The 228,856-nt window shown below is 67.3% G+C and carries 213 protein-coding genes, 3 tRNA genes, 8 pseudogenes and 2 riboswitches (2 of these 226 running past the window's edge); of the genes and pseudogenes, 131 read left to right on the plus strand and 93 right to left on the minus strand.

All coding sequences use genetic code 11. From position 1 onward, the window contains the following. Nucleotides 1–233, plus strand: partial view of a DUF5336 domain-containing protein gene (locus JOF55_RS13815; protein ID WP_310274242.1) — the final stretch only. The gene continues 532 nt to the left of window position 1, outside the view; only the last 233 of its 765 coding nucleotides appear in the window; its start codon lies beyond the left edge, outside the window; it ends in the stop codon at nt 231–233. A 24-nt stretch (nt 234–257) separates the two neighbouring features. Here JOF55_RS13815 and JOF55_RS13820 read toward each other — a convergent pair whose 3' ends face one another. Next, on the minus strand, nt 258–662 hold the full coding sequence (locus JOF55_RS13820) for a type II toxin-antitoxin system VapC family toxin (protein ID WP_310274245.1): 405 nt from the start codon (nt 660–662) through the stop codon (nt 258–260). Nucleotides 663–1,044: 382 nt separating this feature from the next. On the opposite strand from JOF55_RS13820, the gene JOF55_RS13825 reads away from it, so the two are divergent. The 3 genes and pseudogenes from JOF55_RS13825 (at nt 1,045) to purH (ending at nt 5,115) form a co-directional block, all read left to right on the plus strand. Then, nucleotides 1,045–2,694, plus strand: a complete 1,650-nt coding sequence (locus JOF55_RS13825; protein ID WP_310274247.1) for a cell division protein PerM — start codon at nt 1,045–1,047, stop codon at nt 2,692–2,694. A gap of 213 nt (nt 2,695–2,907) precedes the next feature. Further along, nucleotides 2,908–3,483: pseudogene (gene purN, locus JOF55_RS24470) on the plus strand (phosphoribosylglycinamide formyltransferase); the annotation flags it as partial. 45 nt (nt 3,484–3,528) lie between these two features. Then, a complete protein-coding gene (gene purH, locus JOF55_RS13830) occupies nt 3,529–5,115 on the plus strand; it encodes a bifunctional phosphoribosylaminoimidazolecarboxamide formyltransferase/IMP cyclohydrolase (RefSeq protein WP_374727490.1) in 1,587 nt (528 codons plus the stop codon). Between the two features lie 127 nt (nt 5,116–5,242). Here the strand turns inward: purH and JOF55_RS13835 are convergent, their stop codons facing one another. Then, nucleotides 5,243–5,461, minus strand: coding sequence for a hypothetical protein (locus JOF55_RS13835; RefSeq protein ID WP_310274251.1), 219 nt, complete (start codon nt 5,459–5,461; stop codon nt 5,243–5,245). 279 nt (nt 5,462–5,740) lie between these two features. Here JOF55_RS13835 and JOF55_RS13840 point away from each other — a divergent pair, with 279 nt between their 5' ends. Further along, the gene (locus tag JOF55_RS13840; RefSeq protein ID WP_310274253.1) at nt 5,741–6,211 is read left to right on the plus strand and encodes a universal stress protein; all 471 of its coding nucleotides are present in this window, start codon (nt 5,741–5,743) and stop codon (nt 6,209–6,211) included. 122 nt (nt 6,212–6,333) lie between these two features. Here the strand turns inward: JOF55_RS13840 and JOF55_RS13845 are convergent, their stop codons facing one another. After that, nucleotides 6,334–9,153: a glycohydrolase toxin TNT-related protein gene (locus tag JOF55_RS13845; protein WP_310274255.1), complete on the minus strand. Its 2,820-nt coding sequence runs from the start codon at nt 9,151–9,153 to the stop codon at nt 6,334–6,336. Between the two features lie 204 nt (nt 9,154–9,357). On the opposite strand from JOF55_RS13845, the gene JOF55_RS13850 reads away from it, so the two are divergent. The 9 genes from JOF55_RS13850 (at nt 9,358) to phnE (ending at nt 17,927) form a co-directional block, all read left to right on the plus strand. Beyond that, nucleotides 9,358–10,359 (plus strand): DMT family transporter, encoded by a 1,002-nt coding sequence (locus JOF55_RS13850; protein WP_310274256.1) that lies wholly within the window; start codon nt 9,358–9,360, stop codon nt 10,357–10,359. 6 nt (nt 10,360–10,365) lie between these two features. Next, complete coding sequence (locus JOF55_RS13855) at nt 10,366–11,217, plus strand: bifunctional methylenetetrahydrofolate dehydrogenase/methenyltetrahydrofolate cyclohydrolase (protein ID WP_310274258.1); 852 nt, start codon at nt 10,366–10,368, stop codon at nt 11,215–11,217. 91 nt (nt 11,218–11,308) lie between these two features. Then, complete coding sequence (locus JOF55_RS13860) at nt 11,309–11,605, plus strand: DUF3017 domain-containing protein (protein WP_310274260.1); 297 nt, start codon at nt 11,309–11,311, stop codon at nt 11,603–11,605. Nucleotides 11,606–11,645: 40 nt separating this feature from the next. Next, nucleotides 11,646–12,422: a GntR family transcriptional regulator gene (locus tag JOF55_RS13865; RefSeq protein ID WP_310274261.1), complete on the plus strand. Its 777-nt coding sequence runs from the start codon at nt 11,646–11,648 to the stop codon at nt 12,420–12,422. Nucleotides 12,423–12,567: 145 nt separating this feature from the next. Further along, nucleotides 12,568–13,701 carry a TIGR03364 family FAD-dependent oxidoreductase gene (locus JOF55_RS13870; protein WP_310274263.1) on the plus strand — a complete coding sequence of 378 codons (1,134 nt, stop codon included), beginning with the start codon at nt 12,568–12,570 and terminating at the stop codon, nt 13,699–13,701. Further along, complete coding sequence (locus tag JOF55_RS13875) at nt 13,698–14,381, plus strand: phosphonatase-like hydrolase (RefSeq protein ID WP_310274265.1); 684 nt, start codon at nt 13,698–13,700, stop codon at nt 14,379–14,381. Before JOF55_RS13870 ends, JOF55_RS13875 begins: the two co-directional genes overlap by 4 nt. 39 nt (nt 14,382–14,420) lie before the next feature. Next, the gene (locus JOF55_RS13880; RefSeq protein ID WP_310274267.1) at nt 14,421–15,350 is read left to right on the plus strand and encodes a phosphate/phosphite/phosphonate ABC transporter substrate-binding protein; all 930 of its coding nucleotides are present in this window, start codon (nt 14,421–14,423) and stop codon (nt 15,348–15,350) included. Beyond that, nucleotides 15,341–16,165: a phosphonate ABC transporter ATP-binding protein gene (gene phnC, locus JOF55_RS13885; protein WP_310274269.1), complete on the plus strand. Its 825-nt coding sequence runs from the start codon at nt 15,341–15,343 to the stop codon at nt 16,163–16,165. Before JOF55_RS13880 ends, phnC begins: the two co-directional genes overlap by 10 nt. 16 nt (nt 16,166–16,181) lie before the next feature. After that, the gene (gene phnE, locus JOF55_RS13890) at nt 16,182–17,927 is read left to right on the plus strand and encodes a phosphonate ABC transporter, permease protein PhnE (RefSeq protein WP_310274271.1); all 1,746 of its coding nucleotides are present in this window, start codon (nt 16,182–16,184) and stop codon (nt 17,925–17,927) included. A gap of 7 nt (nt 17,928–17,934) precedes the next feature. Here phnE and JOF55_RS13895 read toward each other — a convergent pair whose 3' ends face one another. The 4 genes from JOF55_RS13895 to JOF55_RS13910 all read right to left on the minus strand — a co-directional run bounded on the left by JOF55_RS13895 (nt 17,935) and on the right by JOF55_RS13910 (nt 20,739). Next, a complete protein-coding gene (locus tag JOF55_RS13895) occupies nt 17,935–18,798 on the minus strand; it encodes a DUF4253 domain-containing protein (protein WP_310274273.1) in 864 nt (287 codons plus the stop codon). Nucleotides 18,799–18,949: 151 nt separating this feature from the next. Further along, entirely contained in the window at nt 18,950–19,135 is a 186-nt protein-coding gene (locus tag JOF55_RS13900; protein WP_310274275.1) for a DUF1918 domain-containing protein, read from the minus strand. An 83-nt stretch (nt 19,136–19,218) separates the two neighbouring features. Beyond that, on the minus strand, nt 19,219–19,647 hold the full coding sequence (locus JOF55_RS13905) for a DUF8711 family protein (RefSeq protein ID WP_310274277.1): 429 nt from the start codon (nt 19,645–19,647) through the stop codon (nt 19,219–19,221). Nucleotides 19,648–19,905: 258 nt separating this feature from the next. Further along, nucleotides 19,906–20,739 (minus strand): metal-dependent hydrolase, encoded by an 834-nt coding sequence (locus JOF55_RS13910; RefSeq protein WP_310274279.1) that lies wholly within the window; start codon nt 20,737–20,739, stop codon nt 19,906–19,908. 196 nt (nt 20,740–20,935) lie between these two features. On the opposite strand from JOF55_RS13910, the gene JOF55_RS13915 reads away from it, so the two are divergent. Then, nucleotides 20,936–22,156: an NADP-dependent isocitrate dehydrogenase gene (locus JOF55_RS13915; RefSeq protein WP_310274281.1), complete on the plus strand. Its 1,221-nt coding sequence runs from the start codon at nt 20,936–20,938 to the stop codon at nt 22,154–22,156. Nucleotides 22,157–22,223: 67 nt separating this feature from the next. Here JOF55_RS13915 and JOF55_RS13920 read toward each other — a convergent pair whose 3' ends face one another. Further along, nucleotides 22,224–22,661: an acyl-CoA thioesterase gene (locus JOF55_RS13920; protein WP_310274283.1), complete on the minus strand. Its 438-nt coding sequence runs from the start codon at nt 22,659–22,661 to the stop codon at nt 22,224–22,226. A gap of 186 nt (nt 22,662–22,847) precedes the next feature. Between JOF55_RS13920 and JOF55_RS13925 the strand changes: the two genes are divergently transcribed. The 13 genes from JOF55_RS13925 (at nt 22,848) to yhjD (ending at nt 33,918) form a co-directional block, all read left to right on the plus strand. Continuing rightward, nucleotides 22,848–22,919: transfer RNA gene (locus JOF55_RS13925), tRNA-Val, on the plus strand. 231 nt (nt 22,920–23,150) lie between these two features. Further along, complete coding sequence (locus JOF55_RS13930; protein ID WP_374727491.1) at nt 23,151–23,483, plus strand: cupin domain-containing protein; 333 nt, start codon at nt 23,151–23,153, stop codon at nt 23,481–23,483. A gap of 95 nt (nt 23,484–23,578) precedes the next feature. After that, nucleotides 23,579–24,376 carry an exodeoxyribonuclease III gene (locus JOF55_RS13935; RefSeq protein WP_310274286.1) on the plus strand — a complete coding sequence of 266 codons (798 nt, stop codon included), beginning with the start codon at nt 23,579–23,581 and terminating at the stop codon, nt 24,374–24,376. Nucleotides 24,377–24,429: 53 nt separating this feature from the next. Then, nucleotides 24,430–24,738, plus strand: coding sequence for a nucleotidyltransferase family protein (locus JOF55_RS13940; protein WP_310274288.1), 309 nt, complete (start codon nt 24,430–24,432; stop codon nt 24,736–24,738). A 15-nt stretch (nt 24,739–24,753) separates the two neighbouring features. Next, on the plus strand, nt 24,754–25,068 hold the full coding sequence (locus tag JOF55_RS13945; RefSeq protein WP_310278380.1) for a HepT-like ribonuclease domain-containing protein: 315 nt from the start codon (nt 24,754–24,756) through the stop codon (nt 25,066–25,068). Nucleotides 25,069–25,378: 310 nt separating this feature from the next. Then, the gene (locus tag JOF55_RS13950; protein WP_310274290.1) at nt 25,379–27,991 is read left to right on the plus strand and encodes a bifunctional FO biosynthesis protein CofGH; all 2,613 of its coding nucleotides are present in this window, start codon (nt 25,379–25,381) and stop codon (nt 27,989–27,991) included. A 127-nt stretch (nt 27,992–28,118) separates the two neighbouring features. Continuing rightward, the gene (locus JOF55_RS13955) at nt 28,119–28,631 is read left to right on the plus strand and encodes a hypothetical protein (protein WP_310274292.1); all 513 of its coding nucleotides are present in this window, start codon (nt 28,119–28,121) and stop codon (nt 28,629–28,631) included. A gap of 175 nt (nt 28,632–28,806) precedes the next feature. Beyond that, nucleotides 28,807–29,070, plus strand: coding sequence for a hypothetical protein (locus JOF55_RS13960; RefSeq protein ID WP_310274294.1), 264 nt, complete (start codon nt 28,807–28,809; stop codon nt 29,068–29,070). After that, on the plus strand, nt 29,070–30,326 hold the full coding sequence (locus JOF55_RS13965; protein ID WP_310274296.1) for a putative T7SS-secreted protein: 1,257 nt from the start codon (nt 29,070–29,072) through the stop codon (nt 30,324–30,326). The genes JOF55_RS13960 and JOF55_RS13965 overlap by 1 nt, the downstream gene beginning before the upstream one ends. Before the next feature lie 53 nt (nt 30,327–30,379). Further along, a complete protein-coding gene (locus JOF55_RS13970; RefSeq protein ID WP_310274298.1) occupies nt 30,380–30,886 on the plus strand; it encodes a hypothetical protein in 507 nt (168 codons plus the stop codon). A 504-nt stretch (nt 30,887–31,390) separates the two neighbouring features. Next, nucleotides 31,391–31,636 (plus strand): hypothetical protein, encoded by a 246-nt coding sequence (locus tag JOF55_RS13975; RefSeq protein ID WP_310274300.1) that lies wholly within the window; start codon nt 31,391–31,393, stop codon nt 31,634–31,636. A 148-nt stretch (nt 31,637–31,784) separates the two neighbouring features. Continuing rightward, nucleotides 31,785–32,825 carry a tryptophan--tRNA ligase gene (trpS, locus tag JOF55_RS13980; RefSeq protein WP_374727492.1) on the plus strand — a complete coding sequence of 347 codons (1,041 nt, stop codon included), beginning with the start codon at nt 31,785–31,787 and terminating at the stop codon, nt 32,823–32,825. A 55-nt stretch (nt 32,826–32,880) separates the two neighbouring features. Continuing rightward, on the plus strand, nt 32,881–33,918 hold the full coding sequence (gene yhjD, locus JOF55_RS13985) for an inner membrane protein YhjD (protein ID WP_310274304.1): 1,038 nt from the start codon (nt 32,881–32,883) through the stop codon (nt 33,916–33,918). A gap of 23 nt (nt 33,919–33,941) precedes the next feature. Here the strand turns inward: yhjD and JOF55_RS13990 are convergent, their stop codons facing one another. Further along, on the minus strand, nt 33,942–34,985 hold the full coding sequence (locus JOF55_RS13990; RefSeq protein WP_310274306.1) for a D-alanyl-D-alanine carboxypeptidase family protein: 1,044 nt from the start codon (nt 34,983–34,985) through the stop codon (nt 33,942–33,944). 376 nt (nt 34,986–35,361) lie between these two features. Here JOF55_RS13990 and JOF55_RS13995 point away from each other — a divergent pair, with 376 nt between their 5' ends. Next, entirely contained in the window at nt 35,362–35,589 is a 228-nt protein-coding gene (locus JOF55_RS13995; RefSeq protein ID WP_310274308.1) for an SCO4848 family membrane protein, read from the plus strand. Nucleotides 35,590–35,665: 76 nt separating this feature from the next. Here the strand turns inward: JOF55_RS13995 and JOF55_RS14000 are convergent, their stop codons facing one another. From JOF55_RS14000 to sdhC, 4 genes are all read right to left on the minus strand, one after another. Next, entirely contained in the window at nt 35,666–36,454 is a 789-nt protein-coding gene (locus JOF55_RS14000; RefSeq protein ID WP_310274311.1) for a succinate dehydrogenase iron-sulfur subunit, read from the minus strand. Further along, entirely contained in the window at nt 36,454–38,244 is a 1,791-nt protein-coding gene (gene sdhA, locus JOF55_RS14005; RefSeq protein ID WP_310274313.1) for a succinate dehydrogenase flavoprotein subunit, read from the minus strand. The genes JOF55_RS14000 and sdhA overlap by 1 nt, the downstream gene beginning before the upstream one ends. 86 nt (nt 38,245–38,330) lie before the next feature. After that, the gene (sdhD, locus tag JOF55_RS14010) at nt 38,331–38,750 is read right to left on the minus strand and encodes a succinate dehydrogenase, hydrophobic membrane anchor protein (protein WP_310274315.1); all 420 of its coding nucleotides are present in this window, start codon (nt 38,748–38,750) and stop codon (nt 38,331–38,333) included. A 4-nt stretch (nt 38,751–38,754) separates the two neighbouring features. Further along, nucleotides 38,755–39,192 carry a succinate dehydrogenase, cytochrome b556 subunit gene (sdhC, locus tag JOF55_RS14015; RefSeq protein ID WP_310274317.1) on the minus strand — a complete coding sequence of 146 codons (438 nt, stop codon included), beginning with the start codon at nt 39,190–39,192 and terminating at the stop codon, nt 38,755–38,757. 401 nt (nt 39,193–39,593) lie between these two features. Here sdhC and JOF55_RS14020 point away from each other — a divergent pair, with 401 nt between their 5' ends. Then, nucleotides 39,594–39,971, plus strand: a complete 378-nt coding sequence (locus JOF55_RS14020; protein ID WP_310274319.1) for a cytidine deaminase — start codon at nt 39,594–39,596, stop codon at nt 39,969–39,971. 88 nt (nt 39,972–40,059) lie between these two features. Beyond that, nucleotides 40,060–41,364, plus strand: coding sequence for a thymidine phosphorylase (locus JOF55_RS14025; protein ID WP_310274323.1), 1,305 nt, complete (start codon nt 40,060–40,062; stop codon nt 41,362–41,364). Nucleotides 41,365–41,382: 18 nt separating this feature from the next. On the opposite strand, the gene JOF55_RS14030 is transcribed toward JOF55_RS14025, so the two are convergent. After that, nucleotides 41,383–42,564, minus strand: a complete 1,182-nt coding sequence (locus JOF55_RS14030; protein ID WP_310274324.1) for a hypothetical protein — start codon at nt 42,562–42,564, stop codon at nt 41,383–41,385. 195 nt (nt 42,565–42,759) lie between these two features. Between JOF55_RS14030 and JOF55_RS14035 the strand changes: the two genes are divergently transcribed. Further along, nucleotides 42,760–43,848, plus strand: coding sequence for an adenosine deaminase (locus tag JOF55_RS14035; protein WP_310274326.1), 1,089 nt, complete (start codon nt 42,760–42,762; stop codon nt 43,846–43,848). An 82-nt stretch (nt 43,849–43,930) separates the two neighbouring features. On the opposite strand, the gene JOF55_RS14040 is transcribed toward JOF55_RS14035, so the two are convergent. Continuing rightward, nucleotides 43,931–45,172 carry a SatS C-terminal domain-containing protein gene (locus JOF55_RS14040; protein ID WP_310274328.1) on the minus strand — a complete coding sequence of 414 codons (1,242 nt, stop codon included), beginning with the start codon at nt 45,170–45,172 and terminating at the stop codon, nt 43,931–43,933. A 197-nt stretch (nt 45,173–45,369) separates the two neighbouring features. On the opposite strand from JOF55_RS14040, the gene JOF55_RS14045 reads away from it, so the two are divergent. After that, a complete protein-coding gene (locus JOF55_RS14045) occupies nt 45,370–45,951 on the plus strand; it encodes an SMI1/KNR4 family protein (protein ID WP_310274330.1) in 582 nt (193 codons plus the stop codon). 53 nt (nt 45,952–46,004) lie between these two features. Here JOF55_RS14045 and JOF55_RS14050 read toward each other — a convergent pair whose 3' ends face one another. Genes JOF55_RS14050 through JOF55_RS14065 form a run of 4 tightly spaced genes read right to left on the minus strand, consistent with a single transcriptional unit; the run spans nt 46,005 to nt 48,485 of the window. Then, a complete protein-coding gene (locus JOF55_RS14050) occupies nt 46,005–46,748 on the minus strand; it encodes an ABC transporter permease (protein ID WP_310274332.1) in 744 nt (247 codons plus the stop codon). Beyond that, nucleotides 46,745–47,497: an ABC transporter ATP-binding protein gene (locus JOF55_RS14055; protein WP_310274334.1), complete on the minus strand. Its 753-nt coding sequence runs from the start codon at nt 47,495–47,497 to the stop codon at nt 46,745–46,747. The genes JOF55_RS14050 and JOF55_RS14055 overlap by 4 nt, the downstream gene beginning before the upstream one ends. Continuing rightward, nucleotides 47,497–47,817, minus strand: coding sequence for a transcriptional regulator (locus tag JOF55_RS14060; protein WP_310274336.1), 321 nt, complete (start codon nt 47,815–47,817; stop codon nt 47,497–47,499). Before JOF55_RS14060 ends, JOF55_RS14055 begins: the two co-directional genes overlap by 1 nt. Then, nucleotides 47,814–48,485, minus strand: coding sequence for a hypothetical protein (locus tag JOF55_RS14065; RefSeq protein ID WP_310274339.1), 672 nt, complete (start codon nt 48,483–48,485; stop codon nt 47,814–47,816). Before JOF55_RS14065 ends, JOF55_RS14060 begins: the two co-directional genes overlap by 4 nt. Before the next feature lie 755 nt (nt 48,486–49,240). On the opposite strand from JOF55_RS14065, the gene JOF55_RS14070 reads away from it, so the two are divergent. Beyond that, entirely contained in the window at nt 49,241–49,474 is a 234-nt protein-coding gene (locus JOF55_RS14070) for a hypothetical protein (RefSeq protein WP_310274341.1), read from the plus strand. Nucleotides 49,475–49,535: 61 nt separating this feature from the next. Here JOF55_RS14070 and JOF55_RS14075 read toward each other — a convergent pair whose 3' ends face one another. The 4 genes from JOF55_RS14075 to JOF55_RS14090 all read right to left on the minus strand — a co-directional run bounded on the left by JOF55_RS14075 (nt 49,536) and on the right by JOF55_RS14090 (nt 53,300). Then, nucleotides 49,536–50,384 (minus strand): aldehyde dehydrogenase family protein, encoded by an 849-nt coding sequence (locus JOF55_RS14075; RefSeq protein ID WP_374727493.1) that lies wholly within the window; start codon nt 50,382–50,384, stop codon nt 49,536–49,538. A gap of 88 nt (nt 50,385–50,472) precedes the next feature. Beyond that, a complete protein-coding gene (locus JOF55_RS14080; protein WP_310274344.1) occupies nt 50,473–51,936 on the minus strand; it encodes an aldehyde dehydrogenase family protein in 1,464 nt (487 codons plus the stop codon). After that, entirely contained in the window at nt 51,933–52,928 is a 996-nt protein-coding gene (deoC, locus tag JOF55_RS14085; protein WP_310274345.1) for a deoxyribose-phosphate aldolase, read from the minus strand. The genes JOF55_RS14080 and deoC overlap by 4 nt, the downstream gene beginning before the upstream one ends. Nucleotides 52,929–53,033: 105 nt before the next feature. Continuing rightward, complete coding sequence (locus JOF55_RS14090; protein WP_310274347.1) at nt 53,034–53,300, minus strand: hypothetical protein; 267 nt, start codon at nt 53,298–53,300, stop codon at nt 53,034–53,036. A gap of 172 nt (nt 53,301–53,472) precedes the next feature. Here JOF55_RS14090 and metG point away from each other — a divergent pair, with 172 nt between their 5' ends. The 11 genes from metG (at nt 53,473) to JOF55_RS14145 (ending at nt 66,846) form a co-directional block, all read left to right on the plus strand. Next, nucleotides 53,473–55,266: a methionine--tRNA ligase gene (gene metG, locus JOF55_RS14095; RefSeq protein WP_310274349.1), complete on the plus strand. Its 1,794-nt coding sequence runs from the start codon at nt 53,473–53,475 to the stop codon at nt 55,264–55,266. A 98-nt stretch (nt 55,267–55,364) separates the two neighbouring features. Beyond that, nucleotides 55,365–56,219 (plus strand): TatD family hydrolase, encoded by an 855-nt coding sequence (locus JOF55_RS14100; protein ID WP_310278382.1) that lies wholly within the window; start codon nt 55,365–55,367, stop codon nt 56,217–56,219. 317 nt (nt 56,220–56,536) lie between these two features. Further along, on the plus strand, nt 56,537–58,060 hold the full coding sequence (locus JOF55_RS14105; RefSeq protein WP_310274351.1) for a resuscitation-promoting factor: 1,524 nt from the start codon (nt 56,537–56,539) through the stop codon (nt 58,058–58,060). A 19-nt stretch (nt 58,061–58,079) separates the two neighbouring features. Continuing rightward, the gene (gene rsmA, locus JOF55_RS14110) at nt 58,080–58,976 is read left to right on the plus strand and encodes a 16S rRNA (adenine(1518)-N(6)/adenine(1519)-N(6))-dimethyltransferase RsmA (RefSeq protein WP_310274353.1); all 897 of its coding nucleotides are present in this window, start codon (nt 58,080–58,082) and stop codon (nt 58,974–58,976) included. Nucleotides 58,977–59,172: 196 nt separating this feature from the next. Further along, nucleotides 59,173–59,262, plus strand: a riboswitch (SAM riboswitch). A gap of 4 nt (nt 59,263–59,266) precedes the next feature. Next, on the plus strand, nt 59,267–59,425 hold the full coding sequence (locus JOF55_RS14115; protein ID WP_310274355.1) for a hypothetical protein: 159 nt from the start codon (nt 59,267–59,269) through the stop codon (nt 59,423–59,425). A gap of 85 nt (nt 59,426–59,510) precedes the next feature. Beyond that, nucleotides 59,511–60,530 carry a methionine ABC transporter ATP-binding protein gene (locus tag JOF55_RS14120; RefSeq protein WP_310274357.1) on the plus strand — a complete coding sequence of 340 codons (1,020 nt, stop codon included), beginning with the start codon at nt 59,511–59,513 and terminating at the stop codon, nt 60,528–60,530. After that, the gene (locus JOF55_RS14125; RefSeq protein ID WP_310274359.1) at nt 60,527–61,213 is read left to right on the plus strand and encodes a methionine ABC transporter permease; all 687 of its coding nucleotides are present in this window, start codon (nt 60,527–60,529) and stop codon (nt 61,211–61,213) included. Before JOF55_RS14120 ends, JOF55_RS14125 begins: the two co-directional genes overlap by 4 nt. 72 nt (nt 61,214–61,285) lie before the next feature. Then, on the plus strand, nt 61,286–62,089 hold the full coding sequence (locus tag JOF55_RS14130) for a MetQ/NlpA family ABC transporter substrate-binding protein (protein ID WP_310274361.1): 804 nt from the start codon (nt 61,286–61,288) through the stop codon (nt 62,087–62,089). Nucleotides 62,090–62,172: 83 nt separating this feature from the next. Further along, complete coding sequence (locus JOF55_RS14135) at nt 62,173–63,147, plus strand: 4-(cytidine 5'-diphospho)-2-C-methyl-D-erythritol kinase (protein WP_510184011.1); 975 nt, start codon at nt 62,173–62,175, stop codon at nt 63,145–63,147. 124 nt (nt 63,148–63,271) lie between these two features. After that, entirely contained in the window at nt 63,272–65,086 is a 1,815-nt protein-coding gene (locus JOF55_RS14140; RefSeq protein ID WP_310274365.1) for an ABC-F family ATP-binding cassette domain-containing protein, read from the plus strand. A gap of 92 nt (nt 65,087–65,178) precedes the next feature. Then, on the plus strand, nt 65,179–66,846 hold the full coding sequence (locus JOF55_RS14145) for a fatty acyl-AMP ligase (RefSeq protein WP_310274367.1): 1,668 nt from the start codon (nt 65,179–65,181) through the stop codon (nt 66,844–66,846). An 11-nt stretch (nt 66,847–66,857) separates the two neighbouring features. Here the strand turns inward: JOF55_RS14145 and pth are convergent, their stop codons facing one another. Further along, complete coding sequence (pth, locus tag JOF55_RS14150; RefSeq protein WP_310274369.1) at nt 66,858–67,451, minus strand: aminoacyl-tRNA hydrolase; 594 nt, start codon at nt 67,449–67,451, stop codon at nt 66,858–66,860. A 112-nt stretch (nt 67,452–67,563) separates the two neighbouring features. Then, nucleotides 67,564–68,199, minus strand: a complete 636-nt coding sequence (locus tag JOF55_RS14155; RefSeq protein WP_310274371.1) for a 50S ribosomal protein L25/general stress protein Ctc — start codon at nt 68,197–68,199, stop codon at nt 67,564–67,566. 393 nt (nt 68,200–68,592) lie between these two features. On the opposite strand from JOF55_RS14155, the gene JOF55_RS14160 reads away from it, so the two are divergent. Beyond that, complete coding sequence (locus JOF55_RS14160; protein ID WP_310274373.1) at nt 68,593–69,879, plus strand: Nramp family divalent metal transporter; 1,287 nt, start codon at nt 68,593–68,595, stop codon at nt 69,877–69,879. A gap of 39 nt (nt 69,880–69,918) precedes the next feature. Here JOF55_RS14160 and JOF55_RS14165 read toward each other — a convergent pair whose 3' ends face one another. The 5 genes from JOF55_RS14165 to JOF55_RS14185 all read right to left on the minus strand — a co-directional run bounded on the left by JOF55_RS14165 (nt 69,919) and on the right by JOF55_RS14185 (nt 75,744). Beyond that, complete coding sequence (locus JOF55_RS14165) at nt 69,919–70,851, minus strand: alpha/beta fold hydrolase (RefSeq protein WP_310274375.1); 933 nt, start codon at nt 70,849–70,851, stop codon at nt 69,919–69,921. Between the two features lie 92 nt (nt 70,852–70,943). Then, nucleotides 70,944–71,924, minus strand: a complete 981-nt coding sequence (locus JOF55_RS14170) for a ribose-phosphate diphosphokinase (protein ID WP_510184012.1) — start codon at nt 71,922–71,924, stop codon at nt 70,944–70,946. Between the two features lie 28 nt (nt 71,925–71,952). After that, complete coding sequence (gene glmU, locus JOF55_RS14175; protein ID WP_310274379.1) at nt 71,953–73,476, minus strand: bifunctional UDP-N-acetylglucosamine diphosphorylase/glucosamine-1-phosphate N-acetyltransferase GlmU; 1,524 nt, start codon at nt 73,474–73,476, stop codon at nt 71,953–71,955. A gap of 383 nt (nt 73,477–73,859) precedes the next feature. After that, nucleotides 73,860–75,533, minus strand: a complete 1,674-nt coding sequence (locus JOF55_RS14180) for a GGDEF domain-containing protein (protein ID WP_374727494.1) — start codon at nt 75,531–75,533, stop codon at nt 73,860–73,862. A 140-nt stretch (nt 75,534–75,673) separates the two neighbouring features. Next, nucleotides 75,674–75,744: transfer RNA gene (locus JOF55_RS14185), tRNA-Gln, on the minus strand. A 414-nt stretch (nt 75,745–76,158) separates the two neighbouring features. On the opposite strand from JOF55_RS14185, the gene JOF55_RS14190 reads away from it, so the two are divergent. Together JOF55_RS14190 and JOF55_RS14195 are read left to right on the plus strand one after the other, a co-directional pair. Then, nucleotides 76,159–77,133 carry an acyl-CoA desaturase gene (locus JOF55_RS14190; RefSeq protein ID WP_310274382.1) on the plus strand — a complete coding sequence of 325 codons (975 nt, stop codon included), beginning with the start codon at nt 76,159–76,161 and terminating at the stop codon, nt 77,131–77,133. A 210-nt stretch (nt 77,134–77,343) separates the two neighbouring features. Beyond that, entirely contained in the window at nt 77,344–77,940 is a 597-nt protein-coding gene (locus JOF55_RS14195) for a TetR family transcriptional regulator (protein WP_374727495.1), read from the plus strand. A gap of 61 nt (nt 77,941–78,001) precedes the next feature. Here the strand turns inward: JOF55_RS14195 and JOF55_RS14200 are convergent, their stop codons facing one another. Further along, nucleotides 78,002–78,541, minus strand: coding sequence for a thioesterase family protein (locus JOF55_RS14200; RefSeq protein WP_310274386.1), 540 nt, complete (start codon nt 78,539–78,541; stop codon nt 78,002–78,004). A gap of 380 nt (nt 78,542–78,921) precedes the next feature. Between JOF55_RS14200 and JOF55_RS14205 the strand changes: the two genes are divergently transcribed. The 5 genes from JOF55_RS14205 (at nt 78,922) to JOF55_RS14225 (ending at nt 84,097) form a co-directional block, all read left to right on the plus strand. Continuing rightward, nucleotides 78,922–79,914 carry a siderophore-interacting protein gene (locus tag JOF55_RS14205; RefSeq protein WP_310274388.1) on the plus strand — a complete coding sequence of 331 codons (993 nt, stop codon included), beginning with the start codon at nt 78,922–78,924 and terminating at the stop codon, nt 79,912–79,914. Nucleotides 79,915–80,066: 152 nt separating this feature from the next. Next, nucleotides 80,067–81,077 carry an iron-siderophore ABC transporter substrate-binding protein gene (locus tag JOF55_RS14210; protein WP_374727496.1) on the plus strand — a complete coding sequence of 337 codons (1,011 nt, stop codon included), beginning with the start codon at nt 80,067–80,069 and terminating at the stop codon, nt 81,075–81,077. Between the two features lie 82 nt (nt 81,078–81,159). Then, the gene (locus JOF55_RS14215) at nt 81,160–82,173 is read left to right on the plus strand and encodes a FecCD family ABC transporter permease (RefSeq protein ID WP_374727497.1); all 1,014 of its coding nucleotides are present in this window, start codon (nt 81,160–81,162) and stop codon (nt 82,171–82,173) included. Then, the gene (locus JOF55_RS14220; RefSeq protein WP_310274395.1) at nt 82,173–83,213 is read left to right on the plus strand and encodes a FecCD family ABC transporter permease; all 1,041 of its coding nucleotides are present in this window, start codon (nt 82,173–82,175) and stop codon (nt 83,211–83,213) included. Before JOF55_RS14215 ends, JOF55_RS14220 begins: the two co-directional genes overlap by 1 nt. Continuing rightward, nucleotides 83,210–84,097, plus strand: coding sequence for an ABC transporter ATP-binding protein (locus JOF55_RS14225; protein ID WP_310274397.1), 888 nt, complete (start codon nt 83,210–83,212; stop codon nt 84,095–84,097). The genes JOF55_RS14220 and JOF55_RS14225 overlap by 4 nt, the downstream gene beginning before the upstream one ends. A gap of 26 nt (nt 84,098–84,123) precedes the next feature. On the opposite strand, the gene JOF55_RS14230 is transcribed toward JOF55_RS14225, so the two are convergent. Continuing rightward, the gene (locus JOF55_RS14230; RefSeq protein ID WP_310274399.1) at nt 84,124–85,353 is read right to left on the minus strand and encodes a PQQ-dependent sugar dehydrogenase; all 1,230 of its coding nucleotides are present in this window, start codon (nt 85,351–85,353) and stop codon (nt 84,124–84,126) included. Between the two features lie 281 nt (nt 85,354–85,634). On the opposite strand from JOF55_RS14230, the gene mfd reads away from it, so the two are divergent. The 4 genes from mfd to JOF55_RS14250 all read left to right on the plus strand — a co-directional run bounded on the left by mfd (nt 85,635) and on the right by JOF55_RS14250 (nt 91,946). Beyond that, nucleotides 85,635–89,294: a transcription-repair coupling factor gene (mfd, locus tag JOF55_RS14235; RefSeq protein WP_310274401.1), complete on the plus strand. Its 3,660-nt coding sequence runs from the start codon at nt 85,635–85,637 to the stop codon at nt 89,292–89,294. A 189-nt stretch (nt 89,295–89,483) separates the two neighbouring features. Then, the gene (locus JOF55_RS14240; RefSeq protein WP_310274403.1) at nt 89,484–89,888 is read left to right on the plus strand and encodes a hypothetical protein; all 405 of its coding nucleotides are present in this window, start codon (nt 89,484–89,486) and stop codon (nt 89,886–89,888) included. A gap of 121 nt (nt 89,889–90,009) precedes the next feature. Then, nucleotides 90,010–91,086, plus strand: coding sequence for a PPE domain-containing protein (locus JOF55_RS14245; protein WP_310274405.1), 1,077 nt, complete (start codon nt 90,010–90,012; stop codon nt 91,084–91,086). Beyond that, nucleotides 91,083–91,946: an ESX secretion-associated protein EspG gene (locus tag JOF55_RS14250; protein WP_310274407.1), complete on the plus strand. Its 864-nt coding sequence runs from the start codon at nt 91,083–91,085 to the stop codon at nt 91,944–91,946. Before JOF55_RS14245 ends, JOF55_RS14250 begins: the two co-directional genes overlap by 4 nt. A 64-nt stretch (nt 91,947–92,010) precedes the next feature. Here the strand turns inward: JOF55_RS14250 and JOF55_RS14255 are convergent, their stop codons facing one another. Continuing rightward, a complete protein-coding gene (locus JOF55_RS14255; RefSeq protein ID WP_310274410.1) occupies nt 92,011–92,688 on the minus strand; it encodes an esterase/lipase family protein in 678 nt (225 codons plus the stop codon). A 273-nt stretch (nt 92,689–92,961) separates the two neighbouring features. On the opposite strand from JOF55_RS14255, the gene JOF55_RS14260 reads away from it, so the two are divergent. The 4 genes from JOF55_RS14260 (at nt 92,962) to JOF55_RS14275 (ending at nt 97,011) form a co-directional block, all read left to right on the plus strand. After that, a complete protein-coding gene (locus JOF55_RS14260; protein WP_310274412.1) occupies nt 92,962–93,903 on the plus strand; it encodes a SurA N-terminal domain-containing protein in 942 nt (313 codons plus the stop codon). Between the two features lie 82 nt (nt 93,904–93,985). After that, nucleotides 93,986–95,020, plus strand: a complete 1,035-nt coding sequence (locus JOF55_RS14265; protein WP_310274414.1) for a nucleoside triphosphate pyrophosphohydrolase — start codon at nt 93,986–93,988, stop codon at nt 95,018–95,020. 183 nt (nt 95,021–95,203) lie between these two features. Then, a complete protein-coding gene (locus JOF55_RS14270) occupies nt 95,204–95,980 on the plus strand; it encodes a lytic murein transglycosylase (RefSeq protein ID WP_374727498.1) in 777 nt (258 codons plus the stop codon). 254 nt (nt 95,981–96,234) lie between these two features. Next, a complete protein-coding gene (locus JOF55_RS14275) occupies nt 96,235–97,011 on the plus strand; it encodes a lytic transglycosylase domain-containing protein (protein ID WP_310274418.1) in 777 nt (258 codons plus the stop codon). A 160-nt stretch (nt 97,012–97,171) separates the two neighbouring features. Here the strand turns inward: JOF55_RS14275 and JOF55_RS14280 are convergent, their stop codons facing one another. Next, nucleotides 97,172–97,558, minus strand: a complete 387-nt coding sequence (locus tag JOF55_RS14280) for a tetratricopeptide repeat protein (protein WP_310274420.1) — start codon at nt 97,556–97,558, stop codon at nt 97,172–97,174. A gap of 275 nt (nt 97,559–97,833) precedes the next feature. Here JOF55_RS14280 and eno point away from each other — a divergent pair, with 275 nt between their 5' ends. From eno to JOF55_RS14295, 3 genes are read left to right on the plus strand one after another with little or no spacing between them, the layout of a single operon-like run. Further along, nucleotides 97,834–99,120 carry a phosphopyruvate hydratase gene (gene eno, locus JOF55_RS14285; protein WP_310274423.1) on the plus strand — a complete coding sequence of 429 codons (1,287 nt, stop codon included), beginning with the start codon at nt 97,834–97,836 and terminating at the stop codon, nt 99,118–99,120. Between the two features lie 2 nt (nt 99,121–99,122). Continuing rightward, nucleotides 99,123–99,677 carry an FtsB family cell division protein gene (locus JOF55_RS14290; protein ID WP_310274425.1) on the plus strand — a complete coding sequence of 185 codons (555 nt, stop codon included), beginning with the start codon at nt 99,123–99,125 and terminating at the stop codon, nt 99,675–99,677. A gap of 50 nt (nt 99,678–99,727) precedes the next feature. After that, nucleotides 99,728–100,174, plus strand: coding sequence for a DUF501 domain-containing protein (locus tag JOF55_RS14295; RefSeq protein WP_374727499.1), 447 nt, complete (start codon nt 99,728–99,730; stop codon nt 100,172–100,174). Nucleotides 100,175–100,238: 64 nt separating this feature from the next. Here the strand turns inward: JOF55_RS14295 and JOF55_RS14300 are convergent, their stop codons facing one another. Then, a complete protein-coding gene (locus JOF55_RS14300) occupies nt 100,239–101,924 on the minus strand; it encodes an isovaleryl-CoA dehydrogenase (protein ID WP_310274429.1) in 1,686 nt (561 codons plus the stop codon). A gap of 192 nt (nt 101,925–102,116) precedes the next feature. Here JOF55_RS14300 and JOF55_RS14305 point away from each other — a divergent pair, with 192 nt between their 5' ends. The 6 genes from JOF55_RS14305 (at nt 102,117) to JOF55_RS14330 (ending at nt 109,018) form a co-directional block, all read left to right on the plus strand. Next, a complete protein-coding gene (locus tag JOF55_RS14305) occupies nt 102,117–103,070 on the plus strand; it encodes a Ppx/GppA phosphatase family protein (protein WP_310274431.1) in 954 nt (317 codons plus the stop codon). 197 nt (nt 103,071–103,267) lie between these two features. Continuing rightward, nucleotides 103,268–104,926 (plus strand): peptide ABC transporter substrate-binding protein, encoded by a 1,659-nt coding sequence (locus JOF55_RS14310; protein WP_310274433.1) that lies wholly within the window; start codon nt 103,268–103,270, stop codon nt 104,924–104,926. An 81-nt stretch (nt 104,927–105,007) separates the two neighbouring features. Next, complete coding sequence (locus tag JOF55_RS14315) at nt 105,008–105,934, plus strand: ABC transporter permease (protein WP_310274435.1); 927 nt, start codon at nt 105,008–105,010, stop codon at nt 105,932–105,934. Then, complete coding sequence (locus tag JOF55_RS14320) at nt 105,927–106,925, plus strand: ABC transporter permease (RefSeq protein WP_310274437.1); 999 nt, start codon at nt 105,927–105,929, stop codon at nt 106,923–106,925. Before JOF55_RS14315 ends, JOF55_RS14320 begins: the two co-directional genes overlap by 8 nt. Before the next feature lie 13 nt (nt 106,926–106,938). Beyond that, nucleotides 106,939–107,958 carry an ABC transporter ATP-binding protein gene (locus JOF55_RS14325; RefSeq protein WP_310274438.1) on the plus strand — a complete coding sequence of 340 codons (1,020 nt, stop codon included), beginning with the start codon at nt 106,939–106,941 and terminating at the stop codon, nt 107,956–107,958. Next, nucleotides 107,951–109,018 carry an ABC transporter ATP-binding protein gene (locus JOF55_RS14330; RefSeq protein WP_310274441.1) on the plus strand — a complete coding sequence of 356 codons (1,068 nt, stop codon included), beginning with the start codon at nt 107,951–107,953 and terminating at the stop codon, nt 109,016–109,018. The genes JOF55_RS14325 and JOF55_RS14330 overlap by 8 nt, the downstream gene beginning before the upstream one ends. Nucleotides 109,019–109,340: 322 nt before the next feature. On the opposite strand, the gene JOF55_RS14335 is transcribed toward JOF55_RS14330, so the two are convergent. Next, on the minus strand, nt 109,341–110,171 hold the full coding sequence (locus JOF55_RS14335; protein ID WP_310274443.1) for a DUF3800 domain-containing protein: 831 nt from the start codon (nt 110,169–110,171) through the stop codon (nt 109,341–109,343). Nucleotides 110,172–110,538: 367 nt separating this feature from the next. Here JOF55_RS14335 and JOF55_RS14340 point away from each other — a divergent pair, with 367 nt between their 5' ends. Continuing rightward, nucleotides 110,539–112,536 carry an N-acetylmuramoyl-L-alanine amidase gene (locus tag JOF55_RS14340; RefSeq protein WP_310274445.1) on the plus strand — a complete coding sequence of 666 codons (1,998 nt, stop codon included), beginning with the start codon at nt 110,539–110,541 and terminating at the stop codon, nt 112,534–112,536. A gap of 88 nt (nt 112,537–112,624) precedes the next feature. On the opposite strand, the gene JOF55_RS14345 is transcribed toward JOF55_RS14340, so the two are convergent. Then, nucleotides 112,625–114,103: a S10 family peptidase gene (locus JOF55_RS14345; protein ID WP_310274446.1), complete on the minus strand. Its 1,479-nt coding sequence runs from the start codon at nt 114,101–114,103 to the stop codon at nt 112,625–112,627. Nucleotides 114,104–114,181: 78 nt separating this feature from the next. Here JOF55_RS14345 and JOF55_RS14350 point away from each other — a divergent pair, with 78 nt between their 5' ends. The 3 genes from JOF55_RS14350 (at nt 114,182) to JOF55_RS14360 (ending at nt 116,899) form a co-directional block, all read left to right on the plus strand. After that, nucleotides 114,182–114,952 (plus strand): uracil-DNA glycosylase, encoded by a 771-nt coding sequence (locus JOF55_RS14350; RefSeq protein WP_310274449.1) that lies wholly within the window; start codon nt 114,182–114,184, stop codon nt 114,950–114,952. Between the two features lie 338 nt (nt 114,953–115,290). Beyond that, nucleotides 115,291–116,613 carry an NAD(P)/FAD-dependent oxidoreductase gene (locus JOF55_RS14355; RefSeq protein ID WP_310274451.1) on the plus strand — a complete coding sequence of 441 codons (1,323 nt, stop codon included), beginning with the start codon at nt 115,291–115,293 and terminating at the stop codon, nt 116,611–116,613. Nucleotides 116,614–116,825: 212 nt separating this feature from the next. Further along, nucleotides 116,826–116,899, plus strand: a tRNA-Leu gene (locus JOF55_RS14360). A gap of 131 nt (nt 116,900–117,030) precedes the next feature. On the opposite strand, the gene JOF55_RS14365 is transcribed toward JOF55_RS14360, so the two are convergent. Next, nucleotides 117,031–117,459: an STAS domain-containing protein gene (locus JOF55_RS14365; protein WP_310274453.1), complete on the minus strand. Its 429-nt coding sequence runs from the start codon at nt 117,457–117,459 to the stop codon at nt 117,031–117,033. A gap of 593 nt (nt 117,460–118,052) precedes the next feature. On the opposite strand from JOF55_RS14365, the gene yidC reads away from it, so the two are divergent. Beyond that, entirely contained in the window at nt 118,053–119,177 is a 1,125-nt protein-coding gene (yidC, locus tag JOF55_RS14370; protein WP_374727282.1) for a membrane protein insertase YidC, read from the plus strand. Nucleotides 119,178–119,386: 209 nt separating this feature from the next. Continuing rightward, a complete protein-coding gene (locus JOF55_RS14375) occupies nt 119,387–120,193 on the plus strand; it encodes a Bax inhibitor-1/YccA family protein (protein ID WP_310274456.1) in 807 nt (268 codons plus the stop codon). Between the two features lie 161 nt (nt 120,194–120,354). Here JOF55_RS14375 and JOF55_RS14380 read toward each other — a convergent pair whose 3' ends face one another. Together JOF55_RS14380 and JOF55_RS14385 are read right to left on the minus strand one after the other, a co-directional pair. Beyond that, complete coding sequence (locus JOF55_RS14380) at nt 120,355–121,575, minus strand: acetyl-CoA C-acetyltransferase (protein ID WP_310274458.1); 1,221 nt, start codon at nt 121,573–121,575, stop codon at nt 120,355–120,357. Between the two features lie 190 nt (nt 121,576–121,765). Continuing rightward, a complete protein-coding gene (locus JOF55_RS14385) occupies nt 121,766–122,698 on the minus strand; it encodes an SGNH/GDSL hydrolase family protein (protein ID WP_310274460.1) in 933 nt (310 codons plus the stop codon). Between the two features lie 258 nt (nt 122,699–122,956). Between JOF55_RS14385 and JOF55_RS14390 the strand changes: the two genes are divergently transcribed. From JOF55_RS14390 to JOF55_RS14400, 3 genes are all read left to right on the plus strand, one after another. Continuing rightward, entirely contained in the window at nt 122,957–124,324 is a 1,368-nt protein-coding gene (locus tag JOF55_RS14390) for a cystathionine beta-synthase (RefSeq protein WP_310274462.1), read from the plus strand. Nucleotides 124,325–124,420: 96 nt separating this feature from the next. Continuing rightward, nucleotides 124,421–125,911, plus strand: coding sequence for a hypothetical protein (locus JOF55_RS14395; protein WP_310274464.1), 1,491 nt, complete (start codon nt 124,421–124,423; stop codon nt 125,909–125,911). A gap of 139 nt (nt 125,912–126,050) precedes the next feature. After that, the gene (locus tag JOF55_RS14400) at nt 126,051–126,698 is read left to right on the plus strand and encodes a hypothetical protein (protein WP_310274466.1); all 648 of its coding nucleotides are present in this window, start codon (nt 126,051–126,053) and stop codon (nt 126,696–126,698) included. Here the strand turns inward: JOF55_RS14400 and tnpB are convergent. Then, a complete protein-coding gene (gene tnpB / locus JOF55_RS14405; protein WP_310274467.1) occupies nt 126,684–128,036 on the minus strand; it encodes an IS607 family element RNA-guided endonuclease TnpB in 1,353 nt (450 codons plus the stop codon). The two genes, JOF55_RS14400 and tnpB, sit on opposite strands and share 15 nt — an antisense overlap. 368 nt (nt 128,037–128,404) lie before the next feature. Here tnpB and JOF55_RS14410 point away from each other — a divergent pair, with 368 nt between their 5' ends. After that, nucleotides 128,405–129,544: a cystathionine gamma-synthase gene (locus JOF55_RS14410; RefSeq protein ID WP_310274469.1), complete on the plus strand. Its 1,140-nt coding sequence runs from the start codon at nt 128,405–128,407 to the stop codon at nt 129,542–129,544. 102 nt (nt 129,545–129,646) lie between these two features. Here the strand turns inward: JOF55_RS14410 and JOF55_RS14415 are convergent, their stop codons facing one another. Further along, on the minus strand, nt 129,647–130,108 hold the full coding sequence (locus JOF55_RS14415) for a hypothetical protein (protein WP_310274471.1): 462 nt from the start codon (nt 130,106–130,108) through the stop codon (nt 129,647–129,649). Between the two features lie 6 nt (nt 130,109–130,114). Here JOF55_RS14415 and ilvA point away from each other — a divergent pair, with 6 nt between their 5' ends. Then, entirely contained in the window at nt 130,115–131,326 is a 1,212-nt protein-coding gene (ilvA, locus tag JOF55_RS14420) for a threonine ammonia-lyase (protein WP_310274473.1), read from the plus strand. A 146-nt stretch (nt 131,327–131,472) separates the two neighbouring features. On the opposite strand, the gene hppD is transcribed toward ilvA, so the two are convergent. After that, on the minus strand, nt 131,473–132,618 hold the full coding sequence (gene hppD, locus JOF55_RS14425) for a 4-hydroxyphenylpyruvate dioxygenase (protein ID WP_374727500.1): 1,146 nt from the start codon (nt 132,616–132,618) through the stop codon (nt 131,473–131,475). Nucleotides 132,619–132,898: 280 nt separating this feature from the next. Here hppD and JOF55_RS14430 point away from each other — a divergent pair, with 280 nt between their 5' ends. Beyond that, nucleotides 132,899–133,477: an Lrp/AsnC family transcriptional regulator gene (locus JOF55_RS14430; RefSeq protein WP_310274477.1), complete on the plus strand. Its 579-nt coding sequence runs from the start codon at nt 132,899–132,901 to the stop codon at nt 133,475–133,477. Nucleotides 133,478–133,588: 111 nt separating this feature from the next. Here JOF55_RS14430 and greA read toward each other — a convergent pair whose 3' ends face one another. Further along, the gene (gene greA, locus JOF55_RS14435; protein ID WP_310274479.1) at nt 133,589–134,077 is read right to left on the minus strand and encodes a transcription elongation factor GreA; all 489 of its coding nucleotides are present in this window, start codon (nt 134,075–134,077) and stop codon (nt 133,589–133,591) included. Nucleotides 134,078–134,254: 177 nt separating this feature from the next. Next, a complete protein-coding gene (locus JOF55_RS14440; protein WP_310274481.1) occupies nt 134,255–134,692 on the minus strand; it encodes a DUF4307 domain-containing protein in 438 nt (145 codons plus the stop codon). A 272-nt stretch (nt 134,693–134,964) separates the two neighbouring features. Between JOF55_RS14440 and mca the strand changes: the two genes are divergently transcribed. Together mca and JOF55_RS14450 are read left to right on the plus strand one after the other, a co-directional pair. Next, nucleotides 134,965–135,849, plus strand: coding sequence for a mycothiol conjugate amidase Mca (gene mca / locus JOF55_RS14445; RefSeq protein WP_310274483.1), 885 nt, complete (start codon nt 134,965–134,967; stop codon nt 135,847–135,849). Further along, nucleotides 135,846–136,247: a hypothetical protein gene (locus tag JOF55_RS14450; protein WP_310274485.1), complete on the plus strand. Its 402-nt coding sequence runs from the start codon at nt 135,846–135,848 to the stop codon at nt 136,245–136,247. Before mca ends, JOF55_RS14450 begins: the two co-directional genes overlap by 4 nt. 6 nt (nt 136,248–136,253) lie before the next feature. Here JOF55_RS14450 and JOF55_RS14455 read toward each other — a convergent pair whose 3' ends face one another. Beyond that, on the minus strand, nt 136,254–138,899 hold the full coding sequence (locus tag JOF55_RS14455) for a polynucleotide kinase-phosphatase (protein WP_310274487.1): 2,646 nt from the start codon (nt 138,897–138,899) through the stop codon (nt 136,254–136,256). Further along, on the minus strand, nt 138,896–140,341 hold the full coding sequence (locus tag JOF55_RS14460; RefSeq protein ID WP_310274489.1) for a 3' terminal RNA ribose 2'-O-methyltransferase Hen1: 1,446 nt from the start codon (nt 140,339–140,341) through the stop codon (nt 138,896–138,898). Before JOF55_RS14460 ends, JOF55_RS14455 begins: the two co-directional genes overlap by 4 nt. 108 nt (nt 140,342–140,449) lie before the next feature. Between JOF55_RS14460 and JOF55_RS14465 the strand changes: the two genes are divergently transcribed. Next, nucleotides 140,450–142,519: a thioredoxin domain-containing protein gene (locus tag JOF55_RS14465; RefSeq protein WP_310274491.1), complete on the plus strand. Its 2,070-nt coding sequence runs from the start codon at nt 140,450–140,452 to the stop codon at nt 142,517–142,519. A 52-nt stretch (nt 142,520–142,571) separates the two neighbouring features. Here JOF55_RS14465 and trhA read toward each other — a convergent pair whose 3' ends face one another. Then, complete coding sequence (gene trhA, locus JOF55_RS14470; RefSeq protein ID WP_310274493.1) at nt 142,572–143,249, minus strand: PAQR family membrane homeostasis protein TrhA; 678 nt, start codon at nt 143,247–143,249, stop codon at nt 142,572–142,574. Between the two features lie 120 nt (nt 143,250–143,369). On the opposite strand from trhA, the gene JOF55_RS14475 reads away from it, so the two are divergent. Next, the gene (locus tag JOF55_RS14475; RefSeq protein ID WP_310274495.1) at nt 143,370–144,146 is read left to right on the plus strand and encodes an isoprenyl transferase; all 777 of its coding nucleotides are present in this window, start codon (nt 143,370–143,372) and stop codon (nt 144,144–144,146) included. Nucleotides 144,147–144,420: 274 nt separating this feature from the next. Here the strand turns inward: JOF55_RS14475 and JOF55_RS14480 are convergent, their stop codons facing one another. Next, nucleotides 144,421–144,669, minus strand: coding sequence for a cousin-of-CoaP protein (locus JOF55_RS14480; protein WP_310274497.1), 249 nt, complete (start codon nt 144,667–144,669; stop codon nt 144,421–144,423). Between the two features lie 288 nt (nt 144,670–144,957). Here JOF55_RS14480 and JOF55_RS14485 point away from each other — a divergent pair, with 288 nt between their 5' ends. The 4 genes from JOF55_RS14485 to JOF55_RS14500 all read left to right on the plus strand — a co-directional run bounded on the left by JOF55_RS14485 (nt 144,958) and on the right by JOF55_RS14500 (nt 149,389). Continuing rightward, entirely contained in the window at nt 144,958–146,259 is a 1,302-nt protein-coding gene (locus tag JOF55_RS14485; protein WP_310274499.1) for a DUF885 domain-containing protein, read from the plus strand. Next, the gene (locus JOF55_RS14490; RefSeq protein WP_310274500.1) at nt 146,256–147,167 is read left to right on the plus strand and encodes a PfkB family carbohydrate kinase; all 912 of its coding nucleotides are present in this window, start codon (nt 146,256–146,258) and stop codon (nt 147,165–147,167) included. The genes JOF55_RS14485 and JOF55_RS14490 overlap by 4 nt, the downstream gene beginning before the upstream one ends. Before the next feature lie 392 nt (nt 147,168–147,559). Next, nucleotides 147,560–148,855 (plus strand): RNA 5'-3' helicase PhoH2, encoded by a 1,296-nt coding sequence (phoH2, locus tag JOF55_RS14495; protein WP_374727501.1) that lies wholly within the window; start codon nt 147,560–147,562, stop codon nt 148,853–148,855. A gap of 138 nt (nt 148,856–148,993) precedes the next feature. Next, nucleotides 148,994–149,389: a VOC family protein gene (locus JOF55_RS14500; protein WP_310274504.1), complete on the plus strand. Its 396-nt coding sequence runs from the start codon at nt 148,994–148,996 to the stop codon at nt 149,387–149,389. Here JOF55_RS14500 and JOF55_RS14505 read toward each other — a convergent pair. Further along, nucleotides 149,379–150,053, minus strand: a complete 675-nt coding sequence (locus JOF55_RS14505; RefSeq protein WP_310274506.1) for a helix-turn-helix domain-containing protein — start codon at nt 150,051–150,053, stop codon at nt 149,379–149,381. The two genes, JOF55_RS14500 and JOF55_RS14505, sit on opposite strands and share 11 nt — an antisense overlap. Before the next feature lie 202 nt (nt 150,054–150,255). Here JOF55_RS14505 and JOF55_RS24475 point away from each other — a divergent pair, with 202 nt between their 5' ends. Continuing rightward, nucleotides 150,256–150,846, plus strand: a complete 591-nt coding sequence (locus JOF55_RS24475) for a GrpB family protein (protein WP_374727502.1) — start codon at nt 150,256–150,258, stop codon at nt 150,844–150,846. A 138-nt stretch (nt 150,847–150,984) separates the two neighbouring features. On the opposite strand, the gene JOF55_RS14510 is transcribed toward JOF55_RS24475, so the two are convergent. From JOF55_RS14510 to glpX, 7 genes are all read right to left on the minus strand, one after another. Then, on the minus strand, nt 150,985–151,926 hold the full coding sequence (locus JOF55_RS14510; protein ID WP_310274508.1) for a phosphotransferase: 942 nt from the start codon (nt 151,924–151,926) through the stop codon (nt 150,985–150,987). Nucleotides 151,927–151,982: 56 nt separating this feature from the next. Continuing rightward, complete coding sequence (locus tag JOF55_RS14515; RefSeq protein ID WP_310274510.1) at nt 151,983–152,177, minus strand: DUF397 domain-containing protein; 195 nt, start codon at nt 152,175–152,177, stop codon at nt 151,983–151,985. Nucleotides 152,178–152,407: 230 nt separating this feature from the next. Next, nucleotides 152,408–153,847 (minus strand): GuaB1 family IMP dehydrogenase-related protein, encoded by a 1,440-nt coding sequence (locus tag JOF55_RS14520; protein ID WP_310274512.1) that lies wholly within the window; start codon nt 153,845–153,847, stop codon nt 152,408–152,410. 327 nt (nt 153,848–154,174) lie between these two features. Next, on the minus strand, nt 154,175–154,582 hold the full coding sequence (locus JOF55_RS14525; protein ID WP_310274514.1) for a hypothetical protein: 408 nt from the start codon (nt 154,580–154,582) through the stop codon (nt 154,175–154,177). A gap of 79 nt (nt 154,583–154,661) precedes the next feature. Continuing rightward, nucleotides 154,662–155,168, minus strand: coding sequence for a DUF4288 domain-containing protein (locus JOF55_RS14530; RefSeq protein ID WP_310274516.1), 507 nt, complete (start codon nt 155,166–155,168; stop codon nt 154,662–154,664). Nucleotides 155,169–155,270: 102 nt separating this feature from the next. Beyond that, nucleotides 155,271–156,668 carry a class II fumarate hydratase gene (locus tag JOF55_RS14535; protein ID WP_310274518.1) on the minus strand — a complete coding sequence of 466 codons (1,398 nt, stop codon included), beginning with the start codon at nt 156,666–156,668 and terminating at the stop codon, nt 155,271–155,273. 132 nt (nt 156,669–156,800) lie between these two features. Further along, nucleotides 156,801–157,850: a class II fructose-bisphosphatase gene (gene glpX / locus JOF55_RS14540; RefSeq protein ID WP_310274519.1), complete on the minus strand. Its 1,050-nt coding sequence runs from the start codon at nt 157,848–157,850 to the stop codon at nt 156,801–156,803. Between the two features lie 194 nt (nt 157,851–158,044). Between glpX and JOF55_RS14545 the strand changes: the two genes are divergently transcribed. Further along, the gene (locus JOF55_RS14545; RefSeq protein WP_310274521.1) at nt 158,045–158,659 is read left to right on the plus strand and encodes a DUF4245 domain-containing protein; all 615 of its coding nucleotides are present in this window, start codon (nt 158,045–158,047) and stop codon (nt 158,657–158,659) included. A gap of 48 nt (nt 158,660–158,707) precedes the next feature. Here JOF55_RS14545 and JOF55_RS14550 read toward each other — a convergent pair whose 3' ends face one another. The 6 genes from JOF55_RS14550 to JOF55_RS14575 all read right to left on the minus strand — a co-directional run bounded on the left by JOF55_RS14550 (nt 158,708) and on the right by JOF55_RS14575 (nt 162,326). After that, nucleotides 158,708–159,133 carry a cytotoxic translational repressor of toxin-antitoxin stability system gene (locus JOF55_RS14550; RefSeq protein ID WP_310274523.1) on the minus strand — a complete coding sequence of 142 codons (426 nt, stop codon included), beginning with the start codon at nt 159,131–159,133 and terminating at the stop codon, nt 158,708–158,710. Next, nucleotides 159,130–159,546 carry a RelB antitoxin-like protein gene (locus JOF55_RS14555; RefSeq protein ID WP_310274526.1) on the minus strand — a complete coding sequence of 139 codons (417 nt, stop codon included), beginning with the start codon at nt 159,544–159,546 and terminating at the stop codon, nt 159,130–159,132. Before JOF55_RS14555 ends, JOF55_RS14550 begins: the two co-directional genes overlap by 4 nt. 109 nt (nt 159,547–159,655) lie before the next feature. Further along, a complete protein-coding gene (locus tag JOF55_RS14560; protein ID WP_310274528.1) occupies nt 159,656–159,925 on the minus strand; it encodes an exodeoxyribonuclease VII small subunit in 270 nt (89 codons plus the stop codon). Then, a complete protein-coding gene (locus tag JOF55_RS14565) occupies nt 159,922–160,368 on the minus strand; it encodes a hypothetical protein (protein ID WP_310274529.1) in 447 nt (148 codons plus the stop codon). Before JOF55_RS14565 ends, JOF55_RS14560 begins: the two co-directional genes overlap by 4 nt. A 101-nt stretch (nt 160,369–160,469) precedes the next feature. Further along, on the minus strand, nt 160,470–161,783 hold the full coding sequence (gene xseA, locus JOF55_RS14570; RefSeq protein WP_374727503.1) for an exodeoxyribonuclease VII large subunit: 1,314 nt from the start codon (nt 161,781–161,783) through the stop codon (nt 160,470–160,472). 36 nt (nt 161,784–161,819) lie between these two features. Then, nucleotides 161,820–162,326 carry a lipid droplet-associated protein gene (locus tag JOF55_RS14575; protein WP_310274534.1) on the minus strand — a complete coding sequence of 169 codons (507 nt, stop codon included), beginning with the start codon at nt 162,324–162,326 and terminating at the stop codon, nt 161,820–161,822. 154 nt (nt 162,327–162,480) lie between these two features. On the opposite strand from JOF55_RS14575, the gene JOF55_RS14580 reads away from it, so the two are divergent. Then, entirely contained in the window at nt 162,481–163,548 is a 1,068-nt protein-coding gene (locus tag JOF55_RS14580) for a 4-hydroxy-3-methylbut-2-enyl diphosphate reductase (protein WP_310274536.1), read from the plus strand. A gap of 73 nt (nt 163,549–163,621) precedes the next feature. Here JOF55_RS14580 and JOF55_RS14585 read toward each other — a convergent pair whose 3' ends face one another. Together JOF55_RS14585 and JOF55_RS14590 are read right to left on the minus strand one after the other, a co-directional pair. Then, entirely contained in the window at nt 163,622–164,776 is a 1,155-nt protein-coding gene (locus JOF55_RS14585) for a DUF6542 domain-containing protein (protein WP_310274538.1), read from the minus strand. Between the two features lie 169 nt (nt 164,777–164,945). Continuing rightward, the gene (locus tag JOF55_RS14590) at nt 164,946–165,881 is read right to left on the minus strand and encodes a DNA recombination protein RmuC (protein WP_310274540.1); all 936 of its coding nucleotides are present in this window, start codon (nt 165,879–165,881) and stop codon (nt 164,946–164,948) included. 137 nt (nt 165,882–166,018) lie between these two features. Here JOF55_RS14590 and JOF55_RS14595 point away from each other — a divergent pair, with 137 nt between their 5' ends. The 3 genes from JOF55_RS14595 to JOF55_RS14605 all read left to right on the plus strand — a co-directional run bounded on the left by JOF55_RS14595 (nt 166,019) and on the right by JOF55_RS14605 (nt 171,615). After that, nucleotides 166,019–167,218, plus strand: coding sequence for an exonuclease SbcCD subunit D (locus JOF55_RS14595; protein ID WP_374727504.1), 1,200 nt, complete (start codon nt 166,019–166,021; stop codon nt 167,216–167,218). Next, a complete protein-coding gene (locus tag JOF55_RS14600; protein ID WP_310274544.1) occupies nt 167,215–170,169 on the plus strand; it encodes an AAA family ATPase in 2,955 nt (984 codons plus the stop codon). The genes JOF55_RS14595 and JOF55_RS14600 overlap by 4 nt, the downstream gene beginning before the upstream one ends. A 96-nt stretch (nt 170,170–170,265) precedes the next feature. Then, nucleotides 170,266–171,615, plus strand: a complete 1,350-nt coding sequence (locus JOF55_RS14605; protein WP_310274546.1) for a DUF2252 domain-containing protein — start codon at nt 170,266–170,268, stop codon at nt 171,613–171,615. 36 nt (nt 171,616–171,651) lie between these two features. On the opposite strand, the gene JOF55_RS14610 is transcribed toward JOF55_RS14605, so the two are convergent. Beyond that, nucleotides 171,652–172,161, minus strand: a complete 510-nt coding sequence (locus tag JOF55_RS14610; protein ID WP_310274548.1) for a methylated-DNA--[protein]-cysteine S-methyltransferase — start codon at nt 172,159–172,161, stop codon at nt 171,652–171,654. Continuing rightward, nucleotides 172,158–173,702: a DNA-3-methyladenine glycosylase 2 family protein gene (locus tag JOF55_RS14615; RefSeq protein WP_310274550.1), complete on the minus strand. Its 1,545-nt coding sequence runs from the start codon at nt 173,700–173,702 to the stop codon at nt 172,158–172,160. Before JOF55_RS14615 ends, JOF55_RS14610 begins: the two co-directional genes overlap by 4 nt. 104 nt (nt 173,703–173,806) lie before the next feature. Between JOF55_RS14615 and JOF55_RS14620 the strand changes: the two genes are divergently transcribed. After that, nucleotides 173,807–173,989 (plus strand): hypothetical protein, encoded by a 183-nt coding sequence (locus JOF55_RS14620; RefSeq protein ID WP_310274552.1) that lies wholly within the window; start codon nt 173,807–173,809, stop codon nt 173,987–173,989. Nucleotides 173,990–174,079: 90 nt separating this feature from the next. Here the strand turns inward: JOF55_RS14620 and JOF55_RS14625 are convergent, their stop codons facing one another. Beyond that, the gene (locus tag JOF55_RS14625) at nt 174,080–175,618 is read right to left on the minus strand and encodes an alkaline phosphatase D family protein (RefSeq protein ID WP_310274554.1); all 1,539 of its coding nucleotides are present in this window, start codon (nt 175,616–175,618) and stop codon (nt 174,080–174,082) included. Between the two features lie 242 nt (nt 175,619–175,860). On the opposite strand from JOF55_RS14625, the gene ychF reads away from it, so the two are divergent. Continuing rightward, on the plus strand, nt 175,861–176,940 hold the full coding sequence (gene ychF / locus JOF55_RS14630) for a redox-regulated ATPase YchF (protein WP_310274557.1): 1,080 nt from the start codon (nt 175,861–175,863) through the stop codon (nt 176,938–176,940). Here the strand turns inward: ychF and JOF55_RS14635 are convergent. Then, complete coding sequence (locus JOF55_RS14635) at nt 176,930–178,198, minus strand: NsdA family TPR-like regulatory protein (protein ID WP_310274560.1); 1,269 nt, start codon at nt 178,196–178,198, stop codon at nt 176,930–176,932. The genes ychF and JOF55_RS14635 overlap by 11 nt on opposite strands. Before the next feature lie 602 nt (nt 178,199–178,800). On the opposite strand from JOF55_RS14635, the gene JOF55_RS14640 reads away from it, so the two are divergent. Further along, nucleotides 178,801–179,094 carry a hypothetical protein gene (locus JOF55_RS14640; RefSeq protein ID WP_310274562.1) on the plus strand — a complete coding sequence of 98 codons (294 nt, stop codon included), beginning with the start codon at nt 178,801–178,803 and terminating at the stop codon, nt 179,092–179,094. A gap of 552 nt (nt 179,095–179,646) precedes the next feature. Here JOF55_RS14640 and JOF55_RS14645 read toward each other — a convergent pair. After that, nucleotides 179,647–180,309 carry a DUF4190 domain-containing protein gene (locus JOF55_RS14645; protein WP_310274564.1) on the minus strand — a complete coding sequence of 221 codons (663 nt, stop codon included), beginning with the start codon at nt 180,307–180,309 and terminating at the stop codon, nt 179,647–179,649. Nucleotides 180,310–180,560: 251 nt separating this feature from the next. Between JOF55_RS14645 and JOF55_RS14650 the strand changes: the two are divergent. The 7 genes and pseudogenes from JOF55_RS14650 to JOF55_RS14680 form a co-directional block, all read left to right on the plus strand. Continuing rightward, nucleotides 180,561–181,290, plus strand: a pseudogene (locus JOF55_RS14650) (IS5 family transposase); the annotation flags it as partial. Nucleotides 181,291–182,026: 736 nt separating this feature from the next. Then, nucleotides 182,027–182,593: an RNA polymerase sigma factor gene (locus JOF55_RS14655; protein WP_374727505.1), complete on the plus strand. Its 567-nt coding sequence runs from the start codon at nt 182,027–182,029 to the stop codon at nt 182,591–182,593. Then, complete coding sequence (locus tag JOF55_RS14660) at nt 182,590–183,420, plus strand: zf-HC2 domain-containing protein (protein WP_310274570.1); 831 nt, start codon at nt 182,590–182,592, stop codon at nt 183,418–183,420. The genes JOF55_RS14655 and JOF55_RS14660 overlap by 4 nt, the downstream gene beginning before the upstream one ends. Before the next feature lie 48 nt (nt 183,421–183,468). Continuing rightward, a complete protein-coding gene (locus tag JOF55_RS14665) occupies nt 183,469–184,263 on the plus strand; it encodes an ABC transporter ATP-binding protein (RefSeq protein WP_374727506.1) in 795 nt (264 codons plus the stop codon). Continuing rightward, on the plus strand, nt 184,263–185,588 hold the full coding sequence (locus tag JOF55_RS14670) for a YoaK family protein (RefSeq protein WP_310274574.1): 1,326 nt from the start codon (nt 184,263–184,265) through the stop codon (nt 185,586–185,588). Before JOF55_RS14665 ends, JOF55_RS14670 begins: the two co-directional genes overlap by 1 nt. Then, nucleotides 185,585–186,187, plus strand: a complete 603-nt coding sequence (locus tag JOF55_RS14675; protein WP_310274576.1) for a hypothetical protein — start codon at nt 185,585–185,587, stop codon at nt 186,185–186,187. Before JOF55_RS14670 ends, JOF55_RS14675 begins: the two co-directional genes overlap by 4 nt. A 376-nt stretch (nt 186,188–186,563) precedes the next feature. Next, nucleotides 186,564–187,894, plus strand: a pseudogene (locus tag JOF55_RS14680) (IS701 family transposase). A gap of 20 nt (nt 187,895–187,914) precedes the next feature. Here JOF55_RS14680 and JOF55_RS14685 read toward each other — a convergent pair. Together JOF55_RS14685 and JOF55_RS14690 are read right to left on the minus strand one after the other, a co-directional pair. Then, the gene (locus tag JOF55_RS14685; protein WP_310274578.1) at nt 187,915–188,049 is read right to left on the minus strand and encodes a hypothetical protein; all 135 of its coding nucleotides are present in this window, start codon (nt 188,047–188,049) and stop codon (nt 187,915–187,917) included. Nucleotides 188,050–188,104: 55 nt separating this feature from the next. Further along, nucleotides 188,105–189,028, minus strand: coding sequence for a recombinase family protein (locus JOF55_RS14690; RefSeq protein WP_310274580.1), 924 nt, complete (start codon nt 189,026–189,028; stop codon nt 188,105–188,107). 248 nt (nt 189,029–189,276) lie between these two features. Here JOF55_RS14690 and JOF55_RS14695 point away from each other — a divergent pair, with 248 nt between their 5' ends. Continuing rightward, a complete protein-coding gene (locus JOF55_RS14695; protein ID WP_310274582.1) occupies nt 189,277–190,056 on the plus strand; it encodes an SGNH/GDSL hydrolase family protein in 780 nt (259 codons plus the stop codon). Between the two features lie 396 nt (nt 190,057–190,452). Here JOF55_RS14695 and JOF55_RS14700 read toward each other — a convergent pair whose 3' ends face one another. The 4 genes from JOF55_RS14700 to JOF55_RS14715 form a co-directional block, all read right to left on the minus strand. Further along, nucleotides 190,453–191,664 carry an acyltransferase family protein gene (locus tag JOF55_RS14700; RefSeq protein ID WP_310274583.1) on the minus strand — a complete coding sequence of 404 codons (1,212 nt, stop codon included), beginning with the start codon at nt 191,662–191,664 and terminating at the stop codon, nt 190,453–190,455. 81 nt (nt 191,665–191,745) lie between these two features. Beyond that, nucleotides 191,746–192,240, minus strand: a complete 495-nt coding sequence (locus JOF55_RS14705) for a hypothetical protein (RefSeq protein WP_310274585.1) — start codon at nt 192,238–192,240, stop codon at nt 191,746–191,748. After that, complete coding sequence (locus JOF55_RS14710) at nt 192,237–193,661, minus strand: ATP-binding protein (RefSeq protein WP_310274587.1); 1,425 nt, start codon at nt 193,659–193,661, stop codon at nt 192,237–192,239. Before JOF55_RS14710 ends, JOF55_RS14705 begins: the two co-directional genes overlap by 4 nt. Beyond that, the gene (locus JOF55_RS14715; RefSeq protein ID WP_310274589.1) at nt 193,658–194,335 is read right to left on the minus strand and encodes a response regulator; all 678 of its coding nucleotides are present in this window, start codon (nt 194,333–194,335) and stop codon (nt 193,658–193,660) included. The genes JOF55_RS14710 and JOF55_RS14715 overlap by 4 nt, the downstream gene beginning before the upstream one ends. Nucleotides 194,336–194,448: 113 nt before the next feature. Here JOF55_RS14715 and JOF55_RS14720 point away from each other — a divergent pair, with 113 nt between their 5' ends. Further along, nucleotides 194,449–195,111, plus strand: a complete 663-nt coding sequence (locus tag JOF55_RS14720; protein ID WP_310274591.1) for a polysaccharide deacetylase family protein — start codon at nt 194,449–194,451, stop codon at nt 195,109–195,111. Here the strand turns inward: JOF55_RS14720 and JOF55_RS14725 are convergent. Together JOF55_RS14725 and JOF55_RS14730 are read right to left on the minus strand one after the other, a co-directional pair. Then, nucleotides 195,081–195,641 (minus strand): hypothetical protein, encoded by a 561-nt coding sequence (locus tag JOF55_RS14725; protein ID WP_310274592.1) that lies wholly within the window; start codon nt 195,639–195,641, stop codon nt 195,081–195,083. The two genes, JOF55_RS14720 and JOF55_RS14725, sit on opposite strands and share 31 nt — an antisense overlap. A gap of 1 nt (nt 195,642) precedes the next feature. Then, entirely contained in the window at nt 195,643–195,999 is a 357-nt protein-coding gene (locus tag JOF55_RS14730; protein WP_310274593.1) for a hypothetical protein, read from the minus strand. Between the two features lie 169 nt (nt 196,000–196,168). Between JOF55_RS14730 and JOF55_RS14735 the strand changes: the two are divergent. Further along, nucleotides 196,169–196,399 (plus strand): annotated as a pseudogene (locus JOF55_RS14735) (transposase); the annotation flags it as partial. Nucleotides 196,400–196,471: 72 nt separating this feature from the next. On the opposite strand, the pseudogene JOF55_RS14740 reads toward JOF55_RS14735, so the two are convergent. After that, a pseudogene (locus tag JOF55_RS14740) lies at nt 196,472–196,642 on the minus strand (IS30 family transposase); the annotation flags it as partial. Continuing rightward, complete coding sequence (locus tag JOF55_RS14745; RefSeq protein ID WP_310274594.1) at nt 196,643–197,338, minus strand: transposase; 696 nt, start codon at nt 197,336–197,338, stop codon at nt 196,643–196,645. Between the two features lie 393 nt (nt 197,339–197,731). Between JOF55_RS14745 and JOF55_RS24480 the strand changes: the two are divergent. Then, a pseudogene (locus JOF55_RS24480) lies at nt 197,732–198,641 on the plus strand (IS5 family transposase). 7 nt (nt 198,642–198,648) lie between these two features. Here the strand turns inward: JOF55_RS24480 and JOF55_RS14755 are convergent. After that, nucleotides 198,649–199,041: a VOC family protein gene (locus tag JOF55_RS14755; protein ID WP_310274597.1), complete on the minus strand. Its 393-nt coding sequence runs from the start codon at nt 199,039–199,041 to the stop codon at nt 198,649–198,651. Nucleotides 199,042–199,107: 66 nt separating this feature from the next. Here JOF55_RS14755 and JOF55_RS14760 point away from each other — a divergent pair, with 66 nt between their 5' ends. The 3 genes from JOF55_RS14760 (at nt 199,108) to JOF55_RS14770 (ending at nt 201,411) form a co-directional block, all read left to right on the plus strand. Further along, on the plus strand, nt 199,108–199,425 hold the full coding sequence (locus tag JOF55_RS14760) for a hypothetical protein (RefSeq protein WP_310274599.1): 318 nt from the start codon (nt 199,108–199,110) through the stop codon (nt 199,423–199,425). Nucleotides 199,426–199,649: 224 nt separating this feature from the next. Then, entirely contained in the window at nt 199,650–200,426 is a 777-nt protein-coding gene (locus tag JOF55_RS14765) for an exonuclease domain-containing protein (RefSeq protein ID WP_310274601.1), read from the plus strand. Nucleotides 200,427–200,547: 121 nt separating this feature from the next. Further along, nucleotides 200,548–201,411 carry an AraC family transcriptional regulator gene (locus JOF55_RS14770; protein ID WP_310274603.1) on the plus strand — a complete coding sequence of 288 codons (864 nt, stop codon included), beginning with the start codon at nt 200,548–200,550 and terminating at the stop codon, nt 201,409–201,411. A gap of 87 nt (nt 201,412–201,498) precedes the next feature. On the opposite strand, the gene JOF55_RS14775 is transcribed toward JOF55_RS14770, so the two are convergent. The 6 genes and pseudogenes from JOF55_RS14775 to JOF55_RS14800 all read right to left on the minus strand — a co-directional run bounded on the left by JOF55_RS14775 (nt 201,499) and on the right by JOF55_RS14800 (nt 204,853). Beyond that, nucleotides 201,499–201,690, minus strand: a complete 192-nt coding sequence (locus JOF55_RS14775) for a hypothetical protein (protein ID WP_310274605.1) — start codon at nt 201,688–201,690, stop codon at nt 201,499–201,501. Between the two features lie 231 nt (nt 201,691–201,921). Beyond that, a complete protein-coding gene (locus tag JOF55_RS14780; protein ID WP_310274608.1) occupies nt 201,922–202,530 on the minus strand; it encodes an SHOCT domain-containing protein in 609 nt (202 codons plus the stop codon). 38 nt (nt 202,531–202,568) lie between these two features. Next, nucleotides 202,569–202,873: pseudogene (locus JOF55_RS24485) on the minus strand (PNPOx family protein); the annotation flags it as partial. Between the two features lie 275 nt (nt 202,874–203,148). Then, complete coding sequence (locus JOF55_RS14790; RefSeq protein WP_310274611.1) at nt 203,149–203,481, minus strand: hypothetical protein; 333 nt, start codon at nt 203,479–203,481, stop codon at nt 203,149–203,151. Continuing rightward, on the minus strand, nt 203,465–203,704 hold the full coding sequence (locus JOF55_RS14795) for a DUF397 domain-containing protein (protein WP_310274613.1): 240 nt from the start codon (nt 203,702–203,704) through the stop codon (nt 203,465–203,467). Before JOF55_RS14795 ends, JOF55_RS14790 begins: the two co-directional genes overlap by 17 nt. A 249-nt stretch (nt 203,705–203,953) precedes the next feature. Beyond that, nucleotides 203,954–204,853 (minus strand): Sco1979 family transcriptional regulator, encoded by a 900-nt coding sequence (locus JOF55_RS14800; RefSeq protein WP_310274616.1) that lies wholly within the window; start codon nt 204,851–204,853, stop codon nt 203,954–203,956. A gap of 196 nt (nt 204,854–205,049) precedes the next feature. On the opposite strand from JOF55_RS14800, the gene JOF55_RS14805 reads away from it, so the two are divergent. The 6 genes and pseudogenes from JOF55_RS14805 to JOF55_RS14830 all read left to right on the plus strand — a co-directional run. Continuing rightward, a complete protein-coding gene (locus JOF55_RS14805; RefSeq protein ID WP_310274618.1) occupies nt 205,050–205,886 on the plus strand; it encodes an SAM-dependent methyltransferase in 837 nt (278 codons plus the stop codon). Nucleotides 205,887–206,029: 143 nt separating this feature from the next. Next, a complete protein-coding gene (locus JOF55_RS14810; protein WP_310274620.1) occupies nt 206,030–206,299 on the plus strand; it encodes a hypothetical protein in 270 nt (89 codons plus the stop codon). 21 nt (nt 206,300–206,320) lie between these two features. Then, complete coding sequence (gene glmS, locus JOF55_RS14815) at nt 206,321–208,147, plus strand: glutamine--fructose-6-phosphate transaminase (isomerizing) (protein WP_310274622.1); 1,827 nt, start codon at nt 206,321–206,323, stop codon at nt 208,145–208,147. A gap of 22 nt (nt 208,148–208,169) precedes the next feature. Further along, nucleotides 208,170–208,279: riboswitch (TPP riboswitch) on the plus strand. Between the two features lie 36 nt (nt 208,280–208,315). Beyond that, a complete protein-coding gene (locus JOF55_RS14820) occupies nt 208,316–209,374 on the plus strand; it encodes a thiamine ABC transporter substrate-binding protein (protein ID WP_310274624.1) in 1,059 nt (352 codons plus the stop codon). A 122-nt stretch (nt 209,375–209,496) separates the two neighbouring features. Continuing rightward, nucleotides 209,497–211,074: an ABC transporter permease gene (locus JOF55_RS14825; RefSeq protein WP_374727507.1), complete on the plus strand. Its 1,578-nt coding sequence runs from the start codon at nt 209,497–209,499 to the stop codon at nt 211,072–211,074. Further along, nucleotides 211,074–211,787: pseudogene (locus tag JOF55_RS14830) on the plus strand (ABC transporter ATP-binding protein); the annotation flags it as partial. The gene JOF55_RS14825 and the pseudogene JOF55_RS14830, both read left to right, overlap by 1 nt. Nucleotides 211,788–211,826: 39 nt before the next feature. Here JOF55_RS14830 and JOF55_RS14835 read toward each other — a convergent pair. The 4 genes from JOF55_RS14835 to JOF55_RS14850 all read right to left on the minus strand — a co-directional run bounded on the left by JOF55_RS14835 (nt 211,827) and on the right by JOF55_RS14850 (nt 215,406). Further along, entirely contained in the window at nt 211,827–212,381 is a 555-nt protein-coding gene (locus tag JOF55_RS14835) for a DinB family protein (RefSeq protein ID WP_310274629.1), read from the minus strand. Nucleotides 212,382–212,468: 87 nt separating this feature from the next. Further along, complete coding sequence (locus JOF55_RS14840) at nt 212,469–213,347, minus strand: ABC transporter permease (RefSeq protein WP_310274631.1); 879 nt, start codon at nt 213,345–213,347, stop codon at nt 212,469–212,471. Next, on the minus strand, nt 213,344–214,327 hold the full coding sequence (locus JOF55_RS14845) for an ABC transporter ATP-binding protein (protein ID WP_310274633.1): 984 nt from the start codon (nt 214,325–214,327) through the stop codon (nt 213,344–213,346). The genes JOF55_RS14840 and JOF55_RS14845 overlap by 4 nt, the downstream gene beginning before the upstream one ends. Then, entirely contained in the window at nt 214,327–215,406 is a 1,080-nt protein-coding gene (locus JOF55_RS14850) for a LolA family protein (RefSeq protein ID WP_310274635.1), read from the minus strand. Before JOF55_RS14850 ends, JOF55_RS14845 begins: the two co-directional genes overlap by 1 nt. A gap of 276 nt (nt 215,407–215,682) precedes the next feature. On the opposite strand from JOF55_RS14850, the gene JOF55_RS14855 reads away from it, so the two are divergent. From JOF55_RS14855 to JOF55_RS14875, 5 genes are all read left to right on the plus strand, one after another. Continuing rightward, entirely contained in the window at nt 215,683–216,354 is a 672-nt protein-coding gene (locus JOF55_RS14855; RefSeq protein ID WP_374727508.1) for a response regulator transcription factor, read from the plus strand. Then, entirely contained in the window at nt 216,351–217,706 is a 1,356-nt protein-coding gene (locus tag JOF55_RS14860) for a sensor histidine kinase (RefSeq protein ID WP_310274639.1), read from the plus strand. The genes JOF55_RS14855 and JOF55_RS14860 overlap by 4 nt, the downstream gene beginning before the upstream one ends. A gap of 60 nt (nt 217,707–217,766) precedes the next feature. After that, nucleotides 217,767–218,648, plus strand: coding sequence for an NUDIX domain-containing protein (locus tag JOF55_RS14865; protein WP_310274640.1), 882 nt, complete (start codon nt 217,767–217,769; stop codon nt 218,646–218,648). A 98-nt stretch (nt 218,649–218,746) separates the two neighbouring features. After that, nucleotides 218,747–219,055, plus strand: a complete 309-nt coding sequence (locus tag JOF55_RS14870) for a YciI family protein (protein WP_310274642.1) — start codon at nt 218,747–218,749, stop codon at nt 219,053–219,055. Between the two features lie 414 nt (nt 219,056–219,469). Next, nucleotides 219,470–220,369 (plus strand): pentapeptide repeat-containing protein, encoded by a 900-nt coding sequence (locus tag JOF55_RS14875; RefSeq protein WP_310274646.1) that lies wholly within the window; start codon nt 219,470–219,472, stop codon nt 220,367–220,369. Nucleotides 220,370–220,620: 251 nt separating this feature from the next. Here JOF55_RS14875 and JOF55_RS14880 read toward each other — a convergent pair whose 3' ends face one another. Together JOF55_RS14880 and JOF55_RS14885 are read right to left on the minus strand one after the other, a co-directional pair. Then, complete coding sequence (locus JOF55_RS14880; protein ID WP_310271866.1) at nt 220,621–220,917, minus strand: hypothetical protein; 297 nt, start codon at nt 220,915–220,917, stop codon at nt 220,621–220,623. After that, a complete protein-coding gene (locus JOF55_RS14885) occupies nt 220,914–221,102 on the minus strand; it encodes a hypothetical protein (protein WP_310274648.1) in 189 nt (62 codons plus the stop codon). Before JOF55_RS14885 ends, JOF55_RS14880 begins: the two co-directional genes overlap by 4 nt. Before the next feature lie 364 nt (nt 221,103–221,466). Between JOF55_RS14885 and JOF55_RS14890 the strand changes: the two genes are divergently transcribed. From JOF55_RS14890 to JOF55_RS14920, 7 genes are all read left to right on the plus strand, one after another. After that, entirely contained in the window at nt 221,467–222,321 is an 855-nt protein-coding gene (locus tag JOF55_RS14890) for a helix-turn-helix domain-containing protein (protein ID WP_310274650.1), read from the plus strand. Then, nucleotides 222,318–222,509 (plus strand): DUF397 domain-containing protein, encoded by a 192-nt coding sequence (locus JOF55_RS14895; protein WP_310274652.1) that lies wholly within the window; start codon nt 222,318–222,320, stop codon nt 222,507–222,509. The genes JOF55_RS14890 and JOF55_RS14895 overlap by 4 nt, the downstream gene beginning before the upstream one ends. A 572-nt stretch (nt 222,510–223,081) precedes the next feature. After that, nucleotides 223,082–224,989 carry a translational GTPase TypA gene (gene typA / locus JOF55_RS14900; protein WP_310274654.1) on the plus strand — a complete coding sequence of 636 codons (1,908 nt, stop codon included), beginning with the start codon at nt 223,082–223,084 and terminating at the stop codon, nt 224,987–224,989. A 253-nt stretch (nt 224,990–225,242) separates the two neighbouring features. Beyond that, the gene (locus tag JOF55_RS14905) at nt 225,243–226,997 is read left to right on the plus strand and encodes an ABC transporter family substrate-binding protein (protein ID WP_310274656.1); all 1,755 of its coding nucleotides are present in this window, start codon (nt 225,243–225,245) and stop codon (nt 226,995–226,997) included. Nucleotides 226,998–227,117: 120 nt separating this feature from the next. Then, nucleotides 227,118–228,032: an N-acetyl-1-D-myo-inositol-2-amino-2-deoxy-alpha-D-glucopyranoside deacetylase gene (mshB, locus tag JOF55_RS14910; protein ID WP_310274658.1), complete on the plus strand. Its 915-nt coding sequence runs from the start codon at nt 227,118–227,120 to the stop codon at nt 228,030–228,032. After that, nucleotides 228,032–228,433 (plus strand): hypothetical protein, encoded by a 402-nt coding sequence (locus tag JOF55_RS14915; RefSeq protein WP_310274660.1) that lies wholly within the window; start codon nt 228,032–228,034, stop codon nt 228,431–228,433. Before mshB ends, JOF55_RS14915 begins: the two co-directional genes overlap by 1 nt. Before the next feature lie 12 nt (nt 228,434–228,445). Beyond that, a protein-coding gene (locus JOF55_RS14920) for a hypothetical protein (protein ID WP_310274662.1) crosses the window boundary here: on the plus strand, nt 228,446–228,856 show its 5' end (the start). The gene runs 477 nt beyond the window's last position; 411 of the gene's 888 nt are visible here — the first part of the coding sequence; it begins with the start codon at nt 228,446–228,448; its stop codon lies off the right edge, out of view.

The raw sequence follows: 228,856 nt of genomic DNA on the forward strand, positions 1-228,856 counted from the left end.
AGCCGGGTGGATGGTACCCGCAGTCGGGGAGTCAGCCGTCGGCCCATCCGGGGCAGCCGGGGCAGCCGCAGCCGGGGCCTCAGCCCGGTCAACCCCAACCTGCTCCACCCCAGCCGGCCCAGCACCCCCAGCCGGCCCAGCACCCCCAGCCGGGCCAGTACGGCCACCCGTCGGGTGGGCCGCAAGGTACTCAGCACATGCCGCATCCGGGTCAGGATCCCCGCGACTCCTGAGCGTTCGCTTCGTCGCCGGGCCGTTCAGCGGATCGACTGGAACCGGCAGCGCGGTCCCGAGGCGGTCGCGAGTTTCACGTCAGCAGTCAGCACGGTCGTGTCCAGTGCCTCCGCGAGAGCCACGTGAGCGGCATCGTGGGGCGTGATGTTGTGGCGCAGCTCCCACATTCGATCCATGAGTTCCATATCGCCCAGCACTGCAAAGTGCTCGATCCTGCAGGCGCGGAACTCGTCGAGTGCGGCAGTGGCCACGGCGGGCGTGATCCTGCTTCCGAGAGTCAAGCCACGGATGCTGCTCAGGAACTCGAGAGGCTGATGTGCAGGCGCCGCCCAGTGCGGATCACGCATCAGCGCACTCCGAGCGCGAGCGGACAGCGCCTGGTCGGGAAGCACGACCTCGACGAGTGTGGTTGTGTCGACGATGATCATGCGTCGGCTGCGGACGCTCCGGAAGCATCGCCCTCGTCGGTGTATCCCTTGGACGCGCGCACCGCCTCCATGACCTCTTCGCCGGTCGCGGTAAAGCCCTCCACAGCGAAGTTCCGGGCCAGTTCGACGTTGCCTGCGAAGCGAGCTTCCCGCGCGATCAGTTCGCGCAGGTAGGCCTGGAGCGACTGTCCCTTGGCATGAGCACGTTCACTGAGGATGTCTCGTTACTCAGAGGGGACATTCTTGATCCGAAGTGCCACCGTACTGCGAGAATACATGCGAAAAGCATGCTCGAAAATTGCTCGAGGCGTGCTGCCCGATAGGGTGAAGAGGCGGCGCGTCGTGATCCATTCGGCGTAGCGCCGGTGCGACGGTCGGCGGTGTGATACCAGGTGGCGTTGAAACCACACCGGACTCGGCCCCACAGCGCGGTACCGAGCGTGTTTTCCTCCGGAACCGTCCCGGCGTACGAGCGAAGCCTCTGCTCGCCGAGACCGGCTTGGCGCTGCTGACGGGCTACCTCGCAGTCGCCGCCGTGCTCGCGATGGTGATTGCCACGGCAGAGGCAGCGCGTTTCTCCGTGATCACCGTGCTTGCCGCAGCCCTGCCGGGATGGCTGGCCACCTTCCAAGTGCCGTTGCGGCTCACCGGTTCCCCGCTCACCGCGCTGCCGTTGCTGCCGACGGTGCTCGTGATGCTGTTGATCGCCGTTGCCTCCGCGCGAGTGGCGCGGCGATCGCGGATGCGGCATCCGAAGCAGGCAGTGTGGGTGATCCTCACGATGGGGGCCTCGCACGCCGTGTCCGGAGCGGGTGCCGCACTGGTTGTCGGTGGATTCCGTGGGCCGGTGGAGGTTGCTCCGGTCGAGGCGGCGATGTGGTGCGGGATGGTGGCCGCGGCCGCTTCGACTCTCGGCCTGATCCGGCGATGCGGAATGCTTTACGTGGTGTGGGAGCGCGTCGACGGTGAGGTATGGCGTGGCCTTCGTGTCGGGCTGCTGGCCACGGTCACGATGCTCGGTGTGGGAGTGTTGGTGGTCGCCACGGCCGTGGGCCTGTCGATGGCGAAGCTCCAGGCTGTGACGGAGCGAATCGGGTCGGCCGGTGACATCTTCGGCACCGTCGTACTGTCCGTGCTCTACCTGCCGGATGCGGTGCTCGCGGGCTGGTCGTTCGTGACGGGGGTCGGCCTGTCGGTCGGTGATCTCGCGTTCCGGCCGCTGTGGGGCAACCCCGGAGCGCTGCCGGACGTGCCGCTGTTGGCGCTCCTGCCTACGCATGAGCCCGCGCTGTGGTGGACGGCCGGGTTCGTCCTGCCGGTGGCTGTGGGTGGTCTCGTGGGCGTGCTGTGCAGGCATGTGCACGAGAGCCCGTATCGCCGAATGCGGGTGGTCGCACTGTCCACGCTGGTTGTGGCCGCGTCGATGGCGGTGTGGGCGGTGATGGCCGGAGGACGTCTCGGTGACGGCAAGCTGGGTCCGATCAGCCTCCATCCGTGGACGCTGATTCCGGCCACGTGCTGCTGGATCGCGGTTCCCGCCGCGGCCACGGCGTGGTTCGCGGGACCGTGGCGGCACGGTGCACTCACTCCGCCGGAAAACACGGCCGCGGAGATCGCGGGGCAGGATTCGAGCGCCACCGAACCGGATGCGACCGAGGCGAGCGACACGGAGAGCGCCGAGGACGGTGGTGCCGGGAACGGCGATGCTGGGGACGGCGGTGATGCCGATGGTGCCCCGGAGGACGAGTACGCCGAGTACGCCGAGGACGCCGAGGCTGCCGGGGCAACCGAGGAGAAAGCCGAGGGCAGCGGCGAGGACGGTGCCGATACCGCTGTGGGCACCACGAATACCGAGGCGACCACGGACGACGACCTGCCGGACGACGACCTGCCGGAGGACGACCTGCCGGAGGACGACCTGCCGGAGGACGACCTGCCGGAGGACGCGGAGTTCATCCTGGAACAACTCGACAGGGAACTCGAGGAGTTCGACTCCGCGGATTTCGACACCGACGAGGATCGCCACCGGTGAGGGCTGAACCACTCGACGGGGACCTGGCGATGAAGGCCGAGAACCGGACGCCTACTCTGCACCGTGCAATCCGTCAGCGTGGCATCATTCCCGGGCTCTTGCTGCCCGCGGTGCACGATGCCCCGGCATGGTCAGGAGCAACCGCTGAGCGCTGCGACCCCGCCTTCTCGTGAGCCGGACGAGGACCACGCCCCGGAAGAGGACCGGCCGTCCATGCGGATCAGAACATCCCAACCGGCGCGGGTCGTCGTGTTGGTGTCCGGATCCGGAACCCTGCTGCAAGCATTGCTCGAAGCCACGTCCGATCCGGAGTACCCCGTACAGGTGGTGGCGGTGGGGGCCGACCGTGCGGGGATCGAGGGGACCGCGCGTGCCGAGCAGGCCGGAATCCCCACGTTCACCCATCGGCTGAAGGACTACCCGAGCAGAGCCGAGTGGGATCGGGCGCTGGCCGACTCGTGCGCGGCCCATGCCCCCGACCTGGTGCTTTCGGCCGGGTTCATGAAGCTTGTCGGCGAGGATTTCCTCGCTCGTTTCCAGGGGCGGTATCTCAACAGCCATCCCGCGCTGCTGCCGTCGTTTCCCGGGGTGCACGGTGTCCGGGATGCCCTGGAGTACGGCGTCCGGGTCACCGGCTGCACCCTGTTCATGGTGGACGCCGGCGTCGACACGGGGCCGATCCTGGCGCAGGAGACGGTCGAGATACGGCCCGATGACGACGAGGCAAGCCTGCACGAGCGGATCAAAGCCGTCGAGCGGCGGCTACTGGTGAACACTCTGGAACAGCTGAGCAGGCACGGCTGGACCGTGCGGGGAAGAAAGGTGAGTATCGGCGTGACCACGAACTCGCAGGAACGGCGACCGGTTCGCCGCGCGCTGATCGGTGTGTCCGACAAGGACGGCCTGCTGGAGCTGGCCACCGGGTTGCATGCCGCCGGAGTGGAGATCGTCTCCACCGGCGGGACCGCCCGGACCATCTCGGCAGCGGGAGTGCCCGTCACGCCGGTCGAGGAGGTCACCGGCTTTCCCGAGGCCCTGGACGGCAGGGTCAAGACACTGCATCCGCGGGTGCACGCGGGGCTGCTCGCCGATCAGCGCCGCCCGGAGCACGCCGAGCAACTGGCACAGCTGGACATCGCCCCGTTCGACCTGCTCGTGGTCAATCTCTACCCGTTCGTGCAGACCGTGGACGCGGAGGACGGTCGATCGGAGGCAGGTCGGGAGAAGATCGTCGAGAACATCGACATCGGCGGGCCTGCGATGGTGCGTGCCGCGGCGAAGAACCACGCGAGCACGAGTGTCGTGGTGGATCCGAATCGCTACGAGTGGGTGCTGGAACAGGTCCGTGCGGGTGGTTTCACCCTGCAGGATCGGGAGCACCTGGCGGCGGCGGCGTACCGGCACACGGCTTCCTACGACATCGCGGTGGCGAACTGGATGAGCCGGACGCTGGCACCGCAGGACGACGAGGCCTTCCCCGGCTGGATGGGTGAGACCTGGGAGCGTCGGTCCGCGCTGCGCTACGGCGAGAATCCGCACCAGCCTGCCGCCCTGTACGTCTCGGGGGGAGCCGCCACCGGCCTCGCTGCTGCGGCGCAACTGCACGGCAAGGAGATGTCGTACAACAACTACGTGGACGCCGACGCCGCATGGCGTGCCGCCCACGACCATGCCGAGGCGTGTGTCGCCGTCATCAAGCACGCCAATCCCTGCGGGATCGCGGTGTCGTCCCAGGACATCGCGGCGGCACACCGCAAGGCTCACGAGTGTGACCCGGTGAGCGCCTTCGGTGGTGTGATCGCGGCCAACCGCGAGGTTTCGGTTGCGATGGCCGAGCAGATCGCGGAGGTGTTCACCGAGGTCGTCGTGGCCCCCGGTTATGCTGAGGGTGCGGTGGATGTGCTGATGCGGAAGAAGAACGTGCGCATTCTGACGGCACAGCCCCCGCAGCCCGGACGTGTGGAGATGCGGGCGATCTCCGGTGGTCTGCTGATGCAGGGCTCGGATGCCATCGACGCCACCGGTGACGCTCCGGCGGACTGGACGCTGGCCACGGGTTCACCGGTGGACGCGGCGACCCTGCGCGATCTCGAGTTCGCCTGGAGGACCTGCCGTGCGGTGAAGTCGAACGCCATTCTGCTGGCCGATGACGGGGCGACGGTCGGTGTCGGCATGGGCCAGGTCAACCGCGTGGACTCGGCGCGCCTGGCGGTTTCGCGGGCCGGTGATCGGGTACGGGGTTCGGTGGCCGCTTCCGATGCGTTCTTCCCGTTCCCCGACGGTTTGCAGGTGCTGTTGGACGCGGGTGTGCGTGCGGTCGTGCAGCCAGGTGGTTCCGTACGTGACAACGAGGTCACCGCTGCCGCCGAGGCCGCGGGGGTGTCCCTCTACCTGACCGGCACTCGCCACTTCGCCCACTGAGTCCGATGTCGCGTGAGGGGCCGCGCGGCCGCATGGACGATGCGGCGCGCGGAACCCACGCTTCGCGGATGGTGAGGCCGCTCCTGCCGTTTCTTCGGCCTCGGGGCGAGGCCGACGACCGGGCCCCTCAGCGGCGGGAGGGGCCCTCGTCGACGTCGGATCGCTGCTTGCCGCGCTCCGGTGACTGCTGCCGCTCCTCGGTTTCGGCCTTGTGCGGCAGGTGCTCCCGCTGCCTCGAGGCACCCGTCGTCACCTGCGCCTCACTCGGCGATACTCCTTCCCGCCGTGCCTGCCGGGCTCGTTGGCGCCGTTGCTCGTTGTCGCCTTCTGTTCGCTTCCTCGTCATGTCCATCGGATACCCCGGACACTGCGGGGCATCACAGGGTTTTCGAGGTCATCGGGGAAATTCGTTGCGATTGGCCGGTTGTGCTCGAACCGGCCCTCCATCGCGCCGGTGAGCCCTTCCTCCGAGCATCCGGATCAGCGGAAGGTTCGGCAGCGCGAACGGAGGACCCGCGGTTGATGGTCACCGGAGGCCGAGAGCTTCACGGGAGGCTCACGAGAGTGTTGCAAGATTGCGACGCACCGACCCGAACTTCCGTGCCGCGACCATTACCATTCCGACGTGGCCGAGGGTGACTTCACCGAGAACACACAGCCGAGCTTCGAGATCGGCAAGGACGGGCTGAGCGGCATCGTCGTCGGGATGGACGGCAGCCCGGCCAGTTTCCATGCCGCCGCGTGGGCCGCCGGGCTCGCGCGGCGGGAGCGTGCACGGCTGGTGCTGGTCTACGTCGAGGCGGTCGCCGGGGTCGCCTACTGGTCACCGATGGGGGTGGCGGTGGCCAGTGAGGCGGCCGAGAGCCTGGTCGAGGAACTGCGGAAGGAAGTCATCGCGCACCTGCGATGGATCGACATCGACTGGGATTTCATCCATCACCGGGGCGACCCCGCCGTCGGGCTGGAGCAGGTGTCCGAGCAGTACCGGGCCGATCTCATCGTCGTGGGCCGGTCCCGCCGCCGTGGCGGTTTGCTCGGAACCGTGCCCGCGACGCTCCTCGTCGAGGCGGTGCGTCCCGTTGTCGTCGTCCCCTGAGCGCGCCCCCTGAGCACGGCCCCTGAGCGGGCGTCGACGCCTGGCCTCGGTACGGGTGGGGTTGGTCAATTTCGCGAGAAATTGACCAACACCACCCGGAGGCAGGATCAGCCGGACACCGCCTAATCCATGGAGGGGCGCGGCGGTGCCTCATTGCCGGTCAGGGCGATCAGTGTTCCGTTGGCCACCAGGTCGCCGACCGCTGCGGGCAGGACATAGGCCGTGCCGCCACCCTGCTGTTCGAACCACGGCACCGCCGTCCCCCGCAGCACCTGGATCGGCCGCTGTACTCGGTAGGCGAGGTAGCTCCGGTTCGCCCACTGCGGAGGCAGTGAACGCTGGGTGTACGGCGTGCGGATCGCATAGGTCACGTTGCCGCTCGGTTCGCCGAAGCGGTCGAGATCGGTGCCCGGCTGCAGGACCACGGTGCGCCGGTCCCGGTACAGCGTCAGTGGCGGCTCACCGCGCAATGGCTCGATCGGCTGCTGGGGAGCCTGCCCGTTGAGAGCCTGTCCCGAGGGTGCCTGACCGGCGGGTACCTGCCCGGCGGGTGCGGCCTGCGGCGGACGCGGCGGTTCGCCGGGGCCTGCCTGCGGCGGCCGGTGGAGTGCCCCATTGGGGCGTGCCGGTGGCTCGCCCGGGCCACCCGCCTGCGGCGGACGCGGCGGCTCTCCCGGGGTGCCCGGGTGGGGCGGGCCCACCCCACCGGAAACGCCCGGACCCGACTGCCACTGGTCGGCGCCCGTCGAGCCGCCGGGCGGGGGCGGGGTCGCGGGAGCAGGAGGCAGGTCCGTTCGGGGCTGGCGTTTCGGCAACGGCGGGATGCCCTGTCCGGGCGTTGTGGGGCCACCGGAGGCCGGTTCGGCAGGCGGTGGTGGCGCAGGGTTCATCGGAGGGGCCTGCCGAATACGGGTGGGCTCTTCGCCCACGGCGGCCTCGTCGCGCATCGCGGAATCGTTGTCCCGAGCTGCGGGACTCTCGGGTACTTCGGAAGGACCCTCCTCCTGCGATGGAGGCTGGTTCGCCGTGAACAGGAAGTGGCCGTCCGGTTCTTCCGTGGGGCGATGCTGTGAATCGGCGGACGGGCGAGGCGGCAGGTCGACCAGTGCCGGGGTTTCCCGGTGTGGCTCTGCCGTCGTGCTCGCGGACTCGGTGGATCCGGTGGCTTCCGCGGAAACGGCGGGTTCGGGAGAGCCCACGAACTCGGCGGGGTCGTCCGGCGCCGAGGACCCGGCGGATTCCGGGGAGTCGCTACGGGTGTTCTCGGATGCCGAGGTGGCCTGCGACATCAGCAGACTGCCGAGTAAGTGGGCCGCCGCCTGTTCGGGCCGCGCGAAACGCAGCTCATCCGGAGAATCCTCCGGTCCGGTGACGACCCAGTCGGATCCCTCGTCCATCAGGCACCAGGCATTGTCGGCGCGGCTGCCGATGCGGTAACCGTCCGGATCCACGCCGAAATCGGAAAGCCGGTCGTGCAGCCGGGCGAAGACAAGGTCCGAGTCGGACGCGTCGAGCTCATCGTCGTCATCGGGGCGCCCGTGCCGTGCGACGGATCCGACCTCGATGTGCGATTCGGGCTCGGGGCGCCACGACTCCTGCTCACCCGTGCCGAAGTCCGCGTCACGAGCATCGTCGGTCCCGGACTCCTCGAGTCCGAGGCCGTCGACTCCGAGATTGTCGGCTTCGAGTTCATCGGCATCGCGACCGTTGGTGCTTGCGTCATCGGTGCCGGGGCCGTCCGCTGCTTCCGGCGCGACGTCACCGAGCGGTGGAGCCGAAAGCGCATCGTCAGCGGCGACGGGCTCATCCGGCCGACGATCGATCGGCGCCTCCGCGGCGGAGTGCTCGAAAGCGTCCCCGTACTCGCCGGTTCCGTGCCCGTCGGCCCCGGAAGCGTCCTGTTCCCGGAACGCCGCCGACATGCGATCGTCGGGCGCCCCGGTCTCCACCCCGGTCTCCGGGGCGGGCTGATCGAACAGCGCGCTCACCGCTGCGTCCCGGGTGTGATCGTCGATTTCGGGCAGCGTGAATTGCCCGCTGCGGATGTGCTCCAGCAGTTCGGGGTCGGGGGGAAGCCCGTACTGGGCGAGATAGTAGGGCAGTGCGCCCTGCCACAGCCAGGTTCCGTCGGTGTGCCAGGTGGCAGGCACCACGGCGGAATGTTCGGGATCGAGCCGGTCGGGCTCGTTGTCCCGGGAAGCGAGCACGATCGGCGCGTTCTCCAGATACTGGCGCAGCGAACCGCTTTCCTCCGGAGGCACCGGTGTCCGGGTTGCGACCAGTGGCCGTCCCTGTTCGTCGATACCGTCGAAGACCCTGGCCGTCCGGAAGGAGCGCCCCCGGAAGGGCTGGTCACCGAAGAGCTGGTCACCATCGGCGGCACCGCTGCCGCCGCCGACAGCATCCCCGTCCGCGTCGCTCACGGCATCCTGCGGCCCGGTGAAGCCGTCCTCGGGTGCGGGCTGTACCGGTTGCGGCGCAGAAGACTGTACCGCGCCGCTCCCGGAGGAGCCGTCCAACTTCGCTCGCATCCAGTCCGGCACGTTCTCCTCGGAACGCGGGTAGCGGTGCAACTCGTCCACATAGGCGGCGCGGGGCAGCGGTTGCTGCCACTGCGGCTCCTCGTCGAAGTTGATGTCGATCCGGTAGCTCGATGGGCGCTCCACGATGTACAGAGCGCTGATCCACGTACCCACGTCCGGCCGGTACATCCCCTCTCGGAGATGTTCGAAGATGCCGAGCAGGTCCTCGGGCGGCTCCCACGTTTCGGTACTGCCGTCCTGCCGGGCGGTTTCGCCGAGCAGGTCGTGATAGTCACCCGTGGCGCGGTACTCGACCGTGATCTGTTGCCAGTCCTCGGGTGCTCCCTGTAGCAGCAGGACTCCGATCTTGCGTGCGATCTGCTCCTGCTCTTCCGGACTGATCGCTGTCGGACGCGACATAGGTGTCATCCTCCCCCTCTCGACCGGGCACACCGACTCCGCCCCACGGTGACGTTACTCGATGCCTGCGATCACATGTCAGTTCCATCGGGCTTCGATGCCGTCGGCGCAGTACAGGAACTCCCGAGCTGTCGTGTGTGCCGACTTGTCACCTACCACACAGGTGCCCCCCGAACCGGCGAGACTAGCGGATACTGTCCGCACGTGAGCACCCGATCCGTTGCCGAGCCCTCCCGCCGTATCGAGCCGAAACTGCGACGTGGTCTCGGGCTCGTCGCGGCGATGGGGGTGGGCGCCGTTCTCGCGGTGCAGTCCCGGATCAACGGAGCGTTGGGAGCGCGGCTGGAGGACGGCCTCGCCGCTGCCGTGATCTCCTTCGGAGGCGGGTTGCTCATACTGGCCGTTTGCACGGCGGTGGTTCCCCGAGCCCGGCGTGGATTCCGCTTGCTCGCGGACACACTCCGGTCCGGTGTCGGCCTGCGGCCGTGGCAGTGCCTCGGCGGAGTGTGCGGCGCGTTCCTCGTGCTCAGTCAGGGCATGGCGGCCGACGTGCTCGGCGTCGCTCTGTTCACCGTCGCGGCCGTGGCCGGGCAGGTGGTCAGCGGGATGGTGGTGGACCGGTTCGGGCTCGGCCCGGGCGGCAAGCAACACGTGACCCCCACTCGGGTGATCGGTGCGGTACTTGCCCTGGTGGCTGTGGTGATCGCCGTGTCGGCCCGGCTCGAGGGAGCACAGGCGAGTTGGCTGGTGGTGTTGCCCGCGCTCGCGGGGATCGGTGTTGCTTGGCAGCAAGCCGTGAACGGTCGGGTCAACCAGACCGCGGATTCGGCGGTCTCGGCGTCCACCCTGAATTTCGCCACCGGCACGGTCGCACTGGTGCTGGCGTGGTTTGTGCTGATCGCAGCGCGTGGCCTGCCGGACTCGTTTCCCGGCGAGCCGTGGCTGTATCTCGGCGGACTGCTCGGCATTTTCGTCATCGGTGGTGCGACCGTGCTCGTGCGCTACACGGGAGTATTGCTGCTGAGCATGGGCATGATCGCCGGGCAACTCGTCGGTGCGCTGGTGCTCGACCTGACCGTGCCCACTCCCGGCACCACGGTGGGGGCCGCCACCGTGGTCGGCGTCGCCCTCACCCTCGTGGCGGTCGCGATTGCCGCGATGCCGGAAGGGGCGAGGAACGCGCTCGCGCGAAATCTGCGACGATGAGCAACTGTGAGCGCGACGATTCTCGACGGCAGGGCCACCAAGGACGCGATCTACGACGAGCTGCGGCCACGGGTTGCCGAGCTCGCCGAACGAGGCCACACACCCGGGCTGGCCACGGTACTGGTCGGCGATGATCCGGCGTCGCACTCCTACGTGCGAGGCAAGCACAACGACTGCGCGCGGGTCGGTATCACCTCGATACGCAAGGAACTGCCCGCCGATGTCGGTCAGGCCGAGCTCGAGTCGGTGATCGACGAGCTCAATGCCGATCCGGCCTGCACCGGCTACATCGTGCAGCTTCCGGTGCCCGAGCATCTGGACACCGGTGCGGTGCTGGGGCGGGTCGCTGTCGAGAAGGACGCCGACGGGTTGAATCCGGTCAGCCTGGGGCGTCTTGTCCTGGGGGAGCAGGCTCCGTTGCCGTGCACGCCACGCGGCATCGTCGAGTTGCTGCGTCGCTATGACGTGCCGCTGAACGGAGCGCGGGTCGCCGTCGTCGGCCGCGGGATCACGGTCGGCAGGCCGCTCGGTCTGTTGCTGACGCGACGCAGTGAGAACGCCACCGTCACGTTGTGCCACACCGGGACGAAGGATCTCGCCGAGGAGGTGCGCCGTGCCGACATCGTCGTGGCCGCGGCGGGGAAGACGCACCTTGTCACGGCCGACATGGTCAAGCCCGGTGCCGCCGTGCTCGACGTCGGCGTCACTCGGTCCGACTCGGGTCCGGCGGGTGATGTGCATCCCGACGTTGCCGAAGTGGCGGGATTCCTCTCGCCGAATCCCGGTGGTATCGGTCCGATGACCCGCGCGATGCTGCTCACCAATGTCGTGGAGGCCGCCGAACGCACCCTCGCCTGATCGAGTGAGTTTTTTGCAGTTTCGCGCGAAACTGCATTTTTCTCTCGCGGCGGGGTCGGGTGACCGCGGCACGGCAAGGAAGGGATGTGGCATGGCCGACCGGTTCCGTGGCGGAGCGCGATTGTCGGTGCACCTGCCCTTCTCCGCGGTCGTGCTGGTGGCCCTGAGCGGTCTCGTGTGGGTGGGCATGCAGCATTGGCGGGAGGGAGCAGCCCTGCTCGGTGGTGCGCTGCTGCTCGCGGCGGCACTGCGCACGGTGGTGTCCACCGAACGGGTCGGTCTGCTGGCCATTCGCAGCCGTACCGTCGACATTCTGCTTTACGCCGGTCTGGGTCTGCTCATCGTCTTCATCGCCGTCACGATCAAGGGCGGACCACTGGCGACCTGAGTGCCCGCTCACTCGATGCCGATGGTTAGGCTCACCGGCCGTGCGCACCGAATCCGGCGGCCCGCCGCACCGGGCAGGGGAACCCGTCCGTGCAGGAGTTCCCGAGCACGGCCGGATTCCGCGGTACTACGCCGTCAAGACGGAGCTGCTGGAGCTGATCGAGGAGCTCGGTGAGGGCACGGCGTTGCCCGCCGAACGTGAACTCGCACATCGCCACGGTGTTTCACGGGTGACCCTGCGCCAGGCGGTCTGCGAGCTGGTGCTGGAAGGAAAGCTGCTGCGCAGGCAGGGCAGTCGTACCGTGGTAGCCCCGCCGAAGGTGCTGCAGCCGCTGGCGCTGACCAGCTATACCGAAGGTGTGCGGGAACAGGGCATCGAGCCCGGCCGCACCGTGATCACGGCCGAAACCCTGCGGGCCGATCCGGAGCTCGCCGCGGACCTCCGTATCGACACCGACACCGATGCCGCGGTGGTGCACCTCGAACGGGTGCTGCTCGCCGACGGTGAGCGGGTGGGGCTGGAGTCGACATACCTGCCGCAGCACCGTTTTCCCCGGCTGCTGGAGGAGTTCGCCCCGGACGGCTCGCTGTATGCGCACCTGCGCGAGCAGCGGGGCGTGGTGTTCGGCGAGGCGGAGGAACGGATCGAGACCGTGCTCGCCACACCGCGCGAGGCATTGCTGATCGGTACCAACCCTTCGGTGCCGATGATCCTGCTGCACAGGTTGTCCTGGGACTCCGATGGCAAGCCGATCGAGCGGGTGCGCTCGCTGTTCCGGGGGGACCGCTTCAGCTTCGTGACTCGCCTGTATCGCTGACTCCGCTCGCTGCTGCGATCGGGCAGTGCCCTTCCCGTTGAGATAACGGAAAGATAACTGATCTAGTCCACTCTTCGTTGCGTGTTCACTCGGAATTGACGCTTGGAGCACGGCTCATTTGCTCGCACGGACCACCGTGTGTCCTGTGCGAGTAGTGATAGTGGGCGGTGGCGTGCTCGGCACCATGCACGCCTGGCGAGCCCTCGAAAACGGCCACGAAGTGGTGCACCTGGAGCGGGAGCCCGAGGCACGTGGCGCTTCGGTCCGCAACTTCGGTCTGGTCTGGATCAGCGGTCGCGCGGCGGGTGAGGAACTCGACCTCGCGCTGCGCGCCCGCCGTGCGTGGGGGCACCTCGCCACCGAGGTGCCTGCTCTGGGATTCCGTGCGAACGGTTCGCTGACCGTGCTGCGTTCGGCGGCCGAACTGGCGGTCGCCGAGGAAATGGTCGAGCGGCCGGAAACCGCCGAGCGCGGCACCAAGTTGCTCACCGCCGACGAGGCCCGGATGCTGAACCCGGCACTGCACGGCGAGATGCGTGCCGCCCTGTGGTGCGAGCAGGACGCGGCGGTCGAACCCCGCACAGCGCAACCGGCCATTCGTGCACATCTGGCCGCGACCGGTCGCTACACGTGGCTTCCCGGCCGGGAAGTTCGTGAGGTCGCCGAGACTTCCGTGCGGGACGACTCCGGTACACGGCACGACGCCGACGTCGTCGTGCTGTGTACCGGTGCCGCTCTGGGGGGCCTGGTCCGGGAACTGCGTCCCGAGCTTCCCGTGCGGCGAGTGCGGTTGCAGATGATGCAGACCGAGCCGCTGGACGAGGCGTTGCCGACTTCGGTCGCCGACGCGGACAGCCTGCGGTACTACCCGGCCTATCGGGGCGCGGCCCTGGACGAGCTCAACCGACTCGAGCCGCAGTCGCCGATGGCCGCCGACAACGGGATGCAGCTGCTGATGGTGCAGCGCGCCGACGGCAGCCTGACCATCGGCGATACCCACGGATACGCCGAACCCTTCCCGTTCGATGTGCACGAGGGGCCGTACGACCACCTGCGCAGACGTGTCGAGGAGTTGCTCGGTCGCTCGCTGCCTCCGGTCACGCGCCGGTGGGCGGGTGTCTACGCCCAGTGCGCCGAGACCTCGCGGGTCGTGCACCGCGAACAGCTCCGGTCCGGCGTCTGGCTGGTCACCGGCCCGGGCGGCCGCGGCATGACCGGCTCTCCGGCCATCGCCGAGGACACCATGATCGAGGCCGGCCTGTGCGAGGCCGGATCATGAGCCGCCGCATCCGGCTGGCCGTGCTGGACATGGCGGGTACCACCGTCGTCGACGACGGACTGGTGGAGCGTGCCTTCACCACCGCCATCGCGCGTGTCGGCGTCACCGAGTCCGATGATGCCCACCCCGGCATGCTCGACTACGTCCGCCGCACGATGGGCGAATCGAAGATCACGGTTTTCCGTGCCCTGCTCGACGGGGACGAGTCCCGTGCCCAGGAGGCGAACAGCGCGTTCGAGAACGCCTATGCCGAACTGGTCTCGGAGGGCTGCTGCACCGGCATCGACGGTGCCGCCGAGACCATCCACCGCTTGCGGGGAATCGGCGTGCACGTGGCGCTGACCACCGGATTCGCCACGTCCACCCAGGATCGAATCCTCGATGCCCTCGGATGGCACGAGCTGGTCGACCTGGCGCTGACTCCGGCTCGTGCGGGGCGTGGGCGCCCGTATCCCGACATGGTGCTCACCGCGCTGCTGCGGCTCGGCATCGACGACGTGCGCGAGGTCGCCGTGGTCGGAGACACCGGTTACGACATGACGACCGGTCTGCGCGCCGGTGCCGGAATCGTCGCAGGAGTGCTCACCGGTGCGCACGACAGCGACGTGCTGACCGAGGCCGGTGCCACCCACGTTCTCACCTCGATCCGCGAACTCCCCGGACTCCTCACCGCCCCATAGGACCGCACCGACGGAGACGACACACGAAGGAGACCCGCCATGCTCGGCAGAAAGAGACGAGCAGCCGCTACGGCGGCGGTGGCCACGCTGTCCGTACTGCTCGCGGCCTGCGGCCCCAGCGCCGCGAACCGCGGCTCGGCCTCGTCCGATGCGCTCGTTTTCGCGGCGATCCCCTCGGAGGATTCGTCGAGCCTGCGACAGGACTACCGGCCGGTGCTGGACATGCTGGAGGCCGAAACCGGCAAGGAGGTCCGGTTCCAGCAGGCCACCGACTACGCGGCCATCATCGAGGACCAGCGCGCCGGGAAGATCGACATCGCCAAGTACGGTCCGTTCTCCTACGTGCTGGCCCGTAAGAAAGGCGTCGAGGCCACGGCGGTCGCCGCACAGACCGAGAAGAAGGGCAAGAAACCCGGGTACCAGTCCTACGCCATCACCAGGCCCGGTACCGGCATCGACTCGCTGGCCGACTTCGCGGGCGAGAAAGTCTGCTTCGTCGACCCCACTTCCACCTCCGGCTACCTCTACCCGACGGCCGGTCTGCTCGAGGCCGGAGTCGATCCGAAGACCGACATCCGACCGATCATGTCCGGAGGACATGACGCCTCGGCCCTGGCCGTGGCCAGTGGGCAGTGCGCCGCCGGGTTCGCCTTCGACACGATGGTCAGCCGCCAGCTGATCGAGCAGGGCCAGCTCGAGCCGGGACAGCTCGAAGTCGTGTGGCGTTCCGAGGTCATCCCGGGCGATCCGGCCGTGGTCTCCGAGGGTCTCGCTCCGAAGCTGCGCGAGACCATCACCAGCGCCCTGCGGAACAAGGCCAACAGCGACTACCTGCGCGCACACGGTTTCTGCACGGGCAAGTGCCGTGTCGGCGATACCGGCGGCTGGGGATTCACCCGCGTCGATGACTCCTACTACGACACCATCCGCCGCGTCTGTGCGACGACGAGGAACAAGCAATGCGTGTGAGTGACAGCGGCAGCACGGACACCGTCGTGGACTTCGACGGGGTGAGCAAGCGATTCGGCCAGGGTGCCCCGGCACTCGAGGATGTCTCGATGCGGATAGGTGCAGGCGATTTCACCGTCCTGCTGGGATTGTCCGGATCGGGCAAGTCCACACTGCTGCGCCACGTCGACGGGCTGCACCGTCCCACCTCGGGCTCCGTTGCGGTGCTCGGAACCGACCTCGGGCAGGCTCACGGGAATGCACTGCGGAAGCTGCGGCGCCGTGTCGGCTTCGTGTTTCAGCAGTTCCATCTGGTTGGGGCGCTGACCGTGCTGGAGAACGTGTGCACCGGTGCCCTGGGGAGCCTGCGTGGCCCGCGCCTGGGGCTGGCGTTGTATTCCAAGCGCCTCCGCCACGACGCGATGGACCAGCTCGAACGGGTCGGCCTGGCCGATCGGGCCCTGCAGCGGGCCGACACGCTGTCCGGAGGCCAGCAGCAGCGCGTCGCCGTGGCTCGTGCGCTGCTGCAGCGCCCGGAGATCCTGCTCGCCGACGAGCCGGTCGCCTCGCTGGATCCGGAGTCCTCGGAGCAGGTGATGCGACTGATCTCGGAGATCAGCAGGCAGGACCGGCTCACCGTGGTGTGCAGCTTGCATCAGTTGGAGCTGGCCATGAGCTGGGGCGAGCGGATCGTGGGGCTGCGCGCCGGGCGCGTCGTGCTGGATGCACCGGTCGAGGGGCTCAGTCGGGAGTCGGCGATGGCGATCTACTCGGGCACCGACTCCGATGCGAAGTCGGTGCGCTCCGGATACGGCGAACTCCCGATGGCCGGGTGAGCACACAGTGTCCACAATGGAAATGACTCGAAATCCGCGGAAGCGGTCGGCGGCCGATGGTCGGCGCACCCTTCCCAGGCCGAGCCCGCAAGGCGGCGCCGCCGTATTCGTGGCCTCCGGGGTGGTAGCGGCGGCGGTGTGGGCGATTCTCGACCTGCGCCTGAACGCCGCGACCATGCTGGACAGTGCGGGCAACGCCGCCGACTTCCTGTCTCGGACACTGCCACTGGACTTCCCGCCGATCGGGCAATTGCTTGCTTCGGTCGGTACCACACTGTCCATCGTGATCTGTGCGACGCTGCTGGCGTCGCTGGTCGGTGTTCCGGTCGCGGTATTCGGTGCGAGCAACACCACCCCGCACGTCACCGCCCGTTACGGTGCGCGGGCGGTGATCGTGCTGTGGCGGGCCATTCCGGATGTGGTGCTGGCGATCCTGTTCTTCCGGATCTTCGGCTTCGGCGGGCTCACGGGCGTACTGGCGATGGGGCTGCACTCGATCGGCATGATCGGCAAGCTGTACTCCGATGCCGTCGAGCAGATCGACGAAGGACCCCGCACGGCCATCCGCGCGGCGGGCGGCTCCCGGGTGCAGGAACTGGTCAGCGGCGTGCTTCCGCAGGTCCTGCCCTCGTTCGTCGCGACATCGCTGCACCGCCTGGACATCAACCTGCGGGTCTCGGTGGTGCTCGGCTTCGTCGGAGTGGCCGGCCTGGGCCAGGACATCGCCAACGCGTTGCGCACGCTGGACTACCAGCGCGGCATAGCGCTGGCGCTGGTGGTCTTCGTCCTGTGCGTGCTCATGGAACTGCTCTCCGGTGCGATTCGCGGACGCCTGATGAACACTGACAGTGCCCGGCAGCGAAGCCGGGCACCCGGTATCGCCACCGGGCGTGTCCCCGGCCTGTCGACATCGTCCGGGACCACGAGGGATTCCGTCCGGACGGAGGGAACCCGGCCGGGGCGAATCAGCCATCCGTGGACGGCCGCGCGGCTGCGCACGAGCGCCTACTGGATGGTGACCGGCCTCGTTCTGGCCGCCTCGGTATGGGGTCTGGGACTGAGCCCGGAACAGTTCGCACGGGGAATCGGTGAAATCGGGCCGACACTCGCCCTGTTCTGGCCCCCCGCGACCGGCGGCATCATGCCGGTTCTGCTCTCGGAACTGCTGGTCACGGTCGAGATCGCCTTGGCAGCGACCCTGATCGGCGGCGTGCTGGCACTGCCGGTCGGTGCGCTGGCCGCGGGAAACGTCGCTCCGAGGCCCGGCCTGGCCCGCGCATTCCGTGGCGTGGTGCTGGTGATCCGGGGAGTTCCGGAACTGGTGCTGGCGATCGTGTTCGTCGTCATCACCGGGCTCGGGCCGGTCGCGGGTGCCTGCGCGCTCGGCGTCGGATCGGTGGGGCTGCTCGGTAAGCTCGTCGCGGACTCCCTGGAGGAGGTCGACAGGGGCGTGGAACAGGCATTGCGTGCCACCGGTGCGGGCAGAGTCCAGGTCTTCTTCTCCGCGACACTGCCGCAAGCCGCCCCCGCGATCGTCTCCCACCTGCTCTACCAACTCGACACCAACATCCGCTCGGCCACACTGCTCGGACTCGTCGGCGCGGGCGGCATCGGCTACTACCTGCTCAACGCGTCCCGCGTACTGGAGTTCGATGTCGTGACCACTGTGCTGCTGTTGACGTTCGCGGTGGTGATGCTGGTCGAACTTCTCGCCCTGTGGTGGCGACGAGTGCTGTCCGGAGCCGCGGCCGGCCGCCGGTAGGGGTGCGTCACTCCCACCAGAACGACCAGCTGCGGCGCCCGCTGATCTCCCTGGCATATGCGGCGATGCTGCCGGACTCCTGCATCACCCGGTCAGGGGCGAAGGTCCAGTGCTCGGCGGCGACCGCCGCGGCGTGCTCGGCCTCGTGCGGTGGTGCGGCGACACTGATGTCGAGCCGGTCCGGCCCGAGCCGCAGCACGCGTGCGCCGAAGCGCTCCTCCCAACTGCGCAGCATCGCCGAGAGCCCCGCGGTGCGGGAGACGTGGTTGGCCGCCCCGGACCAGCCGAGCACGGTGAGCACGTCGGCACCACGCCGCACGGGCACCAGCGCCAGCCGCGTCTCCTCGTCGATGAAGCGAGGAACCTGCTGGTTGGCCAGGACGTCCGGGTCGGCGAGCAGGCTGCCCGCCGGAGCGGTTCCGGGGCAGGAGTGATCGAACGGCGCGAGGCTGTCCGAGTCATAGGCCGGCCCGAGTTCCGAATCGGCCTGGCAAAGCCCGTCCCAGATGCGCGTCATGACCTGTATCGCCTGCCACCGCTCGACGTGTTCCAGCGGTTCCGGTGCCACGACGCCGACCGTGCAACGCTCGCCGTAGATCTCGGTGTCGTCGCACAACAGCAGCGGCCACAGTCCGCTGCGGGGATGGTCCGCCCGCAGGGCTGCCAGCAGTTGCACGGAAGGGCGGTCGTCACTGATCCAGCACAGCGGCGCCGGTTCGGTCGCCGCGTCCGTGCGCGTGGATTGTTCGGCGAGCAACTCACCGGGTGGCAGCGTCACCGAAAGCCCGTGTTCGGCGGCGCCGTCGGTACCCCGGCCGAACATGCTTGCCAGGTCGGTGGCGGCCTCTGCGGGCCGACCGTCTCGCAACACGTCACCGCCTCCTTACCGAGTGCCCGGCGGCGTGGCGAATCCTCGCCGCACCGCTGTACACCTTAAGGAGCGGAGCATGCCTTCACCCGCTCGGCCCTGCGCTGCGCGTGGTACCGGCCGCAGGTGGGGAGAGGAACACGTGCGGAGAAAATCACTGCCGCACTTCCACCTCGCAGTCGCCGCCCGGAAACACCAGGCGCTCGTGGCCGTCGTCGAAGCGGACAACGTAGGGCGGGTCACCGTTCTCCCCGCGTACTTCCAGGATCACTCCCGTCCGGTCGGCCTGCTCAACCGTCCGGCTGTGGACGTGCAATTGATCACCGGTGGTCGCTTTCATTCCCGTCACCTCCAGGTAAGCATCCGTCCTTCCTGTCAGATTAGGTGACGTGGAGCACATCACGCAGCGGTTCCCGCCGTTTTTCAGCCGGTGATGTCCGCACAGGCCGCCAGAACCTGTTGGGTCCGCTCGAGTTTGGTCTGCAGCCACTGTGCGCTGTTCTGCGCGGTGATCTCTCCGGAGGCGACCTGCTCCAGCGAAGCCTGCACGTCCAGCAGATTCTGCTTCAGGGTCTGGTCGGCGGTCTGCTGTGCCAACCGACCGAGTTCCTCGGCCTTGGCCTGAGCTTCGGCCTGGGCCTGCTGCGGATTGTCGAAGTTCGGCGTGAACTGTGCGGCCCCGGCGGCCTTGGCGCAGGTCTGTACGGCACTCAGGCTCTCCTGGGCCTGGGAGATGTTTTCCTGGGCCCGCTGAACCCCCTCCTGGGCCTCCTGAAGCTCGCCGCACGCGGCGGCCCCGGTCAGTAGGGGCAGCGCCAGTGCCGCCGCCACGAGCTGTTTACGGGCTCGCATCGTTCCTCCGTGCCGCAGTCCGACAGATCATGCCCGAGGCCGCGGTGGCACCGGACGCGATCAACCTTACCGATGACGGGTGCCCGGGTGTGCGTGTTTCGCCCGAACCACGACGCCCTGACGCCGGCACGCCGGGAGGAGGGCCGGCACGCCAAGAGGAAGACCCGGTGGCATGAGTGGCGAGCAGGGTGTCATGAGTGGCGAGCAGGCAGGCCGACGACTTGCCCGCGCCGCTCACCCGAGACCGGGAACAAGGTCTCATGCCGAGGGGTCGATCCAGGCCATGAACTCGGGCGGCAGGTTGAGGTCGGCCAGCCACGGGGCTGCCCCGACCCGGTAGAGCACCACTGCGGAGAGGACGACCGCCAGGACCGTCAGGGTGGGCCCGATCAGGACCAGTTCGACCTTGCCCCCGGTCTGCATCCGCAGCAGCTTCGGTGGTGCCACCGGAAACCAGGTCTTGCCGCCCAAGGGCAGCGGCCACAGCATCGGACAGCCCTGCTCGGTGACGGCGTCCCCGATGAAGTGCGCGACGCAGCCGATCATCACCGCCACGCCGAACGCGGCGGCATCGGAGGGCTGGTCACCCGCCCACGCCCAGCACACGAGCGTGAGCACCAGTGAGGTGGCGGCGATCAGCAACGCATCGGATTTCGGTGACCAGTTGTGCATGAGGCCCCGCACGGCCAGCCCGGCGAAGAGGAACATCAGCACGCCGAGTGCGGCGCCTTCGCTGGTCTGCACGATCGCGGTGGTCACCAGTCCCGCAAGTACCGCGAACACGAGTGTGTGAGTAAAACCACGGTGGGTGCCCGTTCGGTCGCTGTCGTGCTTGGTGCGGGTCAGCCTGTACAGGAATCCGCTGAGGCCGCTCATGGCCGCGGAGAAACCCCGGGACATGCCCCCGAAGGTCCGCGCGACGGTGGACTGGGGGTGGTCGATGTCGGGGAGCAGGGCGGCGCCGGTGGCCAGGGTGGCTCCGACCACCCATGTCTTGGGGCTCAGCTGCCCGATGGAGTGATCGTCGGCCATGGCGGTCACCGCCGCCCACGCCACGAGTCCGCTCATCGCGTGCGTGGGACCCGTCGCCATGTGCGCTCCCTGCCGAGATCGTCCGTCGAGATCGCCGTCGTGGGGATGAGCGTAGAAGATGCCGGAGGCGATTCCGGAGTGCGGCAGGATTCACTGCCGAGAGGAATGACTTATCCAGCGGGTGGGGGACACAATCGAATGAGATAGCAGTACGCTTGTACCGCTTGCATTCTCGCGAGAGGAGCACCCCGCCACCATGAGCAAGATCAAGGTTCAGGGCACCATCGCCGAACTCGACGGCGATGAGATGACCCGCATCATCTGGTCCTTCATCAAGGACAAGCTGATCCACCCGTACCTCGACGTCAACCTCGACTACTACGACCTGGGGGTGGAGCACCGCGACGCCACCGACGACCAGGTCACCGTCGACGCCGCCAAGGCGATCGGCAAACACGGCGTCGGCGTGAAGTGTGCCACCATCACTCCGGACGAGGCCCGGGTGGAAGAGTTCGACCTGAAGAAGATGTGGCGCAGCCCCAACGGGACGATCCGCAACATCCTCGGCGGCGTCATCTTCCGGGAGCCGATCGTCATCTCCAACATCCCGCGCTACGTACCGGGCTGGACCAAGCCCATCGTGATCGGCCGCCACGCGCACGCCGACCAGTACAAGGCCACGGATTTCCGAGTACCCGGCCCCGGCACGGTGACGATCACCTACACGCCCGACGACGACTCCGAGCCGATCGAGCTGGACGTGGCCAAGTTCCCGACCGACGGGGGCGTGGCAATGGCCATGTACAACTACCGGCGTTCCATCGAGGAGTTCGCCCGCGCCTCCTTCCGCTATGGCCTGGAGCGCGGCTACCCGGTGTACATGTCCACCAAGAACACCATCCTGAAGTCCTACGACGGTGTCTTCAAGGAGGTGTTCGAGGAGATCTACGACAAGGAGTTCAAGGCCGAGTTCGAGGCCAACGGTCTGCTCTACGAGCACCGCCTGATCGACGACATGGTCGCCACCGCCATGAAGTGGGAGGGCGGCTACGTCTGGGCCTGCAAGAACTACGACGGTGACGTGCAGTCCGACACGGTTGCCCAGGGCTTCGGCTCGCTGGGCCTGATGACCTCGGTGCTGATGACCGAGAACGGCACCGTGGAGGCGGAGGCCGCGCACGGCACCGTCACCCGGCACTACCGTCAGCACCAGCAGGGCAAGGAGACCTCCACCAACCCGATCGCGTCGATCTTCGCCTGGACTCGCGGGTTGCAGCAGCGCGGCAAGATCGACTCCACGCCCGAGGTCGTCGACTTCGCCTCGAAGCTGGAGCAGGTTGTCATCGAGACCGTCGAGAGCGGCAAGATGACCAAGGACCTGGCGCTGCTGGTCGGCGGTGACCAGGGCTACCAGAACACGCAGGAGTTCCTGAACTCGCTGGACGAGAACCTGCAGCAGAAGATGGCCCAGCGCTGATCTTCGACACGTGCAGGCGCGGGTGAACGCCGACTTTCGGCACTGCCATGTGAGTGAAAGTTGGCGTTCACTCGAGCTTTTCCAGTGCCGTGCGGATCTCCTCGGGGACGGGAACCGTGCGACGGGTGTCGCGGTCGACGTAGACGTGCACGAAGTGCCCGAGCGCGGCGGGACTCTCCTGGCGGTTGCCGAAGACGGCGAGCCGGTACCGGACACTGGAGTTGCCCAACCTCCCCAGACCGAGACCGACCTCGACCTCGTCGGGGAAGCTGAGTTCGGACAGGTACCGGCAGGCGGTCTCGGCGACGAGACCGATGGCGGGCAGCGTGCTGATGTCGGCGCCCGTGGCGCGCATCAGCCAACCGTTGACGGCGGTGTCGAACCACGAGTAGTGCACGACGTTGTTGACGTGCCCGTAGACATCGTTGTCCTCCCAGCGCGTCGTGATCGGCCACAGCACGGGGAAGTCGCTGCGCGAGGGGGGCGGATCGGGAAATTCGGCCACGGGGGTGAGCCTATCCGCAGCCGCATGGCCCTCGGCAGTCACCGAGGGGTGCCGAGCGCTGTTGCCGAGTACAGTCCCGAATTCCGTGGCTGCCCGGTGACTGCCTGGTGATCCTCGGGGGCATGCGTCAGCGGGTTCATCCCATCGGTTAGAGTATGCTCGCACGGCCTCCGGCGAGGCCGTCGCGCGCGATTAGCTCAGCGGGAGAGCGCTACGTTGACACCGTAGAGGTCGCTGGTTCAAACCCAGCATCGCGCACCGCCACAGGCGGGCCGCAGTTTCCCCGAAACTGTGACTGCCGTACCCGAGTTCGCGGACCTTCCCGGGGCGCGTAGCGCGGTCTGCACCCTCTTCGTCCAAGACACAGTTGCCGGCGTCCCCACGCCGGCGCCGGTCCGAATGACCGCTCTGCTGCAGATCGGGCTATCGAGCCGGGGATGTGCGCCTCCGATCCTGCATCGGGGCGAGATGGTGCCGACACTGGTCGGTATGGAGAAGTTCTCGCTGGAGGCACTGGCCCGCGAACATCTCGATCGCGCGAGCGAGTCCGCGAGTGGGCGCAGTGCCGAAACCGTGTACGGCGGGCATGAGCACCTGCTGCGCCAGACGCTCGTGAGCCTGGTTTCGGGTGCCTCCATGGATGAGCACGAAAGCCCGGGTGAGGCCACGGTGCTGGTGATGCGGGGGCGCGTGCGCTTGAGCACCTCGGAAACCTCGTGGGATGGGCTCGCCGGGGACATGCTGCTCGTGCCGCCCGCACGCCACAGCCTCCACGCGTTGGAGGATTCGACGATCCTGCTCACCGTTGCCAAACGCGTCTGACCGGGTGCCTCGCGCCGTTGCGACACCCCGTTCGATGTTGGGCGGGTGTAGCCCACGTCCTCGGCGGCCCCGAACCGGTCGTTATCCTGCGTGCCGTGCTGACTGTCTCCACTGCCAATGTCAACGGCTTGCGTGCCGCCGCCAAGAAGGGCTTCGTCGAGTGGCTGGCCGACACCGAGGCGGATGTGGTCTGCATGCAGGAGACGCGGGCCGAGCACGACCAGCTCCCTGCCTCCGTCCGTGCGCCGGAGGGGTGGCATACGCTGCTGGCACCGTGTGCGGTCAAGGGGCGCAGCGGGGTGGCGATCTACAGCCGCACCGAGCCGGAAACGAGCCGGATCGGGTTCGACTGCGGTGAGTTCGACGACAGCGGCCGGTACGCCGAGATCGAGCTGCGCGACGTGGTGATCGCCAATCTCTACCTGCCCAGTGGCGAAGCGGGCACCCCCAAGCAGGACGAGAAGGAACGATTCATGGCGGCGTTCCTGCCGTATCTGGTCGAGCTGCGTGCCCGCGCCGAGGCGGCGAACAAGGACGTGCTGGTGTGCGGGGACTGGAACATCGCGCACCAGGAGATCGACCTGAAGAACTGGAAGAACAACCGGAGGTCCGCCGGGTTCCTGCCCGAGGAGCGCGCGTGGCTGAGCCGGGTGTTCGACGAGGCCGGCTACGTCGACGTCGTCCGGCGCCAGTATCCCGAGGGGCCGGGCCCCTACTCCTGGTGGTCCTACCGGGGCAAGGCCTTCGACAACGACTCGGGTTGGCGGATCGACTACCACGTCGCCACCGAGGGACTGGCTGCTCGCGCCACCGACGCGAAGGTGGAGCGCGCGCCCTCCTATGACAAGCGCTGGTCCGACCACGCCCCGGTCACCGTGACCTACGACCTGTGATGCCTTGGTCGCGCGTTCTCCGGTCGGCATAATGTGATCGGGAGGTGGCGGCCGTGCACGAGCTGGTCGAAGGGAAGCGACAGGAGATCGAGGAGTTGTGCGCGACGCTGTCGGTGCGCCGCCTCGATCTCTTCGGCTCGGCCGTCGATGACTCCTTCGATGCCGTCGCCAGCGATGTCGACGTTCCCGTCGAGTTCGACGCAGGACCTGGTTTCGACTACTTCGGCACGTACTTCGCCCTGAAGGAAGGACTCGAAAGAATCCTGGGCAGGCCGGTCGATGTCGTGAGCGCCTCCAGCCTTCGCAATCCGTACTTCAGGCAACGAGTGCTGGAGACCAGGGAAGAGCTGTATGCAGCCTGACCCGCGTGAGTACCTCTGGGACGCTGCTCACAAGCCGCAGAGCTTCTCCGCGAGTTCGCCGAGGGGAAGAGTTTCGCGGACTACCAGGCCGATGCCATGTTGCGATCCGCTGTCGAGCGCCAGTTCGAGATCATCGGTGAGGCATTGAACCAGGTGTCCAAGGTCGATGCAGCACTGGCGGCGAGAGTACCGGAACTCGGCCGTATTGTTGCTTTTCGCAACATCCTGGTTCACGGGTACGCGACGGTCGACGGCGCTCTCGTGTGGCAGGTGCTGAACGACAAGCTGCCTGCCCTGGACGATGCGCTACGGCAACTCCTCGATCAGTAGAGTGCCACGGATATCGACCAGCGCGATCCGGTTGTAAAACCGGAGACATCCGGGTCCGTGCCGACTTGTCGGAGGAACTGCGGGGCAGAAGCTTCGCCATCGTCATGGTGCGGAATCCTTACACAATCGAGTGAAGGCGGGGCTCGTTCGGATGGTCGTGACTCGGCGTCGGACTGCGGTTCTGGCTGATCGATGCCGAGATATGGGACAGCATGGAGTGATCAACGGCCGAATGAGTGACACGTGATGTGATCTCCACCTATGTGCTACCGGGTGTGGACCACAGCACAGCGGGCTTAGAGTCGGGATCGTGTCGGTTGATCTCGAAGTGCCCCCGCCAGAACCCCCACCGGATCCCCCGCCGGAGTCCGCCCCGAGTGCTTCGGCGATGCGTCGAGCGCTGCGCAGGGCCGGCGACGGTGTCACGTTGAATGCCACCGAGGCCGCAGTGCTGCTGCACGCTCGCGGTGACGATCTGGATGCCCTGCTCGGGGCCGCGTCCCGGGCCCGCGATGCGCATCTGACCGCCGAGGGCCGAGCGGATGTGGTCACCTACAGCCGCAAGGTGTTCATTCCACTGACCCGGTTGTGCCGCGACCGGTGTCACTACTGCACGTTCGCGACGGTGCCGCACAAGGTCGAGGCGCCGTTCTTGGAGCAGGACGAGGTGCTGGCCATCGCACGGCAGGGCGCCGAGGCGGGCTGCAAGGAGGCCCTGTTCACCCTCGGCGACCGGCCCGAGGACCGCTGGTCGCAGGCGGCGGAGTGGTTGGCCGCGCGTGGCTACTCCTCCACGCTGGACTACGTGCGTGCCTGCGCGATCGCAGTGCTGGAGGAGACCGGGCTGCTGCCGCATCTGAATCCGGGAGTGCTCGACTGGCAGGAGTTGACCCGGTTGAAGCCGGTCGCGCCGAGCATGGGAATGATGCTGGAGACGACCTCGGAGCGGCTGTGGAGCCAACCGGGCAATCCGCACTACGCCAGTCCGGACAAGGAGCCCGCCGTGCGGTTGCGGGTGCTGGCCGATGCGGGGCGGGTCGCGGTGCCGTTCACCAGTGGCATCCTCATCGGCATCGGCGAGACCACCACCGAGCGTGCCGAGTCGCTGCTGGCACTGCGCAGCAGCGCACGCCAGTACGGGCACCTTCAGGAAGTCATCGTGCAGAACTTCCGTGCCAAGCCGGACACGGCGATGCGCGGGATGCCCGATGCCGATCTGGATGATCTGGCCGCCACGATCGCGGTGGCGCGGTTGCTGATGCCGTCGGGGGTGAGCGTGCAGGCACCGCCGAACCTCGTCGGTGCCGAGCACCGCCTGATGCTGCGGGCGGGTATCGACGACTGGGGTGGGGTGTCGCCGGTGACGCCGGATCACGTCAACCCGGAAAAGCCGTGGCCTGCCATCGACGATCTCGCCGAGCAGACCGCGGCGGGCGGTTTCGAACTGCGCGAACGCCTGAGCGCCTACCCGCGCTATGTGCGTGCGGGGCTGGCAGGCAACAGCACACAGTGGTTGGACACGCGGGTGGCCAACCACGTGGCGGAACTGTCCGCGGTGGACGGGCTTGCCCGGCCGGACGCGGAGCTGGTCGGACGTCCGTGGCAAGAGCCCGACGGCGGCTTCGAGTCGATCGGACGTACCGACCTGAACAGCAGCATCGACACCGTCGGACGCAGCGAGGACCGTCGCGGTGACTTCGACACCGTCTACGGCGACTGGGACGAGCTGCGGCAGCAGTTGCCCAGCACGCGGGCACCGGAACGACTCGATTCCGATGTGCGCGAGGGTCTGCGCCTCGCTGCCGAGGATCCGGCCGCGCTGCTCGACGAGAACAACACCGACGTGGCGATGGCCCTGCTGACCTGTGACGGTCCGGCGATGGACTCGTTGGCGAGGCTGGCCGACGAGTTGCGCCGCGAGGTGGTCGGTGGCGACATCACCTATGTTGTCAACCGCAACATCAATTTCTCCAACATCTGCTACGTCGGATGCCGGTTCTGCGCCTTCGCCCAGCGTGAGCGCGACGCCGACGCCTTCCGTCTCTCGCCCGACGATGTGGCGGACCGGGCCGAGGAGGCTTGGCGGGCCGGGGCGACCGAGGTGTGCATGCAAGGCGGCATCGACCCCCGCCTGCCGACCTCCGGCTACGCCGATCTGGTTCGCGCGGTCAAGACCAGGGTGCCCGAGATGCACGTGCACGCATTCAGCCCGATGGAGGTCGTCAGTGCCGCGGCCAAGGCGGGAGTGAGTATCCGGGACTGGCTGACCGAGCTGTGCGAGGCCGGTCTGGACAGTATTCCCGGCACGGCCGCCGAGATCCTCGACGACGATGTCCGCTGGGTGCTGACCAAGGGCAAGTTGCCCGCCTCGGAGTGGATCGAGGTCATCACCACCGCGCACCGGCTGGGCATTCCCTCCTCGTCGACGATGATGTACGGGCACGTCGACACCCCCGAGCACTGGCTCGGGCACCTGCGCACTCTTGCGGGCGTGCAGGACACCGCCGCCGAGAACGGAGTCGGTGGGTTCACCGAGTTCGTCCCGCTGCCGTTCGTCCACCGCAACGCGCCGATCTACCTCGCAGGTCTCGCTCGGCCCGGACCGACCCGTCGCGACAACCGTGCGGTGCATGCGATGGCCCGTCTGGCACTGCACGGACGCATCGACAACGTGCAGTGCTCCTGGGTCAAGCTCGGCGACGAGGGCACCTCCGAGGTACTCACCGGCGGTGCCAACGATCTCGGCGGCACGCTGATGGAGGAAACGATCAGCCGCATGGCCGGCTCCGAGCACGGATCCGAACGCACCATCGAGCAGTTGCACACCATCGCCGCCCGCGTCGACCGCCGCGCCCGCCAGCGCGGTACCACCTACGGAGCCGCACCGGTCAGCCACCTCGGCCTCACGGAGGTATCGGGATAGACGTCAGGTGCGTGAACGGCCCGTTCATCGCCTCTATCGGAATGAACGGGCCGTTCACGCACATTGCGGGAGTTCCTCCATGATCAGTAGAGTGCCGCGTGGCGTCCGCCGCAGGGGAAGGCACGGCATGGGGATCTTCGACTGGTTCACCGGTACCAAACGACCTGAGGACGGGGTCGTGCCCCGATCCCCGCAGGAGGTGTATCAGGCTCTTCTCACGGTGAACCGGCCGACCGCGCCTTTCGTCGTTCGGGACGGCAGTCCGGAGGGGGTCGATCTGGTCTCGGAGTGGCGGATCATGGAATCCGCTTGGTACGAATATTTCAAGACTTTCAGCGTGACCAAGACCTACAAGGTCCTGATGCGTATCAACCCCCCTGATAACGAGGTCCGCTCGACCGATCACGTATGGGAGATCGACTGGACCAAGGGCTTCCCGGAAATCAAGCAGGAAGCCGAATTCGGTCGCGGGCAGGCAAAAAAGGTGGAGCGGCTGTGGAGGCTTGGCCGGGACAAGAACGGAAAACTCGAACTACAGGAACGGGCCACCTTCTCGAGCGGTGAATTGAAATCTCCGCTGCAGGATGCCGTGACCGGTCTCGGGTGGACCTGGCGAGGCGTGTCGATCGGCAAGCTTTGAGATTGCGATGGGCAGGGGTAAGTAAGTACCTGTTGCCGGTGATGAAAGTTGCCCGAGTTTTCGTGCTTCGAAATGTGGGAAACGTGTAGTTTCCGGTTGAAAGGTGGGGCGAGTGACTCCAGGGTTCGGAGCTGAACCCGAGGTGCTTCGGCAGGCGGCATCGAGAATACGCGATGTGGTTCAGGACGCGGACGGAAACAAGGTGGCCGATCTCTGCGGAAACTCCGGTGAGTACGGTCATGAGGGCCTCTTCAGTGCTTTCGAAGAGTTCTGCTCGGCCGTGCAGATCGGTGTCGATGTGCTGGTTGGCAACGCGGAGTCCACTGGCAATTCTCTTGCTGAAGCTGCCCAGAACTATGTGGACAGTGATGACAAGGCGAACGGTGAGTTGCTCGGTCTCGCCGACGGTGTATCCGGCCATGAAAGGGGTAGTAACTGATGGGGGTGCTCGGTGAAACCTCGGATCCCAAGGCGCTGATTCCCGGAAGTCCGAACATAATCGAGGACAAGGTGGCCGCACTGCGCAAGCAAGGCGAGCGCTACGCTGCGATCACGGACGAGCTTCGAGGGGTCGATGTCGGTAATTGGTGGGGGCAAGCCGGCGAGGCCTTCTGGAGCATGTTTTCGAAAGAGCCGCCGAAATGGACCGCTGTCGGTGACTCTCTCGCATCCACCTCCGGTGCCCTGACCGAATACGCGGGCACCTTGCGCTGGGCGCAAGGACAAGCAGCCGAAGCCATCGCACTGTGGGAGAAGGGTGAAGCCTCCACCCATCGGGCAATGGCTCAGTACAAGGAAACTTCCGCACAGGCGCCATTCTCGGACCCGGGTGAGCAGTATCGACGGCAAGCACAGGAACTGCTCACCGGTGCCCGTGAGAAACTCGATGCCGCCGGTACTCACGCGGCGGCGGCCATTCGTGGCGATGGCACCAAGCCGGGCGCGCTTGATCATCTTGTTGATGAGATCACCGGTGGATGGTCGGCCAAGGGAAAGGCCGAGGCAAGTGGCCCCAATGCAGGTGTGGCGGCAGCTTGGCCCAAGGGTAGCAAGATGGGTGAGCTGAAAGCTTTTGCTGAGCTTGCCAAAGCCAGTGCTCAAGGATCAGCGGGCAATGATTATGTGCAGCTTTCCGGAAAGGCTGCTGCGACCGTGGCTGCAGAGGCATCTCTTGCCGGCCAGGTCAACAATGAAGGCATCGGTGCCAAGGCCGAAGTTAAGGCAGGGGCAAAAGCGTCGGCTCAAGGGAAGGTCGATTTCGGTCCCTATGCTGGCTACAACGGCAAGGTTGAAGCATTCGTGGGTGCCAGCGCGAGTGCTAGCGCCTCGGTGGGGCTCGACGGGCTGAAAGCGAATGCAGGGGCATTCGCGGGAGCGAAAGCCACTGGCAAGGTAGGCGGTGACATCGGAGGGATCGGTCTCAATGTGACTGGTGAGGCTTGGGCCGGTCCCGGAGCTGAGCCAGGGGTGAGACTCGGTCCGGACGAGAACGGGACGTGGCACATCGGGGCGAACGCCGGTGTGTCCCCTATTGTCGGGGGTAAACTGGGTTTTGAGCTCACAGTTGACCCCGACGACGTCGCCCAAACTGCCACCGACGCCGCTCAGTTCGTCGGGAACGCCGCGGCGAACACCGGTGAGGCTATCGATGATTTCGCCACATCGACCTACGATTCCTTGAACCCCTGGAATTGACGGTATGCGTGTTCGCGTACTGTGATTGTCTCCACTGAACGGAGTTTGTGATTATGGCAGCCGAATTGCCGGTGCCGATCCGTTTCCGCTTGCCCGACGGGTGGCAGGCGAAGGACCCCGAACAGGTAGGCGCAGATGACGTTGCGTTCGTTGCGCTGCACCCGGAATCGCAGCAACCCGGTTCCACGGCCAATATCACGATCGACGGTGACTATCGTCCCGATCCGGCTGCACTGACCGATATCGCCGATGAATCGGTGCACAATATCGAACAGGTCGCCGAAACGGTCACGGTGACGCAGCGCTCCGAACTCGGCTCTGCCGAGGCACCGGGGCTTGGTCAGGTGCTGAAGTTCTCCACCGTCATCAACGAGGTTGCCCGTGAGCTGTTTCAGTGCCAGGTCTACCTCTCGATGCTGGATACCGAGAACCCGGAGCAGCGGGTGGTGCTCCGGTTGGCGCTGACCGCCAACCAGGAGCAGTTCACAGCACTCATGGAAGATTTTCAGGAGTTCGTCGCCTCCGTGCGTCCGGATACCGACAGCGGCGAGGGCATGTGATGGATGGATCTGTCTGTGGTCGCCTGCGTGTACGCGTGCCTGGTGATGTTGCGGGGGCGTCCGCTTCCTTTTCGGCTGCGACGAACTTCACCAATGCACAGGAATCCGGTGTGCCTGCGAGCTGGGTAGCCTACTGACGACATTGTTGGATTCCACAGAGTGGCAATCTGCCGGACAGGCCGGGTATACGCCGGACAGGACCTCGCCCTGGAGAATGCCGCCTTTCGAGTAGGTGGTATGTCCGGCGCGAAACTCCCGATGCGCGGCCGCTTCCTTGCTCTGGCCAGCACGTTCGTTTGCAAGTGGGAACCCCCTGCGAGCCGCTGTGGCACGGGCTCTACGATCCTCACGGCATACTGATCAACTCTGTGTGGTGTTCCGCCTCCGCTGAGGTGCCACGAATGAGTGATGACCGTATTGCCGCCCGGTCTTCGGTCCTGTCCGAGGATGGGACCTGTATTGGTTGTAACCTGCATGGGTTGTCCGCTGAGGGAGGCATCGCTCGTGCGTAGCCGACTGGCCCGCGCCTGCACGCGAGTGTCCGTATTCGTCGCCACGATGATCATCGGCACGGTCACTGCCGGCGCCGCCACATCCGAACAGTACGTTCGGGCCCAGGCCACGCCGCTGGAATCCCTGAGTGCCCCCGTCGGCCTGGCCGCCGTCGGACTCGGTGTCACCGGGATGCTCGCGGGTGTCTTCCGTCGCAAGAAGACCGCCGTTCAGCCCGAGAACGAACGTAAGTTCTGACGTCGCCGCAAGCCGACTGTGGTGAGTGGCCCTTACCTTCCAGCAGGTTGCGGCAGCGTGGCGCATACCGAACCTCGCGGAAAAAGCCCTCGCGGCCTTCTGCGAGAATGACCGTGTGAGCAGCGACAACCCCGTCACCCAGAACACTGTGAGTCAGGTATCCGGCGCTGGAGAGGCGGCGACGGCCGCAGCGCGTCCGCGCGTGTTCTCCGGCATCCAACCGACCGCCGGTTCCTTCCACCTCGGCAACTACCTGGGTGCGCTGCGCAACTGGATCACGATGCAGGACACCCACGACGCGTTCTACTGCGTGGTCGACCTGCACTCGATCACCGTCGCCATGGATCCCGAAGAACTGCGGAATAACACGCGCTACGCCGCGGCGCAGTTGCTGGCGATGGGCATCGACCCGGAACGCAGCACGTTGTTCGTACAGAGCCACGTTGCCGAGCACGCTCAGCTGAGCTGGGTGCTGGAGTGCATGACGGGCTTCGGCGAGGCCGGGCGGATGACCCAGTTCAAGGACAAGTCCTCCAGGCAGGAGGAGGAGCACGTCAGTGTCGGGCTCTTCACCTACCCGGCTCTGATGGCCGCCGACATCCTGCTGTATCGGACCGATGCCGTCCCGGTCGGCGAGGACCAACGCCAGCACCTCGAGCTCAGCCGCACCCTCGCCCAGCGGTTCAACTCCCGCTTCGGCAGTATCTTCGTGGTCCCCGATGCGCACATTCCGCAGGACACCGCCAAGATCTTCGATCTGCAGGCTCCGGGGTCGAAGATGAGCAAGTCGGTGCCCTCCGGGGTCGTCGAGTTCATGGAGGACCCGAAGCGTTCGGCGAAGAAGATCCGTTCCGCGGTGACCGACAACGAGCGCGAGATCCGCTATGACCCGGACGACAAGCCGGGAATCAGCAATCTGCTGGTGATCTACTCGGCCATGACCGGCCGGTCGATCGCCGAACTCGAATCCGACTACGAGGGCCACGGCTACGGTGACCTGAAGAAGAACCTCGGCGAGGTGATCGTCGACTTCGTGACGCCCTTCCAGACCAGGGTGCAGGAGTATCTGGACGATCCGGTCGAGCTGGACAAGATCCTGCGGCGCGGTGCCGAGCGCGCCAGGACGACCGCCTCCGAAACCCTGCGCACGGTGTTCGACCGGGTCGGCTTCCTGCCTCCAGCAGGCTGATCCGATAGCGCGGCGGTAACCTTCGGCCGGTGTTCCACCGGGCGGGAGGTGAACAGTGGCCGACCGGAGCCAACCGGCACGCACGGCGAAAGCCGACGAGGCACAGCCAAGCAGGCTGGACCTCATGCGGCGCAAGTATCCCCGACTCGACCGGCTCGTCCGGGCCGCCGGCCGCTATCAGTCACAGTACGGTGACTACTACGCGGCCGCGATCACCTACTTCAGCGTGCTCGCACTCGTGCCGCTGCTGATGATCGCGTTCGCGGTGGCCGGATTCATCCTCTCGGGGAACGAGGACCTGCTGAATCGACTACAGCAGGCCATCGCCGAGGCCGTGCCCAGCGAGCAGTTGAGCACCTTGATCACCAACATCGTCAACGAGGCGATCGAGCAGGCCGGGGCGGTCGGCATCATCGGTCTGCTCGGCGCGCTGTACTCGGGTCTGGGCTGGATGACCAACCTGCGTGAGGCGCTGACCGCGCAATGGGGTCAGGGACCCACGAACCTGCCGTTCCTGAAAAAGACCGCAGCCGACTTGGCCTCCCTGATCGGTCTGGGGCTGGCCCTGGTGGTGTCCTTCGCGATCAGCGCTCTCGGAGGCGTGGTCGGTCGGGCCCTGTTCGCTCTGGTCGGCATCGAGAACACTCCCGTTGCCGCTGTCGTGCTGCGGCTGCTGACGATCGTGCTGTCGCTGGCCGCGAGCTGGCTGGTGTTCCTGTGGGTGCTGGCACGGTTGCCCCGGAAGCCGGTCACACTGCACAGCGCCGTGTGGGGCGCGCTGTTCGCGGCGGTGGGTTTCGAGGTACTCAAACAGGTCGGTGTGGTTTACATCAGGAGCCTCAACAGCTCCCCGGCCGCTGCTGCGTTCGGCCCCATTCTGGGCCTGCTCGTATTCGCCTACCTCGTCTCCCGATTCATCCTGTTCGCGACCGCGTGGACCGCTCAAGCCCAGGAGAACCAGGAACTTGTGCCGCCGGAGCCCGCACCTCCGGCGGTGATCCGGCCGGTGGTACGGGAGCGCTCGGGTACGGCGACCGCGGCGAGCCTGTTCGGTCTCGGCGTGGTCATCGGATGGTTCGCACGGCGCCGGTGACGAGCCGAGTGGTGCGGTGGTGTTCACGGATGATCGTCATCGGTGACTTCGGCATTGTTGCGGCGTGCGGCGGCGGCGACTTTCGCGCGGTGCTGCCGCACGCCCAGAACACCGAACACGGCCACAGCCGCCATGGTCAGCAGGGCCAACGGTCCGCCGACCGTGCCGAACAGTGACGACTCCGAAGAGCTCGTCTTCTCCGGCACGCTCGCCTGTGGCTCCGGTGTCTCGCCGGTCGAGGTCGGGGATGCCATCGGTGTCAGATGTCCGACCGCTTGCGCATCCTCGTCGAGGCGGAACCCGTAGTCCAGCAGTGCCGTGGCCTGCTGTGACAGCGGATCCGGACGGTTCTCGCCGCGCATCAGAACCGCGACCAACCGGCGCCCGTCGCGCTCGGCGGCGGCGATGTAGGTGTGTCGTGCATCGTCGGTATAGCCGGTTTTGCCACCCAAGGCTCCCCGGTAGTTCCGGAGCACGTCGTTGTCGTTGTACAGCTTCAGCGCCGGCCCGTCCGGCCTTCCGGGAATTTCGGCGTAGCGCATGGCAACGATCTCGGCGAATTCCGGGTTCCGCATCGCGGTGCGGAAGATCAGCGCCATGTCGTAGGCGGAGGTGCTCATGCCGGGGCCGTCCAGCCCGGACGGAGTGGCGGCTCTGGTGTCCCGCGCACCGAGCTCGTGAGCGAGCCGATTCATCCGAGCGAGCGTGCGTTGAGTGCCCCCGAGTTTCCTGGCCAGGGCATGGGCGGCGTCATTGCCGGACTGCAGGAGCAGACCGGTCAACACCTCGCGCACCGTGTAGGTCACCCCGGGGACGAGTCCGGCTTTGCTGCCTTCCATGCCCGCGTCGGCCTGGGTGATCGTGATGGTGTCGGTCATGTCGAGCTGACGGATGGCCACCAATGCCGTGAGAACCTTGATGATCGAGGCGGGACGGTGCCTGCCGTGCGGATTCTTCGCGGCGAGCACGTTTCCGCTGCCGAGTTCGGCGAGAATCCAGGTGGTCGAGGCCACCTTGGTGGGGACCGTGGGAGCGCCGGGAGCGGTGAGCACGCCGCACTCGCCCATTCGCCCGCCTCCGATGGCTTCCGCAGGGACCGGGAGCGGATCGGGCGAGGGCACCCCGGGAGGCGGAACCTCGGAGCTGTCCACGGGGGGTGGTGGCAGCGTTGCGTGCGGGCAGTTCGCCGGTGGCGGTTGAACAGCATCGGTCCCCGCGGCGAGGGCAGTGCCGGGGGCGAGTATGGCGGTGAGGAGAATGCATACGGCGATGACGGTGTTTGCGCGCAGCCCAGTGGCCGAGCGCCGGGCTCTCACAGGCACAGCAGCAGACTAGCGGATCTTGTTCCGGAAGGATTCCGCCGACGGTGCCGAGTACCGTGCCGGGTTACTCGAGGTGCCCCGGCCGAGATGTGCTCCTGTCGGGGGAGCGATACTGCCGGACGTGAGACTTTCCCGCCGCTCCGCCCTGCTCCTGCTCGCCTTCGGTGTCTGGTCCTGGCTGCTGTGGCCGACGTTCATCCGCAATGTCTGGGATGGTGAACGCTCGTGGTCGGCCGGTGCACCGACGGCCTATCTGATCGTACACCTGGTGATCGCCTTTGTTTCCCTCGCTCTGGGGACGGCGATCGGCGTATTGGGTTGGCGAGGCTACCGGGCGTCACGACGCTGAGGTGGTGAGCACAATTTCGCGAGAAATTGGCATTCACCCGGGTGAACGCCAATTTCTCGCGAAATTTCTCGGCGGCTCAGCGACGGAACATCAGGGCCCGCTTGACCTCCTGGATCGCCTTGGTCACCTGGATACCCCGCGGGCAGGCGTCGGTGCAGTTGAAGGTCGTACGGCACCGCCAGACGCCGTCCTGGTCGTTGAGGATGTCCAGCCGCTCCTCGGTGGCCTCGTCCCGGCTGTCGAAGATGAACCGGTGGGCGTTGACGATCGCGGCGGGACCGAAGTAGGAACCCTCCGACCAGTACACCGGGCAGGACGTGGTGCAGGCCGCACACAGGATGCACTTGGTGGTGTCGTCGAAGCGCTCGCGCTCGGCGATCGACTGAGTGCGCTCCCTGGTCGGCTCGTTCCCCGAGGTGACCAAGTACGGCTGGATGGCACGGTAGGCCTCGAAGAACGGCTCCATGTTCACCAGCAGATCCTTCTCGACCGGCAGCCCCTTGATCGGCTCCACGGTGAGCGTGGTCTCCCCGTTCTTGGCGAACATGTCCTTCATCAGGACCTTGCAGGCCAGTCGGTTGACGCCGTTGATGCGCATGGCATCCGAGCCGCACACACCGTGGGCACAGGAACGGCGGAAGGTCAGGGTTCCGTCGATGTACCACTTGATGTAGTGCAGCAGGTTGAGCACCCGGTCGGTCGGCAGCGCCGGAACCCGGTAGGACTCCCAGTGCAGGTCGTCGTCGACCTCCGGGTTGAACCGCTCGATCTTGACGGTCACCATCGTGGCGCCGTCCGGAATCGGCGGCGCGTCCGACGGCAGGTCCGCCGCGGTGCTGTCGTTGTTGCTGAGAGTGGCGGTCATCAGTACTTACGCTCCATCGGCTGGTACCGGGTCACGGAGACGGGCTTGTAATCCAACCGGATGTCGGAGAGGAACCCGGTGAGCCCGAGCGGTGCGTCCGGGTCTTCGGCGTCCGGCAACTGCTTGTACGACATGCTGTGCCGCATGAAGTTCGTGTCGTCGCGGGACGTGTAGTCCTCACGGGCGTGGCCGCCGCGCGACTCCTTGCGGGCGAGAGCGGCGTTGACCAGCGACTCGGCCAGATCGAGCAGGAAGCCCAGCTCGATGGCCTCCAGCAGGTCGCTGTTGAACCGCATGCCCTTGTCGTGCACGGCGATCCGGCCGTAGCGCTCCTTGAGCAGCTGCACGTCCGATTGTGCCTGCTTGAGGGTCTCCTCGGTGCGGTACACCGAGGCGTTGGCGTCCATCGTCTCCTGCAGCGCAGTACGGATGTTGGCGACGCGCTCACCGCCGCTGGCGGTGCGCAGGTGGTCGACCATGCCCTGCACGAGCTTGGCGGGCTCCTCCGGCATCTCGACGTGCTCGTGGCCGTGCGCGTACTCGGCGGCGGCGATGCCCGCGCGGCGGCCGAACACGTTGATGTCCAGCAACGAGTTCGTGCCCAGCCGGTTGGAACCGTGCACCGAGACGCAGGCGCATTCCCCCGCGGCGTAGAGGCCGGGCACGACGCTGTCGTTGTCGCGCAGTACCTCCGCGCCCACGTTGGTGGGGATACCGCCCATCGCGTAGTGCGCGGTGGGGTACACCGGCACGAGCTCGTGCACCGGGTCCACACCCAGGTAGGTGCGGGAGAACTCGGTGATGTCGGGCAGCTTGGACTCGAGGATCTCCTCGCCGAGGTGGGTGACGTCGAGGTACACGTAGTCCTTCTCGGGGCCCGCGCCGCGTCCCTCCAGCACCTCCAGCGCCATCGACCGTGCCACGATGTCGCGCGGGGCGAGGTCCTTGATCGTGGGCGCGTAGCGCTCCATGAACCGTTCGCCGTCGACATTGCGCAGAATGCCGCCCTCACCGCGCACGGCCTCGGAGATGAGGATGCCCAGGCCGGCCAGGCCGGTCGGGTGGAACTGGTAGAACTCCATGTCCTCCAGCGGCAGGCCCTTGCGGTAGACGATGCCCATGCCGTCACCGGTGAGGGTGTGTGCGTTCGAGGTGGTCTTGAAGACCTTGCCGAAGCCGCCGGTGGCGAAAATGACCGACTTGGCGTGGAACACGTGGATCTCACCGGTGGCCAATTCGTAGGCCACGGCGCCGGTGCACACCTGTTCGCCGGCGTCGTTGGTGCTCATGGTGACGTCGAGGACGTAGAACTCGTTGAAGAACTCGACGCCGTGCTTGATGCAGTTCTGGTACAGCGTCTGCAGGATCATGTGACCGGTGCGGTCGGCGGCGTAGCAGGCGCGCCGCACCGGCGACTTACCGTGCTCACGGGTGTGGCCACCGAACCGGCGCTGGTCGATCCTGCCCTCGGGGGTCCGGTTGAACGGCAACCCCATCTTCTCCAGGTCCAGGACCGAATCGATGGCCTCCTTCGCCATGATCTCGGAAGCGTCCTGGTCGACCAGGTAGTCGCCTCCCTTGATCGTGTCGAAGTTGTGCCACTCCCAGTTGTCCTCCTCGACGTTGGCCAGGGCGGCACACATGCCACCCTGCGCCGCGCCGGTGTGCGAGCGGGTCGGGTAGATCTTGGTGAGGACGGCCGTGCGGGCGCGCTGGCCGGACTCGATCGCGGCGCGCATCCCGGCGCCTCCGGCGCCGACGATGACCACGTCGTACTTGTGGAATTGCATGGTCGCCTCCTTGGGCTGGTGGCGAGTTCCCGCGGGATCGACGACAGCCGATGCTCACGCGGGGCGCTCGAAGCTGCTGTGTCCGGTCAGCTGATGTTCGGGTCGAAGGTGAAGAGCACGAAGGTACCCAGAACCACGATCACCAGGAGCGAGACACAGAGCAGGGTCTGCAGCCAGAAGCGGGTGCCGCCCTTGCGCGAATAGTCGTTGATGACGGTACGCAGGCCGTTGGCGCCGTGCAGCCCTGCCAGCCAGAGCATGGTCAGGTCCCACATCTGCCAGAACGGGGAGGCCCAGCGCCCGGCGACGAAGGCGAAGTTGATGCGCTGTACGCCGCCGTCCAGGAACAGCATGATGAGCAGGTGTCCGAGGACCAGGAACAGCAGCACGACGCCGGACAGCCGCATGAACACCCAGCTGTAGAGCTCGAAGTTGCTGCGGCGCGCGGCCGGCCGTGTCGACGAGCGTGGCTTGTCGATGGCCACGGGTGCTTCGGTCGTGGTCATGGTTCTAGTGCCCCCCGAACAGTTCCGTGATGGCGCGAGTGAGCATGCTGATCGCGGCCGGGATGATCAGGACCAGCCACAGGCCCACGACGGTCCACAGCATGGGGCGCTGGAATCTGGTGCCCTCGGACCAGAAGTCGACCAGCATCACCCGGATGCCGTTGAACGCGTGGAACAGCACCGCGGCGAGCAGACCCAACTCGAACAGGATCATGATCGGATGCTTGTAGGTACTGATCACTGTGTCGTACGCATTGGGCGATACCCGGACAAGCGCCGTGTCCAACACGTGTACGAATAGAAAGAAGAAGGTGAGTACGCCTGTGATCCGGTGGGCGACCCACGACCACATGCCCAGATCGCCGCGGTAGAGCGTGCCCTTGGCGCGGGGACTTGCCTCGCGCGGGCGCGCCTCCGCCGCGGTGGCGGTGGTGCTGGCCATGATGGAAGGCCTCCAACGTCGCTGGTGGACTAACGGACCCGCTCGCGACAGCGGCGAAACCGGTCGCTGAACGCTCTTCTGCGCCCGTCACCGGCCACCTTCAGCGGGTCCTTGACCCACCGGATGCTAGACCCGTAGCACCCGGCTGGCCTACTCGCATCTGCCTGCTGTGATCGAGCAGACAAATCAACAGGGCAGGTGGATCGATGTAGAAATCGGCATGTGACCGAATCGAGTGAAGTGGGCGATAGCCGCAAGTCACCGCTGTGATAAACGACTCAGCGGAGGACGTGGCCGGTGCTCGCGGACGTGTGCGCCGCCGCATCTTTCGAAATCAGGTGGTTTTCGCAAGTCGCCGATTTCACAAAGTCGCCGGTTTCGCAAGTCGAGAGGAGCGGGACGTGCGCACGGTCGAGTGGGACATCCTGCGGAATGCCGCGGTACGCGCGGCAGCCGATGCGTATTGCCCGTACTCCGGACTACGGGTCGGTGCGGCGGGACTGTGTGCGGACGGCCGCGTCGTCGTCGGCTGCAACGTCGAGAACGGCTCGTACGGGCTCACGCTGTGCGCGGAGTGCACGATGGCGGGCCAATTGCGACTCACCGGTGGTGGGCGGTTCACCGCGGTCACCTGCCGTGGTGGTGATGGCGAGCTGCTGATGCCGTGCGGACGCTGCCGCCAGGTGCTCTTCGAACTGGGCGGCCCGGAGTGCCTGCTCGATACGCCGAGCGGGATCCGCACGATGCGCGATGTGCTGCCGGATGCTTTCGTGCTCTGAACACGCGGATCACGAACATGCGGGTGTCGGGGTTCCGTGTCGGGTAAGAGTGGGACCGCTTGGGTTCTCCGACACGAAAGGTCGTCTCATGGCTCACTCCGCCGTCGACGTGATCCGGACCAAGCGCGACGGGCGGCCGCTCACCGCCGACCAGATCGACTGGGTGATCGAGTCGTACACGCGCGGTGAGGTCGCCGAGGAGCAGATGTCGGCGCTGGCGATGGCCATTCTGCTGAGAGGGATGGACGCCACCGAGACCGCCCGCTGGACGGCCGCGATGGTCTCCTCGGGCCGGACACTGGACCTCGGTGGCCTCCGGCGGCCCACCGTGGACAAGCACTCCACCGGCGGCGTGGGAGACAAGATCACCCTGGCGCTGACGCCGCTCGTGGCAGCCTGCGGGGCCGCAGTGCCGCAACTGTCCGGCCGTGGGCTCGGTCATACCGGCGGGACCCTGGACAAGCTGGAGTCCGTACCCGGCTGGCGCGCGAGCCTGTCTCCCGATGAGATCCGCAGTCGACTCGACAGTGTCGGGGCCGTGGTGTGTGCGGCGACGGAAGGGCTCGCACCGGCCGATCGCAAGCTCTACGCGTTGCGTGATGTCACCGCCACGGTGGAGTCGGTTCCGCTGATCGCGGGCTCCATCATGAGCAAGAAGCTCGCGGAGGGGACGCAGTCCCTCGTCCTGGACGTCAAGTGCGGGTCCGGAGCCTTCATGACCGACCGCACGCGGGGCCGCGAGCTCGCCGAGGCGCTCGTGTCGATCGGCATCGCCAACGGGGTGAACACCAGCGCCCTGCTCACCGCGATGTCGGCTCCACTGGGCAGGGCGGTCGGCAATGCGCTCGAGGTCGCCGAGGCGGTCGAGGTGCTGCGCGGTGGTGGTCCGGCCGACGTCGTCGAACTGACGCTCGCGCTGGCGGGCGAGATGCTCGAACACGCGGGACTGCCCGCTGCGGACCCGGCGGAGGTGCTGGCTTCCGGTCGAGCCTATGCGCAGTGGGAACGGATGATCGCCGCACAGGGCGGCGATCCGGATGCGCCGCTTCCGCGTGCCGCGCACACGCACACCGTTGCCGCACCGGAGAGCGGCACGCTGGCGACTCTGGACGCCTACGCCGTCGGTGTCGCGGCGTGCCGGCTCGGCGCCGGGCGCACTCGCAAGGAGGACGACGTGCAGCACGCCGCGGGCGTGCTGTGCATGGCGAAACCGGGCGAGCACGTCCGGTGGGGACAACCGCTGCTGGAACTGCACACCGACAGCCCGGATGCCGTTCCGGCGGCGCTGGAAGTGCTGGAAGGCGCGTTCGAGATCACCGACGCCGAGATGACGCGTGAATCACTCGTGCTCGACCGGGTCGTCGGCAGCGAGATGACCGGTTCTTCCCGGTGACCCCGCTGCCGACGGCGCTCACGCGCTCTCGGCGGTGTAGTCCTCGGAGTCCTCGACTCCACCGGACTTGTCCGAGTCGCGCTTGGCGCTCTTGGACTTCCCGCGCCGCTGCTGCCGGGGCAGCGCCGTCGGTGGAGCCGGGGAGGAAGGAGCAGCCGGGGCGCCACCACCGAGGATGAGCTCGGCAAAGGTTGCCATCGCCTCGTCGAGCTGGCCGGCGTGCCTGCGCTCGGTCTCCTCGTTTGCCGTGCGTACCAGCGAGTCCAGCGCCTCGGTATCGGGCTGCTCGGCGAGCGTGCCGCTGATCTGCGAAAGGTTCGTGGCCAGCGTCCCGCTGAGGTCGCCGAGACGGTCGGTGACTCCCTGCTCGACGGTTTCCAACCGGTTGTTGACGTTCTCCTCCACGGAGTCGATCCGGTTCGAGACCTGGTCCAGCCTGCCGGTGAGCGCTTCGAGTCGCTCGGCGAGCTGCTCGAGACGGTCCGTGGGATCCACGGCCGGGCGGCCGGCCAACTCGTCGAGTTTGCCGTTGATCTGCTCGCTGTTACCGGAGACGGTCTGGTTCACCGTGCTCTGCACACCTTCGGCCGATTCGGTCACCGAGCGCTGTAGCGCTTCCCTCGTGCCGTCGATGTGCTCGTGCACGCCCTCGTCGATCTCCGCGAACCGCCCGCGGAGGCTGGTCTCCATGGAGTCGAGGCGCTCACGCACCGGCCCGTGCACCGAACCGGGTAGCTCGTCGATCCGGTTGTCCTGCCTGTCCAGTTGTGTCCCCAGCTCGTCGAGGCGCTGGTGGACGTGGGCGAGTTTGTCCTCCAGCCCGTCCATCCGGCCTGTGACCCCGTCGAACCGACCTGCCATCCCGTCCAGGCGTCCGTCGAGTTGTGCGAACGGCTGGGAGAGCTTGTCGAAGAGGCCGTCGACGGTGGTGTTGAGCCCGGCGATCGCGCCTTCCTGAGCCTCGAGTTTGGACAGCGCCTCGTCGAGCCGCTCGGCGAGCACGTTGAGTTCGGTGCGGTCGGGAAGTTCGGACAGCCGCTTGCGTACGGAGCCGAGCGACTCCAGCGGTGACATCCGGGCGTTGATCTCGTCCAGTGCGTCGAAAATCTGTTGCTGTTCGCTCTCTCGGATCTCGGCAGCACGCGTGAGCATGTTGCGCATGCGATCGAACGACAAACCGGCTTGGTTGTTCTCGTTCACGGCTACGGGCGTCCTTCGTCGAGGGGGAGAGGGGAGGACTAGTGGAGCGTAGCTACTCGATCACATCGGAGACAGACACCCCCTGAATCTTGGATCGGAACACGGGGCCCCGAGCACGCTCACCCGGTCGGCACGGTCCGGTGTGTCGCGGTCCGGTTGCCGCACTCGCGGCCTCACCGGTAGTAACGTGGGACCATGTCGACACCGGTAAGCTTGGAGACGATCCCGCTGGCCCCCAAGGTGCTGCTGCACGATCATCTCGATGGTGGGCTGCGCCCTGCGACGGTGATCGACCTCGCCCATGAGGTCGGCTATCGGCAGCTGCCGTATGAAAATGCCGAGGACCTGGAACGATGGTTTGCCGCGGCAGCCGATTCAGGATCGCTGGAGCGGTATCTGGAGACGTTTTCGCACACGGTTGCCGTGATGCAGACGCGTGCTGCGCTCGTGCGGGTGGCCGCCGAGTGTGCCGAGGACCTGGCGGAAGACGGTGTGGTGTATGCGGAGGTTCGTTACGCACCGGAACTGTTCCAGGAAGGCGGTCTGACCCTCGACGAGATCGTCCAGGCCGTACAGGATGGATTCAGAGAAGGCGAGCGGCGTGTCGCCGCGACCGGAAAGAGCATCCGGATCACCACTCTGCTGGCTGCGATGCGGCAGAACGCGCGTTCGGCCGAAATCGCCGAGCTGGCCGTGCGCTACCGGGATGCCGAGGTGGTCGGATTCGACATCGCCGGACCGGAAGCGGGCTTTCCGCCCACCCGCAACCTCGATGCGTTCGAATACCTGCGGCAGCAGAACGCGCACTTCACCATTCACGCCGGTGAGGCATTCGGGTTGCCGTCCATCTGGGAGGCACTGCAGCACTGCGGCACCGAGCGCCTCGGTCACGGTGTGCGCATCGTCGACGACATCAAGGTCGACGACGACGGGACCGTGCAGCTCGGCCGTCTCGCTTCCTACGTGCGGGACCGCCGGATCCCACTGGAGATGTGCCCGTCGTCGAACCTGCAGACGGGGGCAGCGCCCTCGATTGCCGAGCATCCCATCGGTCTGCTCGCCGACCTGCGCTTCCGCGTGACGGTCAACACCGACAACCGGCTGATGAGCCACTGCTCGATGTCCAGCGAGTTCGCCGCGCTGCACGAGGCGTTCGGGTACGGCTGGACCGACATGCAGTGGTTCACGGTGAATGCGATGAAGTCGTCGTTCCTCGGCTTCGACGAGCGCCTCGAGATCATCAACAATGTGATCAAACCCGGCTATGCCACCCTCATCGGCTGAGCGGGTGGAAGTCGTCGGGAAAACTCCAACCCGCCTCCCCGGACGCAGGGCGCGCAGTTTTGCCAAAACTGCTACAGCCGTCTCAGTGAACCCGCAGGCGCTCCTCGAAGGAGTGCACGAGTTCGCGCCATGTGGTGACCTCGACGTCGAAGGGAGCGCTCGGTGGTAGCCGGTTCGGACTCGGTCGCAGGATGAACGAAACCATCCAGCCGAGGCGCTGCGAGGAGTGCAGTGCCTCCTCGACGCTCTTGTCTCCTGCCCAGGTCGCCGCGTCGGTGAGCAGTTCCTCGGCCAGGTCGAGTTGGTTCGGGTCCACTGCGGAGGGGCCTTCGGCGAGGTCGGCGTCGAGGTCGTTGAACACGTAGGTGTTCTCCGGATCGACCTCGATCGTCAGTTCGCCGCCGGTTGCCTTCCGGGTGACTTCCGGCCAGGTCACCACGCGCGCGAGGTCGGTGTCCTCGGTCGCCTGCTCGTCGGCGAGGAACCTGGCCAGGGCGCGCGGTGAGGTGAATGCGTCGATGTGCCCCCGCGAGCCGAGAAAGATGGGTTCGTCGTCGAGATAGCAGCGCAGCGAGTAGTAGTCCGCATCAGCGGTGATGATTCGAATGGGATCGATGCCGACCTCACCCCAGAACCCGGGCTCGTCCTCGACCTCCTCGGTTTCCTCGGAATCGTCCGTCTCGGATATTTCGGAAGTCCCCTGTGTCTCCTCGCCGCCCTCGTCCAGAGCTTCGGCCAGTTCGGTTTCCGCGGTGGTGACGGCGTCGGCGTCGACCTCCGGGGTCGTGACCATCGCGTCGATGCTGTCGAGGAGTTCGTCCCAGCGCTCGGAGATGACCTGGCGCAGCGCGTCCCAGCGGCGTTCGCCGTCCTTGCCCGCGAACGGGAGAGTGCCCTGCGTCAGAAGCCCGAATCCCTCGGCGGCGTCGAGTATCTCGTGCACCTTGTCGAGTTCGCAGACATCGGCCAGCGAGCGGACGATGGTCACGATGTCGGCGAGTTCGCTGAGGGTCCAGGTGTCCGGCGGATCGGCAACGAGTTCCGGCACTCCCACGAGGTCGTACTGGTACTCGTCACCGGGGCTGAGGTCGATCGCCGACAGGCCGGGGACCACGTGCCAGGCGGGATGGTCGTCGAGGTCGTGTTCGGAGCCGGACCGCACGAACGCGGCCAGATGGGCGGAATCGGGAAATGCGTACAGGTCTTCCTCGTAGCCGAGAAAAGCTTCCCAGTCCTCACCATCCTCCCGCCAACGCGGCGCCCACAGGGTGACCACGTCGCCCTGTGGCAGTCCGAGTTCGATCGGAACGATGTCCTGCGCCATCTCTCTTCCTTCCGGTCACGAAACCAGACTCTGGCGAAGTTTACGGAGCGCTCCATGATGCCACGATCGCCGGGCCGCCCCGGTGTCGACCGCCGTTGCGGGCGCCATCCGGAAGACACCGCTCGCGCGGAAACGGCCGAGCGACCGGTCACGGTTGGCGGTACCCGTGCCCGCCATAACCGCAGATCATGATCCGAATGGATGTCACCCAACTGTGGAAGAAGATCGTGGTCTGGCTCGGCGACCATGCGCCGGTGACAGCGGCAACCCTGCAGCCGCCGGATCCGTCGCCGGATTTCGGTGCTCTGGAGAGGGAATTCGGTGTCCGGTTGCCTGCGGAACTGCGGGAATGGTGGCTGTGCTGCGGCGGTACCGAAGAGGGAGTACTCGCCGATGTCCTGCCGCCGTTCTACACGCCCTATGGTGCCCGGGGCGCGTGGCAGACGTGGTGCGCTCTCCGGGAGCCCCGGACGGCGCAATGGGACCGGCCGACCGGCGACCACTGCGCGGGTTCGGCGACATCCGGCTACCACCCGGCATGGATTCCGATCGCCGGAGACGGCTTCGCGGATGAACTCGTGATGGACCTGCGGCCGGGTAGGTGGCACGGCTGCGTCCTGGAATGGGAGCAGGAGACCGCCCAGCTGCACACTCCGGAATGGTCGGGAATCTCGGCGATGCTCGCCGATGTGTGGCGTGCCTTGGACGAGGGGGTGCCTGCCGGACACAGCTATCCCACCGTTACCGAGGACGGACGCATCGACTGGCAGATTCGCTGAGGCGACCGTTTCGCTGAGGCGGCTATGGGTCGGGGAAGGTCTCGGCAGCAGCCTCAGCGGAAGCGGCGGCCTTCGTCTCGGCGGTAGGCCACCACGGCCAGTGCCCCCAGCACGAGCGTCCATCCGGCCGCGACCAGCGGTGCGATGGCCCCCGGTGCGGTGTCGGTGAGCGCACCGACCACAAGATCGCGCACCGCTCGTGTCGGCAGCGCCTGCGACACCGCATCGAGCCACTCGGGAAATAGCATCGGCGGCAGGAACAGGCCGCCTGCGAACGCCATCGGCAGTAGCAGGAGCTGCACCACGGGGATCACCGCCTTCAACGGCAGGGAGTAACCGGTGGCCAGTCCCGGGAATGCGAACGGTAGTCCGGCGAGCAGCAGAGCAAGCAGTGCGGCGGCCAGCTCCCCGGGCGAAGCGTGCGCACGGGTGAACAGCATCGCCGTCAGAGTGACCGGGAGCAGCGAGATCAACGCGAGGAGCTGCGCGTTGAGCAGTCGCCCCCCGAGCTGGGCGGCGGGACCCACCGGAAGCGTACGGAGGTGGGGGTGCCATGGCTTGGCTCGGTCCTCCGCCACGCCCGCACCGAGATTGAACATGGAGGCACTGATCACGGCGAACAGCGACATCTGACCGGCGGCGAGGGTCGCGGCAGCCGGTTGGCCGCCGACCGCGGGGTTGGATACCACGAACAGGAGCATGAACAGCGCGGGGAACCCGACCGTGCCGATCACCGCGATGGGCACTCGGATCGTTTCGAGGAACTGATAGCGGGCATGCAGCAGCAGGAGGTTCATGACGCGCTCCGGTCCCCGTCGTGCTCACGGTGGACGACTCCCGGCAGTTCCGGCAGTGCGGTACTGCGCAGGCTCGCGGTGCGGGTGTCCACTCGGGACTTGATGTGCTCCTGACTGCCGTCGGCGAGGACCCGGCCCTGGTCGATGACGACCACTCGTCGGGCGAGTGCCTCGATCTCCTCGAGATAGTGGCTGGTCAGTAGCAGGCTCCCGCCGAGCGCATGGTAGTGACGCAGTGCCTCCCACAGCACATGACGTGCCTCGACGTCGAGACCGGTGGTGGGTTCGTCGAGTACGGCGAGTTCCGGGCGCCCCACCAGGGCGAGGGCGACGGTCAGACGCCGCTTCTGCCCGCCGGACAGAGATCCCGATTGTCGCCGCTCCAGGCCGGTGAGCCCGAACTGCTCGAGGAGCTCGGAGGTCGGTAGCGGATTGCGGTAGTGTCCGCCGACGAAGTCGACGATCTCGTGCACCCGTAGCGTCTCCGGCAGACCGGTCTGCTGCGGTGTGACACCCAGACTCAGGCGGTTCCGCGGAGTACGAGGATCGCCGCCGAACAACTCCACCCGGCCCGATGTCGGTGTGCGTAGTCCGATGAGCAGGTTCAACAGGGTCGTTTTGCCTGCCCCATTGGGACCGAGCAGTCCCACGAGTTCGCCGGGGGCCACATCGAGGCTTACCGAATCCAGGGCGCTTACGGTACCGAAATCCTTGGATACGTCGACTGCGCGCGCATGGTGTTCGTGCATCAGGTTTCTCCTCCGGACGCGGGTTCGAGCAGAGCGCGTAGTTGCTGTACGTATCTGTCGAAGGCGGCGCGCCCCTCGCTGGTCAGACACACGTAGGTGGTGGTGGTGCGACCGGTGCGGGTCTTGTCGCTGCTCGTGTATCCGGCTTCGTCCAGCTTGCGCAGGTGCGTGATGAGGTTTCCCGGTGTCATGTCCAGCAGTTCCTGCAACCGGGCGAAGGAGAGCCGGTCGCAAGCGGGAAGCGCGGCCAGGGTCGTCATGACGCGCAGCCGTGCCTGCGCGTGGATGACCGGATCGAGTTCGCCGCCCACTGTGCTCATGACCGCACTTCCGGTGCTCCTGCCTGGCCCGGAGCCGGCTTCAGGGACAGCACGAGTCCGGCCACGAGGAAGGCGCCGCCGCCTGCCAGGGACATGACCAGGTAGTGACCGGGTATCCCCGCGAAGGCGCCCACGGCGTTGACGAGCAGGATCCACAGTCCGATGCCGTACTGCCACCGGTCGCCCATCAGGGCGCCGCCGGACAGGAACAGGACGCCGACGAGCAGACCCGAGCCCGCAGTCCACAGTAGGGCGTAGACCTCGTGGGAGATTCCCAACCGAGCGGTCGCGCCCATCATCGCGCCGAGGGCGACGAACCCGAGTGTCCAGGACCATCCGTACATGGCCCCGGCGACCCGGGACGGCCCCCGGATGCCGCGCATGGTGCGGGTCAGGTGCCATGCGGTGATCGCGCCCGCCGTTCCGAGGAAGCCGAAGAAGATCGCCAGCGAAGCCCAGAGCGGGATCACCACGATCGGTTCCCGGCCGATGGTCAGGAACAGCTCGGCGAAACCGAGCAGCCATGCCAGTCCCCATGCGCCGAACAGGATGCCGGGGTCGGCGTCGAGTTCACGCTCGGTGCGTTTCTGTTGTTGCTCGGTGATCGCGAGCATCTCCGCGGGCGACGGTGCGGCCTCCGCGGCATCCGGTTCACGGTGTTCGTTCATGTCTCGACCCTCCTGGGGGACTTTGCGGTGCAAAGTATGCGAACTTTGTAGCGCAAAGTTCGCGAAGGGTCAACGATCGCAACCGTTCGGTGGCCGCCCCGGGTGACGTCGTGGCCGGATCCGCGCTTCCTGCGCGGTTTCTCCCGGGACACCCGGGGCGTGGCGAGGTGACGTCCGGATCCCGTGCTCGTGGCGGCGGCCCCGCTCACGGGAGGGGAGGGACGTGAGCGGGGCCGCGGGCCCGCCGTCGCGGAGCTTGCCCCTGGCTCGCTGCGCCGGCGTACTTGACCATGGTGCGCTCAGCCGGGGAGGTGAGCCAACCCGGATCGGGGAGGTGCCGCCACTCGTCCGGGTGGTTTTCCCCGCGAGAGCCGGTCTCCTGCGCGACGTGGGCGGTCTCGTGTGATCGGATGCCCCGTGGCTCGCTGCGCGCTCGGCGGGTACATCGACGCCTACCGGATGGAATTTTGCCCCGTTCCAGCCGGTGGTGGACGTGGCAACGGGGAGGGATGTCACGTCGGAGAAAGGCACGAAGAAGCGGAACCCACTCTGCTGCGTCTGGTGACCGGGTTCCCTTCTTCGTTGCCTCGGGTCCCGGTGCTTTCGGGCCCGAGCGCATCGGAATCGGTGGTACGAGTTCAGTCGTCCCCGAAATGGGTTATTCGATCGGTGACAGCGAGCGTGCGGTCCCGCTCCGATCGATACTGCCCGGAGAGGTATCGCGCCAGCGGTGTCCGGGCGGAGAGGGGAAGACCATGTCCGAGCAGAGCCGGCAGGCACTCGTGAACCAGGTGCGACGGTTGGCCGACGAGGTCGCCCCCGTCGACCCGGATGCGGCCAGCGCCGCCTTCGATGTGCTGGTGGCCACCTACGGCCGCGGTCCGGCCAGGGCGGCACTGCTCACCGTCGCCCCGGACGAAATCACCCGAGGCGCCGCACAGCAGCGGACCCCGACTGATATGCCGCTGATTCCCCATCCTCGCGCCTGAGCGCTCACGGCAGGCACTGCGGCATTGCAGGAACCGAGGTCGCTCGTCGGTCCGGCGCCGATCAAGTGCCGACGGGGTGCCAGACGGTCTTGATCTCGGTGAACTCTCGCAGGCGCCGAACGCCGGGATCGCCGGACCAGTCCGGTTCGCCGTGCCGGACGTCGAGCACCCGCTTGACGGTCTCGGCGGCCGAGCGCTCCAGATCGGCGCGTAGTGACTCCGGCGCGCCGGTCGGGTCCAGGGCGTTGACGTCGGCGTGCGAGGCCAGCCACGGAGCCAGCTCCGCGGCGTCGCCGGTGAGCAGGTTGACGACTCCGCCGGGCAGGTCCGAGGTGGCCAGTACCTCGGACAGGGTGACCGCGGGCAGTGGTCGTTCGGTGCTGGAGACCACCACGCACGTGTTCCCGGCCGCGATGACCGGTGCAACGACGCTGACCAGGCCGAGTAGTGCGGATTTCTGCGGCGCGAGCACTCCGACGACGCCGGTGGGCTCGGGCGCGCTGAACGAGAAGTACGGCCCCGCAACGGGATTCACGGTGCCGAGCACCATCGCGAGCTTGTCCGTCCAGCCCGCATACCACACCATGCGATCGATCGATTTATCCACAGTGGACTCCGCGGCCTCGCGGGAGACTCCCTCGGCCGCGACCACCTCGTCCGCGAACTGCGCGCGACGTCCCTCCATCACCTCGGCCACCCGGAACAGGACCTGGCCGCGGTTGTAGGCGGTCGCCTCCGACCACCCGTCGAACGCCTTGCGCGCGGCCACGACCGCATCCCGCACGTCCTTGCGCGAGGCCCACGCCGCGTTGGCGAGGAACTCGCCGCGCGAGTCGTGTACCGGATGAACCCGGCCGGACTCGGAACGCGGGAAAGCGCCCGCGACGTAGAGCTTGTGGGTCCTGGCCACGCCGAGACGCGCGGGTCCCGGTGTGCCGCTGCGTGGGTGACCGCCTCGGGAGCGACCGCCTTGGGGATGGTCGCCTCGATCGTGCTTGTCAGACGTCAAGGTAAGCCTCCAGACCTGCGCGGCCGCCCTCCCGGCCGAACCCGGATTCCCGGTATCCGCCGAACGGCGCCGTCGGATCGAACCTGTTGAACGTGTTGGCCCACACCGCACCGGCCCGTATCCGCTGCGCGGCCCACAGGATCCGCGACCCCTTCTCGGTCCAGATACCGGCCGAGAGCCCGTAGGACGTGTTGTTGGCCTTGGCGACCGCCTCGTCGGGGGTGCGGAAGGTCAGCACCGACAGGACCGGCCCGAAGATCTCCTCGCGGGCGATGCGCATCGACTGCTGCACGTCGGAGAACACCGTCGGGGCGAAGAAGAATCCCCGGTCCGGCAACGGGCACGGGCTCGTCCAGCGCCGGGCTCCCTCGGAATCACCCGCGTCGGTGAGTTCGGTGATCCGGTCGAGCCGGGTCGCCGAATTGATCGCGCCCACATCGGTGTTGGCGTCCAGCGGATCACCGAGCCGCAGCGTCGCCACCCTCGAGTGGAGCTTGTCCAGGAGTTCCTCGGCGATCGACTCCTGCACCAGCAGACGGGACCCTGCGCAGCTCACCTGCCCCTGGTTGACGAAGACCCCGCCGACGATGCCCTCGATGGCCTGGTCGATCGGCGCATCGTCGAAGACGATGCTGGCGCCCTTGCCTCCGAGTTCCAGGGTCGGCTTCCTCCCGGTACCGGCGAGGGTCCGCCGGATTCGTTTGCCGACCTCGGTGGAACCGGTGAAGGCGATCTTGTCGACTCCGCCGTGGGCGACGATTTCCGCGCCGATGTCGTCTGCACCGGCCACGATGTTGACCACGCCTGCGGGAAGTCCCGCCTGCTCGCAGATCTCGGCGAACACCAGCGCGGTCAGCGGGGTGGTTTCGGCGGGTTTGAGTACCACGGTGTTGCCGCAGGCCAGCGCAGGGGCGATCTTCCGGGCCAGCATCAGCAGCGGGAAGTTCCACGGGATGATCTGCCCGGCCACCCCGAGCGGACGGGGATTCGCCCCGTGGCCTGCGTGGTCGAGCTTGTCCGCCCAGCCCGCGTGGTGGAAGAAGTGGGCCGCGGCCGTGGGGATGTCGACGTCCCGGGACTCCTTGATCGGCTTGCCGTTGTCGAGAGTCTCCAGCACCGCGAGTTCACGCCCCCGTTCCTGGATCAGTCGGGCGATCCGGAACAGGTACTTCGCACGCTCCGAGCCGGGCATCGGTCCCCAGGAGCGCTCGAAGGCCGCCCGTGCGGCGGCCACCGCCCTGTCCACATCGGATGCCGAGGCGCCGGAGACCTCGGCCAGAACTTCCTCGGTGGCCGGGTTGATGCTGGTGAGCGATTCGCCGTCGCCGTCGACGAACTCGCCGCCGAGGAACATGCGGTAGTGCGAACGCAGGTTGGCGAGCTCGCGGGGCACGGGGGCGGGCGAGTACTGCCAGGGGACGATGTGTGCGGAGTCGGGAGCCGGATCGGTCAATGGTCCACCGCCACGTGGTCGGAGCCGGAGTAATGGCCGTCGAAGTGGGTTCGCCGCTGCATCAGCAGATCGTTCAGCAGGCCGGAGGCACCGAATCGGAACAATGCGGGCCTCAACCATTCGGGGCCGGCCACCTCGTGGACTGCGACGAGGTGGCGTATCGCATCCTTGGTGCTGCGGATACCGCCTGCCGGTTTGACGCCGCGCAGGTGACCCGTGCGGTCCCGCCAGTCCCGCACGGTCTGCAGCATCAGTTGGGTGACCGGCAGTGTCGCGGCGGGGGAGACCTTGCCGGTGGAGGTCTTGACGAAGTCGGCACCCGCCAGCAGTGCCAGCCAGCAGGCACGGCGCACGTTGTCGTAGGTGCCCAGCTCACCGGTTTCCAGGATGACCTTGAGATGCGTGGAGCCGCAGGCTGCCCGCACTTCCCGGATTTCGTCGAAGACCCGCCCGTAGTGCCCGGACAGGAACGCGCCGCGGTCGATCACCATGTCCACCTCCGTTGCCCCGGAGTCCACGGCCAGCTCGACCTCGGCGAGTTTGGCCCTGCGCGAGGACCGACCGGACGGAAAGGCGGTCGCGACGGAAGCGATGCCGACGCCGGATTCCGCCAGCGCCTCGGCGGCCGTGGCGGCCAGGTCCGGATAGACGCACAGCGCCGCCACGCGGGGAGTTCCGGGCCGATCCGGGTCGGGACTGCGGGCCTTCGCAGCCAGCGCTCGTACCTTGCCGCCGGTGTCGGCGCCTTCGAGCGTGGTCAGATCGACCATGCCGATCGCGGTGTCGATCGCCCACAGCTTCGAGTCCTTCTTGATGCTGCGAGTCGCCAGTTCCGCCGAGCGCTGTTCGAGTCCGACCTGGTCCACGCCCGGGAGGCCGTGCAGGAAACGCTTCAGCGCGGCGTCGTCGCGGATGACTTCGGCAAGATCGGCCGGAAGTTCCGGGGGTGCCGGGGCAGCCGATCCCGGTGTGGAGGGTGGCGGGTCAGCCATGACGGAGAGTCTATGCCAGTTGGCCCGTGGTGGGGGGCCGCCACAGTGGCGAGGAGGGGCGGATTTCGGGAAGACGTCACGCCACCAGGGCCAACCGGACATGTCCTAACCGGAGCTCTCCTGCGTACGGCGCAGTCGCCGGTAACTGGCCCAGTACGTGATCGCCATGGAGGTGAACACGACCGTCAAGGGGAGTTGGCTCAACCACCTCCACAGGGATGCCTCCCAGATCCCGGTCAGGGAGAGCAGGACGATGAGGCCGTTGAGGGGGGCGAGTATCGAGGCCCCGAGAGCCATCCGGAACAGGCGTCTCGGCGATCCCGGCTGGAACCACCAGGGTGGCTTGCTCGTGCCTGCATATCGCTGATCCACGCCCGGCATGATGGTACCGGGCGAGTGTCGCTCGCTGCCGTGTTTCCCGATCGTGATCTTCGCCCGCGCCCGTGCTCGCCGGATGCTCGCCGGCCACGGCGTGCCGAGCGCCGAGGTCGCGCACCCGGAACCCGTTCGAGAGCGAAAGCCCACGGTACGTAGGCTATATACCATGAGTACCTCTGTGCTGACCGCCGTGGCCTGGCCGTACACCAACGGGCCGAGGCACATCGGTCACGTCTCCGGTATCGGAGTGCCCTCCGACGTGTTCGCGCGGTACCACCGAATGGTCGGGAACAAGGTGCTCATGGTCTCCGGCAGTGACGAGCACGGGACGCCGATCCAGGTGCAGGCGGAGAAGGAAGGCGTCACGCCGCGCGAGCTGGTCGACCGATACCACCGGGTGATCGCCGAGGACATGCAGGGACTCGGGGTCAGCTACGACCTCTACACCCGCACGACCAGCGGTAACCATTACGGGGTCGTCCAGCAGATCTTTCTGGCGCTGTACCGCAACGGCTACATCGTGCCGAAGACGACGACCGGTGCGGTCAGCCCGTCCACCGGACGTACCCTGCCGGACCGCTACATCGAGGGAACCTGTCCGATCTGTGGTGCCGACGGGGCACGCGGTGATCAGTGCGACAACTGCGGCAACCAGCTCGACGCAGCCGACCTGCGAAATCCGATCTCCCGGGTCAACGCCGAGACACCGGAGTTCGTCGAGACCGAGCATCTGTTCCTGGACCTGCCCGCGTTCACCGATTCGCTGGGCAAGTGGCTGTCCACCCGCACCGGCTGGCGTTCCAACGTCCTGAACTTCACGCGCAACCTCGTCGAGGACATGCGCCCGCGTCCGATCACTCGCGATCTGGACTGGGGCGTGCCGATCCCGCTCGAGGGATGGGATGCCCAGTCGATGAAGCGTCTGTACGTCTGGTTCGACGCGGTGATCGGGTACTTCTCCGCCAGCGTCGAGTGGGCACGGCGCAGCGGTGACCCCGACGCGTGGAAGGCGTGGTGGAACGACCCCGAGGCGCAGCGCGTGTACTTCATGGGCAAGGACAACATCACCTTCCACGCCCAGATCTGGCCCGCGCTGCTGATGGGGCACAACGGTCAAGGCGACCGGGCGGGCACGCCGGGGCCGTACGGTGAGCTGAACCTGCCCAGCGAGATCGCCTCCAGCGAGTTCCTCACCATGAGCGGGTCGAAGTTCTCGACCTCGCGCGGCACCGTGATCTACGTGCGCGACTTCCTGCGTGAATTCGGGCCGGACACACTGCGGTACTTCATTTCGGCGGCCGGGCCCGAGACTCAGGACGTGGACTTCACCTGGGACGAGTTCGTGCGCCGGATCAACTTCGAGCTTGCCAACGAGTGGGGCAACCTGGTCAACCGCGCAGTGTCGATGGCGGCCAAGAACGTCGGTGCGGTCCCGACTCCGCGTGCGCCCGAGCCCGCCGACGAGGAGCTGAAGGCCTCGGCACGCGCGGCGTTCGACGTGGTCGGTGAGCACCTGCAGCATTCCCGGTTCCGAGCGGCCACGCAGGAGGCCATGCGCGTGGTCGGTGCGGCGAACAAGTACCTGTCCGAGCAGGAACCGTGGAAGCGCAAGGACGACCCCGACCGGCGGGATACCATCCTGCATACCGCGTTGCAGGTTGTCTCCGATGCCAACACGCTGCTCACGCCGTTTCTGCCGCATGCCGCGCAGAAGGTGCACGAGCTGCTCGGCGGTACCGGTGTGTGGGCCAAGCAGCCGGAACTGCGTGAGGTCGCCGATCTGGACGTCGCCGACCGTCAGTACCCGATCGTGACGGGTGACTACTCCGTGGAACAGGCGAGCTGGCAGTCCCGGCCGATCGAGGTGGGGCGGCCGTTGAGCAAGCCCACCCCGCTGTTCACCAAACTCGATCCCGAGCTTGCCGAGACCGGGCCCGAGTGGGCACCGATCCAGGACTGAGCCTGCGATCCAGGACCGAGCTTTCGAGGTGAGCGCCCACTTCCGTCTCGTATGAGTGGGCGGGAGTGGGCGTTCGCTCCGAACGATCCGGCGAGGAGATGTACGTGAGCAAGAGCGACAAGAAGCGCGAACCACCACCGGCACCGGAAACGCTGCCCGCAGCCATCGTGGATGCACACACGCACCTGGACGCGTGTGGTGCGTCGACGGCCACCGAGGTGCGGGAGGTCGTCGATCGCGCGGAGGCAGCCGGAGTCGGGCGCGTCGTGACGGTTGCCGACGACATCGCTTCGGCACAGTGGACGGTCGAGGCGTCCACCTGGGATGACCGGGTGTTCGCCGCTGTCGCACTGCACCCCACCCGCACCAAGGACTTCGATGATTCCGACCGCGAGACGCTGGAGCAGCTCGTCCGGCATCCGCGTGTCGTGGCGGTGGGGGAGACGGGGCTGGACTATTACTGGGATTTCTCGCCGCCCGAGCCGCAGCAGGAGGCCTTTCGCTGGCATATCGACCTCGCCAAGCGCTCCGGCAAGCCGCTGATGATCCACGACCGTGACGCGCATGCGGACATCCTGCGGATCCTGGAGGAGGAGGGTGCACCGTCCACGGTGGTCTTCCACTGTTTCTCCGGGGACGCCGAATTCGCGCGGGCGTGTGTGGATGCCGGCTACGTGCTGTCCTTTGCCGGGACCGCGACGTTTCGCAATGCCAACGCCCAGGGACTCCGTCAGGCCGCCCGAGAGGTGCCTGCCGAGCAGATGCTGGTCGAAACCGACGCTCCGTTCTTGGCGCCGCACCCCTTCCGGGGGCGCCCGAACGAGCCCTACTGCGTGAACTACACCCTGCGTGACCTGGCAGAACTCCGGGATGTCGAGGTGGAGGAGTTGGCTGTGGCCACGACCGCCACAGCAGAGCGGACGTTCGGCCTTTCCCGTGCGGATGCTGCCTGAGGAAAACCGGGAAAGGGGGCAAGCCCGGAAAACGGGCAAGCCCGAAAAAAGCGGGCAAACGTCACGCGCGGGTAAGGCACCTCACACACCGGCCCGAGATCCTTGGCAGTCAGGTTCGGGTCACGCTAAAGTCACGAACTCGTGAACCGATGACAGGGAAGTCACGGTGAACACCCGCAGTCTCGCCGGTGTACGTCGGGGACGGTGCTGGCTACGGGAGTCGGATACGAGCACGAGGCACGAGAGTGCGTACCGGTTTCGTACCACTGATGGAACGAGTCCGGTGCGCCTTTTCGCCTTCGGGAGGTAACGACCCTGTGAACGAACGCGGCATCCCCGGCCATCCCAGCTATCGCGGTCGCCGGATCGGCCATCGGGACGACTCGGTCGATCCGCCGACGGACTGGTTCGACCCGGCCGCCCTGACCGAGCAATCCACGGCGGTCGATCTTCTTGAGCGGCCCGCTTCCTACCGCAGGCCCTATGTGGACCATTCCGCCCCGGCCTATCCGGCGCAGGACCACCCCAGCTTCCCTCCCGGTGCGCTGAGCATCACGCCGGAGGACGTCTACGAGGTACTCGGCGCCGATGCCGACGATCTCCTCGCCGACGCCGATGTCGAGGTCGACGAGCTCATCCGGATGATCAACGCGGAGACCACGGTGATGCCGCCGCTGGTCCTGCCGGACACGGTCGCCGATCTCGATGCTTCCGAGGAAGCCCCTCCCGAGATGGTCGAGGCCATCAGCGACTGGAAGCGCCGGTTCCTCAAGGGCGCCGTGGCCGCGGTGGTCCTCACGCTCACCGGTGCGGGCAGTGCCGCCGCCGCGATGGACAAGTCCGTCACCGTGGAGGTGGACGGCAAGGAACGCGAGATCCACACCTATGAATCGAGTGTGGGGGAGGTCCTCGAGGACGCGGGCATCGAGGTCGATCCGCATGACGCGCTGAGTCCGTCGCCGCAGTCCGAGATCGAACACGGCGAGACCATCACGCTCGACCGGGGCCGCCTGTTGACGTTGACCGTCGACGGCGAGCAGCGCGAGGAGTGGGTGCGATCGGTGACGGTCGGTCAGGCGCTGCGGCAACTCGGGGTGGCCACCGACGGCGCATGGGTCTCGGCCAACCGCACGATGCCGGTGCCCGAGCAGGGCATGACTCTCGAGGTCAAGACCGCCAAGTCGATCACCGTGGTCAACGGTGGTGCCGAACCCCGGGAGTTGACCACCACCGCTGTCACGGTCGATGAGCTGCTCCGTCAGGAGGGCATCAAGCTCGGCGAGCAGGACAGCGTCACTCCCGGTTCCGGTGGGCAGCTTTCCGAAGGCACCACGGTGCGGATCGAGCGCACGGGCACCTCGACGGTCAATGTCCGGGAGCCGATCGAGCCGCCGGTCGAGGAGATCGTCGACAACTCGATGCTCAAGGGAGAGCGCAAGGTCGAAGAGCCGGGTGAACCCGGTGAGAAGATCGTGTTCTACCGGGTCACCACCCGCAATGGCGAGGAGACCGGCCGGGAGAAGATCGACGAGCGGGTCGTTCGCGAAGCCACCCCGAAAGTCGTCCGGGTCGGTGGCAAGGAGCCGCCGAACAGCGGAGTCTGGAGCAAGCTCGCCCAGTGCGAGTCCGGTGGGAACTGGCAGATCAACACCGGAAACGGCTACTACGGCGGGCTCCAGTTCAACAAACAGACCTGGGATGCCTACGGTGGCGAGCAGTACGCTGCCTACCCGCACAAGGCCACGCGGGCCCAGCAGATCGCCGTGGCGACGGAGGTACGGGACGCGCGTGGTGGCTACGGCGCCTGGCCGGCCTGCTCCAGCGAGCTCGGCCTGAGCTGACCCTGCTAGGTTCGGTCGGATGCAGGACCAACAATCGGCGCGCCTGCTCGGACCGGCCGAGGTACGCAGGCTGGCCGAGGACTTGGGGATGCGCCCGACGAAGAAGCTCGGCCAGAACTTCGTGCACGACCCGAACACGGTCCGCCGTATCGTCGCCACCTCGGGGGTGACCGCCGAGGACGTGGTACTGGAGGTGGGGCCGGGGCTCGGCTCCCTCACGCTGGGACTGCTCTCGACCGCGCAAGCGGTGACGGCGGTGGAGGTGGATGCGGCATTGGCGGCCACGCTGCCGCGCACGGTGGCTGAGCGGGCCCCGGCGCTGGTGGATCGGTTGCGGACCGTGGAAGCCGATGCGCTGAGCCTGCGGGAGCGCGATCTCGCCGATCGGGCGCCCACGGCACTCGTGGCCAACCTGCCCTACAACGTGGCCGTGCCCGTGGTGCTGCATCTGCTGGCGGAGTTCCCGACTCTGCGGCACGGGCTGGTCATGGTGCAGGCCGAGGTCGCCGACCGGATGGCGGCGAAGCCGGGGAGCCGCACGTACGGGGTGCCGAGCGCGAAGGCCGCCTGGTTCGCCGACGTGCGCCGGGAAGGACCGGTGCCGCGCGGCGTGTTCTGGCCGGTGCCCAATGTGGACTCCGGATTGGTCTCGTTCACCCGGACCGAGCCACCGTCGACGGTGGCTCGTGAGCAGGTGTTCCGGGTACTCGATGCCGCTTTCGCGCAGCGGCGCAAGACATTGCGTTCGGCACTGTCGAAGTGGGCGGGGTCCGCGGCGCGCGCGGAGACGCTGCTGCGGGCGGCCGGGGTGCCCCCGTCGTCGCGGGGCGAGCAGCTGGCCGTTTCCGACTTCGTGCGCATCGCCGAGGCAGCCCGCGACATCCCCGATGACTCGGAATCCTCCGGCGCTCGGTGATCGAGGCCGGCGAGTTCGCGGTGGTCCCCCGGGATCGGCTGTCCGAGCCCGTATGTCCCGAGACCGCTCGGCTACTATCCGTGACGTTCCGAAGAGTTGTGGGTCACCCAAGAGGGGTGTGACACATCCAACGATTTCGGTACGTGACGGACATCAACTTGCGTCACGATCGCCGAGTGGGGTCTACTATAGGCGGAACCCATCCCGAGCGGCCGAGAGATCTGGCTTGTCGACGCCGCAGCAACCACCCGATGCGGGCAGGTGCTAACGCCAGGAGCGATGGAGTTGCGGTGTCTGAATCTCTGATCGCGAGCGCGAGTGCGCTCCACGCCCGAGGGCGCGACGTGCCCCCGGGGTCCGCTGCCGCGCGAATGCGGCAGGCGTTGACCCAGCGGCGTGTCGTCGACCACGGGCGCAGGACCACGACCGCCTGTCGCCGCGGCGCGTGACCCCAGACCTTCTTTCAGGCCTTTCCCCTCCGGCAGCGTGCCCATGGCACGCGTGTGGCCGGCGTGAGCTGATGCGGAGCCGATCGTGATCACAGTCGAGAACCTGACCAAGTCCTTCCCGCACGACAAGGGTGCCGTCGTCGCCCTCGACAACGTGTCCATGCAGGTCCCGGCGGGAGCCGTCTGCGGAGTGGTCGGCTCCAGCGGTGCGGGCAAGTCCACCCTGGCCCGCTGCATCGCCCTGTTGGACAAGCCCGACAGCGGATCGATCAAGGTGGACGGGACCGACCTCGTGGCGCTGGACGGCAAGGCGCTGCGTGCCGCGCGGCGCCAGATCGGCGTGGTGCCGCAGGGAGATACGCTGCTGCGCCAGCGCACTGCCGCGGGCAATGTGGCATTGCCGCTGGAGGCGGCGAACATCTCCGCACCGCAGCGCCGTAGCCGCGTGGCCGAACTGCTCGATCTCGTCGGCCTGACCGACAAGGCGCCCATCTACCCCGACCAGCTCTCCGGCGGTCAACGGCAGCGTGTGGCGGTGGCCCGCGCGCTGGCCGCCCGCCCTTCGGTGCTGCTGGCCGACGAACCGACCTCGGCGCTGGATCCGTCCACGACGGACTCGGTGCTGACCGTGCTCGACAGGGCCCGTTCCGAACTCGGTGTCACCGTTCTGGTCGTCACGCACGACATGGCGGTGGTTCGGCGCATCGCCGACGACGTTGCCGTGCTGGAGCAGGGCAGTGTCGTCGAGCACGGCAAGGTGCTCGACCTGGTTGCCGAGCCCGGTAGCCGGATCGGTTCGACACTGCTGCCCGAAACCGACCAGAGCGAGTCCGTGCCCGCAGCGGCTGCCGGACACGACGTGGTCGCCGAGGTGGTTCTGGTCGGCTTCGCCGCCGTGGGAGCTCTCCTGCCGGAGGCATCGAGCCGGTTCGGTGTGGAGTTGTCGATCCTCGGCGGCGGTCTGACGCGGCTCGGGGAAACCCCGGTGGCCAAGTTCCGGATCGGCCTGTCCGGTGAGCGCTCCGAGTCCGCGCTGAAGTGGATGGTCGAGCGCGACGCCCACGTGCGTCGTGCCCCCGTGAGTGTTGACGGAGTTGCCGCGTGAGTGAAAAGACCCCCTGGTCGGAGGTCATCGAACTGCTGCTTCCCGCCACCGGCGAGACGGTGTACATGGTCCTGACCGCCACCCTGCTGGCGGTCGTCGGCGGGTTGCCCATCGGGGTGCTGTTGCATGTGACCGCGCCGTCCGGCCTGCACCCTCGCCCGCTGGCGCACCGCGTACTCGGCGTGATCGTGGATGTCGTGCGGTCGGTCCCGTTCGTGGTGCTGCTGGTCGTGCTGGCCTCGCTCACCCGATTCCTGGTGGGCACCGCGATCGGCAGTACCGCGGTCATCGTGCCGCTGACCATCGGAGCGATCCCGTTCTTCGCTCGCCTGACCGCGAACGCTCTGCGGGAGGTCGACACGAGCATCGTGGAAGCCGCGATCACGACCGGCTCGAGCAAGCTGCGGATCGTCCGGACCGTCCTGCTGGGAGAGGCCAGGGCCGCGCTGGTGGGTGCGGTCGGAGTGACGGCCGTGGTGCTGATCGGCTACGCGGCGATGGCGGGCGCCATCGGCGGCGGAGGCCTGGGTGCCACGGCGATTCAGGACGGTTACCAGGGCTACGACGACCGGATCCTGTACAGCTCGGTGATCGTGCTCGGCGCGCTTGCCTGGGGAATGCAGCTGATCACCGACTTCATCGCCAGGATCGTGGATCGTCGGCGCACCGCCACCAGTGCTTAGGGCCGAACGGCTGACCGAGCAGACATATCCGAGGTTTTTCCTTCATTCGAGTCCGGAAAGGTAGGACATGACATGCGTTTGAGATCCCTTGTGGCCGTGTTGGCTGCTTCCGCGATCGCGCTGACGGGATGCAGCGGTGACACCGAGGCGGCCGGGGACTCGACGGTCCGGGTCGGGGTGACTCCCCAGCCGCACGGCGAGATCCTGCAATACGTCAAGGACAACCTCGCCGAGCAGGCAGGCATCAGCATCGAGATCAAGCAGTTCAACGACTACAACCGCCCGAACGCGGCAGTGCTGCACGGGGAACTGGATGCCACCTACCACCAGCACAAGCCGTTTCTGAAGACGTACGAGCAAGAACGGGGCGGCGATCTGGTCTGGGTGGCTCCGGTGCACCTGGAACCGCTGGGGCTCTACTCGAAGAAGTACTCCTCGCCGCAGGAGATCCCGAACGGGGCGACGATCACGATCCCGAACGACCCGTCGAACCGGGCGCGCAGCCTCAAACTGCTCGAGGACAAGGGACTGATCACGCTCAAGCCCGGAGCGGGCCAGGAAGCCGGCGTTCGCGATATCGCCGAGAACCCCCGGAACCTGCAGCTCCAGGAGCTCTCGGCCAGCCAGATCCCGAGGACGCTGCAGGACGCGGCCGCCGCGGTGGTCAACGGCAACTACGCGCTGAAGGCCGATCTCGACAAGCCCATCGCGATCGAATCCCCCAAGGGCAACCCCTACGTCAACGGCCTGGTCACCAGCTCGGCCAAGCAGGACAACCCGGAGATCGCCAAGCTAGCCGAACTGCTCACCTCGCAGGAGGTCACCGACTTCATCAAGCGCGAGTACGGCGGGCAGTTCGTCATCCCGGCGAGCTGACCGCCACGGAGGCCACGGTCACGTGCCGAATCGGGTCGGTGTTGGGGCGACACCGAGCCGGTTCCGACACGTACGCTTGAGGTGTGCTTTCCGTGGTACCTACCCCGATCACCGTCCGGGTTCCGGCCAAGGTGAACCTCCACCTGTCGGTCGGGGACACCCGCGCGGACGGTTATCACGAGTTGGCGACCGTCTTTCAGGCGCTATCCATGGTCGACGAGGTCACCGTCCGTTCCGCCGAGGACTCGGGGATCGACGTACACGGTGAGGGAGCGGGCTCGGTCCCCACCGGGCCCGGCAACCTCGCGTGGAAGGCGGTGCGTGTCCTCGCCGAGCGCTGCGGCCGGGATCCGGATGCGCCCGGTGTGCAGGTGTCGATCCACAAGGGCATCCCCGTCGCCGGGGGGATGGCCGGTGGCAGCGCCGATGCCGCCGCCACGCTCTTCGGTCTCAATGCCCTGTGGCGGTTGGAGATCGGCCGCAACGAGCTCGCGGATGTGGCCGCCCAGCTCGGCAGCGATGTGCCGTTCGCGCTGCAGGGAGGGACCGCGCTGGGGACCGGCCGTGGTGAACGGCTGGTGCCCGTGCTGGCCCGTCACACGTATCATTGGGTGATTGCCCTGGACCAGCACGGACTCGAAACTCCTGATGTCTATCGGGAGCTGGACCGGCTGCGGCGGGGATCGACCAACAACGGGATGGGCAATGTCGAGCCGATGCTGGAGGCACTGGCCTCCGGTGATCCGCGCGAGCTCGCTCTCCTGCTCGGCAACGACCTGCAGGCGGCCACGGTTTCACTGCGGCCCGGTCTGCGTCGTACCCTGCGTGCCGGAGTGGACGCGGGTGCGCTGGCGGGCGTGGTCTCCGGTTCCGGACCCACCTGTGCCTTCCTGTGCGAGAGTGCGGACTCCGCCGTCCGGGTGGCTGCCGAGTTGTCGGGGGCGGGTGTGTGCCGGACGGTGCGGGTTGCTCAGGGGCCGGTGCACGGCGCGCGCTTCGTCGGCGACGACCGCGCGGATCGGCCCACCCCGCCGACACCCCCCCAGGTCCACGCGTGAGGGACGATTTCGCGAGAAATTGGTGTTCACCCGGGTGACGGCGTAACGGTGATTTTCTCGCGAAATTGGTCGAACACGTCGCTACACGCCCACGCTACGCAGTCAACGGAGTAACGAACACCTGATGGTGAACCTGGTCAACCTGGAATCGGTCAGCAAGAGCTACGGCGTGCGCCCGCTGCTGGACGGGGTGTCGTTGGGCGTCGCCGCGGGCGACCGCATCGGTGTCGTCGGCCTCAACGGCGGGGGCAAAACCACGCTGCTGGAAGTGCTCTCCGGTGCCGAAGAACCCGACACCGGCCGAGTCAGCCACAGCCGCGACCTGCAGATGGCCGTGGTCACCCAGCGCACCGAGCTGCCCGAGGGGGCGACCGTCCGCAATGCGGTGCTCGACCCGCACGGTTTCACCGCCGAACACGAGTGGGCCGCAGACCCGAAGGTGCGCTCGGTGCTGACCGGTCTCGGCATGAGCCGCCTCGGACTGGATACCCCGGTCGGGGACTTCTCCGGAGGTGAGCGGCGCCGCGTGGCGCTGGCCGCCGCGCTGGTCCGTGACCTCGACGTGCTCGTTCTCGACGAGCCCACCAACCACCTCGACGTCGAGGGCGTGCGCTGGCTGGCCGATCACCTGCTGTCCCGGCGCTGCGCACTGATCATCGTTACGCACGATCGCTGGTTCCTGGACACCGTCTGCAACCGCACCTGGGAGGTCACCGACGGCCGCGTCGAACAGTACGAGGGCGGCTACGCCGATTGGATCTACGCGCGGGCCGAGCGAGCCAGGCTGGCCCAGCAGGCCGAGGAGAAGCGTCAGAACCTGGCTCGCAAGGAACTCGCCTGGCTGCAGCGGGGTGCCAAGGCCCGGACGTCGAAACCGAAGTTCCGCATCGAGGCGGCCGAGGCACTGATCTCCGATGTCCCGCCTCCGAGGGACACCGTCGAACTGGTCTCGTTCGCGAAGCGGCGGCTCGGCAAAACCGTGGTGGAACTGGAAAACGTCGACCTGAGCATCGATGACCGTACCCTGCTCCAGGACGTGACCTGGCGGATCGGACCGGGCGACCGGATCGGTGTGGTCGGTGTCAACGGTTCCGGTAAGACCACACTGCTGCGACTGCTGGCCGGGGAACGGGAACCCGACAGCGGTCGGCGCATCGAAGGCAAGACGGTCCGGCTGGCGCATCTCACCCAGGAGCTGCACGACCTGCCCGGACATTGGCGTGTGCTGGAGGCGGTCGAGGACGTCGCCAAGCACGTGGTGCTCGGCAAGCACGAACTGTCGGCCTCACAACTGGCCGAGCGGTTCGGCTTCGGCAAGGGCAGGCAGTGGACTCCGGTGGAGGATCTCTCCGGTGGAGAGCGGCGCCGTCTGCAGCTTGCGCGGCTGCTGATGTCCGAGCCGAACGTGCTGGTGCTCGACGAGCCCACCAACGACCTCGATATCGACACGCTGCAGCAACTCGAGGACCTGCTCGATACGTGGCCGGGCACCCTCGTGGTTGTCTCCCACGATCGCTACCTGGTCGAGCGTGTCTGCGACACCGTGGTGGCGTTGTTCGGCGACGGAGGTGTCACGCACCTGCCGGGAGGCATCGAGGAGTATCTGCAGCGGCGGCACTCGCTGCTCAATTCGTCCGAGCAGCGTCTGGGGAAGCAGGCCGAGCAGAACGGGAAACCATCCGGGGCCGCTGCTGCGGCGGACTCCCGGCAGGGTGGTCTGTCGGGCTCCGAGCAGCGTGCCGCGCGCAAGGAGCTGTCGCGGCTGGAAAGGCAGCTCGACAAGCTCGGCAAGCGCGAGGACGAGTTGCACGAGAAGCTCGCCGAAGCGGCCACCGAACCGGAGCGATTGCAGACGCTCAACACCGAACTGCAGACATTGCAGGACGAGAAGGACGGCATCGAGACCCGCTGGTTGGAGCTCGCCGGACAATTGGGCTGAGCGCGAAGCCCCCGGGAGAACTGCGACCGCAGGTGACGACGCGCCGCTGCGTCGACTGTCGCGTGGATCACACCGGACGTAGGCTGCTCTGCGTGAGTCGGTTCATGAGCACGCTGGTGACATCGGCGGATGCGAACACGGGTGCGTCGGCACGAGGGATCACGACGGGCGAGCCCGAGCAGCCCCGTCGCCGGACCTGGGGCGAGATACATGCGGAGGCGCTGACGATCGCGGGTGCCCTGCGCGCTCCGGAAGAGGGAGCGGGAGTCGAGCCGGGTGCTGCGGTGGCGATCCTCGCCGCGGACCCCGCCCTGATCGCTCCCACCGTGCAGGCGGTGTGGCTGGCCGGTGGCAGTGTCACGATGCTGCATCAGCCGACCCCGCGCACGGACCTGGAGCACTGGGCGCAGGACACGATCCGGGTGCTCCGGATGATCGATGCGCGCCTGGTGTTGCTGGGGTCCCCGTTCGAGCAACTCGCCGATGTTCTCGCCCGGCACGCCATTCCCCACCGCGAACTGCCCGGGCTCGCGAGCATGGCAGAGCCCCTGACGGAACCGGTCGACGTTGCCGAGGACGCGGCGGCGCTGCTCCAGCTCACCAGCGGTTCCTCCGCGGAGCCCAAGGCGGTCCGGATCACCCACGGCAATCTGTACTCCAACATGCGGGCCATGGTCACCCGTGCCGAACTGGACCCGGACACTGATGTGCTCGTGTCGTGGTTGCCGCTGTTTCACGACATGGGCATGGTCGGGTGTCTGACCGTCCCGATGGCCATCGGTCTGGAGAGCGTGAAGGTCACGCCCGCCGATTTTCTCGCCCGGCCGTTGCTGTGGCCGGAACTGATCAGCCACTACGGCGGTACGGTGACGGCCGCTCCGAACTTCGCTTACGCGATCGTGGGCAAGCGCATGGCCAGGGCCGACGACGGTGCTTTCGACCTGTCGAGTCTGCGGTTCGCGCTCAACGGTGCCGAACCCATCGACCCGCAGGCGGTGCGGACGTTCACCGACGCGGGTGCGCGATTCGGCATGCGCTCCGAATGCGTGGTGTGCGCGTTCGGGATGGCCGAGGTGACGCTGGCGGTTTCGTTCGCGCCACTGAACCGCGGTATCGAACTCGACACCGTCGATGCCGCGGAGTTGGAGAAGCGTCGGCGGGCGAAACCGGTCGATGCGGAATCGGCACACGCCCGACGCTTCGCAGTGCTCGGCCGCGCCCTACCGGGATTGGAGATCGAGGTCGTCGACGACTCCGGCAACACGCTCGGGCACCGGGAAGTCGGAAAACTGCGCGTCCGCGGGGACGCGGTGACGCCGGGATACCTGACCGTGGACGGACCGTTGCCCGCCCAGGACGCCGCCGGGTGGCTGGACACCGGCGACGAGGGCTATCTGGCAGACGGCCGGGTGGTGATCTGCGGGCGACGCAAGGACGTCATCATCATGGGTGGACGCAACATCTACCCGGTCGATATCGAGCGCTCCGCGTGCGAAGTCGACGGTGTACGCGCAGGCAACGCGGCGGCGGTGCGTCAGGATCCGGGCAGCAGGCGGGAGCGCTTCGCCGTGGTGCTGGAGTCCGGAGTGGCCGGCGACGAGATGGCCGAGAAGGCGCTCGGCAAGGAGGTGGCGGCCCGTGTGGTCGACGCCGTCGGTGTGCGCCCTTCCGCCGTGGTCGTGGTCGAACCCGGCAGCCTGCCCAAGACTCCTTCCGGCAAGCTCAAGCGTGCCGCCACGGCCGAGCTCGTCCACGAGTGACGAGCTCCGGGTCAGTGAAAGCGGTTCTGGGCTGCTTCGAGTCCCTCGGCGGCGAGGACTTCGACGACATCGGCGCAGTGATCCACGAAGTAGCCGAGTTCACGGCGTTCGCTGCCGGAGAAGTCCTTGAGCACGAAGTCGGCCGGATCCATCCGGCCCGGGGGACGGCCCACACCGAAACGCACCCGCAGATAGTCGCGGGTGCCGAGTGACTTCGTGATCGACCGGAGCCCGTTGTGCCCGTTCTCGCCGCCACCACGCTTGAGCCGCACCGTGCCGTACGGCAGGTCCAGCTCGTCGTGAATCACGATCACCGACTCGGCGGCGACCTTGTAGAACTTCGACACTCCGGCGACGGGACCACCGGAGAGATTCATCAGTGCACGAGGTTTGGCCAGCACCGCACGGACTCCGGCAAGTCGTCCCTCGACGACCTCGGTGCCGCTTTTGTGGGCCTTGAACTTCCCACCGGCGCGATCGGCGAGTTCGTCGGCGACGAGGAATCCGATGTTGTGCCGGTTGCCCGCGTAACGCGGGCCGGGATTACCCAGCCCGACGATCAGCGCGAGGCCGTCGAGTGCTTTCTCCGCTCCGGAGGTGGTCACCAGGCAACGCTCCCGGTTCAACTCGAATGCCCGGAGCAGGCGGCGCGCCTGCTCTCGACCGCCTTGGGCGGAAGAGGCACGCGCGCCGCGGGCCGGGCCCGACGTCGTGGCCTCAGGCTTGCTCGCCTGCGGTCTCGTCCTCGGAGGCCTCCTCGACGACGCCCGCACCCTCGGTGTCGATGTCCGACTCCATGTCGGACTCGCTGGGCGCCTCGGTCACGTTGACGACCAGCGCTTCCTCGCCGGTTTGCAGTGTGACACCGCGGGGCAGCGAGACCTCGGAGGCGTGGATCATGGTGCCTGCCTCGGCACCGTCGATCGAGAGCTCGATCTGCTCGGGAATGTGCAGGGCCTCGGCTTCGAGCTGCAGCTCGTTGAGGTCCTGGGTGACCAGGGTGCCGGGGGCGGCATCGCCGTTGATCACGATCGGCACGTTGACGGTGACCTTCTCGCCGCGCTTGACCAGCAGCAGGTCCACGTGCTCGACGTGGTTCTTGACCGGGTGAGCCGTAATGGTCTTGGTCAGTGCGAGCTCGCTGGCGGATCCGGCCACATCGAGGGTCAGCACCGCGTTGCGCCCGTTCTCGCGGATGGCGCGGGCGAACTCCACTGCGGGCAGGGACAGATGCTTGGGGTCGGAACCGTGACCGTAGAGCACTGCGGGGATCTTGCCGGCACGGCGGGTGCGGCGGGCCGCACCTTTGCCGAACTCGGTGCGCGGTTCGACGGTGAGACGTACCTCGGACACGGTGGTGCACTCCTATGGCGTCGGGCGAAACGTGAATCGGTCGCTGGCCTGCGGCGGCGGGGCGCGCGACTGGCGTCGGTCGGAACCGTGTGTGAACGCCCACCGGCGTCCGCGCTCGGACGGCGGTGGGTTCGATCAGCACGTCGGCGGCCACCAGCCGCCACGTCGATCACGCCGGGTGGTTCTCCCGGCCTCGCCGAGGCAACCCGAACAGTCTAATCGGCATCGTGGCGTGCCTGCGCACCGGGGTGCCGGTATGCGCTGCCCGGTTGACCCTGTCCTCGGCCGGATTTTTGCAGTTTCGCGCGAAACTGCAAAAATCCGGCCGAGCTGTGCCGGGATGGCTGTGCCGTGCTCTTCCGCACAGTCCGCTCGACTATTAGTTTGATCACCATGTCTGCCGATGTGACCTCCGAAGGTCCGGCCACCACGGGCTGGCGTGCCCGGCTCACCCAGATCGGTCCCGGTGTCATGGCGGCGGCCACCGGGGTGGGCGCGGGGGATCTGGTGGCCACGATGGTCGCCGGATCACGCTACGGTTACACGCTGTTCTGGGCCGTGGTCGTCGGAACGGTGTTCAAGCTCGCACTCGGCGAGGCCGTCGGCCGCTGGCACCTGAGTTCGGATCGCACGCTCCTGTCGGGTTGGCGCACGCTGGGGCGCTGGGCCACCGGCTACTTCGGTGTCTATGTCGTGCTTTGGGGATTCGTCTACGGTGCCACCGCCATGTCGGCTTCGGCGCTTCCGCTCAACGCGATGTTCCCCGCGTTGTCGGTGCGGTACTGGGCGATGCTGTGCGGTCTGGCGGGGCTGGCGCTGGTGTGGTTCGGGCGCTACGCCCTGCTCGAGAAGGTCATGACCGTGCTGATCGGGGTCATGTTCGTGACGGTCGTGGCCACGGCGATTCTCGTCGGCCCGAACCTCACGGCGCTGGGCGGCGGATTGGTGCCGTCACTGCCGGACGGGTCGATCGTCTATGCGCTCGGGTTGATGGGCGGTGTTGGTGGCACGATCACGATGGCCGCATACGGGTACTGGACCTTCGCCAAGGGTTGGCGGTCGCCGAAGTGGCTGCCGTTCATGCGTACCGACAACGCGACCGGCTACCTCACCACGGGGATCTTCGTGGTCGCGATGCTCGTGATCGGGTCCGAACTCCTGCTCGGGCGGCGGATCATCGAGGGCGACGAGGGCCTGCTGTACCTGGCCGACACACTGGCCGCCGACTATGGGCAGTGGGCGCGGATCCCGTTCCTGGTCGGTTTCCTCTCCGTGACGTTCACCTCGCTGATCGGGGTCTGGAACGGGGTGAGCCTGTTGTTCGCCGACTGGTGGCGAACGTGGCGCCTGCCCCGGGAGGCGAAGCCGGAGACAGCAGGTGACTACACCCACAAGGCCGGGGAGCGCAGCACCTCTTTCCGGCTCTACCTCCTGTGGCTGACGTTCCCGCCGATGGCGCTGCTGTTCCTGGACCGGCCGTTCCAGCTCACCATCATCTACGGGGTGCTGGGCGCGCTGTTCATGCCCTTCCTGGCCGGAACGTTGCTGGTGCTGCTGAACTCCCCGACGCTGATGCCCGCACAGCAACGTTCGCGGTGGCTGTCGAACACGGTGTTGGCGTTGTGCCTGGTGCTGTTCGTGACGTTGGCGGTGAACGAGCTGGTGGGCCTGCTGACCTGAGGCGACAGAGCACAGCGGCAGGGGAGCGCGGCCGGTTGGTCACGACTCCTGTCGCGGGCTGTCGCCGAGATGTCGTTGGCCGTCACCGACGCGGTCGATGTGCCGGGCGGTGTAGTCGGCAACGACCCCCGGTCGACCACGGGGAATCCAGTGTCCCCCCGCGACAGTGCGCACCCGCAGCTCATCGACCCAGCACGAGATCCCGGTCTGTAGCGGCACGGAGACGAACACATCCCCGGTCGGAGCCAGTACCTGCACCGGCACGCTCGTCGATCGATGCTGCGGTGCGGTGAATCGTCCGCGCATGTTGGCCCGATACAGCTTGAGACCGTGCAGCAGATCCGGTAACCGCCGGTGGGGCCGTACCGGTTTCTCGTCTCCGGCAAGGCCCAGGTGTTCCAGCCGGTCCAGCATCCGGCGACCGAAGCCGGTGCGCCACAGCAGCTCGGGCAACGGTGCGAGGTGGAAAAACCCGATGTAGCCGGAACGCACCAATTGGCTCAGCAACTCACGCAGCGCGCGGGGATGTGGCCGCAGCCGGGAGCGCATCCAGTGCGCGGCATGGTCCAGGCAAGGGCCGGAAATCGACGTGTAGGAGGCGATACGCGCCGAGAGCCCGCCGGTTACCGCGTGCCAGGACTGAATGGAGCCCCAGTCGTGGGCGAGCAGATGTACCGGGTATCGCGGACTCACCGCGTCGATCACGGCGCCGAGGTCCGCGGCGAGCCGGTCGAGTTGATATGCCCGGAGACCACGGGGTTTGGCGGACTCGCCTGCTCCCCGGACGTCGTAGCGCACGACGTGGAAGCGCTCGGACAGGTGCCCGGCCACGTCCTCCCAGATCGAACTGTTGTCCGGATAGCCGTGCACACACACCACTGTCGGCCGGTCCGGATCGCCGCTCTCGCGCACCGCCAGCGACAACCCGTCGCCGGTGGTTACCCACCTGTTGATTCCCCGTCTGTCATACATGCGGCCATGCTAGAGACGGACAAAAACCGGCGACGCCTCCCCGGTCTCCCCGGTGGGGAGGCGTCGCCGGTGTCGGTGATGCTCTCGCCGCTTCAGGCGTGGCCGTTGAACAGGCTGGTCACCGAGCCATCCTCGAAGACCTCCTGGATGGCCCGTGCCACCAGTGGGGCCACCGAAAGCACCGTGAGCTTGTCGAACTTCTTGTCCTCGGGGATCGGCAGGGTGTTGGTCAGCACGACCTCCTTGGCACCGCAGGAGGACAGCCGTTCGACCGCCGGGCCGGAGAGCACCGCGTGGGTGGAGGCGATGATGACGTCCTTCGCACCGGCCTCCAGCAATTGTTCGGTGGCCTTGGTGATCGTGCCGCCGGTGTCGATCATGTCGTCGACCAGCACGCACAGTCGTCCTTCGACGTCACCGACGACGCGGTTGGCCACGACCTGATTGGGCTTGCTGGGATCGCGGGTCTTGTGGATGAACGCCAGCGGGGTCCCCCCGAGATTGTCGGCCCACTTCTCGGCGACACGCACCCGGCCGGAGTCCGGCGAGACCACTGTGATCGCCTCGTCGGTGTAGGTGTCGCGAACGTAGTCCGACAGCACGGTCTGGGCAAGCAGGTGGTCGACGGGTCCGTCGAAGAAGCCCTGAATCTGGTCCGTGTGCAGGTCGATCGTCAGGATCCGGTCCGCACCGGCGGTCTTGAACAGGTCCGCCATCAGTCGTGCCGAGATCGGCTCGCGACCCTTGTGCTTCTTGTCCTGGCGGGCGTACCCGTAGAACGGCATGACCACGGTGATGCGCTTGGCGCTGCCGCGCTTGAGGGCATCCACCATGACCAGCTGTTCCATGATCGCATCGTTGAGCGGGTGGCTGTGGGCCTGGATGACGAACACATCGCAGCCGCGGACCGACTCGTCATACCGGACGAAGATCTCACCGTTGGCGAACTCGTAGGCGGCCTGCGGCGTGACGGTCACGTCGAGCTGCTTGGCCACCTCCTCGGCAAGTTCCGGGTGGCTGCGGCCGGAGACAAGCTTCAGGCTCTTCTTCGGAGTCGCAGACATGGCACTCACGGTTATCGTCCCTCCCGGTCGTCGCCCGTCACGAGGCGTCACTCGTCGGATCGGTCGTTGTTTCTCGGTCCGCCAGCGCGCGCTGTGCGGCCTGGTCGGCGGTGGTGCCGGGTCGGCGCTTGGCCACCCAGCCCTCGATGTTGCGTTGTTTCCCTCGTGCGACCGCCATAGCGCCCGGTGGGACATCCTCGGTGATGACCGAACCCGCAGCGGTGTAAGCGCCGTCGTCCACGTGCACCGGGGCGACGAACATGTTGTCCGCGCCGGTGCGGGAATGGGACCCGATCACCGTGTGGTGTTTGGCGACACCGTCGTAGTTGACGAAGACCGTCGCGGCACCGATGTTGGTGTGCTCGCCGATCGTCGCGTCTCCGACGTAACTCAGGTGGGGGACCTTGCTGCCCGGGCCGATCTCGGCGCTTTTGACTTCGACGAAGGTCCCCACCTTGGCGTCGGTATCGAGACGGGTACCGGAACGCAGGAACGCGAACGGGCCGACCGATGCACCGGGGCCGACCTCGGCCTGCTCGCCCTGGGTTCGCACCACGGTGGCTCCCCCTCCGACGGTACAGGCCGTCAGAGTGGTTTCGGGGCCGATGGTGGCCCCGGCACCGACGGTGGTTCCGGCGCGGAGCTGCACGCTCGGCTCCAGGACCACGTCCTGGTCGAGTTCGACGTCGCAGTCCAGCCATGCCGAGTTCGGGTCCGTGACCGTGACGCCCTGGCGCATCCAGTGCAGCAGTAGCCTGCGATTGAGCTCCGCTCCCAGCTTGGCCAGCTGTACGCGGTCGTTGATGCCTTCCACGAGCCACGTATCGGCACATACCAGGGTACCTGCCCGAAGGCCGTCCTGGCGGGCGATCGAAACCAGGTCGGTGAGGTACAACTCGCCCTGGGCGTTGCCGGTGGAAAGCCGGTTCAGTGCGTCCCCGAGGAAGGCCGCGTCGAACGCGTACACCCCGGAATTGATCTCCTGGATCGCTGCCTGCTCGGACGTGGCGTCCTTCTGCTCCACGATGCCGGTGACGTCACCACCCGTGTCGCGTACCATCCGCCCGTACCCGGTCGGGTCCTCGACCACTGCGGACAGGACGGTGACCGCGTTGCCGGAGTCCCGGTGCTCGGTCAGCAGGCCACGCAGTGTGTCGGCGTCGAGCAGTGGGACATCGCCGTAGGTCACCAGCACCGTGCCTGCAGTACCCGCTCCGGAACGGGCGAGCTGTGCCATTCCACAGGACACCGCATGGCCGGTGCCGAGCTGCTGCTCCTGGACCACGGTACTGATCGTGCGATCGAGCCTGTCCGCCAGTTCCGTGAGGTGCTCGCCGACGGCCTGCCTGCCGTGTCCGATCACGACGGTCAGGTCCTCGGGTGCGATTCCGGCGGCGGCGCGGACGGCGTGCTCGATCAGCGGCCTGCCGGAGAGCCGGTGCAGCACCTTCGGTGTCGCCGATCGCATGCGAGTGCCCTCGCCCGCGGCCAGCACGATGGTGCTGACGGAGCCGGAGGACACGCCGTCCGAAGGCGGCCGGGCGGTTGCGCCCTCGAGCATCGATGCTCTCCCTCGGTATCGAGCGGGTTCGACGCCGGATCACCGGTCCACTCGTCCGGAGCTCGCCATGCTCTCGCTCAGTGGGTGAGGCGCTGGGAGTCAACCCGGTGGCTACCGGTAACCGTGCATCCGATCGGGTGAAGGGTAACCGGCCGGACGAAGCGGGGAACCGGTGCCCCGTCGGTCCGATGAGCCGCGTCTCGGTGGTCACAATGGTACCGGGCATCTCGGAAGGTCGCTGTCGGATGCCGACAGCCGACCAGCACAGGTTGATTTCGCGTGGTCGTGTGGAATCGCAGGCACGGCACTTCCGTGCCGTGAGCCGGGACCGGGCTCAGCCGTGCCGGGGCGGGTGCAGGCACCGAATCCGCCGCCTCCCCGCTTCAGATCTCCTCGGGAGGGATCCAGGCCTGGGGCCGGGCCGGGACGCTCGTATCCGTTTCGGCGGAGCAGGCCGATACCTGGTTTCCGCCCTGGCGTTTCGATCGGTACATCGCGGCGTCGGCGCGTGCGAGAACCTGACTGCCGGACTCCTGCGGACGCATCGAGACCACTCCGATCGACAACGTCACGCCTCGCGTGTGCGATGCCGCCAGACCGGAGACGGCTCCGACAGCCCTTCCGAGCGCGGTTTCGGCCGCTGTGAGGGTGACTCCGGGAAGGAGGACGACGAACTCGTCACCGCCGTACCGGGCCACCAGGTCGTCGGCGCGCAGTGTGTCCTGCAGGGTGCTCGCGATCACCCGCAGGACATCGTCTCCCTCGGCGTGGGAGCCCTGGTCGTTGACTTCCTTGAACCCGTCGAGATCGACCAGCGCCACCGACAGCGGCTGGGAATCGGGCTGTTCGAGCAGGGCTTCCAACCGACCGTCGAGGGCGCGCCGGTTCGGCAGACCGGTCAGCGGATCCTGCAGCGCCTGCCGCGCGATCGCACCGTGCGCACGGGCCAGCTTGGAGTGCGCCAGCCGCGTCTCCAGCGTGGAGCTGCGTGTCTGACGCGTTCCCCACAGTTTGTCCTCGAGCTCGGCGACGTAGTCCTGCAATGCCTGCTTGGCGTCGAGACTGCTCAACTCGGTGAGATGGGCATATTCGCGGAGCAGTGAAATCCGCAGGCTTGGTTCGGTGGCCTCGCGAACGATGGTCTCGCGTGTCCGGGCCAGTACCTCGACCGCATCGTGGCCCCGGTCGGCACGAGTCAGGCACCGCGCGAGCGCGAGCGCGACCATGATCTTCTCCCGCGGATAGGTCGCCCGTTCCGGTGAGCTCAGCAGCTCCAGACGTCCGATGTGCTCCGGGCTCGGACGCGCCAGTGCGTGTGCGGCACCGAGCACCGGCATCTGGTCGGCGGCGGGCTTGCTCGCCACTCGCGGAAACAGCGATTCCCGCCACGGTCCCTCGACGGCGAGCGCGATGGCCGAAGCGGTGGCGAAGCGCTCGGAGGCCTCGTCGTCCTTGTCGGCACGTTCCAGCCGCAGTCCCCATCCCAGCAACATCCGACAACGGTTGATCATGTGTACGGCGATGTCGTGCGGCCCGCCGCTTTCCCGGATCCGGTGATGGGCACGGGCCATGACCTCGTTGGCCATCTCGTAGACGCCGAGCTGGGTGAGCACGAGACCGATGTCGATGAGTGCGGTGGCCAGTAGCCGCTCCCAGGAACGACGCCCGAGCATGGTGTCGGGGATCAGTTCGTCGTCGAGTGTGGCCAGAGCCTGCGCGAGCTCGCTCAGTGCGTTGTCCGGGTTGCCCGCCAGAGCCGATTGGCGCCCCCGCAGGGCGCGCGCGTCGGCTTCCAGCACGTCGAGTCCGTGCCTGCGGGTGTGCGCGAGCAACTCGTCGAGCAGGGGGTCGGCACTGTCGCTCAGGCCGGGTGTGGTCAGCCGCATCGCAGCACAGTGCCGGGTGATCTGGGCGATGACGCGGGGGTCGCCCCGCTGCTGGGCTTCGGCGAGTAGTCGGTCGGCCTCGCGAATCGTCGAGAGCTGATTCGGACCGTTGCTGTGCTGCGCGACGGCGTTCAGTTCGTGTGCGCGTCCGACCAGCCACGCGTCGGACATCTCGCCCAGCGTGGCGGCCTCGTCTTCCCGCGCATCCACCGTGTCGTCGTGCAGCGACGTACACCCCCTGCCAACTCCGTCCGGTCGCGGCCGACCGGACGGCGTGGTGGTCAACTCTGCCGTACCGGGATGCCCGGTAGCTCCGCCGCCAGGATTCGAACCTGGACTATCGGAACCAAAATCCGATGTGCTGCCTTTACACCACGGCGGACCGCGCGGCATCGACATCGGCGAAGCCGGTCGGATTCCGCTGCTTCCGCAAAGCCTACCGAGTCGCCTCGCAGTGCCGCTGCCGTACCGCCAACATAGTGGCATGTCCGTCGAGGGGTGATGACCGCGGCCACCGTGAAACGAAGGATCGCCGGGTAAGGAGGGATTCACCGTCGGTGAGGCAGGCCACGACCACGGCAGCCGGTGCCGGGGTGGCGTGGCGACATGACTCAACTTACGCTTGCGTAGGTTACGGTTCCGTAGGCTGGAGGTATCCGGCAACGGACGCCCCGAAACCGCCGCCGTCGCGCTCTTGGGGCGAGTAGACCCGAGAGTGCCCTCGATTCGTCCCGGCCACGACAACCCGGCACTGATCGTTTCGTTCCCACCACCCGATCCAGTTGAGGTAGTGAGCATGACTGCAGCAACCGAGAGCGCCGATCCTGCGGCGTCCCGATCCTCCGCCGGTTCCGGTCCGAAGCCGTTGACCATGGGCGATAAGCCCCGGATCGCGCAGGTGTCGGTGTACGTGTTCGTCCTCGTCCCGCTCGTCGCACTGATCGCGGCGATTCCCGCCGCTTGGGGCTGGGGGCTCGGTACGGTGGACATCTCCCTGGCCGTGGTCTTCTACGTCGCCAGCGGCCTCGGCGTCACGGTGGGTTTCCACCGGCTGTTCACCCACGGTTCCTTCAAGACCAACCGTGCCGTGAAGATCGCCTTGGCGATCTCCGGGATGACCGCCGTGCAGGGACCGGTGATCACCTGGGTCGCCGACCACCGACGGCACCACGCCTACTCCGACCGTGATGGCGACCCGCACTCGCCGTGGCGGTTCGGTAGTTCACCGGCTGCGCTGGCCAAAGGGTTCTGGCATGCCCACATGGGTTGGTTGTTCGAGCGCAGCCTGACCAATGTCGACCGCTTCGCGCCCGACCTGCTCAAGGACCGGGTGCTGTCGCGGATCAACCGGTTGTTCCCGTTGTGGACCGTGGCCAGCTTCGTGGCTCCTGCTGTCCTGGGCGGATTGATCACCTGGTCCTGGTGGGGCGCCCTCACGGCCTTCTTCTGGGCGGGACTGGTGCGTGTGTCGGTGCTGCACCACATCACGTGGTCGGTGAACTCGATCTGCCACATGATCGGGGAGCGGCCGTTCAAGAGCCGGGACAAGGCGTCGAACTTCTGGCCGTTGGCGATCGTGTCCTTCGGTGAGTCCTGGCACAACTCGCACCACGCCGATCCCACCTGTGCGCGGCACGGTGTGCGAAAGGGTCAGTTGGACATCTCCGCTCGCGTGATCTGGCTGTTCGAGCGGCTCGGCTGGGCATGGAAGGTGCGTTGGCCGAACGAGAAGCGGCTCGCCCGCATCACGGCGACCGAGCATCAGTCCTGATTCACGACTTCCGGGGACCCGGCTCTCGATGAGCCGGGTCCCCGGAGGCATATCGCGGCCCGGTGCCGCACGACGGAGGTGGGCACACAGCGGTGCCCACAAGCGCTTAAGGTGATCCCCATGGCGGCACGGCGACGGGGAAGAAGCGGCAACGAGGCCGATGCCCGGCGTTCGGGCTCACGTGGTTCGCCCCGCGCGGCCCGTGTTCGGATGACCGGCAAGGAGCGCCGTCAGCAACTGCTCGACATCGCCAGGGCGCTGTTCGCGGAGAAGGGCTTCGACGGTGCCTCCATCGAGGAGATCGCCCACCGCGCCGATGTCTCCAAGCCCGTGGTCTACGAGCATTTCGGCGGCAAGGAAGGCATCTACGCCGTGGTCGTCGATCGCGAGATGCAGAACCTGCTGGATTCGATCATCTCCGCGCTTTCCGCCGGACACCCGCGCGAACTGCTGGAGCAGGCGGCGTGTGCGCTGCTGGACTACATCGACAACTCCACCGACGGGTTCCGCATCCTGGTGCGGGACTCCCCGGTGGCCAGTACGAGCGGCACGTTCTCCAGCCTGCTCAACGACATCGCCAGCCAGGTCGAGCACATTTTCGCGCTGCAGTTCAGCGCGAAGGGCTATGATCCGAAACTCGCTCCGCTCTACAGTCAGGCCTTGGTCGGGATGGTCGCGCTGACCGGCCAGTGGTGGCTGGAGGTGAACAAGCCGAAGAAGGAAGCGGTCGCCGCGCACTTGGTGAATCTGGCCTGGAACGGCCTGTCGCATCTGGAGCACAAGCCCGGTATGCGCACGCGGCGATAGGGATCCGTCGGTGGACAGGGCCGGCCTCGGTAACGCAGCACGAGCACCCGGATGGTTACTTTTACTGCAGGTGAGCGTGTTCCCGGCTGTGCTCGTAGCTCGCCGCGCTCCAGTCGGCGACCCAGTCGGGCAGTTCCGGTCGGGCCGGACTGTCGTCCAGCAGGTCGATCAGCCTCTCGGGTGCGATGCGTTCACCGGTACGGGAGAGAAACCGCGCCTGGATCATCGCGGTCGTGGCGAGCTTGCCACCGGTGACGACCCGGTGCTCGAGGTAGAGGTGCCGCTCGTCCCAGCCGACGATGCGAGTGTGCACGTCGAAGCGCCGGAAGGGCTTCAACGATCGCCGAAACGAAGCGGTCTCGGCGGTGACGACCGGGTACCAACCGCGTTCGCGGAGTTTTCCGAGTAGTCCCGAGCGTGTCATCAGATCGACCCGGGCGAGGTCGAAGACGGAGAAGTAGACACCGTTGTTCATGTGTCCCAGCAGGTCGAGATCGGTGGGAAGTACGCGAAACGGCGTTCGGCAGGGACCGAGCGGGTCGATGTGGCCGCGCAGGCGGGCCCTGATGCCGAGCACGACGAGACGCACGAACATGTTCATGGGCGGCGGTGTTCCCTCCCGGTCCCACTGACGGGACCATAAGTTACTCACGAGTAGGAACACGTTATGTCGTGAGTTCGCGCGAGACAACTCCGCGCGGCGTGGAAGTGACGATGATCGCCCTCCGCCGGTCGCCGCTGCCGCCGTTCTCGATCCCGGATCCACCGTGTTGCCGACATCTCTCCACAACGGCATGAAGGTTAGGCTTGCTTTACCGGCTAAGGTTATGCTTACCTAAATCACATGCCCTCGCGTTCGGCCGGCGCGGTTGTCCCCCATCCTCCAGGAAGGTCGACCTTGTACGACTGCACTGTGGACTCCCGGATCACTGATCGGGTCACCGAAGCACACCACCACCCGACCGGCCCGAGGCAGCGCCGATGACAGCGACATACCCGAGTGCGGCGACGTCGACCGCAACCGTCCCCGCCTACCGGGCGTTCGATGTGACGGTGCGCTCCAGTGCCCGGCTCAGTCCCCACTTCATCCGGCTGACCTTCACCGGGCAGGACCTGGACCTCTTCGGTGACACCTGCCTCGACCAGCGCGTCAAGGTGGTGCTTCCGCTCTCCGCCAACAGCACCGCGCAGTGCTTCGTCGGTGCGGACCCCTTCGGGCACTTTCCACGCAGCGAGGACTGGTACACCCGGTGGCGACAACTCCCGCAGGAACTCCGGAATCCCTTTCGGACATACACCGTCCGAGCGGTCCGCAGGCATCTCAACGAGGTGGACGTCGATTTCGTGTCCCACGGGGACACCGGCGTCGCCTCCGCCTGGGTGAGTCGCGTCCGAGAAGGGGACCGTTGCATACTCGTCGGCCCGGATCGGCGCGGTGACTCGGCGAACGTCGGAGTCGAATGGAAACCCGGTGGCGCAACGACCGTGTTCCTGGCCGGAGACGAGACCGCTGTGCCCGCGATCAGCTCCATTCTCGCCTCGCTGCCCGCGCACGCATGTGGTCAGGCGTTCCTCGAGGTACCCACGGCCGATGACGTGCTGCCCCTGCACCCGCCTCGCGGCGTCGACGTCACCTGGCTGCCCCGCGCCGATATCGGAAAACCCGATGCCAACCACGGCAAGCGCCTGGTCACCGCCGTCACCACAGGCCTCTCCCTCGGGCCGGACCGCGCGATGACCGAAACGGGCTGCGACCACATCGGCGCCGACGATCCCGGAGTCCGGTCCGCTTCGGAGTCTCGGACTCTCTGGGAGACGCCGGACAGTGGACCGGACAGCGGGATGTTCGCCTGGCTGGCCGGTGAGGCACAAGCGATCACCACGCTGCGGCGACACCTCGTGCGAGAACGTGGCTGGGACCGCCGACGAATCGCTTTCATGGGCTACTGGCGGGCGGACAGCCTCGCGGCATAGCGCCGTGCCCGGCGAGGGCACGGTTGGTTCCCCCGTTGATCCGCCTCGACACTCCCACCCTTCGACCGGCTCTTTTCACCGGCTTCTGCAGCCGGTCCTCATGAGATGAGAGGAATCTCGTGCGATATCCCGTTCGGCGCGTCAAGCGTGCCATGACACTGATCACGAGTCTCACGGTCGCGCTGGCGGCGCTGACCGGCTGCGGCTCGTCCGAAAACGCAGCCACCTCCGACGGCGGAGGCAGTGCGGCGAGCGGCAATTTCCCGGTCACGATCGACAGCGCACTGGGCAAGGCCGTGATCGAGGAGCAGCCCGAACGTGTCGTCACGCTCGGAACCGGGTCCACGGGGACCTCCATCGCCCTCGGGGTCACTCCCGTCGGCATGGAGGCATATCCCTGGGGCAGCGACGAAACCGGATACATGCCGTGGATCCACGAAGCCGTCACCAAAGCCGGGGGGAAACTCCCCGAGCAATTCACCGGCGGCACCGAACTCGACATCGAGGCCATCGTCGGACTGAACCCCGATGCGATTCTCGCACCCTGGTCCGGTATCACCCAGAACCAATTCGACGTCCTCAACGACATCGCCCCCACCGTCGCCTATCCCGAACTGCCGTGGACCATCGCGTGGGACAAGCAGATCCGCATCATCGGCAAGGCCCTCGGTAAGCCGCGGAAAGCCGAGGCCGCGATCGATCGGATCAACGCCAGGTTCGCCAAGGTCGCCGAGGAGAATCCGCGGTTCGGTAGGACCACCTTCGTCTACACCTACACCAACGGTCCCGGAACGCTCGGTGTCTTCCTGCCCGAGGAGCAGCGCGTCGCCATGCTCACCAAGATGGGCCTGAAGCTCGATCCGGTGGTCAAGACCCTACCGGAGACCGAGGGAACCGCCTCTTCCGTCATCGGCCTCGAAAACGCCGACACCATCAAGAACGCGGACCTGATGTTCACCTTCTACTCGGACGAGAAGACCCGCAGGCAGATCGAATCCCAGCCGTTGTACGCACAGATTCCCGCCGTCGAACGCGGTTCGGTGGTGGCCGCCCGGAACCACTCGTTCGTGACCGCCTCGTCGATCATCAACCCGCTGACGGTGCCGTGGGCCATCGACCGCTACCTCCCGCTCATCAACAAGGCGATCGAGCGTGCTCGGTAGCATTTCGGTGACGCGCACCCGTACCGGAGAGCATGGCCCGAGCAGTCCGGTGGGGAGCCGTGGCGCGAGCGGCCATCCCGGGGTGCGTGCCGGGGACGAGGAACCTCGTTCCCGGCCCTCGCGGCGTGTGCTCGTGCTGGTGGGCGGCGTCCTGCTGCTCGGCCTCGCCGTTCTTGTCGGCCTCGCGCTGGGCAGCAACCCCATCCCGCTGCCCGAGGTGATCAACGCCCTCGCCGGTGGCGGAGACGCATACACGCGCACCGTCGTCGAAAGCCGGATACCGCGCACCCTGCAGGGCTTGCTCGTCGGTGCGTGTCTGGCCCTCTCCGGTGTCATCGTGCAGGGCATCACCCGTAATCCGCTCGGAGATCCCGGCCTGCTGGGAGTCAACATCGGCGCGTCGGCAAGCGTTGTCACCACGACGGCGTTTTTCGGGCTCGGTGGTATCGCCACCATCTGGGCGGCTCTGCCCGGTGCCTTCCTCGCGGTCGTCGTGGTCTACCTGATCGGCTCGGGGCGCGGCGGCGCCACGCCGGTGCGGCTGGTGCTCGCCGGGGCCGTCGTCAGCGCCGTACTGAGCGCCTATATCCGGGCCATGACCCTCAGCCTTCCCGAGGTCTTCGGTAGTTATCGGTATTGGGTCGTCGGTTCACTCGCCGGGGGCGACATGGACGCACTGCTCGGTGTCCTGCCGTTTGCCGCGGCGGGACTCGTACTCGCCGTGCTGACGGCTTCACCGCTGAACGCACTGGCTCTCGGGGACACGGCCGCCGCAACCCTGGGCGCCAACACCACCGCCATCCGTATCGGCGGAATGCTCTCCGCGACTCTGCTGTGTGCGGCAGCGACCGCCTCGGCGGGGCCGATCGCATTCATCGGGCTCGCCGTCCCGCACATCGTGCGCGCACTCGTCGGCAGCGATCACCGCTGGCAGGTCCCACTCAGCCTGGTTCTCGGCCCCGTCCTGCTGCTGACAGCGGATGTACTCGGGCGGGTCATCGCGCGGCCGCAGGAGATCATGGTCGGCGTCGTGACCGCATTCGTCGGTGCGCCCGCGCTGCTTCTGGCGGTACGCCGGATGCGGGGAGGCACCTGATGTACACCCCCGGTAGCCGCACCGTGCGCGTCGGTACCCTGCTTGCTGTCCCGGTCCGGCGACGCTCCCTCGTCCAGGGTCTTGCGGTTGCAGTGGCGATCGTCGCCGTCGGCGTCGCCACGCTGACGCTGGGCGAGCTCGGCATTGCTCCGGAGCGCCTGCCCGCCGCGCTGATCGACGTGCCCAGCGGCAGCGAGGGCTTCGTCCTGAAACGTCTTCGCGGTCCCCGTTTCGTCGTGGCCGTGGCCACCGGTGCCGCTCTCGGCATCTCCGGTGCGCTGTTCCAGACGGTCACTCGCAACCCGTTGGGCAGCCCGGACGTCATCGGCCTCACCGCCGGTGCCGGGGCAGGCGCGGCAGCGGCGGCTCTGCTGTGGCCGGGTGCGGTCTCCGTACCGGCGAGCGCGACGCTCGGTGCCGCCATCGCCACGGTGGTCGTCTTCTTCTCCACCGGACGCGGCTTTTCCTCACCCAGTCACCTGATCATCGCCGGTATCGGCGTCTCCGCCATGGCGGTCGCCTTCACGCAGTACGTGGTGCTGGTGCAGTCGCGCGATCAGGCTGCGGTTCTGCACGCCTACCTCACCGGCAGCCTGTCGGCGCGTTCCTGGGAGAACGCGGTCACCATCTGGTCCGTGCTCGCCGTCCTGCTGCCTGCCGCCATCGCGCTGGGGCGACGCCTGCAACTGATCGAGATGGGTGATGAGTCGGCCGACGCGCTCGGTGGGAAATCCGAGCGGACCCGCGCGTGGTCGATCGTCGTGGCGATCGCACTGTCCGCCGCCGCGGTGAGCGTGGCCGGGCCCATCGCCTTCGTGTCCCTGACCGCTCCCCAGATCACCAAGCGACTGTCGCGAACCCCCGGTGCCAACGTCACTCTCTCGGCGCTGACCGGGGCGCTCATTCTCGTCACCGCCGACCTCTGCGTACAGCAGGTTCCGCTCGTCGAGGACCTTCCCGTCGGTGTTCTCACCGTCGGCATCGGAGGCCTGTATCTCGGCTACCTGCTCGTCCGCGAGTGGAAGAAAGGAACGATGTGAGTCCGCGCAACCCCCTGCGAACCCACGGCGATACCGCTGTCCGCGGTGATGCCCTCGCGAGCGGTGTCACCACGGGGCTGGCCGCTCGCGATCTCACTCTCGCCTATGACGGCCGCGTGGTCTGCGACGGTCTCTCCGTCGATATCCCGGACGGCGAGTTCACCGCGATCATCGGACCGAACGGTTGCGGCAAGTCGACGCTGCTCAAGTCGCTGGCGCGCATCCTGACTCCGACGCGCGGGCAGGTGCTTCTCGACGGTCGACCGATCCGTTCCTACGGCAGCAAGCAGGTCGCGCGCCGCGTCGCATTGCTCCCACAGAGCCCGGTCACTCCCGACGCGATTCGCGTGGGCGATCTGGTCGGGCGTGGGCGCTACCCGTATCACTCGCTGTGGCGTCAGTGGACTCCCGACGATCAGGACGCCATCGATACCGCACTCGCACTGACGGGGACCGCCGACCTGTCGCAGCGGCATGTCACCGAGCTGTCGGGTGGCCAGCGCCAGCGAGTGTGGGTCGCGATGGTGCTGGCACAGCAGACCTCCACCCTGCTGCTCGACGAGCCGACGACGTTCCTCGACATCGCACATCAGTACGAGCTGCTCGAGTTGTGCGCGATGCTGCAGCGCGACGGCCGAACGGTGACCGCGGTACTCCACGATCTCAACCAGGCCGCCCGGTTCGCCGGTCACCTCATCATGATGAAGGAGGGGCGGATCGTCGCCGAGGGAGTGCCGGAGGAGATCCTCACCGCCGAACTGGTGGAGGACGTCTTCGGACTCCGGTGCGAGATCGTGCCCGATCCGCAGTCGCGGACGCCGATGATGGTGCCCCTGGTCCGAGACTTCGACCACGGGCACGTCGACCTCGCCCTCGGCGAGTGAGTCGGCTGCGGAACCGACTCCGCCTCTTAACCGGGGGAGACGCGCAGGATCTTGTCGTCGGAGCCGTTCGAGGTCGAGACGTACAGCGCACCGTCGGGGCCCCGGGTGGCCGCACGCAGGCGGCCGTGGGTGCCGTCGAGTTCTCCGGGCACCGACACGCTGCGCACACTCCGGCCGTCCTCGCTCAGCCGGAACAGCAGCACCTTGCTGCCCTTGAGCGCGGTGACCGCCAGTACCCCGTCGAGCGGACCCCACTGCGGGCCGGTCGGGAATGTCGCATCACACACGGCCTCGGTCTCGTCGCCGGAGGTCCACACCGCGGGTACCGCGTTCGGGAAGCGCTGCAGGTCGGTCATCGGCACCGATTCGTCGTAGTACTCCTGCGTCCCACCCCGGGACGGATCCCATCCGTAGTTGCCACCCGGCCGGAGCAGGTTGATCTCGTCGTCGACGTCCGGCCCGTGCTCGGCGATGAACACCTGGTCGTCCGGGCGGGCCCGCCCAGCAGGGCGGAACGCGATGCCCTGGGGATTGCGGTGACCGTAGGTGAGGATCAGCCGCGTGGCGGGGTCCGGCGAGTCGAGGAAGGGGTTGCCCGGCAACGGGGCTCCGGTGTCGATGTCCATCCGCAGGACCTTGCCGCCGAGGGAGGAGAGGTCCTGCGCGACCGTCGGGCGGGCGCTGTCGCCGGTGGTGACCAGCAGGCTGCCGTCGTCGGCCAGTCCGGGGCGGCATCCCGAGTGCCTGCCGCTGGGATTGATCGGGAGTCCGGTCAGCAACGGGCCGACGCGCCGTGCGCTGTTGCCGTCCTCGGACAGTTGCCAGGTGACCAGCCGGATGTCCACGGCACGGCCGTCGACCTGGTGGGTCTGACAGGTGAGAAACCGCCGGCTGGTGGCGAACTCCGGGTGGACGAGCAGGCCCATCAGACCGCCTTCGCCGCGCACGAGCACGTCGCCGAAGTCGGCTCGGACCTCCCGTAGCCGGCCTCCGGACAGCAGGGCCAGGCGCCCCGGACGCTGGGTGATCAGGGCGGAACCGTCCGGCAGGAAATCGATGCCCCAGGGGTGCTCGAGTCCGCCTGCGAGGACTTCCACCCGCAGAGCCGTCGATGAGGGCGTGGTGGGTACGGGATCGGACGGTCCGGTTGTGCGCTGACCGTTTCCCCTGCCGTCACCGCTGCATCCGGTCAGCGTGAGCAGCCCGGCCAGCCCGGTCAGGGCACGGCGTCGCGTGAGTACAGGCCGCGTGAACATACACACAGTATTTCACCCGGCACGCGGGGATCATGGCTGTGTGCGGCGGCGTGCGCTGGGCACGGTGGTGCCGAAACCGGAGCACGGTGCGGGCAGGAGCACGGTGCGGGCCGGGGGAGTGCGGGCTGTGGGGAGTCGTAAGCTGGACGGGGACCCTTTTCGCCTTGGCTGCCCGGGTGGCGGACCGCTCCGGACGGTCGCGTGCCCGGTGGGAGTCGGCGAGCGTGTCCCTGTTCGTGTGACTTTGGTTCGTGTGCTCTGGCGCGGTGCGAGGTACTTCCATGACCCAGGCTGGCTCCCAACCGGGCGATTCCCCATCGGCCGGATTACTGGGCGGACTGCTCGAAACATTGTTCCGGGATCCGGCTGTGCAGCAGATCGTCGAGGCGACCGATCGTTCTCGCCTGGTCCTGGAGGGGCCCGCGGCGGCGCGCCCGATGGTGGCCGCCGCCCTGGCCGCCGGGGAGCGTGCCGGCGGAGTGAACCGCCCGGTACTGCTGGTCACCGCGACCGGACGTGCGGCCGACGAGACCGCGGCGGCTCTGTCGGGCCTGCTCGGCGCGGACGGTGTCGAAGTGCTGCCGTCGTGGGAGACGCTGCCGCACGAGCGGCTCTCACCACGCGCCGACACCGTCGGCAAGAGGTTGGCGGTGCTGCGCCGTCTGGCCCATCCCGAGGAGGACGCGCGCGGCCCGATCCGGGTACTGATCACGACGGTGCGCAGCCTGATCCAGCCGATCGCGCCCGGTCTGGGCGAGCTGCCTCCGGTACGGCTGCGCGTCGGTGCGGAACACGACTTCGAGGAGCTGGTCCAACGCCTGGCGGGGCTGGCCTACGAACGGGTCGACATGGTGGAAAAGCGCGGCGAGTTCGCCGTGCGCGGCGGCATCATCGATGTGTTCCCGCCCACCGAGGAGCATCCGCTGCGGGTCGAGTTCTGGGGGGACGAAGCCACCGAGATCCGGCCTTTCTCGGTGGGCGATCAGCGGTCGCTGTCCGAGGACAGCGGTACGGAGGACGACGTCGAACTGTTCGCGCCACCGTGCCGGGAGTTGCTGATCACCGCCGATGTGCAGGAGCGCGCGAGCACGCTCGCCGCTCAGCACGAGTCCGATCCGCAGCTGACCGAGATGCTCGGCAAGATTGCCGCCGGTGCTCCGGTGGACGGTATGGAAGCGTTGATTCCGGCGCTGTGCGCGGGAGAAATGCAGTTGCTGACCGATCTGGTCCCGGCAACTACCCACGTCGTGCTCGCCGATCCGGAGAAGGTGCGGGCCAGGGCCGCCGATCTGGTGCGCACCGGCCAGGAGTTCCTGGAGGCTTCCTGGATGGTGGCGGCCGATGGCGGGAAGGCGCCGATCGATCTCGGGGCCTCGGCCTACCGGGGGTTGGCCGAGGTCGCCGAGCACACCCGTGAGCGGGGGTTGCCGTGGTGGACGCTGAGCCAGCTCAGCAGCGACGCCGACGCGGGGGAGACCACCGATGTGGCCGCCGAGACCGTGCGCCTGACGCTGAAACCGGTGGAGCAGTACCGAGGTGAGCTCGAACGTGCCTTCACCGATCTGCGTACGCACACGGCGGGCGGGGGTGCCGCGGTGATCGTCGTGCCCGGGACCGGGACAGCCCAGCGTGCCGTGCAGCAGTTGGGCGAGGTGGAGCTTCCCGCCGGGCACGCCGAGGACGGACTCGTTTCGGAGCCGGAGTCCGGTGTGGTCACGGTCGTGCGTGGCGGTTTGGAGGACGGTTTCGCCGCGCCCGACGTGGGGCTCGTGGTGCTGACCGAGACCGACCTGACCGGTGGACGTGGTGGAACGTCCACAAAGGACATGCGCAGGATGCCCTCGCGTCGTCGCGACGGTGTCGACCCGCTCGCGCTCAAGCCGGGCGATCACGTCGTGCACGAGCAGCACGGCATCGGCAAGTACGTCGAGATGGTGCAGCGCACCGTCGGTGACGCCACTCGTGAGTACCTGGTGCTGGAGTACGCCTCCAGTAAGCGCGGCCAGCCCGGCGACCGGCTGTTCGTGCCGACCGACCAGCTCGACGAGGTCTCCCGCTATGTCGGCGGCGAGCTGCCCACGCTGAACAAGCTCGGCGGAACGGACTGGAAGAACACCAAGGCCAAGGCGCGCAAGGCGGTCAAGGAGATCGCCTCCGAACTCGTCCAGCTCTACGCTGCCCGCCAGTCCTCACCCGGCCATGCGTTCAGCGCGGACACCCCGTGGCAGCGCGAGCTCGAGGACGCCTTCCCCTACACCGAGACCGGCGACCAGCTGGCCGCGATCGAGGAAGCCAAGGCCGACATGCAGAGCTCGGTGCCGATGGACCGGGTCGTCTCCGGTGACGTCGGCTACGGCAAGACCGAGATCGCCGTGCGCGCCGCCTTCAAGGCGGTGCAGGAAGGCAAGCAGGTCGCGGTGCTGGTGCCGACGACGCTGCTGGCCCAGCAGCACCTCAACACCTTCACCGACCGGATGCACTCCTTCCCGGTGGTCATCAAGGGTCTGTCGCGGTTCACCGACCCGCACGAGGGCGAGCAGACCGTCAACGGGTTGGCCAGTGGCGAGGTGGACATCGTCATCGGCACGCATCGCCTGCTGCAGACCGGTATCCGCTACAAGGACCTGGGGCTGGTGATCGTCGACGAGGAGCAGCGCTTCGGTGTCGAGCACAAGGAGCACATCAAGTCACTGCGCACGCACGTCGACGTGCTGACCATGTCGGCCACGCCGATCCCCCGGACGCTGGAGATGAGCATGGCCGGTATCCGCGAGATGTCGACCATCCTCACCCCGCCCGAGGAGCGCCACCCGGTGCTGACCTACGTCGGCGCTTATGACGAGAAGCAGGTGGCCGCGGCGATCCGGCGGGAGCTGCTGCGCGACGGCCAGGTCTTCTTCGTGCACAACCGGGTGCAGAGCATCGAGAAGGCCGCGCGACACCTGCGGGAGCTCGTGCCGGAGGCACGCATCGTCACCGCGCACGGCCAGATGAACGAGGACAGGCTGGAAAAGATCATCCAGGGTTTCTGGGAACGCGAGCACGACGTGCTGGTGTGCACCACGATCGTGGAGACCGGCCTGGACATCTCCAACGCCAACACGCTGATCGTGGAGCGCTCGGACACGCTCGGCCTGGCGCAGCTGCACCAGCTGCGCGGGCGCGTCGGGCGGGCCCGCGAGCGCGGGTACGCCTACTTCCTGTATCCGCCGGAGAAGCCGCTGACCGACACCGCGCACGACCGGCTGGCCACGATCGCGCAGAACTCCGAGCTCGGCGCCGGGATGGCGGTGGCGATGAAGGACCTGGAGATTCGGGGCGCGGGCAACATCCTCGGCGCCGAGCAGTCCGGCCACATCGCCGGTGTCGGGTTCGACCTGTACATGCGACTGGTCGGTGAAGCCGTGCAGGCCTTCCGCGAGCACGCCGGGGCGGAACCGGGCGAGGAGGAGGAGCTCGCCGAGGTGCGGGTGGATCTGCCGGTGGACGCCCACATCCCGCACGACTACGTGCCGGGTGAACGGTTGCGGCTGGAGGCCTACCGCAAGATCGCCGCCGCTGCGGCCGGGCCCGCGTTGGACGCGGTGCGCTCGGAGCTGGCCGATCGCTACGGCCCGGTGCCCGACTCGGTGGAGCGGCTGCTCAAGGTCGCGGCGTTCCGGCAGGTCTGCCGTGCGCACGGGGTCACCGAGGTCACCCTGCAGGGATCGTCGTTGCGGTTGGCACCGGTGGAGCTGTCGGAGTCGGCGCAGGTGCGGCTCAAGCGCCTGTACCCGAAGGCGGTGTACAAGGCGGCCGTGCGCACCGTGTCGGTCCCGCGCCCGACCGAGGGCGCCGCGGGCGGTCGGATCGGTGCGCCGCAGCTGCGCGACGAGGCGCTGCTCGACTGGTGCACCAAGCTCGTCGAGTCCCTGGTGGCTGCCCCCGCACCCGTGGGATGAGTGGCTCAGTGGCGGGCGAGGTACTCCTCCGGTGCCTCCCGCCCTACGTCGGAGATGCGCGACCTTTCAAAACAGTTGCACGTGGGGATTCGGCGGATCCTCCCATGACGCGCCGGCCGTCTGGCAGACTGCGCCGTGGCAGCTGTCGGTGGACAGTCGGCTGCAGGTCCGCAGCGGCAGGGAGGTTCCGTGGCACTCGTCAGCGCGTCGATGGCCATGTCCGGTGACGGCGACATCGCCGGTTCTCCCGACGCGGAGCAGGCTCTTTCCTCGGGCGGGGCCACCAGTGTCGGTTACACCATCGAACGTGAGCGGATTCCCGAAGCCATCGCCGACTTGCGCCGTGCTCTCATGGCGCTGGAACAGGCGGCTGATGAGGCGTTGCGTCATCAGCACATCGTTGCCCCGGGCGGTGATCCGTATAGCGCCCGGGCCGTGACAACGATGGGCTCCGAGTTGGTGGCGAACTACGTGAGCTCCAACGCGCGTGACCGGGAAAGCATCGAGTCGATGATCGAAAACCTGGAGGCGGCGATGCGCCGGTACGACGCGCAGGAAGACCGCTCCACCCGATCGTTCCGGCCGGAGTCGTGACCTTGCCGAACAGGGCCGGCCGCGCGGCCGTGGCATTGCCCGCCGCTACTCTGCTCGCCGGGTGCATGCGGGTGCGCGCGGTGGTGACCGAGGTGGTGCGGATGCTGAAGGCGGGCGCGTGATGGGCTGGGGACTGGACCACATCCGGGAGGTCGGCGGCAATATCGCCGACGACGTGCGGAATGCTGCTTGCGCGACCGTCGATGATTTCCGGAGTGCGGCGGACCGGGTGCACGACCGGTTGACGCCGGACATCCGTCCGGAAGGCGTCAGCGGCCACCGGATCTACGCCTGGTTCCACCACGGGCCCGGCACCGGCAGCCTCGACGATGCGGTCGACGGCTGGGGCAAGGTGTCCGAGAAGCACGCCGAGGTCGCCGACGCCGTCGACTCCGCGATGGGCAAGCTGCGGGCCTCCTGGGAGGGTGAGGCAGCGACCGCCGCGCAGACCGCCGGCCGCGCCTTGCGTGATGCCGCCGACACCGCGAGCGCCTGTGCTGCCCGGGCCGGTAGTGCCCTGGCGGCGCAGAGCTTCGAGTTCAACGAGGCGAAGAAGAACGTTCTCGACGTGTCCGCGCACCCACCGAGGATCGACCCGCTCACGGGTGAGCTCGGTGCGGTCGACTATCACCAGGAGGCTCGGTCCTACGCCGCCGAGCAACGGACCAATCAGGCAGCGCTGCAGGGATACGGTTCGCAGACCGGCGGCCACGCAGGCAGTGTGCCGCGCTTCGACGGGTCCGGTGGCGCTGCCCCCGTGGTCACCGCCTTGGCCTGGAGCGAGGACGACGGACTGCCCGGGGGTGGCGGTTTCGAGTTCGGTGCCGACCACGATCTCTCCGGTGCGAGTGTGGCGGCCGGTGCGGCAGGCCTCGCCGCAGGCGGTGTTGCCGTACTCGGTGGCGATGTGCTCGGCGAGCGGGTCGGTGGCCGCGGTGGCATCAGCGGACGGGGTGTCTCCGGCTTCGGTGATCGAGCGGACACCGGTTCCGGTGGGGCCGCCCGCAGTACCACCGGTGCACCGCCGAGAGCAGCCGGTGCGGGCGGCCGGGGCCGGCAGGGTGCGGACGACGAGCAGCACGAGAATCCCGAGTGGCTGGCGGCCGACGAGAGCCCGGACGAACTGTTCGGCATCGCCGGGAGAACCGCCCCGCCCGTGCTCGGCGCGCTGCCCTCCGAGCGGGAAGACCGGCAGTGAGCGGGGAGCGTTTCGAGCGGATCCTCGACCGCCCGGTCGTGCTGAGCTACACCTGCTATGACGTGCTGCATCACGGCGAGTGCGGGGAGGGCACCCCGAAACCGGCCGGTTTGGAAGGGATTTCGCCGGGAAGTACGAATCGGGAACGCATCCGGATCGTCACCGAAGTCCTCGCCGATCTGCGCGAGCGCGGCTTGGCGGTCGTGGACACGCCGGTGCGGCCGTTGCGCGACACGATTCGTCTGCTGCACGAGCCGCAGCGGCGCATCTACGGTTGGTACGCGATCCGCGGCGACGAGGGGACGACCTACGGTGGCTTTCACGCCGCCGAGTCCGACGGGTGCGCGGTGCTGGCCGCGGAGGAGGACGGGCGGGTTCTTCTCGAACCCGTGCCGTCGGATGTGCTGCTGTCGACGGTGGTGAGCCTGCTACCCGACGCCGAGCCGATTGCCGACACCGCCATGGTCGTGGCACCGGAGCGTCCGCCGCGCCGTGTACCGGTGAAACCCGAGGACGAGTGGGCGGAGTCGGGAGACGAGGTTCGGCGGCCCCACTCGGCCCGGGAGGCGCTGCAGCGCAAGCACGACCGCATCGAGGAACTGACGAGTGGCCCGCTGGACTTTGCCATGCAGGTCGGCCGGTCAACCAGGACGGCCAAGGGCGGGGAGAGGGTTTGCGACCATCCGCTGAACTATTACGCGGGGCGGCAGGGAGCACTGCTGACCGTGGTCAAACGCGCTCGTGCGGATGGAGCCGAAGGGGACGGCGCCGAAGAGGACGGTGATCTGCGCAGGCACGTGCTCCCCGCAACTCCGGATGTCTTCCGACAGGAACTGCGCGAGCTCGGACGTACGAGGTGAATGCGTCGCTGTGGCGGTCGGAGTGCCACAACGACGCATTCACCATGCGGCCGGCACGCCGTGCTCACTCCACGAAATCCCGGACGCCTTCGGAGACCTCGTCGGAGGAGAGCAGTGTGACGTGTCCGGTGCAGGACACCTGCGTGTTGGTCGCGCCTGCCAGCACGGTGCTGCTGTCCGGGTTGATCACTTCGTCGCACGGTGAACGAAACGTTCCGTAGTCGACCCCGCCCGGTGTCTCGTCGCCGGCGTTGAGATCGGTCAGAAACGTCGACTCGTAGCGCATCTCCTCGCAGGAGGTCGTCCAGCACGCATAGGCGGCGTTGGTGCCGTGGTTGGGTCCGCCGATGCTCACCCAGTCGTCGACCTGTGCGGTGCCGCCGAGAAACTTCAGGAAGTAGCGCGAGGACAGACCGCCCATGGAATGGGTGACGATGTCGACCCGGTCCGCACCGGTGTTGCCGAGTACCTGGTCGACCTTGCTCGCGAGCTCTCCGGCAGTGGTCACATTGGACTGTGCCCAGTCATACTGCCACACGTGCAGCTCGTCCTCGCTCCAGCCGTCGGATTCGAAGTCCTCGACCATCTCCGTCCAGTTCCAGTCCGCACCGACCCAGCCGTGCACGAAAACGACGGGGTCGTGCGCCGGGGCGGCCGAGGCGGCTGCGGGGGAGAGCACGGAGGCGGCGGCCACTGCCGCGAGGGCGGTGATTCGGGTGAGGCGAGTGGTGAACCGACGCATATTCCCTCCAAGTCGGAAAGCAACCCATGCCGTGACCGGCGATGTGATCAATATCGCAGTGCCGTTGATCACAGTAAGTTGTTTCCGGGAGGGATGATCCATACCGGTCTCCGAAGTTCGGCGATACTTAACCGGTTGGTAACTCGTGCCGTATTTCCGGCATGCGGCGAATTTCGGAGTCCGCGGGCGTAGCCGGACGCCGATACGGATCTTGTCGGGTTTCCGGCGTGATGCTGCGGACACAGGCGGTGTCTTCATGAGAAGGTGTCCGTTGTGAGTTCCGTCATCCTTCGACCCACTCGGGTGCTCATCGCGTTGCTCGCGGCCTGCCTGCTGCTCGCCGGTTGCGGGGCGGGCCCGGGCAAGGTCGGCACGGCTGCCATCGTCGGTGACCGAGCGATCCCACTGACCGCAGTGGAGTCCCGGTTCACCGCCGTACTGAACAAGAACCCCGATCTGGCCGATCAACTACGACAGCAGGGCCGGATGGACGATCTCGCCCGGCGGATCGCCGGATTCGCGGTCCGCCGGGAATTGGCCGCCCAAGCGGCTCGCCGCGAGAACCTGCGGGTCTCCGAGCAGGAGATCACCACGAGGATCAACCGTGCGGGCGGAGCACAGGCCGCGGCCGAGGGCACGATCTTCACCGCTCGGAATTACCGCGAGGTGGTGCGCTCGCAGCTGTTGATGACCGAGCTCGGCCGCAAGTACCTCGGCACGACATCGGTCACGTTCGACTACACCCAAGCCACCACCCGCAAGGAAGCCAAGACCAAGGCCGAGCGCATGGCCCGGGGGCCACAGCAGGCCGCCGCACTCATCAAGGCCGACCGTGCCAGGGGTGTCCCGGCCGAATTCGGCAGGCGGGTGCGCGCGAGTGACAGTGCCTCACTGGCGGTTGGCACCCCCTTGTTCGGTGCCACTCCGGGGACGGTCGTGGCCTTCAAGGGACCGAATCAGCGTGCGGGGACCTGGCTGATCGCCCGTATCACCGAGCGCAACACGAAGGCTGCGCCCGCTGCGGCAGGCAGCCAGGCCGACGAGCGGGTCATGCAGGCCTTCGGAACGCGGCTGCTCGGCCTCACGGCCCAGCGTGTCGGCGTGGAGCTCAGTCCCCGCTACGGAGTGTGGGACCCGATCAGGCTCACCCCCGCACCCGATGACGGACAGACGACCGGTTTTCGCCTGGACGGCGGGCGCGTCCCCGCCGCGTGAGCACCGAGAGATGCCACACGGCTCGGCGGACTGCGCATGAACCGTCACTGACGAGGCGGCCGTGGCTTGGAACAATCGAAGCATGACTGCTGCGAACGAGCCGATCGTTGACGGCTGCGCCCTCGTCCTCGTCGACGACCGGCTCGGCGAGGTCGTCCCGGCGGCTGCCGTGCCGGTGCTGCGCGCCGCTGTCGCCGTGTACGCCGACGCGGGACTGGCGCCGGAGACCCGTGCCGCGCTCGATGCGCCGATACCTCCGCCGCTCGGAGACCTGCTGGCACAGGCTGCCCGAGAACCGGTCGTGCTCGTGGCCTCCGATCCCGGTTCCGCCGAGGTTCTCGCCCTGCACTCCGCCGGGGCGCAGTGGCTCGGCTCGACAGCCCCGGCCGGAGTGGAACTGCTGGACGCGGTGACGGTGATGGACCGGCTGCGCTCACCCGGTGGATGCCCGTGGGACGCCGAGCAAACGCACGATTCGCTGCGCCAATACCTCGTGGAGGAGACCTACGAGCTGCTGGAGGCACTGGAACGCCGCGACCGCACGGAACTGCGGGAGGAACTGGGCGATGTACTGCTTCAGGTGCTCTTTCACGCGCGGGTCGCGACCGAGGACAGTGCGGATCCGTTCGATGTGGACGAGGTTGCTTCGAAGCTGGTCAGCAAGCTCGTCTCGCGGCACCCCCACGTATTCTCCGAGGCGGAAAACATCCACGACGCCGAATCCCAGCATCTGCGCTGGGAAGAGCTCAAACAGCAGGAGAAGCGCCGCGAATCCAGCATGGACGGTGTCGCCACCGGCCAGCCCGCCGTGGCGCTGGCCGCCAAGCTGGCCCAGCGAGCAGCACGCGCGCGTATCCCGGCAGACCTGTTGCCGCAGAGCGGGAGCACGGGGAATGCTCTGTTCGACATCGCCGCCCGGGCGAAGCTGGATCACCAGGATCCCGAGGACGCACTGCGTGCCGTGGCTCTGCGCTTCGCCGAACGGGTGCGCGCGGCCGAGTCGCGGGCACGGCAGGCGGGTCGGGAACCATCGGAGCTGTCGGAAACCGAGTGGCGCCGCTTCTGGAGTGAACTGCCCGATTCCGGTGGCCCGCTGGGCGACTCGTCCGGCCGGTGAACCACACTGAGCCTCCGGCACGCTCCTGATCATGGTTGTGCCGCCTGGGGCGGGCGCGTGTGGTGCCGATGCGTATCGCCGTGATCGGCTTACCGCCGGGCGAGGAAACGGGCACACTGGACGTGGTGAGGGGATGTTCGCGTGTCACAGCAACCGACCACGCCGAGGCTTCGGCCGTTGCCGATGCTGGGCGTGGTTGTTCTGGCCGTGCTGATGCTCGTGGTGTGGAGCGTCGTCACCGATTCGGCCCACAGGTCCCGGTCGAGAACTCCGGTCGAGTTGCCGACGGCGGAAGCGCCGCCGGATCCCGGAGTCGAGCCGCCGACCATCCGGTTGCTTCCGTCCGACGCAGCGGTGCGCAGCCCCGATAACCGGCCGCAGCAGCAGCTTGCCGGCTGGGCGGCGTCGATGTCCGAGGAGCTCGATATTCCGAGACCCGCGCTGGAAGCCTATGGGTATGCCGCGAGTGCTCTGGAGGTCACCCGACCGAAGTGTGGGCTGAGCTGGTCGGTCCTGGCCGGAGTCGCCGCCGTCGAATCCCGGCACGGTCGCCACGGCGGTGCCGAACTCGACCGGACGGGGCGCACCAGCGAGCCGATCCGGGGGTTGCCCTTGGACGGCCGGGACGGGGTGATGCTCATCCGGGACACCGACAACGGCAAGCTCGACGGAGACCTGGTCTTCGACAGGGCTGTGGGGCCCTTCCAGTTCATTCCGACGACCTGGAAGGAGTGGGGCACCGACGCCGACGGCGATGGGGTCGCCGATCCCGACGATATCGATGATGCGGCGATGGCCGCAGGACACTACCTGTGCGCCTCCGGTGGGGACCTCCGCGATGCCGATCGGTTCTGGGAGGCGTTGCTGGACTACAACGCGAGCCGCAGTTACGGCCAGGATGTTCTCGACCATGCCGACTACTACGGACGGAAGAGTCGTCGGCTCTCCGCCAGGCGGTGAACGGCCGGACGGGACTCGTGACCTGCCCGGCAACCTGTCCGGCAACCTGTCGATAACCTGTCGGCAGCAGCGGATCGAACACGTAGCCTGTCCGGGTGATCCAGCGCACGCCGACGGAGTCCTCGCCGACGGAACTCTCCTCGACGGAGTCCAGCCCTACGGAGCCTTCCCCGCTGCCCGGAATCACCCCGTCGTCCGGGGCGGCACGACCTCGGACACGACGAGCCGAAGTGTCGGCTGCCCTCGGACGTTGTGTGGTTGCTCTGAGTCTGCTGGGGGCGATGGTCACCACGGTCGGGCTCGTTTCCGTGCTCGGAAAGCCGGACGCGGCACCGGTCGCAGGCCCACTTCCCGAACGAGCGCTCGAACCGGCTCCGGTGCGTCCCGGATCCACCGCACCACCCGTGCAGAAGCCGGTCCCCGTTCCGGAACCGCAGCCGCAGGACTCCGAGGGGCTCATCGGCCCGATCCGGGAATGGGCCAACAAGGTGGCCACGGCCGTGGACATCCCCGCACGAGCGCTCGTGTCCTACGTGCGTGCCGACCTGGCCATGAGCGAGTACCAGCCGGACTGTCGGATCTCCTGGGCGACGTTGGCGGGTATCGGACGTGTCGAATCGGACCACGGCCGGTACGGGAACCGGACGCTGGGCGAGGACGCGGTTCCGTCACGGCCGATCATCGGGGTGGCGCTGGATGGCGGTCCGAACGTGCGTGCCATCAGCGACACGGACAACGGTGCGCTCGACGGTGATCCGATCCATGACCGTGCCGTGGGACCGATGCAGTTCATTCCCACCACCTGGTCGAAGTGGGCCACCGACGGCAATGGTGACGGGGTGGGTAATCCGCAGAACCTGGACGATGCCGCGACGGCTGCCGCACGTTACCTGTGCGCGGGCGGACGTGATATGAGCAGCGGACAGGGTTGGTGGTCCGGTGTGATGTCCTACAACAACTCCGTGGAGTACGCCCGGAAGGTGTACGCCCTGGCCGAAACCTACGCTGCTGCGAGCAATCGCCGCGAGTAGAACGTAATCGCCGTGAGTAGAACGTAATCGTCGCGAGTGGGAAGGACACCTTCACTGCGCCCTTGTGGACAACCACTCCCGCCTGTGGACGCCGCACCTCGAGATTGCTGCAGTTTCGCGCGAAATCACAAAAATGCGGTTTCGCGCGAAACTGCACACATCACTCACTCGATCGGGGGTCCAACGCGATGTGGGCGTTGATCTCGCCGAGTACTTCCTGATAGGCGGGGTCAGGATACATCGTCGCGGCGAGCCGCACCTGCGTCTGTGCCTCGCTGAGCCGTCCCTGCCGCTGCAAGGTGCGTCCCAGCACCAGGCGTGCGTAGTGGTCGGACGGATCGAGTTCGATCACCCGCAAGAAGGCGAGCTCGGCACGCTGGAACTGGGCCGAGAACAGATACGCGCGACCGGCGAGCAACTGGACGCTCGGCTTGTCGGGAGCGATCTCGAGTACCGGCCCCAGGACATGAAGAGCTTCCAGTGGCCGCCGCTGCGCTACCAGCGATTCCGCTTTGCGGAACGCTTCCACGGTACTTTCAGTGGTCATGGTCACCACAACGTTACGTCCCGATGAGTCGTTTCTCCAGCATGCAACCGGGTGATCGGCGCAGGTCTGTTGTACGGCTCGGGTCGAGCAAGGATCATGGGCGAGCACCCCCGAAGCATCTGCGGAGAGCCTGGCGCGAGCCATCACGGCCTGCCGTTAGGCTCGGAGACGGTCGTCGGGCGTGCAACTCGGCTCCGTTTTCCGCCCGCCGGGCATCCGGCGGATCCGGGAGGCGCGGCCCACGCCCATAGTTCAAACGCTGATTAGGAGCACACGTGGCGATCATCGAGCAGGTCGGCGCGCGCGAGGTGCTGGACTCGCGCGGCAATCCCACCGTCGAAGTCGAGGTGGCACTGGACGATGGCACGCTGACCCGCGCCGCGGTTCCCTCGGGCGCCTCGACCGGCGAGCACGAGGCCGTCGAGTTGCGCGACGGTGACACCGCCCGTTACGGCGGTAAGGGCGTGGAGAAGGCCGTTGCGGGCGTCCTGGACGAGATCGGGCCCGAGCTGGTCGGCGTCGAGGCGATCGAGCAGCGCGTGGTGGATCAGAAACTCGTCGATCTCGACGGCACCCCGGATAAATCGCGGCTCGGTGCGAACGCCATGCTCGGCGCGTCCCTCGCGGTGGCCAGGGCCGCCGCCGACTCGACCGGGCTGGAGCTGTTCCGCTACGTGGGCGGCCCGAACGCGCACGTGCTGCCGGTGCCGATGATGAACATTCTCAACGGGGGTGCACACGCCGACACGGGTGTGGATGTCCAGGAGTTCATGATCGCTCCGGTGGGTGCCGATTCCTTCTCCGACGCGCTGCGCTGGGGCGCGGAGACCTACCAGGCCCTCAAGTCGGTGTTGAAGTCGAAGGGCCTGCCGACCGGACTCGGTGACGAGGGCGGGTTCGCCCCGGACCTGCCGAACAACCGCGAGGCACTGGACCTGATCGCCGCGGCGATCGACAAGGCCGGCTTCAAGCTGGGACGCGACATCGTGTTCGCCCTGGACGCGGCTGCGACCGAGTTCCACTCCGACGGTACGTACCACTTCGAGAAGTCCAAGCGCAGCGCCGAGCAGATGGTGGGCTACTACACCGAGCTGCTCGACTCCTACCCGCTGGTCTCCCTGGAGGACCCGCTGTCCGAGAACGACTGGGACGGCTGGGTGCAAATGACCTCCGAGCTCGGAGAGCGGGTACAGCTCGTCGGGGACGATCTGTTCGTCACCAATCCGGAGCGGCTCGAGGAGGGCATCAGCCGCCGCGCGGGAAACGCCCTGTTGGTCAAGGTCAACCAGATCGGTACGCTCTCGGAGACCCTGGATGCGGTGAATCTGGCCAACTCCTGCGGCTACCGCAGTATGATGAGCCACCGTTCCGGGGAAACCGAGGACACCACGATCGCCGACCTGGCGGTGGCGACCGGTTGCGGTCAGATCAAGACAGGCGCACCCGCCCGTAGCGAGCGGGTCGCGAAGTACAACCAGCTGCTGCGGATCGAGGAAACCCTCGGTGATGCGGCCCGTTACGCGGGAGAGCTGGCGTTCCCGAGGTTCACACCGGAGGCCTGAGAATGGCGAGCGGGCGCTCGGGTGACTCCCCGCGGCGTCGCCGGGGTGAGAGCACCCCACGGCGACGCTCGGAGCGCTCGGAAGACCGGCGCCGCCGGAGTGGTGCCGGTGCCGTCCGTGGAACGGCCAAGCGGCCGGGCGGGAGGAATTCCGCCCGGCCGCGCGCCTCGGCAGGCACCGGCGGTGCGTTCAAGCTGTCGTCGACGCGTCGGGCGGCGGTGTTGGCGATCGTGGTGTGCGCGATGGCATTGAGCGTGTCGGTACCGTTGCGCACCTATCTCAGTCAGCAAGAGGAGCTGGCCATGCGGCACCGGCAGCAGGCCGAGCTCACTCGGGATGTCCGAGAGCTGGTCGAGCGCAAGCAGCGGCTGTCCGACCCGACGCGTATCGAGGCGGAGGCCCGTAAACGCCTGGGATATGTACGTCCCGGCGAGACGCCCTATGAGGTGCGTCTGCCGGAGGGGCTGAGACGGCCGGACCCGAAGCCCGCGCCGGAGCCCCGGAACAAACCCTGGTATCAGCAGCTTTGGCAGTCCCTGACGGGGAAGGGGTCGTGACGGTGTCGAGTGGTGTGCCCTCGGTCGGCGAGGCGGACAGGGCTCTGATCATGCGCCAGCTGGGGCGGCCACCGCGTGGTCTGCGCGCGGTGGCGGCGCGCGATTCGGCGGGGGAGCCGACCGTCGTGCAGACCAATCCGAGACTGGAGGACGGCACTCCGTTCCCGACGCTGTATTACCTGACATCGCCGCGACTGGTGTCGCTGGTTTCGACGCTGGAGTCCGAGGGACTCATGCGCGAGATGACCGACCGGCTCGCCGAGGACCCGGAGTTGGCCCAGCGGTATCGCCGCGCTCACGAGTCCTACCTCGCGGAGCGCGATGCGATCGAGCCGCTCGGCACCGACGTGAGCGCGGGCGGAATGCCCGACCGTGTGAAGTGCCTGCACGTGCATGTCGCCCATGCGCTGGCCGTCGGCCCCGGCATCAACCCCTTCGGGGACGAGGCACTGGATCTCCTCCGGCAGCGCCGGCCGGATGACTCCTCCCCGGTCTGATCCTCGCCCGCCACGCGACTCGGTCCATTTCTTCGCGACATTGACCGCACCGCACCGAAGGCGTTCACGCTCCGGGGGTCACTCGTTGCACGAGTGTCGCGGTGTCGACGCCGTTCGGCACGGTGCCGAAGGTATGGCCCCCGGAATCGAGCCGTGTCGCGGTGAATCCGCTTGCGACCTCGCCCGGGGCGTACCGCAGCAGCAACGACGCCTGCAGGGTGTGCGCGATCAGCTCGGCCAGTGTCCGTGCCCTCGCGGGCTGGGGTGCGGACAGTTCCTCGCGTAGCTGCCGTACCGCTCGGTCGTAGCGGTCATCGGTTCCGAGTGCCCCGTCCAGTTCCGCGAACAGGGCATTCACGGTGGACGGCTGCTTGGTGATGGCCCGCAGCGTGTCCAGGGCGGTGACGTTGCCCGAGCCCTCCCAGATCGACAGCAGGGGTGCTTCCCGGTACAGCCGCGGCATGCCGGATTCCTCGACATAGCCGTTGCCGCCGAGGCATTCGAGTGCTTCGGCGATGGCGGTCGGTGCGCGCTTGCAGACGGAGAACTTCGCGGCGGGCAATGCCAGGCGCAGTAGCTCCAGCTCGGAGCTCTCGCCCCGCTGACTCCGGTCCACAGCGGCGGCCAGCCGCATCGCCAGCGCTGTTGCGGCTTCCGACTCCAGCGCGAGGTCTGCGATCACCGCTCGCATCAGTGGTGCGTCACCGAGCACCTCGCCGAAGGCACTCCGGTGAGCCACGTGGTGTGCGGCTTCGGACAGGGCGATACGCATGTTGGCCGATGAACCGAGCACACAGTCCATCCTGGTCATCGACACCATGTCGATGATGCTGCGGACCCCGCGGCCTTCCTCGCCGACCAGCCAACCGAGTGCCCCGGTGTATTCGAGCTCGGCCGAGGCGTTGGACCTGTTGCCCAGTTTGTCCTTGAGGCGCTGCAGCCGGATCTCGTTGCGGGTGCCGTCGGGCAGGACGCGCGGTACCGCGAGGCAACTCGGACCGCCCGGAGTCTGCGCCAGGGTGAGAAAGAGGTCGTTCATCGGGGCCGAGGTGAACCACTTGTGGCCGGTGATCCGGTAGGTGCCGTCGGCGAGCGGTTCGGCTGCGGTGGTGTTCGCTCGCACGTCGGAGCCGCCCTGCTTCTCGGTCATCGACATGCCCGCGAGCAACCCGGCCTTGTCGGATGGTGCGCGCAAACCGAAGTCGTAGGACGGGGAGAGCAATCCCGACTCGTAGTGCGCGGCGAGTTCGGGGCTGTGGCGCAGGGCCGGTACGGCGGCGAAGGTCATCGAGATCGGGCAGCCGTGCCCTGCTTCGGCCTGGGACCACAGGTAGAACCCGGCGGCTCGCCGCACATGTGCCCCGGCCCCTGCGTCGGGAGCCCACGGCGCCGCGTGCAGGCCGTAGGAGACCGCCTGGGCCATGAGCCAGTGCCAGGAGGGGTGGAACTCGACCTCGTCGATGCGGTTGCCGTAGCGATCGTGGCTACGCAGTTGCGGAGGGTGTTCGTTGGCCAGCCGACCGTGCTCGCGTGCCGCTGCGGATCCGGCATGCCTGCCGAGCTGTGCGAGGTCGGCGAGATGAGCGGACTCGCCGTGCTGGGCGAGGGCTTCCCGCAAGGCGGGATCGCAGGCCACCGGATCGAAACCGTCCAGGGGTGGCGGTTGGTTGAGCACCTGGTGCGTCCGTGCCGGAGACCGCTCGGCGTCGTGCGTTCCGGCCTCGGCGCGGTGGGGCTCGGTGACCGTCATGGCCACAGCCTAGGACATGTGGTTACCGAACAGTAGTCGTGAGTCGTGATCGTTTTCCGCCGCGTAGCCGCAACCTGTGTACTCGCGGGCACGGCGGCTAGCGTGGTCGTGATCCAGGGTGAGCGCGTCGCTGTGGCGGGGACAGTGCCGGAACGACGCGTTCACCCGTAACGAAGCTGAGGAGGACGTTGGATGCCACGCGTGGCGGCGATTGACTGTGGGACGAACTCGATCAGGCTGCTGATCGCCGACGTGACGGTGCACGACGACGGCACCCGCGCGCTGGACGACGTCCACCGCGAGATGCGCATCGTCCGGCTCGGTCAGGGTGTGGACGCCACCGGACGCCTGGCCGACGAGGCGCTGAGCAGGACCAGGGAGGCGCTGGTCGACTACGCGGCGGTGGTGCGGCGGGAGAACGTGGTCACCACACGCATGGTCGCGACCTCGGCCACCCGCGATGCCGCCAACCGCGAGGACTTCTTCTCGATGGTGCGCGAGACCCTCGGCGTGGAGGCGGAGATCATCACCGGCGAGGAGGAGGCCCGCCTGTCGTTCGTCGGTGCGGTCGGTGACGTCGACCCCGCGCAGGGTCCCTTCCTCGTCACCGATGTGGGCGGCGGCTCCACGGAACTCGTTCTCGGGAACTGGGACGGGGTGCACGCCGAGATCACGGCCTCTCAATCCGTGGACATCGGATCCGTACGAATCACGGAGCGTTGCCTGCATACCGATCCGTCCACCCCCGATGAGATGACGGAGGCGGAGAAGGTCGCTCGGCGCGTGCTGGACGAGGCTTTCGCCGTCATCGACGCGTCGTCGATACGGACCTGGATCGGAGTCGCCGGGACGATCACCACGCTCTCGGCTCTCGCGCAGGAACTGCCGACGTACGAACCGGCCGCCATTCACCTCTCTCACCTGTCCCGGGAGGGACTCGATCGGACGGCGCACAGGCTGCTGGAGATGACCCACGAGGAGCGGGCCGCACTCGGCCCGATGCATCCGGGCCGGGTCGACGTCATCGGTGGGGGTGCTCTGGTGGCCAAGGTGATCGCCGATGAATTGACCGAACGAGCCGGGATCGACGTGCTCACGGTCAGTGAGCACGACATACTCGACGGTATTGCCCTCTCCATCAGCTAATTCCCAGTATGTGGTCATACTAGTCCACCAAATGAGTGAATTTCATGCTGAATCGATTCAAAATATGACGGCTTTGTGACAGGCCATTGCTGTGAACCGGGTCTCCCTTATCTTTACGCCTGACTGAATAGACGGTGAGCACTCCGTCGACGGGACCTGCGCATCCGGCAGGGACCAAAGGAAAGTGGAGGAACTCAATGCGCAAACGACGCATGGTCGCGCCTGTCGCGGCTACGCTCGCGGTCGGTCTGCTGGCCTCCGCGTGCGGCGGTGGTGGTGGCGGTGTCACCGAGGCCACGGGGACCCTGAAGGACCCGATCACCGTTCAGTGGGGCGAGCCGCAGAGCGAGCTGGTGCCCACCAACAGCAACGACACCTTCGGCAGCCAGGTGCTCAACCCGATGTTCACCGGGCTGATCGAGTACACCCCGAAGAGCTTCGAGGCCCGGAATGCGATGGCGAAGTCCATCGCCCTTTCGAAGGACAAGAAGACCTACACGGTCGAGATCAAGCAGGGCTGGAAATTCCACAACGGTGAGGAAGTCACGGCCGACAACTTCGTCCGTGCCTGGAACTACGGCGCCTATGCGCCGAACGGCCAGCAGAACGCGGCCATGTTCAACCGGATCCAGGGCTACAAGGAGGTCCATCCGGCCGACCCGGACGGCGAGAGCGGACCGAAGAAGCCGCCGAAGCCGACGGCCAAGAAGATGTCCGGGCTGAAGGTGGTGGACGACCACACCTTCACGATCACCCTGCAGGACCCGTTCAGCGTCTTCCCGACCAAACTCGGTTACCAGGCCTTCGTCCCGTTGCCGGACACGTTCTTCACCAACAGGGAGAAGTTCGTCGACCACCCGGTCGGCAACGGGCCCTACAAGTTCGAGAGCCGCACGCCCAGCGAAAGCCTGACACTGACCCGCTACAAGGACTACAAGGGTGAGGACGCGGGCAGCGTCGACGCGGTCAAGCTGCTCGTCTACAACAAGGTCCTCACCGCCTACCAGGATCTCAAGTCGGGCAACGTCGATGTGATCAACACGATTCCGACCTCCGCGCTGGCCAACGGGCGCTGGAAGCAGGAACTGGGCGAACGGGCCATCTCCAGGGAACGGATGGGCATCACCGTGCTCAACCTTCCGATGTACCAGGAAAAGTTCAAGGATCCGAACCTGCGCAAGGCACTCTCGCTCGCGATCGACCGCAAGAAGATCGTCAAGCAGGTCTTCAACGGTGAGGCGACCGTCGCCGACGGCTGGAGTGCCCCGGGCATCCCGGGGCGCACGGACGGTGCCTGCGGGCAGTGGTGCACCTACAACCCGAGCAAGGCCAAGGAACTGCTGAAGAAGGCAGGCGGTTTCGAGGGCACGCTGACGCTGAGCTACAACGCCGATGGTGCGCACAAGCAGTGGATGACGGCGGTAGCGGGAAGCATCCGCGACACCCTCGGCATCAAGGTGGGACTGAACGCGGTGCCGACCTTCAGCACCTACCAGGACCAGATGGACAACAACGAGATGGTCGGTCCCTTCCGCTACGGCTGGGTCGCCGACTACCCGACGCCGCGAACCTTCCTCAAGCCGCTCTACAGCACCGGCGGATCGGCGAACAACACCGGTTACTCGAGCAAGAAGTTCGATGACCTCATCGCTCAGGGAGATCAGGCGGCCAGTGTGAAGAAGGCCAACGAGCTCTACGGCAAGGCCGAACAGCAGCTCGGCAAGGACCTCCCGTCCATCCCGCTGTTCACGCAAACGGTGAAGGGTGCCAAGTCGAACCGGCTGGCCGAGGGAACGCTCAACACCCGTACGAACCCGGCGATCACCACATTCAAGGTGGCCGAGCCGCAGCAGTGAGCCAGTTTTTCGGACAACGGCCCGGTTCGTCGTCGCCACAAGTGACGGCGAACCGGGCGTGTCCTTGTCGAAGGAGGTTCGGTGGGTCGTTACATACTGCGGCGCCTGCTGCAGTTGATCCCCGTGTTCATCGGAACAACTTTCATCATCTACGCGCTGGTATGGGCGATTCCGGGAAATCCCTTCGCCGGGATGTGCGGGCCACGCGGATGCCCGCAGGCCTTCATCGAGCAGATGAGCCAGCAGTACAACCTGGATGAACCGCTTCCGGTGCAGTACGTTCTTTACTTGGGGCAACTGCTCACCGGCAATTTCGGGGAGACGTTCAACGGGATCGAGGTCAGTACGCTGATCCAGAACGCCTATCCCGTCACCCTCAAGCTCGCGACCATCGCCTTGATCGTCGAGGCGGTCGTCGGTATCGCGGCCGGTATCCTCACCGCACTGCGCGGTAAGGGCTTCGTGGACAACCTCGTGCTGGCCGCCACGCTGTTCCTGATCGCGGTGCCGGTCTTCGTCAGTGGTTTCGTCCTGCAGGTCGTGCTCGGAGTACAGCTCGAGTGGATCCAACCCTCGGTCGGCTCGGACCCCGCCATCGGCGAGCTGATCGTGCCCGGGATCGTGCTCGGCAGCCTGTCGATGGCCTACATCGCACGGCTGACCCGCACGGCGATGTTCGAGAACAAGCGGGCGGACTACATCCGCACCGCCACCGCCAAGGGGCTCGCTCCGAAGCGCGTGGTCGGGATTCACATGCTGCGCAACTCGCTGATTCCCGTGATCACGTTCATCGGCACCGACTTCGGTGCGCTGATGGGCGGCGCGATCGTGACCGAGGGTGTGTTCAACATTCACGGCATCGGTGGACTGGTCTTCAACGCCATTCAAACCCAGGAGGGGGTCACCGTTACCGGAGTGGTCACCCTGCTGGTGATCGTCTACCTGCTGATGAACCTACTCGTGGACATCCTTTACGCGGCTCTCGATCCGAGGATTCGATATGACTGACTCCGCCGAAACCCGGAACCGGGGCGGTACTACGGCCGCGACAGTGGAAACCGCGACCGAAACGGAAAGCAAGGCGCCCACAACCCAGGGCGGAAAGACGTCCGCGTCCCAGGACGAAAAGCAACGTGGCCTGTGGGGCGACGCCTGGCAGGACCTGCGCCGGCGCCCCCTGTTCATCATCGGCAGTGTGATCGTCGTGCTGCTGGTGGCGATCGCGGCGTTTCCCGGCCTGTTCGCCCCCGGTGACCCGAACGCGCAGAATCTGACGCTGGCGCGACAAGGCCCCTCGACCGGGGCCTGGTTCGGCTACGACACTCTGGGGCGCAACATCTACACCAGGGTGATCCACGGCGCACGGGCCTCCATCGTGGTCGGCGTGCTGGCCACCCTGCTGGCAGTGCTCATCGGGTCGCTGGTCGGCCTGATCTCGGGTTACTTCGGCAACAAGACGGACAGCTTCCTGTCCCGCTTCGCGGAGATCTTCCTCGGGTTGCCGTTCGTGCTCGGTGCGATCGTGATCCTGTCGGTGTTCAACGCCGGGATCGCGGGAGCACCCAGCACGGTACGGATCATGACCCAGGTGATCGTGACCATCGGGGTGCTGGCCTGGCCGATCTGCATGCGGATCATGCGCTCGGCGGCGATCGCAGCCAAGCAGCAGGACTACGTCAAGGCCGCCAAGGCCCTGGGGGCGAGCCATTCCCGCATCATCTTCAAACACGTGCTGCCGAACTGCCTGGCCCCGGTCATGGTCTATGCCACGATCGCGCTCGGCCAGTTCATCGGCCTGGAGGCGACACTGTCCTATCTGGGACTCGGCCTGCAGTATCCCGTCGTGTCCTGGGGAATGATGATCTCCGACTCGCAGCAGTACATCATCAGCACGCCGCACATGCTGCTGTTCCCGGCCGGGTTCCTGGTGGTCACCGTGCTGGCGTTCGTGATGCTCGGCGACGCGGTCCGCGACGCGCTGGACCCCAAGCAACGGTAGAAGGAGGACCGCAATGTCGACTGTGGACGACAAGGTTGGCGGCTCTCCGGAGTCGCGCCTGCTCGAGGTCGAGGACCTGCACGTGGAGTTCCGCGCCAAGGACGGCGTGGCCAACGTGATCAACGGCGTGAGCTACCACGTCGATGCCGGGGAGACACTGGCCGTGCTCGGCGAGTCCGGCTCCGGCAAGAGCGTCACGGCCCAGACCGTGATGGGCATCCTGGACACCCCGCCCGGCTTCGTCACCGGAGGCTCGATCCGCTATCGCGGCGAGGACATGCTCACCGCCTCCGACGAGCGTCGCCGCGGACTGCGCGGCGAGAACATGGCGATGATCTTCCAGGACGCGCTGTCGGCGCTGAACCCGGTGTTCACCGTCGGATTCCAGATCGCCGAGCAGTTCCGCTTCCGGCGGGGCATGTCGCGCAAGGACGCCATGGCCAAGGCGGCCGAGATGCTCGACATGGTGCAGATTCCCAACGCCAAGCAGCGCGTGAAGGAGTTCCCGCACCAGTTCTCCGGCGGTATGCGCCAGCGCGCCATGATCGCGATGTCGCTGGCCCTGGACCCGGACCTGCTCATCGCCGACGAGCCCACCACGGCTCTCGACGTCACGGTGCAGGCCCAGATCATGGACCTGCTCGACGAACTGCGCAAGGAGCGGGGGATGGGGCTCATCCTCATCACCCACGACCTCGGCGTCGTCGCCGAGATCGCCGACCGCATCGCGGTCATGTACGCGGGGCGGATCGTGGAGTCCGCCGACGCGCACTCGCTGTACGAGCAGCCCGGTCACCCCTATACCGAGGGGTTGATGGAGTCGATCCCCCGGCTGGACATGAAGGGGCACGAGCTGGCCAGTATCCAGGGCCTGCCGCCGAACCTGACGAACATCCCGCCGGGGTGCCCGTTCCACCCACGCTGCTACCGGGCCGAGGACCAGTGCCGGGAGAAGGTGCCCGAGTTCCACGATCTCGGAATGGGGCGGACCAGTGCCTGCCACTTCGCCGAGGAGTTGATGAGCCGTGACTGACGTGTCCCCGGAAGCGAACCAGGAACCGATCCTGCAGGTCCGCGATCTCGTCAAGCACTTCCCGGTGACCCAGGGCGTGGTGTTCAAGCGCACCATCGGCCATGTCCGGGCGGTCGACGGGGTGTCGTTCGACCTCAACAAGGGCGAGACTCTCGGTGTGGTCGGTGAGTCCGGCTGCGGCAAGTCGACGCTGGCCCAGGTGCTGATGCGGCTGGAGAATCCGACCAGCGGCACGGCGCTGTTCGAGGGCGAGGACATGTTCGCCAAGAAGGGCGCCGACCTGCGCAGGCTGCGCCGCGACATGCAGATCGTGCTGCAGGACCCCTACACCTCCCTGAACCCGCGCAAGACCGTGGGCGACATCGTCGGCGAACCCTTCGAGATCCACCCGGAGGTGGCACCGAAGGGCGACCGGCAGCGCAAGGTGCAGGAACTGCTCGACATCGTCGGGCTCAACCCCGAGCACATCCGGCGGTATCCACACCAGTTCTCCGGCGGGCAGCGCCAGCGCATCGGCATCGCCCGAGCCCTGGCGCTGAAGCCGAAGGTGATCGTCTGCGACGAGCCGGTGTCCGCACTGGACGTGTCGATCCAGGCGCAGGTGATGAACCTGCTGGGTGAGCTGCAGTCGGAATTCGGACTGTCCTACATTTTCATCGCCCATGACCTGGGCGTGGTGCGGCATCTGTCCGATCGGGTGGCGGTGATGTATCTGGGCAAGGTCGTCGAAACCGGCACCGAGGACCAGATCTACGAACACCCGCAGCACCCCTACACCCAGGCGCTGCTGTCCTCGGTCCCGGTGCCCGATCCGGCTCGGCGGGACAGGCGCGAGATGATCCGGCTCTCCGGGGACGTGCCGAGCCCGGCGAGTCCGCCGTCGGGATGCCGTTTCCGCACTCGCTGCTGGAAGGCCACGGATCTCTGTGCCGAGCAGCAGCCGACGCTGAAGATCCGCAGTGAAGGCGGGCAGGAAGTCGGCGAGGGTTTGGATCTCGAGGAGAGTGCACACCCGAGCGCCTGCCACTTCGCCGAGGAGCGTCCCCACGTCGTGTCCTGAGGCCGGCTCGGTTGGCCTTGGTGGGGTTGACGTTTTCCCGAAAGCGTCAACCCTCTCACCAGGCACAAGGCACGCAGTTTGCACGGCCCTGCTCACGAACTGGAGGCCTCACCCGAACGGATTATTTGACTCTTTGGCGCAGTGAGTCATAATGGGACTGTCAGTGTCGAAGGGTGAGACAACCCAAGACAAGTTGACACAATCCAGACAGCGAGCCGGAGCCCCCAAGGGGTTGCGAGGATAAGCCGGAACCGGGAAACCGGATCCCTCCGTCTGTGCGACGGTTGTGGCTCCTCGAGCCCACTTGGGGGCTCCGTCTGTGTCAGCAAGCCTGGCACAGGGCCTGCCACCAGCATCGATCCGTGATGTAGTCGTCTTCGCCGATCACCTTGATCCCCCTGCCAAGTAAGGTGCCATTGTGCCGACGAAGCTGGTGGCCACATTTAACCAGCAGGTTGGCGCACTCGTGATCATCCGGAGTACCGCTCAGTGCGACGTTGAGCATGCCAGCATGGATGTCGGCAAGTTGGATGCCATCGTAGGAGGATGTGTCATACCACTTGGGTGGCCAAGCTATATACTCCCAAGGAACAGTCAACGGTGATAGCCGTGCTCGAGCCAGGTTGAGGTAGTCGACTGTTGCTTCATGGTCCATGTGCTTGACCGAGCCGAGTCGCATGATGGCTAGCCGAGAACCTCCCGACCAGTCACGAGCTGTCCAGGTAACTCGTTCCAGCAAGAGCCGCGTCGTGTAGTTGTAGAACTTCGGTGCATCACTGCGTAAGGCAGCTTCAAACTTGATGGTGTCTTTGTGTGCGATGACGTGGATGACCTTCACATCTACGATATCGGCGAGCATATTGGCAGCAAGGTCACGGCGGTCGGAACGCTTGGCTCTGAAGTGCTCGGTCCAGTGCAATGGCCGTGATGTTCCCACGACGTGGCGTAGTCCCCCAGCAACTGCTCGAGCGTGCGATACTCGCTCGTGCGGGATGATGAGAGCGGTCATGGCGAAGAACGGAGATGACATCTTACTAAAGCCACGATCGCCGGTTTCGTCGACGTAGACTTCAAGTTTGGGTAACTTCCCGGCCCACGAGGGAGTTTGCGGCACCGGAGGCCAGACATCGCCCTCGAAAGTCGACAGCTCCACACTGAATCCTTCCGGCTCGCTCAACGGGTCACCGAAAGATGATCATAGCTTACGCTGTGTGCGCGTTACGGTGGCGAGGTTCGGGGTGGACGGCCTGTTCGTCCCCTCTTGGTGAACGAACGGACCGTTCACTCTCTGCAACAATCACTCAACAAGCGGATGTGTGGCCGTCTTGTCGGCTGCCACCATTCCTGTGCCAGGGCATACCGCACTCGACGCCGGAATGGTGCTCCTGACGGAGGACGACGCTCATGACCGAGCAGGAACCGGAGTACATCGACGCCCCACGCGAATCGCTGCGCGGTGCGTCACCGACCGAGCAGTCCGAACTGGACCGACTGACCACCGAGTACCGCGAGGTGGATTGATGGCCGGGCAATGGTTCAACCGGCCCGGCTCCAACCTGGCCACCCTCGCCCGTGAGACGGGGTACCCCGTCATCGAGGTCAGCGGGTGGAGCACTCGTGGGAACGGTTCGCTCGGCAGTCACGTCGGCGTGGTGGTCTGCCACCACACCGCAGGACCCGAGCCGGAACAGACCTCCAGCAATTACCCCAGCCTCAACGTTGTCACGTATGGCCGCCCCGGACTCGACGGGCCCCTGTCGCACTTCGGGATCGGCTATGACGGCACCATCTATGTCATCGCGGCCGGGCTGGCCTACCACGCGGGGGCCGGCGGTTGGGCCGGTTTCAGCGGTAACTCCACGGCACTGGGCATCGAGGCCGAGGACTCCGGTGACGGTGACTGGACCCCGCAGCAGCTCGACGTCTACCCGCGCTTGGCAGCCCGTATCTGCCAGTTCCTCGGCATCGGTGCTTCGGCGGTCTGCTTTCCTGAAGATGTGCTGATCCTTTGTCGTGATGGCCTGAAGCCGATTTCGTACGTTCAAGTCGGTGATGAAGTATGGACCCACAAGGAACGTTGGCGTCCTGTAACGGCTGTCCATAGTCGTGTGGCTGAGACCGTCACTGTGAAAGGACAGGGACACCCGGGGCTGGTGACGACAGCGGAACATCCGTTCTTGAGTGCTGTGGTTGATCGTGGGCGTATCGAAGGTCGGCCAGGAGGCAACTATCGTCGTGTACATGGAACGGAGTGGGTTGCTGCAGGAAGCATGGTCGGGCGTCACTGGGCAACACCCACCGAGTTCGGTGACGAAGAATCGATACCGCCGATCAGGAGCAATCCCGGGGAGAGAGCGGTTGAGATAAACCAAGAACTTTTTTGGGTCCTTGGTCGCTGGGCGGCGGACGGGAGTGCCAGTGGCGGGAGAATCGCACTCTATGGAGGCCCGGGTGAGGCAACGGAAATCGAGGAACATTGCCGGGCCGCCGGCCTCCGTTGCCGTACCTCGCAAGGGAGCACGGCGACACGAACCGCGATTGGTTCGACGGCTTTGGAAAGGTGGTTCCATGAGCACTTCGGGCGTCGCGCAAGCGCCAAGACCGTGCCTGCCTGGTTGCTGGGAGCTCACCCGAAGTACCGCGAGGCCTTCCTCGACGGCTATTTGTCGGGCGACGGCTACTGGATGAACAGCGGTCGCAATGAGGCAAGCAGCGTGAGCAAGAGGCTCGCTGTGGGAGTCAAACTGCTGGCGCAGAGCTTGGGGTGGTCTTCGGCGCTGTACCACGAACACCGCCAAGCGGGAGAGATCCAGGGCAGGGCCGTGAATCAGCAGTCACGTTGGCGTCTCAGGCTCACCCGGTATCAGTCGCATCGTCAGCAGTACTTCGAATACGCCGGATACCGATTCGGGCGGGTCCGTTCGGTCGAGCCCAGTGGTGAAGACAAGGTCCACAACATCACTGTCGCCGAGGACGAATCATTCTTGGCCGATGGCATCGTGGTGCACAACTGCGGTCATAAGGAATGGGCGCCGAACCGCAAAACTGATCCCGCAGGCATCGACATGGACGATTTCCGCGCACAGGTTGCCGATTATCTCGCCCATCCCGAAACCATCCGCAAGGAGGACGGCATGCCATCAGCCGACGAGGTCGCCGAGGCCGTGTGGAAACACATGATCCACAACCACTGGCTGGACCGCGGGGAATGGGCCGAGACGGTGCTCGGGGCGAATCAGGACCGCGTGATCCGGCAGCAGATCACGCCGATGCGGGACCAGGTCGCAGCCTTGGCGCGGGCGGTGGCCGCTCAGAACGGTATTACCGCCGAGGACATTGCGGCAGCGCTCGTACCGCGCTTGTCGGAGGAGCTGCTGCCGACCATCGAAGCTGCGGTCACCGACGCACTCGGGCAGGACAACGCCGGCCAGGCCGAGGCCATCATCGATCGCATCGCCCAGCGCCTCGCCGGTGGGCAGGCCGGTTCCTCCAGTACCGCCGACACCTCCAGTACCTGAGCGCACCTGCGGGGCGGTCCTGACGTCGATCGAGGTCGATCCGTGGGCGCGCCCCGCAGTCGCGGACAGTGGCCGGTTTCCCGATCGCCTACCGCGCGAGGAACTCGGCGAGGTCGGCGGACTGCTTGATGCGCGAAGGCTCGTGCACGTACATCATGTGCCCCGCCGGGTAGTAGCGGACATCGATGTTCTCGCGCAGCTCCTGTGGGATCGTCAACCGCGCCAGCGTGTGCTCGGCGGCGAAGTACGGTGTGGCTCCGTCGGTGTGCCCGCAGCCCACGTGCACCTGCAGGTACGGGTTGGCGCGCATCGCGGCGGCCAGCTTGTCGGTCACGGCCACCGCACTGCCTTCGAACTCCTTGTACGACCACGGATGCACCCGACTGGTGATCACCTCGTACGGCAGGTCGTTGACGTAGTTCAGCTCCGCACGCAGATAGTGGTTGATCGCCGCCGAGTAGGCGCCGATGATGCCGGAGACACTCGGGTCGTCGGTGAACCGCTCACCCCCCGCGTCCGGTTCCCAGCCGGTGAACCGCCCGTCCATCCGGCCCACGGTCAGACGCCGGTCGCGCAGCAGTTCGGTGAAGAATCGGATGTGCTCGATGCGCAGGTCCACCCGGTCCACATAGTCCTCGGACAGTCCGGTCAGTGCCGCCGTCCGGCGCACCATGTCCGCGCGTTCCTCGTCCGAGAGCCGTGCCCCCCGCGCGAGCGCCCACGGATAGTCGCGCGCGGCGAACTCCTCGGCCTCGTCGAGGACTTCTCGCAGCGGGCGTTCCCCGTGTTTGCCGTGGTGGTGGGCGATCGCGGCATAGGTCGGCAGGAACAGCGAGTAGGGCAGGTCGTTGCCTTCGGTGAACCGGATCGTACCCATGTCCAGGACCGCCGAGATCAGGAGCAGGCCGTTGAGATACATCCCGTAGCGGGTCTGCACGTGCTCGGCGAGCGCGGCTGCGCGCAGCGTGCCGTAGGACTCCCCGGCGAGATACTTCGGTGACATCCAGCGGTTGTTGCGCGTCGTCCACAGTCGGATCAGTTCACCGACGGATTCGATGTCGCGCTGGTAGCCGTGGAAGTCGGTGGGGTCGCCGCCCTTGACCGCGCGTGAGTAGCCGGTGGAGATGGGGTCGATGAACACCAGGTCGCTGTGTGCCAGCAGTGTTTCGGGATTGTCGGTCAGCCCGTAGGGCGGTGGCGCGAGCTGGCCCGCGTCTCCGGAGAGCACCCGGCGTGGCCCGAGCAGACCGAGATGCAGCCAGGTACTCGAAGCGCCGGGGCCACCGTTGAACGCGAACGTGACCGGGCGGCTGCCGGGTTCGGCGGTGTCGACCACATAGGAGGTCATGAAGACCTCGGCCTTGGCCACGTGGCCGTCGAACTTGCCGTTGGTGTGGTCCTCCTCCCGAAGCACGACACGCCCCGTGGTCGCGGTGTAGGACAGCTCGGTGTCCTTCGCGGTGATCGTGTGGTGCGTGCTGACCAGATCGTCGGCCGGTTCGGCCGGGGTCGTGGTCTGCCCCTGCTCGGGATCGCCGGTTTTGCCTTGTTCCTCACTGGCTGCCATATCCCGCACCTTACTTTCTCCGGGAACAGGAGGCTGGTGACTTGGTGGAGCCGACCCCGAGTCTGCCAGGGTGGAATCGTGACGGAAGGAATTTCCGAGCTGGTCGCCGAGCCGCTCGCCGATCCCGCGCGGACCGCGGCCGCCGCAGGCAGCATCGACGAACTCGATGAGCGGGTGGCGCACTGCACCGCCTGTCCGCGTCTGGTCGCCTGGCGTGAAAAGGTGGCCAGGGACAAGCGCGCCGCGTTCCGCGAGGAGCAGTACTGGGGCAGACCCGTTCCGGGGTTCGGCCCTTCGGACGCGTCCATCGCCGTGGTGGGCCTGGCTCCGGCAGCCCATGGTGCGAACCGCACCGGTCGGATGTTCACCGGGGACCGTTCGGGGACCGTGCTCTATCGGGCGCTGTACGACGTGGGGTTGGCCTCGCAGCCGGATTCGCACCGCATCGGCGATGGTCTCGAGCTGTTTTCCACGCGGATCACCGCCCCCGTGCGCTGCGCACCTCCGGTGAACAAGCCCACTCCGAGCGAACGTGACACGTGCCGCCCCTGGCTCGCTCGTGAACTCGAACTGCTGCGACCGACCCTGCGGGTCGTCGTGGTTCTCGGTGGATACGGGTGGCAGGCACTGTTGCCGGTGCTGAATGCCTCGGCGTGGCGGGTTCCCCGGCCACGTCCGAAGTTCGGACACGACGTGCATGCGCAACTGCCCGCCGCCGACGGTGGTGCCGACCTGCATCTGCTCGGTTGCTACCACGTCAGTCAGCAGAACACCTTCACCGGCAGGCTCACGCCGGAGATGTTGCGGAACGTGCTCACACGGGCGAAGGATCTGGCCGAGCTCGGGTGAAGGCGATGCGGGCGGGATCGTCCCGGTGCCCCGGTGATCGTGCCCGCTTACTCGGGATCGAATGCGGCGCGTGCTCCGGCGCGCCGCGAAATTCGGTAGTCTGGACCCGTCCCGATCAAGAAGAAAATCGGGGCGGGAGTTCCCTTTGCGGGAAGAACCCGAATGGGAATGGATGCGCGCAAGGCCGCTGCTCTCCCGAAACCGAGCGGAAAGACCCGGGATTACTCGGAGTTTTTGCCCGAACACAAAAAGGAATGTGACCAAGGACACCGGCGATGGGTATCACAGTTGGGGGGACCTGAGCGAAACCTGTGAATGGCCGGTGTGACCATAGAGGCATGGCTGATAAATCCGATCCCACCCGGATTCTCATCATCGGCGGCGGCTACGTCGGTATGTACACCGCGTTACAGTTGCAATCCAAGCTGGGCCGCCGTGAGGCTTCGGTGACGGTCGTCGACCCTCAGCCGCACATGACCTACCAGCCCTTCCTACCGGAAGCGGCAGCGGGCAATGTCGAGCCCCGCCACGTGGTAGCGCCGTTGCGCCGGGTCTTGAAGCGATGCCATGTGCTGACCGCTCGTGTCACCGCAGTCGACCAGCAGGATCAGGTCGTCACCGTCGAGGGTTCCGAGGGAACCGTGGAAACTCTCGGTTACGACGTGCTCGTCGTCGCGCTCGGTTCGGTCTCGCGGTTGCTGCCGATTCCCGGCCTGGCCGAGCAGGGTATCGGCCTCAAGACCGTGGGCGAGGCGATCTACCTGCGCAACCATGTACTGGCGAAGATGGACGCCGCCTCGAACACGTCCGATCCCGAACTGCGCGAGCGGCTGCTCAACTTCACTTTCGTCGGCGGCGGGTACGCGGGTACCGAGGCGCTCGCCGAACTGGAGGACATGGCTCGCTACGCCACCCGCTACTACGACAACATCTCGCCCGATGACATCCACTTCACCCTCATCGAGGCAGCCGGGCGGATCATGCCCGAGGTCAGCGAGAAAATGGGTGTCTACACCGTCAAGGCACTCGAAGAGCGGGGCATCAAGGTCTACCTGAACACCTTCCTGAAGTCGATCGAGAACGGCCACGCCGTGCTCTCGGACGGCACCGAGTTCGACACCGACACCCTCGTGTGGAACGCGGGTGTGAAGGCCAACCCGGTGCTGAAGAACACCGACCTGCCGTTGGACGATCGCGGTCGGGTCAAGGCCACCTCGCACCTGCAGGTCGAGGGCGTGCCGAATGTGTGGGCGGCGGGTGACTGCTCGGCTGTTCCCGATCTGTCCAAGACCGAGCAGGACCCGAACGCGACCTGCGCCCCCTCCGCGCAGCACGCGGTGCGCCAGGCCCACCAGCTCGCGAAGAACATCATCGCCAGCCTGCACGGGAAGAAGACCCACGAGTACCGGCATGCCAACGCGGGATCGGTGGCCGGGCTCGGCCTCTACAAGGGTGTGGCCGATGTCTACGGGTTCAAGGCCAAGGGCTTCGTGGCCTGGTTCATGCACCGTACCTACCACGTGAGCAAGATGCCGACCTTCAATCGCAAGGCTCGGGTGCTGATCGATTGGACACTGGCGTTCCTGTTCCGCCGTGAGGTCGTGTCGATGGGCCAGATCCAGGACCCGAAGGCCGACTTCGAGCGTGCTGCCTCAAGCTGAGTTGCCGGGTGGGGGGCATCGCCGCACGCTCGGACTCGGCCGGTGCTCCTCGCCGCGCGGAGTGTTGATTGCTCCGCTTGGAGGTTTCGGCCGGGGTGGAACCACAGGCAGGATCGATACGTCCGAGGGGAACCGGCGGAGTCGCTCCGGGTGTGCCGGGTGACCGGCTCCTCTCCCCGCGGACTCGGGTTCCACGGGCTGATAAGCCCAGCGCCCCCGTAGCCCAATCGGCAGAGGCAGACGACTTAAAATCGTCGTAGTGTGAGTTCGAGTCTCACCGGGGGCACCGACCAAACACTGTGTGACCAGGGAAAACGGCGGCCACCTTGCTCGGTGGCCGCCGTTTTCGTGCCCTTTTGGGTCTCGGTTGCCCGCTATGTCGGCCCTGCTCGGACGGGAACGCGGTACGCGGACCTGCTATGTGGTCGCGAGGACCGGGGTGCCGACCTCGGCGAGTTCGTTGCGGCAGGTCAGCGCACTGTGGGTGTCGGTGACCTCGAGCAGACGCAGCACTTCGGTGGCGGAACCGGCGGTGAGCAGGACCAGCTCCCGTTGCTGTGCCCGCGCGTGCTCATCGGCCTCGAAGAAGACCTGCAGCCCCGAGGTGGCGAGGAAGTCCAGGCCGGAAAGGTCGCAGACAACGGCTTTGCCGTCCGTGGCGGCCAGGCACTCCTGCAGTACGCGGGCAAGCTTCGGCGCACCGAGCAGGTCGAGCTCACCACGCAGATGCAGAAGTACGCGGCTGGCATCCTCCTGGACGCGGCACGACAGCCGTCTCGTCTCCGCGGTGGTGTGTTCGCGCACATGCTCGACGGTGGACAGGTGGGCAAGCGGTGCCGTCGGCATCGGATGACTCCCATCTGGCTTCGTTGTAGCCGTGCAGTCCGAGGCGGACTCGACGACTGAACTCGATGGCTGTGTGCTCAACCCACTCTCCACCGTAGGAGCCGATCACAAATCAGCAACAGACGGTGTGGCACGTGCATACGGCGTGTCTCGATTGTTTCCGCGTAACGGCCACCGTGAAACTGCGGGTGCGTACACTGGGAGAGGCGAGAGGGTCCGGTATCGACGTCGGCCCGGTACCGATGTCGGTATTGTTGCCACCGTCGGTATCGTTTCAGTCCTGTCTCGCCGTGTCGACGTGCCGTTCGCCTGCCCTCGTTCGTCGAGGGGCGGCTGCCCGATTGTGGCTGTGCGGATGTGACCGCTCGGTTGTCGCCGCTCGGTTGTCGCCGTGCGCGTCGCCGTGGCCGGTGTCCGGTCGGCCCGTGCGCGGAAGCGACCCGTGCTCGGTGGCCAATCACCTCGTGGCACCCTGGTAGGGCTGCCGCGCCCGCAGGACTGGGACGGCTGTGCAGGTACGACCCGGGAACGGTTACCGGGTGATGACCAGGAGTGGTTGAGTGTCCGACTTTTTCGGCTTTATCCTTTACCCGGTGTCGGCCATCCTGTGGTTCTGGCACAAGGTTTTCGGCGCGGTGCTCGGTCCCGACAACGGCTTCGCCTGGGCGCTGTCGGTCTTCTTCCTGGTGTTCACCCTGCGCCTGGTGCTGCTCAAGCCCGCGATCAGTCAGATCCGGGCCGGGCGCAAGATGCAGAAGTTCGCCCCGCAGATCCAGAAGTTGCGGGAGAAGTACAAGAACGACCGCCAGAAGATGGCGCAGGAGATGCAGCGGCTGCAGTCCGAGCACGGGGTCAACCCGGTCGGCGGTTGCCTGCCCGCGCTGCTGCAGATCCCGGTCTTCCTGAGCCTGTTCTACGTGCTGCGCGGCTTCAAGCCGACCGCGCAGAGCAACTACGTCTTCGACAGGAGTGGTGTCGAGTCGTTCATCAACGCCGACATCTTCGGTGCGAAGCTGTCGAACTGGATCACTCAGTCCGAGGCGGTGCTGGAGGACTTCGGCACCACTCGCATGGACATGCTCATCGTCGGCATCCCGCTGATGATCATCGCCTCGGCCGCGACGTACTTCACGATGCGCATGAACGTGAAGCGGCAGACCGATGCCGCGATGGCCAATCCGCAGAGCGCCATGCTCGGCAAGGTCATGATGTACCTGGCGCCGATCGGCACGCTGATCTCGCCCTGGTTCCTGCCCATGGCCGTGGTGCTGTACTTCATGGCCAACAACCTGTGGACGCTGGGCCAGCAGCACTTCCTGACCAACAAGGTCGACCGCGAGGAGCAGCGGGAGAAGGAGCGCGAGCTCGCGGCGAAGAAGGAGGCACCTCGCCCGAAGCCCGGTCAGAAGCCCGGTCAGAAGTCGGGACAGCTCGCGGGCGACAAGGCTGCCGGCGAGGACGGCGACGAGACCACGCAGGTCGAGGAGAAGGGTGCCACGGAGGTGGCCGGTTCTTCCTCGTCCAACGGCAAAGCCGGCGGTGGGCAGCGTTCCGGTGGTCAGAAATCCGGTGGTCAGGACGGTGGCGGAACCAACGGCAAGCCCAACGGGAGCCCGAAGAGCAAGCCGGGCGGAACCTCGGGTAAGAAGCCGCAGCAGAAGAACCGGCCGGGCAAGCAGCAGACTGCGGCCAAGAAGAGCCAGAAGAAGCGACGTTGACGCAATGGCCGCGACCGGGTCGCCAATCGCCGGTGGAAGCGGCACAGCAATATGATCGTTACTCGCGAGAATGTTGCTACCGGGTAGTTTTCCGAGGGGAGGGGCCGCACCGGAAGCTGGGGTAAAATCAGTTTTACGTGAGATGGGAACCGATCGGCCTGTCCGGTCGTTGTAACCGGTGACGGCGCGAGTACGCCCAGGAGGAAGAGTTGCGCACTTCGAGCAACCCCGCGTTCAAGAACCTGCCGAGTAGTGGTGGTGGGTACGCGAACTTCAACGCAGGCCAGAGCCAGGCCGCCGGTTACGGCACCGGGCTCGGCCAGCCGCCGACTGCGCAGCAGACCGGGCGGCCGATGACGATCGACGATGTCGTCACCAAAACCGCGACCACGCTGGCGATCACCATCGGTACCGGTGCCGCGACCTACCTCGTGGGCGGCGCGGCCGCGATGGGGCTGGCACTGCCTGCCGCGCTGATCGGTTTCGTCCTCGCGATGGTCGTCATCTTCAAGAAGAAGGTGAGCCCGGCGCTGGTCATCGCCTATTCGGCGGTCGAGGGCGTGTTCCTCGGCGGGATCAGCTACCTGTTCGCCAACTTCGTCACGAACAATCCGGCCATCATCATGCAGGCGATCGCGGGCACGATGGGTGTCTTCGCGGCGATGCTGGTCGTCTACAAGACCGGGGCGATCCGGGTCACGCCGAAGCTGACCAAGTGGATCATCGGCGCGCTGGCCGGTGCCGTCGTGCTGATGCTGGTCAACCTCGTGATGAGCTTCTTCGTCGCGGGCGGACTCGGCCTGCGTTCGGGCGGCCCGCTTGCCATCGGCTTCAGCCTGCTGGTCATCGGTATCGCCGCGTTCACGTTCCTGCTGGACTTCGACGCCGCCGACAAGGCCATCAAGGGTGGGGTGGACGCCAAGTTCGCCTGGTACATCGCCTTCGGCCTGATGGTCACCCTGATCTGGCTGTACCTGGAGATCCTGCGGCTGCTGTCGTACTTCCAGAGCGAGTAGCCCGGGGCCTGTCCCGCGCGCTACCGGCTTCGACCCGGTGAGACGCACAAAAAGGGGCGCCTACCACCCGAACGAGGTGGCAGGCGCCCCTTTTTGTACCGAGGCGGTGGTTTTCGAGTCGGCGGTTCAGCGACCACCCACCCGGGCCGAAAATCTCCTCATCAGCTGAGGCGTTCGAGCACCATGGCCATGCCCTGTCCGCCGCCGACGCACATCGTCTCCAGCCCGAACTGCTTGTCGTGGAACTGCAGCGAGTTGATCAGCGTCGTGGTGATGCGTGCGCCGGTCATGCCGAACGGGTGCCCGACGGCGATCGCACCGCCGTTGACGTTGAGCCTCTCCAGCGGGATGCCGAGCTCCTGATACGAGGGGATGACCTGGGCGGCGAAGGCCTCGTTGATCTCGACCAGATCCATGTCGCCCGCGCTCATCCCGGCCCTGCCCAGTGCCTGCTTGGAGGCCTCCACCGGGCCGAGCCCCATGATCTCCGGCGAGAGCGCCGAAACCCCGGTCGACACGACGCGGGCCAGGGGAGTCAACCCGAGCTGCTTGGCTTTCCTGTCGCTCATGACGACCACGGCGGCAGCACCATCGTTGAGCGGGCAGGCATTGGCCGCCGTGACCCGGCCGTCCGGGCGGAACACCGGCTTGAGCCCGGACACGCTCTCCTTGGTCACGCCCGCACGGGGGCCGTCGTCGGTGTCGACGATGGTGCCCGAGGGAGTGGTGACAGGGGTGATCTCCCGCGACCAGAAGCCGTTGGCGATCGCCTTTTCCGCGAGGTTCTGCGACCGTACGCCGAACTCGTCCATCTCGTCCCTGCTGATGCCCTTGGTCCGTGCCAGGTTCTCCGCGGTCTGGCCCATCGGCAGGTACACATCGGGCAGCTTGTCGAACTCGCGCGGGTCGGTCCAGTTCTCGGCGCCTTCCTCGGCCACCCGCTTCGTGCGGGCCTGCGCCTCGTCGAAGGCCGGGTTCTGGGTTTCGGGCAGCGAGTCGGAGTTGCCCTTGGCGAACCGGGAGACCAGTTCGACACCGGCGCTGATGAACACGTCACCTTCACCGGCCTTGATCGCGTGCATGGCCATCCGGGTGGTCTGCAGGCTCGACGAGCAGTAGCGGGTGATGGTGGTGCCGGGCAGGTGGTCGTAGCCGAGCAGCACGGAGACCACGCGGGCCATGTTGAAGCCCTGTTCTCCGCCGGGGAGACCGCAGCCCAGCATCAGATCATCGATCTCCTGCGGATCGAGTTCGGGCACCTTGTCCAGTGCCGCCCGCACGATTCGGGCGGTGAGGTCGTCCGGCCTGCTGTCGACCAGTGACCCCTTGCCTGCCCGGCCGATGGGTGACCGGGCGGTGGCGACGATGACTGCTTCGGTCATGGCGGGAACTCCTTCGATTCTCCGGCTGTCGAAAACATTCCTACTTGCCGACGGGCTGTCGCGGGAGACCTGTCTCGCTGGGCAGATTCCGTCACGCGATCGGATGTGCTCACTGTAGGCGCGACCACAGCCACTGCGTGGTGACCGCAGTCACCCTACTTGATGGTAACCGACCAGTCGGTACGCGAGGTCAGGAATCCGCACGACGACGCAGGTGTCGATTCAGCAGGGCGATGAGCCTGCGCGTGGGCCGTCGTGCCTCGGCGGCCGAGGATCGCGTGGGAGCGGTCGGCACCGGTGCGCCCGCCCATTCCCCGATCGCGTGGCACAGCGTGGGCAGCAGCATGGTCGCCGCTGCCTCGTATCCGGCCGCCGAGGGATGGAAACGGTCGTGACTGAAGAGCTCGGTGGGGCGCGTGAGGAACTCCGGCGACAGCAGGTCGGCCAACGGCACCGCATGTCCACCTGCCTGCTCGACGGCCCGGCGCTGAGCCTTGCCGAGAGCGAGACTGACCGAGCGGACGACAGCGCGCAGTGGTTGCGGAATCGGTCGGATCGCCCCGAGGTCCGGGCAGGTGCCCGCGACGACGGCAACGCCCTCGGCGGTCAATCGCTCCACGGCCGCGCCGAGCAGACGGGCGCTCGTCCGGATCGGCACTCGGGAGGTCACGTCGTTGGCACCGACGAGGATCAGGACCAGTCGAGGTGGTTCGTCGAGCACGGTGTCCACCTGAAGCCCCAGTTCCCGGGTCGTGGTGCCCACGACCGCATGTGTGGTCAGCGAGACCGGCCGTTCGAGTTCCTCGGCCAGTCCCCGTGCGATCAGCACACCCGGTAGTTGATCCGGAAGGTCGACGCCGAGGCCGGCAGCCGAGGAGTCGCCGAGCACCACGAACTCCAACGGCGCCACGTCGGTGTGCGGAGGAGGGCCACCGGGCTCGGAGACATGATGGCTTTCCGGGTAGTGCACGCGGTCCGCCCGTAGCGGCCCCGACCTCGGCGGGCCGATGATTCGCCGTGCCCGCCGGGATTGCTCGTTGAGCAATCCGTAGGCAGCACCGGACAATCCGCCCACCGTGCCTGCTGCAAAGGCGGCGAGCCGGAACATCTTCGGCCCGATCATCGTCTCCTCCTGTGCGATGGTCCGCGATACTCGCGCCCGTTGCTGCACAGCCTGCGCCGTCCTCCGCCGCTTCGCTCGACTTTTTACCCGTTTGCAGCAGCCTCGGCTTCGTCTTCATGGGTACGTGCCTCGGGAGGTATTACGGCAGCGCACATTCATTCCCCGGTCGTGTGTCACCGGACCAGGTGTCTGGGGTCGACGCGTGGCGGAGGATTAGGCTTTCCGGCACAGGCTCAGACAAGCGAGAGGACTTGCGCGGTGGAGTACGTCGAGCACGTGGTTGACCTGGTCGGTGATACCCCGCTGGTGAAACTGAACACCCTGAACGCAGGGGCGGCGACGCCGGTGCTGGCCAAGGTCGAATACCTCAATCCGGGCGGTAGCGTGAAGGATCGCATCGCGCTGCGGATGGTGGAAGCCGCCGAGGCCTCCGGTGAGTTGCGCCCCGGGGGCACGATCGTGGAACCGACCTCCGGAAACACCGGTGTCGGACTGGCGATGGTGGCCCAGCGCAAGGGATACCGTTGCGTGTTCGTCTGTCCCGACAAGGTCAGCGAGGACAAGCGCAACGTGCTGGAAGCCTATGGTGCCGAAGTCGTCGTCTGCCCGACAGCGGTACCGCCCGAGCACCCCGAGTCCTACTACAGCGTTTCCGATCGGCTCGCCGAGCAGGACGGTTACTGGAAGCCGAACCAGTACAATAACGCGTCCAACCCCGAGTCGCACTACCACTCCACCGGCCCGGAGATCTGGAAGCAGACCCAGGGCCGCATCACCCACTTCGTCGCGGGAATCGGCACCGGCGGCACCATCTCGGGTGTCGGGCGCTACCTCAAGGAGGTTTCCGAGGGGCGGGTGCGCATCATCGGAGCCGATCCGGAAGGCTCGGTGTACTCGGGAGGCAAGGGCAGGCCGTACCTGGTGGAGGGGGTCGGCGAGGACTTCTGGCCGAACACCTATGACCGCGAAATCTGCGATGAGATCGTGGCGGTCACCGATGCGGATTCCTTCACCATGACCCGGGACCTCGCCCGGGAGGAGGCCCTGTTGGTGGGTGGCTCGTGCGGGATGGCCGTGGCAGCGGCCCTGCGCGTCGCGGAACGCGCCGACCCGGACGACGTCGTCGTGGTGCTCCTGCCGGATGGTGGCCGCGGGTACCTGACCAAGGTGTTCAACGACTCCTGGATGGCCTCCTACGGATTCCTCTCGCCCGACCACACCGGTGGTTCGGTCGGTGACGTGCTGCGCCGTAAGGACGGCACCATCCCGGAACTGGTGCACGTGCATCCGAATGAGACCGTCGCCGAAGCCGTGGCGATCATGCGCGAGTTCAGCGTCTCCCAGATGCCGGTGGTCAATGCGGAACCCCCGGTCATGGCCGCGGAGGTGGCCGGCGCCATCAACGAACGCGATCTCCTGGACGCGCTGTTCGCCGGGCGAGCCAACCTCGCCGACCGGGTGGAAACGCACATGTCTCCGCCCCTGCCCACCATCGGGGCCGGGGAGGAGATCAGCGCCGCGATGGCGGCTCTGACCAATGCGGACGGTGCGATGGTGCTCATCGACGGCAAGCCTGCCGGTGTGGTCACACGGCAGGATGTACTCGCCTTCATCGCCGGTCGATGAAGCGTTGTCGTATGCGGACACTACGCTGTCGCACGATCGGATAACGTGTGCGCGACGCACACGCCAGGTTTATGCCCAAGGGGGTCAGGAAACCCGATGAGCTCTCCGCAGCCGCCGGATGGCGGGCAGCAGGAACAGCAGCAGCAGGGATCCGGTGAGCAGCCGGGTGGCGATCCCGCCAATGCCAGTGAGTCCGCCGCCGGCTCCACTCAGATGATCTCTTCGCGGATGGATTCCCAGGAGCAGGAACCGCAGCAGGGCGGAACACAGCAGGACGCGGAGGCGTCCAGTGCGGACTCGACGCAGGTCGTGCGTCCTGCCCAGCCTCCGCAGGAGCAGGCGGCTGATCAGTCGACTCCGGACGGTGACGGTTCGACGCAGGTCGTGCGTCCTGTACAACCCCCGCAGCAGCCTGCCGATCCGTCGCCTCAGGACGGGGGCGGCTCGACGCAGGTCGTGCCGCCGTCGATGCAGCCTCCGCAGCCGATGTACGAGCAGCCCGGCCTGGCCGGCCAGCAGCAGCCCGGCGCGTATCCCGGCCAGCCGCCTCAGCAGGCCGGGATGCCCGGCCAGCCGGGGCAGCCGCCGGGGCAGCCGCCGATGGGCGCAGCTCCCGGCACGCCGAGCGGGGGCTTTCCGGCGCAGCAACCCGGTCAACCCGGCCACCCTGGCCAGCCCGGCCAGCAGCCCGGTGGCTTCGGTGCCCCGCAGCCCCAGGCCGGCTACGGCCAACCCGGGTATGGTCAGCCGGGCATGTACGGCTACGGCGGGCAGAGCAGCGACAACAACAAGTCCGTCGCGATGGCCGCGGCCTGGACAGCGATCGGCCTCGGCGCTCTGAGCGCTCTGCTTCAGATCATCAACCTGTTCATTGTCATCGGTGCTTACAACGATCTCAAGCAGCTCCAGGATCAGTTCGGCGGTATGGCGGAGCAGTACGGGATCGAGGCTCCCGATCCCGCATTGCCCCCGCTCGGGTTGATCGTGACGATATACATCATCCAGATCCTCGTCGCCCTCGCGCTGATCGCCGGTGGCCTTCTGATCAATGGGCGTAAGAACCAGGGGCCGATCCTCGTCGCCGCTGCTTCGGGGGTCTTCGCCGTGGCGGGAATCATCAGCCTGATCGCGTATTTCAGTGTGCTCGGCCTCATCACGCTGCTGCTCGCCGTGGCAACGGGTGTACTCGCGATGCTGCCGCAGACTCGGACCTATGTGTCCGGAGGTGTGGCCGCTGCCGCCGCGGGTGCCTACGGACAGCCGCAGTTCGGTGGTCCGCAGACCGGTGGTTTCGCCCAGCCGCAGCAGCCTTACGGCCAGCCCCAGTTCGGCCAGCAGCAGCCGTACGGTCAGCCGCAGCAGCTCGACCAGTCGCAGTTCGGTGGTCCGCAGACGGGCGGTTTCGCCCAGCCGCAGCAGCCTTACGGCCAGCCCCAGCCCGGCCAGACCGGTGGTTTCGGCCAGCCCCAGCCGGGTCAGCCCCAGCCGGGTCAGCCGCAGCCGTACGGCCAACCGCAACCGTACGGCCAACCGCAACCGTACGGCCAACCGCAGCAGCCGGGTCAGCAGCAGCCGCCCCAGTGGTAACCGCTGCGATCATCGACTGACCCCGCCATGTGGCCCTCGACCTTCCGGTCGGGGGCCACGTGGCGTTCGATGCTTGCCGTACCGGCACACACGACCACGTTCGCGCACAAGACCACAGCGACGAGGCAGGTTCTCCACCGTGCACCCGCAGCAGCCGTATGGCCATCAGCAGCTTCCGCCGCAGCAGCCTTACCAGCAGATTCCGCAGCCGGTCGCGTATGGCCCGCCTGATGGTGCTCCGCAGCCGCCTCAGCAGGGGTGGCCGCCGCCCACCGGACCGCTGCCGAGTGGGATCACCACCATCGTCGCCGCCGTTCTCGGCGCGCTGCTCGGGCTCGCGTGGATCACGCTGATCGTGGCCGTGCTCGTGACTGTCGGCTCCGACGACATCGAGGTGGAAGGCGTCCTGGTCGTGTCCGGATTCGCCGTCGCTCTCGGGGTGCCGCCGCTCATCGGGTCCATCGGACTTTTCGTACGGAGGAAATTCGGTCGCTGGGTGCTGATCGTGGGGCTCGCGCTGTCGGTGATCGCTTCGGCTTTTCTGGTCGCGACTGCGCTGGATGTTTCCTCGGCCCCGCCGACACCTTTCCTGTTCGGGACACCGGTGCTGGTGTTCTCGATCGCGGGGGTCGTGCTCGCCGCGTTGCCGACCACGGGCCGCTATCTCGCCGCGGCGAAGTCCCTTCGCGCTGCCCGGCAGGCAGCGACCGTGCACTCCCAGCAGCCGTATGCCCCGATGGACCCGTGGCACTTTCCGCAGCAGCCGTACCGTTCAGGAATTGTGTAAAAGTGTTCCTGAGCTGTTGCCTTGCGGCGCAGCGTTGGCCCCGGCTGTGGCTGGGGTCTTCCCGTGGCGGTACCCGGTGCCCGCCTCGGGGGTGGGCGGGTGTGGGTTTCCAGCGGGCGTGTTTTGCGTCCCGGCGCGACTCTCCGTGGACGGTGCCACTGTTTCGTCCGCGAGGCGGGCGAGGTTGCGGGCGGCGTTGAGATCGCGGTCGATATGTAAACCGCAGGCCTGGCAGTGAAACATCCGCTCGGACAGGCGCAATGTGGCTTTCACCGCGCCACAGTCCGAGCAGGTCTTGTTGGAGGGATACCACCGGTCGGCGAGGACCAGTGTGGAGCCGCGCCAGGTGGTCTTGTATTCGATCTGGCGGCGGAATTCGGCCAGGCCGGCATCGCTGATGGCGCGGGCCAGGTGGTGGTTGGCCAACATGCCCGCCACGTGCAGGTCTTCGAGCACGATCGTGCCGAAGGTGTTCGCCAGCCGGGTGGTGAGCTGGTGCAGGGCTTCGCGGCGCAGGTTCGCGAGGCGCGCATGCAGCTTCGCGATCTTGGCCCGGGTTTTTCGCCACCGGGCCGAGGGTTGCTGCCTGGTGCGCCGGTCGGGGCCGTGTTGCCGGGCCGCTCGGCGCTGCAGCCGCCGCAACTCCCGCAGCGCCACGGCCAGGTGTTTCGGAGGGGCGATGACCTCTCCCGTGGACAGCATTGCCAGGTTTGTCACCCCCCAGGTCCACCCCGACCACCGTCTCGGGCTGGGTCGGGGCTGGGTCCTGGCGCTGGATCTCCACGGAGAACGAGACCCACCACCGGCCCTGCTGGTACGAGATGGGCGCCGAGCGGATCCGGGCGTGGCCTCGCTCGACGTGGCGAGCCAATTTGCGCGTCGACTCATGCGCACGGTGCCGATGCGGGGCAGTGTCACGTGCCTGCGGTCGGCCTCGGCCAACCCGAAGGAGCCCGTGGTGAACCGGCAGGAGGCCCGGCCCCGCTTGGCGGCGAACCGGGGAAACCCCACCGGCTTGCCCCGGCGGTTGCCCGCCCGGCAGGCGTGCCAATTGGCCAGCGCGGTTGCCAGGTTCGCCAGGCCCGACGAGTAGGCTTCCTTGGAGTTCTCGGCCCACCACGGCGCGACCGTGTCCTTGACCTGATTCCACAGCTTGCGCACCCCATAGGCCGACCACGGCACCGCCGGAGTCAACTGCTCGTCCGAGAGTGCATAAGAGCGTTCGGCCTCCCGCTGGGCCAGATTCGCCCGAATCAGGTCCAGTGCCCAGTTGAACGCGAACCGCTGCGCCCCACAATGCGACGCCAACGCCTGCTGCTGCGGCGGCGTGGGATCCAACGCGAACCGATACGCCTGCACCACCCGACCCGAAACGCCGGCAGAACCCTCCTCCTGGTGCTGCCCGGCGGGAACGCACACGCGACCGGTCACACCATGCCCATGCCCACTGGCCGGTGTCATCACCCCAGCGAGTGAAACACCAGTTCGACAACCAACAGCGCCACCACGCACAGAGCAACACAGAACACCCCACCCCGACACACCACCACCAACAGCCCCCAACCCCCAGCAACCCCCGTATCCCCAGCAGGGCTACCCGCCGCAGCCGGGAGTGCCCCACCGGTACTGAGGGTGGCCGACCCGGTCGGGCACCACTCCGGCAGCCGAAAGGAGCGCGCGGCAGCCGAGACCGTAGGCTGCGGTGTATGACCGACGGCTTCGCCACCCGCGCAATCCATGCGGGTCAGGAACCAGACCCCACCACCGGATCCGTCATCACGCCGATCCACGCGACGTCCACGTATGCTCAGGACGGTGTCGGTAACCAGCGTCAGGGTTACGAGTACTCCCGCACCGGCAATCCCACGCGCTCGGCATTGGAGGAATGCCTGGCGTCCCTGGAAGGCGGCAAGTACGGGCGGGCTTTTGCCTCCGGCATGTCGGCCACCGATGCGGTTCTGCGGGCGACGCTGCGTCCCGGTGACCATCTCATCATTCCGGACGACGCCTACGGCGGCACCTTCCGGCTCATCGACAAGGTGCTGACCGGCTGGGGGATCGACTACACCCCGGCACCGGTGACCGACGTGGATGCGGTGCGGGCTGCGATCCGCCCGAACACCAAGGTGATCTGGACCGAGACGCCGACCAATCCACTGCTCAACATCGCCGATCTTCCGGCGCTGGCCCAGCTCGCCCACGACACCACCACTCGGCTGGTCGTGGACAACACGTTCGCCTCACCGCATCTGCAGCAGCCACTGGAGTTCGGCGCGAGCATCGTCGTGCACTCGACGACGAAGTATCTCGGCGGGCATTCCGATGTGGTCGGGGGTGCCGTGATCACCTCGGACGACGAGATCGCGGACCAGGTCGCGTTCCTGCAGAACACCGCGGGCGCTGTTCCCGGACCGTTCGACGCCTGGCTGACCCTGCGCGGCTTGAAGACCCTGGCGGTGCGCATGGAGCGGCACAGCCGTAATGCCGAGAACCTGGTGGCCGCACTCCGCGACCACCCGAAGGTGGCGAGGGTCTTCTATCCGGGGCTGGAGGACCATCCTGGTCACCAGGTCGCTGCCAAGCAGATGCGTCACTTCGGCGGCATGGTCTCGTTCACGCACGTCGACGGTGAGCAGGCCGCCCTCGATGCTTGTGCGCGCACGCGTCTGTTCACGCTGGCCGAGTCGCTCGGTGGTGTGGAGTCGCTGATCGAACATCCCGGCCGGATGACGCATGCGAGCACTGCCGGTTCGTTGCTGCAGGTCCCCGCCGAGCTGATTCGGGTATCGGTCGGTATCGAGGAGTCGGAGGATCTGGTCACCGACCTCCTCTCCGCTCTGGAGTGACCTGCACAGTGCCGGGCATGCTCGGGTGATCCGCTCGGCCGGTCCCCGAGCAGCTCAGCACCCCACCGAGCCAGCCGGTGCACGCCCTGAGGTGACCATCCCTCAGGGACGCAGCAAGGTGACGGTGGAGCTCGCCTCGCCCAGGGGACGCGGAGTGGGCTCAGCGGGCGGTTTCGGGGCGACCGGAATGTCCTCCGGGGAAATGCAACCGCCGACGAGTTCGACGGCACCGTGCTGCATCCGATAGCTACCGGGCTCGTCACATCCTGCGTGGACCACGGTGAGCACGGCGGCCCCGGACAGCACGGTTGCTGTGGCGATGCCGGTGACCAGCGGAATCGTTCCCGAGGCAGGGGTCAGCCGTGCCATGGGTCCTCCCGGAAGCAAGGGTGCCGTGACGCGGCGCCACGGGGACACCCGGTGCAGCAGGACACCGGGTAACCGGCCGATGACGTCGGTGTTGAGGGTACCCAACATCCTGCTCGTGGGCTGGTTCTTACGTTGCCGCGAAAGACACGGCTCGGCGGCGGGAGCACCGGCCCGGGCCGTGGCGCGTGGGAGCATGGGGCCATGTCTCTGGTCACCCTGCAACGCATCCGCTCGGCCGGTGAGCAGTTGGCCGGGATCGTGCGCCGGACACCGTTGGAGCATTCCCGGGGGCTCGGTGAGCAGTGCGGCAGCGAGATATACCTGAAGTGCGAGAATCTCCAGCGCACCGGTTCGTTCAAGCTGCGTGGCGCTTATGTGCGGTTGCTGGGGCTGAGTGCCGAACAGCGCGAGGCCGGTGTGGTCGCTGCCAGTGCGGGCAACCATGCGCAGGGTGTCGCCTTGGCGGCTTCACTCCTCGGGACTCGCTCGACCGTGTTCATGCCCGAGCAGGCGCCGCTGCCCAAAGTGGCCGCCACGCAGTCATACGGCGCCGAGGTCCGGCTGCGTGGTGCGGTTCTGGAGGAGACGCTCGGCGCGGCACGGGAACATGCCGAGCGCACCGGCGCGGAGTTCATCCATCCCTTCGATCACGAGGACATCATCGCCGGTCAGGCCACTGTCGGGATGGAGATTCTGGAACAGCTGCCCGAGGTGCGCACGATCGTGGTGGCGGCAGGGGGTGGTGGCCTGGTCGGTGGGATCGCGGCGGCGGTCAAGGCGCAGCGGCCCGAGGTCCGGGTGATCGCGGTACAGGCCGAGCAAGCCGCCGCGTGGCCGGGTTCGCTGGCTGCCGGTCGACCTGTCCGGCTCACCGGCACGCAGACGATGGCCGACGGAATCGCCGTCGCCGAGCCCGGCCCGGTGACGTACGCGCACGTCTCCGAACTCGTCGATGACGTGGTCACCGTGAGCGAGGAAGCGTTGTCCCAAGCCCTGCTGCTGTGCCTGGAACGCGCCAAGCTCATGGTCGAACCGGCAGGCGGTGCTGCTGTCGCCGGTCTGCTCGAACACCCGGAACGGCTCGTCGGACCGAGTGCCGCGGTGCTGTCCGGAGGCAATATCGACCCGTTGCTGCTGCTGCAGGTGATCCGGCACGGCATGACCTCGGCCGGCCGTTACCTGTCGCTGCGGGTGCGGCTGCCGGACCAACCCGGAGCGTTGGCCGCGCTCCTGGCCGAGCTCGGTCGGTTGGCGGCCAACGTCGTCGACATCGAGCATTCGCGGATTTCCGGTGCCCTGGGGCTCGGGGAGGTCGACGTCGAGATCAGTCTGGAAACCCGTGGCCCCGAGCACCGCGAGCATGTCGTCGCGCAGCTCGAAGCCACGGGGTTCACCGTCGTCGCCAAACGCTGAGCCGACCGGGATCCGACCGCGAAACCGTGTGCCGCTGTGCCTGGGGGAGGGAGCGGTTCTGGGAAAACGTCAACCCCACTGCGTCGAGGTCGGGGACGGGGAGGAGCCGGTACGGCCCCTCCCTCGAATCTCCGCCCACCTGCGCATCAGAGGTTGCCGCGGAGTTCCTGCTCCCGCTCGATGGCCTCGAACAGCGCCTTGAAGTTGCCGATGCCGAAGCCGAGGGAACCGTGGCGCTCGATGAGCTCGAAGAACACCGTGGGGCGGTCACCGATGGGTTTGGTGAAGATCTGGAGCAGATACCCGTCCTCGTCGCGGTCGACGAGGATGCCGTTCTCCTTGAGCGTCTCGATCGGCAGCCGCACCTCGCCGATGCGGGCCCGCAGCTCCGGGTCGTCGTAGTAGGAGTCCGGAGTCTGCAGGAACTCGACACCGGCCGCCCGCATGTGGTTCACGGTGCTCAGGATGTCGTTGGTGGCCAGCGCGATGTGCTGGCAACCCGAGTCGCCGTAGAACTCGAGGAACTCGTCGATCTGCGACTTCTTCTTGCCCAGTGCGGGCTCGTTGAGCGGGAACTTCACCCGGTGGTTGCCATTGGCGACCACCTTGCTCATCAGGGCGGAGTAGTCGGTCATGATGTCATCACCGACGAACTCGGCCATGTTCACGAAACCCATGACGCGGTTGTAGAACGCCACCCACTGGTCCATCTCGCCCATGGCGACGTTGCCGACGCAGTGGTCGACGGCCTGGAACAGGCGTTTCGGTGCCTCGGCCGGTTTCCGGTAGCCGCCGTGCCGGGTGACGTAGCCGGGCAGGTACGGCCCGGAATATCCGGAGCGGTCGATCAGCGTGTGCTTGGTTTCGCCGTAGGTGGCGATGGCGCCCCGGCGCACCGTGCCGTGCTCGTCGGAAACGTCATGGGGCTCTTCGAGCACGGTGGCGCCCTGCGCCCGGGCGTGCTCGATGCACTGGTCGACGTCGGCGACCTCCAGCGACAGATCGACCACACCGTCACCGTGCCTGCGGTGGTGGTCGGCAAGGGGACTGGTGGGATCGACGGCTCCGGTGAGCACGAACCGGGCCGATCCGGACCTGAGCACATAGGCGCGGTGGTCGCGATTGCCGTGTTCGGGCCCGGAGTAGGCCACCAGTTCCATCCCGAAGGCGACCTGGTAGAACAGCGCGCTCTGAGTGGCGTTGCCGACGATGAACACCACGGCGTCCATTGCTTTCACCGGGAACGGGTCCTGAGAGGAGTCGTGGTCGACCAAGCCGACGAGCTGCTGCATCTGGTCGAAGGTGACGTCGTCGATCTCCCCGGTCCGGTTGCCGTGCTGGGCGATGTCGGTCACGGTGCCCTCCTGTGTTGTGGAACGTCTGTGCGCGTCAGCGTGCAGCGGGCGCACATCCTGCGCAACAGGAGGGCAAAACGCTGTACAATCTGCTCAATATCTGATCGGGTGGATGTGTTGTACTGCACATCCTGTATATTCCCGATTCCTTCCTTGCCTCGGCCCCACCCCATCCGGTTGTTTCCCGTACGTCCACGACGGAGAGAGGTGATGTGCCGTGACAGGTACGGGAGAGGAGTCGCCGGACGCACTGGACGCCCGGTTGCTGCTGTTGCTGTCCGACGAACCGAGGTTGGGCGTGCTGGAGTGCTCGCGGCGGCTCGGCGTGGCGCGTGGCACGGTGCAGGCGCGCATGGACCGCATGACCCGACGCGGTGTCCTGCGGGGGTTTCCCCCCGACCTGGACCTGGAGGCGATGGGGTACGGGTTGACGGCCTTCGCCGTGCTGGAGATTTCCCAGGGACAGCGCGCCACGGTCTCCGAGCGGCTCGCGGCGATCGACGAGGTGTGCGAGGTGCACGCGACCACGGGGCAGGGGGACCTCTTCGTGCGCATGGTGGCGCAGTCGAACGCGGACCTGCAGCGGGTGATCGACACGGTGGTCGCCGTGCCCGAAGTACGAAGAACCTCGACGTCGATAGCACTGTCCACGCCCGTGCCGCCCCGGGTGCGCCCGCTGCTGGAACGCCTGGCCTCGTCGGGCTCAGCAGCCGCGGACCCGTCCGTTCCGGATTCGCACGCTCCGAGTCCGTCTGCCCCGAGTCCGTCTGCCTCGAATTCGTCGGGGGACGAATGACGCGGCCGAGCAGAGGATCGCCGCACGGGGATCGTCCCGAACGTACTTCGGCCGGGCTCGAGAACGTCCGAGCCCGGCCGAGGTACTGCGTTCGTGAGTACGGCGCTCGTGTCAGCCCGCGAAGGGCTCTGCCTTGACGAGAGTCACCTGCATCGTGCCCCCGTTGGGCAGGTCGTACTCCCGGGTCTCGCCCTCCTTGGCATCCAGCAGCGCCTGTCCCAGCGGCGAGCTCGGTGAGTACACCTCCAGCTCTCCGTGCGCGCCTTCCTCCCGGTTGGCCAGCAGGAACTGTTCGTCCTCGTCCTCGCCGTCGTAGCGCACGGTCAGTACCGAGCCGGGGCGCGCAATGCCCGATTCCGTGGGCACGTCGCCGACCTTGGCCGTACGCAGGAGCTCCTGCAGCTGGCGGATGCGGGACTCCATTTGTCCCTGCTCCTCGCGCGCCGCATGGTAACCGCCGTTTTCCTTGAGGTCGCCTTCCTCACGCGCCTCGTTGATCTTTTGGGCGATCACCGGGCGGTCGGCCACGAGCTCATCCAACTCAGTTTTGAGCCGGTCGTAAGCATCCTGGGTCAGCCAGGTCGCCTGCATTTCGCTCACGGTCACCACTCCTCGTCGACGGCGGCTCCGCGCTCCGCGGGCCGAAACCTCCCGAGCCCCAGCGGACACGGAATGGAAAAACACGGCCCGTGCGGGACCGTGCTGGTTCCGACGGTAGCACGAGTACGTGCCCGTCGGGAGTGAATTTTCCCAGTAGTGGAGGTTATGCCGGGTTCTTCACCCACTTGGACGTGTTGTGGTGGACAGATATTCCGGAACGTTGTATGAACAGCCGTGGACGCTCCCGGACACGGGTGGTGCGGAGGTGGTCACGACCGTGACCGGATGGGCCGTGCCCTCGGAGGGCGGGACCAGGATTTCCTTACGGCCGGTTTCGGTGCCGTCCAGCGACTTGGCACGCACGACACACACGGCGGGGCGGCTCGGGGAGTCCCGGCGCACTTCGAGAGTGATCCGCAGCGAGTTGTCGTCGAGAGCCCGATAGGTGAGCCGATTGGCATCGATCGGCGGGTTGCCCAGGTTGTTGTAGCCGATGATCGACGCACCCGTCGACACAACGAGCGCGACGGCGAACAGGGACCACCGTACCCAGCGGTTCGGGCCTCTCCGAGAGCGCGAACCGTACCGTCCTTCCGGTAGCTGCCGAGCTGTCACGCGTCTTCGGCCTTTCGGTCCTGCCGTGTGAGTCTGTGCGGTTACCGCTGCAGGTTACCGCTGTCGGATGCCGTTGCCGGAGAGCACCGCAGTGGTACCACCGCAAGACACGGTCGGCACGGTGCCTGTGGTCGTTGGGTAGCCCCTGCCGACGATGAATGTCGGTCCCACGGGAACAATGGAGCAAGACATCCACGTTGAGTATCCCTGGAGTGTTCCGCCCGCAGTCAGCGGGGGCCGGTGATGAGGCAAGCAGGAGGGAATACCGGGCGATGGCCGAGAAGCTGCGTCTGATGACCGTGCACGCGCATCCGGATGACGAGTCCAGCAAGGGTGCGGCCACGACCGCGCGTTATGTGGCCGAGGGGCACGATGTGATGGTCGTCACTTGTACTGGGGGTGAGGCCGGCAGCATTCTCAATCCGGCCATGGAGCGGCCCGATGTGATCGAGAACATGACCGAGATTCGCCGTGACGAGATGGCCCGTGCCGCGGAGATTCTCGGTGTGCAGCACCGTTGGCTCGGATTCGTGGACTCCGGGCTGCCGGAGGGGGACCCGCCGCCACCGTTGCCGGAAGGATGTTTCGCACTCGAGCCGCTGGAAACCACGACTCCGGAGTTGGTTGGGGCGATTCGCGACTTCCGGCCGCACGTGGTCATCACCTACGACGAGAACGGCGGTTACCCGCACCCGGACCATGTGCGCTGCCACGAGGTGTCGATGGCGGCATTCGACGCGGCAGGTGACCCGGAGCTGTACCCGGAGACCGGTGAGCCGTGGCAACCGCTGAAGCTGTACTACTCGCACGGCTTCTCCCGGAAGCGCATGCAACTCTTCCACGATGCGCTGCTCGAGCGCGGACTCGAATCCCCGTATCATGAGTGGTTGCAGAAGTGGGACGCCGCCGCCCGCCCGGATCCACACGATCGGGTGACTACGCGGGTCGAATGCGGCGGTTTCTTCGAGGTGCGCGACGACGCGCTGCGTGCGCACGCCACGCAGATCGATCCGAACAGCCGCTGGTTCGCGACCCCGCTCGACATCCAGCGTGCGCTGTGGCCGACCGAGGACTACGAACTCGTTCGTTCGCTGGTGGACACCACGTTGCCGGAGGACGATCTGTTCGCCGGAGTACAGGAGCGAGTGTGCGCATGAGCGGCACCGAAATGCTGACCACCGTGCTGGCGCAGCCGGAGTTTCCGGGTGGGGATACCCCCGGTGGCCAGGGCGAGGGCTTCGGCAAGTCCACACCGCTGGGCCTGTTCCTGCTGCTCGTTCTGCTGATCGGCGTGGTCTTCCTGGTCCGCTCGATGAGCAAGCATCTCAAGAAGGTCTCGACCCGCTTCGATCAGGAGCGGGCGACAGCGGCGGCGCCTGCCCGGGTCAGAAAGGCCGAAGCCGCCAAGGCCGCAGCAGCCGCCAAGGCCGAAGCCGAGGCGGCCGAGGCGGACGCAGCGGAGAGCGAGGCCTCGCGGGGAGATGGTGCGGCCGAAGCCGAAGACTCCGGGACGGCGAGGTCGCCCGACACCGGGGACGGGAGGAGGACCGCCTGAGGCCTGTCACAGGCGGGGATCGACGGGGTCGGATTCGAGGGCGAGGACGGCGAAGACGCATTCGTGGACGCGCCAGAGCGGTTCGCCCTCGGCCAGGCGGTCGAGGGCTTCCAGCCCCAGGGCGTGCTCGCGTAGTGCCAGGGAGCGTTTCCGGCCGAGTTGGCGCTGCCGGAGTCGGTCGAGATGGCCGGGCTCGGTGTATTCGGGCCCGTAGACCAGCCGCAGGTACTCGCGTCCGCGTACCTTGACGCCGGGTTGCACGAGCCCTTTCCGTCCGCGCACACGGTTGGTGCGGGGTTTGACCACCATGCCCTCGCCGCCGGAGGCGGTGAGTTCCTCCCACCACCGGGTGGCCGCGGCTGTGGACTCGCCGTCCTCGGCGTCGACAGTGCGACGACGGGTGGTGGTGAACGTCTCCGGCGCGGCCTTGGCAAGCCGATCGGCCACCGACAGGTGCCAGTCGTGGTCGACGTCGTGGTAGCTGCGGCCCTCGGTGGCCAGCACCTGGAAAGGGGCGAGGCGGATGCCCGCGAGTCCTTCGGTGGGCCGGCAGTACTGCTGGTAGGCCGCACGGAACCGCTCGACGTCGGCATGTCGCGACTCGGTGCGAGCGGCCAGCTCGCCCACATCCAGTCCGCGCTCCCGAGCCTGCCGCAGCGCGCTGGTCGCACTGCTCAGCGCCGACTCGGCGGCGGCACCGGTACCGGCGTACCGGTCGCGGATGAGCTCGCCGGCTTTGGCGTTCCACGGCAGCAGCTCGGTGTCGAGCAGGAGCCAGTCGCTGCCCAGCTCCTCCCACAGATTCAGCTCGGTCACCGCCGCATGCACGTTCTCCAGCAGGGCGGCGGTCGGTTCGGGTCCGAAGAACGACCGGCCGGTCCTGGTGTGCACCGCACCGCGAATCGCGTCGTGCGGGTCGAAGCCGAACCTGCTCGCGGCGGTGTCACCGTCCCGGCAGAGCAGTACGACAGCGCGTGAGCCCATGTGCTTTTCCTGGCACACCAGCTCGGTCACACCCCAACGCCGATAGTCGGCGAATGCCTGTTCCGGGTGCTCCAGCAGGTCACCGCTGTCCGCGGTGCTGCTCGGCGACATGGTCGGCGGCAGGTACAGCAGGCGGCGCGGGTCGAGGGCGAACCGGCTCATCACCTCCAGTGCGGCAGCCGACTGCTCGGCCTCGGCGGTGATCCTCCCGTGGTGCCGGGTCCGCAGGACGCGACGTCCCGTCACGTCGCCGAGATCGAGAGTGCCGGGCTCGCGCCTCGGTGTCTGTCCCGATGATGTCCCGGTGTGGGGATCGCCGGTGTGCGAGACATCGGTGTGCGAGGTGTCGGTGTGGGACTCGGAGGCAGGAGCTTCGGCGGTCCGCGCGGGCCGGACGGGCTCACTCCAGACCTGCTGCGCGGGCACCGAGACCACCTCGTACTCCGGGTAACGCAGTGCGGTCAGCCTGCCCCCGAACACGCACCCCGTGTCCAGGCACATCGTCCTGTTGATCCACTCGGGTTCGGGCACCGGCGTGTGCCCGTAGAGGACGATCGCCTTCCCCCGGTAGTCGCGTGCCCAGGGATACCGCACCGGCAGGCCGAACTCGTCGGTCTCCCCGGTCGAGTCGCCGTAGAGCGCGAAGCCACGCACGCGACCGGAGGCGCGGCCGTGGTAGCGCTCGGGCAGCCCGGCGTGGGCCACCACCAGGCTGCCGTGATCGAGCACGTAGTGCGCCACGAGGCCGGCGCAGAACTCCTGCGCTCGCCGCTGGAAGTCCTCGTCCTCGCCGGAAAGTTGTTCCAACGATTTCGCCAAGCCGTGCGAGACCGTGACCTTGCGGCCACGCAGCGCCTTGACCAGCTTGTTCTCGTGATTTCCCGCTACGACCAGCGCGTTGCCGGAGTCGACCATGCCCATTGCCAGCCGGAGCACACCCGGCGTGTCGGGCCCACGGTCGACGAGGTCACCCAGCAGGAGCGCCCGGCGTCCCTCGGGATGTTCGGCGTCGACGGCTCGCCCCGCCTCGTCGCGGTGCAGTCGGTAACCGAGCTGCTCCAGCAGCGTCTCCAGCTCACTCCGGCAACCGTGGACATCGCCGATGACGTCGAACGGTCCGGTCTCCTCGCGCCGGTCGTTGAACAGCCGGTTCCAGCGGATTTCGGCGGTTCGCACCTCGGTCTCGTCCCGCAGTACGTGCACGCGCCGGAACCCTTCACGCTGCAAGGACTTCAGCGAGCGGTGCAGGTCCTTGCGCTGCCGCCGGATGACGCCCGCGCCGAACGGCCGGTCGGCGCGGTCTGCGTTGCGCTGAGTGCACACCGATTCCGGCAGGTCGAGCACGATAGCGACCGGAAGCACGTCGTGCTCCCGCGCCAGCCGGATCAGCGCGTCCCTGCCGTGCTTGTGCACGTTCGTGGCGTCGACAACGGTGACCAGCCCGGCGGCGAGTCGCTTGCCCGCGATGTAGTGCAGGACGTCGAAGGCGTCGTTGGTGGCGTTCTGGTCGTTCTCGTCATCGGAGACCATGCCCCGGAACCGGTCGCTGGAGAGCACTTGCGTCGAGCGGAAGTGCTCGGCGGCGAAGGTGGACTTGCCCGAACCCGAGGCCCCGACCAGCACCACCAGCGACAGGTCCGGGAGGTCGAGGATGTGGTCGTCGTTCATGCTCGGGCGTCCTCGCTGTTCGCATCGCTGCGGCTGGGCTCGGTGCTGTTGGAGCGGCCCCGGACCGGCTCGGTACGGCCGGGCTCGGTACGGGTGAACACCGCCAGCTGGGTCGGGTGGCCGAGTTCGGCATCGTGCTCGCCGACGCCATCGAGTTCCGGTGCGTACCCGAACCGCTCCGCGGCTCGTCCGGCCCACGCCGCGAACTGCGCACGGTCCCACTCGAACCGATGGTCCGGATGCCGGTAAGCGCCCACCGCCAGATTCGGGTATCGGACGTTGTACTCCGTGTTGGGAGTGGTGACCAGTACCGTCGCCGGGCGGGCATGGCCGAACACGGCGTGTTCCATCGCGGGCAGGCGCGCGGGGTCGAGATGCTCGATCACCTCCATGAGCACTACCGCGTCGTGCCCGGACAGGGCGGAGTCGGTGTAGGTCAGGGCCGACTGGCGAAGCCGCAGGCGCTGCCGTTGGCGTTCGGGCAACCGCTCCAGCCCGAGCTTGCGCTCGGCGGCGGCGAGCGCCCCCGTGGACACGTCGACGCCGACGATCTTGGTGAAGGCCGCATCGTCGAGCAGGTCGCGCAGCAAGCGGCCGTCGCCGCATCCGAGGTCGACCACGCTGCGTGCTCCCGTGGCCCGGAGACGTTCCAGGACGGCCGACCGGCGCTGCGCTGCCAGCGGTCGACCGGATTCCTGGTGCGGTTCGGGCTCGGAGTCGGGATCGGCCAGTCGGGTGAGCGCGCTGGTGACCAGGGTGCGCGCGTGGGCGAGGTAGCGGCGGCTGATCAGCTCCCGGTCGGGATGCGAAGTCAGCCAGTCCCCGCCTGCCCGCAGCAGCTTGTCGACCTCCTCCTCGGCGACCCAGTAGTGCTTCGTGTCATCCAGCACCGGCAGGAGGACGTAGAGCTGGTTGAGCGCCTCGGCCAGCGGTAGCTCCCCGCGCAGGGTCAACTCGACGTAGCCGACCCGTCCCCACTCCGGATCGGCCAGCGGCCGAGTCTCGACGTGCCAACCGAGGGGAGCGAACAGCCGCTCCAGCAGCTCCGGGGCACCCCCGTCGGGCACGGCGGGCAGCTGGAGGCGCAGCGGGATCGCTTGCCGCACCAGCTCCGGGCGTGCGTCGCAGCGACCGTTCAGCGCCGTCCGGAATACCTTGCCCAGCGCCACGGCCAGTAATGAGGAAGCGACATAGGGCCGGTCGTTGACGTAGGTGCCGAGGGACCGGTCCCCCGAACGACGGGCGTGTCGGGCGAGGTCGACCGGGTTGATCTCGAGCAGGAGTGCCGCCGTGCACTCCTCGGCATCGGCACGGGGATAGAAGACGTGCGCCGTTCCGGCCATGACCTCGAAGGACTGTAGCCGCTCGGGGTGCTTGTGCAGCAGGAACCCGAGGTCGGTCGCCGGATGCGAGTTCAGGGTGGTGCTCAGTGTCAACAGCACGACGACCAGGATGCCTCGAACGGCCTACCGGGCGCAGCCGTTTTCCCGGAACGCTCGCAGGCGCTACTCGGCAGGACGCATCGCAGGCCGGAGTGGGACCCTGTGGGTATGGCACAGCGGCTTGCAGCGGCGACCAGCCCGTACCTCCTCCAGCACGCAGACAATCCGGTCGACTGGCACCCCTGGTCACAGGAGGCGTTCGACGAGGCACGGCGCCGCGATGTGCCGGTGCTGCTGTCGGTCGGCTACGCCGCCTGCCACTGGTGCCACGTCATGGCGCACGAGTCCTTCGAAGATCCCGAGATCGCTGCCGTGATGAACGAGCACTTCGTCAACATCAAGGTCGACCGGGAGGAACGCCCGGACGTCGACGCCGTCTACCTCGAAGCCACGCAGGCCATGACCGGTCAGGCCGGGTGGCCGATGACGTGCTTTTTGACCCCGGAGGGCGAGCCCTTCCACTGCGGGACCTACTACCCGTCGGCACCGCTGCACGGAATGCCCTCGTTCCGGCAGCTTCTCGACGCGGTCGCCCGTGCGTGGTCGGAACGTGGTGACGAGGTCCGGCAGGCAGCGACCAACGTGGTCGAGCAACTCGCGGGCCAGGGCACCGCGTTGCCGGAATCCATGCTGGACGACGAGGTCATCGCCGGGGCCGTGCAGGGCCTGCACGCGGAGTTCGACGCGAATGCGGGTGGCTTCGGAAGTTCGCCCAAGTTTCCGCCGTCGATGGTGCTGGAATTCCTGCTGCGTCACGACGAGCGCGCAGGCGAGCAGGACAGGACCGCCTGGAACATGGCCGAGGCGACATGCGAGGCGATGGCCCGAGGCGGCATCTACGATCAGCTCGCAGGCGGGTTCGCACGCTACAGCGTCGACGGGAACTGGGTCGTACCGCACTTCGAGAAGATGCTCTACGACAACGCGCTGCTGCTTCGGGCCTATGCTCATCTGGCTCGACGGCAGCAGGCCCTTGCCGCCGGAGAACGTTCCGCAGCCGGCGACGCGGTTCCCGGCCGGGCGCCATCGTTGGCCGAACGGGTGACCCGCGAAACCGCCGAGTTCCTGCTGCGCGAGCTGCGCACTCCCGAAGGGGGCCTCGCCGCCTCCCTCGACGCCGACACCGACGGCGTCGAAGGGCTCACCTACGTCTGGACCCCGGCGGAACTGCACGAGGTGCTCGGCGAGCCCGATGCCGGATGGGCCGCCGATCTGCTCACGGTGACGGAGACCGGCACGTTCGAACGCGGTGCTTCGACCTTGCAACTACGCCGCGATCCGGACGACTGGCAACGCTGGCATCGAGTGCGCGAGAGCCTGCACGAGGCACGCTCCCAGCGGCCACAACCCGCCAAGGACGACAAGGTCGTCACCGCCTGGAACGGCATGGCGATCACCGCTCTGGTCGAGGCCGCCGCCGTGCTGGACGAGTCCGAATGGCTCCGTGCCGCCGAGCAGGCCGCGAACCTGCTGGTCAACGAGCACCGCAACGATGGGCGGCTACGCAGAAACTCCCGTGCGGGCACGGCCGGACCTGCGGCGGGTGTGCTGGAGGACTACGGCTGCCTGGCCGAGGGACTGCTCAGCCTGCACCAGGCCACCGCTGCCCAACGCTGGCTCGATGTCGCCTGTGAACTGCTGGACAGCGCACTCGAACGGTTCGCCGACGCCGAGAACCCCGGTGCCTTCCACGACACCGCCTCCGACGCCGAAACACTGGTGCGCAGGCCCTCGGACCCCACCGACAACGCCAGTCCCGCCGGAGCGTCGTCGCTGACCTCGGCGCTCATCACGGCCTCCGCACTCGCGGGAGGGGATCGGGCACTGCGCTACCGGCACGCCGCCGAGCAGGCTTTCACCCGCGCAGGTTTGATCGCGCAGCGTGCACCGCGTTTCGCCGGGCACTGGCTTGCCGCCGCCGAAGCGTTGCACCACGGACCGCTGCAGGTCGCCGTCTCCGGTGGAGCGGACAGCGACCGTGCTTCCTTGCTCGGTGCTGCGCGGCGGCACGCTCCCGGTGGGGCGGTGGCGGTCGCCGGTGAACCGGAGGCGACCGGTGTGCCCCTGCTCGCGGATCGACCACTGGTCGACGGGTCCGCTGCGGCGTACGTGTGCCGCGGCTACGTCTGCGACCGTCCGGTCACCACCGTCGACGAGCTCGTCGCGGCGCTGCACTGAGAACTCGTTCGGGTGAGATTTGTGCAGTTTCGCGCGAAACTGCACAAATTGCTCAGGAGTACAGGGCCAGCCATATCGCGATGTGGTGGCACACCGCGGCCAGGGACACCGCGGAGTGGAAGAACTCGTGATAGCCGAATGTCGCTGGCCACGGGTCGGGCTTGCGGAGTGCGTAGAAGACCGCGCCCGCGGTGTAGAGCACTCCCCCGCTCAGCAGGAGTACCAGCGCTGCCACACCGGCGTTGGACAGCAGGTCCGGCAACACGAACACGGCCACCCAGCCGAGCGCGACATAGACCGGTACGCCGACCCAGCGCGGCCCGTTCGGCCAGGCCAGCTTGAGTGCGACACCCGCCAGGGCACCGCCCCAGACCACCGTGAGCACGACAGCCCCGGTCGTCGGCTGCATGGCCAGCATCGCCAGCGGTGTGTAGGTACCCGCGATGAACAGGAAGATCATCGAGTGGTCGAGTCGGCGCATCCATGTTCGCGCGCCGATGCTCGCCCAGGTCTTGCGGTGATACAGCGCACTGATCCCGAACAGCCCCAGCACCGTGGCCACATAGATCGTGGTTCCGAGCGCGGCCCGTGCGGACACCGTGGCGGCGGCCAGCGAGATGAGCGTGGCCCCCGCCGCGACCGCGACCACCAGGGACCAGAGGTGGATCCAGCCACGCAACCGGGGCTTGACGGAGGCCTCGGGCTGACGGGAGGAGATCACCGTAGTCACACCCCGACCCTACGGGACCCCGGGGGGCGGACGGTATGCGTCCTGCGGTGATGTACGTATCCGGTTGAAGGACCGAGGGAGTCGCTGCGGCCGGTCGGGTTCCGCGTAGGCTCGTGGAGCGTGGCGCTCAAGGTTCGGCTGCGGGAACTGATCTACGACCTCTACGAACGGCGACTGCGTCGCCAACTCGATGGTGCTCAGCCCCCCAGACATGTCGGGGTGATCCTCGACGGTAATCGCCGGTGGGCCAAAGAAGCCGGATTCGACGTCGACTACGGGCACCGCGCGGGCGCACGCAAGATCTCCGACTTCCTCGGCTGGTGTCGGGATGCCGATGTCGAGGTGGTCACTCTCTGGCTGCTGTCCACGGACAACCTGAGCCGTTCCAGCAAGGAGGTCGACTCCCTGCTGGAGATCATCGCCGGAGTGGTCGAGGAGATCACTCAGCCGGGGACACCGTGGCGGGTCCGGATCGTCGGTGCCCTGGACCTGCTCCCGACGGAGATCGCCGCCAGGGTCTCCGCGGCGGCGCTGCGCACGGAAGGGCGCGGGGGAATGCAGGTCAACGTGGCGGTCGGGTACGGCGGACGTCGCGAGATCGCCGACGCCGTGCGCAAGTTGCTGAAGCAGCATGCCGAGGCGGGCACGAGCATCGAGGAGCTTGCCGAGGACCTCGATGTCGACCACATTGCCGAACATCTGTACACCTCCGGTCAGCCGGATCCCGAGCTGCTCATCCGAACCTCCGGCGAGCAGCGGCTCTCCGGTTTCATGCTGTGGCAGTCCGCGCATTCGGAGTTCTGGTTCTGCGAGACCTACTGGCCGGCGTTCCGGCGCGTGGATTTCTTGCGTGCTCTGCGCAACTTCGCCGCACGGCACCGGCGCTTCGGCTCCTGACCGAGGAGGCGGCTGCACGGTGTCACCGTGGTGTGGATCGAGATCTCCGGGGAAGCCACGGAGAGCGTTCCGGTCTCTTCGGTTTCGTCACGCTATTGTGTGAACCATTTCGAAGTTGCCGCCGGTATGCCCGGAAAGGCCCCCGAATTCGTATTCGGAATAATTTCCCTGGTCTTCCGAACGGCACACATCGGGGCGCCGGAAATCTCGGCCCGGCGCCCCTTCGCATGTGCTGTCGGGTTTTGCGTCGGCAATTCCCCGTCGTCCGACCGGATCAGTCCTCGATGGAGGGGTGGTCCACGATCGGAGCGTTGACACACTGGGTGTTCTGCTCCGAGAGGAGCGGCACGACCGCACCAGCCACGGCGATGTTGTTCCCGCAGGCCTGCACCGGCAGGACACTGAGGTTGTTGTCGTTCAGGATGTTGATGCCGTCGTTGTCGTAGGTGTCGGCGTTGGCGACGGGGGCCAACGCGAGCAGGCCGGCGACGGCGCCACCGAGAACAGCTGCCTTCTTCAGCACTTTTGTTCGCTCCTTGTTGGTACGGGTGATGCGAACGCGGTGTCCTTTCAGGTGATTAACCCCAGTAGCGACACCTGATCGCACTTGGCGTGAAACCTACACACGTGTTGATCTAGGCGAAAGCCGCTTACCACTATTGTGTGGTTTATCGGCTAATTCCTCAAGTTTCTCGCCGCGGCCCTCGGGTCGGTTTCCTGCCGGAGTGACGCGGTCTCCACCGGGATTCCGCGAGTGCTCGCGGACAACAACGACTGGGGCGAGGCAGCGATACGTCGTACCGTTTCGGGCATGGACGCGCGCACGTTCGTCACCGAGTATCTGATGCTCGGTTTGCGGTTCGACCGGATCGCCGCCGGATTCGTCGACTGCTACACCGGAGATGCGGAATTGCGCAGGAGGGTGCACGACGAGCCACGGCCCGACCCGGCACGGCTCGCGGCGATGGCCGGACGGTTGCGCGCCGACCTGGCCGAGACCGACCTGGCCGAGACCGATCCGATCGAGGCCGGCACCGGTCCGTGCGCGAGCGAGCTGCCACAGCAGCGTCGGCGATTCCTGGATTCGCAACTGGCCGCGCTGGAGTGTTCCGGCCGCATCCTCGCAGGGGAGCGCCTGCCCTTCCGGAGCGAGGTGGAGGCGTACTTCCAGGTCACCATCGCAAGAGGGGATCAGGACGCCTACCGGCGGGCACACGTCGAACTCGCCGAGGTCCTGCCCGGAGGAGGGGCACTGCGGGAACGAATCGCTGCGGTTCGCGAGTCCGAGCGGGTGCCGATCGGCAAGCTCGAACCCTGTGTGCGGGCTCTGTCCGGTGCGTTGCGTGCTCGGGTGCGGCAGAGATTCGGTCTGCCCGAGCAGGAAGACGTCGAATACCGCCTCGTGACCGGCCGACCGTGGAGCGGATTGCACAGCTATCTCGGGAATTACCGGTCACGAGTGGCCGTCAACGCCGACTCGCCGCAGCGTATGGCGAACCTGGCGCACCTGGTCGCCCACGAGGCCTATCCCGGACACCACACGCAGCACTGCCGCAGAGGCAGTCGGTCGCCTGCCGGGACCTCCGCCGACGCAGCGCCGTCGAGCAGGCCCAGGCGGGATGAACAGGACCTCTCCCTGGTGAACACGCCGCAGTGCCTGATGTCCGAAGGGCTCGCCGACCTCGGACTCCACGCCGCGATCGGAGCCGGATGGGGGCCGTGGGCGGCGGAGATCTTCGCCGACCTTGGTCTGCGCCTGGAAGGCGAGCGAGCGGAACGGATGACCGAGATCCTGGATCGGCTTCGGCCGGTGCGGCAGGACGCGGCGCTGATGCTGCACGAGGAGCACGCCGACGAAACCGAGGTCATCGCCTACCTGCAGCGGTGGCTGCTGGTCCCGGAAGAGCGGGCCCGCAGACTGGTCGGTTTTCTGGCGCATCCGCTGTGGCGGGCTTACACCACCACCTATGTGGAGGGTTACCGGCTGCTGCGTTCCTGGCTGCGTGCCCGGCCACAGGAAGTCACCCCGGAGGAGCGGTACCGGCGGCTGCTGGACGAGCCCCTCGTGCCGCGGAGCCTGCGTGCGGAACTGGCGGGCAGGACACGGATATGACATCGCAACCGCGGGTGCTGTGCGCCGGGCTCGCCACGCTCGATCTCGTTCAGCGTGTCGAGGAGTTTCCCGGCCCGAACGAGAAGGTGACCGCATTGGACGCCGACCTGCTCGCGGGCGGGCCGGCCACGGGTGCGGCGCTCACGGCGGCTGCGCTGGGAGCGCGTACGACGCTGGTGACCGCATTGGGCAGTCACCCGCTGGCCGAGGTGGTCCGCTCCGAACTGACCGGATACGGGGTGGAGATCATCGATACGGATCCGCACAAGGCGGGGACACCGCCCGTGTCCGCCGTGTCCGTACGTGCGAGCACCGGCGAACGCAACGTCGTATCCAGGAACGCCGGGGGTGGGGACATCGCTTCCGACTTCCTCCCGGATGCGGCGGAGGCGGACGTGGTGCTGCTCGACGGGCATCACCCCGAACTCGCCACTCGCGTCGCGGCGTCTGCGCAACAGCGACGGATCCCGATCCTGCTGGATGCCGGAAGTTGGAAACCGGTACTCGGCGAGCTGCTCCCCCTGGTCGATGTCGCGGTCTGCTCGGCGGACTTCCGCGCCCCGGCGACGACGTGTCTCCTCGATCAGGGACCGGCACTGCTGGACCACGGAGTGCGCGCGGTGGCCGTCACGCGGGGGCCGGAGCCGGTTCTGTGGTGGCGGGCCGGACAAAACCGGGTGGCCGGTGAGGTCTCCGTTCCGCAGGCGACGGCCGTGGACACGCTGGGCGCGGGCGATGTCTTTCACGGCGCCCTCGCTCGAGCGATGGCGTCGATGCCGTGGTTCGAGGATTTTCCCGGTGCTCTCGGTGTCGCCGCGCGGGTTTCGGCGAGCAGGGTCGAGCACACCGGCCGCCGGAGCTGGCTCACCGACCTGCAGCAGAGCAAGGATTCGGCGCCGTTCGAGTGACGCTGCCGTTCGAGTGACGCTGTTACTCACCCGATCGGACCAGTGAGATCACCATGAGCACCTGTGTGGTGTGTGGCGACGAGGTGACGATCCGTTGAATCACCTGTGTGGCTGGCTGTCTACAGCGGCATGGTAAGGGTAGCGTCCGCGGGTGACGGGCCGTGTCCTATGCGGTCCGTCCGGGGAGGCCCTGGCCGTGGCTATTGGCAGGATCGGACGGTTCCCCCGGCACCGGTCCGGCCCGAAGCGGTGAGGGCGGCCCGGCCCGCCGACGAGCGGACGTGGCCCGCCACGCCCGCGAGGGAGTAGCCGTGACCACACGACGTTCCCAGCCTCAAGCGGAAACACCCACCCAGGCCACCGGCCGTGAACCGAGCCACTCTTCCGGCAGTATCGGGGCGCGCACCTATGTCCTCGACACCTCGGTGTTGCTGTCGGACCCGTGGGCGATGACCCGGTTCGCCGAGCACAGCGTGGTCCTGCCGCTGGTGGTCATCAGCGAGTTGGAAGGCAAGCGCCAACACCCCGAGCTCGGCTGGTTCGCCAGAGAGGCCCTGCGTGGCCTCGACGAGCTCCGGACACGCCACGGCAGGCTCGATGTGCCGGTTCCGGTGGGTGAGCAGGGAGGTCACCTGCACGTCGAGTTGAATCACTCGGACCCGCAGGTGTTGCCGCCCGGTTTCCGTACCGACTCCAACGATGCCCGGATCCTCGCGTGCGCGTTGAACCTCGCCGCCGAGGGCAACGAGGTGACCCTCGTCACCAAGGACATGCCGATGCGGGTCAAAGCCGCCTCGGTTGCGTTGGAGGCCGAGGAGTATCGAGCGCAGGACGTGATCTCGTCCGGCTGGACGGGCATGGCCGATGTGGATGTGCCCCCGAACTCCGTGGACGCTCTGTTCAAGGAGGGCACGGCCGATCTCGACGGTGCCAGGGAGTTGCCCGCCAACACGGGGGTCCGGCTGCTGGCCGGACAGCAGAGCGCCCTGGGGCGGGTCACCGCGGACAAGCAGGTCAAGTTGGTCCGCGGCGACCGCGATGTATTCGGACTGCACGGCCGGTCGGCCGAACAGCGGATCGCGTTGGATCTGCTGCTCGATCCCGACGTCGGGATCATGTCGATGGGCGGGCGCGCCGGGACCGGAAAGTCGGCGCTCGCGCTGTGTGCCGGCCTGGAAGCGGTGCTGGAACGCCAGCAGCACCGCAAGGTCGTGGTGTTCCGCCCGGTCTACGCGGTCGGCGGACAGGAGCTGGGCTACCTGCCGGGCAGCGAGGGCGAGAAGATGCAGCCCTGGGGGCAGGCGGTCTACGACACACTGGGCGCGCTGGCCAGCCAGAACGTGCTCGACGAGGTCGTCGACCGGGACATGCTCGAAGTGCTGCCGTTGACCCACATCAGGGGTCGCTCCCTGCACGACTCGTTCGTGATCGTCGACGAAGCACAGTCGTTGGAGCGCAACGTGCTGTTGACGGTGCTCTCCCGACTCGGGACGAACTCACGAGTGGTGCTCACCCATGACGTCGCCCAGCGCGACAACCTGCGGGTCGGGCGTCACGACGGCGTGGCGGCGGTCATCGAAAAGCTCAAGGGCCATCCCCTGTTCGCGCACATCACGCTGACGCGGTCGGAGCGTTCCCCGGTGGCGGCCCTGGTCACCGAGATGCTGGAGGAGGAGTTCACACCCTGACGCAGGAGATGGTGAACGCGTCGCTGTGGCGGCCGGAACGCTGCCGGAATGCCACAACGACGCGTTCACCCGCTCACTCCGGCGTGGATGTCCGATTCGTTCAATGCGGGGCATCCGGGCGGCTTCTATGGTTCGCGCATGACGATGCAATTCAGTGCTGTGGGCCTGGTCGCCGAGGACATGGCGGCGACACTGGCGTTTTACCGACTGCTCGGTCTCGACTTCCCGGCCGATGCCGACGCCGAACCGCACGTCGACGTGCTCCTGCCGAGCGGGGTGCGGTTGATGTGGGACACCGCGGAGACGGTGCGCTCGATCGATCCCACCTGGACATCGCCGTCCGGTGGGCACCGGGTGGCGCTGGCCTTCGACTGCGGTACACCAGCCGCAGTGGACAGTGCGTACGCCGAGATCACCGCAGCGGGACACGACGGGCACCACGAGCCGTGGGATGCCTTCTGGGGCCAGCGCTACGCGACCGTGCTCGACCCCGACGGCAACCCCGTGGACCTGTTCGCCTCCCTCACGACGTGACCAGTGCCGCGAAGCTCGCCCCGGCAAGGTCCCGAGTTTCCCGGATCAGGTGGGCCTGGTCGGCGTAACCGGCGTGTGCGGCGATCACCGCGCCGGCCAGTCCCGATTCGACGAGGTGCAGCGCGGCCCGGAAACGCAGAATCCGCGCCAGCGTTTTCGGGCCGTACCCGAACTGTTGCAGGCTCCAGCGATGGAGCTGTCTCTCACTCAGGTTCACGTGGTCGGCGACCGTGGACACCGGCGCGCCCTCGCGGAGCAGTCCGACGATCGCCGACGTTCGTGGGTCCTGCCCGACGTTCGGGTGCGATCGGGCGAAGGACTCCAGCACACGGCCGGGATCGGCTGCTTCGGCGACCTGTTCGACGAACGATCTCGTGCGACTGTCGCGCACGACCTCGGTCAGCGGCACGTGGGTGTTGCGCAGTTCGGTGGCGGGAACTCCCAGCAGACCGGGCAGGGAACCCGGCGGGAAGCGCAGACCGACGTAGCGGTCACTCGCGTGCCCGTGTACCTCGTGCGGGCGCGTGTCCGGGCCTGCGACGACGACCTCGCCGCCCGTCCGGATCAGATCCATACACCCGTCGGGCAGCACGAACCCCGAGCCGGGGATCGTCGCCTGCCACACGACCGCACCGGGGATCACCGACCGCCGTTCCTCGTACACGCTCGGAGTCTACCGAGCACTCCCGACACGGAGTCGGATTCACCGTGCAGATACGGCCGACGGCGAAGTCGCGACCTCGTGTCGGGGAGTCCGATTGCGACGACGATGGAATCGGCGATTCCTTTCGAGTGCTGCTCCCGGACGATCTGGTACCCCTGGGTGCGGTCTAGTTGTGGATGAGGATGTCGAGTTGGTCGGTGGCGTGGAGAAGCGGAACATCCAGGTCGTCGACTACGATTCTTGTTGGCCGAAGCGGTTCCGGGCAGAACGAGGTCGTTATTGCCGCAGTTCTGGGGCCGGTGGCGCGCAGGATCGAGCACGTCGGTTCCACGGCGTGTACCGGGCCTTGCCGCCGAAACCCATAGTGGATATCAACGTCAGCGTGTCCGACGTGGCCGAGGAGACGGCCTACCCTGATCCACTGCAGCAGGCGGGGGACCAGCTCCGCGTACGCGAGCCAGGGCATCGCATGCTGCGCACCCCGGCGCGCGATGTCCACACCCACGTCTGCGACATCGGAAGTGACTGGGAACGTCGACACCTGCTGTTTCGGGACTGGTTGCGTCACAGCGAGTCGGACCGCGCGCGATACGCGGCGGCTCAAGCAGGAGCTCGCCAAGCGGGACTGGATCGATATGAACGCCCACGCGGACGCCAAGTCCCCACTTGTCGCAGAGATCACCACACGTGCAGAAGTCTGGGCTGGATCCGGTGGCTGGAGGTTTTCACACCAGGAACATGGGGGTTCGTCGGATGGGGCAGCAATCGATCGACGACTGCTGTGATCGACTGATGGCACGAGTGCTTCGGCAGTCGATCGATTGTCGGGGATTCTTCGCCGAGGCCCGCCTGGGTGATCTTGGTGTTGAAGTTTTCCCTAAAACTGATCCTTCTCCCCAGTGCGCAGGGGCGTGCAGTTTTGTCGGCGGGTTCAGCCGGAGTCGGGGACACCTGCTGTGACCCAGCCTCGGATCTGTTGCGCTGCTTGCTCCGCGATGGGATGCCCGACGGGGCGGGTGACCAGGTCGCTGAGCGCGAACATGTCCAAAACGCGCCCCAGGTAGGCCCATTGTTCGAGGAGAGGCAGGTCAGCGGGTTGTTGATCGGCAAAGGCGGCGCGGAAGCCGTCGAGGAAGCAGGCGGGGTAGTCGACGCCGAACCGGACCATGTTCGCGGCGTCGGCGTAAGGGCAGCCGGAATAGCTGAATTCCCAGTCCAGGAGGGCGTTGACGCGCCAGCCGCTGCATGTGCGCGCGACTAGGATGTTCTTGGGGTTGATGTCGGAATGCACGAGGCGGGTGTGGTGGTCGATGTCGACCAGCGAAGGGGCGTGGGTCGTGCACAGGTCCACCCACGCCGCTCGCGTGGCCCGGTCCAGACGGGCTCGGGGAGTGGCGGCCATGCAGTTCACGGCGATCTCGGGCAGTTGCCGTGACCACGGGCGTTCCGCGGGGATGGTGAGGGCCTCGTCGGCGAAGAAGCCTCGGCGGTCGAACGTCGCCGCGCCGATGCCGGCGACGACACGTCCCACTTCCGCGCCGAGTTCGGCCAGGTCCGTTCCGCTGTGCTCTCCTTCGGAGAGCACACGACTCAACGGTGTTCCTGCCACGTGTTCCAGGACCATGGCTGGTCGAGTGCGCTCATCGGTGGCAGGCACGGTGAGTAGCACCTGCGGGACGGGAACGTATCGGCGGGCCATGTCCATGACCGTGCCTTCAATGGCGGGGTCCGCATCGCCGAGCCGGACGACGACCTGGCCGTCGGTCAGCGTGAGCAGGCACGTTTCGTGCGAGAATCCGCCGGCCAAGGTGCGTGTCGCCATCACGTGGCTTCCCAGTGCGGCGGCGATGCCGTGAACCTCCTGAGTCCGCATCGACCCAGTCTCGCGCAGCCGAGGTAGCCGAGGCTGTGGATCCTCGGCGAGTGTGGTCAGTGTCGTGTGTCGAAGTCGCCGTGCTCGGTGTGGTCGAGGAAAGAACGCCATGCACCTGGGGTGACGGTGAAGGTGTCGCTCGGAGCCTTGGAGTCACGGACCCCGATACCCGTGCCTGCGATCCGGACCTCCACGCAGTTGTCGCTAGCACCGGAACTCCGTGTGCTCTTGAACCAACCGGTGTCCAACATCAGACTTCCTCAAGGATCTGTTCGATCAACATCTTCGAGTCGTCAGGGGACAGCGCGAGCTCGTGTATCTGCTCAGAATGCTGCTGGACCGCAACGTCCTGCAGCAGCTCGTGGACCTCGGCAACAGGGTGATGGCCGAACTGGACGCCCCGGAAACCCCCTCGGTGCCGTGAACCGATGGGTCTCACCGGAGGTTGGTCAATTTCTCGCGAAATTGACCAACGTCATGGTCACCAGCCTGCGGGCAGTGGGCGGCCCTCGGCGAATCCCGCGGCGGACTGGATGCCGACCAGTGCACGCTCGTGGTACTCCGCCAGCGTGCGAGCCCCCGCGTAGGTGCAGGAGGAGCGCAGCCCGGAACTGATCTGGTCGAGCAGGTCCTCGACCCCGGGGTTCTGCGGATCCAGCCGCATTTGCGAGCTGGAGATGCCCTCCTCGAACAGGGCTTTGCGTGCCTGGTCGAACGCACTGTCGGTGCGGGTGCGGGCACCGACGGCGCGCTTGGAAGCCATCCCGAAGGACTCCTTGTAGGCGCGGCCGTGCTCATCGCGTTGCAGGTCCCCCGGCGACTCGTAGGTGCCCGCGAACCAGGAACCCACCATCACCGAGGCCGCCCCGGCCGCCAGCGCCAGCGCGACGTCACGCGGGTGCCGGATGCCGCCGTCGGCCCAGACGTGCTTGCCGAGCACCTTGGCCGCGGCGGCGCACTCGGCGACGGCGGAGAACTGCGGCCTGCCCACGCCGGTCATCATGCGCGTGGTGCACATCGCGCCGGGCCCGACACCCACCTTGATGATGTCGGCTCCGGCCTCGGCGAGATCGCGCACTCCCTCGGCGGTGACGACGTTGCCCGCCACGATCGGGACGCTCGGGCTCACCGAGCGGATGGCGTGCAGCGCGGAGATCATCTTTTCCTGGTGGCCGTGTGCGGTGTCGGCGACCAGCGTGTCGACACCCGCTTCCAGCAGGGCCGAGGCCTTCGCCGCGACATCACCGCTGACGCCCACCGCGGCGGCGACCCGAAGGGCGCCGTCGTTGTCCAGAGCAGGCGTGTAGATCTCGGTACGCAGTGCGCCCCGCCGGGTCATGATCCCGGCGAGCCGCCCCTCGGCGTCGACCGCGAGAGCAGCGTTCTTGGCCTGGCGATGCAGGCTCTCGAAAACCTCGCGCGGCTTGGTCTCCAGTGCCAGCACGACCGGCTCGCGGTCGGCCACCTCACCGACGCGGGCGAACCGATCCACACCCGTGCACGCCGCCTCGTCCACGATGCCCAGCGGATGATTGGCGTCGTCGACGATCACCACGGCACCGTGCGCACGCTTGTGCAGGAGGTTGATCGCGTCGGCCACCGCGTCGCCCTCGTGCAGCACCAGCGGGGTGTCCCAGACGGGATGACGGGACTTGACCCAGGAGACGATCTCGGTGACGGCCTCGGGAGCGACATCCTGCGGCAGTACCACGAGGCCACCCCGGCGCGCGACGGTCTCGGCCATCCGGCGACCGGCCACGGCGGTCATGTTGGCGACCACGATCGGCAGCGTCGTACCCGAACCATCGGTGGTGGACAGGTCCACGTCGAAGCGGGACTCGACGCCGGAGCGCCGGGGCGCGAGAAAGACGTCGTCGTAGGTCAGGTCGGTGGTGGGCTGCTGCCCGTTCAAGAACTGCACGAGAGTCCAGGATACCGGCTACCGCCACACTCGTCCCGGATTTCGGCGCCGATGCGAAGCTATACTACGAGTAGCTGAGTACCGAGGTGTGCGGAAGTACGCCGGGACTGCCCGTCGGTCCCCGCCGGAGGCGGGACCCCGGCCTCTGTTTATCCGAGCCCTTTTATCTGGCTTCGATGAACAGCAGGCGCGCTGCGTCGCCGAACTGCTCCAGGTAGCTGGCATCTCTTCGTTGATCGGCCAGCACTGATCCACAAGTGATATCCGGAAGCCACAGGAGCGGTTCGTCCGTACCTACGGCGAACGTGACGTGTAGCCCTTGTGAGATCAGCTTTTTTCGTCGGCATGCGTCCACCATGTCGACGTCGTGCCTGTCGTTTCGTGTCTGGCGTTTCGTGCCTGGCGAGCTTCGAACATGATGGTATCGGCACCTGCCTGTTCGAGCTCGGGAAGCAGAACTTCCATACATTTGCGTCGCCCCCGCTCGGCGCGAAGATGTGTCGCACGGCCGATGACGGACACACTCGCAAGGCCGAATGCACTGACAACCTTGACGCTCTCGTTTCGTCGCTGCTGTGGTTCCTTGTTCCAGTGCAGCTTTTCGCCGCCTTGCTGCAGGCCACGTAGCGTGGAACGGGTCTCTTCGGCATCGGCGAGGTCGACGATGTTGGCAGTGAGGATATAAACGCCGATGTTCAGGTCATACGACTCGTCGACGTAGGCGGCGAAGAACACCGGCGCACTACAGCGCAAACGTCAGTTCGAGATCAAGTTCGATCACCCGTTCGAGTGGACTTTCGCGAAGCAGGACTTGCTACGGCTCCTCGCCGCCGAGCTGGGGCTCGAAGGAGTGATAGCCGGAGTAGTTGCGGAAGAACCGGCTGTAGAGCTCGGAACCGTCGTCGAAGGTGGCGTCCTCGAGCTGCTTGACCTCCAGCACGTGCTTGAGCTTCCACGTCACGAGCTGGTGGTTCTCGTCCTCGTAGCTGATTTCGTGCTGCTTGCCGTACTCGCGGGCCTTCTCCAGGGCCTCTTCATCGGAATGCGCGGTGAGCAGCACGAACGATTCCTCGTAGAGCGGTTCGTAGTCGGCGGCATCCGAGGAGGACTCGATCACCAGCACGGCCATGTAGGACTCGGCTTCGGTGCTTGCGAACGCGCTGGGGCGATACTCGCGTGGATCGATCGTGCCCGGACCGATGTTGATCGAGCGCTGCTCTTCGCCGACGAGTTCGTCGGGCAGGTCGACGGTGTTCGGCTCGACGGACTCCGACTCATCGCCGAGGCCGCGAGGGTCCGACCCGGTGCCGGGATTGCTCATGTCTCCACTGTCTCACCCGGGCTCGTGGGCATGTGCGACCGGTGAGTGAACGGACCGTTCGTCTCTTCCATCGTGACGAACAGTCCGTTCACCTCGTTTCCGTTACCGGCCGGGGCGGGCCATGTCGAGCACGTCCAGCGCGGTGTCGAGCTGTTCGAGGGTGAGCTTCCCCGACTCGACGTGGCCGCGTTCCAGAACCACATCACGGATGGTCTTGCGGTCCTTGAGGGCCTGCTTGGCCACCGAGGCGGCTTCCTCGTAACCGATGTAGCGGTTGAGTGGAGTGACGATCGACGGCGAGCCCTCGGCGTACTCGCGAGCGCGTTCGGTATCGGCCTGCACACCGGCGAAGACCTTGTCGGCCAGCAACTGCGACACGGCGGCCAGCAGGCGTGCCGACTCCAGCACGTTGCGGGCGATGACCGGCAGGTTCACGTTGAGCTGGAAGTTGCCCTGCGATCCGGCGAAGGCCACCGCCGCATCGTTGCCGACGACCTGTGCCACGACCTGATGCGTGGCTTCCGGGATCACCGGATTGACCTTGCCCGGCATGATCGACGAACCCGGCTGCAGGTCCGGCAGCGCCAGCTCGGCCAGGCCGGTGCGCGGCCCCGAGCCCAGCCAGCGCAGATCGTTGGCGATCTTGTTCAGGCTCACCGCGACCGTGCGCAGGTTGCCGGACGTCTCCACGACGCCGTCCTGGGTGGCCTGCGCCTCGAAGTGGTTGCGAGCCTCGGTCAGCGGCAACCCGGTGATCCTTGCCAGCTCCTCGGAGACCGAAGCGCCGAAACTCTCGGGTGCGTTGAGCCCGGAGCCCACGGCGGTACCGCCGATCGGCAACTCACCCAGTCGCCCCAGCCCCGCACGCAGCCGCTCGATGCCGAAGCGCACCTGGGCCGCCCAGGCACCGGCTTCCTGCCCCAGGGTGATGGGTACGGCGTCCATCAGGTGAGTACGGCCGGACTTGACGACCTCGGCCCACTCCGCTGCGCGCCCCTCGATCACCTCTGCCAGGTGTTCCAGCGCCGGAATGGTGTCCGTCAGGACGGCCTCCGTCGCAGCGACGTGGATGGTCGTCGGGAAGGTGTCGTTGGACGATTGGGAGGCGTTGACGTGGTCGTTCGGGTGCACGTCGCGCCCGAGGGAGCGAGTGGCGAGGGTGGCGATGACCTCGTTGGCGTTCATGTTCGACGAGGTTCCCGACCCGGTCTGGAACACGTCGATCGGGAAGTGCTCGTCGTGGCGTCCCTCGGCGACCTCGTCGGCCGCGCCTGCGACCGCCTCGGCCAGGTCGGCATCGAGGACGCCGAGCTTGCCGTTCACCCGAGCGGCGGCGGCCTTGAGCAATCCCAGAGCGCGGATCTGGGCGCGCTCCAGTCCGCGGCCGGAGATGGGGAAGTTCTCCACGGCACGTTGGGTCTGTGCTCGGTACAGGGCCTTGGCGGGCACCTTGACCTCGCCCATGGTGTCGTGTTCGATCCGGTAGTCCTGTTCGGTCATGGCGAAAGTGTGGACCGTCGGGGGCGAGCGAGTCAGTATGGGTTGCGCCACGTTCCGCCGATGCCGGAGTTCGCCGAATTTCGGCGTCGGCGGTGGTCCTCCCGGCCGCGGGAGGACCACCGGAAAGCCGCATCAGGGGAGTACGCCCTGACGTGCCGGGGCTTCTCCGGTGTCGAAGTCGACGTCGGAGTACTCGCGCAGTTTGCCCAGCTTGTGTGAGCCCTCGACCAGGCGGACCGTCCCGGACTTCGACCGCATCATGAGCGACTGTGTGGTGGCGCGGTTGGCGCGGTAGTGCACGCCCCGCAGCAGGGCGCCGTCGGTGATCCCGGTGGCGCAGAAGAAGACGTTGTCGCCGCCCACCAGGTCCGAGGTGGTCAGGACCCGATCGAGGTCGTGGCCCGCCTGCTGGACCTGCTCCCGTTCCGCGTCGTCCTTGGGCCACAGCCGGGCCTGCAGCTCACCGTCCATGCACTTCAGCGCGCAGGCGGTGATGATGCCTTCGGGAGTACCGCCGATCCCCATCAGCATGTCCACCCCGCTGTCCGGCCGTGCCGCTGCGATGGCCCCTGCGACATCGCCGTCGGAGATGAACTGGATTCGCGCGCCCGCTTCGCGCACCTCGGAGGTCAGCTTCTCGTGCCGGGGCCGATCGAGGATGCAGACCGTCACGTCCGCGACGTCGATGTGCTTGGCCTTGGCGACCCGCCGAATGTTCTCCGCGACCGGTGCACTCAGATCGACGAGACCGGCGGCCTCCGGGCCGACGGCGAGCTTTTCCATGTAGAACACCGCGGAGGGGTCGAACATCGCGTGCCGCTCGGCGACCGCCAGCACGGCCAGCGCGTTCGGCATTCCCTTGCTCAGCAGGGTGGTGCCGTCGATCGGGTCCACGGCGACGTCGCATTCCGGACCGTTGTGGTTGCCGACCTCTTCGCCGTTGAACAGCATCGGCGCCTCGTCCTTCTCGCCTTCGCCGATGACGACGACACCGCGCATCGACACCGTGCCGATGAGCTTGCGCATGGCATCCACCGCCGCGCCGTCTCCGGAGTTCTTGTCACCGCGGCCGACCCAGCGGCCGGATGCCATCGCCGCGGCTTCGGTGACCCGGACCAGCTCCATCGCCAGGTTGCGATCCGGTGCCTCCGTCGAGGGAGTCTCGATGCTGGACGTGTTCATGGCGCCTCCCGGTGATGAGCAAGGATCATGGTGACTCGGTACTGGCGAGTCTCGGGCGGTGGTCGACGACTCGCCGCCGGCCCCCACTTGGTTGATCCGGATCTTCCCAGATCCACGCGGCCTGCGGCGGAGCCGCGTGGTCGAGGCCACTCCTGTCCGGCCGCCGGAGCGCGTATCGCGTCGTGGGTGAGAGCATGAGGGGCGTGGCTCAGCAGCGCAACCAGCAGGCGGAAGGTGGGAGTCCTGCCAGCGGCTCCACCCGCACCGTGCGATCGATGCTGCTCACGATGCTGCCGCTGATTCTGATCGTGCTCGGCATGGCCGGACTCACCGGCCGGTGTTCGTTCAGTCCGCTGGGACCCACCGTCCAACCCGGCTCGGCCCCCACCGTCGACGCGGCGGCGGAGCTGCGGAGTGCAGCCAGGCGGGTCGACTTTCCGGTGCTCGAGCCCCGGTTGCCGCAGGGATGGCGGGCGAACTCGGCCGATGTGCGCGGCGTCGGCTCCGGGCAGCGGGCTGTGCGGGTCGGCTGGCTGACCAGCGGGGGGCACTACATGCGCCTGTCGCAGTCCACCGCGCCGGAGTCCGAGCTGGTGGCTTTCGAGACCGAACGACCGCCACGTGCGCGGGGGATGGTCCGTGCGGCGGGGACCCGCTGGGTGGTTTACGACAGTGTGCGCTCGGAAAAGGCCTGGGTCGGCGAGCGCAACGGAGTGCGCCTGCTCATCACCGGCAGTGGTCCCGAGCGCGATTTCCGCACCCTGGCTCGAGCTGCCCTTTCGGCACCGGTCGTCACCCCGCAGCACTGACGCGGGGTGAAGTTTCCCCTGGAAACCGGTGCCTCTCTCCGGACACGCTCAGTCCCCCTCGAACCAGTACTGGTTGACCCGGGCCACCGCCTGCTCCTTGCTCAGTGCCTTGACCTCGCTCTCGGGGAGTCCGACACGGTTGATGAGCAGGTAGACCAGCGCGGGCGGGAGCGCTTCGGCGGCCGAGCGTGGCACGCCTCGGTCGGGCAGTACACCCTCGTCGACGCACGCCCGGAACTCCGCTTCCGAGACCCGGAGCTGATCGTCGAGGACGTGCTTCCACAGTGCGGGGCCGTACGTGTCGCGTTCCGGTGGGTGGGAGATCCGCGTGCGCAGGACCCGCCCGTCGGGAAGGGCGAGTTCGTAGGTGGTGTGCCGAGTGCCCGATCCGGTCCGTACGTCGCGCAGCGGCTGCCATCCTTCGGTGCGACAGAACCGCTCGTGGTCGGTGCGCGTGGGGTTCGAGTGTGTCACTCCGGAGTACCGACCAGCCATTCGCGCAGCTGGGAGTCATCGCTGAGTTCGATCAACTGCACCAATCCCCAGTTGTCCCGGTGTTGCGGTGAATCGAGCAGGCGTTCCTGCCAGTCGGTGGCGTACTCGCGCAGGGCGGTGATCATCTCCGCGACCGCTTCGTCGAACGAGGACCCGTCCGCGGCGACGGGATGCCCCGGCAGGAAGAGGGACCATCCGTCCGCTTCGGGTACCGCTTGGGCGCAGGCCGTTGTGGTGGCCGTGAGGAAACGCCGCAGTCGTTCACTGTCGATGACCGCTGCGGTGCTGGTGTCCCGGCGCACGGTGGCCACGTGGCCCTTCTCGGCCGCGTCGAGCAGATCCTTCAAGTGCGTACGCGCGTCGGTGTAGCTGTCGTAGTGCACTGCGGACATGGCGCCTCCCTGATTCGATTCCGATTCTGCACCGAAAAAGCCAAGTACGTCAAGTACTCGACGTACGTCGCAGTATGTGCCGCAGTGCCGAAGGTCGAACGGTGTGTACTTACTCGTCCTCGGTCGTCTCGACCGAGGCGAGGGCACGATCGACGCGTTCCCGTGCGCCTGCGAGATGGCGTTCGCAGGCGGCAGCCAGCGCCTCACCGCGCTCCCACAGCGCCAGCGAATCCTCCAGGGACAGGCCGCCCGCCTCCAGTTGCCGCACCACCTCGGCCAGCTCGTCACGGGCCTGTTCGTAATCGAGGTGAGCCACCTCGGGGTGCGCGGCCTCCGGATCGAACCCCTCGCTCGGCTGGTCCTGTTCACTCGTGGTCACGGGGTGGGATTCTCCAACCTGCTCGGTACGGACACCATTGCCGTGGCGATCGCCTGGTCGTACCCGACGAACGCATCGGCGAACTCGGCACCGTCGCCCTCACGCACGGCGTCGTTGATACGCAACTGTGCCTCGGCGACCCTACGTCGGTGCGTCGCACCGTGGCCGCACCACCATCGGGTACCGACATACAGCGAGGTCGCTTCCGCCAGTGCGCGCAGACGGGTGGGCATGGCCCGGCGTTCCGGAGACTCGCAGCCACCCAACAGCGCCGCCCAGCAACCCGCGGCCGTGGTGTTGGCCTCCTCGGCACGCTGCCGCACGGCGTGGAGGCTCTGGCGGCCGACCGGGTCGGAGAGAGCGGAGTCGGTGGGATCGGCCGACGATTTGGCGATGGCCACGGTCAACGGGAGGAAGGTGGGCTCCTGCTCCGGGTGCGGCACCACAAACCTCCGTGCTCGACTCTTCTTCGTGCCCGACTCTGTTCCGCCGATCGCCTCGAGGACGACTCCGCTCGGGGGCGAACCCGCCGACCCACTCGAGTTTAGGGGGCCGCGGAAGATTCTCCGGCGGTCTGTGATCCGCCCGACTCCTCGTCCTGTTGGTTGTGCGGCACGACCGCGTACACCGAACCGTCGGTGACACGCACGCGCAACCGGGTTCCCGGCGCGGCCTCGTCCACCGACCGCACCACCGAGGAACCGTGCGGCCCGATGCGTTGCACGATCGCGTACCCCCGAGCAAGAGTGGCCGCAGGACCGAGCGCGGTCAAGCGTGATCGAGTGGTGGCGAGTCGGTGTTGTTCGGCACTGAGTTCCGCGAGCACCGCCCGCTGGGATCGTTGCCGGAGCGCGCCGACCTGTTCGGCCCGGTGCTCCAGCGGCCCGTGCGGATCGGCCAGGGCGGGCCTGCTTCGCAACGAATCGAGCAGTCGACGCTCGTGTTCCACCCATCCCTGCAGTGCCCGCCGTGCCCGATCACGGAACTGGTGGATCCGCTGGGTTTCCTCGGCCACGTCGGGGACCACCCGCTTGCCCGCACCGGTGGGAGTGGAGCAGCGGACATCGGCGACGTGATCGAGCAGCGGGGAGTCGGGTTCGTGCCCGATCGCGCTCACGACCGGTGTGCCGCTGGCCGATACCGCTCGGCACAGCGTCTCGTCGGAGAATGCCAGCAGATCCTCGACACTGCCGCCGCCGCGCGCCAGCACGATGACGTCGACCTCGGGGTTGCGATCCAGCTCGTCGAGCGCGTCCAGGATCTGGGGGACGGCAGTGGACCCCTGTACGGCAACGTTGCGTACCTCGAAACGCACGGCGGGCCAGCGCAGTTGCGCATTGCTGAGCACGTCGTGCTCGGCTGCCGAGGCTCGCCCGGTCACCAATCCGATCCGGTTCGGCAGGAACGGCAGCGCGCGCTTGCGGGCGGGATCGAACAGACCCTCGGCCTTGAGGAGCTGTCGGAGGCGCTCGATTCTCGCCAGGAGCTCACCGATCCCGACGGAGCGAATTTCGTCGACCCGCAGGCTCAGCGTGCCGCGCCCCACGTAGAACGAGGGCTTGCCGTGCACGACGACGCGGCTGCCGTCGGTCAGCGGCGGGTCCATCTCGCGCAACAGATTCGACGAGCAGGTCAGGGTCAGCGACACGTCGGCCGACGGGTCACGCAGTGTCAGAAAAGCCGTCGCCGCACGAGGGCGCGCCGAGATCTGGGTGATCTGGCCCTCCACCCAGATCGTGCCGAGCCGGTTGATCCAGTCGGCGATCTTGCGGGACACCGTGCGTACCGGCCACGGTTCTTCGGGACTCGTCGGGGAAGTCAGGCTCTCTCCTCGGGACGCGTTGCGGATCCTGCTCACCACGGTTGCTCCTACTGCTGTGATGAGCTCACCCGGTCACTGTGCGCGCACGGTATCCAGGCGGCGCGAGAGCATCCGCAGGAATTCCCGGCGCTGGCCGTGCCCGCGTTCGTACTCGAGCAAATCGACCAGGTCGGATTCGGACAACCGGCGCAGCTTTCCACGAAGTTGGTGAATGCTCATCTGATCGTAGCCGGGCAGCACGCGCGTGGCCGGTCTGCCCGTTCCGGGGACCTGCTCCGTACGGTCGGCGCCGGACTCGCTGTCGCCTGCGCTCTCGTCCCGCTTCGTGGCCGGTTCCCGATCCTCGTCGAAAGTGGCCCACTCCGGTTGTGCCTGCGGCTTGTGCAGCCACCCCAGAGCCTCATCTCCCTTGATGGCGAACTCGGTGACCTGCTGCTGCAGTCGCATGGACAGTTGCAGGACCTGACTGGTGACGGTGATCGGTAGGCCGACGAGGTGCCCCGGGAGCTTTCGGGTCTGTTCCACTGCCGTGGCAGTGATCCCGGCCGCTACCCGCACCGGTAGGGAGAACCATCGCATACGCACCAGCGTGCCCCACATACGCTGTGGAAGCCATTGACGTGCGTGCCCACGTCCGGAGATCGTGCGAATCGGCCGAATCGGCCACTGCTGGACCGACCCCGATGGGTCGGCCAATGAGCTTGCTCGGCGGATCATCCGTACCCTGGGCACCATGACGAGTTCGTCCCAGGCCACCGACCATGCCGACCAGGGCCGTGCCGCTGCCGAACAGGCTGAACAGGCTGTGGCCCCGACTCCGGGGGGTGCGTCCGGCAAGCGCGTCCTGCTGGCCAAGCCCCGCGGCTACTGTGCCGGGGTCGATCGTGCCGTGGACACCGTCGAGAGAGCTCTGGAGACCTACGGTCCACCGGTCTACGTGCGCAAGGAGATCGTGCACAACCAGCATGTCGTGCAGACGCTGGAGAAGCGCGGTGTGATCTTCGTGGAGGAGACCGACGAGGTGCCGGAAGGCGCCCTCGTGGTGTTTTCCGCGCACGGGGTGTCGCCTGCCGTGCACGAGGAGGCGAACCGTCGGAACCTGCGCACGATCGACGCGACCTGCCCGCTGGTGACCAAGGTGCACAAGGAGGTCAACCGGTTCGCCAAGCAGGATTACGACATTCTGCTGATCGGTCACGAGGGCCACGAGGAAGTCGAGGGCACTTCCGGCGAGGCGCCGGACCGGGTGCAGTTGGTGGACAAGGCTTCCGACGTCGACAAGGTGGAGGTGCGCGATCCCTCCAAGGTGGTGTGGTTGTCGCAAACCACGCTGAGCGTGGACGAGACGATGGAGCGGGTCGACCAGCTCCAGGAGCGCTTCCCCGACCTGCAGGCGCCGCCGAGTGACGACATCTGCTACGCCACCTCCAACCGCCAGGTCGCGGTGAAGGCGATGGCCGCCGAGTGCGATCTCGTGCTCGTGGTCGGATCGCAGAACTCCTCGAACTCCAAACGTCTGGTCGAGGTTGCCCTGCAGGCGGGAGCCACGAGCGCCCACCTGATCGACTACGCCGACCACATCGACGAGTCGTGGCTGGACGGTGTCACCACGGTCGGTGTGACCAGCGGTGCCTCGGTGCCCGATGTTCTCGTGCTGCAGGTACTCGACTATCTGCAGGAGCGTGGCTGGGGTGAGGCCGAGGAGATCACCACGGCCAACGAGAAGATCTCCTTCGCACTACCGCGTGAGCTGCGCAAGGATCTCAGCGACAATCCGGACAGCCCACAAAGCGTTCGCTGAGCACGACCTCTCCCGGCACGGCTTCTCTCAGCACGGCCGACGTTCTTCGGCACGGCGTCTCTCGAGTGGAGTGCTACTCGCCCTCGCGACGCGGGCGACGTGGCCGCCGCGGGGGCTGCTCACCGCCGGACGACCGCTCCGGTGGTTTGGCCCGGCCCGGTGGTGCCGAACGTGGTCCGCTGCTCCGCTCCGGTGGAGTCGAGCGGTCACCACGTTCGGGGCGTGCCTCGCTGCCGCGTGCTCTGCCGGGTGGTTGGTTGCCTCGTGCTTGCCCCCCATTCGGGGGTTGTTCGCCGCGCGAGCGACCACGGGGCCGTCCGTTTTGCTCTCCCGGCGTCCGTCCACCCGCGGACTGCTCGCCTCGTTCCTGGCCGTGTGGGCGAGCCTTCCGGTTGTCCGAGGTGCCGCCTGCACCCACGCCCGGACGCGGACGCTGTTTGCCCGCTCCGGACGGTTTGCTCCGTCCCTCGGCGGCGCTGCCTCCGGTGTCACCACGGCGCTGCGGTCGTCCCGCAGCACGTTGCTCGGCCTCGGAGCCCGCCGCGGGAGTTCGCGACCCCCTGCCCTTACCCTGCGAGCGCTGCTTGCCCGCGGCTTCGGAGGGGCGTTTCGCGCCCTCGTCGGCTGCCTGCTTCCCACGGCCGCCTGCCGACTGTTCGCGCGAAGACCGATCGGCGCTCGATCGGGCCGCCTTCTTGGCGGTGGCCTCGGAATTCCCCTTGGAGCCTCGGCCTGCTCGACCGGCTGGTTTGCCGCTTTCCAGAACGAACATCCGCAGGAGTCCGACCCCCAGCACCACCCCCGTGGTCATGGCCATGGCGGGGAAACCCTTGATCAGAGGGCTTGCCACGGCGAGCACGAGCTCGGTCGTGCCCGCGTCTCGTGCGATACCGGATCCGACGGTCAGCACGATGATCGGCATGATGATCGCCAGCACCAGTGGCGGCTGCACCATGGGGCCGAAGAGGCTCCTGCGCCGGACGAGTGCGACAGCGAGCAGGCATCCGACGACATAGCAGGCGGTGAACAGGATCCCGGGCCGGTTCCAGATCAGCACGTCCAGCAGGGTGCCCAGCGCGGTCAGGAGCGTGGCCAGGACAACCGCGCCCCACCAGGGCATGCCACGGGTGCCACCGAAGACGGAGCTTTCCGCCCAGTCGGTGTCGTCCCCGTCAGGGCCGCCGGTGGCGGGACTGGAGGTGCTCTGGTGCTCGGGTAAGGCGGTCACGGGTACAACGGTAACGGTCCCGGCACCGGGGTACCGACATGTCTCGGTGGAGCCGCGGGATTGTCCGGGGGTGTGGGTCTTCACCCACGGGTTTCGCTCGCCGCGGGCAACCGCCGATCGTCGCGGACGAACCGGTTCGGAGCGCTGGTGCTGTGCGAGGGGCCGGGCCTCAGTGCTGCTCCCCCGTGCTGTTCACAAGCCCGTCCTCGTCGCGGCGTACCTCGGTGAGGGCGGTGGCACTGCCCGCCGTTTCGACCAGGGGCTGCATGGCGCTGCGGAGCGATTCGAGCGCGTCGAGTTCGCGGCGGCGGGCGGAGACGAACCGCTGCAGGTGCGTACTGGAGAGGTTCACCGCCTCGACCGCACCGGAGGCGGCGCGCTGTGCCCGGACTGCCTGCGAGCGCACCTGCTCGATGTCCTCGGCGATGGTGCTTTCGGTGACCGCGAACATCGCGGCGGAGGCCAACACGGCGAATCCCGTCGGTCCGCAGAGAAAAATCCGCTTGTCGAGCAGCCACGACAGCAGTTGCGGGTCGGTGTCGAGCGCTGCGACCACAGCCGCGTCCGAGGGCACGAACATGATCGTGCCGTAGATCGCGTCCGCCCACCGCTGGTATCCCTTGCCCGCGAGGTCGGTCGCACGGGAGCGGATGTTGCGCACGTGCACGCGGAGCGCCTCGCGGCGTTCCTCGGGATCGTCGGTTTCCATCGCCTCGGCCCAGACGGCCAGGCTGGCTTTGGCGTCCACCGGAACCCGGCGATCACCGCCGACGGTGAGGACCATGTCCGGCCGCGCCGATCCGCCACCGGCGAGGTCGGTTTGCTGGGTGAAGTGCACGCCTTCGCGCAGTCCCAGTGAGCGCGCCGTTTCGATCAGCACCTGTTCGCCGAGTTCGCCTCGCCCGGTGATCGAGGCGAAGGCGACCTCGTAGCGGCGCAGCGCCGCCTGTTGCTCCACCGTGCGCGCTCGTTCCGCCTCCACCATGCGCAATGCCTCGTCGGCACGTCGCGCGCTGTCGGTGTGGAGACGCCAGATCAGCGCCAGCGCGGCCGCGAACAACAACGTCAGCACGATGACGCCGATGGCGAGGATTCCCGAACCCACATGTGCTCCGTTCGCCGGTGCGTTCTCCACTCCCGATCATGACGGAAAAGACCGGCGGCACGCCGCGTGTGGGGTGTCGACACGCCGGGGAGGACCGGACGGTGGTGGTGTTGATCGATGCCGATAGCTTGTCCGGCATGCGGGTGCTGCACACCTCCGACTGGCACATCGGCCGGACCTTCCACGGCCGCGACCTGTTGGCGGATCAGGAAGCCGTGCTGTCCGGCCTGGCCGACATGGTTTCCGACGAGCGGATCGACGTCGTGGTGATCGCCGGTGATCTGTACGACCGGGCCATGCCCGCCGGTGAGGCGGTGGAGACGTGCATGCGGGTGCTGCGACGTCTCCGGCAGGCCGGTGCACAGTTGGTGGTCACCCCCGGCAATCACGACTCCGCCGCGCGAGTCGGGACGTTCGCCGACTTCGCCGCAGCCGGTGGCCTGCATCTGCGCACCAGGATTTCCGGCCTGCACGAGCCCGTGGTGATCGACGACGAGCACGGTCCGGTGGCGTTCTACGGCATCCCGTACCTGGAGCCGGACCCCGCTCGGCAGGCGCTGGAATCGACCGGCGATCGGGTTCCCGGCGCGGGTGCGGTGGAGACACGGGGACATGCGGCGGTACTCACCGAAGCCATGAACCGGATCGGTGCGGAACTGTCCGGACGGGCCGAGCAGACCCGCTCCGTCGTTCTCGCGCACGCGTTCGTCACCGGTGGGCAGGGCAGCGAGTCGGAACGCCGCATCGCCGTCGGCGGTGTCGAGCAGGTGCCGGGCCCGGTCTTCGACGGTGTCGACTACGTGGCACTCGGGCATCTCCACGGCCCCCAGCGCCTCGACGAGCACCTGCGCTACTCGGGCAGTCCGCTGGCGTACTCGTTCTCCGAGGCAGCGCACCACAAGTCGGTGTGGCTGGTCGACCTCGACGCCGGCGGGCTCGCCGGTGTCGAGCGCAGGGAACTGCCGGTGCCCCGCAGGCTGGCCACGGTCCACGGCCGGATCGAGGACCTGCTCACCGAGCCCGAGCACACCGCTGTCGAGGACTGCTACCTGTCGGCGACGCTGACCGACGAGGTCCGGCCGATCGAGGCGATGCGGCGGCTCCAGCGACGCTTTCCCCATGCCGTGCACCTGGAGTGGAAACCCGAGGGCGGCCGTGCGACCGCGCCACTGCGCTACTCCGAGGCGGTCAGAGGGCGCGATGACCAGGCCCTCGCCGACGGGTTCGTCGCCGACTGCCGGGGTGCGGAGCCGAACGAGTCGGAGCGTGCGCTGCTGGCCGAAGCGTTGCGTGCCGTGCGAGCCACGGAGAGCACGAAAACGGGGAGGCGGTCATGAGGCTGCATCGCCTGGAAATCACCGCCTTCGGCCCCTACAGCGGGCACGAGGTGGTGGACTTCGACGCGCTCGGTGCGGACGGTCTGTTCCTGCTGCACGGGGACACCGGAGCGGGCAAGACGACCCTGCTCGATGCGGTCGCCTTCGCCCTCTACGGGACGGTGCCCGGGGCGCGGGGGCAGGGCAAACAACAGTTGCGCTGCGACACCGCCGACGCCGATGTCCCCACTTCGGTCAGCCTGGAACTGACGGTGCAGGGCCACCGGCTGCGGATCCGGCGCAGCCCCGAATACCAGCGCCCGAAGAAGAAGGGTGACGGGTACACCGAGCAGAAGGCCAAGGCATCGCTGACCTGGGTGGGCGAACCGCCGAGTGGGGAGGCCCCCGAGGGACTGACCCGCATCGACGAGATCGCGCGCACCGTATACCGGCTGCTGGGAATGGATCATCACCAGTTCTTCCAGGTGGTGCTGCTGCCGCAGGGCGAGTTCGCGAAGTTCCTGCGCGCCGACACCGAGGAACGCGCGAAGCTGTTGGAAAAGCTGTTCGGCACGCAGCGCTTCACCGACGTGGAGCGCTGGTTCACCGAACGCCGCAAGGAACGCAGGCGCGAGCTGCAGGAGCAGACCCAGGAGGCCCGGAAGCTGCTCGCCCGTGTGTCCCAGGAGGCGGGCACGACGGAACCGGACGAGGGGGAGGACGAGCAGAGCTGGCTGGAGGAGCTGGAAAAGCGCCTGACCGGGGAGCAGGAAGAGGCACAGGCCGAACAGAGCCGGTTGCGTCGTGTGCGGGAGGACGCCGAGGCGACCCTGACCGCACGCCGTGAGCTGGCCGACCGGGTCCGCCGCAAGCGTGCGGCGACAGCCGAACTCACCGGGATCGCCGAGCACCGCGAGCAGCACCGGGCGTGGCGCGCCGAACTCGACGCCGCTCAGCGGGCGATTCCGGTGCTCACCGTGCGGCAGGCAACCCGGGAGGCCACCGCCGAACACGAGCGGGCCGCCGAGGAAGTCACCGTCGCCTCCGCCCGGTGCGTGGGCGTGGACACCAGTGCCGAGCTCCCCGAGCTGCGCTCGACGGCGGGGCGCTACCGGGAAGAGGCCGGAGCGCTCGCGCAACTCGTTTCCGAGGCGCGGCAGCAGGACACCGACCGGCAACGACTCGCCGAGCTCGCCGACGGCATCGACACCGACGCCCGAGCGGACGCAGCGCTTGCCGAGCAGCAGGAGGGGCTTCCCGAACGGATCACCGGCGCACGTCAGGACCTCGACGAGGCCAGGAGGGCCGCGGCACGGCAGGAGACCGTGGCCGCGCGGGTGGACGAACTGGGCGCGTTGCTGACGGACGCGCGCGAGCTGCCCGCCGCCGAGGAACACCTCAACCGGATGCGCACCCGGGCGCAGGAGGCCGTGGACGAACATCAGCGGCTGCGTGAGCATCTGCATGCTCTCCGGGAACGGCGACTGGCCGGGATGGCCGCCGAACTCGCCGAGGGGCTGCAATCGGGCAGCCCGTGTCCCGTGTGTGGCTCGGCCACGCATCCCGAACCGGGCCTGCCGGTTGCCGAACCGGTCAGCGCGGAGCAGGAAAAGCAGGCGCAGGCCGACGAGCAGGCGGCGCATGCCCGCCGCGAGGAGGCAGGCGCCCTGGCGCAGCAGGCGCAGCAGACGTGCGAGCGGCTTCGTGAACGGCTCGGCGAGTACACCGAATCCGGGGCGCGCGCCGAGCTCGCAGAAGCCACGGCCGAGCGCGACACCCTGCGTGCGCAGGCCGCACAGGAGCAGCACCACGCCGATCGGCTCGCCGAGCTGGAAGCCTCCACCGAGCGTCTCACCACCGAGCGCGGTGAACTCGCCGCCCGCATGGCCGCGTCCCGCTCCGAGCACACCACCCTGACGGCCACCGTCGAGGAACGCGAACACCGCCTGCGGCGGGCTCGGGGTGATTTCGGCAGTGTCGCCGAACGCCGTGAACACCTGCTCGACCTGGTCGCACGCATCGATCGGCTCGTCGAGGCAACGACCGCCCGCGATGACGCCCGGAGCCGTGCCGAACAGCAACGGACTGCGCTGTGGAAAGCGGCCACCGAAGCCGGTTTCGACGATGTCGAGGCGGCACTGGACGCCGAGCGCGGCCAGGATCGCCGTGCGGGGCTGAGCGAGTCCCTGGCCGAGGTCGAGCGACGCGAGGCGGCCGCGCAGGCGACGGTGGCGGAGCTGTCCGACGTGGATGACGACACCGAGGTGGACCTCGTGGGGGCCGACGAGGCGGCTGCCGCTGCCCGGGATGCCGCGGAGCGGGCCGCCGCGGTCGCCACCGGTGCCGAGCAGCGCAGGAACAGCGTCGCGGAGCTCGCGGAGAAGTTGCGCCGCACCTGGGCGGAACTCGGTCCGGTACACGCCGAGTTCGCCGAGCTCGATGCCCTGACCGACGTGGTCAACGGCCACGGGCAGAACGCACGGAAGATGACGTTGCGCTCCTACGTGCTGGCCGCCCGCCTCGAAGAGGTCGCCGTGGCCGCCACGCACCGGCTGCAGCGCATGAGCGCGGGGCGCTACTCGTTCGTGCACACCGACGCCGCCGGGATGCGCGGAACCAGGGGCGGGCTCGGGCTGGACGTGCTGGACGACTATTCGGGCCTGACCCGGCCGACCAAGACCCTCTCCGGCGGAGAGTCGTTCCTGGCCTCGTTGTCCCTGGCGCTGGGCCTGGCCGATGTGGTGGCGGCCGAGACCGGGGGTGCGCTGCTGGACACGTTGTTCATCGACGAGGGCTTCGGCACGCTCGATGCGGCAACGCTGGATCTGGTGATGGACACGCTGGACGAGTTGCGCGCCGGTGGCCGTGTCGTCGGGCTCGTCTCGCACGTCGAGGAGATGCGCCAGCGCATCGGCGTCCGGCTGCGGGTTCGTGCCTCGCGGAGCGGTTCCACGCTGGCAATCGAGTCGTAATCGAGACCGCGTATCGGGCGCTGTGTCCCGACACCCGGATTCGGGCGTGCGTAGGGTGGCGGCGAAGGAGTCCCCGGTTGCTAGGGAGGTCACCGCATGTCCGAGATCGCTCGCACGCTCGACGTCAATGACCCGGATCGACGTCGTGGACACATCGTCGACAACCTGGTCGAGGCTTTTTCGGACCTGATGGAAGCCGCGCCCGTGGCGTTTCGCACCAAGTTCCGCAAGATGGCTGCCTCACCTTTCGCGTTCTACCGGGGCAGTGCCTGCCTCTTCTATGCCGACGTGGCCCGCCTGAAGGATCCGTGGGCCGACGAGCGCACCAGCCGGGTGTGGATCCAGGGCGATCTGCATGCGGAGAACTTCGGCACCTACATGGACGACGAGGGCGTGCTCGTCTTCGACGTCAACGACTTCGACGAGGCCTACCTCGGTCACTTCACCTGGGACCTGCAGCGCTTCGCGGCCAGTATCGCCCTGCTGGGGTGGAGCAAGGCACTGTCGGACGCCGACATCGACGAGTTCGTGCGCACGGCCACGCACGCCTACATCGACCAGGTGCGCCGCTTCGCCAAGGGCGAGCAGGATGCCGCGTTCTCGCTGAACCTGACCACGACCGACGGGCCGATTCACGAGGTGCTGCAGAAGGCGCGCCTGCGCAGCAGGCAGGCGCTGCTCGACGCGGAGACCGAGACCGAGGGCTACGACCGCCGCTTCCGCAACGGAGTGGGCGTTCGCCGCCTCGACGAGCAGGAACACGCGCGAGTGATCGAGGCCTTCCGGCGGTATCTGGAGACGATCCCCCAGGACAAGAAGATGCGCGAGGTCGCCTACACGGTCAAGGACGTGGTCGCCCGCAGCGGCTTCGGCATCGGCAGCGCCGGGCTTCCTGCCTACAGCATCCTGATCGAGGGCGAGAACGAGGCTCTGGAAAACGACATCCTGCTGTCCATGAAGCAGGGCAACGTGGCCGCGCCGTCGCGGGTCATCCCCGACGAGAGCATCCGCCGGTATTTCCGGCACCATGGCCAGCGCACCGCCCTGTCCCAGCGGGCCCTGCAGGCCCACGCAGACGCACTGCTCGGCTACACCGAGCTGGACGGAGTCGGCTACGTCGTCTCCGAGGTGTCGCCGTATGTGTCCGATTTGGACTGGACCGAGCTGACCGAGCCGGAGGACATTCTTCCCGTGCTGGACTACCTCGGCAGGGCGGTGGCCAAGGCACACTGCGTGTCCGACGCCGACTCGGACCAGAATCTCGTGCCGATCAGCACCGAGGCCGCCATTTCCGAGATCGTCGACGGCCACGACGAGGACTTCACCAAGTGGCTGTGCGACTTCGCCCGTGACTACGCCGACGTGGTCCGCGACGATCACCGCCTGTTCGTCGACGCTTTCCGCAACGGTGAGATTCCCGGAGTCAGTTCCACGCGGACGAGCTGATCACCGAGCCCGTGCACTCCGGCCGGGACCGGGAGGTCACGCCTGCTTCTCGTGCTCCAGGAGCCGTCGCTTGACGTCGGTACCCCACCGGAATCCGCCGAGTGACCCGTCTCCCCGCAGTACTCGATGGCACGGGACGAACAGCGCGGCGGCATTGCGCGCACAGGCCGACGCGGCCGCGCGTGCCGCCGCGGGGCGGCCTGCCAGGGCGGCGTACGCGCTGTAGCTGACGGGGTCGCCCGCGGGCACCGTGCGCAACACCTCCCACGCGTGTTCGAGGAATGTTCCGGAGCGCTGGCGCACTTCGACCGTGTCGATCACGTCGAGTTCACCGGCGTGGTAGCGGGTGACGGCACGGGTGACGGCTCCGAGATCGGGCGTGTACCGCGGCTCCGAAGGTCGTAGGGACGGGGCGATGACCTCGAGCAGATCGGTGAGATTCGTCGTCCAGCCCGAGGCGAGTACGGCGCCGTCGTCGGCGACGACGGCGCTGAACGGGCCGATCGGCGTGTCGGTGGTGGACCAGGTCGCGGTCGGGGTGTTCATGGGTTCTCCCGAGTGGATGGATGGTTGTGCTGCCTGCCGGGGCGACCGTGCCTGCCTCTCCGGGACGGTGGTGGCTCGGCGGCGGCCCGCCAGAGGTACATCCCCGCATAGGAACGCCACGGGCTCCATCGGACCGAACGGGCCCGCAGCGCCGCCTGGTTTCCGGGGATTCCGAGCGCGGCGGCTCCCCGGCGGAGTGCGAGATCGCCATCGAGCAGGACATCCGGCGTGCCCAGCACCCGCATGCTCACGTAGCGCGCCGTCCACGGGCCGATGCCGGGAAAGGCTTCCAGATCGCGGCGCAGCTCGGACTCGGCACGCCCCGGATGGACTCGGAGGCTGCCGTCTGCCAGCGCCTCGGCCACCGCACACACGGTGTCGACACGTCGGCGCGGCCCGTTGAGGTGCTCCGCCGCCGCGGAAGCCAATGTCTCGGCGGACGGAAACAGTGTCGTCAGGCCATGCTCGGGCATATCGTCGCCGGGCCGCGTCAGTGGATCGCCCAGTGCGTCGGTCAAGCGACTCGCAGTGGTGCGTGCGGCCGCGACCGAAACCTGTTGCCCGAGTATCGCGCGGATCACGGTTTCGGCTCCGTCCACACTGCCGGGAACACGCACACCCGGTGTCCGGGTGACACCGGCAGCCAGCACCGGATCGCCACCGAGCACGTCGGCGACGGCCGCCGGGTCGGCGTCCAGGTCGAACAGGCGACGTATCCGGGTCACCGCGCTGCCGAGATCACGCAGGTCCGTCAACCGCAAGGTGGTGGCGAGGTGGGCGCCTTCCGGCCGGATGGTGGCCACACCCGTGCCGTGGGCAAGCCGCAGCGTGCGGGAATAGTGCTCCGGACCCGCATCCTCCACCCCGGCCACCGCCCGATCGGCCAGGAAACGCAGCATCCCCTCGGCATCCAGCGGCGGGCGGAACGGCAGGCGCAACCGGAGCGTGCCCGCTGTGCCGTCGTGCGGATCGCTGCCTCTGCGCGTCTGTTCGCGCAGAACGGTGGGAGTCGTGGCGAAGACCTCCTGGATGGTCTCGTTGAACTGCCGCAGGCTGGCAAAGCCCGCGGCGAACGCGACCTCAGCGAACTCCAGGTCGCTCGTCTCGATCAGCACGCGCGCCGAGTGCGCGCGATGTGCCCGGGCGAGCGCGAGCGGGCCCGCGCCGAGCTCGGTCGTGAGAATCCGGGTCAGGTGCCGGCTGGAATAGCCCAGTGTGGCGGCCAGCCCGACCACGCCGGCACGTTCGACGACGCCGTCGTTGATCAGGCGCATGGCCCGGCCGGTGAGATCGGCACGCAGGTCCCATTCCGGTGAGCCGGGCACCGCGTCCGGCAGGCACCGGCGGCAGGCTCGGTAGCCTGCGGAGTGGGCGGCGGCGGCCGTGGGGAAGAACTCGACGTTGGCGGGCTTCGGTGTGCGCGCCGGGCAGGACGGGCGGCAGTAGATGCCGGTGGTGCGTACGGCGGTCACGAAGCAGCCGTCGAAACGCGGGTCGCGTGCCGCGACCGCCCGGTAAGCCTGCTCCGTTGTGACCAGCATGAACCCGATCCTGTCAGGCTTGCGGGCCGACCACTAGCGGAAATCGGACATGCGGGTGGGCGATCATGCTGCGGCCCTGCCATCCGCCCTCTACCGTCCGTGTCATGACTCGTACGACCCGCGCAGGCAAAGTCCTCGGCACTGCGGCGGCGGCCGTTCTGGCGCTCACGCTCACCGCCGGATGCGACGACACCGGGCAGCAGCCCGGTGGTGGTAATGAGCAGGAGCAGGAACAAGAGCAGGACAACGGCGGAGGCAATCAACAAGAGCAGGACGACGGTTACTGACAGGTCGACAGTTCGTGACCGTGCCCGCCGATCGCGTGGGGCACGGGTGGCGGGAACCACCTGTACCCCGCACGACCCGCAGGGGACGGATTACGCTCGCTGGACACCCGGATTGCCTGCTTCCACGGCGAACGAGGCGAGGGTGCGGACCCCCGACTCGGGGCGTTCGACCGTGTCCACGACGCGGTAATCGCTGCGCAGCTCCGAACGGGACAGCTTCACCCGCACGTATCCGCGATCACCGGTGTTCTCGAACTTGATGTGCGGATTGTCCGGGTCGGGGTTGTGCTTCGTTGCGCTTCGCCCGTCACCTCCCGAACTCATCGAGGTTCCGACGAACTCGCTGCCCACGGCGGGAGCGTCCGCGTCGTCCCAGTCGGTCTTGAGGTCCGCGGCGAAGTTGCGGTGCACGTCGCCGGTGACCACCACCGGGTTGCGGGTTGCCGTGGCGAACACATCCATCAGCCGCTGCCGCGACGCCCGGTAGCCCTCCCACTTGTCCGCGGGCAGCCCGACATTCGGGTCCTCGAACATCGGAACCTGCTGAGCGAGCACGTTCCACTTCGACGACGATCCCCGAAGCCGCCCGTGGAGCCATGCCTCCTGCTCATCGCCCAGCATCGTGCGCTTCGGGTCGAATGCCTCCGCGCAGTCCGCATCCCGGCACGCGGGCTGGTCGCTGCGGTACTGGCGCGTGTCGAGCACGTTGAACGAGGCGAGGTCGCCGAAGGTGAAACCTCGGTGGAGCGTCATGTCGGGGCCGGTCGGGCGGCGTCCCGCACGGATGGGCATGTGCTCCCAGTACACCTGGAAAGCGGTCGCGCGCCGCTTGAGGAACTCCTCGCGGGCAGTGTCCGGATCGGATTCCTCGTCCGCCCAGTTGTTCTCGACCTCGTGGTCGTCCCAGGTCACGATCCACGGGAACGCCGCGTGGGCGTCCTGCAGATTGCCGTCGCCGCGGTACTGGGCGTGACGCACCCGATAATCGGCCAGGGACCTGATCTCGTGGCTCGGCAGGTGCCCGCGGCCGAGGCCGCCTTGCCCACCGCCCTCGTAGATGTAGTCCCCCAGGTGGAAGGCGACGTCGAGGTCCTCGTTCGCCAGATTCGCGTGCGAGGTGTAATAGCCCGCCGGGTAGTTCTGGCAGCTGGCGAAAGCGAAGGCGAGCTGATCGACCGCGGCACCCGGAGCGGGAGCGGTGCGTGTTCGCCCCACCGGACTCAGTGATGACCCGCACCGGAACCGGTAGTAGTACCAGCGGCCCGGTTCCAGCCCGGCGACGTCGGCGTGGACCGTGTGCGCGCTCGCGGGCTCGGCCATTTCGGTTCCGGCACGCACGACGTGCTTGAACGACTCGTCGTGGGCGATCTGCCACTGGACCGGGATCTGCCGGTCGGGCATTCCGCCGCGGCCGTCGAGCGCGAGCGGCTCCGGTGCGAGCCGCGTCCACAGCACCACCCGGTCGGGCAGCGGGTCGCCGGAGGCAACCCCCAACCGGAACGGCTCGCGGGGTATCCCGACGTTGCGGATCGGCTTCGCAGCCCATGCGGGCACCTGGGTGGAGGCCAGGGCAGCAGCGGTACCGCCACCCAGCACGAAAAAGCGTCTTCTGTCCAACGGACTGGTCATCGCGTCTCCCGAGTTCGGTGTCGACAGCAGGACACGACGAAAGCAGCCGAAGGTGGACACCGGTCCACGTGAACGCGACCGTCAGGAGACATTACGCCTCCGACTTGTCGAACACCCTGCTCACGTGCCTTCGGAGTGGACGGGCTATGCACGGTGTGGGAGCACCCGGCTCGACCCGGTACCGTGGCCGGTGCCCACCGGGTCCGGTGATCGCCGGGCCGAACTCCTAGACTTGGTGACTCGTGAGCCTCACTCTCGGAATCGTCGGCCTGCCCAACGTGGGCAAGTCCACGCTGTTCAACGCCCTGACCCGCAACGAAGCGATCGCGGCGAACTATCCGTTCGCCACCATCGAGCCGAACGTGGGTGTCGTGCCGTTGCCCGACAGCCGGCTCGACACGCTCGCCGAGATGTACGACTCAGCCAAGACGATCCCCGCCACGGTATCGTTCGTCGACATCGCCGGGATCGTGCAGGGAGCTTCCGAAGGGCAGGGTCTGGGCAACAAGTTCCTGGCCAACATTCGTGAGGCGGACGCGATCTGCCAGGTCATCCGGGTGTTCGACGAGCCGGACGTGGTGCACGTCGACGGCCGCGTGGATCCGTCCAGCGACATCGAGACGATCAACACCGAGCTGATTCTCGCCGACCTGCAGACCCTGGAGAAGGCGCTGCCGAGGCTGGAGAAGGAAGCCCGCACGAACAAGGAGCGCAAGCCCGCGCTGGAGGCGGCCAAGGCTGCCAAGGAAGTGCTCGATTCCGGGCAGACGCTGTTCGCCGCGGGACGGGGAGCCGAGACTCCCGAACTGGCCGAGTTGAACCTGCTCACGACCAAGCCGTTCCTGTACGTGTTCAACGCCGATGAGGGTGTGCTGGCCGACGAGGCCAAGCAGCAGGAACTCCGCGACCTGGTGGCACCGGCCGACGCGGTGTTCCTCGACGCCAAGGTCGAGGCCGAACTCCTCGAGCTCGACGAGGAGTCCGCACAGGAGCTGCTGTCCTCGATCGGCCAGCCCGAGCCCGGCCTGAGCGCGCTCGCCCGCGCGGGGTTTCACACCCTCGGCCTGCAGACCTACCTCACGGCGGGGCCGAAGGAGGCCCGGGCGTGGACGATCCGCCAGGGCGCGACCGCGCCGCAGGCCGCCGGAGAGATCCACACCGACTTCCAGCGCGGCTTCATCAAGGCCGAGATCATCTCGTACGAGGATCTCGTCGAGGCCGGTTCGATGAACGCCGCCCGGTCGTCGGGCAAGGTCCGCATGGAGGGCAAGGAATACGTCATGCACGACGGCGACGTCGTCGAGTTCCGCTTCAACGTGTAGCGGAAAATCCGGAAGCTTGTGCACTTCCTGGTCGATAAAGACAAACTTCCAGGTCAGCGATGGGGAACCCGTATTGACATGCCCGATGTGTGAGTGCGGGTTCCCGTTGTTCCTTTGGAACCGTGCCGGCTCGGTGCTGACTCTCGAAGCTTGACCAAGCCTTAAGTGGACAGCAACTGTTCCACCTCTCGAAGCGGGTATTGCTGCGGGCGGAGGGCATCTCGGAGCCGTACTGCTTGGCGCTGTCGAGGGCTTCGCGGGCCGCGTCGAGGTCTCCTGCCCGTGCGTGGGACTCGGCGAGCCAGGAGCGGTACAGGGCCACCTCTCGCGCGTGCTCGGGTGGGTAGCCGGCTATCGCTGCCGAGAGCAGGGGCTCAGCCTTGCGAGGCTGGCCCAGTTCGATCATGCAGCGTCCCGCCATGACGTCGATTTCGGCTCGGTTGAGCCAGTACACCCACTCCGGCTCATCGGCTCCACGTTGCTCGTAGGAGTCGTCAACCTGCTCCAGCGCTCTCCAAGTCGCCTCCGAGTCTCCTGTCTTCGCTGCGGCCCAAGCGGCACGTTCCAGAAACAGGGCACGCACTACGGGAGTGGCTTCTCGGGCTCCCTGGACAGCGGTTCGAGCCAACAGGGCAGCGTCAGTGGGGTTGCCGACATTGGCGATCTGGTAACTCAGGCTCGACAGGAGCTGTGCTCCGAGCACTCTGTCGTGCGCTTCGTTCGCTGCTGCGACTCCGGACAGGTAGAGCCGCTGAGCTTGTCGGTACCGACCGGCATCACCGGCCACCCATCCGGCAAGCTGGGACAGCTCTCCGACAGCGGTGAACAACCGCTTGCCGACAGGCTCTGTGAAGTTGGCACAGCGAACCAAGTTCTCGGCCTCGCTGAGCTCCTTGGCAATGACCGGTCCGAGCTCCTCACTGCTCACCGTGTCGTCAAGGTGTCTCAGTTCCACCACACGAGCCTCCAGCTCACTGGCAAGGGAAGCCCCGACCGTCCGCCCCGAGTGGGTCTGTACGGCCATCGGAGAGGCCGAGACCAGCCACTCATGCGCGAGGCGCACCGGATCGTCCTGCGGGGGACTCAGCGGCTTACCGAGGGCCTGTTCATAGGCACTGATGACCTCGGCAGCGATCGAGCGCTTACCTGTCTCGATCATGGATAGGTGGGACTTTGTGAAGTGGGTCCGGTCAGCCATCCGAGCAAGGCTGATCCCTGCCTCTTCCCGGAGTGCCCCGAGGTCTGCTCCTGTCGCCATCACTGCCTCACTTGTGAACCCTTGTGAACGGCTCGACTCTACCGTGCACCGACCGTAGTTCCGAAACTACTTACAGGACAGTTCCCGTCGTTGAGGAGATTCCCCGACATGCTCCGCCCCCGTCTTCGGCGGGGACTGTCCATCCACATGAGTGAATCGGAAAGGCGGGAAACGATGCGGGTTCGCTATCGCGAGGGGGAGGCATCCGAAGTTGAGCGAGTGGTGCACAGAACGGACGAACAGTTACCGGGGTGTCTGTTGCGCACCCGGTGCGGTATCCGACTCGAAGCCGGTCGGGTCGAACGCATCGACATCGGCGGTCCCTGCTGCGAAGGGTGTCAAAGCGCGTCGGTGTGGCGCTACCACGGCAGAAACGACGAGGTAACCAGTGACCGAGGGAGCCCCCTCCAGGTCTGATGGTCGACCAAGCGGGTATCGGACCCTGTTTCAGGGAGACCTCGCAGGCGATGTACCCACGCAACGACACATCCCCGTCCCCGCGTGCGCGGGCAGATGGGTGCCGGTCGACCACGAGGTTTTGTCGGCCGTGCTGCGAGGTTTGAACAATCTCCAACCACGAAGGAGACAGGAGCATTCGCAATATGGGCGAAACGGTGGAAGCAATACCGAGAGTGGAACCGCACCAAGAAGACACGCAAGCGCGTGTATCTCTGAGCTTCGATCAATGGCAGCAGGTAGCTAAAGCCATCATCCGGGAAGGACTGAACCCGCACGGGGTGAGTGTTCCTGACGAGGACTTCCGAGCGTGGGTCAAGGCTCTCGACGAGTCCTACGAGGCCGAATCACTCCAGGAGGAAAGTGCAATGGCGGACATGCAAGAAGGTCTCTGCCATCAGCATGGCGATCGAGAAGCTGGACAGCAACGCGAGCGGTAACGCGCTGCGCCAGTACGAAGAACTCGAACAGCTCCTTCGAAGCCTCAACGGCGTCCCCGCCTACGAGCCAGGCCGCCCAAGCCTACAACGGTCTGACAGCCTCCCTGCGGGAGGAAACGGTCACCGAGCAACAGCTCCAACAAGTCCCGGAGCGAGCGAAGGCCACGTTTCACGGGGGCTTTACTAGCGAACTCCTCAGTAACTTGCGCTGCTGAGCCCGGGAGGGCGTGCCCAGCACTGCTTGGGAAACCTGTCAACCGGCACCGCTGCTGACGGCACGCCTTCCGAAGCGGCCGGACGTGGGACGGTCGATCCTCGGCCGAGACGGTCTGCGGCGTTTCCGCGCCGATGACAGCCGAGCGGGAGGACCGGACCTACCGGCCGACGTGCGGGTACTGCTGGGAGCTCTGATTCCGGAGCAGTGGGGGAACGATGTACAAGACTCCACCGAAGTGCCCGTGCTGCCAGAGGCACCACTGCATCCGTCCGAGCAAGTAAAACCCCTGGGACGCAAGAAATCCCCCGGCCCGAAGGCCGGGGGAGTGGTGGCTGTCATGCAGGCGTACGGTTCACTTCTGCCACCTTGCAAGTGATGGACTCGGGGGTCTCCGTGAGAGATGTGGAGGCCTTCATGCCGGAAGCCGTGGTTTTCTGTCCGGGAGCAAGGTTGTTCGAGATCGTGTGAATCTCGCCGAGCCGGTCACCGTTCGGGCCGTTGACGGCAATGGTCGTCCAGTAGCTTTGCGGTTGGTCGGTGTTGTTCGTAGTGACCACCGTCGCCTGAGCCGACGTCATGCCGTACTCCACGCTCACCGTGCAGTCCGTGATCTGCACGTCCTTGAGTGCGGATGACGGAGCGAAACCGGTTGTCCCGTCCATCGGGCTTGCGCCGTCCATCGGGCTTGCGCCGTCCAGCTGCTTGTCCACCTCGGCGGCGAACGCACCGAAGACGACGATCGACACGACGAACGCCACGACACCGAGCACCAGACCGGCGTAGCTCATGCCCTTGTTCGTCGCCGTGCCCTTGTGAGCTCTGACGACAGCGATCACACCGAAGATGATCGCCAAAGCTCCGAGGATGAACCCGAAGAACCCGATGATCGGGATCCACGCAAGCAGGATGCCAACGATGCCCAGCACCAGAGCGGTGATGCCCATCCCGTTCCTGGGTTGCGGGGGCGAGTACTGGGGCGCCTGCTGCGGGTACGTCATGCTGTTTTCTCCCTTCGCGTGCGCCCGGTGGCGCATCCGACAGTTCCATCGGTCCCGACAGCCACGGCGTTTCGGGCACACGGTCACGAGTTGGATACGTCTTGCTCTCGCTGCCGTTTCCGTTGCGTATGCGCTGAATGCGCGCACTCATCGGGCTAGGAGCTGTTTAAGAACGGGGGGCGCTGTCGGTAAGGGGAGGGGTCTCCGGTAGAGGGATCAACGACCAAGGAGGTCAACTCCCGGAGACCTCGGTGGGTGGCGTATCGGTCGGCGTGCGCAAGGACCTGACGGACCGGCAGTGGCGAGCGTTTCAACGCGTTCTCCCGCCTCAACCGCAGGTAGGGAGGCGTCCGAAATGGACGCGACGCCAATTGTTCAACGGAATTCGCTGGCGGGTGCGGGTCGGGGCCCGTGGCGGGATGTGCCGGAGCGGTACGGGCATTGGCAGTCGATCTATCAGCTGTTTCGCCGCTGGCAACGGGACGGTGTCTGGGCCTGGCTCTGGGTGCAGTTGCAGGCATTGGCCGATGCAGCAGGGCTGATTACCTGGCAGGTGTCGGTGGATTCCACGGTCAACCGGGCCCATCAGCACGCCGCCGGGGCCCGCCACCGCCCCGATGCCCAGGTCGAACCACCCGGTGACGAGCCCGGTGATCTTGCGTTGGGTCGTTCCCGGGGCGGGTTGTCCACGAAGATCCACCTGGCCTGCGAGCAGAGCCGGAAACCGTTATCGCTGCTGCTCGCGGCCGGCCCAGCCGGTGACAGCCCACAGATGATCCGGGTGCTGGAGGCCATCCGCGTGCCCCGACTGCGGCGTGGCCACCCGCGTAGCCGCCCCGAGCGGGTCCTGGCCGACAAGGCCTACTCATCCGCGGCCAACCGGCGTTACCTGCGGCGACGCAGAACCCCGGCCACGATCGCGATCCCCAAAGACCAGCTCGCCCACCGCGCCGTGCCCGTGGCGCGGCCGGAGGTCGCCCGCTGCGGCCGCTGAGCGGCCAAGGCCGCCAATTGGGAAGGCCCGATCTGTCGGACCTGCTTCGACCACGCCGTCCACACCTGGGGCGACTGCCCCGACTGCGGCGTCCACCGGCTGCTGCCCGGCCGCCGGAATCTGGGTGATGCGGACTCGGTCTGCCGGGATTGCGCGGGCATCACCCGCGATTTCTTCTGCGATCGCTGCGGATTCGAGGGCTGCCTGCTTCGCGGGCGCCTCTGCGAGCGCTGCACCCTGGCCGACCTGCTCCGCGACCTGCTCACCGCACGCACCACATCCACCGGAGCGAACCGCGAATCGGACTGGCTGTTCCCCGGCCGCCAACCAGGCCACCCTCTTCAGCACCGCAGCCTCGGCGACGCCCTCCGCCGCCACGACATCCCCATCCAAACCGGACGCACCTCAGCCCTGCGCCACCTCGTGCTCCAAGCCCCACCACCCGTCGTCGCCACCATGCTCAGCTTCCACGACAAACACACCACCCACGTCCTGACCGAAGCCGGAGGAACCTGGAACCGCTACGCCCCCAGCCACCACAACCAGTGACCACCCACCACAACCCCGACCGAATTCAGGTCACTCGAATACAAGAGCTCACCAGACTCGCGCCCCGTGCTCGCCTATCTGATATGGGGCCGCTGATCCGGCTGGACGGTGCACTATGGTGTAAATCACGGCCAAAACGAGAACCACGACGGCTCCCGCGTCGACCTTCCCGATGTGCGGGCAGGAGCAGCAGGCGTGAATGAGCCGGACGAAGCGCGCCTGCTTCGGCGGATGAGCCGGGGCGACCGGACTGCGTTCGAAGAGTTCTACCGGCGGACCTCGCCATGGCTCTACGCGCGGCTACGCGGCCGCTGCCGGGACCAGCATCTTGTCGGCGAGGTCCTGCAGGACACCTACCTGGCCGTGTGGCGGGGCGCGGGCTCCTTCGCTGACGGCCCCGCCGACGGCGACGCTCTCGGTTGGTTGTGGACGGTCGCCGCCAGACGTCTGGTCGACGCGTTCCGCAGGGAGAGCCGTCACCGGAAAGTGGTGCTTGCAGTCGCCGAGCTGGCCGAACCCGATGCGGCCGGGACGGAGGAGCGTGCGCTGGACTCCGTTCTGTCCCCCGCTCTCAGCGAGGCGCTTGCTCAGCTTGCGCCAGAGCTGCGGGAGGTGCTGCGCGCGATGGTGCTGGACGGGCTGAGCGTGCACGAGACGTCCGCGCTGCTGGGAATTCCGGAAGGCACGGTCAAGACCAGAGCCAGGCGGGCACGGATGGCGATGCGGAAGGCGATGTCATGAGCAGATCACCGGGAGCTCACGCGAGCCAGGAACTGATCACGAGCTACGTACTCGGGGAGGCTTCTCAGCCGCCCGAGCGGATGTGGGCGTTGGAGACCCACCTGGATGACTGCGCTCGGTGCAGGCAGCGGGTGGCCGAGGCCACGGCTACCCAGGTGCCTGACGTGGCCCGGATGCTCGACGGGCTGTGGCCTGTTGTGGAGGCCGCTGCGGTCGGCACTCCCGCTCCGTCCCGGTCGAGGTTGCTCCGACACGCTCGGAGGTGGGCTCCCCCGTCGGTGCTGCCGTGGCTGCTGATGAGCGTGCTGGTCGTGGGCGCCGCGATGGTGCTTGACTTGCTGGGCGCCAGCGGCCATGTTCCGTCGCTGGTCCTGCTACTCGGCCCTGTGACTCCCCTCGCAGCGGTGGCGGCTGCGTGGAGCGGGCGGCTGGACCCGATGGCGGAGCTGACCATGGCCAGCCCGCGTGCCGGGTTGGCCATGGTGCTGCGCCGGACTGCGGCGGTGCTGGCCGTGCTGATCCCGACGCTGGCCGCGGCCGGCGGCCTGACCGGTGCGTCGTGGGCACTGAGCCTGCTACCGGGCCTCGCGTTCACCCTTGGCGCGCTCGCTCTGGGAAGTGTGGTCGGCGTCGACCGTGCGGCGACGGCGCTCGGTTCCTTGTGGACGGTCGCCGTGGTGCTACCGAGCCTGTTCACGACCAGCCTGCCGGTGCTGTTGGCGCAGGCCAGTGTGCCGCTGTGGGCGCTGGCCGCCGTCACCGCCGCACTGATTACCGCGCTGCGTGCGGGGGCGTTCGCCACAACGTTCCGCTCGGCCGCGCGCTGAGATCACTGGGGACCTACACACAGAAGGAGGACATCCGTGGTCCGTGACATACCGGACGCCGAATCGGCAGCCGATACTTACGAGTGGCATATCCAGACAGCCGACCTTCGGGTCCGGGCAGGCAAGCGGCTCGCGGTCGCCGACCTCAGCCTGCGGCTCGGGCAGGGCGTGCATGGCCTGCTCGGCCCGAACGGTGCGGGAAAGACCACCCTGATTCGCTCCCTGGCCACCGTTCAGAGACCCGCCGGCGGTCACCTGAGCCTGCTGGGCAGGCAACAGGACGGGCGTGCCGAGCTACGGGCGTTGCGCCGGAGGCTGGGCTACCTGCCCCAGGAGTTCGGCTACTATCCGCGCTTCACCGTGCGGGAGTTCGTCGAGTACATGGCCTGGCTGAAGGAGTTGGAGCCTTCCCGGGTTCCGGACGCCGTCCAGCACGCGCTCGACCGGGTCGGGCTCACCGACCGGGCCGAGGACCGGATGAAGTCCCTCTCCGGTGGCATGCTGCGTCGCGCCGGCATCGCCCAGGCAATCGTGAACGATCCGGAGGTGTTGCTGCTCGACGAGCCCACCGTCGGCCTGGATCCCGCACAGCGGTTGGAGTTCCGCAACCTGCTGCGCGAGCTGGGGGAGCACGCGTGTGTGGTTGTGTCCACCCACCTCGTCGAGGACGTCGCGGCGGCCTGCACCACGGTGGTGATTGTGGACGAGGGCCGAATGGTCTTCCAGGGCACCCCGGCCGGCCTGGCCGCAAGCGGCGATGCGGGGGACGTCGGTGACAACGCGCAGGAGCGTGGCTATACCGCCTTGCTGTCCCGGCACCGCGCCCAGCAGGGGGTGGCGTGATGACCGGCCGGATTCTGCGCACCGAGCTACGGCGCTCCGCGGCGCCGGTCGCGGGTGCACTGACGGCGGCGCTGGGCGCCGCGGGCCTCTACGCCCTCGTACTGTCCGGGCAGAGTGCCCTGTGGGATGCACAGTGGACAACGCTGGCGGGTTTCCAGCGCGTCATGCTGGTCCTGCTCTGGCCGCTGGCACTGGGCGCGGGAGCCTGGCAGGCACGCCGCGACCGCCGGTCGCGTATGGAGGAGCTACTCGGCAGCGTCTCGCGACCCGAGTGGCAGCGGCCCTTGCCGGCCGCCGTGGCGCTGGCGACTTTCCTGGTCACAGGCTACGCGCTGGTTTTCGCTGCGGGCGCGGTGCGGGTAGCCGCCAACGCGAGCTATTCGACATTGAGTTGGCTGCCGATGTTCGCCGTCGGGGCGCTGTCGCTGGTCGCCGCGGGATGGATCGGGATGGGTGCGGGTCGCCTGCTGCCCTCTCCCTACACCCCGCCCATACTGGTGGTCGCGGGATTCTTGCTGTTGATCACGCCCGTACAGCTGGCCAAGGGCTCAGCGGGGGGTCCGAGCATGCTACTGGTGCCGAACCTCACCGACACCGTGGACGAGTTCAGCACCGTGTCGTCGGCCTTCAGCGTGGCGCAGGCGGTGTGGTTCACCGGGCTGGCGCTCGGCGGCCTGGTGTTGCTGCTGGCCCGGCGTCGTGCCGCGCCGACCGCCCTGCTCCCGGCTGCGCTCGCCGTAGTGCTGGCATTGTCGCTCGGCGCGTCGGCCCTTCCGTCGGGCATCGTAGCCGAGCCGGCTGCCCGCGCCGAAATTTGCACCCACGACGGCGGCCCGCGTGTCTGCGTCACCGGGGCCCACCAGGATGGGCTGGCCGAACTGAAAGGACCGGCCAGGCGGGCGCTGCGCCTGCTGGAGGTGTTGCCGAACGCGCCCACCTCGGTACACGAGGTGTCCAGCGACATCCCCGGACCGCAACCGGTGGACGAGCTCTGGTTGGACAGCGACAACTACGAGACAGGACACGGCTGGCGGGGCTCCTCCCACGGCGAGTTGCTCATGCGCTTGCTGGCAGGGGCAGGAACGCGCCCGTGCGGCGGTCCCGCCTACCGCACGAGGGTGATCGCCGCCGCGTGGCTGATCGGCCAGTACCCCCCGCCCGGTTCCGCCGACGTGCAGAAGCAGGAAGCGGCCAAACGGCGGGAGCTGTGGAAGGCGCTGCGGGCACTTCCCCGCAGTGAACAGACCCGCCGGATCGCCGAGATCAGGCGGATCGGCCTCACCTGCGGTGACGTGAGCACGGTACTGCCGGGAACCAGCTCATGATCCGGCCCGGTGCCCTGTACCTGCGCAGCCGTCAGGTCCAGTGGTCGCTGCCCGCAGCCGTCGCCGGTATCGCGTTGCTGTCCTTGCCCATTGGCGATCCCGGCGCGCCGGGACGCGCGACCGTGCTGGCGGTGCTGGCGCTGGCACTCGGTTTCGGCGTGCTCGGCCAGGGACTGGGTAGCCCGGACGTCGCGCTGGAGAGCACAGGAGCGATCCCGTGGGCCCGCTGGCGGCTGGCGCACGTCGTCGCGATCGCGGGTGCCGTACTCGCCACCGTGCTCGTCTTCTTCGCCCTGCCCACCGGCCTGGCGGCACGCGACGCTATCGGTCTTGCCGGGCTCACCGCACTCGGCGCCACCCTGTTCGGCGGCCAGCTGGCCTGGCTGCTGCCGGTCGGCTGGGCGGGAGCGTCCGCGGTCGTCCCACCGCTGAGCGAACCGGACCTGCTGGCAGTGCTGACCTGGCCGATGCAGCCTGCGGACTCCCTCCCGGCCGCGCTCACCGCAGCGACCCTTGCCTGCGGGGTGATCGCCTACGCCATCAAGGGCAGCCGCTCCTCCACTTCGGACAAGAATTCGGGATTTCGCGGTGTCTCATGACATCTGAGTTTCCGCACTTTTGGTCAGTGGATCTTGGAGCGTTCGGCGTGGCGGCGTGATCAAGGCCGGAAAATGGTGGAAGCATCGGCGTGCTTCAACTCTTCGCACACGGAGGATTCGCCGATGCTTCCACCGGTGACGGTACCCGCTGGGCTGATGCGTGTGGTGGAGATGGCCCGCGGCGCGTTCACCGCGCCCACCTTCGCGACGTTCGTCGCGCTGGTCACGGGGCGCGAGTAGCAGCCGTACAGGATCTGGCGTTAAGCCTGATGTCGTTGTGCTGAGAGAAATCACGACGGTGGCACGGTCGCTTCGGCGAAGGTGACCAGTACTCCAGCAGCACTTTGTGATCTTCGTGGTGTAGTCTGTTGATCTTGTGCAGACGGATGAGGATCTTGCGGTGTTGCGGGCGGGTCTGAAGGACCTGCTGAGACGGGTGGCTGACCGGTTTTTCCGGGTGGAGTCGCGGCGTCGGGCGGGGGCCGATCTGTGCGGGGGCTGTTGGCGCCGTTGGCCGACAACAACGGGTGGACATTGGCCGAAGCCAGTGGGGATGTGACGCCGGATGGGATGCAGCGGCTGCTCAACGGCGCGAACTGGGATGTTGACGGGCTGCGCGATGACGTGCGTGCCTATGTCGCCGGGCATCTCGGTCAGGCCGACGGTGTGCTGATCGTCGGTGAGACCGGATTTCTGAAGAAGGGCACCAAGTCTGCCGGGGTGCAATGCCAGTGCTCCGGCACCGCCGGGCGGATGGAGAACTGCCAGCTCGGGGTGTTTCTGGCCTACACAGCAGGGGAAAACCGGGCTCTGATCGACCGGGAGCTGGATCTGTGCCGAAGTCCTGGATCGCCGACCGCGATCGCTGCCGCGAGGCCGGTATCGGCGACGAGACCGAGTTCGCCACCAAGGCCGTGCTGGCGCGCGGCATGATTGAACGCGCTGTGACTGCCGGGGTCCCGGCCAGCTGGGTCACCGGCGATGAGGCCTATGGGCAGGACTCGAAGTTCCGCGCTTGGTTGGAGTCCCGACGCATCGGTTACGTCGTCGCGGTGCCGGAACCAGACCATTCCGGCCGTGGCCGGCAGCTCCCGCGCCGATCACCTCGTCGCTCGGGCGCCGGAGCAGGCGTGGAAACGCCGCTCGGCCGGCGATGGGGCCAAAGGTCGGCGGCTCTACGACTGGGCCGTGGCCGAATTACCCGTGGATGACGACACCACCCCAGCAGGCTGGCAACGATGGCTGCTGGTGCGCCGCCAGATCACCAGCGAGGACACCGAGCCCGAGCCGGCCTGTTCCCTGTGCTTCGCCCCGGCCGGCACCACCGACGACGAGCTCGTCAGCGTGGCCGGTGCCCGCTGGGCGATCGAAGAATGCTTCCAGACCGCCAAAAACGAAGTCGGACTCGACCACTACCAGGTCCGGCGCTACGACGCGTGGTACCGCCACATCACCCTGGCCATGCTCGCCGCCGCCTTCCTGGCCGTCACCGCCGCCACAGCCCCAAAAGCCCTGGAAGCGGGCTCATCCCGCTCACCGGCGCCCGAGATCCGACGTCTCCTGGCACATCTGATCCACACCCCACCCAGCCTCTCCCTGACCAGGATCTGGTCAGGGTGGCGCCGACGCCACCAGTACCGCTCTCAACAAGCTCATTACCAGCGAAGACACCTCCAACACAACGAAGTGCTGCTGGAGTACCAGTAGGGATAGCCCGGTCCTCGTTTTCAGGTCAGCCCGCCGTCGTGGCTTGTCTCGAACACCGCAAGTTCGCGGTCGCGGTCGGCTCCCTCGCGGCAACCCTGGCAGTACACGGCGCCAGCCTCGGCGGCCAAACCGCACCCTGCGATGCATTCGGCCATGTCGTCTCACCTCCTTTCCGTGCTGTGTATCGACTGTGCATGACGACACCGACACTTACCCGACGTGTGGCTCGACGAGCCGCAGTAGGGCTTCTTGTCGGGTGCGCCACTGTCCTGGCAGGGAGGCCTTGTGCGGGCCTTGGGCCTGCCACTTTCGGCCCTGCCGGTCGAGAAACCCCACCAGCACCGACTCACCCTTGCGCGAGGTGGCGAGCACGCGGGTGCCGATCGCACGCGGCCCGATCTCGACCGGGGCCGCATCGGATGCGGCGGCCGCGGGTGTGGCCCGCTCGGCCGGTGCGGGTATCTCGGGGCTCTGGGGTGTGTCCTGGTCTGGCTCGTCGTGGGTGGCTCCCTCCGGGGCGGTGGTGTCGTCGGCGTCGGTGTGTTCACCGTCCGCTGCGCCGGCGGGGTCGGTGGGCTGCTCGGCCTCGTGCAGGATGCGGTGGACGACAGCAGTGGAGACACCGACGCCGCGGGCGATCTGTCGGATGGATTCGCCCTCGTCGCGGCGGGCCAGGATCGCCCGACGCCGGTCGTTGGTGACCACCGTGGGCCGGCCACCCTTACTGCCGCGCTTGGCCGCGGCGTCCAGCCCGTTCTTCGTTTTGCGGGAGATGTCGCGACGGCGATCCTCGGCCAACGCGAGCGCTAGATCCAAGATCAGGGAGCGTTCGGTGTGCTCGCCGGCGGCGATGCCGTCCAATACCTTGACGCTGATGCCGCGCTGGAACAGCTCGGACAGCGTCAGCAACCCGTCCAGGAGGTTGCGTCCCAGTCGGTCGACCTCTTGGACGGTGAGCAGGTCGCCGGGGCGGAGATAATCCAACGCATCCCGCAAGCCGAGCCGGTCGGTGGCCTTACGGGTGCCGCTGATCGTTTCCTCGAACACCCGCACACAGACCGAGTCGAGCGCGTCGTGCTGCCGCTGCACCTCTTGCCGGTCGGTGCTGACGCGGACGAGCCCGATAAGCGCCATCCCGACCCTCCAATTGTTCGAGAAACGAATGATTTCCGAACAGATCACGGGCGAACGGTGCGGGTGACGTTGCCCATCCTCGTTGAGTTCTTCGTATATCTTCTCTACCGGCGCCTCAGAGCGCAGATGTGACGCTGCGGATCTCGACACTTGGTGTCACGAGCGGTCGCCGTCTCGGCTGCTGTCCGCGACACGACGGTGACATTTCATGGATGTCATTCGGACATGGATTCGGGAACGTCGACTGTATGAGCAAAGGTACGAAGCTTCTGACCGCGACATGTGCGCTATTACTAGCGACTGTCGGTGCATGTTCACAGAGCAACCAAGCCGACACGTCCGCTGCCAACGGGACATCCCCGTCCGAGCAGGTGCCCAAGGTGTTGTGGGTCGGGGACTCGGTGGCAGCGCAACTGGCGAAACCGCTTACCGCCGCCGCTAAGGCCAGTGAACTACCGTTCAAGTCCATCGCCGCCGCAGGCGGCGGCAACGTGTCGGGACGCGAGAAACTGACGCAATCAACATTTCAGCGCCTGAACAAGGCACTGGACTCGTACAGCCCGGACGTGGTGACCTACCAGGTATCCACGTACGACTGGGGAACCGAAAAGGAGCAGCGCGCGGCGTACGAAAAGCTACTGAAGACAGTCGCAGACTCCGGCGCGAAGCTCGCGATCGTGACGATGCCCCCGATCAAACCCGATGACTTCTACAAGGACCACATGGACGAGCTCGAGCGCACCACCCGATTGGTCAAGGAGGTGGCCGCGGGCTCGGACGGCAAGGCCGTGGTCTTCGACAGCGCACAGGTGTGGGGTGAAGAGTTCCAGAAGGAGCGCAACGGCGAACTTTACCGCAAATCCGACGGCATCCACACCTGCCCGCAGGGAGCGGCTCAGTTCACCGACTGGCTGATGGAGAAGCTCGCCAAGCACTTCGGCGGGTTCACCCCTGCGAAACCCGCGTCCTGGGCCAACGCGGGCTGGTCCGGCGATTCCAAGTTCGAAGGTTGCCAAACCAAGGCCTGACCGCCGCGTCTGCTGGATGCTGAGTGCCGCTTTCGGCATGTCGCGCACCGACTTCGGTGCGCGACATGCCGAATCCGCGTATCAGCATCACCACGGTTTTCTAGCGGGAATCATGCGGAGCCGACGGAATCGGCGGGCAGATACTTACTCCGGACCGAGAACGGGGACGCTGCCGTTGCCGGTCCAGGAGTCGTCACCCAGCAGTGCGGCGGATATCCTGGCGATATCCCGTGTGGCACAGGCGGGAGCACCACGACTGTCGCGGCTGCCCCATCACCAGAGGCCGAGGGGCCGCTCGTAGAAGGCGACAGGATCGTGCTGACACCGTGCCCCTCGCCGCGTAGGGTGCTTTGCGCGGTTGGCGAACACCTGTACAAGTGGGACTCTGACCACCCGTCAGTCCAGGTTACTGACGTCCACCGTGGGCGGATCGGGAGTGGGCAGTGTCAGCCACAGCATCGCCATCCCGGCCATGAGCGCGACGAACGCGACCAACCCTTTGCGTCCCCTCGCCCACTCGGCGCGGAACCGGATCGGGTCCTCGATCAGGTACTTCGACAGTGCGGCCAAGCCGATCGAGACAGCGCACACCACGGCGGTCAGCGCCCACCCGTCGAGCCCGGTCCGTTCCGGAGACAGCAGCACGATGACGGGCCAGTGCCACAGGTACAGGCTGTAGGAGATCAGTCCCAGCCACCGCAGCGGCTGCCAGGCGAGGACCTTGGCGAGCAGCGCGTGCGGTGTCTGCGCACACAGCCCGATCAGCAAGGCAGCGGCCAGGGAGTGCGCGAAGAGTCCGCCGTTGTACAGCCACAGCGACTCCTTACCGGCGGCAAACGCCCATATGGCGCCGATTCCGACCGCCAGCACCACCAGCGCGGCACCCGCCCAACGGTCGACGGCACGGGCCAGCACGGCACGCACCCACGGGGTGGCGACCATGGCGCCGAGCAACAGCGAGAAGGCCCTGGTGTCGGTTCCGGTGTAGACGCGCGTCGGATCCACCGGGCTGACCAGCACAATCATCAACACCAGTGAGACAGCCGAGCACACGGCAGCGAGCACGGCGACCCGGCGATCCACCCGTAGGACTCCCCGAGTGACGAGCAACAGCAGCACCGGCCACACGAGATAGAACTGCTCCTCAACCGCGATGCTCCACAGGTGTTCGAACACCCGCTCCTGCCCGAAGCTGTTCCAGTAGCTGGCCGATTCCGCCAGCAGGTGCCAGTTCATCAGGTTCAGCTGTACCCACGGGGCGTCCGCGAGTGTCGTGCGCACCATCCCGGGTGTTGCCACCAGCCATACCAGCACGGTGACACCGACGAGCACGGTCGCGAGCGCGGGCAGCAGCCTGCGGATCCGCCTGCCCCAGAAGGTGACCAGCGACACCGTTCCCGTTGCCTCGACTTCCCGCAGCAGCAACTCGGTGATGAGGTAGCCGGACAACGCGAAGAACAGGTCCACACCGAGGAAACCACCGGGCAGGTGGTCGGTGTGAAACAGCAGCACCCCCAGTATCGCGATGCCCCGCAGCCCGTCCAGCGCGGGTTGATACGGCTTCCCGGTCTTCTGTTGAGCAGCCGTATTCGGCTGGGCCTTCGTCATGGCATCCACTGTGCTGTGCCCGTGTCAGGATGCCGTCCGCGTCATGTCGCGGGTTTGTCGCAACCGGGTGTTCGCGGGGTACTACTGCCCCAGTACTGGACAGGTGCGCGGTTCGGTTGGCCTGTCCGTAGTGAACGTCAGCACTACCTGGCTGGAGGGGGACCCACCGCGCTGGATGTGTACGGCGAGCACGGTGCATACGATCTGATCGATACCTTTGGCCCCGTAAACCCTCCGGCGCGGTATCGGTAGCCGAACCGTGATCGTGTCGCCCGAAATGGTCGCCGGAATGTCCAGCGCAGTAGGCACGGAGCCCAGATGCACGCGTGAGTGTAGGGCTCCCGCATCGGGATCCGTTCCGGTGAACAGCAGCCGCAGGGCCTGGCCGATGGTGCCGAGGCTGCTTGTCGGTCGCCGTAGCACCAGGTCCCCTTCGGAGTCCAGCAGGTACACGGGAGTGCCCTTCGCGATGCCCGTCGCCGCATCTCCCCCGTCGAACACCCCGCTCGGACGCACCGTGCATCCGGTGAGCAGCACAACCAGCAGCACGCACAGCGCCGAGGCCGTTCGTTTCATGTTTCCTCCGACCAGCGCGGCAGCCTGACCGCGAACCGGGCTCCCGCACCGTCGGCATTGCCCGCCTCGATGGTGCCGCCGTGCAGCCACACGTTCTCCGCGGTGATCGCCATCCCGAGACCGCTCCCCGCGGATCGGCCGCGCGAGGAGTCCGCCTTGTGGAAGCGGGCGAACAGCTGCGCCGCGACCCCCTCCGGCAGCCCCGGGCCGTTGTCGATCACCTCGAGGTGCACCTCCTGTTCGTCCGCGCTCAACCGCACCACTACCGGTGGCTCCCCGTGCCGGAGTGCATTGCCGACAAGGTTCGCCACGATCACATCCAGTCGGCGCCGATCCAGCACGGCGGCCAGCTCCTCCGGCGAGTCCAGCCGCACCTGCTCGGTCCAGGACCGCGACCGCAGGCACTCCCGCACCACACCGGGTATGTCCACCCGTTCCAGGTGTGGCTGCGCGGCGCCCGCATCGAACCGGGCGATCTCCATCAGGTCCTCGACGAGCGACGCCAGCCGCCGGGTTTCGGCGATGGCAAGCTCGATGGAGGCCCGTGCGTCGGACGGCATCCGCTCCAGATCCTCTTCCAGCATCTCGGCAACGGAGGTCAGAGTGGTGAGTGGCGTGCGTAGCTCGTGTGACACGTCGGCGACGAACCGGCGGGAGTCGGCTTCCATTCTGGCCAGCTCGCTGATGGAGGACTGCAACGAGGCCGCGGTGTCGTTGAACGTGGTGGCGAGCTCGGCCAACTCGTCGACGCCGCTGGGCCGTAACCGGGCGTCGAGGTCGCCCGCGGCCAGTTTGCGTGCGGTTCCGCGGAGCTCGCGCACCGGCCGCAGCACGCCACGCGCCGCCAGCAGGGCCAGCAGCACGGCGACCGGTAGCGCGAGCGCGCTTGTCCATATCGCGTTCCGGGTGAGCGCGTTCACCTGCCGCACCACGTCACCGAGGTCACGCACCAGATACACCTCGATCCCGGACGGCCGCTGTTGCCCGTCCACACCGGTGATCAGCACCGGGACGCCGACGAGCAGCTTCATCCCGGTGGCAGAGTCCGCCCGCTGCAGCGCAAGGTGATCTCCGCCATGTACGGCGGTGCGCAGTTGCTCGGTGATCGCCGCTGTCTCGCCGGCGTGTACGCGCAGCGACTCGTATGTCACCACGACAGGCCCATCGAGGGCATCCCGGATCTTGCGTAGGTCACCGGTGTCCGGCGGGTAGACGAGCGCAGGCGCGGTGTCGGTGATCCGCCGCGCAGCGGTGTCCGCGATCCGCTGTTGGGTCGACCGCAGCAGCGAGTTGCTGGCCGAGGCCGCACTCGCCCAGGACGCCGTCGCGGCTGCGAGTACGGCAACCGCGACGCACGCGGCGATCAATCTGGCGCGCAGCCCGCGCAGCGCCCGCACATCACGCGGCGAACGTCGCCTCATACCGGGCCGAACCGGTAGCCGAACCCGCGCACCGTCTGCACGAACACCGGCCGCGCGGGCTCGTCCTCGATCTTCGCGCGCAACCGCTGCACACAGTTGTCCACCAGGCGGGAGTCGCCGAGGTAGTCGTACTCCCACACCAGTTCGAGCAGCTGCATGCGACTGAGCACCTGACCGGGCGAGCGGGACAGTTCCAGCAGCACGCGCAGCTCGGTCGGAGTCAGCGCGAGCTGCTGATCGCCCTTGGTGACGGTGAGCGCGGCGCGGTCGATGGTCAGGTCGCGGTAGCGGCCGGACTGTGTCTGCTCGGCGAACGTCCCTCTGCGCAACACCGCACGAATGCGCGCGTCGAGCACCCTCGGCTGTACGGGTTTGATCACGTAGTCGTCCGCACCGGCCTCGAGGCCGCCGACCACGTCGAAGTCGTCGCCGCGCGCGGTGAGCATGATGATGGGTACTGCGGACTTCGCGCGGATGCGCCGACACACCTCGAAGCCGTCCATTCCGGGCAGCATCAGATCCAGCACCACGACATCCGGTTCCGCCGAGGCCAGCATACGGAGACCGTCCTCTCCGGTGCCCGCTTCGCGTATCTCGTGCCCGTGCCTACCAAGGGCGAGCGCGAGGCTGGTACGGATGGACTGATCGTCCTCGATCAACAAGGTCTGCGCCATTACCGCGATTTTCAGGGAAAACGGACCGCTCTTACGGGAGCGGGGCCTGATTACGACACGATCGAGACATCACGACGACCGGATCGCCAAGGTCGTAGCGGACCTTCGGTTCCATGACCAAGACTACGTCGTGGCGCCGTGTCGTTACCGGACTGATCCCGCTCCTGTGCGCCGTTGTGCTCGCCGGATGTGCCGTGCCCGCACAAGCAGGCAGTGATACCAAACCGCTGTACCTGACCTTCGATGACGGGCCGTCGAACGCCACCGACGAGATCCTGACCGTGCTGAACGGCAATGACGTCCGGGCGACGTTCTTCACACTCGGCAAGAACCTGGCCGAAAATCACGAGCTCGCTCAGCGCATGCTGGCCGAGGGCCACGTCGTGGCGACGCACACCTGGAACCACCGAAACCTCACCAAGCTCAGCCCCGCGGAGCTGGACAGCCAGCTACGGCGCTCCGTGAACGAGGTGCGTGCTGTCGGCTCGGACAGCGACTGCATACGCCCCCCGTACGGCGCCACCAACGATGCCGTCCAGGATGCGCTCGCCGAACACGACCTGCGGTCGGTACTGTGGAACGTCGACCCGAAGGACTGGAAGCGCCCGGATGCCGAGGCGCTCGCCGACCGCTTGGTGGAGACGGCCTACCCACGCGCCGTGGTGCTCCTGCACGACGGCGGAGGCAACCGCGAGAAAACCATCCAGGCACTACGCACCGCCCTGCCCGAGTTGCGCGCCAAGGGCTACGAGTTCCGTCCCGTGCCGGGGTGTTGAGAGCTGGCGAACGCCAGCTCTGGCGTCCGTATTCGGTTGCCTCGCAGATCGCCGACAAGATCCGCAGGTTCGCGCGTCAGCGCGACGACGAGATCTGGGAACTGTGCCCGCAAACCCACGACGCGATCACCGCAGCGCTGAAGACCGAGCCCGAGAAAGTCGAACGCGGGTCGCAAGTCACAGCTCCGCAACGCCAGTAACACCCGTCGAGATCCACACGACGGGTCAATCATCATATCTCGCAAGGCGCACGGGCACCGGGCCACCCGCACCGGTCCGACTCCGGCGTGCAGGAACTCGACCACGGCCTGTTCGCTGCCGAGGTTGATCAGCGACAACGCCACCGGCACCGGGGCTTCGCCGTCCGGGATGCGCCCGACCGCCACGACACCCTCGCCGCGTGGCTCGACCCAGAGGTCGAGGCGTTGTTCGCTGGACAGGTTCATCGCGGACTCGATCGCCTGGAGATCCGGCAGCTCCTGCGCACTGCGGTAGACCTCGCGGCCCGCGATGTGGACGTGGCTACGCATGCTACGCATGATCCGCCCTCGCTCTGTCCGCCGCCCGCCACTGCTCGCTCCGGGTGTGCTCGGCCATGCGGTCCGCCAGCCCGGCCACGTCGGTGTCGGGCTCGACGGCGTAGTCGCCCGCGCCGTGCTCGACGGCGTAGCGCAGCCGGGCGAGCTTCTCCTCACGACGGGCCTCACCGTGACTGCGCTCCTCCTCCTCGGCGGTCTGCGAGGGGGCATCGAACGGGCCGAGATCCACGAGATCCTGGAACGCCTCGCGCATCAACTCAATGTTGCGTTCGTGCTCGCCACGTTGCCGGGACAGCTCGGCGCTGAACTCGCGGGCTCGCTCTGCCTGCTCCCAGGGCCAGGAGGTCATGGTGCCGCTCCCTCCGTGTTCGGGTCTGAGTCTGGTGAGCTCTTGTATTCGAGTGACCTGAATTCGGTCGGGGTTGTGGTGGCTGGGGGCGTAGCGGTTCCAGGTTCCTCCGGCTTTGGGGCTCCCCGGGTTTGATGGAGGTGGTGGGGCTTGGGTAGGGATGGAGTCGATGGCGGCGCCGAACAAGTATCCGGTGGAGTTGAAGCAGCGGGCTGTGCGGATGGTGCGTGACCTGCAACGATCCGAGGGCGAAGGGCGTGGTGAGATCACACGGGTAGCCCGGCAACTGGGCATCAACCCCGAGAGCCTGCGCAATTGGGTTCGCAAGGACGACCAGGGCACCCGCCCGTCGGGTGAGATCGTGCCGGAGTCGGACTCGGCCAAGGATGCCCGCATCGCCGAGCTGGAACGGAAACTGGCCGAGTCGCAGCGGGCCAATGAGATTCTCAAGGCGGCATCGCCGGATTCGAGGGGTCGATGCAACGGCGGCCTCAAGCGTATCAGCCGGAGTGGCATAGCCGAGTGTTTTGCGCGGTCGGGTGTTGAGTTTGTCGGCGATGACGTTGAGGTCGGCTTGGGTGCAGGTGGATAGGTCGGTGCCTTTCGGTAGATATTGGCGCAGCAGGCCGTTGATGCTTCTATGTCAAGCGGCGTGTTGATGGTGTGTGGTTTGGTGTTGCCAGGATGCTCGGTCGGTGGTCATGGCTCGGTGGATGACGTCGATGAGGTGGCGTTGCAGGATGCGTCGGGCGCCGCGGTTGCCTTCGCTGGGTTCGTGGCGGGCCAGTAGCGCTTGCGCGGCGGGGTGGCGGCGTTTTTGCACGATGGCTGCGGTGTAGAGCACGCTGTTGAGTCGGCGGTTGCCGCCTCGGTGCAGGCGGTGGCGCTGTTTGTCGGAGGAGTAGACCGGGATCGGGGTGCTGCCGGTGTAGCGGGCGAGTTTGGCCGAGCTGGGGAAACGGGTGATGTCGCCGATCTCTGTGCTCATGTCGGTGAGCACTTGGCGGATGTGGGTGCTCAGCGGTGTTGTCTCCAGTAGTGCGGTCAGCGAGGTCAGTGCTTTGGGCCGGGCGAGGTCTGCCGGGGTGTGGTCGAGCCAGACGTGCAGGTGCGCCTTGAGTTGGTTGATCACCATGGTGCGGCGCTTGATGAGATCGGCACGGTAGTCGACCAGGACACGCAGTTCCCGCACTGGCTCGTCGATGCGGTGCCGATCCAGGTTCGGGGTGGCCATGGCGGCGTGGGCAGCTGCGGCGGCGTCGACCGGATCGGACTTGGCTCCGGTGGCGGCATGGAGTTTGCGGTGGGCGGCGGTGAGCCGGGCTGGAACCCAGACCACCTCATGGGGCCGGCCAGCAGCAGGCCGTCGGCGAGGCGGCGGGCGAACCCGCGGCCGTCCTCGATGGCCCAGGTGGCGGGCGCCTCGTCAGTGATCGTCCGGATCCACCTGAGCAGCACGGTAATCATGAACGCGTCATTGTTCACGGTCACCGGCTTGCCGATCTGCCTGCCGGTGGCATCGACGGCGACGTGGACGTGTTTGTGCGGGTCGATGCCTACTGTCATCATCGAGAAGTCCTCTCGTCTGTTGTCGCGGATGACGGGACAGACGCGAGGCCCTGGTCAGGGGACAGACCTAGGAGCTGTTTAAGAACGGGGGGCGTTGTCGGTAAGGGGAGGGGTCTCCGGTAGAGGGATCAACGACCAAGGAGGTCAACTCCCGGAGACCTCGGTGGGTGGCGTATCGGTCGGCGTGCGCAAGGACCTGACGGACCGGCAGTGGCGAGCGTTTCAACGCGTTCTCCCGCCTCAACCGCAGGTAGGGAGGCGTCCGAAATGGACGCGACGCCAATTGTTCAACGGAATTCGCTGGCGGGTGCGGGTCGGGGCCCGTGGCGGGATGTGCCGGAGCGGTACGGGCATTGGCAGTCGATCTATCAGCTGTTTCGCCGCTGGCAACGGGACGGTGTCTGGGCCTGGCTCTGGGTGCAGTTGCAGGCATTGGCCGATGCAGCAGGGCTGATTACCTGGCAGGTGTCGGTGGATTCCACGGTCAACCGGGCCCATCAGCACGCCGCCGGGGCCCGCCACCGCCCCGATGCCCAGGTCGAACCACCCGGTGACGAGCCCGGTGATCATGTGTTGGGTCGTTCCCGGGGCGGGTTGTCCACGAAGATCCACCTGGCCTGCGAGCAGAGCCGGAAACCGTTATCGCTGCTGCTCGCGGCCGGCCCAGCCGGTGACAGCCCACAGATGATCCGGGTGCTGGAGGCCATCCGCGTGCCCCGACTGCGGCGTGGCCACCCGCGTAGCCGCCCCGAGCGGGTCCTGGCCGACAAGGCCTACTCATCCGCGGCCAACCGGCGTTACCTGCGGCGACGCAGAACCCCGGCCACGATCGCGATCCCCAAAGACCAGCTCGCCCACCGCGCCGTGCCCGTGGCGCGGCCGGAGGTCGCCCGCCCGCGTTCGATCCCAGACGCTACCGGCAGCGTCACGCCGTGGAATGTGGCATTAACCAGCTCAAACACCACCGCGCCGTCGCCAGCCGCTACGACAAACTCGCCGTCCGATACGAAGCCACACTGCACGTCGCCACCATCGACACCTGGCTACGAGCCCTCACCAAGATCACTTCTTAAACAGCTCCTAGCTGGGGGGCTTCTCGGAGTCCTCAAGGTCCTGCACGGCACGGAGGAGCAGGCAGAACTCGTTGCCCTCCGGATCGGCGAGTACCACCCAGGTCACGTCGGGCGCCTGACCGACGTCCACACGCTGAGCTCCCAAACCGATCAGACGCTCAAGCTCATCCGCCGTGGAGACGCCATCAGCGCGCAGATCGAGATGCAGGCGGTTCTTACCCGCCTTGTGCTCGGGGACCGAGAAAACGTCAATCCCTGGCCATGCACCACTCGGCGGTGCGATCGTGACACCTTCAGCGGACTCCTCAACGATTCGCCAATCGAGCACCCGAGACCAGAAGTCAGCAACCACCTTCGGATTAACGGCGTCGATGGCGAGTACTGCGATACGGCTCGGCACTCGGGGAGTATCACCCACGCACGGGGAAGGATCAAGACAACCGCAATGTCTCAGTTTGGAGAACCGATGGAGATCAAGAAGGAAGAGCAGGCTCACTACTGGGCGCCGATACCGAACCCGGAGAACCGGCGGCACGCCTTCCGGGACGCTCGTCGATGGGACGGTTGCCGGAGCGGAGAGACAGCCTGCGGCGTAACCGTGCCGATGGCACAGCCGAGCGAGATGGACTGGATCATGATCCCGACGTGCGGAGTCTGTTGGACCGCACTGATCACCGAGCAGGTGGAGAGCCTGCCGACAGTTCGTGGCGAACCTCGGCACGAGACCGGCGGATCCGTTTCTGCGGCGGGCTTGTTGTCGTCGCCGTCCTGCCACTCGTGCTGAACCTGATAGGCCTTTCCTTGCCGGTAGGTCTGGTCGTGTACCTGACCATTGCCGTTCCTTGGTGCGTGTACATGTCCCGGTGGGAGAGGCGCCGGCGGCATCATCAGCGGCACGACGAGGCCGAGTAGCCGGGGTACTCGCCGCTGCCGGAAAGTTTCCGACGAACCGAGGTCTTTCCCGGCGCTGTCCTCCCGCTGTTCGACCGGGTTGGCTAGGGTTCGGGCATGATCTCCTCTGCGATGTCCTGGGCCGACGGGCCGCTTGCGGCCTTCGATGTGGAATCCACCGGTGTGGACACGGACACCGACCGAATCGTGACCGCGACCCTCGTCGCCATCACTCCGGGGCAACAGCCGGTGGTGCGCACGTGGCTGGCCGACCCGGGCATGGAGATCCCCGCCTCGGCGACCGAGGTGCACGGCATCAGCACCGAGTACGCGCGGACCCACGGTCGTGCGGCGGGCACCGTGGTCACCGAGCTCGTCGAAGCTCTGGCCGAGGTGTGGACCGCCACGACTCCACTGTGCGCGTTCAACGCCAGTTTCGACCTGTCGCTGCTGGCCGCCGAGTTGCACCGCCATCACCAGCAGGAGCTGACCATCTCCGGCCCCGTGGTGGATCCACTGTGTCTGGACAAATACCTGGACCGCTACCGCAAGGGCAAACGCACCCTCGCCGCTCTGTGTGAGCACCACCGGGTCCGACTCGAGGACGCCCACAGCTCCGCCGGTGACGCCCTGGCCTGCGCTCGCCTGGCCTGGCGCCTGGCCAAGAGCTACCCCGAGCAGGTAGGCGCTCTTGAACCGGCCGTGCTGCACGAGCAGCAAACCGGCTGGTATCGCACCCAACAGCACAGTTTCGCCGACTACCTCGACCACTTGGCGGGCAGGCAGCAGGACGCCCACGAGGCCGAGCAGCTTCGCCGCCGCGCCACCGACGTGCGGGACAGCGCCGAACACTGGCCGTTGCGCCCCGTCCGTTCCGGCAGCGAAGCCGCATAAGCCGCTGCGAGAGCAAAGTCCTGCATCGCGGAAGGGCCCGCCGGACCACCGCAACGGGCACGGATTGTCGGGTCGGCGCGGTGTCCGTGCTTCTAACGTCGAGCGTGGGAAGGAGGTCACCATGCTCGATCGCCTCAACGAGGCCATGGATCACATGGAAAGCCACGTGGCCGATGAGCTCGACGTGCGAACACTCGCCAGGATCGCGCAAACCTCGGAGTACCACTTCCGGCGAATGTTCTCCGCTCTGGCGGGCATTCCGCTGTCGGAGTACATCCGCAGGCGCCGGTTGACGCTGGCGGGAGGGCGCGTGCTTTCTGGCGAGCAGCCCCTGCTCGATATCGCCGTCACCTACGGATACGGCTCGGGTGAGGCGTTCGCACGGGCATTCCGTGCCATGCACGGTGTCGGACCGGCCGAAGCGAGACGTTCCGGCATGGTCCTCCGCTCTCAACCACGAATGACATTCCATCTCACCATCGAAGGGAGCACACCGATGGACTACCGAATCGTCGACAAAGACGCCTTCCGTATCCTCGGGCACAGCACCGTTGTTCCGATCATCCACGTGGGACCGAACAGCGCCATCAACGACTTCGTGTCCGGAATCGGCGCCGATGAGCTGGCCCGCCTGAAAGCTCTCTCGGACCAGGAACCACGCGGCATCGTCGCCGCCGTGGAATCCCTCGACGCCTCACGGGAAGAAGGTGCCCGGGTGCACTACCTGCACGGGGTCGTGTCCTCGGCGCCGACACCGCAGGGAGCGAGCGAATGGGACATGCCCGCGAGCACGTGGGCCGTGTTCACCGGAGAGGGCGAGGCACCGGAAGCCATCCAGTACCTGTGGCGGGATGTCTTCACCCAGTGGTTCCCCTCGAATCCCTACCGCAGCGTGCCGGGGCCGGAGATCCTGCGGACCGAGCTTTCGGCGAACAAGGCCGAGATGTCCTACGAGCTCTGGATTCCCGTCGAGTACGTCGAGTAGGGCGGCCGTGGCGCGGGACGAGGATGTGGCCCGCCATGGCACACCGTGTGTGCCATGGCGGGATCGAAGTTTTCCGGAAACTTCCGCTCAGACCGTGCCAATGTGGTGGGCGCCGCAGACGCCGCAGACCAGACGATCGGACAGCCCGGTGGCGTACTCGTGCGGGGTGGCTTCTTCCAGAGCGTGGTGACCGCACACCTCGCAGGCCACCTCGGAGGGAACCGCCGGGTCGGTACCGTCGCGCGGCGCAGTGAACAGGGCACGAAAATCGAAGGCCATCAGCAGCTCCCAACATCAGGATTGAATCGTTGGCAGCTAGTGCTCAACCGCCTCATCGGGGACAACACCTCTCCGGCGCCGAATGTTCCCCCGCGCGGGGATATTCCGCATGCCCGTGCGCCGGGTTGGAACAGCCGAGTGGCGCGTGTCTCGTGGTAACCACGCGGGCTGAGCACGATCGATCACCGAGGTAGTCATTTCGGTGTTACCGCGCTCACATCCGGTACGACCCTACAGTCGGTGGAGCAGTTTCGCTTTCTGCGTCGCGAACTCCTCCTCGGTGAGCACGCCGGCATCGCGAAGTTTGCCGAGACGCTCCAGCCTGTCCAGCGGGTCCGATTCCGTTGACGAGCCCGAGCCCTGCTGTGCCGGTGGGGCAGGCCGTGCCGGAGCTTCGGGACCGGTCCGGTTCGGCTTCGGGGAATGCTTCCGCGCGCGGTTCAACTTCTTCCTGGCCGCGTCGATGAAGCGCCTCGCGTCGGCCTTGTTCACGCTCTCGATTTCGGACCGCTCACGGCCTTTGTCCTGCAGATGAACGCCCTCGACCTGGTCGAAGGGAAAGTCCTCCGACCTGGAATCGACCCACCCTTCGTAGACGTACAGGACCCGCCGGTCGGTCAGCGCGAGCACTCCGAAGTCGCCTCCGCACAAGCCGATCGCGAGTTCTCCGACAGTCTCGTCGCTGTACAGGTACTTGGGCAGTCGGCGGATGTCCCGCTTGCCGCCGAACACGTTTTTCAGCCGCGCGGCGGCCTGGGCCAATCCCGGATATGTCGGATACTCCTCCTCGCCGACCCTCCCGGAGCCCTCCCCGCCGACGCCGAGAGCCAGCGTAGCCATTCGCCCCGGAGATGTGTGCGGCCTCGTGGAGACGTTACTCAGCCGTAAAGGTGGTTGGCGTATTCGGGGCCGTAGTAGCGTTCCAGCTCTTCGAGGCTGTCGTCGGGACGGTCGAGGGCCTTGGCGATCCGTGCGCGCGAGGGGAGTGCCTCGGGAGTCCCGTTTCCGGCTTCCACAGCGCCGACTGCAGGAATGCCTTGGCACAGTGGTGGAACACCTGCTCGATGTCCACGACGAGGGCCACGGGAGGCCGATGGCCCTGGACGGTCATCTCGTCGAAGAACGGCGCATCGCGCACCGGACGGGCGCGGCCGTTGATGCGCAATGTGTCACCACGGCCGGGCTGATCGGAGTTGATCAGCACTCGCATCGTATCAGCGGTGGCGGTTCGACGAATCGTCCGCGCGGCTCGGCAGTGCCCACAGGAGTACCAACGGGCCGAGGAGCAATGCGGCGGTGAGGAACCACGGCATCAGTACGATCGGAGCGCTCATACCCGCACCATCGGCCGCCACGACGGTTCTGTTGAGAGCGGAAGTGTCCCCTTTTCGGGGGAGTCGTGACCACGTGTGGAGAGCCGCGGAGCTGCGGAATGCCGGCCACGATATGCTCCTGGCTCTACGCGCTGCCCGGTATGATCAGTGATCCGGGGGTGCGGTCGTCGGGGAGATCGAGCAGGTCGTCGATCACCTCGCACACGGAGCCGGTGGACTGCCAGGACACTCTGGTCGGAGCGAGGATGTTCTCCTCGCTTCCGGGCATCCTGGTGGCCACGACATCGTTTTCGTCCTGCAGGCGGATCGCGTCGATGACGTTGTCGTGGGCGCGGACGCCGACCACGGCCAGAATCTCGCCCTGCTCGTCACGCGGGTGCATGAACCGGAAACCCCGTGCGACGAGCCGACGCAGGCGTTCGTCCGCGGCGGAAGTGGTGTCAGTGGAGGACGTCATCGAACTCACCGTCCTTGGCGCCTGCCAGGAAAGCGGCCATCTCGGCGCGGGTGTAGATCAGCGCGGGGCCATCGGGATGACGTGAGTTGCGCATCGCGATCTCGTCGCCGCCGAGGGAGGCGATCTCCACGCAATTACCGATCGCGCCGCTGCGTGTGCTCTTGCGCCACGCCGCTCCGGCGAGCAGCGAAGCCGACGTGCTACTGCGAATTTCGTCCGCCATGGTTGTCACCTTCTCGACGATCTGCCGGATGCATATGCACGTGCATTTGACCGTGCGGATGAATATAACATGGATCACAGCAACTGCACGTGCACTTGCACAGATGAACCCGTTTGTGGGACTTTCGGCTGTTGCGGAACGGACAGCCGGGCAACCGGAAATGGCAGCTGCGGCAGAAGTGTCGGCGTGGACGAAAACGGGCAGGTCCTCGATTCGGCGCCGGAACCGATGTCGGAGATGTCGGAGTTGTCAGAATTCGGCGCGCATCTTGGTGAGCAACTGCCGGGTCTGCTCGGGAGTCTCGGCATCCACCGCCAACCGATCGAGCACCCTGCTGTACAGCTCGATCTCCTCCGGCTTCTCCAGGTAGAGAGCCCCGGAGAGGTGTTCGATGTAGACCAGGTCGGGCAATTCGGACTCGGTGAATCGCAGCAGGCTGAACGCGCCTTCTGCCGCGTATCCGCTGAGCCGGTACGGCACGACCTGAAGCGTGACATGGGGCAGCTTGGTGATCTCCAGCAGTTGTTCGATCTGGGCCCGCATCACCTGCCGTCCCCCGATCGGTCGATGCAGCACGGACTCGTCGATCACCGCCCACAGGCGCGGTGCACCCGGTCGAGCGAGTAGTTTCTGGCGGTGCATGCGCAGGGCGACGCGGCGCTGAACATCCTCGCCTGCCAGCTCCGGGCGACCGTGGCCGGCGACCGCCCGCGCGTAGTCCTCGGTCTGCATCAGGCCCGGAACGAATTGCAGCTCGTAGGTCTGAATCCGCGAGACCGACTCCTCCAAACCGACGTAGTCCTGGAACCACTCGGGCATCAGATCGGTGTAGCGGTGCCACCAGCCGGGCTCGTTGGAGCGTTTGACCATGTCGAGAAATCCTTCGCGCTCACCGGCGTCGGTCACCCCGTACATGGTCAGCAGGTCGCTGACGTCGCGTTCCTTGAAGCTCACCCGGCCGAGTTCGATCCTGCTGATCTTCGACCCCGAAGCGCGGATGGAGTAGCCGGCGTCGGCTCGGGAGATCTCGGCCGCCTCCCGGAGTCGGCGTAGTTGTGCGCCCAGTACGATGCGCCGAGCTGTGGGGCCGCCGCTGTGCGCATCGGCTTGGCCGCCATCGGCCGAGTCAGGGGAACCAACCGTGGCCATTGCTGCTCCTCCCGTGCGTGCTGCGGTCACGCGGGTCCGTACTGCGCCGGTCCAGTACCGGACGAGGTTCGATCATTGCCTGCTATCGCGGTGGTCCGCGACGAATTGCCACAGTCGCATTTACCGTTCGCGTTTGGGGACCTACGCTCAGTGCGCCGTGATCAATACCCGTACCTTAACGCCTTGAGAGGCCCCGATGCCCGCTAGCAACTTCCCGACCGACGAGGCGGCCCCCGTCCACATCGACACCACCAAGGCGAGCATCGCCAGGGTCTACGACGCGTTTCTGCACGGCAAGGACAACTATGAGGTCGATCGTGAGGTCTTCCGGCGAGTTCAGCGGGTTGCGCCGGAAGCAGCTACTCTCGCCTGGGACAATCGGGACTTTTTGATCCGTGTCACTCGTTTCATCGCCAGCCAGACCGGCGTGGCCCAGTTCCTCGACTGTGGATCGGGGCTGCCGACCGCGGAGAACACCCACCAGGTCGCCCAGCGACTGCAACCGGATGCGCGCGTGGTGTACGTCGACAACGATCCCGTGGTGCTCGCGCACGGGCGGGCGCTGCTCGAGGAGAACGATCAGACCCACTTCACCGCGGCCGAGATCTTCGAGCCCCGCGAGGTCCTCGAGGACGAGGTCGTACGCAAACACCTCGACTTCTCCGAGCCGATCGCACTGTTCCAGCTCGGCACGTTGCATCACTACGACGGCGAGCGCAGCCCGGCCGACATCATGCGCGAGTACATCGATGCCCTGCCCTCGGGGTCCTATGTGGCGCTGAGCCACTTCTTCGATCCCGAGACCGATGAGTACAGCGATCTCGCCCGCCGGATGGAGGAGACCTTCCTGCACAGCCCGATGGGAACCGGGGTGTTCCGTACCCGCGCCCGGATCGAGGGGATGTTCCCCGGCCTCGAGCTCGTCGAGCCCGGCCTGACGTTGTGCGCCGACTGGTGGCCGGACGGCCCGCGGCTCAAGCAGTTGGATTCGGTGTCGCACTGCATCGTCGGTGCCGTCGGCCGCAAACCCTGACGTCACCGTAGCCTCGCCCGAGCAAAAAATGCAGTTTCGCGCGAAACTGCAAAAATCGAGTGAGGGTCGCCCCGTACCGATTCCTGCCCGATATCGGGCAGGAATATTGCCTTTGAACGTGGCCGCTGCCAGTCTTCGAAGCCATGAACCAGTGGGTCCCGGCCGAGTTGGTCCGTCACGTGGCCGAATCCACCGGACTGCCGCCATCCACTGCGGCTCGCGTCGCCGCCGATGTCATCGCGTACTTCGACGAAACCACCGAGCAATACGTGCGGCGCAGGCACGCCGAGCTGCAGCGGCGCGGCTACAGGAACGCCGAGGTATGGACGGCGATCACCGCGGAGCTCGCACAACGCCCGGTTGCTCCGCCGGAGCTGTCCGAACGCCGCCTCCGGCGCATCGTCTACGGCTGAGCCGAGCGGAAAGGGATAGCCATGTGCGGAATCGTCGGTTATGTCGGCAGCCGGGAAAGTACTCCGATCCTCATCGAGGGCCTGCACCGGCTGGAGTACCGGGGCTACGACTCGGCCGGATTGGCGGTGGCCCGGCGAGGCCGCCTGCGGGTCACCAAAACCGCCGGATGTGTGCAGGACCTGCGGGACCGGCTCGGCAAGAACACCACGGGGACGGTGGGTCTCGCGCACACGCGGTGGGCCACACACGGAGAGCCGAGCGATCTCAACGCTCATCCCCATGTGGACCCCGGCGGACGCATCGCCGTCGTGCACAACGGAGTCCTCGAGAACGCGGAACCACTCCGGAAAAAGTTGATCGACGACGGCGTGCAGCTCGCCTCGGACACCGACACCGAGATCCTGGCCCACCTGATCGCTGCGACGGTGGATGCCGGTGGCGCATCACTGGAGGACGCGGTCCGCGCCGTTCTGCAGCGCGTCGAGGGAACCTACGGGTTGCTCGTGCTCGATGCCCGCAATCCGCGTGAACTGGTGGTGGCCCGCAACGGGAGTCCGATCGTGCTCGGCATCGGCGACGGTGAGATGTTCGCCACCTCCGATATGGCCGCACTGGTGCGGCACACCAACCGCATGGTCCACCTGGATGACGGTGAGCTCGCCACCATCAGCGCCGATGCCTACCGAACCAGCACCATGCAGGCCGACCCCACGGACAAGGTCCCGGCGGCCGTCGACCTGGCCGACGAGGACTACCAGCTGAACGGCTTCCCCGATTTCATGCGCAAGGAGATCCACGACCAGACCAGGGCCGGTCACCGTGCACTGCGTGGGCGACTCGACGAGCGGTTCGCCACGGCACGCCTCGACGGTCTCGGCCTGGATGCCCGGGAACTGCGCGCTGTCCGACGGGTGAAGTTCCTCGGCTGCGGATCGGCCTACTACGCGGGACAGCTCGGTGCCAACCTCGTCGAGGAACTGGCCCGGCTGCCCGCCGACGCCGAACCGGCCTCGGAGTTCCGCTACCGCAATCCCGTCATCGAGGAGGGCACGCTCTACGTCGCCGTCAGCCAGTCCGGTGAAACCCTGGACACGCTCGCGGCCGTCCAGGAGCTCAAGCGCAAGGGCGGTCAGGTGGTCGGCCTGGTCAACGCGGTCGGCAGTGCCATCGCCAGGGAATGCGGCAGCGGCGTCTTCCTCCATGCGGGGCCGGAAGTGTCCGTGGCCTCGACCAAGGCCGTCACGAACATGTCCCTGTCCTTCGCGCTGTTGGCGCTGCTGCTCGGCCGGGTACGCGATCTTTCGATGGCGCACGGCAGGCGGCTCGTGGCTGCGCTCGCGGCGATTCCCGATCGAATCACGGACGTCCTGGCAGCGGAAGAGCAGGCAATCGCAGCCGCCGAGCGCTATGCCGGTACCGAGCACATGTTCTTCGTGGGACGGGTCCGTGGCTGGCCGGTCGCTCGTGAGGGCGCCCAGAAGCTCAAGGAGATCTCCTACGTCCACGCCGAAGCCTACGAGGCGGCCGAGCTCAAGCACGGGCCGCTGGCGCTGATCGATCACACCATGCCTTCGGTGGTGATCGTCCCCGACGACGAGCTGCTGGCCAAGAACATCGGCACGATCGAGCAGATCAGGGCCAGGAACGGCCCGGTCATCGCGATCACGAACGCGGACCTGCCGGAAGGTCTCGCCGAGACGGTGATCCGGCTTCCGCGTGGTGAGCCGGAACTCGATCCGATCCTGTTCACGGTCCCGCTCCAGCTGTTCGCGTATCACCTGGCCACCGCACTGGGACGGAATGTCGACAAGCCGCGCAACCTGGCCAAGAGCGTGACGGTCGAATGAACGGTTGACAGTGCACTAGACTCGCGGTCGCCACGGGAGTCCAGTGTGCTGGGCTGAGAGGAGGGTGCAGGAGCCCTCGACCGTCCACCTGAACCGGATCATGCCGGCGCAGGGAGGCGCTGCGATCAGCTCGACGTGCGCACGCGTGGCATGATCTCGGGAGGATCGTTGAACCGTTTGCTGCGCCGTTCGGCTCGGCTCGCGGGTGTGGTCGTCGTGGCCGCACTCACCGCAGGCTGCTCTCTCATCGGTGCCCAGGGCAGTGAGCAGGGCACGCGCACGGTCACCCTGGTGACCCACGACTCGTTCGCCGTCGCCGACGAGACGCTGGCGAACTTCGAGCGCCGTTCCGGAATCGAGGTGACGATCCAGCGCCGTGGTGATGCGGGCGCGCTGACCAACAAGCTGGTGTTGACCAAGGCGAACCCGATCGGCGATGTCGCCTACGGCATCGATTCGACCTTCGCCTCGCGGGCGCTGGACGAGGGTGTCTTCGTGCCCTACGAGCCCGCCGGGGCGAAGAAGATCCCCCAGCGCTACTCGATTGGTTCCGGTAACCGGCTGACTCCCATCGATGCCGGCGACGTGTGCGTCAACATCGACACCCGGTGGTTCGCCGAGCACCGGATCCCCGAGCCGACGAGCCTGCGCGACCTGACCGAACCGCGCTACCGGGGACTGCTCGCCGTCCCGAGCCCGGCGACGTCCTCGCCGGGACTGGCGTTCCTGCTCAACACCATCACCACGTTCGGCGAGTCCGGTTGGAAGGAGTACTGGCGCGGTCTGGTCGCCAACGACGTGCGAATCACCTCCGGGTGGCAGCAGGCGTACAACCAGGACTTCTCCGGGTCCGCAGGCCGGGGCTCGCGCCCGATCGTGCTGTCCTACGCGTCCTCACCCGCCGCCGAGGTGCGACCGGATGGCACCTCGCGCACCCGAGCACTGCTCGACACCTGCTATCGGCAGGTCGAGTACGCCGGGGTACTGGCGGGAGCCGAACATCCCGAGGCGGCACGCGCGGTGATGGATTTCCTGGTTTCGCGGCGGTTCCAGGCACAGGTCTCCGAGCAGATGTACGTCTATCCGGTGGTGCGGGGAGTGGCACTGCCGGAGAGCTGGCAGAAAGTGGCTCCCCGGCCGCAGCGGCCGGCCGAGATGAGCCCCGACCGGATCGAGCGGAACCGGCAGCGCTGGGTGCAGCAGTGGCGCACCCTGGTTCGGGGCTGACGGTGGCGGTTCTCGGGAAAACCGCGCCGTCGAAAAACGTGCCGCCGAGGACCACCTCGGCCAACGGAGCCGGTCCCCGCTCCGGTTCGTCCGGGCATCGGAAGTACTCCATCGCCCTGGGGATGGCCGCGACCGCTGTCCTGGGGTTTCTGGGGTTGTTTTTCGCCTGGCCGGTCGTGGCGATCATCGGGCTCGGGCTCGACGGTGGTGTGGCCGAGGTGCTCACCAGCGCCCGGACCTGGGATCTCGTCGCCTTCACCCTGGGGCAGGCTGCCGTGTCGACGGTGCTGGCGCTGTTGGCCGGTATGCCGGTGGCCTATGTGCTGGCACGCGTCGCGGTGCCCGGAAAGACACTGCTGCGCGCGGTGGTCACGGTCCCGTTCGTACTGCCGACGCTCGTGGTGGGGATGGCGTTCCGCGCGCTTCTCGGTGCCGAGGGCGGCGGCGGTGCTTCCGGCCTGCTGGGGATCGTGCTGGCCAACGCGTTCTTCAATGTCTCGGTCGTGGCCCGGACCGTGGGAGGACTGTGGACGCATCTCGATCGACGCACCGAGGACGCCGCCCGCTCGCTCGGGGCGTCCCGCCTGCGGGCGTTCATCTCGGTGACCCTGCCCGCACTGCGGCCCGCCCTGGGATCGGCGATGGCGATCGTGTTCCTGTTCTGCTCCACCAGTTTCGGTGTCGTGCTCGTCCTCGGTGGCGGCACCTACCGGACCCTGGAAACCGAGATCTACCTGCGTACCGTGCGCCTGCTCGACCTGTCCGGGGCGGCGGCACTGTCGTTGCTGCAACTCGCGGCGGTGCTGGCTGCGCTGGTGATCGCCGCGGTGGCGCGGCGGCGCCGGGAGGCGGCGCTGCGGTTGCGCAGCGCAGGCGACACCGCGCGGCGACCCCAGGGGGCGGAATGGTGCGTGGTGGGAGCAGCGGTCCTGGTGGTACTGGGATTGCTGGTCCCCATCGCGGGTCTCCTCGCCCGCTCGGTGTCCACCCGTGACGGCTGGAGTCTGGCGGGCTATCGGGCCCTGGCCGGGAGCGGGGACAACGGCACGCTCGCGGTATCGGGTTGGGAGGCCGCCTGGAACTCCCTGCGTACGGCGGCCGACGCGACCTGGATGGCGCTGCTGCTGGGTATCCTCGCCTCCATTGTGCTGGTCGGGCTCCGGCGCCGTGTCGCGGCGGAGATGATGGATGCGGCCCTGATGCTGCCGCTGGGAGTCTCGGCGGTGACGGTCGGTTTCGGCTACCTGATCACCTTGGACACACTGCCCGGTGACCTGCGCACCTCGCCACTGCTCGTGCCGTTCGCGCAGGCACTGTTGGTGACCCCGCTGGTCATCCGCATGGTGCTGCCGGTGCTGCGGTCGATCGACGGGAGGCTGCGGGAGGCCGCGGCAACGCTCGGTGCGAGCCCGTGGCGGGTGAGGTGGGAGATCGATGCCCCGTTGGCTGCGCGGGCCGTGCTGGCCGCAGCCGGATTCGGGTTCGTCGTCGCTCTCGGTGAGTTCGGCGCCACCAGTTTCCTGGCCAGACCCGAGGCGCCGACCCTGCCGGTGGTGATCGCCCGGTTGCTCGCGCGGCCCGGCGAGCTGAACCTTCAGATGGCCTACGCCGCATGTGCCCTGTTGATGCTGGTCACCGCGCTCGCCGTGCTCGTCATCGAGCGCATGCGAGTGCGTACCGAGACGGTGGGAGAGTTCTAGTGGGCTTGGAAGTGCGCGATCTGTCCGTCCGGTTCGGGCCCTTGACGGCCGTGTCCGGTGTGGACCTGTCGGCCGCCGATGGCGAGGTGCTCGGACTGCTCGGGCCGTCCGGGTGCGGCAAGTCGACGCTGCTGCGCGCGGTAGCGGGACTGGAGCGCCCCTCGGCCGGTGAGATCACCTGGAACGGTGCCGATCTCGACCGTGTCCCGGTGCATCGGCGCGGGTTCGGCATGGTATTCCAGGACGGGCAGTTGTTCCCCCACCGTGATGTGGCGGGCAATGTCGAATTCGGCCTGCGTATGCGGTCGGTCGGCCGGGCTCGCCGCACCGAGCGGGTCGCCGAGCTACTGGACCTCGTCGGTCTCTCCGGATACCAGCGGCGGTCGGTGACGGAACTGTCCGGTGGCGAGGCGCAGCGGGTCGCGCTGGCCCGTGCGCTGGCCGCCGATCCCCGGTTGCTGCTGCTGGACGAGCCGCTCGCGGCGCTGGACCGAAGGCTGCGGGAGCAGCTCGCCGTCGACCTGGCCGAGCTGCTGGCCGACCGGAGCACCACCGCGATCGTCGTGACCCACGATCACGACGAGGCGTTCACCCTGGCCGATCGCGTCGCGGTGATGACACACGGGCGGATACTGCAGGTCGACACGCCCGAACGGCTCCGGCAGTACCCTGTCGACGAGGAGGTCGCGGAGTTTCTCGGTCTGGAGACGGTGCGGGGAAGGCGCGGCTGAGTCGAAGTTTTCCCCATGGGATCACCCTGTCTCGCTCAGTGCTTCTTCCGTGGCTTGCATCAGCGAAAACGCGCTTGCTCCGTCCAGCGACTCGCGGATGATGTCGGCGTGCCCGGCGTGCCGTGCGGTTTCCTCGATCAGATGCAGCAGTACCCACCGTGCCGACCAGTTCTCGGAACCGGGGACCGGTGGTGCGTCCGCGGGAAGCGGCAACGGTGTTCCGAGGTCGGTGACCTCGTGCACGATCGACTCGGTCTCCTCGGTCACTGCCGCGTACGTGTCGAGCAAGCTCGCCGACGTCTCACCCGGGTCGATGCGGAAATCGGCGTCCGGATCCCGCATCGGCCACAGCTCGGGCAGTGCGCGCTGGGCGATCAGCACCACGACCCATCGCCGCTCCGTTCGTGCCGCGTGCTTGAGCAGCGCTGCGAGGCTCAGTGCGCTCGCGGTCGAAGTCCGTACGGCTTGTTCCTCGGTCAGGCCGTGCACAGCGGCCCGCAGGGCGTTGCGCTGTTTCTCCAGGAATGCGAGCAGGCCGTCGCGTTCGTCGGTGACGGGCCGGACCATAAAAGGCATGACGATCCTCTCCTCGTGGTGATGTGGTCACACTGCGTTGGCGATGACCGGCGCAGTATGACACGCCCCACCGACAATCCTCCGGCCTCAGAGGTCCTTGGTGGCCATGCGGGCGATCGTGGCCGACACGCCGACCAGGATGTAGCACCCCGCGCGCCAGAGGCTGGTGAGCAGGTCGCCGGTGGCGATCGGATCGCGCAGGAAGTCCGCGATGGAGTACCAGCCGGTGGTGACGAGGAAGGGTTGCAGCCATTCCAGGGACGGGATCGCGGCCAGCACCCCGAACACGATCAGCGTTCCCAGGGTCACGGCGAGCACGACCAGTGGATGATCGGTCAACGACGAGATCGCCAGCGCGATGGCGCCGATGGCGACCATCTGGACCGAGCACCAGCCGACGGCCAGCGCCACGCGCCCGAGGGCCTCCCCGAGCGGCAGTGTCGTGCCGGACAGCGTCACCAGGCCGTCGCTGCCGACGACCACCAGCCCGGTGAGCACCCCGCTGACGGCGATCACGGTCACCGCCAGCACCGTCATCACCAGCACCCCGGTGGCCTTGACCCACACCAGTCGCACGCGGCTCACCGGTGCCAGCAACAATCCACGCAGGGTGCCGTGCGAGGACTCTCCGGCCAGTGCATCGGCCGCCACCATCGCGGAGACCAGCGGCAGCAGCAGATTCTGCGTCAGCATCAGCGTGACGATCGGCAGCACCAGCCCGTTTCCCGCCACCGAGGCCAGCAGCGGCGGCCCGTCGCCGGGCGAGGGCCCGCCGGTGAGGGCGATGACCGTGCCGATCAGTACCGGAAGAGCGGCCAATCCGAGCAGGGCGAGCAGGTTGCGGGGGCGTCGTAGTATCCACCGCAGTTCGGCGAGCAGAACCCGCCCGAGTGGTGCCGCGCTTCGGGCAGGCGGAGCAGCCGCCCCCGTGGCCGCCCCAGTGGGCGCCGTCGTGGTCGTGGTCACGATTCCTCCTCGGTGAGCCGGGCGAAGATGTCCTCGAGACCGGCCCGGCCACGGCGTGCCTCGTACACTCCGACACCCGCCTGCACCAGTGCGGCGATCACTTCTGGGGAATCCACATCGGTCAGTTCCACGCGCAGATTTCCGTTCTCCTCCCGCGCGGCGATTCCGACTCCACGCAGGGCTTCCAAGCCCGCTGTGTTGTCCGCCGTGGACACGAGAAGGTTCGGGCCGCCCGCTTCCAGCAGCGCGGTGAGCGCACCTTGCGCGACGAGGGAGCCCTTGTGCAACACCGCCGCGTGCGTGCAGGTGGCCTCGACCTCGGCAAGCAGGTGGGAGGACACCAGAACGGTCGTGCCCGCGGCGTGGAGCTCGGCGATGATGCGTCGGATCTCCTTGGTCCCGGCCGGGTCCAGGCCGTTGGTCGGCTCGTCGAGCACGACCAGATCGCGGGGAACCAGCAGCGCGGCGGCCAGGCCGAGACGCTGTTTCATCCCCAGGGAGTACCCCCGATACTTGCGGTTCGCGGCATCGGCGAGCCCGACGCGCTCCAGCGCCTCGTCGACCGCTTGGCGAAGCACGGAGCTGTGCAGGGCCGGTTCCATCGCGGCACAGCGCAGCAGGTTCTCCCGTCCGGACAGGAACGGATGGAAGCCCGGACCCTCCACCAGGGCCCCGACCCGGGGCAGGGCCCGACCGGCGTGCTCGGGCACGGAATGACCGAGCAGTTCGATCGAGCCCGCCGTGGGCGAGGTCAGACCGAGCAGCATCCGGATCGTGGTGGTTTTGCCGGACCCGTTCGGGCCGAGCACCCCGAGCACGGCCCCGTGCGGCACGGACAGATCGACCCCGGAGACGGCCACGGTGCGGCCGTAGGTCTTGCGGAGCCCGCTGGTCCGTGCGGCGAGCTCGGTGGATTCGTCTCCCGGGGCGGGGGCGGCCGCAGCCGTACCCGCCCCGGAGATCTTGGTGGCGCCGACCATCAGGGGTGCCTCATCGCTTCGGTCAGGACCTGCCCGGGCACAGCGCCGACCGCGAGGCGTCCATCGGAGGTCAGCAGCCCGGAACCGGCCTTGCTGCTGATGATCCAACCGTTACCCCAGGGCCCGCTGACCTGCTTGCCTGCCCGTTCGACGAAACCACGCAGGCCGGGGCGCTGTTGCTCCTCGGAACCCTGCCGGGTCTCGCGCTGCTGGAGGGCTTGCTGCGGAACTCGGGTCACCAGGACGCTGTCCCAGCCGTCACCGACCACGCGGGGTTTCGGGTGGGTGCCCGAATCGGCATCCCGGCGCTCGTGCTGCTCGCCTTGCCGCACCTGAGCTCCGGCAGGAGGGGTGAATCGGAACAGTTCCGCGTCCTGCGGAGCCACCTCGAGTTTCGAGAAACCCGCCTGCAATGCCGGGTCGTCGGAACCGTTGGTGTTGACCGTGATCCGCAGCGGGATGCGCTTTTCGGCTCCCACCGCGATGCGTACTTCGCGCAGCACGGTGCGCTCGGTGGACTTGGGGGTGAGCACGAGTTCGTAGGCGTCTCGCCCGGCCACACTGGCGGTCCCGTCCACGGCGACCTTGCTGCTTTGACGCAGGGTGTCGATGATGCGCTTCGCGGTCGCCGTCGGGTTGGCCGGTGCCGAGCGGTGGGGCGTATCGGATTCCGCACCGGTGTCGTGCCGGTACTTGGTCACCGTGTTTTCGGCGGAGTTCCACTTCCAGACCGTCGTGCCATCGTTGATCACCGTCGTTTCCTCGCCGGTGGAGGGAATCGACAACCGCTGTTTGCCCTGACCGTCCGTCCAGACACGCATCGTGCTCGTTCCGCCCGACAGCGCGGTGGACGAACCCTCGAGCCCCGGTATCGCGGGCAGCCCGAGATTGTTGTCGACCTTGACCGTTCCCGCCATCGCCGGTGGCTGCGCCGTCATGACCGAGGCCACCAGCTTCTCCGGCGCGATCGCGGGGAGGTTCGGATCCGCCGCCCCGGCGGGCAGGGCCGGAACGGTCAGCCCCAGCACTCCCGCCGCGGCTCCGACCGCCGCCGTACCTGCGACACGTTTGCGTTTCATGTGAGTCTCCCGCTGTCGTCGCCTCGTGCTCCAACGCCTCCGAGCATGCCCCGCTGCTGCTGAGAGCCGCCTGAGAGCGTGTTCCGGGACCTGGTTGGTGGGGTCTCACTTCTGCTCAGGCAGGTCACGTGAGCAGAAAAGAGCCTGCGCACCGAACAGGATCTCAGAGATACCGCGAAGCTGAGAAACAGCTGAGGCATGGTGCACAGCATGGCCGATCACCGGCATGCTGGCCGTGTGGGCGGTCATGACGGTCTCAACGGTGGAGGCGCACGGGTGCTGGTGGTCGACGACGAGCCGGGAGTGCGGTCGGCACTGCGCCGGGGGCTGTCCGCCGAAGGCATGGAGATCACTCTCGCGGAAGAGGGAACGGAGGCGTTGAAACTCGCCTCCACGGGTTCCTTCGACGTCGTGGTCCTGGACGTGATCCTGCCGGGGCTGTCCGGATACCGGGTGCTGGAGCGATTGCGTGCCCGGGGAGTCGGCACCCCGGTTCTCATGATCTCGGCCAAGGACGGTGAGGTGGACCAGGCCGACGGGCTCGATCTCGGGGCGGACGGCTATCTCGTCAAACCGTTCTCCTTCCTGGTCCTGGCCGCGCAGGTGCGCGCGCTCGCTCGGCGCGGGGAAACCGCCCGGCAGGACGACCTGCACGTCGGTGACCTGGAGATCGACCGCAGTGCGCGGGAGGTCCGTTGGGCCGGTGAGCTGGTCGGGCTGTCCCCGCGCGAGTACGAGCTGTTGGTGGCCCTGGCGGAACATCCGGAAACGGTGGTCACCAAGGAGGAGCTGCTGCGTGCGGTCTGGGGCCGGGAGCAGGGTGCCACGCGCAATGTCGTCGAGGTCTACATCGGCTACCTGCGCCGTAAACTCGCCGCGGTCGGTGCGGGGCACGTGGTGCAGACGGTGCGCGGACACGGGTACCGGGTCGGTGACGAGCAGGCATGAGACGCCTGTTCGAATGGGCACGCAGGTGGAAATCACGCCGCACGGTCCAGTTCCGTACCAGTCTCGTCGCGGCCGGGGTCGCACTGATCGGGCTCGCCGTGATCGTGCGGATCAGCGTCGGGTTCATCGGGTGGTTGTCGCTGCGATCCGTCGACACCGAACTGCGTAGCCAGTCCGTGGCCGCCGCGAACAAGCTCGCGGCGGGGGCTCGACCTGCCGAACTGGCCGCAGTCGACCTTCGTGTTCTGGACTCCACGGGAGAGCCGGTCGACGGTCTGCCCGGGACCGACCTGAGACCTCAGGAGATCGACGAGCTCAAGGCGGGCCACGGGGTTACCGGGTCCGTGCGGTACTCCAACCAGTACCGATGGGTCGGTACGGTCGTACCGGATCAGCGGGGAAGGCCCCGGCTGGTGCTCGCGGGCACCGACCTGAGCGCGTACAATGATCTTCGCAGCACGGCGAAGAGCCTGCTGGCGCTCGGATCGATCGCGGCTGCCGCGACCGTCGGACTGGCCACGTGGGTGGTGGTGCGGCGGGCGCTCCGGCCGGTGGAACGCATGCGTCTCGCCGCTGTCTCCCTGCCGGAGGGGGAGCGGCTGCCGGTGCCGGACCCCCCCGATGAGCTGCGGGCACTCGCCGAAGGGCTCAACGGGATGCTGGCGCGGCGGGACGCGGACACCGAGTGGCTGCGGCGGTTCACCGGCGATGCCGCGCATGAACTGCGCAACCCGATCGGTTCCATCCGCGCTCAGGCGGAAGTGGCCGTCGTTCACCCCGATCCGGACCTCGCGCAGGAGACCCTGCAGGAGATATCCGTGGAGGCGGAACGGCTCTCGGAGATGGTCACCGGTCTGTTGGCTCTCGCCCGTGCCGAGGCCGGGACACAGCCACCGGCACGCCCCGTGGAGCTGGTTGCCGCGGCACGTCTGGCCGTGGACCGGCTGAACGCGCGAGGTGTACGGCCTCGAGTGCAACTGGCGGCCCCCGCCGCGGCGATGGTGGTCATGGCCACGCCCGCGGAAGTGGCCACGGTGCTGGACAACCTGCTCACCAATGCGCTGCGCTACGCCCGGGCTCTGGTCCGGATCTCGTTGCTGCCCGCAGTGGGGTCGGTGCGACTGCTGGTGGATGACGACGGGCCGGGTATTCCGGAGGAGCAGCGCGCTCGGGTGTTCGAGCGGTTCCACCGTGCGCAGCCGAACCACGCCACCACGGGCGGTTCCGGCCTCGGCTTGGCACTGGTGGCCGAGGCGGTGCGACGCCGGGACGGCTTCGTCCGAGCGTCGGCCTCCCCGGAGGGTGGCGCGCGCATCGAGGTCCGATGGCTCCTCCCGAAGGGCTCGGCATGATTCTCCCCGAACCGGTGGCGGGAGAGCGGTGGCAGGAGAGCGGTGGCAGGATGCGGACACGTGGCGACAGTGCGCAGTACGGGATGGATCGATGCCCCGGTCAACACGGTCGGGGCCGCTCTCCGGCACACCCGCACCGCGGAGCGCGGACTCGGCGCTTCGAGGGTGGTGCGTGGGCGCGCCGCCGCCGGGACCGGTGAACTGTTCGTGCCCGGCGACGAGATCACGTTCCGGCTACCGCCCGCCGGGCTCTCCGTGGGAATGCGGATGCGACTGGAGCGTGCGGATGCACAGGCACTGAGTTCGGTTCTGGTGCAGGGGCCGCTGCGGCAACTACGGCACGAATCGATGCTCGCCGGGACGAACCGCCGTACGCTGGTCACCGAGTCGCTGGAGTGGACCGCTCCGTTCGGAGCATTCGGTCGTCTTGTAGCCACCGCCGTCCTCCGGCGATGGATACTGGGCATGCTGGCCCAGCGCATCGGCACGGTGCGTGCTCTCGCGCAGGAATGGGCCAGGAGACCGGTCGTCGTCGGCACCGCGATCGTCCACCGGGGGCGGTTGCTCGCGCAGCAACGGCATTACCCGGCACGGCATGCGGGCCGGTGGGAGTTGCCGGGCGGACGTGTCGAACCGGGTGAGTCCGAACACGACGCCGTGGTCCGGGAGTGCAAGGAGGAGCTGGACCTGGAGGTCGTGCCGACCGGTCGGGTCGGCACGGATGTCCCGATCGGTGGCGAACCGTCCGCTGCGGGTGTATCGGCCGGTGGCATGCTGCTGCGCCTGTACACGGCCGAGCCCGCCGAGCCGTCGCCGGCTCCGAGGGCCGTGGAACATCGGGCGCTGCGGTGGGTCGATGCTTCCGAATTGGCCCGGCTGGACTGGCTGGAAACCGATCGCCTGCTCGTGCACTCCCTGCGGAGGCTGCTGCACCGGCACTGAACCACCGAAATAGCGTTCGAGCAGGACTCACGTTTTCGGTGGGGTTCGCCGTCGCCCGGTGTTCGCTTTCTCCGGAGCGACGGCGTTAAAGTGAAAGAATGTACGTTGTACTGCAGCACTACACCGCACCTTTGGCAGATGTCGATGAGTTGCTGGCGGACCATTCGGAATGGATCTCGAACCATTACGAGTCCGGCGACTTCATCGCCGCCGGGCGCCGCCACCCCCGAACCGGCGGGGTCATCATCGCGCGCGCCATGTCGCGCGGCAGGCTGGACGCGATCCTGGCGACCGACCCGTTCGCGGTGCACAAGGTGGCCAAGCAGGAGGTGATCGAGTTTCAGGCACTGCGGACGATCCCGGAACTGGCCGAGTACGCCGACCATCTGGCGGCCACGGGCGAGTAGTCCGGGCCGATGCGTGTCCCGGTGCGCACTGTGCCGGTGCGCACCGGGAGGAGTCGGTCCGAGTCGGTCCGACTTTTTTCGAAAAATCCTTGTTGTCGCATTTACTCGCCTTTTTGATTTCGCCTGCTTTCGAGTCCTTCGAAGTTTTGCGCGAAGGCCGGGGAAACGGCGTGCACGGGGCAGCCGTGCATGTCGATATTTCCGGTGGCTTCGGATCGTGTTTTTTCGCCCGTATCGCTTCGACCGACCGCCCGTGGCCACCGCGCGGAGATCCTGCTCGCCGGGTTCGCCCTCCGAGCCCGAACGGGACACGAGCCCGCGAAACCGCCCTGTCCGTAGGCTGTGCCCTGCAGGCTCCCTGCAGTACCGAGCCGCGGACCGCGTACCGGCCTACCGGCCTATGAGGAGGCGTCGATGTCCGACCGAGCAGACGACTCGGCGCACCTTGCCGACGGGCGGCACGACCTGCGGGCGGACTGCGGTCGCTGCGCGGGGCTGTGTTGCGTGGCCCCGGCTTTCGCGGCCTCTGCCGACTTCGCCGTGGACAAGCCCGCAGGGCAGCCGTGCCGGAACCTGCTCGCGGACTTCGGTTGCGGTATCCACGACAGCCTCCGCGACCGAGGCTTCCCGGGTTGTGCCGTGTTCGACTGTTTCGGTGCAGGCCAGCAGGTCACTCAGGTGACCTTCGGTGGGCGGGACTGGCGAGGAACCCCGGAGATCGCGACGTCGATGTTCACGGTGTTCACGGTGATGCGGCAGCTCCGGGAACTGCTCTGGTATCTCACCGAAGCCCTGGAGCTCCTGCCTGACTGCCCGCTGTCTTCCGAGCTCGACCGTGCCCGAGAGCGGACCGAACGCCTCACCGGCGCAAGCCCCGACGAACTCGCTGCCTTTGACGCCACCGCGTATCGGCAGGAGATCGGTCCGTTGCTGACGCGAGTCAGTGAGGTGGTGCGCGCCGAGGTCCGTGACTCCGCGCCCGACCGCAGCGGTGCCGACCTGATCGAGGCGAACCTTCGGGGCGCGGACCTGCGCGGCACCGGCCTACGTGGTGCCTATCTCCTCGGCGCCGATCTGCGGGGTGCGGACCTGCGGAAGGCCGATCTCCTCGGTGCCGATCTGCGGGTCGCCGACCTGCGCGGGGCGTTTCTCGGCGAGAGCCTCTTCCTCACCCAACCCCAGCTCGATGCGGCCAACGGGGACGCGGCGACGACGATCCCGCCGTCGCTCACCCGCCCTCGGCACTGGTCCACCTCGGCCACGCCCGCCGATCCCACCACCGCCCGGCCACGCCGGCGCCGACGTCGACGTTGACCAGCACAGCCAACGCCACCGGCGAGTGCTCCCCGTGTATGCGGGGGTGGGTCGTTGGGAAATTTCGCGAGAAATTGGTCGCACCAGGAGTCCCCGCGCAGGTGGGGTGAGCTCCTTGATCTGGCCCGTGGTGGGGTGGAGGGCTGCCCGGCACCCTCGGGGGCAGGTGTCGGGCAGCCGGCGGACCGGCGCCGGACGGGTTCGGGGGTCGACGGCGCCGGGCCGGGTCCGCTGGCGGATGGTGCAGCGGGTTACAGGTTGTGCAGTCCGTCGAGGACGCGGCGCAGCGTCGGCAGGTCCACCGGCGCCCACGTGCCGGTGGGTGCGTCCGGGTCGGTGGTGGGCCAGGCGATCGACGCATCCGGCAGGTCCGGAGGGATCATCGGAAGCCGCTCGGTGCGGTCCTGCTCGCGGGACTGGGCCAGCAACTGGGCCACCGTCAGCGCACCGGCACCGGCGTGCTGGGGCTGCGGCGCGGTGGCCCACACGACACCGAGCACCGGTGCGACCAGCAACAGCGCGGCAATGGCGAGGGCGAGGGCGGTCACCGGTGCTGCCCGCGCTCATCGGGACGAATACCGTCGCAGACGGCCTCGTGGGCATCCAACACCAGCGCCTCGGGCTCCTCATGCCCGCACCGGTAGCAGGAACGCGCACACCGGGCGATGCGCTCGGCCTCGGTCTCACCCCCACGCCGATACATGTGCGGCTTGATGTGCGATTCGGTACTCATCGCCCCTCCCCAGCGGTAGCGGCGAGCACACGCAGGCAGTCCGGGCAGCACCGACGCCGCGTGGCGACATGACCGGGCTTGGCCCACATCACCGGCTGACCACACGCACCCGGCCCAAACCGATCCCGAGACCAATGGGTGTACGGATCCCGCAGATGCGTACCGGGCAACCAACGCGGCCACACCTCCGGGCGCAACTCGGGAACCGGCGGAGCAATCGGCAGTGACATCACACACCCTCCAGTCGTTGATCATTCGAAACAGTCGCTGTTACGTGAAACAGCATGGCGATTCGAGTAACAAGTGATCAATCGCCTGAACGGGTGATCGTTTGTCGCGTACGGACTCGCCTAGGATTTGTTACATGCGACGAAACAGCGGGGGTACCCCGAAAGCCCGCGCTCTTGGCGCTGAACTGCGAGAAGTCCGTGACACTGCCGGATACAGCCTGCGCGAGTTGGGACGCGAACTTGAAACGAACCACGTAAAGCTCCAGCGGTACGAATCCGGCGAGATCGTTCCATCGTCCGAGCTCGTGGCCGCCTACGTCGCCTCACTCGGTGCTTCAGCTCAGACACGTGAACGTCTCGTGGAGATGGCACGAGACGCCGACCAACCCGATTGGCTCTCGACCGCGAAGTCAGGGGCTCGCAAAGAGTTGACGACACTGATCGAGTTCGAACGCACAGCGACACGCATCACGGATGTGACGACCGGCGTGATTCCCGGACTGCTGCAAACATCGGATTACGCGCGTGCGGTCATGCAACGACTCTCGTCCGACGAAGTCGAAACGATGGTCCTGATGCGGGTTGGGCGCCGCGAAATCCTGACCACGAAGAACGCGCCGCAGTTCGTCGCGTTCATCGCCGAGTCCGCGATGAACGAGCCGATCGGCGGTCACGCGATCATGGCCGAGCAGTTGCGGCACGTGGTCAAAATGTCCGACTGGGAGAATGTCGCCATTCACGTCCTGCGCAGCGGAGCAACCACGTTGCATCCGGCGCATTTGGGTTCGTTCGTGCTCTTCGAGTTCCCCAAGGCGACACCGATCGTGCATATGGAGCATTACCACTCGTCCGTGTCCCTGCACAATCCGGGTACCGCTGCGGCGTATCAGGATGCGGTTACTAGCCTGCACGAGTTGGCGATGAGCCCCGAGGCGTCGGCAGAGTTCATCGCCAATCGCGCGAGTGAATTGGAGGACAGTGCATCATGACCATACAACCTCTTGGGTGGCGCAAATCCAGCCGCTCCGGTCAGCGCACCAACTGCGTCGAGGTCGGCCGTGTCGGCGATGGTGCCGCCGTGCGCGACACGAAGGACCGCGCCGCCGGCTACTTCACCGCTGACCGCATGCAGTGGCAGGCGTTCGTGGCAGCGGTCAAGGCGGATCGCTTCGCCTGACGCGCAGGCAGTACATCGCCCCCGGTATCCCCTATACTGGGGGCTGCTGCCCTGCCCCGGACCAAGGTATGCCCAGTCGGTTTTGACCCGGTCGGTTTTGACCCGGTCGGTTTTGACCGGGTTGGTTTTGACCGGGTTGGTCCTCGTGGGGCCCGGCCTTGACGGAGCCGGAGTTGTCCCGAAAAACCGGCAAGTCCACTCGCTCGATTGTCGCCGATTTTCCGGTCACCACGGGTCGAGTCGATGTTGCGCTGAACACGTGCCTGCGGGAGGCGTGTGTCTCGTGCACTAGAATGGGTGGTGCCGCGTGTCGATACCGCCCATCAGGTCGGAACCGTCGGACCCGTTCCGGTCGGATCGGACTTGAAGTAGTAGGGCTCAACAGCGGTGGGTCCGGAAACAGCAGGCCCGACAAGAAGTAGGGTGCCGCGCCCACACGAACCGCCACAGCGCCGGGGCGGCGGCATCAGCTCCGTAGCGGCGGCCGCAACGAAGCCGCAGCCGATCTCGTCGACCGGCACCGTCGCCTCGCAGCTTGCTACGACAGCCATACGATAGCCAGGAGTATTCGCGTGCCCGCCACCAGCGTCGCCCCAAACCAGCGCACCCGCACGGACCTGCGCAATGTCGCGATCGTCGCGCACGTCGATCACGGCAAGACCACTCTGGTGGATGCCATGCTCCAGCAGTCGGGTGCCTTCTCCGAGCATGCCGACCCCGTCGATCGGGTCATGGACACCAATGACCTGGAGCGGGAAAAGGGCATCACGATTCTGTCGAAGAACACCGCGATCCGGCGGAAGACCTCGGACGGGCCGGTCACCATCAACGTGGTCGACACCCCGGGGCACGCCGACTTCGGCGGTGAGGTCGAGCGTGGCCTGTCCATGGTCGACGGCGTGGTGCTGCTGGTCGATGCCAGCGAGGGACCGCTGCCGCAGACGCGCTTCGTACTGCGCAAAACCCTCGCAGCCGGACTGCCGGTGATCCTCGTGGTGAACAAGGTCGACCGCCCGGACGCCCGCGTGTCCGAGGTCGTCGACGAGGTTCACGATCTTCTGCTCGACCTGGCCACCGATGTGGGGGCCGACGAGTCCGTGCTCGACATCCCGGTCGTCTACGCCTCGGCACGTTCCGGCCGGTCGAGCCTGACCGCCCCGGAGCAGGGGGAACTTCCCCCCGGCGACGACATGACCGCCATGTTCGACACCCTCCTGGAGCATGTGCCCGCGCCGGTCGGTGACTGGGAAGCCCCGCTGCAGGCGCTGGTGACCAACCTCGACGCCTCCGCGTATCTCGGGCGGATCGCGCTGTGCCGGATCTACTCCGGCAAGCTGCGCAAGGGCCAGACCGTCGGCTGGTGCCGCGAGGACGGAACGGTCGAAAAGGTGCGGCTCACCGAGTTGTTCGTCACCGAGAACCTCGACCGGGTGCCCGCCGAGGAGGCCGCCGCGGGGAACATCGTGGCGATCGCGGGCATCCCCGACATCACCATCGGCGACACCCTCGCCGATCCCGAGAACCCGGAACCGCTGCCCCGGATCACCGTTGACGCCCCGGCGATCTCCATGACCATCGGGACGAACACCTCGCCGCACGCCGGGCGCAACGGCGGCACCAAGGTCACCGCACGACTGGTCAAGAATCGGCTGGACAGCGAGCTGATCGGCAACGTCAGCATGCGGGTCGTACCCACCGAGCGCCCGGACACCTGGGAGGTGCAGGGCCGTGGCGAGCTGGCCCTGGCCGTGCTGGTGGAGACGATGCGTCGAGAGGGCTTCGAGATCACCGCGGGCAAGCCGCAGGTGGTCACCAAGACCATCGACGGCAAGCTGTGCGAGCCGTTCGAGCGACTGAGCCTCGATGTCCCCGAGGAGCACCTCGGCGGAGTCACCCAGCTCCTGGCCGCCCGCAAGGGGCGTATGGAGACGATGGACGGCCACGGTACCGGCCGGATCAAGATGGAGTACATCATCCCGGCGCGGGGACTGATCGGGTTCCGGACCGATTTCCTCACCGAGACGCGGGGTGGCGGCATCGCCAACCACGTCTTCGAGGGGTACTTCGGCTGGGCCGGTGAGCTGCGCACACGCAGCAGCGGATCGCTGGTGGCCGACCGCTCCGGCCCGGTGACCACGTACGCGCTGCTGCAGTTGGCCGACCGCGGCACCTTCTTCGTCGAGCCGACCGCCGAGGTCTACGAGGGCATGGTCGTCGGGGAGACCCAGCGTCCCGAGGACCTCGACGTCAACGTGACCAAGGAGAAGAAGCTCACGAACATGCGCTCCGCCGCCGGGGAGGAGCTGGAGCGACTGGCCCGGCCCCGGACGCTGGGTCTGGAGGAAGCGCTGGAGTTCTGCTCCGTCGACGAGTGCGTGGAGGTCGGGCCCGAGAAGGTCCGCGTACGCAAGGTGACTCTCGACGGCAACCAGCGCGCCCGTGAGCGCTCGCGCGCCAAGTCCCGCGACAACCAGGCCTGACCTGGTCCTCGACGGGATGATGCGGCAGTCGTGCCGCACACTGCCGCATCATCCCGGTACCACCGTGCGGTGACGTGGTGGTGCCGGAAAGGCGAGAGTGGCGCCCGCCCGGTGTCTCGCGGCACGAAGGCACACGCAACCATGAGGGAGTGGGGAACGTCCCCTACAGGAGCCCGTCCGGGCTCCGGCGCTGCCGTGCCGCCTGGTGAACGGCAGGCTGGTCAGCGATGTCACAAGGGGAGGTCCACGCAACGTGTACCAGCGTCGATGCCGCCCGTTCACCGCGGTGTTCCTGCTGCTGTTGGCGTTGAGCGTGCTGGCGGGATGCACGAATGCACCGCCTCCCCCGCTGGTGGAGTCGACCACGCGGACCCCCTCGCCGAGACCGAGTGTGCCGCAGAAGCCGCCGAAGCCCACCGTGGTCGTAGCCGGTGTCGGTGACCTGAGCGGCGGGTTCAACCCGCATGCACTGGCCGATCTGTCCCCGGCGACGGCGGCGCTGTCCAACCTCATGCTGCCGTCGGTGTTCGAAGCGGGCCCGAAGGGGAAACCGCAGCTCAACACCACCCTCATGGAATCCGCCGAGGTGGTGCCCGATACCGAGAAGTTCACCGTCCGCTATCGGATCCGCACCGATGCCGGTTGGTCCGATGGCGCTCCGATCGCAGCCGAGGATTTCGTCTACCTGTGGCAGCAGATGCGCTCCCGGGCCGGTGTGGTCAACCCGGCAGGCTATCGGCTGATCACCGATGTCGCTTCCCGCCAGGGCGGCAAGACCGTCGTGGTGACCTTCGCCGAGCCCTACCCCGGCTGGAAAACCCTCTTCGACGACCTGCTGCCCGCTCACCTGGTCAAGGACGCGCCCGGCGGATGGACCGATGCGCTCGACGACGGCTATCCCGCCTCCGGAGGACCGTTCGCCGTTCGCCAGATCGACCTGGAACGCGGTGAGATCATCCTGATGCGCAACGAGCGCTACTTCGGACCCCCTGCAGCGTCCGACCGCATCGTGTTGCGCGCCAACGATCAGCGTGGACAGGTCGCGGCGTTGCGCAGTGGAGACACCGATGTCGCCGTGTTCAACGCGGACACTGCCACGATGGATGCCCTGCGCGGACTGGGTGATTCGGTGGAGATCACCACCGTTCCCCGGCCGAGCACCACGCAACTGCTCGTACGCCCCGATACACCACAACTGGACGATCCCCGAGTACGCAAGGCGATCTTCGCGGCGCTGGATCGCACAGCATTGATCGGCACCGGAACCGGGGGTGGACCCGCCGAGCAGCTTCGGTCGCATGCGCACGTGCTCGCCCCGTCGGAGGACGGATACACCCCGACCGAGCCTGCGGAACTCCTCTCGGAACACGCCGAGCCCCAACGGGTCGAGAAGCTGCTCGGTGAAGCCGGGTTCCAGCGCAGCGGAGGAACCTGGGCACGTGACGGCCGCCCCTTGAAGCTGGTCATCGCCGCGCAGTTCCGCAATGAGCAGTACGTGCGGATCGCCGAGGCAGCCGCCGAGCAGCTCCGCAACCGGGGAATACAGGCGACGGTGATCACACCGACCGGTGATGAGCTGTTCACCACGATGCTGCCGAGCGATCCCTCGGCCGGGAAAGCCGGTGCGAGCGCCGAGGTCGACATGGCGGTGGTTCCGCGGCCGGCTGCGGGAGATCCGGCATCGGTGATGGCGGCCCAGTGGGGGTGCCGGCGCGTGAACACCGACAGCGGGCAGCCGTTCCCCGCCAATATGGCGGGTTTCTGCGATCGGATGCTGCAACCGACGATCGAGGCGGCACTGACCGGACGGATGCCGTTCGACGAAGCCTCCGCGAGGGTGGAGTCCGTGCTGTGGTCGCAGGCACTGGCCCTGCCGCTGTATCAGCAGACGCAGGTACTGGCAGTGCGTCGCGAAATCACCGGCGTCGATCCGGGGAGCGGTTTCGCCGGACCGTTCGCCTCGGCGGGTCGGTGGGTCGGGACCCCCGGCGAGAGCTACGACTGGTGAACATGAGTCCTCCGGGCTGCGTGCGTAGTGATGTCGGCGGCGGAACCGGGCGGACCTCGGGCGTCCGGTCCGCGTGACCACCTTTCCGTGGGGGAGTACCCGGACGATTACGCTGGACCGGTGACGCTGACGGCCCCACCGCGGTTGTTGCTGGTACACGCACACCCCGATGACGAGACATTGTGGACAGGCGGGACCATTGCCCGCTACGCCGCCCGCGGCGTGCAGGTGACGGTGGTGACCTGCACTCTCGGCGAGGAAGGCGAGGTCATTCCCGAGAGCCTGCGCGGCCTGGCTTCCGAGCAGGCCGATCAGCTCGGCGGTTACCGCCTCGGCGAGCTGCGCTCCGCCTGCTCGGCCCTTCGCGTCGCCGGGCATCGTTTTCTGGGGGGGATCGGGCGGTGGCGCGACTCCGGCATGGTCTGGCAGGAGCCGGGCAAGGCCGCGGGCACGGTCGCCGACGCCCACCCTCGTGCGTTCGTCAACGGTGACCTCGCGGAGCAGTCCGACTCGCTGGAAGCCGTGCTCCGGGAGGTGAAGCCGCAGGTGGTGGTGACCTACGCCGCCGACGGCGGCTACGGCCATCCCGATCACATCCGTGCCCACGACGTGACGATGGCCGCCACGGCGAAGGTGCCCGACGTGCTGCGCGTATTCCATGTGGTGCCCTCGCGGGAGGCGGTCCGGGAGGGGCTGGACCGCTTGGCCCGGGCCGAGGGAATGCCGTTCACGCTGCCACGGCTGCACGAATTGCCGCATGTCGATGACGAGTCGGTCACCACCGTTGTCGATGTCGGCGAACACCTGCCCGCCAAGATCAATGCACTGCGCGCCCACGGCACCCAGGTCCGGGTGTGGCTCGACCAGTGGGACAACGGTACCGGAGTCGCAGGATACGCTCTGTCCAACGATGTCGGGCAGCCGCTGGCGAACACGGAGCACTACGTGCTGGCACGGGGTGCGGAACAGGGCGCCTCGACCGACCTTTTCGGGGGTCTCGGGGTCAGCGGGACCGAACCGGTGAGCGAGCGCTGATGACCTCCCGGGGGAGAGTGCTCGACCGGGTGGTGATCGGCTTCCTGCTGCTCGACGCCGTGCTGTTGGCGGTGCTCGAGCTGCTGTTCCTGCCTTCCTACCTCGGTGACATGCCTTTCCCCAGCACCACGGCGCTGGCGGCGGTGACCACACCGCTGCTGGTCGCACAAGCGGGTAAGCTCTCCCGCCGCCGAGGCGTTGCCGCCGCGCCGCTGGTGGCATGGTTCGTGACGGTGTTCGTCTTCGGCCTCGCAGGTCCCGGCGGGGACGTGCTGCTGCTTGCCAATGACTGGCGCACGTACCTGTTCCTCGCCGCCGGGGCGATCCCCGGTGCCCTGATGCTCGGGATTGTGCAGGGACGCCGGGGAGTCGAGCCGGTGCGGCCCCGGGACACGAGGTGAACGGGAGGCACGGTGGCCGAGGTACTGACCGACGAGCGCATCGCCGCGGTGCTGCGGCCGTTCGTGCGCGCCACCGCACCGGTTCTGCAGGCTCTGCGAGAGGCCGATCCACTGCGGCTGCGCCGCCGGTTTCGTGGTGGGGACGAGGTGACCGCGGAACCACCCCCCGAGCCGCAGGAGTTCGATCCCGCCGAAGAGCCTTCCGAGGAGGAGCATCCCGGTGGGAAAAGTGCCGGCGGGCAGGAGGACCCCGGCGAGCCCGGCAGACTGGACAGGTTGATGCGCAGGCTCGATTCGATGCAGTTGCCCGGTAGCTCGGCCTGGGATGCGATGACCATCGACCAGCGCTGCGACTGGTGGGCACGGAGGGTGGGCCGGTTTCTCGCGTTACTGGCCGGCCTGCCGAACTTCGGCGGTGTGATC

This window comes from Haloactinomyces albus (genome assembly GCF_031458135.1).
Taxonomy (GTDB): Bacteria; Actinomycetota; Actinomycetes; order Mycobacteriales; family Pseudonocardiaceae; genus Haloactinomyces; species Haloactinomyces albus.

Coding starts and splice junctions, on each gene's coding strand:
- JOF55_RS13820 (WP_310274245.1), bottom strand. CDS start 662: ATGATCATCGTCGACACAACCACACTCGTCGAGGTCGTGCTTCCCGAC.
- JOF55_RS13835 (WP_310274251.1), bottom strand. CDS start 5,461: ATGACGAGGAAGCGAACAGAAGGCGACAACGAGCAACGGCGCCAACGA.
- JOF55_RS13845 (WP_310274255.1), bottom strand. CDS start 9,153: ATGTCGCGTCCGACAGCGATCAGTCCGGAAGAGCAGGAGCAGATCGCA.
- JOF55_RS13860 (WP_310274260.1), top strand. CDS start 11,309: ATGGCCGACCGGTTCCGTGGCGGAGCGCGATTGTCGGTGCACCTGCCC.
- JOF55_RS13875 (WP_310274265.1), top strand. CDS start 13,698: ATGAGCCGCCGCATCCGGCTGGCCGTGCTGGACATGGCGGGTACCACC.
- JOF55_RS13880 (WP_310274267.1), top strand. CDS start 14,421: ATGCTCGGCAGAAAGAGACGAGCAGCCGCTACGGCGGCGGTGGCCACG.
- phnC (WP_310274269.1), top strand. CDS start 15,341: ATGCGTGTGAGTGACAGCGGCAGCACGGACACCGTCGTGGACTTCGAC.
- phnE (WP_310274271.1), top strand. CDS start 16,182: ATGGAAATGACTCGAAATCCGCGGAAGCGGTCGGCGGCCGATGGTCGG.
- JOF55_RS13900 (WP_310274275.1), bottom strand. CDS start 19,135: ATGAAAGCGACCACCGGTGATCAATTGCACGTCCACAGCCGGACGGTT.
- JOF55_RS13905 (WP_310274277.1), bottom strand. CDS start 19,647: ATGCGAGCCCGTAAACAGCTCGTGGCGGCGGCACTGGCGCTGCCCCTA.
- JOF55_RS13910 (WP_310274279.1), bottom strand. CDS start 20,739: ATGGCGACGGGTCCCACGCACGCGATGAGCGGACTCGTGGCGTGGGCG.
- JOF55_RS13915 (WP_310274281.1), top strand. CDS start 20,936: ATGAGCAAGATCAAGGTTCAGGGCACCATCGCCGAACTCGACGGCGAT.
- JOF55_RS13930 (WP_374727491.1), top strand. CDS start 23,151: ATGGAGAAGTTCTCGCTGGAGGCACTGGCCCGCGAACATCTCGATCGC.
- JOF55_RS13955 (WP_310274292.1), top strand. CDS start 28,119: ATGGGGATCTTCGACTGGTTCACCGGTACCAAACGACCTGAGGACGGG.
- JOF55_RS13965 (WP_310274296.1), top strand. CDS start 29,070: ATGGGGGTGCTCGGTGAAACCTCGGATCCCAAGGCGCTGATTCCCGGA.
- JOF55_RS13970 (WP_310274298.1), top strand. CDS start 30,380: ATGGCAGCCGAATTGCCGGTGCCGATCCGTTTCCGCTTGCCCGACGGG.
- JOF55_RS13990 (WP_310274306.1), bottom strand. CDS start 34,985: ATGGGCGAGTGCGGCGTGCTCACCGCTCCCGGCGCTCCCACGGTCCCC.
- JOF55_RS14000 (WP_310274311.1), bottom strand. CDS start 36,454: ATGACCGCCACTCTCAGCAACAACGACAGCACCGCGGCGGACCTGCCG.
- sdhA (WP_310274313.1), bottom strand. CDS start 38,244: ATGCAATTCCACAAGTACGACGTGGTCATCGTCGGCGCCGGAGGCGCC.
- sdhD (WP_310274315.1), bottom strand. CDS start 38,750: ATGACCACGACCGAAGCACCCGTGGCCATCGACAAGCCACGCTCGTCG.
- sdhC (WP_310274317.1), bottom strand. CDS start 39,192: ATGGCCAGCACCACCGCCACCGCGGCGGAGGCGCGCCCGCGCGAGGCA.
- JOF55_RS14025 (WP_310274323.1), top strand. CDS start 40,060: ATGGCTCACTCCGCCGTCGACGTGATCCGGACCAAGCGCGACGGGCGG.
- JOF55_RS14035 (WP_310274326.1), top strand. CDS start 42,760: ATGTCGACACCGGTAAGCTTGGAGACGATCCCGCTGGCCCCCAAGGTG.
- JOF55_RS14040 (WP_310274328.1), bottom strand. CDS start 45,172: ATGGCGCAGGACATCGTTCCGATCGAACTCGGACTGCCACAGGGCGAC.
- JOF55_RS14045 (WP_310274330.1), top strand. CDS start 45,370: ATGGATGTCACCCAACTGTGGAAGAAGATCGTGGTCTGGCTCGGCGAC.
- JOF55_RS14050 (WP_310274332.1), bottom strand. CDS start 46,748: ATGAACCTCCTGCTGCTGCATGCCCGCTATCAGTTCCTCGAAACGATC.
- JOF55_RS14055 (WP_310274334.1), bottom strand. CDS start 47,497: ATGCACGAACACCATGCGCGCGCAGTCGACGTATCCAAGGATTTCGGT.
- JOF55_RS14060 (WP_310274336.1), bottom strand. CDS start 47,817: ATGAGCACAGTGGGCGGCGAACTCGATCCGGTCATCCACGCGCAGGCA.
- JOF55_RS14065 (WP_310274339.1), bottom strand. CDS start 48,485: ATGAACGAACACCGTGAACCGGATGCCGCGGAGGCCGCACCGTCGCCC.
- JOF55_RS14070 (WP_310274341.1), top strand. CDS start 49,241: ATGTCCGAGCAGAGCCGGCAGGCACTCGTGAACCAGGTGCGACGGTTG.
- deoC (WP_310274345.1), bottom strand. CDS start 52,928: ATGGCTGACCCGCCACCCTCCACACCGGGATCGGCTGCCCCGGCACCC.
- metG (WP_310274349.1), top strand. CDS start 53,473: ATGAGTACCTCTGTGCTGACCGCCGTGGCCTGGCCGTACACCAACGGG.
- JOF55_RS14100 (WP_310278382.1), top strand. CDS start 55,365: ATGTACGTGAGCAAGAGCGACAAGAAGCGCGAACCACCACCGGCACCG.
- rsmA (WP_310274353.1), top strand. CDS start 58,080: ATGCAGGACCAACAATCGGCGCGCCTGCTCGGACCGGCCGAGGTACGC.
- JOF55_RS14130 (WP_310274361.1), top strand. CDS start 61,286: ATGCGTTTGAGATCCCTTGTGGCCGTGTTGGCTGCTTCCGCGATCGCG.
- JOF55_RS14140 (WP_310274365.1), top strand. CDS start 63,272: ATGGTGAACCTGGTCAACCTGGAATCGGTCAGCAAGAGCTACGGCGTG.
- JOF55_RS14160 (WP_310274373.1), top strand. CDS start 68,593: ATGTCTGCCGATGTGACCTCCGAAGGTCCGGCCACCACGGGCTGGCGT.
- JOF55_RS14165 (WP_310274375.1), bottom strand. CDS start 70,851: ATGTATGACAGACGGGGAATCAACAGGTGGGTAACCACCGGCGACGGG.
- glmU (WP_310274379.1), bottom strand. CDS start 73,476: ATGCTCGAGGGCGCAACCGCCCGGCCGCCTTCGGACGGCGTGTCCTCC.
- JOF55_RS14180 (WP_374727494.1), bottom strand. CDS start 75,533: ATGTCCGACGCGTGGCTGGTCGGACGCGCACACGAACTGAACGCCGTC.
- JOF55_RS14190 (WP_310274382.1), top strand. CDS start 76,159: ATGACTGCAGCAACCGAGAGCGCCGATCCTGCGGCGTCCCGATCCTCC.
- JOF55_RS14195 (WP_374727495.1), top strand. CDS start 77,344: ATGACCGGCAAGGAGCGCCGTCAGCAACTGCTCGACATCGCCAGGGCG.
- JOF55_RS14200 (WP_310274386.1), bottom strand. CDS start 78,541: ATGAACATGTTCGTGCGTCTCGTCGTGCTCGGCATCAGGGCCCGCCTG.
- JOF55_RS14205 (WP_310274388.1), top strand. CDS start 78,922: ATGACAGCGACATACCCGAGTGCGGCGACGTCGACCGCAACCGTCCCC.
- JOF55_RS14210 (WP_374727496.1), top strand. CDS start 80,067: ATGACACTGATCACGAGTCTCACGGTCGCGCTGGCGGCGCTGACCGGC.
- JOF55_RS14220 (WP_310274395.1), top strand. CDS start 82,173: ATGTACACCCCCGGTAGCCGCACCGTGCGCGTCGGTACCCTGCTTGCT.
- JOF55_RS14230 (WP_310274399.1), bottom strand. CDS start 85,353: ATGTTCACGCGGCCTGTACTCACGCGACGCCGTGCCCTGACCGGGCTG.
- mfd (WP_310274401.1), top strand. CDS start 85,635: ATGACCCAGGCTGGCTCCCAACCGGGCGATTCCCCATCGGCCGGATTA.
- JOF55_RS14245 (WP_310274405.1), top strand. CDS start 90,010: ATGGGCTGGGGACTGGACCACATCCGGGAGGTCGGCGGCAATATCGCC.
- JOF55_RS14255 (WP_310274410.1), bottom strand. CDS start 92,688: ATGCGTCGGTTCACCACTCGCCTCACCCGAATCACCGCCCTCGCGGCA.
- JOF55_RS14265 (WP_310274414.1), top strand. CDS start 93,986: ATGACTGCTGCGAACGAGCCGATCGTTGACGGCTGCGCCCTCGTCCTC.
- JOF55_RS14270 (WP_374727498.1), top strand. CDS start 95,204: ATGCTGGGCGTGGTTGTTCTGGCCGTGCTGATGCTCGTGGTGTGGAGC.
- JOF55_RS14280 (WP_310274420.1), bottom strand. CDS start 97,558: ATGACCACTGAAAGTACCGTGGAAGCGTTCCGCAAAGCGGAATCGCTG.
- JOF55_RS14290 (WP_310274425.1), top strand. CDS start 99,123: ATGGCGAGCGGGCGCTCGGGTGACTCCCCGCGGCGTCGCCGGGGTGAG.
- JOF55_RS14295 (WP_374727499.1), top strand. CDS start 99,728: ATGCGCCAGCTGGGGCGGCCACCGCGTGGTCTGCGCGCGGTGGCGGCG.
- JOF55_RS14300 (WP_310274429.1), bottom strand. CDS start 101,924: ATGACGGTCACCGAGCCCCACCGCGCCGAGGCCGGAACGCACGACGCC.
- JOF55_RS14305 (WP_310274431.1), top strand. CDS start 102,117: ATGCCACGCGTGGCGGCGATTGACTGTGGGACGAACTCGATCAGGCTG.
- JOF55_RS14310 (WP_310274433.1), top strand. CDS start 103,268: ATGCGCAAACGACGCATGGTCGCGCCTGTCGCGGCTACGCTCGCGGTC.
- JOF55_RS14320 (WP_310274437.1), top strand. CDS start 105,927: ATGACTGACTCCGCCGAAACCCGGAACCGGGGCGGTACTACGGCCGCG.
- JOF55_RS14325 (WP_310274438.1), top strand. CDS start 106,939: ATGTCGACTGTGGACGACAAGGTTGGCGGCTCTCCGGAGTCGCGCCTG.
- JOF55_RS14340 (WP_310274445.1), top strand. CDS start 110,539: ATGGCCGGGCAATGGTTCAACCGGCCCGGCTCCAACCTGGCCACCCTC.
- JOF55_RS14345 (WP_310274446.1), bottom strand. CDS start 114,103: ATGGCAGCCAGTGAGGAACAAGGCAAAACCGGCGATCCCGAGCAGGGG.
- JOF55_RS14355 (WP_310274451.1), top strand. CDS start 115,291: ATGGCTGATAAATCCGATCCCACCCGGATTCTCATCATCGGCGGCGGC.
- JOF55_RS14365 (WP_310274453.1), bottom strand. CDS start 117,459: ATGCCGACGGCACCGCTTGCCCACCTGTCCACCGTCGAGCATGTGCGC.
- JOF55_RS14380 (WP_310274458.1), bottom strand. CDS start 121,575: ATGACCGAAGCAGTCATCGTCGCCACCGCCCGGTCACCCATCGGCCGG.
- JOF55_RS14385 (WP_310274460.1), bottom strand. CDS start 122,698: ATGATCGGGCCGAAGATGTTCCGGCTCGCCGCCTTTGCAGCAGGCACG.
- JOF55_RS14395 (WP_310274464.1), top strand. CDS start 124,421: ATGAGCTCTCCGCAGCCGCCGGATGGCGGGCAGCAGGAACAGCAGCAG.
- JOF55_RS14410 (WP_310274469.1), top strand. CDS start 128,405: ATGACCGACGGCTTCGCCACCCGCGCAATCCATGCGGGTCAGGAACCA.
- JOF55_RS14415 (WP_310274471.1), bottom strand. CDS start 130,108: ATGCTCCCACGCGCCACGGCCCGGGCCGGTGCTCCCGCCGCCGAGCCG.
- ilvA (WP_310274473.1), top strand. CDS start 130,115: ATGTCTCTGGTCACCCTGCAACGCATCCGCTCGGCCGGTGAGCAGTTG.
- hppD (WP_374727500.1), bottom strand. CDS start 132,618: ATGCAGCAGCTCGTCGGCTTGGTCGACCACGACTCCTCTCAGGACCCG.
- mca (WP_310274483.1), top strand. CDS start 134,965: ATGGCCGAGAAGCTGCGTCTGATGACCGTGCACGCGCATCCGGATGAC.
- JOF55_RS14450 (WP_310274485.1), top strand. CDS start 135,846: ATGAGCGGCACCGAAATGCTGACCACCGTGCTGGCGCAGCCGGAGTTT.
- JOF55_RS14455 (WP_310274487.1), bottom strand. CDS start 138,899: ATGAACGACGACCACATCCTCGACCTCCCGGACCTGTCGCTGGTGGTG.
- JOF55_RS14465 (WP_310274491.1), top strand. CDS start 140,450: ATGGCACAGCGGCTTGCAGCGGCGACCAGCCCGTACCTCCTCCAGCAC.
- JOF55_RS14485 (WP_310274499.1), top strand. CDS start 144,958: ATGGACGCGCGCACGTTCGTCACCGAGTATCTGATGCTCGGTTTGCGG.
- JOF55_RS14490 (WP_310274500.1), top strand. CDS start 146,256: ATGACATCGCAACCGCGGGTGCTGTGCGCCGGGCTCGCCACGCTCGAT.
- JOF55_RS14500 (WP_310274504.1), top strand. CDS start 148,994: ATGACGATGCAATTCAGTGCTGTGGGCCTGGTCGCCGAGGACATGGCG.
- JOF55_RS14510 (WP_310274508.1), bottom strand. CDS start 151,926: ATGCGGACTCAGGAGGTTCACGGCATCGCCGCCGCACTGGGAAGCCAC.
- JOF55_RS14515 (WP_310274510.1), bottom strand. CDS start 152,177: ATGTTGGACACCGGTTGGTTCAAGAGCACACGGAGTTCCGGTGCTAGC.
- JOF55_RS14530 (WP_310274516.1), bottom strand. CDS start 155,168: ATGAGCAATCCCGGCACCGGGTCGGACCCTCGCGGCCTCGGCGATGAG.
- JOF55_RS14535 (WP_310274518.1), bottom strand. CDS start 156,668: ATGACCGAACAGGACTACCGGATCGAACACGACACCATGGGCGAGGTC.
- glpX (WP_310274519.1), bottom strand. CDS start 157,850: ATGAACACGTCCAGCATCGAGACTCCCTCGACGGAGGCACCGGATCGC.
- JOF55_RS14545 (WP_310274521.1), top strand. CDS start 158,045: ATGAGGGGCGTGGCTCAGCAGCGCAACCAGCAGGCGGAAGGTGGGAGT.
- JOF55_RS14555 (WP_310274526.1), bottom strand. CDS start 159,546: ATGTCCGCAGTGCACTACGACAGCTACACCGACGCGCGTACGCACTTG.
- JOF55_RS14575 (WP_310274534.1), bottom strand. CDS start 162,326: ATGCGATGGTTCTCCCTACCGGTGCGGGTAGCGGCCGGGATCACTGCC.
- JOF55_RS14580 (WP_310274536.1), top strand. CDS start 162,481: ATGACGAGTTCGTCCCAGGCCACCGACCATGCCGACCAGGGCCGTGCC.
- JOF55_RS14595 (WP_374727504.1), top strand. CDS start 166,019: ATGCGGGTGCTGCACACCTCCGACTGGCACATCGGCCGGACCTTCCAC.
- JOF55_RS14600 (WP_310274544.1), top strand. CDS start 167,215: ATGAGGCTGCATCGCCTGGAAATCACCGCCTTCGGCCCCTACAGCGGG.
- JOF55_RS14605 (WP_310274546.1), top strand. CDS start 170,266: ATGTCCGAGATCGCTCGCACGCTCGACGTCAATGACCCGGATCGACGT.
- JOF55_RS14610 (WP_310274548.1), bottom strand. CDS start 172,161: ATGAACACCCCGACCGCGACCTGGTCCACCACCGACACGCCGATCGGC.
- JOF55_RS14615 (WP_310274550.1), bottom strand. CDS start 173,702: ATGCTGGTCACAACGGAGCAGGCTTACCGGGCGGTCGCGGCACGCGAC.
- JOF55_RS14620 (WP_310274552.1), top strand. CDS start 173,807: ATGACTCGTACGACCCGCGCAGGCAAAGTCCTCGGCACTGCGGCGGCG.
- JOF55_RS14625 (WP_310274554.1), bottom strand. CDS start 175,618: ATGACCAGTCCGTTGGACAGAAGACGCTTTTTCGTGCTGGGTGGCGGT.
- JOF55_RS14635 (WP_310274560.1), bottom strand. CDS start 178,198: ATGGCGACAGGAGCAGACCTCGGGGCACTCCGGGAAGAGGCAGGGATC.
- JOF55_RS14640 (WP_310274562.1), top strand. CDS start 178,801: ATGGGCGAAACGGTGGAAGCAATACCGAGAGTGGAACCGCACCAAGAA.
- JOF55_RS14645 (WP_310274564.1), bottom strand. CDS start 180,309: ATGACGTACCCGCAGCAGGCGCCCCAGTACTCGCCCCCGCAACCCAGG.
- JOF55_RS14660 (WP_310274570.1), top strand. CDS start 182,590: ATGAGCAGATCACCGGGAGCTCACGCGAGCCAGGAACTGATCACGAGC.
- JOF55_RS14670 (WP_310274574.1), top strand. CDS start 184,263: ATGACCGGCCGGATTCTGCGCACCGAGCTACGGCGCTCCGCGGCGCCG.
- JOF55_RS14675 (WP_310274576.1), top strand. CDS start 185,585: ATGATCCGGCCCGGTGCCCTGTACCTGCGCAGCCGTCAGGTCCAGTGG.
- JOF55_RS14685 (WP_310274578.1), bottom strand. CDS start 188,049: ATGGCCGAATGCATCGCAGGGTGCGGTTTGGCCGCCGAGGCTGGCGCC.
- JOF55_RS14690 (WP_310274580.1), bottom strand. CDS start 189,028: ATGGCGCTTATCGGGCTCGTCCGCGTCAGCACCGACCGGCAAGAGGTG.
- JOF55_RS14695 (WP_310274582.1), top strand. CDS start 189,277: ATGAGCAAAGGTACGAAGCTTCTGACCGCGACATGTGCGCTATTACTA.
- JOF55_RS14700 (WP_310274583.1), bottom strand. CDS start 191,664: ATGACGAAGGCCCAGCCGAATACGGCTGCTCAACAGAAGACCGGGAAG.
- JOF55_RS14705 (WP_310274585.1), bottom strand. CDS start 192,240: ATGAAACGAACGGCCTCGGCGCTGTGCGTGCTGCTGGTTGTGCTGCTC.
- JOF55_RS14710 (WP_310274587.1), bottom strand. CDS start 193,661: ATGAGGCGACGTTCGCCGCGTGATGTGCGGGCGCTGCGCGGGCTGCGC.
- JOF55_RS14715 (WP_310274589.1), bottom strand. CDS start 194,335: ATGGCGCAGACCTTGTTGATCGAGGACGATCAGTCCATCCGTACCAGC.
- JOF55_RS14720 (WP_310274591.1), top strand. CDS start 194,449: ATGACCAAGACTACGTCGTGGCGCCGTGTCGTTACCGGACTGATCCCG.
- JOF55_RS14725 (WP_310274592.1), bottom strand. CDS start 195,641: ATGCGTAGCCACGTCCACATCGCGGGCCGCGAGGTCTACCGCAGTGCG.
- JOF55_RS14730 (WP_310274593.1), bottom strand. CDS start 195,999: ATGACCTCCTGGCCCTGGGAGCAGGCAGAGCGAGCCCGCGAGTTCAGC.
- JOF55_RS14760 (WP_310274599.1), top strand. CDS start 199,108: ATGGAGATCAAGAAGGAAGAGCAGGCTCACTACTGGGCGCCGATACCG.
- JOF55_RS14765 (WP_310274601.1), top strand. CDS start 199,650: ATGATCTCCTCTGCGATGTCCTGGGCCGACGGGCCGCTTGCGGCCTTC.
- JOF55_RS14770 (WP_310274603.1), top strand. CDS start 200,548: ATGCTCGATCGCCTCAACGAGGCCATGGATCACATGGAAAGCCACGTG.
- JOF55_RS14775 (WP_310274605.1), bottom strand. CDS start 201,690: ATGGCCTTCGATTTTCGTGCCCTGTTCACTGCGCCGCGCGACGGTACC.
- JOF55_RS14780 (WP_310274608.1), bottom strand. CDS start 202,530: ATGGCTACGCTGGCTCTCGGCGTCGGCGGGGAGGGCTCCGGGAGGGTC.
- JOF55_RS14790 (WP_310274611.1), bottom strand. CDS start 203,481: ATGACGTCCTCCACTGACACCACTTCCGCCGCGGACGAACGCCTGCGT.
- JOF55_RS14795 (WP_310274613.1), bottom strand. CDS start 203,704: ATGGCGGACGAAATTCGCAGTAGCACGTCGGCTTCGCTGCTCGCCGGA.
- JOF55_RS14800 (WP_310274616.1), bottom strand. CDS start 204,853: ATGGCCACGGTTGGTTCCCCTGACTCGGCCGATGGCGGCCAAGCCGAT.
- JOF55_RS14805 (WP_310274618.1), top strand. CDS start 205,050: ATGCCCGCTAGCAACTTCCCGACCGACGAGGCGGCCCCCGTCCACATC.
- JOF55_RS14810 (WP_310274620.1), top strand. CDS start 206,030: ATGAACCAGTGGGTCCCGGCCGAGTTGGTCCGTCACGTGGCCGAATCC.
- glmS (WP_310274622.1), top strand. CDS start 206,321: ATGTGCGGAATCGTCGGTTATGTCGGCAGCCGGGAAAGTACTCCGATC.
- JOF55_RS14825 (WP_374727507.1), top strand. CDS start 209,497: ATGGCCGCGACCGCTGTCCTGGGGTTTCTGGGGTTGTTTTTCGCCTGG.
- JOF55_RS14835 (WP_310274629.1), bottom strand. CDS start 212,381: ATGCCTTTTATGGTCCGGCCCGTCACCGACGAACGCGACGGCCTGCTC.
- JOF55_RS14845 (WP_310274633.1), bottom strand. CDS start 214,327: ATGGTCGGCGCCACCAAGATCTCCGGGGCGGGTACGGCTGCGGCCGCC.
- JOF55_RS14850 (WP_310274635.1), bottom strand. CDS start 215,406: ATGAAACGCAAACGTGTCGCAGGTACGGCGGCGGTCGGAGCCGCGGCG.
- JOF55_RS14860 (WP_310274639.1), top strand. CDS start 216,351: ATGAGACGCCTGTTCGAATGGGCACGCAGGTGGAAATCACGCCGCACG.
- JOF55_RS14870 (WP_310274642.1), top strand. CDS start 218,747: ATGTACGTTGTACTGCAGCACTACACCGCACCTTTGGCAGATGTCGAT.
- JOF55_RS14875 (WP_310274646.1), top strand. CDS start 219,470: ATGTCCGACCGAGCAGACGACTCGGCGCACCTTGCCGACGGGCGGCAC.
- JOF55_RS14885 (WP_310274648.1), bottom strand. CDS start 221,102: ATGAGTACCGAATCGCACATCAAGCCGCACATGTATCGGCGTGGGGGT.
- JOF55_RS14890 (WP_310274650.1), top strand. CDS start 221,467: ATGCGACGAAACAGCGGGGGTACCCCGAAAGCCCGCGCTCTTGGCGCT.
- JOF55_RS14895 (WP_310274652.1), top strand. CDS start 222,318: ATGACCATACAACCTCTTGGGTGGCGCAAATCCAGCCGCTCCGGTCAG.
- JOF55_RS14915 (WP_310274660.1), top strand. CDS start 228,032: ATGACCTCCCGGGGGAGAGTGCTCGACCGGGTGGTGATCGGCTTCCTG.